Origin of the sequence: Bradyrhizobium sp. B025 (assembly GCF_042257955.1) — a bacterium.
Taxonomy (GTDB): Bacteria; Pseudomonadota; Alphaproteobacteria; order Rhizobiales; family Xanthobacteraceae; genus Bradyrhizobium; species Bradyrhizobium diazoefficiens.
Window position 1 is genome coordinate 3,145,390 of record NZ_CP170150.1, and the last position, 230,686, is coordinate 3,376,075.

Annotated in this window: 172 protein-coding genes and 2 pseudogenes (2 of these 174 running past the window's edge); 126 read left to right on the forward strand and 48 right to left on the reverse strand. The window is 62.5% G+C overall.

Translation table 11 applies throughout. From position 1 onward, the window contains the following. From soxX to ACE10W_RS14500, 13 genes are all read left to right on the forward strand, one after another. Nucleotides 1-290: the 3' portion of a sulfur oxidation c-type cytochrome SoxX gene (gene soxX, locus ACE10W_RS14440; RefSeq protein ID WP_202633030.1), read on the forward strand. It extends 154 nt beyond the left edge of the window; the window shows 290 of its 444 coding nt (coding positions 155-444); its start codon lies off the left edge, out of view; it ends in the stop codon at nt 288-290. An 18-nt stretch (nt 291-308) separates the two neighbouring features. Next, complete coding sequence (gene soxY, locus ACE10W_RS14445; RefSeq protein WP_011086296.1) at nt 309-761, forward strand: thiosulfate oxidation carrier protein SoxY; 453 nt, start codon at nt 309-311, stop codon at nt 759-761. A 17-nt stretch (nt 762-778) separates the two neighbouring features. Continuing rightward, nucleotides 779-1,105, forward strand: coding sequence for a thiosulfate oxidation carrier complex protein SoxZ (soxZ, locus tag ACE10W_RS14450; protein WP_011086297.1), 327 nt, complete (start codon nt 779-781; stop codon nt 1,103-1,105). Nucleotides 1,106-1,133: 28 nt separating this feature from the next. Continuing rightward, entirely contained in the window at nt 1,134-1,955 is an 822-nt protein-coding gene (soxA, locus tag ACE10W_RS14455) for a sulfur oxidation c-type cytochrome SoxA (protein WP_011086298.1), read from the forward strand. A 27-nt stretch (nt 1,956-1,982) separates the two neighbouring features. Further along, complete coding sequence (gene soxB / locus ACE10W_RS14460) at nt 1,983-3,674, forward strand: thiosulfohydrolase SoxB (protein ID WP_304552319.1); 1,692 nt, start codon at nt 1,983-1,985, stop codon at nt 3,672-3,674. A 6-nt stretch (nt 3,675-3,680) separates the two neighbouring features. Further along, nucleotides 3,681-4,952 carry a sulfite dehydrogenase gene (gene soxC / locus ACE10W_RS14465; RefSeq protein ID WP_011086300.1) on the forward strand — a complete coding sequence of 424 codons (1,272 nt, stop codon included), beginning with the start codon at nt 3,681-3,683 and terminating at the stop codon, nt 4,950-4,952. Beyond that, complete coding sequence (locus tag ACE10W_RS14470) at nt 4,936-5,628, forward strand: c-type cytochrome (RefSeq protein WP_304552322.1); 693 nt, start codon at nt 4,936-4,938, stop codon at nt 5,626-5,628. Before soxC ends, ACE10W_RS14470 begins: the two co-directional genes overlap by 17 nt. 59 nt (nt 5,629-5,687) lie before the next feature. Further along, the gene (locus tag ACE10W_RS14475) at nt 5,688-6,089 is read left to right on the forward strand and encodes a DsrE family protein (RefSeq protein WP_231166726.1); all 402 of its coding nucleotides are present in this window, start codon (nt 5,688-5,690) and stop codon (nt 6,087-6,089) included. Between the two features lie 14 nt (nt 6,090-6,103). Continuing rightward, the gene (locus tag ACE10W_RS14480; RefSeq protein ID WP_304552324.1) at nt 6,104-7,009 is read left to right on the forward strand and encodes an alpha/beta hydrolase; all 906 of its coding nucleotides are present in this window, start codon (nt 6,104-6,106) and stop codon (nt 7,007-7,009) included. Nucleotides 7,010-7,017: 8 nt separating this feature from the next. Further along, nucleotides 7,018-7,461 carry a DsrE family protein gene (locus ACE10W_RS14485; protein WP_304552326.1) on the forward strand — a complete coding sequence of 148 codons (444 nt, stop codon included), beginning with the start codon at nt 7,018-7,020 and terminating at the stop codon, nt 7,459-7,461. Between the two features lie 101 nt (nt 7,462-7,562). Beyond that, entirely contained in the window at nt 7,563-8,654 is a 1,092-nt protein-coding gene (locus tag ACE10W_RS14490) for a YeeE/YedE family protein (RefSeq protein ID WP_304552329.1), read from the forward strand. A gap of 107 nt (nt 8,655-8,761) precedes the next feature. Further along, a complete protein-coding gene (locus ACE10W_RS14495) occupies nt 8,762-9,313 on the forward strand; it encodes a YeeE/YedE thiosulfate transporter family protein (RefSeq protein ID WP_011086306.1) in 552 nt (183 codons plus the stop codon). A gap of 11 nt (nt 9,314-9,324) precedes the next feature. Next, nucleotides 9,325-9,876 (forward strand): YeeE/YedE thiosulfate transporter family protein, encoded by a 552-nt coding sequence (locus tag ACE10W_RS14500; protein WP_304552331.1) that lies wholly within the window; start codon nt 9,325-9,327, stop codon nt 9,874-9,876. Between the two features lie 11 nt (nt 9,877-9,887). On the opposite strand, the gene ACE10W_RS14505 is transcribed toward ACE10W_RS14500, so the two are convergent. The 3 genes from ACE10W_RS14505 to ACE10W_RS14515 form a co-directional block, all read right to left on the reverse strand. Further along, nucleotides 9,888-10,205: a helix-turn-helix transcriptional regulator gene (locus ACE10W_RS14505; protein ID WP_011086308.1), complete on the reverse strand. Its 318-nt coding sequence runs from the start codon at nt 10,203-10,205 to the stop codon at nt 9,888-9,890. Nucleotides 10,206-10,623: 418 nt separating this feature from the next. Then, nucleotides 10,624-11,664, reverse strand: a complete 1,041-nt coding sequence (locus ACE10W_RS14510; protein WP_375762603.1) for a Bug family tripartite tricarboxylate transporter substrate binding protein — start codon at nt 11,662-11,664, stop codon at nt 10,624-10,626. A gap of 211 nt (nt 11,665-11,875) precedes the next feature. After that, nucleotides 11,876-12,847, reverse strand: a complete 972-nt coding sequence (locus ACE10W_RS14515; RefSeq protein WP_060913030.1) for a LysR family transcriptional regulator — start codon at nt 12,845-12,847, stop codon at nt 11,876-11,878. A gap of 161 nt (nt 12,848-13,008) precedes the next feature. On the opposite strand from ACE10W_RS14515, the gene ACE10W_RS14520 reads away from it, so the two are divergent. The 20 genes from ACE10W_RS14520 to ACE10W_RS14615 all read left to right on the forward strand — a co-directional run bounded on the left by ACE10W_RS14520 (nt 13,009) and on the right by ACE10W_RS14615 (nt 36,066). Beyond that, on the forward strand, nt 13,009-13,629 hold the full coding sequence (locus ACE10W_RS14520) for a UbiX family flavin prenyltransferase (protein ID WP_304552335.1): 621 nt from the start codon (nt 13,009-13,011) through the stop codon (nt 13,627-13,629). Nucleotides 13,630-13,654: 25 nt separating this feature from the next. Next, nucleotides 13,655-15,070, forward strand: coding sequence for a UbiD family decarboxylase (locus tag ACE10W_RS14525; RefSeq protein WP_304552337.1), 1,416 nt, complete (start codon nt 13,655-13,657; stop codon nt 15,068-15,070). Nucleotides 15,071-15,194: 124 nt separating this feature from the next. Further along, entirely contained in the window at nt 15,195-16,034 is an 840-nt protein-coding gene (locus tag ACE10W_RS14530; RefSeq protein ID WP_304552338.1) for an AraC family transcriptional regulator, read from the forward strand. 142 nt (nt 16,035-16,176) lie between these two features. Beyond that, nucleotides 16,177-19,170: a molybdopterin cofactor-binding domain-containing protein gene (locus ACE10W_RS14535; protein ID WP_304552339.1), complete on the forward strand. Its 2,994-nt coding sequence runs from the start codon at nt 16,177-16,179 to the stop codon at nt 19,168-19,170. Then, nucleotides 19,167-19,982, forward strand: coding sequence for a xanthine dehydrogenase family protein subunit M (locus tag ACE10W_RS14540; RefSeq protein WP_011086316.1), 816 nt, complete (start codon nt 19,167-19,169; stop codon nt 19,980-19,982). The genes ACE10W_RS14535 and ACE10W_RS14540 overlap by 4 nt, the downstream gene beginning before the upstream one ends. Then, nucleotides 19,979-20,497 (forward strand): (2Fe-2S)-binding protein, encoded by a 519-nt coding sequence (locus tag ACE10W_RS14545; protein WP_011086317.1) that lies wholly within the window; start codon nt 19,979-19,981, stop codon nt 20,495-20,497. The genes ACE10W_RS14540 and ACE10W_RS14545 overlap by 4 nt, the downstream gene beginning before the upstream one ends. Then, nucleotides 20,490-22,034, forward strand: coding sequence for an AMP-binding protein (locus tag ACE10W_RS14550; protein WP_038965939.1), 1,545 nt, complete (start codon nt 20,490-20,492; stop codon nt 22,032-22,034). Before ACE10W_RS14545 ends, ACE10W_RS14550 begins: the two co-directional genes overlap by 8 nt. Before the next feature lie 29 nt (nt 22,035-22,063). Continuing rightward, a complete protein-coding gene (locus ACE10W_RS14555; RefSeq protein WP_011086319.1) occupies nt 22,064-22,870 on the forward strand; it encodes an enoyl-CoA hydratase/isomerase family protein in 807 nt (268 codons plus the stop codon). A 77-nt stretch (nt 22,871-22,947) separates the two neighbouring features. Further along, nucleotides 22,948-24,279 (forward strand): MFS transporter, encoded by a 1,332-nt coding sequence (locus ACE10W_RS14560; RefSeq protein ID WP_304552345.1) that lies wholly within the window; start codon nt 22,948-22,950, stop codon nt 24,277-24,279. A 231-nt stretch (nt 24,280-24,510) separates the two neighbouring features. Further along, the gene (locus tag ACE10W_RS14565; protein WP_028171913.1) at nt 24,511-24,795 is read left to right on the forward strand and encodes a GMC family oxidoreductase N-terminal domain-containing protein; all 285 of its coding nucleotides are present in this window, start codon (nt 24,511-24,513) and stop codon (nt 24,793-24,795) included. A 152-nt stretch (nt 24,796-24,947) separates the two neighbouring features. Next, the gene (gene otnK / locus ACE10W_RS14570) at nt 24,948-26,231 is read left to right on the forward strand and encodes a 3-oxo-tetronate kinase (protein ID WP_304552347.1); all 1,284 of its coding nucleotides are present in this window, start codon (nt 24,948-24,950) and stop codon (nt 26,229-26,231) included. After that, nucleotides 26,228-26,875 carry a class II aldolase/adducin family protein gene (locus ACE10W_RS14575; protein ID WP_011086324.1) on the forward strand — a complete coding sequence of 216 codons (648 nt, stop codon included), beginning with the start codon at nt 26,228-26,230 and terminating at the stop codon, nt 26,873-26,875. Before otnK ends, ACE10W_RS14575 begins: the two co-directional genes overlap by 4 nt. 14 nt (nt 26,876-26,889) lie before the next feature. After that, nucleotides 26,890-27,678, forward strand: a complete 789-nt coding sequence (locus ACE10W_RS14580) for a shikimate dehydrogenase (protein WP_011086325.1) — start codon at nt 26,890-26,892, stop codon at nt 27,676-27,678. Between the two features lie 101 nt (nt 27,679-27,779). Next, nucleotides 27,780-28,910 carry an ABC transporter ATP-binding protein gene (locus ACE10W_RS14585; protein WP_011086326.1) on the forward strand — a complete coding sequence of 377 codons (1,131 nt, stop codon included), beginning with the start codon at nt 27,780-27,782 and terminating at the stop codon, nt 28,908-28,910. Beyond that, a complete protein-coding gene (locus tag ACE10W_RS14590; RefSeq protein WP_038965937.1) occupies nt 28,910-29,788 on the forward strand; it encodes an ABC transporter permease in 879 nt (292 codons plus the stop codon). The genes ACE10W_RS14585 and ACE10W_RS14590 overlap by 1 nt, the downstream gene beginning before the upstream one ends. Further along, nucleotides 29,785-30,591, forward strand: a complete 807-nt coding sequence (locus ACE10W_RS14595) for an ABC transporter permease (RefSeq protein ID WP_011086328.1) — start codon at nt 29,785-29,787, stop codon at nt 30,589-30,591. Before ACE10W_RS14590 ends, ACE10W_RS14595 begins: the two co-directional genes overlap by 4 nt. Nucleotides 30,592-30,613: 22 nt before the next feature. Beyond that, the gene (locus ACE10W_RS14600) at nt 30,614-31,681 is read left to right on the forward strand and encodes an extracellular solute-binding protein (protein ID WP_028171909.1); all 1,068 of its coding nucleotides are present in this window, start codon (nt 30,614-30,616) and stop codon (nt 31,679-31,681) included. Between the two features lie 77 nt (nt 31,682-31,758). Further along, nucleotides 31,759-32,082, forward strand: a complete 324-nt coding sequence (locus ACE10W_RS14605; RefSeq protein WP_236842222.1) for a hypothetical protein — start codon at nt 31,759-31,761, stop codon at nt 32,080-32,082. Then, nucleotides 32,072-34,333: a N,N-dimethylformamidase beta subunit family domain-containing protein gene (locus ACE10W_RS14610; protein ID WP_011086331.1), complete on the forward strand. Its 2,262-nt coding sequence runs from the start codon at nt 32,072-32,074 to the stop codon at nt 34,331-34,333. Before ACE10W_RS14605 ends, ACE10W_RS14610 begins: the two co-directional genes overlap by 11 nt. Before the next feature lie 35 nt (nt 34,334-34,368). Further along, entirely contained in the window at nt 34,369-36,066 is a 1,698-nt protein-coding gene (locus tag ACE10W_RS14615; protein WP_011086332.1) for a N,N-dimethylformamidase beta subunit family domain-containing protein, read from the forward strand. A gap of 117 nt (nt 36,067-36,183) precedes the next feature. On the opposite strand, the gene ACE10W_RS14620 is transcribed toward ACE10W_RS14615, so the two are convergent. Then, on the reverse strand, nt 36,184-36,906 hold the full coding sequence (locus tag ACE10W_RS14620) for a GntR family transcriptional regulator (RefSeq protein WP_028171905.1): 723 nt from the start codon (nt 36,904-36,906) through the stop codon (nt 36,184-36,186). A 234-nt stretch (nt 36,907-37,140) separates the two neighbouring features. Between ACE10W_RS14620 and ACE10W_RS14625 the strand changes: the two genes are divergently transcribed. The 3 genes from ACE10W_RS14625 (at nt 37,141) to ACE10W_RS14635 (ending at nt 42,150) form a co-directional block, all read left to right on the forward strand. Continuing rightward, on the forward strand, nt 37,141-38,367 hold the full coding sequence (locus tag ACE10W_RS14625; protein ID WP_304552351.1) for an aminotransferase class III-fold pyridoxal phosphate-dependent enzyme: 1,227 nt from the start codon (nt 37,141-37,143) through the stop codon (nt 38,365-38,367). Between the two features lie 334 nt (nt 38,368-38,701). Beyond that, nucleotides 38,702-39,070 carry a hypothetical protein gene (locus tag ACE10W_RS14630; RefSeq protein WP_011086335.1) on the forward strand — a complete coding sequence of 123 codons (369 nt, stop codon included), beginning with the start codon at nt 38,702-38,704 and terminating at the stop codon, nt 39,068-39,070. 719 nt (nt 39,071-39,789) lie between these two features. Continuing rightward, entirely contained in the window at nt 39,790-42,150 is a 2,361-nt protein-coding gene (locus ACE10W_RS14635) for a TonB-dependent siderophore receptor (protein ID WP_304552352.1), read from the forward strand. Between the two features lie 421 nt (nt 42,151-42,571). Here the strand turns inward: ACE10W_RS14635 and ACE10W_RS14640 are convergent, their stop codons facing one another. Beyond that, a complete protein-coding gene (locus ACE10W_RS14640; RefSeq protein ID WP_304552353.1) occupies nt 42,572-43,129 on the reverse strand; it encodes a cytochrome b in 558 nt (185 codons plus the stop codon). A 136-nt stretch (nt 43,130-43,265) separates the two neighbouring features. After that, the gene (locus tag ACE10W_RS14645; protein ID WP_304552354.1) at nt 43,266-44,330 is read right to left on the reverse strand and encodes an ATP-binding protein; all 1,065 of its coding nucleotides are present in this window, start codon (nt 44,328-44,330) and stop codon (nt 43,266-43,268) included. Between the two features lie 110 nt (nt 44,331-44,440). Between ACE10W_RS14645 and ACE10W_RS14650 the strand changes: the two genes are divergently transcribed. Then, on the forward strand, nt 44,441-44,938 hold the full coding sequence (locus tag ACE10W_RS14650) for a GNAT family N-acetyltransferase (protein WP_038965933.1): 498 nt from the start codon (nt 44,441-44,443) through the stop codon (nt 44,936-44,938). 354 nt (nt 44,939-45,292) lie between these two features. Here the strand turns inward: ACE10W_RS14650 and ACE10W_RS14655 are convergent, their stop codons facing one another. Together ACE10W_RS14655 and ACE10W_RS14660 are read right to left on the reverse strand one after the other, a co-directional pair. Next, a complete protein-coding gene (locus ACE10W_RS14655) occupies nt 45,293-55,525 on the reverse strand; it encodes a VCBS domain-containing protein (protein WP_304552355.1) in 10,233 nt (3,410 codons plus the stop codon). A 1,047-nt stretch (nt 55,526-56,572) separates the two neighbouring features. Further along, nucleotides 56,573-56,752: a hypothetical protein gene (locus tag ACE10W_RS14660; protein WP_375762789.1), complete on the reverse strand. Its 180-nt coding sequence runs from the start codon at nt 56,750-56,752 to the stop codon at nt 56,573-56,575. Nucleotides 56,753-57,731: 979 nt separating this feature from the next. Here ACE10W_RS14660 and ACE10W_RS14665 point away from each other — a divergent pair. The 12 genes from ACE10W_RS14665 (at nt 57,732) to dhaK (ending at nt 67,850) form a co-directional block, all read left to right on the forward strand. Next, the gene (locus tag ACE10W_RS14665; RefSeq protein ID WP_375762604.1) at nt 57,732-59,090 is read left to right on the forward strand and encodes an ABC transporter substrate-binding protein; all 1,359 of its coding nucleotides are present in this window, start codon (nt 57,732-57,734) and stop codon (nt 59,088-59,090) included. Between the two features lie 70 nt (nt 59,091-59,160). Further along, nucleotides 59,161-60,135 carry a carbohydrate ABC transporter permease gene (locus tag ACE10W_RS14670; protein ID WP_011086349.1) on the forward strand — a complete coding sequence of 325 codons (975 nt, stop codon included), beginning with the start codon at nt 59,161-59,163 and terminating at the stop codon, nt 60,133-60,135. Further along, the gene (locus ACE10W_RS14675) at nt 60,132-61,109 is read left to right on the forward strand and encodes a carbohydrate ABC transporter permease (protein WP_051000396.1); all 978 of its coding nucleotides are present in this window, start codon (nt 60,132-60,134) and stop codon (nt 61,107-61,109) included. The genes ACE10W_RS14670 and ACE10W_RS14675 overlap by 4 nt, the downstream gene beginning before the upstream one ends. Continuing rightward, nucleotides 61,106-61,306, forward strand: coding sequence for a hypothetical protein (locus tag ACE10W_RS14680; RefSeq protein WP_011086351.1), 201 nt, complete (start codon nt 61,106-61,108; stop codon nt 61,304-61,306). Before ACE10W_RS14675 ends, ACE10W_RS14680 begins: the two co-directional genes overlap by 4 nt. A 10-nt stretch (nt 61,307-61,316) precedes the next feature. Then, entirely contained in the window at nt 61,317-62,414 is a 1,098-nt protein-coding gene (locus ACE10W_RS14685; protein ID WP_011086352.1) for an ABC transporter ATP-binding protein, read from the forward strand. Beyond that, nucleotides 62,407-63,435 (forward strand): ABC transporter ATP-binding protein, encoded by a 1,029-nt coding sequence (locus tag ACE10W_RS14690; RefSeq protein WP_011086353.1) that lies wholly within the window; start codon nt 62,407-62,409, stop codon nt 63,433-63,435. The genes ACE10W_RS14685 and ACE10W_RS14690 overlap by 8 nt, the downstream gene beginning before the upstream one ends. 12 nt (nt 63,436-63,447) lie before the next feature. After that, nucleotides 63,448-64,071: a dihydroxyacetone kinase subunit DhaL gene (gene dhaL / locus ACE10W_RS14695; protein ID WP_051000397.1), complete on the forward strand. Its 624-nt coding sequence runs from the start codon at nt 63,448-63,450 to the stop codon at nt 64,069-64,071. Next, nucleotides 64,068-64,460, forward strand: a complete 393-nt coding sequence (gene dhaM, locus ACE10W_RS14700) for a dihydroxyacetone kinase phosphoryl donor subunit DhaM (protein WP_011086355.1) — start codon at nt 64,068-64,070, stop codon at nt 64,458-64,460. Before dhaL ends, dhaM begins: the two co-directional genes overlap by 4 nt. A gap of 25 nt (nt 64,461-64,485) precedes the next feature. Continuing rightward, nucleotides 64,486-64,791 (forward strand): HPr family phosphocarrier protein, encoded by a 306-nt coding sequence (locus ACE10W_RS14705; protein WP_011086356.1) that lies wholly within the window; start codon nt 64,486-64,488, stop codon nt 64,789-64,791. Nucleotides 64,792-64,795: 4 nt separating this feature from the next. Further along, on the forward strand, nt 64,796-66,415 hold the full coding sequence (gene ptsP / locus ACE10W_RS14710; RefSeq protein WP_011086357.1) for a phosphoenolpyruvate--protein phosphotransferase: 1,620 nt from the start codon (nt 64,796-64,798) through the stop codon (nt 66,413-66,415). A gap of 88 nt (nt 66,416-66,503) precedes the next feature. After that, nucleotides 66,504-66,830 carry a hypothetical protein gene (locus ACE10W_RS14715; protein ID WP_370163087.1) on the forward strand — a complete coding sequence of 109 codons (327 nt, stop codon included), beginning with the start codon at nt 66,504-66,506 and terminating at the stop codon, nt 66,828-66,830. A gap of 36 nt (nt 66,831-66,866) precedes the next feature. Next, nucleotides 66,867-67,850 (forward strand): dihydroxyacetone kinase subunit DhaK, encoded by a 984-nt coding sequence (gene dhaK, locus ACE10W_RS14720; RefSeq protein ID WP_028170688.1) that lies wholly within the window; start codon nt 66,867-66,869, stop codon nt 67,848-67,850. A gap of 170 nt (nt 67,851-68,020) precedes the next feature. Here dhaK and ACE10W_RS14725 read toward each other — a convergent pair whose 3' ends face one another. After that, complete coding sequence (locus ACE10W_RS14725) at nt 68,021-68,344, reverse strand: response regulator transcription factor (protein ID WP_011086360.1); 324 nt, start codon at nt 68,342-68,344, stop codon at nt 68,021-68,023. Nucleotides 68,345-68,480: 136 nt separating this feature from the next. Next, a complete protein-coding gene (locus ACE10W_RS14730) occupies nt 68,481-69,416 on the reverse strand; it encodes a hypothetical protein (RefSeq protein WP_161535486.1) in 936 nt (311 codons plus the stop codon). 622 nt (nt 69,417-70,038) lie between these two features. Here ACE10W_RS14730 and ACE10W_RS14735 point away from each other — a divergent pair. Further along, nucleotides 70,039-70,941: a hypothetical protein gene (locus tag ACE10W_RS14735; RefSeq protein WP_304552358.1), complete on the forward strand. Its 903-nt coding sequence runs from the start codon at nt 70,039-70,041 to the stop codon at nt 70,939-70,941. A 124-nt stretch (nt 70,942-71,065) separates the two neighbouring features. Here the strand turns inward: ACE10W_RS14735 and ACE10W_RS14740 are convergent, their stop codons facing one another. Together ACE10W_RS14740 and ACE10W_RS14745 are read right to left on the reverse strand one after the other, a co-directional pair. Then, nucleotides 71,066-72,064, reverse strand: a complete 999-nt coding sequence (locus ACE10W_RS14740) for a hypothetical protein (RefSeq protein WP_161535485.1) — start codon at nt 72,062-72,064, stop codon at nt 71,066-71,068. Nucleotides 72,065-72,276: 212 nt separating this feature from the next. Next, a complete protein-coding gene (locus ACE10W_RS14745) occupies nt 72,277-73,155 on the reverse strand; it encodes a hypothetical protein (RefSeq protein ID WP_028170692.1) in 879 nt (292 codons plus the stop codon). 260 nt (nt 73,156-73,415) lie between these two features. Between ACE10W_RS14745 and ACE10W_RS14750 the strand changes: the two genes are divergently transcribed. Further along, entirely contained in the window at nt 73,416-73,991 is a 576-nt protein-coding gene (locus tag ACE10W_RS14750) for a hypothetical protein (RefSeq protein ID WP_304552359.1), read from the forward strand. Between the two features lie 89 nt (nt 73,992-74,080). Here the strand turns inward: ACE10W_RS14750 and ACE10W_RS14755 are convergent, their stop codons facing one another. The 9 genes from ACE10W_RS14755 to ACE10W_RS14795 form a co-directional block, all read right to left on the reverse strand. Then, nucleotides 74,081-75,667 carry a methyltransferase regulatory domain-containing protein gene (locus ACE10W_RS14755; RefSeq protein WP_304552360.1) on the reverse strand — a complete coding sequence of 529 codons (1,587 nt, stop codon included), beginning with the start codon at nt 75,665-75,667 and terminating at the stop codon, nt 74,081-74,083. Nucleotides 75,668-75,672: 5 nt separating this feature from the next. Continuing rightward, complete coding sequence (gene tssH, locus ACE10W_RS14760; RefSeq protein WP_011086368.1) at nt 75,673-78,312, reverse strand: type VI secretion system ATPase TssH; 2,640 nt, start codon at nt 78,310-78,312, stop codon at nt 75,673-75,675. A 97-nt stretch (nt 78,313-78,409) separates the two neighbouring features. After that, nucleotides 78,410-79,474: a type VI secretion system baseplate subunit TssG gene (gene tssG, locus ACE10W_RS14765; RefSeq protein WP_011086369.1), complete on the reverse strand. Its 1,065-nt coding sequence runs from the start codon at nt 79,472-79,474 to the stop codon at nt 78,410-78,412. Continuing rightward, entirely contained in the window at nt 79,438-81,405 is a 1,968-nt protein-coding gene (gene tssF, locus ACE10W_RS14770) for a type VI secretion system baseplate subunit TssF (RefSeq protein ID WP_028170696.1), read from the reverse strand. Before tssF ends, tssG begins: the two co-directional genes overlap by 37 nt. A gap of 1 nt (nt 81,406) precedes the next feature. Then, on the reverse strand, nt 81,407-81,955 hold the full coding sequence (tssE, locus tag ACE10W_RS14775) for a type VI secretion system baseplate subunit TssE (protein ID WP_011086372.1): 549 nt from the start codon (nt 81,953-81,955) through the stop codon (nt 81,407-81,409). A gap of 182 nt (nt 81,956-82,137) precedes the next feature. After that, a complete protein-coding gene (locus ACE10W_RS14780) occupies nt 82,138-82,623 on the reverse strand; it encodes a type VI secretion system tube protein Hcp (protein WP_011086373.1) in 486 nt (161 codons plus the stop codon). A gap of 50 nt (nt 82,624-82,673) precedes the next feature. Further along, a complete protein-coding gene (gene tssC / locus ACE10W_RS14785) occupies nt 82,674-84,176 on the reverse strand; it encodes a type VI secretion system contractile sheath large subunit (RefSeq protein ID WP_038967726.1) in 1,503 nt (500 codons plus the stop codon). Between the two features lie 16 nt (nt 84,177-84,192). Continuing rightward, the gene (gene tssB, locus ACE10W_RS14790) at nt 84,193-84,720 is read right to left on the reverse strand and encodes a type VI secretion system contractile sheath small subunit (protein ID WP_304552361.1); all 528 of its coding nucleotides are present in this window, start codon (nt 84,718-84,720) and stop codon (nt 84,193-84,195) included. A 139-nt stretch (nt 84,721-84,859) separates the two neighbouring features. Next, on the reverse strand, nt 84,860-86,173 hold the full coding sequence (locus ACE10W_RS14795) for an ImpA family type VI secretion system protein (RefSeq protein ID WP_304553758.1): 1,314 nt from the start codon (nt 86,171-86,173) through the stop codon (nt 84,860-84,862). A 347-nt stretch (nt 86,174-86,520) separates the two neighbouring features. On the opposite strand from ACE10W_RS14795, the gene ACE10W_RS14800 reads away from it, so the two are divergent. From ACE10W_RS14800 to ACE10W_RS14840, 9 genes are all read left to right on the forward strand, one after another. Next, entirely contained in the window at nt 86,521-88,389 is a 1,869-nt protein-coding gene (locus ACE10W_RS14800; protein WP_304552362.1) for a type VI secretion system Vgr family protein, read from the forward strand. Between the two features lie 5 nt (nt 88,390-88,394). Then, nucleotides 88,395-88,958, forward strand: coding sequence for a DUF6931 family protein (locus ACE10W_RS14805; protein WP_011086378.1), 564 nt, complete (start codon nt 88,395-88,397; stop codon nt 88,956-88,958). A gap of 12 nt (nt 88,959-88,970) precedes the next feature. Then, nucleotides 88,971-90,350, forward strand: coding sequence for a type VI secretion system-associated FHA domain protein TagH (gene tagH / locus ACE10W_RS14810; protein ID WP_304552363.1), 1,380 nt, complete (start codon nt 88,971-88,973; stop codon nt 90,348-90,350). A gap of 48 nt (nt 90,351-90,398) precedes the next feature. Next, entirely contained in the window at nt 90,399-91,736 is a 1,338-nt protein-coding gene (tssK, locus tag ACE10W_RS14815; RefSeq protein ID WP_027548748.1) for a type VI secretion system baseplate subunit TssK, read from the forward strand. A gap of 308 nt (nt 91,737-92,044) precedes the next feature. After that, nucleotides 92,045-93,259, forward strand: a complete 1,215-nt coding sequence (tssL, locus tag ACE10W_RS14820; RefSeq protein WP_304552364.1) for a type VI secretion system protein TssL, long form — start codon at nt 92,045-92,047, stop codon at nt 93,257-93,259. A 43-nt stretch (nt 93,260-93,302) separates the two neighbouring features. Then, nucleotides 93,303-96,839, forward strand: coding sequence for a type VI secretion system membrane subunit TssM (tssM, locus tag ACE10W_RS14825; protein WP_304552365.1), 3,537 nt, complete (start codon nt 93,303-93,305; stop codon nt 96,837-96,839). Next, nucleotides 96,836-97,537, forward strand: a complete 702-nt coding sequence (gene tagF / locus ACE10W_RS14830) for a type VI secretion system-associated protein TagF (protein WP_304552366.1) — start codon at nt 96,836-96,838, stop codon at nt 97,535-97,537. The genes tssM and tagF overlap by 4 nt, the downstream gene beginning before the upstream one ends. 6 nt (nt 97,538-97,543) lie before the next feature. Continuing rightward, entirely contained in the window at nt 97,544-98,320 is a 777-nt protein-coding gene (locus ACE10W_RS14835; protein ID WP_304552367.1) for a PP2C family serine/threonine-protein phosphatase, read from the forward strand. Further along, entirely contained in the window at nt 98,317-100,125 is a 1,809-nt protein-coding gene (locus ACE10W_RS14840; protein WP_011086385.1) for a serine/threonine-protein kinase, read from the forward strand. The genes ACE10W_RS14835 and ACE10W_RS14840 overlap by 4 nt, the downstream gene beginning before the upstream one ends. Before the next feature lie 9 nt (nt 100,126-100,134). On the opposite strand, the gene ACE10W_RS14845 is transcribed toward ACE10W_RS14840, so the two are convergent. Then, complete coding sequence (locus ACE10W_RS14845; protein ID WP_038967721.1) at nt 100,135-101,118, reverse strand: DUF4424 domain-containing protein; 984 nt, start codon at nt 101,116-101,118, stop codon at nt 100,135-100,137. Between the two features lie 94 nt (nt 101,119-101,212). Further along, nucleotides 101,213-101,470, reverse strand: a complete 258-nt coding sequence (locus ACE10W_RS14850) for a hypothetical protein (RefSeq protein ID WP_236842226.1) — start codon at nt 101,468-101,470, stop codon at nt 101,213-101,215. A gap of 183 nt (nt 101,471-101,653) precedes the next feature. Between ACE10W_RS14850 and ACE10W_RS14855 the strand changes: the two genes are divergently transcribed. The 3 genes from ACE10W_RS14855 (at nt 101,654) to ACE10W_RS14865 (ending at nt 105,881) form a co-directional block, all read left to right on the forward strand. Beyond that, nucleotides 101,654-103,375 carry a hypothetical protein gene (locus ACE10W_RS14855; RefSeq protein WP_011086388.1) on the forward strand — a complete coding sequence of 574 codons (1,722 nt, stop codon included), beginning with the start codon at nt 101,654-101,656 and terminating at the stop codon, nt 103,373-103,375. Nucleotides 103,376-103,414: 39 nt separating this feature from the next. Further along, on the forward strand, nt 103,415-105,214 hold the full coding sequence (locus ACE10W_RS14860; RefSeq protein WP_304552368.1) for a caspase family protein: 1,800 nt from the start codon (nt 103,415-103,417) through the stop codon (nt 105,212-105,214). A gap of 109 nt (nt 105,215-105,323) precedes the next feature. After that, nucleotides 105,324-105,881, forward strand: coding sequence for a DUF4384 domain-containing protein (locus ACE10W_RS14865; RefSeq protein ID WP_236842227.1), 558 nt, complete (start codon nt 105,324-105,326; stop codon nt 105,879-105,881). A 27-nt stretch (nt 105,882-105,908) separates the two neighbouring features. Here the strand turns inward: ACE10W_RS14865 and ACE10W_RS14870 are convergent, their stop codons facing one another. Both ACE10W_RS14870 and ACE10W_RS14875 read right to left on the reverse strand, forming a co-directional pair. Further along, entirely contained in the window at nt 105,909-106,901 is a 993-nt protein-coding gene (locus tag ACE10W_RS14870; RefSeq protein WP_028170710.1) for a hypothetical protein, read from the reverse strand. A gap of 140 nt (nt 106,902-107,041) precedes the next feature. After that, entirely contained in the window at nt 107,042-108,904 is a 1,863-nt protein-coding gene (locus ACE10W_RS14875) for a caspase family protein (protein ID WP_236842228.1), read from the reverse strand. Between the two features lie 962 nt (nt 108,905-109,866). On the opposite strand from ACE10W_RS14875, the gene ACE10W_RS14880 reads away from it, so the two are divergent. The 7 genes and pseudogenes from ACE10W_RS14880 to ACE10W_RS14910 all read left to right on the forward strand — a co-directional run bounded on the left by ACE10W_RS14880 (nt 109,867) and on the right by ACE10W_RS14910 (nt 118,507). Then, nucleotides 109,867-110,427, forward strand: coding sequence for a hypothetical protein (locus ACE10W_RS14880; protein ID WP_028170712.1), 561 nt, complete (start codon nt 109,867-109,869; stop codon nt 110,425-110,427). 888 nt (nt 110,428-111,315) lie between these two features. Further along, a complete protein-coding gene (locus tag ACE10W_RS14885) occupies nt 111,316-112,275 on the forward strand; it encodes an OmpA family protein (RefSeq protein WP_011086394.1) in 960 nt (319 codons plus the stop codon). A 599-nt stretch (nt 112,276-112,874) separates the two neighbouring features. Further along, nucleotides 112,875-114,053: pseudogene (locus tag ACE10W_RS14890) on the forward strand (ABC transporter substrate-binding protein); the annotation flags it as partial. 18 nt (nt 114,054-114,071) lie between these two features. Beyond that, nucleotides 114,072-114,944 carry a branched-chain amino acid ABC transporter permease gene (locus tag ACE10W_RS14895; protein WP_011086396.1) on the forward strand — a complete coding sequence of 291 codons (873 nt, stop codon included), beginning with the start codon at nt 114,072-114,074 and terminating at the stop codon, nt 114,942-114,944. 43 nt (nt 114,945-114,987) lie between these two features. After that, the gene (locus ACE10W_RS14900) at nt 114,988-115,974 is read left to right on the forward strand and encodes a branched-chain amino acid ABC transporter permease (RefSeq protein ID WP_038966182.1); all 987 of its coding nucleotides are present in this window, start codon (nt 114,988-114,990) and stop codon (nt 115,972-115,974) included. Continuing rightward, complete coding sequence (locus tag ACE10W_RS14905; protein WP_011086398.1) at nt 115,971-116,741, forward strand: ABC transporter ATP-binding protein; 771 nt, start codon at nt 115,971-115,973, stop codon at nt 116,739-116,741. Before ACE10W_RS14900 ends, ACE10W_RS14905 begins: the two co-directional genes overlap by 4 nt. Nucleotides 116,742-117,202: 461 nt before the next feature. Then, complete coding sequence (locus ACE10W_RS14910; RefSeq protein WP_304552370.1) at nt 117,203-118,507, forward strand: O-antigen ligase; 1,305 nt, start codon at nt 117,203-117,205, stop codon at nt 118,505-118,507. 598 nt (nt 118,508-119,105) lie between these two features. Here ACE10W_RS14910 and ACE10W_RS14915 read toward each other — a convergent pair. From ACE10W_RS14915 to ACE10W_RS14955, 9 genes are all read right to left on the reverse strand, one after another. Then, nucleotides 119,106-119,813: an SDR family NAD(P)-dependent oxidoreductase gene (locus ACE10W_RS14915; RefSeq protein ID WP_304552371.1), complete on the reverse strand. Its 708-nt coding sequence runs from the start codon at nt 119,811-119,813 to the stop codon at nt 119,106-119,108. After that, entirely contained in the window at nt 119,810-120,640 is an 831-nt protein-coding gene (locus ACE10W_RS14920; protein WP_011086437.1) for a sugar phosphate isomerase/epimerase, read from the reverse strand. The genes ACE10W_RS14915 and ACE10W_RS14920 overlap by 4 nt, the downstream gene beginning before the upstream one ends. 10 nt (nt 120,641-120,650) lie before the next feature. After that, on the reverse strand, nt 120,651-121,265 hold the full coding sequence (locus ACE10W_RS14925) for an NIPSNAP family protein (protein WP_011086438.1): 615 nt from the start codon (nt 121,263-121,265) through the stop codon (nt 120,651-120,653). 17 nt (nt 121,266-121,282) lie between these two features. After that, nucleotides 121,283-123,010: an FAD-dependent oxidoreductase gene (locus ACE10W_RS14930; RefSeq protein WP_011086439.1), complete on the reverse strand. Its 1,728-nt coding sequence runs from the start codon at nt 123,008-123,010 to the stop codon at nt 121,283-121,285. 13 nt (nt 123,011-123,023) lie between these two features. Next, nucleotides 123,024-124,748 carry an FAD-dependent oxidoreductase gene (locus ACE10W_RS14935; RefSeq protein WP_038966193.1) on the reverse strand — a complete coding sequence of 575 codons (1,725 nt, stop codon included), beginning with the start codon at nt 124,746-124,748 and terminating at the stop codon, nt 123,024-123,026. A 5-nt stretch (nt 124,749-124,753) separates the two neighbouring features. Then, the gene (locus tag ACE10W_RS14940) at nt 124,754-125,563 is read right to left on the reverse strand and encodes a shikimate dehydrogenase (RefSeq protein ID WP_011086441.1); all 810 of its coding nucleotides are present in this window, start codon (nt 125,561-125,563) and stop codon (nt 124,754-124,756) included. A 17-nt stretch (nt 125,564-125,580) separates the two neighbouring features. Beyond that, nucleotides 125,581-128,112, reverse strand: a complete 2,532-nt coding sequence (locus tag ACE10W_RS14945; RefSeq protein WP_369525322.1) for an ATP-binding cassette domain-containing protein — start codon at nt 128,110-128,112, stop codon at nt 125,581-125,583. Continuing rightward, on the reverse strand, nt 128,109-128,978 hold the full coding sequence (locus ACE10W_RS14950) for a branched-chain amino acid ABC transporter permease (protein WP_304552373.1): 870 nt from the start codon (nt 128,976-128,978) through the stop codon (nt 128,109-128,111). The genes ACE10W_RS14945 and ACE10W_RS14950 overlap by 4 nt, the downstream gene beginning before the upstream one ends. 83 nt (nt 128,979-129,061) lie before the next feature. Further along, nucleotides 129,062-130,324 carry an ABC transporter substrate-binding protein gene (locus ACE10W_RS14955; protein ID WP_011086444.1) on the reverse strand — a complete coding sequence of 421 codons (1,263 nt, stop codon included), beginning with the start codon at nt 130,322-130,324 and terminating at the stop codon, nt 129,062-129,064. Between the two features lie 191 nt (nt 130,325-130,515). On the opposite strand from ACE10W_RS14955, the gene ACE10W_RS14960 reads away from it, so the two are divergent. Genes ACE10W_RS14960 through ACE10W_RS14975 form a run of 4 tightly spaced genes read left to right on the forward strand, consistent with a single transcriptional unit; the run spans nt 130,516 to nt 134,182 of the window. Then, nucleotides 130,516-131,571: a Gfo/Idh/MocA family protein gene (locus tag ACE10W_RS14960; RefSeq protein ID WP_304552374.1), complete on the forward strand. Its 1,056-nt coding sequence runs from the start codon at nt 130,516-130,518 to the stop codon at nt 131,569-131,571. Continuing rightward, nucleotides 131,568-132,440 (forward strand): IclR family transcriptional regulator, encoded by an 873-nt coding sequence (locus ACE10W_RS14965; RefSeq protein WP_161535463.1) that lies wholly within the window; start codon nt 131,568-131,570, stop codon nt 132,438-132,440. The genes ACE10W_RS14960 and ACE10W_RS14965 overlap by 4 nt, the downstream gene beginning before the upstream one ends. A 21-nt stretch (nt 132,441-132,461) precedes the next feature. Next, entirely contained in the window at nt 132,462-133,355 is an 894-nt protein-coding gene (locus ACE10W_RS14970; protein WP_161535462.1) for an NAD(P)-dependent oxidoreductase, read from the forward strand. Then, complete coding sequence (locus ACE10W_RS14975; RefSeq protein ID WP_161535461.1) at nt 133,352-134,182, forward strand: sugar phosphate isomerase/epimerase family protein; 831 nt, start codon at nt 133,352-133,354, stop codon at nt 134,180-134,182. Before ACE10W_RS14970 ends, ACE10W_RS14975 begins: the two co-directional genes overlap by 4 nt. A 16-nt stretch (nt 134,183-134,198) precedes the next feature. On the opposite strand, the gene ACE10W_RS14980 is transcribed toward ACE10W_RS14975, so the two are convergent. Further along, the gene (locus ACE10W_RS14980; RefSeq protein ID WP_161535460.1) at nt 134,199-135,086 is read right to left on the reverse strand and encodes a helix-turn-helix domain-containing protein; all 888 of its coding nucleotides are present in this window, start codon (nt 135,084-135,086) and stop codon (nt 134,199-134,201) included. Nucleotides 135,087-135,268: 182 nt separating this feature from the next. On the opposite strand from ACE10W_RS14980, the gene ACE10W_RS14985 reads away from it, so the two are divergent. The 19 genes from ACE10W_RS14985 (at nt 135,269) to ACE10W_RS15075 (ending at nt 156,636) form a co-directional block, all read left to right on the forward strand. Then, complete coding sequence (locus ACE10W_RS14985; protein ID WP_304552375.1) at nt 135,269-136,972, forward strand: FAD-dependent oxidoreductase; 1,704 nt, start codon at nt 135,269-135,271, stop codon at nt 136,970-136,972. A 68-nt stretch (nt 136,973-137,040) separates the two neighbouring features. Next, on the forward strand, nt 137,041-138,273 hold the full coding sequence (locus ACE10W_RS14990) for an ABC transporter substrate-binding protein (protein WP_161535458.1): 1,233 nt from the start codon (nt 137,041-137,043) through the stop codon (nt 138,271-138,273). A gap of 24 nt (nt 138,274-138,297) precedes the next feature. Then, on the forward strand, nt 138,298-138,636 hold the full coding sequence (locus ACE10W_RS14995) for an NIPSNAP family protein (RefSeq protein ID WP_011086452.1): 339 nt from the start codon (nt 138,298-138,300) through the stop codon (nt 138,634-138,636). A gap of 35 nt (nt 138,637-138,671) precedes the next feature. Then, a complete protein-coding gene (locus ACE10W_RS15000; protein WP_011086453.1) occupies nt 138,672-139,466 on the forward strand; it encodes an SDR family NAD(P)-dependent oxidoreductase in 795 nt (264 codons plus the stop codon). A 32-nt stretch (nt 139,467-139,498) separates the two neighbouring features. Continuing rightward, on the forward strand, nt 139,499-140,242 hold the full coding sequence (locus ACE10W_RS15005; protein ID WP_038966228.1) for an SDR family NAD(P)-dependent oxidoreductase: 744 nt from the start codon (nt 139,499-139,501) through the stop codon (nt 140,240-140,242). 1,165 nt (nt 140,243-141,407) lie between these two features. Continuing rightward, nucleotides 141,408-142,460 (forward strand): NAD(P)-dependent alcohol dehydrogenase, encoded by a 1,053-nt coding sequence (locus ACE10W_RS15010; RefSeq protein WP_369525343.1) that lies wholly within the window; start codon nt 141,408-141,410, stop codon nt 142,458-142,460. 1,147 nt (nt 142,461-143,607) lie between these two features. Beyond that, nucleotides 143,608-145,278 carry an aromatic/alkene/methane monooxygenase hydroxylase/oxygenase subunit alpha gene (locus ACE10W_RS15015; RefSeq protein WP_038966206.1) on the forward strand — a complete coding sequence of 557 codons (1,671 nt, stop codon included), beginning with the start codon at nt 143,608-143,610 and terminating at the stop codon, nt 145,276-145,278. Nucleotides 145,279-145,362: 84 nt separating this feature from the next. Then, nucleotides 145,363-146,403: a 2Fe-2S iron-sulfur cluster-binding protein gene (locus ACE10W_RS15020; RefSeq protein ID WP_011086459.1), complete on the forward strand. Its 1,041-nt coding sequence runs from the start codon at nt 145,363-145,365 to the stop codon at nt 146,401-146,403. Between the two features lie 55 nt (nt 146,404-146,458). Continuing rightward, entirely contained in the window at nt 146,459-147,529 is a 1,071-nt protein-coding gene (locus ACE10W_RS15025; RefSeq protein WP_028170759.1) for an aromatic/alkene monooxygenase hydroxylase subunit beta, read from the forward strand. 6 nt (nt 147,530-147,535) lie between these two features. Further along, a complete protein-coding gene (locus ACE10W_RS15030) occupies nt 147,536-147,907 on the forward strand; it encodes an MmoB/DmpM family protein (RefSeq protein WP_011086461.1) in 372 nt (123 codons plus the stop codon). Between the two features lie 135 nt (nt 147,908-148,042). After that, nucleotides 148,043-149,065 carry an amidohydrolase family protein gene (locus ACE10W_RS15035; RefSeq protein WP_011086462.1) on the forward strand — a complete coding sequence of 341 codons (1,023 nt, stop codon included), beginning with the start codon at nt 148,043-148,045 and terminating at the stop codon, nt 149,063-149,065. Nucleotides 149,066-149,070: 5 nt separating this feature from the next. Next, on the forward strand, nt 149,071-149,904 hold the full coding sequence (locus ACE10W_RS15040; protein WP_304552383.1) for an iron-sulfur cluster assembly protein: 834 nt from the start codon (nt 149,071-149,073) through the stop codon (nt 149,902-149,904). 105 nt (nt 149,905-150,009) lie between these two features. Beyond that, nucleotides 150,010-151,641 carry a molecular chaperone GroEL gene (locus tag ACE10W_RS15045; protein ID WP_011086464.1) on the forward strand — a complete coding sequence of 544 codons (1,632 nt, stop codon included), beginning with the start codon at nt 150,010-150,012 and terminating at the stop codon, nt 151,639-151,641. A gap of 212 nt (nt 151,642-151,853) precedes the next feature. Further along, entirely contained in the window at nt 151,854-152,348 is a 495-nt protein-coding gene (locus tag ACE10W_RS15050) for a hypothetical protein (protein WP_304552385.1), read from the forward strand. A gap of 100 nt (nt 152,349-152,448) precedes the next feature. Then, complete coding sequence (locus ACE10W_RS15055; protein ID WP_011086466.1) at nt 152,449-154,515, forward strand: sigma-54-dependent Fis family transcriptional regulator; 2,067 nt, start codon at nt 152,449-152,451, stop codon at nt 154,513-154,515. Between the two features lie 116 nt (nt 154,516-154,631). Continuing rightward, the gene (locus ACE10W_RS15060) at nt 154,632-154,979 is read left to right on the forward strand and encodes a hypothetical protein (RefSeq protein WP_304552389.1); all 348 of its coding nucleotides are present in this window, start codon (nt 154,632-154,634) and stop codon (nt 154,977-154,979) included. Then, nucleotides 154,976-155,284, forward strand: coding sequence for a hypothetical protein (locus tag ACE10W_RS15065; protein ID WP_304552391.1), 309 nt, complete (start codon nt 154,976-154,978; stop codon nt 155,282-155,284). The genes ACE10W_RS15060 and ACE10W_RS15065 overlap by 4 nt, the downstream gene beginning before the upstream one ends. An 8-nt stretch (nt 155,285-155,292) precedes the next feature. Beyond that, a complete protein-coding gene (locus ACE10W_RS15070) occupies nt 155,293-156,408 on the forward strand; it encodes a WD40 repeat domain-containing protein (protein WP_304552392.1) in 1,116 nt (371 codons plus the stop codon). A 45-nt stretch (nt 156,409-156,453) separates the two neighbouring features. Next, entirely contained in the window at nt 156,454-156,636 is a 183-nt protein-coding gene (locus ACE10W_RS15075) for a hypothetical protein (protein ID WP_028170767.1), read from the forward strand. 9 nt (nt 156,637-156,645) lie between these two features. On the opposite strand, the gene ACE10W_RS15080 is transcribed toward ACE10W_RS15075, so the two are convergent. From ACE10W_RS15080 to ACE10W_RS15095, 4 genes are all read right to left on the reverse strand, one after another. Beyond that, entirely contained in the window at nt 156,646-156,966 is a 321-nt protein-coding gene (locus ACE10W_RS15080) for an exonuclease domain-containing protein (RefSeq protein ID WP_161535451.1), read from the reverse strand. A gap of 724 nt (nt 156,967-157,690) precedes the next feature. After that, the gene (locus ACE10W_RS15085) at nt 157,691-158,218 is read right to left on the reverse strand and encodes a hypothetical protein (protein ID WP_304552396.1); all 528 of its coding nucleotides are present in this window, start codon (nt 158,216-158,218) and stop codon (nt 157,691-157,693) included. Nucleotides 158,219-158,232: 14 nt separating this feature from the next. Further along, nucleotides 158,233-159,561: a hypothetical protein gene (locus ACE10W_RS15090; protein ID WP_304552399.1), complete on the reverse strand. Its 1,329-nt coding sequence runs from the start codon at nt 159,559-159,561 to the stop codon at nt 158,233-158,235. Between the two features lie 66 nt (nt 159,562-159,627). Continuing rightward, on the reverse strand, nt 159,628-162,048 hold the full coding sequence (locus tag ACE10W_RS15095) for a hypothetical protein (protein ID WP_304552400.1): 2,421 nt from the start codon (nt 162,046-162,048) through the stop codon (nt 159,628-159,630). Between the two features lie 509 nt (nt 162,049-162,557). On the opposite strand from ACE10W_RS15095, the gene ACE10W_RS15100 reads away from it, so the two are divergent. The 11 genes from ACE10W_RS15100 to ACE10W_RS15150 all read left to right on the forward strand — a co-directional run bounded on the left by ACE10W_RS15100 (nt 162,558) and on the right by ACE10W_RS15150 (nt 172,482). Continuing rightward, complete coding sequence (locus ACE10W_RS15100) at nt 162,558-163,256, forward strand: RNA polymerase sigma factor (protein ID WP_011086475.1); 699 nt, start codon at nt 162,558-162,560, stop codon at nt 163,254-163,256. 141 nt (nt 163,257-163,397) lie between these two features. After that, nucleotides 163,398-164,222: a flagellin gene (locus ACE10W_RS15105; RefSeq protein WP_011086476.1), complete on the forward strand. Its 825-nt coding sequence runs from the start codon at nt 163,398-163,400 to the stop codon at nt 164,220-164,222. 73 nt (nt 164,223-164,295) lie between these two features. Then, entirely contained in the window at nt 164,296-165,984 is a 1,689-nt protein-coding gene (gene fliD / locus ACE10W_RS15110; RefSeq protein WP_038966212.1) for a flagellar filament capping protein FliD, read from the forward strand. A 21-nt stretch (nt 165,985-166,005) separates the two neighbouring features. Further along, nucleotides 166,006-166,425, forward strand: coding sequence for a flagellar export chaperone FliS (fliS, locus tag ACE10W_RS15115; RefSeq protein WP_038966213.1), 420 nt, complete (start codon nt 166,006-166,008; stop codon nt 166,423-166,425). Between the two features lie 175 nt (nt 166,426-166,600). Next, the gene (locus tag ACE10W_RS15120; RefSeq protein ID WP_028170776.1) at nt 166,601-166,873 is read left to right on the forward strand and encodes a hypothetical protein; all 273 of its coding nucleotides are present in this window, start codon (nt 166,601-166,603) and stop codon (nt 166,871-166,873) included. 214 nt (nt 166,874-167,087) lie between these two features. Next, nucleotides 167,088-167,756, forward strand: coding sequence for a flagellar hook assembly protein FlgD (locus ACE10W_RS15125; RefSeq protein WP_028170777.1), 669 nt, complete (start codon nt 167,088-167,090; stop codon nt 167,754-167,756). Nucleotides 167,757-167,775: 19 nt separating this feature from the next. After that, a complete protein-coding gene (gene flgE / locus ACE10W_RS15130) occupies nt 167,776-169,041 on the forward strand; it encodes a flagellar hook protein FlgE (protein ID WP_011086481.1) in 1,266 nt (421 codons plus the stop codon). Nucleotides 169,042-169,044: 3 nt separating this feature from the next. Beyond that, on the forward strand, nt 169,045-169,305 hold the full coding sequence (locus tag ACE10W_RS15135) for a hypothetical protein (protein ID WP_038966214.1): 261 nt from the start codon (nt 169,045-169,047) through the stop codon (nt 169,303-169,305). A 24-nt stretch (nt 169,306-169,329) separates the two neighbouring features. Continuing rightward, nucleotides 169,330-169,788 (forward strand): hypothetical protein, encoded by a 459-nt coding sequence (locus ACE10W_RS15140; protein WP_038966231.1) that lies wholly within the window; start codon nt 169,330-169,332, stop codon nt 169,786-169,788. Nucleotides 169,789-169,809: 21 nt separating this feature from the next. Beyond that, nucleotides 169,810-171,558, forward strand: coding sequence for a flagellar hook-associated protein FlgK (flgK, locus tag ACE10W_RS15145; protein WP_370204076.1), 1,749 nt, complete (start codon nt 169,810-169,812; stop codon nt 171,556-171,558). Nucleotides 171,559-171,573: 15 nt separating this feature from the next. Further along, on the forward strand, nt 171,574-172,482 hold the full coding sequence (locus tag ACE10W_RS15150) for a flagellin (protein ID WP_011086485.1): 909 nt from the start codon (nt 171,574-171,576) through the stop codon (nt 172,480-172,482). Between the two features lie 253 nt (nt 172,483-172,735). Here the strand turns inward: ACE10W_RS15150 and ACE10W_RS15155 are convergent, their stop codons facing one another. From ACE10W_RS15155 to ACE10W_RS15180, 6 genes are all read right to left on the reverse strand, one after another. Then, the gene (locus ACE10W_RS15155; RefSeq protein WP_011086486.1) at nt 172,736-174,055 is read right to left on the reverse strand and encodes an ATP-binding protein; all 1,320 of its coding nucleotides are present in this window, start codon (nt 174,053-174,055) and stop codon (nt 172,736-172,738) included. Further along, nucleotides 174,052-174,765, reverse strand: a complete 714-nt coding sequence (locus tag ACE10W_RS15160) for a response regulator (RefSeq protein WP_038966216.1) — start codon at nt 174,763-174,765, stop codon at nt 174,052-174,054. The genes ACE10W_RS15155 and ACE10W_RS15160 overlap by 4 nt, the downstream gene beginning before the upstream one ends. Nucleotides 174,766-174,865: 100 nt before the next feature. Further along, a complete protein-coding gene (locus ACE10W_RS15165; protein WP_011086488.1) occupies nt 174,866-176,827 on the reverse strand; it encodes a MacB family efflux pump subunit in 1,962 nt (653 codons plus the stop codon). A gap of 1 nt (nt 176,828) precedes the next feature. Continuing rightward, a complete protein-coding gene (locus ACE10W_RS15170; RefSeq protein ID WP_011086489.1) occupies nt 176,829-178,061 on the reverse strand; it encodes an efflux RND transporter periplasmic adaptor subunit in 1,233 nt (410 codons plus the stop codon). Beyond that, complete coding sequence (locus ACE10W_RS15175; protein WP_338076404.1) at nt 178,058-179,587, reverse strand: efflux transporter outer membrane subunit; 1,530 nt, start codon at nt 179,585-179,587, stop codon at nt 178,058-178,060. The genes ACE10W_RS15170 and ACE10W_RS15175 overlap by 4 nt, the downstream gene beginning before the upstream one ends. A gap of 252 nt (nt 179,588-179,839) precedes the next feature. Further along, nucleotides 179,840-180,205, reverse strand: a complete 366-nt coding sequence (locus ACE10W_RS15180) for a hypothetical protein (protein ID WP_011086492.1) — start codon at nt 180,203-180,205, stop codon at nt 179,840-179,842. 295 nt (nt 180,206-180,500) lie between these two features. Between ACE10W_RS15180 and bamA the strand changes: the two genes are divergently transcribed. Together bamA and ACE10W_RS15190 are read left to right on the forward strand one after the other, a co-directional pair. Then, entirely contained in the window at nt 180,501-183,014 is a 2,514-nt protein-coding gene (gene bamA, locus ACE10W_RS15185) for an outer membrane protein assembly factor BamA (RefSeq protein WP_304552412.1), read from the forward strand. Nucleotides 183,015-183,757: 743 nt separating this feature from the next. Further along, nucleotides 183,758-183,973 carry a hypothetical protein gene (locus tag ACE10W_RS15190; protein ID WP_161535439.1) on the forward strand — a complete coding sequence of 72 codons (216 nt, stop codon included), beginning with the start codon at nt 183,758-183,760 and terminating at the stop codon, nt 183,971-183,973. A gap of 561 nt (nt 183,974-184,534) precedes the next feature. Here ACE10W_RS15190 and ACE10W_RS15195 read toward each other — a convergent pair. Further along, nucleotides 184,535-196,921, reverse strand: coding sequence for a VCBS domain-containing protein (locus ACE10W_RS15195; RefSeq protein ID WP_304552414.1), 12,387 nt, complete (start codon nt 196,919-196,921; stop codon nt 184,535-184,537). Between the two features lie 1,106 nt (nt 196,922-198,027). Then, on the reverse strand, nt 198,028-198,996 hold the full coding sequence (gene lipA, locus ACE10W_RS15200) for a lipoyl synthase (RefSeq protein ID WP_304552416.1): 969 nt from the start codon (nt 198,994-198,996) through the stop codon (nt 198,028-198,030). 624 nt (nt 198,997-199,620) lie between these two features. On the opposite strand from lipA, the gene aceE reads away from it, so the two are divergent. The 14 genes and pseudogenes from aceE to ACE10W_RS15270 all read left to right on the forward strand — a co-directional run bounded on the left by aceE (nt 199,621) and on the right by ACE10W_RS15270 (nt 220,436). Further along, nucleotides 199,621-202,308, forward strand: a complete 2,688-nt coding sequence (aceE, locus tag ACE10W_RS15205) for a pyruvate dehydrogenase (acetyl-transferring), homodimeric type (protein ID WP_304552418.1) — start codon at nt 199,621-199,623, stop codon at nt 202,306-202,308. A 23-nt stretch (nt 202,309-202,331) separates the two neighbouring features. Then, nucleotides 202,332-203,900, forward strand: coding sequence for a dihydrolipoyllysine-residue acetyltransferase (locus tag ACE10W_RS15210; RefSeq protein ID WP_304552420.1), 1,569 nt, complete (start codon nt 202,332-202,334; stop codon nt 203,898-203,900). A gap of 17 nt (nt 203,901-203,917) precedes the next feature. After that, entirely contained in the window at nt 203,918-205,663 is a 1,746-nt protein-coding gene (gene lpdA / locus ACE10W_RS15215) for a dihydrolipoyl dehydrogenase (protein WP_304552422.1), read from the forward strand. A 45-nt stretch (nt 205,664-205,708) separates the two neighbouring features. After that, entirely contained in the window at nt 205,709-207,043 is a 1,335-nt protein-coding gene (locus ACE10W_RS15220) for a dicarboxylate/amino acid:cation symporter (protein WP_304552424.1), read from the forward strand. A 60-nt stretch (nt 207,044-207,103) separates the two neighbouring features. Continuing rightward, complete coding sequence (locus ACE10W_RS15225) at nt 207,104-208,276, forward strand: acetyl-CoA C-acetyltransferase (RefSeq protein WP_370204077.1); 1,173 nt, start codon at nt 207,104-207,106, stop codon at nt 208,274-208,276. Between the two features lie 123 nt (nt 208,277-208,399). Further along, on the forward strand, nt 208,400-209,125 hold the full coding sequence (gene phbB, locus ACE10W_RS15230; protein ID WP_011086506.1) for an acetoacetyl-CoA reductase: 726 nt from the start codon (nt 208,400-208,402) through the stop codon (nt 209,123-209,125). 68 nt (nt 209,126-209,193) lie between these two features. Next, entirely contained in the window at nt 209,194-211,470 is a 2,277-nt protein-coding gene (locus ACE10W_RS15235; protein WP_161535365.1) for an NADP-dependent malic enzyme, read from the forward strand. Nucleotides 211,471-211,518: 48 nt separating this feature from the next. After that, nucleotides 211,519-212,841 carry an NAD(P)/FAD-dependent oxidoreductase gene (locus ACE10W_RS15240; protein WP_375762605.1) on the forward strand — a complete coding sequence of 441 codons (1,323 nt, stop codon included), beginning with the start codon at nt 211,519-211,521 and terminating at the stop codon, nt 212,839-212,841. Between the two features lie 76 nt (nt 212,842-212,917). After that, a complete protein-coding gene (locus ACE10W_RS15245; protein ID WP_304552433.1) occupies nt 212,918-214,309 on the forward strand; it encodes a cytochrome ubiquinol oxidase subunit I in 1,392 nt (463 codons plus the stop codon). A 5-nt stretch (nt 214,310-214,314) separates the two neighbouring features. Then, complete coding sequence (locus ACE10W_RS15250) at nt 214,315-215,310, forward strand: cytochrome d ubiquinol oxidase subunit II (protein ID WP_304553763.1); 996 nt, start codon at nt 214,315-214,317, stop codon at nt 215,308-215,310. Then, the gene (locus tag ACE10W_RS15255) at nt 215,303-217,198 is read left to right on the forward strand and encodes an ATP-binding protein (protein WP_028170820.1); all 1,896 of its coding nucleotides are present in this window, start codon (nt 215,303-215,305) and stop codon (nt 217,196-217,198) included. The genes ACE10W_RS15250 and ACE10W_RS15255 overlap by 8 nt, the downstream gene beginning before the upstream one ends. Continuing rightward, nucleotides 217,191-218,567 (forward strand): sigma-54 dependent transcriptional regulator, encoded by a 1,377-nt coding sequence (locus ACE10W_RS15260; RefSeq protein WP_011086512.1) that lies wholly within the window; start codon nt 217,191-217,193, stop codon nt 218,565-218,567. The genes ACE10W_RS15255 and ACE10W_RS15260 overlap by 8 nt, the downstream gene beginning before the upstream one ends. Nucleotides 218,568-218,884: 317 nt before the next feature. Further along, nucleotides 218,885-219,688: pseudogene (locus tag ACE10W_RS15265) on the forward strand (PHA/PHB synthase family protein); the annotation flags it as partial. 193 nt (nt 219,689-219,881) lie between these two features. Further along, nucleotides 219,882-220,436 carry an alpha/beta fold hydrolase gene (locus ACE10W_RS15270; RefSeq protein ID WP_369525344.1) on the forward strand — a complete coding sequence of 185 codons (555 nt, stop codon included), beginning with the start codon at nt 219,882-219,884 and terminating at the stop codon, nt 220,434-220,436. Between the two features lie 1,307 nt (nt 220,437-221,743). On the opposite strand, the gene ACE10W_RS15275 is transcribed toward ACE10W_RS15270, so the two are convergent. After that, nucleotides 221,744-222,574, reverse strand: a complete 831-nt coding sequence (locus ACE10W_RS15275; RefSeq protein ID WP_304552443.1) for an alpha/beta fold hydrolase — start codon at nt 222,572-222,574, stop codon at nt 221,744-221,746. 445 nt (nt 222,575-223,019) lie between these two features. Between ACE10W_RS15275 and ACE10W_RS15280 the strand changes: the two genes are divergently transcribed. The 6 genes from ACE10W_RS15280 to ACE10W_RS15305 all read left to right on the forward strand — a co-directional run. Continuing rightward, complete coding sequence (locus ACE10W_RS15280) at nt 223,020-224,288, forward strand: ABC transporter substrate-binding protein (protein ID WP_304552446.1); 1,269 nt, start codon at nt 223,020-223,022, stop codon at nt 224,286-224,288. A gap of 65 nt (nt 224,289-224,353) precedes the next feature. After that, nucleotides 224,354-225,223, forward strand: a complete 870-nt coding sequence (locus tag ACE10W_RS15285) for a branched-chain amino acid ABC transporter permease (protein WP_035680415.1) — start codon at nt 224,354-224,356, stop codon at nt 225,221-225,223. After that, complete coding sequence (locus ACE10W_RS15290) at nt 225,220-227,760, forward strand: ATP-binding cassette domain-containing protein (protein WP_370204078.1); 2,541 nt, start codon at nt 225,220-225,222, stop codon at nt 227,758-227,760. Before ACE10W_RS15285 ends, ACE10W_RS15290 begins: the two co-directional genes overlap by 4 nt. Before the next feature lie 19 nt (nt 227,761-227,779). Next, on the forward strand, nt 227,780-228,847 hold the full coding sequence (locus ACE10W_RS15295; RefSeq protein WP_304552453.1) for a Gfo/Idh/MocA family protein: 1,068 nt from the start codon (nt 227,780-227,782) through the stop codon (nt 228,845-228,847). 42 nt (nt 228,848-228,889) lie between these two features. Further along, nucleotides 228,890-229,699 (forward strand): sugar phosphate isomerase/epimerase, encoded by an 810-nt coding sequence (locus tag ACE10W_RS15300; RefSeq protein WP_304552455.1) that lies wholly within the window; start codon nt 228,890-228,892, stop codon nt 229,697-229,699. Further along, nucleotides 229,696-230,686, forward strand: the 5' portion of a protein-coding gene (locus ACE10W_RS15305; RefSeq protein WP_304552456.1) for an epoxide hydrolase family protein. The gene runs 149 nt beyond the window's last position; the window shows 991 of its 1,140 coding nt (coding positions 1-991); it begins with the start codon at nt 229,696-229,698; the stop codon falls past the right edge of the window. Before ACE10W_RS15300 ends, ACE10W_RS15305 begins: the two co-directional genes overlap by 4 nt.

Genomic DNA, 230,686 nt, shown 5'->3' on the forward strand with positions numbered 1-230,686 from the left:
TGACGCGCACGCTGGGCAATTGCCTCGCCTGCCACCAGGTCACCAGCCTGAAGTCCGAGGAATTCCACGGCGAGTTCGGCCCGTCGCTCGACGGCGTCGCCGGCCGCTACAGCGAGGCGCAGTTGCGCCTCATCGTCGCCGATCCCAAGCGCATCTTCACCGACACGGTCATGCCGGCGTTCTTCAAAAGCGACGGCTTGAGCCGTGTGCGCCCGGAGTTCGTCGGCAAGTCGATTCTGTCGGCCGCGCAGGTCGAGGACGTGGTCGCTTATCTCAAGACGCTCAACTGACGGCGAGGAGGATCTGGAATGAAAGCCATCAATCGACGGCAGGCATTCGCGCTCGGGGGTGGCTTCGTCATGCTGACCCTGATGCCGATGGCGGCCGATGCCGAAGTGAGCAATGACGCCGCGAAGTGGATCGAGAAGTTCACCGGCGGCAAGCAGCCGGTCAAGGGCAAGATCGCGCTCGACCTGCCGGAGATCGCGGAGAATGGCAATACCGTGCCGCTGTCGCTCACGGTCGAGAGCCCGATGACCACGGAATCCTACGTCAAGGAAGTCATGATTCTCGCCGACGGCAATCCGAACGCCGGCGTCGCGACGCTGATGTTCACACCGGTCTCGGGCAAGGCGGAGGCCTCGATCCGGATCCGGCTCGCGGCCACGCAGAACGTGGTTGCGATCGCGAAGATGAGCGACGGCGCGCTGTTCACGGAGCAGAAGACCGTGAAGGTAACGATCGGCGGCTGCGGCGGCTAGGGCGCAAGGAGAGAACAATGGCAGACAAACCACGCATCAAGCTTCCCAAGGAGGCGGCCAAGGGCGAGGTCATCCAGATCAAGACCTTGGTCTCGCACGTCATGGAATCGGGCCAGCGCAAGGACGCGCAAGGCAAGCCCATCCCGCGCAGGATCATCAACAGGTTTGCCTGCGAATTCAACGGCAAGCCGGTCTTCGCCTGCGCGCTCGAGCCAGCGATCTCGGCCAACCCCTACATCCAGTTCGATGCGAAGGTGGAGGAAGCCGGGACCTTCAAGTTCTCCTGGACCGATGACGACGGCTCGGTGATCACGGCCGAAGAGAAGATCGCGCTCAAGGCGTAATGCCGGAGAGCTTCGAGGGAGACAGCGGATGCTTTCGCGATACGTTGGACTCGCCGTTGCGATCGTCGCGGTCGCATCGCTTGCGACGCGTGCTTTCGCGCAGGAGACCGAACGCAAAGGCATCTCCGCGCCGCCTGGACACGTCTTCAAGACGATTGTCTCCGGCTACCAGTTCCGCAGCAAGGAAACGCGGGCGCTGCAGGACGACGACCTGGAGAACCCCGGCTTTCTGGCGGTGGAGCGTGCCGCCGACGTCTGGAAGAGGGCGGAGGGCAGCGAAGGGAAGTCATGCATGAGCTGTCACGGCGAGGCCGAAACGAGCATGAAGGGCGTCGGAGCCGCCATACCGAAATGGGACGACAAGCGGAAGAGGCCGGTCAATCTCGAGCAGCGCATCAACATCTGCCGCACCGAGCACATGAAGGCGGAGCCCTGGAAATTCAAGTCCCAGGAACTGACCGACATGACCACCTTCGTGCGATACCAATCGCACGGTATGCCGGTGGCGGTGAAGACCGACGGTCCGATGTCGCCCTGGTTCGAGCGCGGCAAGCAGATCTATTACACGCGCTACGGCCAGCTCGATTTGGCCTGCGAGTCGTGCCACGAGCGCAACAACGGAAAATTCATGCGCGCCGATTTTCTCAGCCAGGGCCAGACCAACGGCTTTCCGACCTATCGGTTGCGCGACCAGCGCCTGGTGCCGCTGCATGAGCGCTTCGAAGGCTGCATGTTCGATGTACGCGCCGAGCCGTTCAAGCCGCTCTCCGACGAGTTTCTCGCGCTTGAGCTCTATGTCGCCTGGCGCGGCATCGGGCTGCCGGTCGAGACGCCCTCGGTGCGCAATTGAAACGATGAGCCTGCAGGAGCATTGCGCATGATCTCTCGTCGCGAGTTCATCCAGGTTGCTGCAGCAACGGCGACACTGGCGACCAGTACCGGTTCGAGCCTGACCCGGGCGTTCGCCCAGCAGCGCCTGACCCAGAAGGAATTGCTGGCCTTCGAGCCGCTCGGTAACGTCACGCTGGTGCATGTGACCGACATTCACGGCCAGCTCATGCCGCTTTACTTCCGCGAGCCTTCGACCAATCTCGGCGTCGGCGAGGCGAAGGGGCTGCCGCCGCACGTGACGGCCAAGGAGTTTCTCGCCCGCTTCGGCATCGCACCCGGTTCTTCGGCCGCGTACGCACTGACGTCGGAGGATTTCGAGGCGCTGGCCAAGACCTACGGCAAGATCGGCGGGCTCGATCGGGCCGCCACCGTGATCAAGGCGATCCGCGCCGAGCGCGGCGACAAGGTCGCGCTGCTCGACGGCGGCGATACCTGGCAGGGCTCGTGGTCTTCGCTGAAGACGCGGGGCCAGGACATGATCGACTGCATGGCCCTGCTCAAGCCCGACGCCATGACCGGACATTGGGAATTCACCTACGGCACCGAGCGGGTCAAGCAGGCGATCGAGGGACTCGGCTTCCCCTTCCTCGGCCTCAACATCCGCGATACCGAGTGGAACGAGGCGGCGTTCGAGCCTTCGACTATGATCGAGCGCGGTGGCGTCAAGATCGCGGTGCTGGGCCAGGCGTTCCCTTACACCCCGGTCGCCAATCCGCGCTGGATGATCCCGAACTGGTCGTTCGGAGTCCGCGAGGAGGACGTGCAGGCCCAGGTCGACAAAGCGCGCAAGGACGGGGCGCAGCTCGTCGTGCTGCTCTCGCACAACGGCTTCGACGTCGACCGCAAGCTGGCCTCCCGCGTCAAGGGCATCGACGTCATCCTGACCGGCCACACCCATGACGCGCTGCCCGAAGCGGTCAAGGTCGGCAAGACCCTGCTGATCGCGTCGGGCTCGTCCGGCAAGTTCGTGTCGCGGCTCGACCTCGACGTCCGCGACGGCGAGGTCAAGGCCTACAGCTTCAAGCTCATTCCGCTGTTCTCCGATGTGATCGCGGCGGATGCCGAGATGGCCGCGAAGATCGCCGAGGTACGAAAGCTCTTCGCGCCCGAGCTATCGAAGGTGCTCGGCAAGACGGATTCGCTGCTTTACAGGCGAGGCAATTTCAACGGCACCTTCGACGACCTGATCTGCCAGGCCCTGTTGCAGGAGCGCGACGCCGAGATCGCGCTCTCGCCGGGCTTCCGCTGGGGCACAAGCGTGCTGCCGGGACAGGACATCACCTTCGAGGACGTCACCAACGCGACCGCGATCACCTATCCGGCGGTCTATCGCATGGGCACGACGGGTTCGCGGTTGAAGGAGATCATCGAGGACGTCGCGGACAATCTCTTCAACGTCGATCCCTACTATCAGCAGGGTGGCGACATGGTGCGCATCGGCGGTCTGTCCTATGCGATCGATATCGCGAAGCCGCAAGGCAGCCGCATCTCCGATATGCAGCTGCTCAAGACCGGTGCGCCGATCGATCCCGCGAGGGAATATCAGGTCGCAGGTTGGGCCAGCGTCAACGAAGGGACCGAAGGGCCGCCGATCTGGGAGGTCGTGGCCAATTATCTGACCCGACAGAAGACGGTTCGCCTCGAACCCAACAGAGCTGTCAAAGTGACGGGAGCGTGAGAAGCGATGTCGAAGATGGACAGTCCCCAGCAATCCCGACGCAGTTTCCTGGCCGCTGGCGCCGGCGTTGCGGCGTCGGTGCTCGCGAAGCCCGCCTTGGCCGGCGGCGGCAATCCGGCGAACCAGCCTCCCAACGTCCCGGAATGGACCAAGTCGCTCGGCGAGGGCGTCGCCGTGCGCCCCTACGGCAAGCCTTCGAAGTTCGAGAAGGATGTCGTCCGGCGCGACGTCGAATGGCTGACCGCCTCGCGCGAGTCCTCGGTGAGCTTCACCCCGCTGCACGAGCTCGAAGGCATCATCACGCCGAACGGCCTCTGCTTCGAGCGGCATCATGGCGGCATCGCCGAGGTTGATCCGGCCGATCATCGCCTGATGATCCATGGGCTCGTCGAGCGTCCGCTGATCCTCACGCTGGAGGAGTTGAAGCGCTATCCGCGCGTCAACCGCATTCACTTCATGGAATGCGCAGCAAATTCCGGCATGGAGTGGCGCGGCGCGCAGCTCAATGGCTGTCAGTTCACCCACGGCATGATCCATTGCGTGCAGTACACCGGCGTGTCGCTGCGTACGCTGCTCGAAGAAGCAGGGGTCAAGACCAACGGTAAGTGGCTGCTGGTCGAGGGCGCCGATGCGGCCGCGATGGATCGCAGCTTGCCGATCGAGAAGGCGCTCGACGACTGCATCATCGCCTACAAGATGAACGGCGAGGCGCTCTATCCCGAACAGGGCTATCCGATGCGGCTCGTGGTGCCGGGTTGGCAGGGCAATCTCTGGGTCAAGTGGCTGCGCCGCATCAAGGTCGGCGATCAGCCCTGGCACACCCGCGAGGAGACGTCGAAATATACCGACTTGATGCCCAACGGAAAGGCACGTCGGTTCACCTGGTCGATGGACGCCAAGTCGGTGATCACGAGCCCTAGTCCGCAGGCGCCGATCAGGCACGGCAAGGGCTTCACCATCGTCTCCGGGCTGGCCTGGAGCGGAAACGGCAAGGTCAGGCGCGTCGACGTGTCGCTCGATGGCGGCCGCAACTGGTGGCCGGCACGGCTCGACGGCCCCGTGCTCGACAAGGCACTGACGCGCTTCTACTACGAGTTCGACTGGAACGGCGAGCCGCTGCTGCTGCAATCGCGCGTGCAGGACGAGACCGGCTACGTGCAACCGAGCAAGGCCGAGTTGCGCAAGATCCGTGGCGTCAACTCCATCTATCACAACAATGGCATCCAGACCTGGCATGTGCAGGCCAATGGTGAGGTCGAGAATGTCGAAGTCGCTTAAGTTTGCTGCCGCGGCACTGCTCATTTGCGCAATGTGCGCGCCCGCGCTCGCGCAGCAGAAGACCGATGCCAAAGCCGGTCCGCGCTATCACATCGGCCGCGCGCCGACCGCGGCGGAAATCCGCGGCTGGGATATCGACGTGCGGCCCGATGGTCAGGGCCTGCCGGAGGGCAAGGGCACGGTCGCCCAGGGCGAGAAGCTCTTCATGGACAACTGCTCGACCTGCCACGGCGAGTTCGGCGAGGGTAACGGCCGCTGGCCAGTGCTGGCGGGCGGCAAGGGTTCGCTGACATCAGACAATCCGGTCAAGACGGTGGGCTCGTACTGGCCCTACGCTTCGACCGTGTTCGACTACGTCCGTCACGCCATGCCTTACGGCAATGCGGAGTCGCTCTCGGTCAACGAGTATTATGCGCTGGTCGCCTACGTCCTGTACCTGAACGACGTTGTCACCGACCAGAATTTCGAGCTGACCAACAAGAACCTTGCCACGATCAAGATGCCGAACGAGCAGGGCTTTGTGATGGACGATCGGGCGACGAGCGAGAAATCGTTCTGGCAGAAGGACCCCTGCATGAGGGATTGCATCGAGCCGGTGAAGATCACCGCGCGCGCTGCCGTCATCGACGTGACCCCAGAGGATACCAAGGACGGAAAGTCGCGGCGCGTGGAATGATCCGCGGCCGGGCGAGCCGCCGTGGGTTGCTTCGCAGTTTGTTCGCTGCCGCCTTCATCATGACAAGTCCGGCCGCTCCGTCCCGGGCGACCGAACCGCACCGGCTCGCGCTGCAGATCAGCGACGACGACCCGGCCAAGATGCGCGCCGTCCTCGATGTTGCGGCGAACGTCTCGCGGCATTATTCCGGGCAGGGCGACGACGTCGAGATCGTGGTGGTTGCCTTCAATGGCGGCCTCGACATGCTGCTCGACGACCGCTCGCCGGTGAAGGAGCGCCTGTTGAATTTCCTGAAATCGATGCCCAATGTGAGCTTCATCGCCTGCGGCAATACCCTGGAGACGCTTGCGGTGAAGGAAGGCAGGCGACCGCCGCTGATCGAGGGCATCAGCGTCACCCGGGTTGGTGTTGCCGCACTGATGGATCTTGCGGAAAAGAACTGGACGATTGTCCGACCGTAAGGAGAGAGCCGCCGATGCGATGGTTGATGGGATTGGCTGTCTTGCTCCTTCTCGCGCCGCCCGCCGGCGCGGCCGTGCAGGAGCTCGAACTGTCGGCCGGCGGCCGCACGACCCTCGCGACACTGCGCACACCTGCCTCGATGGGACCGGATACGCCGCTGGTCGTGATGACCCACGGCACGCTCGCCCACAAGGACATGGAAGTCATTCAGGGCGTCGCGAAGGCGCTTGAGCAGCGCGGCATCGCTTCGCTCGCCCATACCCTGTCGCTGGGGCTCGACCGCCGCAAGGGCATGTATGACTGCGCGGCGCGGCACGACTATGTCGTTGACGATGCGGTTGCTGAGATCGGTGCCTGGGTGACCAAGGCGAGGGGCATGTCGCGGTTCGTCTTCACCCTCGGTCACTCGCGCGGCGGCAACCAGGTCGCGCGCCATCTGGCGGCGGGCGAACCCCCGCCGGTCGCGGGTGCCGTGCTGCTGGCGCCGGTGACGGCGAAAGCCGAGGCCGACTTGCGCGCCTCCTATGCCCAGACCTACGGCAAGCCGCTCGAACCGTTCCTGAAGCAGGCGACGAGGACCGTCGCGGCGGGCCGCGGTGGCGAGTGGATGGACGTGCCGGGCTTCATCTATTGCCGCAACGCGGTGGTGACGGCGCGCGCCTTTGCCTCCTTCTATGCCGCCGACACCGGCCAGGACGCCGCGGCGCTCGTGGCGCGGCTCAAGCTCCCTGTGCTGGTGCTCGCCGCGACCAAGGATACGGTCGTGCCCGACGTGGTAGCGTCCTTTGCACCGCTTGCCGATTCGAGCGGCGGCAGAGTGCAGCTCGATAGAATCGAGGACGCCGATCACTTCTTCCGCGACCTGTTCGCGGAAGATGCTGCCGATCGTATCGCCGAATTCATCAAGCAGACACGTTAGGAGGGACCATGCAGCGTCGATCCATGCTTGGCGCGAGCCTTGCCGGACTATTTGGTGCTCTTGCCGTGCGCGAAGCGGCAGCGGCGACGGAAACACCGGTGCGACAGCGCATCGTCTATCACCTCGCCGATGCCGACCGCGTCGTCTTCGTTCTGGGCAACCTCCAGAACCATGTCGATGGCGTTGGTGGCCCCGGCAAGGCCGATATCAGGCTGGTCGTGCATGGGCCGGCGCTTCGCGCCTTCCACGCCCTCGCCGCCGAAGATCACACCGTTGCGATGATGAAGAAGCTCGCCGACGCTGGCGTCGGATTTGATGCCTGCGCCAACACCATGAAGGCGCAGGGGGTCAAGCTCGACGACCTCACGCCCGGCTTCGTGGTCGCCGAGAAGGGCGGCGTGGTGCGGCTCGCCGAGCTGCAACAGCAGGGATATGCCTATCTGCGGCCCTGAGCAGGCGTGGCGCCGATGCGGCCGGGCCTTGATTTGGCTCATACGGCGCGACCGCAGCGAGCGATAGACTTGGCAGACCTCAAAGGAACACTGAGGCGGCCGTGCTGACGAGACTCATCGATCTCCTGGGGGAAGACCGCCTGTCATGGCTCGGCGGCCTTCTGGTCGGCGGCGTCTTTGGATTCTTCGCCCAGCGCAGCCGCTTCTGCCTGCGCGCCGCCGCCGTCGAGTTCTCCCGCGGCGAGGGCGGCCCGCGCCTTGCGGTCTGGCTCCTGACCTTTGCCGCGGCGCTGGTGGGCACGCAGGCCTTTGTCGCGCTCGGTCTGCTCGACGTCTCCGAGGCGCGCCAGCTCGCGCAGCAGGGCAGCATCTCCGGTGCGCTCGTGGGCGGCATGATGTTCGGCTGCGGCATGATTCTGGCCCGCGGCTGTGCCAGCCGGCTGCTCGTGCTCTCGGCAAATGGCAATCTCAGGGCGCTGCTGTCGGGCCTGGTGTTTGCGGTGACGGCGCAGGCTTCTTATCGCGGCCTGCTGTCGCCTGCGCGCGAGTGGGTGACCAATCTGTGGCTTGTCGACGGCGGGCCGTCGCGCGACATCATGGCGGCGTTCGGCGGCGGTACGCCCGAGAAGCTCGCTTTCGGTGGACTATGGCTGATCGCGGGGCTCACCTTCGCCTTTCGCAGCCACTTGCCGCGCCGGCTGATCTTCGCCGCGCTGGCGACGGGCGTAGCCGTCGTCGCCGGCTGGCTCTTCACCTACCAGCTGTCGCAGGCCTCCTTCGCACCGGTGACGCTGAAAAGCCTCACCTTCAGCGGACCGTCGGCCGAATTGCTGATGCTGGTCTTGAACAGCTCGCAGATCCGGCTCGGCTTCGACCTCGGCATCATTCCCGGCGTGTTTCTCGGCTCGTTCGTCGCTGCGGCAAGCGCGCATGAGCTGAAGCTCGAGGGGTTTTTCGACGGGCTCGGCATGCGGCGCTATCTGCTCGGCGCGGTGCTGATGGGTTTCGGCGCGATGCTCGCCGGCGGCTGCGCGGTCGGCGCGGGCGTGACCGGCGCCTCGATATTCGCGCTCACCGCCTGGCTCGTGCTCGGCGGCATGTGGCTCGGGGCTGGGCTCACCGACCTCTTCGTCGACCGTGCCGGTACGCCACAACCGCAGCAGGCCGCTGGCTCGCCCGCAGCGGGCGCGTGATCAGATATTTTATGGTTTGCTAAATTACATTTTTTGAATATGATTTTCGCAAATGCGGGCCGATTGCGCCGCAACAATGCGGGCGCGCCGCCCTCGGGGAAACGCACATGACCACCATCACGGAAAGCTACGTTCGCGAAGCGCCGCGCACTGCGCGCATCGACTGGTCGCCCTATCTCGTCGGCGCCGGGATCGGGCTGTTGAGCTGGATCGCCTTCGCAGTGTTCGGCGATCCGCTCGGCGTCACCACCGCCTATTCGCGCGTCGCCTCGCTGTTCGCCGTCCCGGTGATCGGGCCGGAGGCTGTGGCGCAGAATTCCTACTGGAAGAGCATGCCGCTGAAGTGGGACTACGGCGTCTGGTTCCTCGTCGGCATCCCGCTCGGCGCATTCCTCTCCGCAGTGATGTCGGGCACGTGGCGGCTCGAGCTCGTGCCGGAAGTCTGGAAGGAGCGGTTCGGACCATCGATCGCAAAGCGCTTTGTCGGCGCGTTCCTCGGCGGCATCGTGATCATGTACGGCGCACGGCTTGCCGGCGGCTGTACCAGCGGACACGGCATTTCCGGCGGTTTGCAGCTCGCGGTGTCGAGCTGGCTATTCCTGGCGGTGATGTTCGCCACAGGACTCGGTATCTCCGCGCTCATGTTCCGCAAACGGTGAAGGGAATCAAGATGACCGCGATGATGACAATCCTTGGCCCCGTGCTAATGGGCGCTGCCTTCGGCTTCCTGCTGCAGCGTGGCAAGGTGACGAACTGTAATGTGATCGAGAACCAGTTTCGCCTGCGCGATTTTACTGTGCTGAAGGTGATGGGCACGGCGATCGTCGTCGGCGGCATCGGCGTGCTGCTGCTCGTCGATACCGGCAACACGAAGTACTACGTGAAGGATGCCAACATGCTGGCGATCGCGCTCGGCGCCGCTTTGTTCGGTATCGGCATGGTGGTCTATGGCTATTGCCCGGGAACGGCGCTCGGCGCCATCGCCACCGGCAGCATCCATGCCTTGGTCGGCGCGCTCGGCATGGTTGCCGGTGCTATCCTTTACGCGCTGAGTTCCGATTGGCTGAAAGCGCACGTGCTCAACGTCTGGGCGCTCGGCAAAGTCCGCCTTCCGGACGTGACGAACATCCCGGACATCATTTGGTTCGCCGCTCTTGCAGTCGGCGCCGGACTGTTCTTCTGGTGGATCGAATCTGTGGAAGCTGAGCAGAAGCGGATGTAGCAGATCACAGGTCACCGTTTTGGTGTCTTGCAGAAGAGCCTGTGCAGCGTTGAAAACAGCTCTTCGATCCTCCGGTCTGCGACACGGTACCACATCGTCTGACCATCGCGCCGACAGGCGACGATGCGCTGTGTCTTCAGCTTTGCAAGGTGCTGCGATAGGGCCGAAGCGGAAAGGCCGACATCCTCGGCAAGCGCGCTCGCGCTGATTTCGCCATATTCGACGAGCTTGCAGACGATGAGCAGACGATGCTCATTGGCAAGCATGCGCATCAGGGCGGCCACCCCCTTTGCCTGCCTTTCGAGTTCGTTCGTATTCATTCGGCGCATGACGGTGTTTCGTTAGCACTTGCGTGCCAGCCGTTAAATATGAGAGCGAAATCCGGGTTTGGCCGGTTAATGAATGGCCCGCGATTGAATCGGCGCAGCATAAGCATGCGAATTATACTCACATCGCTGAATGAGTATAACCGAAGCCCATCGTTCTCAAGGATCTCCGACATACGCCATACGAGTGACGTGTGCACTCCCGCTCCCGGTCCAATCACATGAAGGACTGATCTGAGTTAAAATACCTCAATAAAATGAATACGTTAGACCGAAAATTTGCCGCAGCGCGCATGATGGACTGGAGCGATGGTGTTTTTCAACTGGTTAGAGGGCGGCATGTGCACGACGTGTGCACCTGGAGATCAAGAAAAACCTGACGACAGCCAATGCGGGCAGGTCTTCTACACAAGAGCTTGGCTCACATCGGCTCGATGCCGATCTTCTTGATGACCCCGATCCATTTCGTCGTTTCCGAGGTCATGAAATTCTTCAGGCCCTGGGGATCCATCACCAGCGGCTCGGCGCCCTGTTCGACGAAGAGAGCGCGCACCTTCGGATCGTTTACGGCTTCGACCATCGCTTTGTAGAGCTTGTCGACGACGGCCCTATCGGTGTTCGCCGGCGCAAGAAGCGCAAGCCAGGCGGCGCTCTCGTAATTCTTCAGGCCGGCTTCGGCCGCAGTCGGGACATCAGGCACCGCCGTCATGCGCTTGTCACTGGCCACCGCGAGCGGGCGCGCATCGCCGCTTTTGATCAGGCCGAGGACGTTCGGCAGGAGCTGGAATCCGAGCGGGACCTGCCCTGCGATGAAGTCCGGCGTGTAAGCTGCGATGTTGCGGTAGGGAACGTGCGTGAGCTCGGTGCCTGTGAGCTGCTCGAAATAGGCGGCCGCCAGATGCTGCGAGGAGCCGACCCCGACCGTCCCGTAGTTCAGCTCGCGAGGATGTCCTTTCGCGTAGTCGATCAGCTCGCGCAGCGATTTCGGCGGCAGCTTCGAATTGATCACGATGACATTCGGCAGCGTCGCGAACAGGCCGATCGGGGCGAGGTCCTTCAGCGGATCGTAGGGGAGGTCCTTGTAGAGCGCCTTGTTCGCAGCCAGCGGGCCGGAGGTGCTCATCAGCAAGGTGTAGCCATCAGGTGCGGCATGCGCCGCGGCAGCGGTGCCGATATTTCCGCCAGCGCCGGGACGATTGTCGACCGCGAAGGCCTGTCCAAGTGACGTGGACATGCGGTTGAGCAGGATACGGGTGATCACGTCGCTGGCGCTGCCGCCGGCGAAGGGCACGAGCACCTGGATCGGTCGGGCGGGATAGTCTTGGGCGTTCGCAGCCTGCATCCCCGCGGCTGCGAGCAGGGCACCACCGCCGAGTGCGAGCAGCGACCTCCGGTGAGGATGAAATCCCTCGCTCTGCCGCTGAGAAATGTCCGTGATCTTGCTGCGACCGAACTTTGTCATCTCGGACTGAATCTCCCGACTGTGTCTTGTTCTGCGAGGCCAGGGAGCGTCCGTGACAAGAGCCGTCGGGGATAAGCGCCAGGTCGCGATTATTGCGCCTGGACCGTAGTTAGCGGCTTGATGCGACTGCCATGCCGGCTGGTCTCAAAACTTACCAACCCGTCTCATTTTGCGGCGGGCGCGACATCTTGTCCGAGCCGAAATCCTGCATCTAAGAGATCGTTTTCCGCCGCGGCTTTCTGCGCCTTTTTCGGGAGGACGAGCTTGTGCCACCGGAGGTAGGCTCCACGAACTCCTTTGCCACGGCGGCGGCCTGCGCGAGGTCGCGGCTGATGACGTCGAGCACGGCCTTCGCCGCGACCGACACCGTTCGCCGCGGGTGATGCACCCAGGCAATCGAGCGCACGATCCGTTGCTCGTTGAAGCGATGCGCCCGGATGGCTCCGCTCGCGAGCGATTGCCGGAGTGCGATGGTCGGCAGCACGGTTGCGAAATCCGTGGTGGCGATCACATCGCAGAGCGCAGGCAGGGTGTCGAGTTCGAGACGCGGCCTCAGGTCGATGCCGACGGCGGCGGCGTGCTCGTCCAGGATTAACCGCAGGCCGTGCCGTTTCGAGGGCAGCACGAGGTCGACATTGGCGATGTGGTCGAAACGCAGTTTTGCCGGCGGCTTGATCGGGCCGTCCTTGCGGCAGGCGAACACCATCTCCTCGTCCATGACGTGATGCGCGGCCAGCGGAGTCCTGCGGCGCGGCACGTTGATCAACGCGAAATCGAGCTGGCCGGTGTTGACCCAGTCGACCAGCGTCTCGGTGTAGCCCTCGCAGACCGACAGCGTGATCTCGGGATAGCGGCTGGCGACGGTCGCCGACGACCTCGCCATCGTGCTTTGCGCCACCGACGTGATGAGGCCGACCGAGACGCGGCCCGAGATGCGCCCGCCGAGCTGTGCCATCTCCTGCCGGGCATATTCGGCATCGCGCACGATCGGCGCCGTCAGCCGCACCAGCGCTTCGCCGGCGCTGGTCAGCGTCATGCCCTGGACGCTGCGGTCGAACAGTTTTTGCCCGAGCTCGGCCTCGAGCTTGGCGATCTGCATGCTCAGCGCCGGCTGCACGATATTGAGCTGGCGCGCGGCCCGGGTGACGTTCTTTTCCTCGGCCAGGCACAGGAAATATTGCATCTGCCTGAGTTCCACGGGGCTATCCTTCGGTCGCTGATCCTGCTCGCGAGCCATCATCTCAGATGATCGAATATATAATCAATCATTATTTGTGATGATGGTTGTGATTGCCTAGTCTTGCTGATCGAGGGGCGCGTGCCCCAGGGAGCGAGACCAAAGATATGCAGGACGTCAGCCCCAAGCGGATGATCATCGGCATTTCCGGCGCTTCGGGCGTCACCTATGGTGTGCGCCTGCTCCAGCTCCTGCGCAATGCCGGCGTCGAGACGCATCTGGTGATGTCGAAGACCGCCGAGCAGACGTTTGCCTATGAGACCGACCTGAAGATCGCGGAGGTGAGGGCGCTCGCCAATATCAACCATGCGATCGACGACATGGCCTCCGCCATCTCCAGCGGCTCGTTCCGCACCGCGGGCATGATCGTGGCGCCGTGCTCGATGCGCTCGATGTCCGAGATCGCGTCGGGTGTGACCACGACACTGCTGACACGGGCTGCCGACGTCGTGCTCAAGGAGCGCCGGCGCCTGGTGCTGATGGTGCGCGAGACGCCGCTGCACACCGGGCATCTCCGGACGATGACGGCACTCTCGGAGATGGGCGCGATCATCGCGCCGCCCGTGCCGGCCTTCTACGCCAAGCCCGAAAGCCTCGACGACATGGTCGAGCACACGGTCGGCCGCGTGCTCGACCTCTACGACATCGATATTGGCGTCGTGCGCCGCTGGGGCGAGGACGAGGCGCTCAAGCGCCGCTCGCCGTCGCTGCGCAAGATCGCGCCCTGACCTGAGACCTTAAGGAAAGACCCGTATGCGAATGGAAGATGTTGCGAGGAAGGGTTCGCCCGCCGATCTGCGCGCCTGGCTCGCTTATCTCGCCGAGCGCGGCAAGCTCGCGATCGCGCACGAGGGCGTTGCGCTAGCGGACGAGCTCGCCGCCATCGCCAAGCGGCTGGAGCGCGACAGCGCCGTGCTGTTTCCGCGCCCCGACGGGCACGCGATCCCGGTCGTCGCCAACCTCTTTGCCGGCCGCGACTGGGTCGCAGAGTCCATCGGCGTCACCGAGGACCAGCTGCTGCCGCGGTTCCTCGCTGCCGCGAGCCATCCGCTGCCGACACATGAAGTGGCGAGCGGGCCCGTGCAGGAGGTCGTGCATGAGGATATCGATCTGCTGCGCCAGCTTCCGGTCCCCAAGCACAATGAGCGCGACAGCGGCCCCTACATCACCGCGGGCCTCTTGATCGCCCGCAATCCCAAGACCGGCGTGCAGAACGTCTCGATCCACCGCTGCCAGATATCTGGCAAGAACCGCATCGGCGTGCTGCTGCTGCCGCGGCATACATTCTCCTATTACCGCCTCGCGGAAGAGTTGGGCCAGGCGCTGGAGATCGCGATCGTCATCGGCGCGCATCCAGCCTTGCTGCTTGCATCCCAAGCCATCGCTGCGCTCGACGAGGACGAAATGGCGATTGCCGGTGCTCTGCTGGGCGAGCCGGTGGACGTCGTCAAATGCCGCACCAATTCGGTCCGCGTGCCCGCGCATGCGGAGATCGTGATCGAGGGACGGATCTTGCAGGGCGTGCGCGAGCCGGAAGGCCCGTTCGGCGAATTCCCCCAATATTACGGTCCGCGCGCCAATCGCGAGGTGATCGAGGTCGATGCGATCACACATCGCAAGGCGCCGATCTTCCACACCATCGTCGGCGGCGGTTTCGAGCATCTCATCCTTGGCGGCGTGCCGCGTGAAGCGACGCTGCTGCAGCATCTGCGCCGCAGCTTTCCTGGCGTGATCGACGTCCGCCTGACTCGCGGCGGCACCTGCCGCTATCATCTCGCGATCAAGATCGACAAGGCCAATGACGGCGAGCCCAAGAACGTCATGATGTGTGCCTTCGGCGCGCATTACGACATCAAGCAGGTCATCGTGGTGGACAAGGACGTCGACATCTCCTCGTCCGAGGAGATCGAATGGGCGGTGGCGACGCGCTTCCAGGCCGATCGCGATCTCATGGTCGTTTCGGGCGTGCTCGGCTCGAAGCTCGATCCGACCACCGACAATGGCATCAGCGCGAAGATGGGCCTGGACGCGACCGCGCCGGTCAGCGCCCCCGAGCTCGCCTTCAAGCGCATTCGCGTCAAGGGCGAGGAGGAGGTTGATCTCGCCACGGCCTTGCAGGCCGATCCCAGCGCCGCGGTCGCGCGGTTGCTTGCGGGGGCGCGCGCATGAGCCGATTACCGCGAGAAGGCAACTTGCGTCCGTTTGCGCGGTTGGAATATGTAGCTGACGCCGCTTATAGTGCCGCGCCAGCTAGCCAATCGTTTTGCAGCGCAACGCTGGGAGGAAGGAACTGATGTCGACGGCCCTGCGCATCGCTCACGGCGCTTTCGGCAGGGTCGCTCTGCTCGACATGGATCGTTCGCTGGTCCGTCACGCCCATCATCATTGCCACGTCCTGCTCAAGGTCGAGGGCGCCGACACCCAATTTCTGGTTGGCGATCAGGTCACGCCGCTCACGGACATGGCCGCCGTGCTGGTCGACGGCTGGAAGCCGCACGCCTATGTGCACGACGCCAGCCGTCCGCGCACGCTCATCATGGCGCTCTATATCGAGCCCGAATGGCTGAAGGAGTTCCGATCCGGATGGGCCGCGAGCGGCGCGCCGGGCTTTTTCGAACGCCCCTCGGGCGAGGTGTCGCCGCGCATCCGCCAGCTCACGCTGCATCTCGCAGCCGAAATGATGGCGAATCCGGACGCGGTGCGGACCCACGAGCAGACGCTGTCGGATCTCATGATCGCGGTGATCGAACGCTTCACGCCCTGGCGCAGCTTCCCGACCTCGATCCGCGGCATGAGGGCGGTGAGCTGCGACTGGCGCATCCGCCGCGCGATGGACGCGATGCGTGTGCAGGATTCCTATGGCAGCGTCGATCAGTTCGTAAAGGGCGCAGGGCTCTCGCGCGCGCAGTTCTTCCGCCTGTTCGAGACCTCGCTCGGCGTCTCGCCAAAAATCTATCTCAACGTCGTCCGCATGGAGCGCGCGCTCGATGCCGTTATGCGCGAGGACTCGCCGCTCGGCGAGCTCAGCGAGCGCTTCGGCTTTCCGGAGCCGGCGCATTTCACGCGCTTCTTCCGCGACCATGCCGGCGTCAGCCCGCGCGAGTTTCGCAACGTCTCGCGTCTTGCGGGCTGAGTCTAGCGGCTGATATTGCGCTGCACGCGCTCGAATGAGACGATTTGGTAAGTCGTGAGAGCGGGCGGTATGGCCCGCGCAGCCCCTGTCCTGACAAGTGTCACCGTCGCGTCAGAGAACGCGTCGGGAGGTATGCCGGGACATGTTGCAGGCGGTCAAATCCGCAAATCCGGGAAGTAGCGATGAGCCGTGGGTCGGGCGCTCGATCGAGCGCGTCGAGGACGCCGCGCTGCTCTCTGGCCGCGGTCGCTTCATCGACGATCTCGGTGTCCAGCCCGGCACGCTGCACGCGACCATCCTGCGCTCGCCGCACGCACATGCCGACATTCTCTCCATCGATGCTGAAGCTGCAAAACGCATGCCGGGCGTTGCCGCGGTTCTGACCGGCAGCGACGTCAAGGCCGTCACGACAAGCCTGGTCGTCGGCGTGAAGGCGCCGGTCGAATGCTGGCCGATCGCGACGGACCGTGTGCGCTATGTCGGAGAGCCGGTCGCTGTGGTCGTGGCCACCGACCGCGCCCGAGCCGAGGATGCGGCCGAGCTGATCAACGTCGAATATCGCCCGCGCGGCGCCGTCGTCGATCCGCTTGGTGCAATCGCACCGGGGGCGCCGGTGCTGCATGACGGCTTTCCCGGCAATCTCGCCAGCGACCGCTCATTTCGCTACGGCGATCCTGAAGAAGCCTTCGCGGATGCGCCGCATCGCTTCTCCATCGACATCCGATATCCCCGCAACTCCTGCACGCCGATCGAGACCTATGGCGTCGTCGCCTCGCACGATGCGGGCGAGGACGCGTTCGAGGTGCTCGCCAATTTCCAGGGCCCGTTCAGCATCCACACGGTGATCGCGCGTGCGCTGAAAGTGCCGGGCAATCGCTTACGGCTGCGCACGCCGCCGGATTCCGGTGGCAGTTTTGGCGTCAAGCAGGGCGTGTTTCCCTATATCGTGCTGATCGCCGCGGCGGCGCGCGTCACGGGGCGGCCGGTCAAATGGATCGAGGACCGGCTCGAGCATCTTACCGCTTCGGTGTCGGCGACCAATCGCGCGACGACGCTGTCGGCGGCGGTTGGCGTCGATGGAAAGATCCTCGCGCTCGACTGGGACCAGGTCGAGGATTGCGGCGCTCATCTGCGCGCGCCCGAGCCGGCGACGCTTTATCGCATGCACGGCAATCTGACCGGCGCCTACGACATAAGCCACGTCAAGGTCCGCAACCGCGTCGTCGTCACCAACAAGACGCCGACCGGCCTCAACCGCGGTTTTGGTGGTCCGCAGGTCTATTTCGCGCTCGAACGGCTGGTGCAGCGCATCGCGATTGGCCTCGGGCTCGATCCGCTCGACGTCATCAAGCGCAATCTGATCGAGGCGAACGCGTTTCCCTATCGAACAGCGATGGGCGCGCTCCTGGATTCCGGCAACTACCACGAAGCGATCGCGCGCGCGGTCGAGCAGGGCCGGCTTGCCGAACTGAAAGCACGGCGCGACGAGGCGCGGGCAGAGGGGCGTCTCTACGGCATCGGCTTCACCGCGGTAGTCGAGCCCAGCGTTTCCAACATGGGCTACATCACCACCGTGCTGACGGCGGCCGAGCGCCGCAAGGCCGGACCGAAGAACGGCGCGCAGGCGACCGCGACCGTCGGGCTCGATCCGGTCGGCAGCGTCACGGTGCATGTGGCGTCCGTGCCGCAGGGGCAAGGCCATCGTACTGTGGTGTCGCAGGTCGTTGCCGATGTGTTTGGCCTCCAGCCCAGGGATATCCGCGTCAACACCGAGATCGACACCGCCAAGGATGCCTGGTCGATCGCATCGGGCAACTATGCGAGCCGCTTCGCGGCGGCGGTGGCCGGCACCGCGAAGATCGCGGCCGAGCGCGTCGCCGGCAAGCTCGCGCGCATCGCCGCCAGCCAGTTGAACGTCGAGGCGCCGGACATCGTGTTCGCGCGGGGATTCGTCGCATCAAAACACAATCCCGAGAACCGGATCGCGTTCTCGCGCGTCGCCGCGCTCAGCCACTGGTCGCCGGGTTCGCTACGCGACGACGCAGGCCAGACCATCCGCGAGACTGTGTTCTGGACGCCGCCGGAGCTGACGCCGCCGGACGATGAGGACCGCATCAATTCCTCGCTTTGCCACGGTTTCATCTTCGACTTCTGCGGCGTCGAGATCGACCGCACGACGCTGGAGACGCGCATCGACCGCTACGTCACCATGCACGATTGCGGCACCATTTTGCATCCTGGCATGGTCAACGGCCAGATCCGCGGCGGCTTCACTCAGGCGCTCGGCGCCGCACTCTTTGAGGAATATGCCTACACCGAGGACGGCAGCTTCCTGACGGGAACGCTCGCCGACTATCTGCTGCCGACCACGACCGAGGTGCCGGAGCCCGAAATCATCCACATGGAGACGCCGTCGCCGTTCACCCCGCTCGGCGCCAAGGGCGTCGGCGAAGGCAATTGCATGTCGACGCCGGTGTGCCTTGCCAATGCGGTCGCGGATGCGCTGGGCGTTGCCGACATCACCTTGCCGCTGGTGCCGGCGCGCCTTGCGGAGATGGTGCGCGGTGCCGAGCCGCCGCCGCCAGCAGGCGGTGCGACCGCAGCGCCCGTGCGCGAAGGCGACCGGCGGCTGCGCGGCGAGGGGCAGGCCTCGGTCAAGAGCGCGCCGGAGCAGGTCTGGGCCATGCTGCTCGATCCCGCGACGCTGCAATCGGTCATTCCCGGTTGCCAGAGCGTCGACAAGGTCACCGAGACGCATTTTCGCGCCGACGTGACGCTCGGCATCGGCCCCGTCACCGGCCGCTATCGTGCCGATGTGGAATTGTTCGATCTCGATCCGCCGCATGCAGTGACCTTGCGCGGCGGTGCCAGCGGCGCGCTGGGTTTTGGCAGCGCCGATGGACGCATCACGCTCGCGCCCGACGGCAACGGCGGAACGAAGCTCACCTACAGCTATGACGCTGCCATCGGCGGCAAGGTCGCCAGCATCGGCGGGCGGCTGCTCGATGGCGCGACGCGCGTCATCATCGGCCAGTTCTTCACCGCGCTGGCCCGCAAGGCCGGCGGTGGTGGCGCGGAGGGCGGAGGTTTCTCGCTGTTCGCGTTGCTGGCCGGCCTGTTCGGGGGGCGCCGATGAAGCCGCCCGCATTCGACTATCTCCGCGCCGAGAGCATCAGTGATGTCCTTGATGGACTGGCACAGCAGGGCGGCGATGCCCGCGTGCTCGCGGGCGGGCAGTCACTGATGGCGATGCTCAACATGCGCCTTGCCAAGCCAAAACTGTTGATCGACATCATGCGTCTCAGGGAGCTGCGCCAGATCGAGCGGAAGGGCGACGCCGTCGTCATCGGCGCCGGTGTACGCCAGGCCGATCTCCTGGCCTGGCCAGATCTTGCCGAGACCCTGCCGCTGGTGGCGCTGGCGCTGCCCTGGGTCGGGCACATGCAGACCCGCAGCCGTGGCACCATCTGCGGTTCGCTCGCGCATGCCGATCCCAGCGCCGAGATTCCGCTGACGCTGGTCGCGCTTGGCGGTGAGGTGTTCTTGCGCAACGCTAAACGACGCCGCCGCGTGGCGGCAAAGGACTTCTTCTCCGGCATGATGCTGACCGCGCGCGCTGATGATGAGCTGATCGAAAGCATATCGCTGCCTGTCATCAAGGGATCGCGCGTCGCTTTCCGCGAGGTCGCGCGCCGGCACGGTGATTTCGCGATCGTCGCCTGCGCAGCCATGAAGACGCCAACGGGTGTGCGCCTCGCTGTCGGGGGCGTCGCGGATGTGCCGACCGCGCGCGATTGGCCGCGGCTCGATGGGACCGCGCTCGACGACGCCCTCAACGCCTTCGCTTACGAGCTTGGCGCCCACGACGACGTCCACGCGACCGCGCGCTACCGCCGCGACCTCGTGCGCATGATAGGCCGCGACCTGATCGGCGAGGTGCTGCAATGACCCGTCTCAAGGCGGACCGCCGCCATGCCGTCCGTTTCGCGCTCAACGGCAATCCCGTCGAGGGCGAGGCCGAGCCGCGGATGCTGCTCTCGGATTTTCTGCGTCACCAGCTGGGGGCGACCGGCACCCATGTCGGCTGCGAGCACGGTGTCTGCGGCGCCTGCACAATCGTCGTCGACGGCATGCTGACGCGGTCGTGCCTGACGCTCGCGGCGCAAGTCGATGGCTGCGAACTGAAGACGGTCGAAGGGCTCGCGCCGTCGGCCGATCGGCTTGGCGTGCTGCAGCAGGCCTTCCGCCGCAACCACGCGCTCCAGTGCGGCTTCTGCACCGCCGGCATCTTGATGTCGCTGGACCATTATCTCGCGAATAACCCGGCGCCGACCGAGGCGGAGATCCGGGATCTTCTCAGCGGGCATATCTGCCGCTGCACCGGCTACACCCCAATCATCCAGGCGGCGCTCGAAGCCGCCGCCGAACTCGCTTCATCCAAAAATGAGACGTCCGATGCTTGATCTCGCCAGCAGCTTCATGGCCAGCGCCGCGCGCGATCCCAATGCGATTGCCTTGGTCGACGGCGACCTTCGTCTGACCTATCGGCAATGGTACGACAAGATTTCCGCGCTGGTGGCGTCGTTCGACCGCCTCGGCCTCAAGCCCGGCGATCACGTCGTCACGCTGCTGCAGAACCGCTGGGAGGCGGCGACGCTGCACTGGGCCTGCCAGATCGCGGGCCTCGTGATCACGCCGATCAACTGGCGCGCCAAGGCCGACGAGCTCGATTATTGCATCGAGAACGCCGAGGCCTGCGCGGTCTTCCATCAGGACATCTCTGCCGAGCCCGTGCAGGGTTCGGCGCTGGCAGGCAGGCTGCTGCGCGTGTCCGTCGATCCCGGGACCGGTGAGGCCACCAGCTTTTCTGACCTGATCAAGGACCGCGCGCCCGACGCGGAGCCGCGTGTCGGTGCCGATGCCTGGTCGATCATGCTCTACACCTCGGGCACGACGTCTCGGCCAAAGGGCGTGCCGCGCCGGCACCGCGCCGAGCGAGCCGCAGCGATCGCCCATGTCGCGCAGAATCTCTACGGCCGCGGGGAGCGCACGCTCGGCGTCATGCCGCTCTACCACACCATGGGCGTCCGCTCGCTGCTGGCGATGTCGCTGATCGGCGGCACGTTCATCTGCCTGCCGCGCTATGACAGCCGCCAGGCGCTGGCGCTGATCGAGAAGGAGGAGATCACCAACCTCTATCTGGTGCCGACGCTCTATCACGACCTCGTCCATCACGAGACGTTTGCCGGGACCAACGTCTCCAGCGTGCGCAAGCTCGGTTTCGCCGGCGCCTCGATGACCGATGGCCTGCTGAAGAAGCTGAACGAGGCGTTCAAGCCAAACCTGTTCGTCAATCATTACGGCAGCTCGGAGATCTACACCTTTACCATCGATCAGAACGCCGCGGCAAAGCCGGGCTCGGCCGGCAAGGCGGGGCTGAACCAGCACGTCAAGGTTGTTCGCATCGGCGCGCGGTCGGTCGCCGAGCTTGCTGCGGTTGGCGAGGAGGGCGAGATCATAGCGACGCTCGCCGGTGACGAGGCTTTCGAAGGTTACTGGCGGCGTCCCGAAGCCGACGCCAAGTCGCTGCGCGAGGGCTGGTACTTTACCGGCGACACCGGCTACGTCGATCCCGACGGCGACCTGTTCGTCACCGGCCGCGTCGACGACATGATCATCACCGGCGGCGAGAACGTCTCGCCGGTCGAGATCGAGAGCTGCCTGTCGCTGCATCCTGATGTCGATGAGGTCGCCGTGGTCGGTGTCGCCGACGAAAAATGGGGCAAAATCGTCGCCGCCTTCGTCAAGCGCAATCGCAACGTTTCCGAGAGCGAGCTGGAGCAGTTCTGCCGCACCTCGGGGCTCGCCAACTTCAAGCGGCCGCGCCGCTACGTCTTCGTCGACGCGATCCCGAAGTCGCCGGTCGGCAAGCTGCTGCGGCGCCTGCTCGTCGCCGGAGAATACGAGACCGAGCGCCGCCCGCCATCGGACGCCGCTTGATCATCACGCATCAACAGAAGGAAGCGAAGATGCCGTCATCCTATACTTTTGCCGATCCCCGGCTTGCCAAGCTCGACGGGTTCAAGGTCGAGATCGACGAAGCGCACGAGCGCGCGGACATCATCCTGGGACGTCCGCCCTACAACGTCGTGGCGATGCCGCAGCGCGACCAGCTTCGGCTGACCTTCGAGACTCTGGACGAGGATCCGCGCGTGCGCATCATCGTGCTGCGCGGAGAGGGCGAGCATTTCTCAAGCGGCGGCAATATCGGAGGCTTCATGGAAGCGAGCCCCGAGCACGTCTCCAAGCTCGCCTGGAACATCGCCGCGCCGGCGCGTTGCGCCAAGCCTGTTATCGTCGCCAATCGCGGCTACTGCTTCGGCGTAGGCTTCGAGTTGTCGCTGGCCTGCGACTTCCGCATCGCATCCGAGACCACGCAATATGCGCTCCCGGAGCAGAAGCTCGGCCAGATCCCGGGCTCGGGCGGCTCGGCCCGCCTGCAGAAGATGGTCGGCATCACCCGCACCAAGGACATCGTGATGCGCTCCAAACGCATCTCGGCCAAGCAGGCCTATGAATGGGGCATCGCCACCGAATGCGTGCCGGATGCCGAGCTGGAGAAGGCGACCGACACGCTCGTCGACGAGCTTCGTACCTTCTCGCCGCTGGCGCAGCGCACCGCCAAGAAGCTCCTCAACGACACCGAGGACTCGACGCTCGCCATCGCCATCGAGCTCGAAGGCCATTGCTACAGCCGCCTGCGCCAGTCGGAAGACTTCAAGGAGGGCGTCGAGGCCTTCAACGCCAAGCGCCCGCCGAGATTCGTCGGCCGCTGAGACGCGACGCAAGCGCAATGCCGCGGTTCGCAATGGCGCGGACCGCGGCGCCGTTCAAACGGGGGAGGTAAAACAACATGGCTGAGATGGATATGCCGGTCGCCGGTGCACAGGCATCGGCTGACAACAAGCAGATGGTCAATGCGATCATCGCATCGGTGCTCGGATGGGCGCTCGATCTGTTCGATTTGTTCATTCTGCTCTACGTGGCGCCGGTCGTCGGCGCGCTGTTCTTTCCGTCGAGCAATGCCGCGCTCTCGCTGGCCGCGGTCTATGGCTCGTTCGCGGTCACGCTTTTGATGCGGCCGCTCGGCTCGGCGGTGTTCGGCCATTATGCCGACGTGCACGGCCGCAAGCAGGCGATGCTGATCGCCATTGTGGGCGTCGGCCTCAGCACGGCGGCGTTCGGCCTGCTGCCGACCATCGCGCAGGTCGGCGTGATCGCGCCGATCATGTTCCTGATCCTGAGGCTGGTCCAGGGCATCTTCGTCGGCGGCGTCGTGGCGTCCACCCATACCATCGGCACCGAGTCCGTGCCGCCGCAATGGCGCGGCGCGATGTCGGGCCTGGTCGGCGGCGGCGGCGCGGGCATCGGTGCGCTGCTCGCATCCTTCATCTTCCTGATCACGTCCTCGGTCTTCCCCGGCGATGCCTTCGCGGTCTGGGGCTGGCGTTTCATGTTCTTCTCGGGCCTGCTGAGCTCGCTGCTGGGCTGGTTCATCTTCCGGAACCTCGAGGAATCCCCGTACTTCAAGGAGCTGAAGCGCCAGCAGGGCAACAAGCAGGCGAAGGTCTCGAAGGCGCCGGTGAAGGACGTGTTCTCCGGCCAGTATCGCGGCGTGCTGCTGGTCAATTTGCTCATCACCTTCGGCGGTGGAGCCGGCTATTACCTGACCTCGGGCTACCTGCCGAGCTTCCTGAAGGTCATCAACGCGGTCCCGAACCAGACTTCGTCGCTGATCCTGATGGGCGCGAGCGTGTCGGCGTTCTTCTCTGCGGTGCTGGTCGGCGCGCTGAGCGACCGCATCGGCCGCAAGAAGACGTTCCTTCTGATCGGCGCACTGGCGGCAGTGCTGCTGCCACTGTGCTATCTCAATCTCGCTGCGACAAAGGACACGACGCAGATCACGGTCTACGCGCTGGCAATCGCCTTCATCGGCAATGCCGGCTATGCGCCGGTGCTGATCTTCCTGAACGAGCGCTTTCCGACTGCGCTGCGCGCGAGCGGCACGGGCTTGTCCTGGAACATTGGCTTTGCGCTGGGCGGCATGATGCCGACCTTCGTCTCGCTGGTGAGCGGCAGCCCCGCAGAGATTCCGATCTCGTTGGCCTATTTCGCGGTCGGCGTGTTCGTGATTTATCTGATCGGCGCGATCGTGATCCCGGAGACCAAGGGCAATTTCCGCTAGGCCAAATCGGCGCGGCTGCACCCGCGGCCGCGCCGATCCATCGAATTGCGCAACGAGACGGGTATGGATGGACTGCATCAGACGACCTGATCGTCGGCGGCGGGGCGGCGGGCCGCGTGCTCGCTAACCGGCTTTCCGCCGATGGGCACCGCCGCGTTCTCCTGATCGAAGCCGGAATGGACATGCCGCCGGGAGCAAGCCGGTCGCCCGTGTCTATGAGCAGGGCCGGTGATGGGCGGCGGCTCCAGTATCAATGCGCAGTCGGCCAATCGTGGCTTGCCGCGCGACTATGACGAATGGCGCGATCTCGGAGCGCGAGGCTGGGGCTGGGCGGACGTGCTGCCGTACTTTCTCAAGCTCGAGACCGATCTGGATTTCGACGGCCCGTTGCACGGCCGAAGCGGCCCGATCCCGGTCCGCCGCATCGCGCACGAGGCGATGCCGCCGTTTGGCCGCGCCGTCGGCGAGGCGTTGTCGGCGACGGGCCTGCCGTTCCGAGAGGACCAGAACGGCTAATTCGAAGACGGTATCTTCCCGCCGGTCGAATGCCGGACGAAGGAACGCCGAGCGTCCGCTCGGACCAATATCGCGGCGCCAAGCTCTATTGTAATATTTGATATATCATGTATCAACGCTGAGGCGGTGGCGTGAAATCGTGTAAGGGCATCATGAAACCAGTTTTTGGGGTGGTGGCGGACGATCTAACCGGCGGTATGGAGACCGCCGCCATGCTCATCGCTGCCGGTATCGACTGCGCGTTTGTCACCGACCCCGAACTTGTTGCGACGATCGGCGACATCCCCGCCATCGTGGTTGCGCAAAAAACGCGCGTCATCCCGGCTGACGAAGCTGTTGCCAGGAGCGGGAAGGCGGCGCGGGCTTTGCTCGCGCGTGGCGCGCGTCAGATCTTCTTCAAGTATTGTGCGACATTCGATTCCACCGACCGCGGCAATATCGGTCCCGTGGCGGACATGCTGATGCAGCTCACGGGCGCGGACCACACTGCGTTTTGCCCCGCCTCTCCCTCGCTTCGTCGCACCGTCTACAACGGCCATCTCTTTCTCGGGACCGAGCTGATCTCGGACTCGCCGAAGCGCAACGATCCGCTGACGCCGATGACGGATCCCGATCTCGTTCGCGTGTTGCAGAGGCAGACGCCAACCAGGGTCGGCCTTCTTGCCCATCCTTCGGTCAGTGCCGGCCCTGCACATTTGGAGCAGGCTATCGCGTCCGCGACCGGGCAGGGTGTTCGCTACTTCATTACGGATGCGATCTATGATCGCGATCTCGATGTGCTCGCCGAGCTGACTTCCGACTGGAAGTTGATGACGGGCAACGCAACTATCGTTCAGCACTACCCTGCGATCTGGAAGGCGCAGGGGCTCGTCGCCCCAACGAGCAACCGGGCGCGCTTGCCCGCAGTGGATGGCAGCGGGGTGGTTCTTGCCGGCAGTTGCGCGGAACGCACGCTCGAGCAACTCGCCGAATTCGAACGACACCGCCCAGTGCTTCGGATGAATCTCCTGGCGGCCGACGATGTCGGGTCAGCAGTCGGGGTGGCGCTCGACTGGGCGCGACCGCGGCTGAAGGACGGGCCTATCGCCATCTCAACCTCGGAGTCTCCCGAAGTCGTCAAAATGGTCCAGGAGCGATATGGGCGCGAAGGTGCTGCGCAACTTGCCGAGACCATCCTCGGCCGTCTCGCTGTTTCTCTTCGTGGTGCCGGAGTCCGCCGCTTCGTCGTCGCCGGCGGCGAGACCTCGGGTTCGATCGTTGATCACCTTGGCATTCGAAGCCTGCGGGTTGGCCCCTATGGCGGCCCGGGCATCGGCACGGCCACGACCGACGACGCGGATCCGATCGCCCTTTGCCTCAAGTCCGGCAAGCTCGGGCCGGTCGACCTGTTCATGACGACGCTGAAATCGATGCTGAATCCGGAGGATGCCAATTGAACGAGCTCGAAACCAGGCAATCGCTGCTAAACATCGTCGAGACGCTTGAAAAGAAGGGGTTCAATCACGGCAGCAGCGGCAATGTAAGCTGCCGCCTCGGGGAGGACATTCTCATCACGCCGAGTGGTGGCAACAGCGGCAACACGACGCCCGATCGCCTGGTGCGGCTGAAGCACGACGGAACCGTGCTCGGCGGCGGCCTGCCGTCCAGCGAATGGCATATGCACCTCGCCATCCTCAAGGCCTATCCGCACGTGAATGCGGTCGTACATACACATGCCGACTGCTGTGTCGCGCTGGCATGTCTTGCGAAGCCAATTCCGGCGTTCCACTACATGGTCGCCGGTTTTGGCGGGAACGACGTGCCGTGCGTTCCCTACGCGACATTTGGAACACGAGCGCTCGCCGAAGGCGCGGTCGCCGCGCTTCGGAAGCGCAAGGCCTGCCTGCTGGCCAACCACGGGATGATCGCCGCGGGCGCAAGCCTGCAGGCGGCTTTCGATCTCACCGTAAAGCTTGAGACTCTTGCCAGGCAGTATCTGCTCGCCTGTCAGGCCGGCGCGCCGACGATCCTTCCCGATGATGAAATGGCGCGGGTGCTCGAACGCTATGCGAGCTACGGCCGAGTTGCTTTACCAGCCTGATCGAAGGAGGGCCCATGGAGATCACCGGCAAGACCAAGATCATGTTCGTGCTGGCGCACCCGGTCGACCATGTTCGCGCAAGCGCTGTCTTGAACACCTATTTTCAGTCCATCGACGACGACGTGGCGGTATCGCCGCTTCATGTGCTGCCGGCCGATCTGGGGGCAGTTCTCGCGAGCGTCAGGCTGATGCGCAATGTCGTCGGCTTTGGTGTCACGATCCCGCACAAGACAGGCGTGATCGAACATCTGGATGAGACGACGCCGACGGCGGCGCTCATCGGCGCCGTCAATTTCGTCAAGCGAACGGCTGACGGACGCCTCATCGGCGACAATCTGGACGCGCGGGGTTTTGTCGCCAGCCTTGCGCAGCATCAGATTGCGGTTCGTGGCCGGAAAGTGCTCCAGGTCGGAGCAGGCGGTGCGGGGCGCGCAACCGCATTCGGCCTGGCCGAGGCCGGCGCACGCGAGCTGACCATCATGAATCGGGATGGAGCGAAGGCGCATGCGCTCGCCGAGGCGGTGTCACGGCGCTATCCGGAGACGAAGGTCAATGCCGGGCGCGCTGAGGCACGCGCGTTCGACCTCATCGTCAATACGACGTCGCTCGGCATGAAGACGGATGACCCTCTGCCGCTCGATATCGAGGGAGTGGGTCCCGCGACCGCCGTCAGCGACATCATCGTCACCCCCGAGGTGACCCGGCTTCTGGAACAGGCCGCAGCTCAGGGCGCGAGAACCATCGGCGGCAAGCCGATGCTCGACGCGCAAATGGCCCTTGTCGCGCGCTTTATTGCGCGATAGCCTGATATATCAAATATTATATCGAGAGCGGCCGCCGTGGATCGAGGTCCCCGGCATCAGTGTAAGGGGCATTTGCCTCCCGCGTCGTACCAGGCGGTCAGATGGGAAACGAGATCTTCGTGAAGGCTGCATCGACCACACCGGCAACAGCGGGCGCATCCATCCGCATCAGCCGTCTGGAAAAACGCTTCGGCCCGGTTTTTGCCGTCGACGGCGTGGATCTCGATATTGCCGCCGGCGAATTCATCGCTTTGCTTGGACCTTCCGGCTCCGGCAAGACCACCATCCTGATGAGCGTTGCGGGGTTCGAGTTTCCGACAAGCGGCACCATCCAGGTGGATTCCGAAGACCTCACCTATGTGCCCTCGAACAGGCGCAACCTGGGAATGGTATTTCAGAACTACACGCTGTTCCCGCACATGACGATCTTGGACAACGTCGCCTTTCCTCTGAAGATGCGTGGACTGCCGAAGGCCGAGCGTCATGCGCGCGCCGAAGCTGCGCTCGAAACGGTGCGTCTGGGCGGTTACGGCAACCGTCGTCCCAACGAGCTCTCCGGCGGCCAGCAGCAACGCGTGGCGCTCGCGCGAGCCGTCGTCTATCAGCCGCGCGTCCTGTTGATGGACGAGCCACTCAGCGCACTCGACAAGAATCTGCGTGAGGACATGCAGCTCGAGATCAAGCGCCTGCATGCCGAGCTCGGCATTACCGTCATCTTCGTCACTCACGATCAGAGTGAGGCCCTGACCATGGCCGACCGGATCGCCGTCCTGAAGGATGGTAAGATCAAGCAGATCGGGCCGGCACGCGAACTCTACGAGAGGCCCGCAAATCTCTTCACCGCCGGCTTCATCGGCGAGATGAATTTCGTTGACGTCACGGTCGAAAGCGTCGGCGACGTTGTCTCGGTGGGGCTGCCATGGGGTGAGACGTGGCAACTGCCGGCGACCGCAGCGGTCGATGCAGTGAAGGCCGGCGAAGCCGCGGTGATGGCCGTGAGGCCCGAGCGGCTACGGCTCGGCGCGAGTGCGGCAGGGCAAATCGTCAACGTCACGCTGAGCGACATCGTCTATGCGGGGTCAGCCATGCTCCTGATCGGCCGCCTGCCGGATGGTACCGAGATGCGTGCGCGCATTCCGGGCGAATCGCAGCTCAGCTCCCTGGCTCCCGGAGACGTTGCGTCCTTCACCGTGCCTGCGGCGGCGATCCTGCTCTACCGAGGGAAGCGGTGATGACGAAGGAGGTGCGATCGCAGTTCTGGTACTCCGATGGCCGCAGGCTGAGCGGCCTGTCGACGCTGCTGCTGCTGCTACCGTTCTTCGCCGTCATCGCCTTCGTCTTCATTTATCCGATTGCGCAGCTCCTCCTGATCAGCTTCTTGGAGCCGCATCCGACCTTGGACAACTACGCCCGCGTCGTCGACAACCCGGTTCACGCGCGCGTCCTGATGCGCACGCTCTGGACTGCTGCGCTCGTGACAGCCCTGTCCGCGGTTCTCGGCTTCCCGGTGGCCTACTATATGAGCCGGACGAAGGGGGCGCCCGCCGCCCTTGTCGCGGTCTGCGTGATCCTGCCGCTCTGGTCGAGCGTACTGGTGCGCACCGCCGCCTGGTCTTTCCTGTTCCAGCGCAATGGGCTGATCAACTCGGCGTTGATGGCCCTCGGCCTGACCTCGCAGCCGTTCAAGCTGCTCTACACCCAGAGCGCGGTGGTCATCGCCATGACTCACGTGTTGCTGCCGTTCATGATCCTACCGATCTACGGCGCCTTGCGCAGCATTCCGAACGACTATACGCGGGCGGCCGCCGTGCTTGGCGCGACGCGCCTGCGGACCTTTCTCGAAGTCATTCTTCCATTGAGCCTGCCGGGCGTCGTTTCCGGATCGCTGCTGGTGTTTCTCACGGCGCTTGGTTTCTTCATCACGCCAGCGCTTCTCGGCTCACCGCAGGAGATGATGATCTCGACCCTCGTGTCAAAGCAGATCCGCGAGGTCCTTGACTGGCCCTTCGCCGCCGCATTGGTGGGGGTGCTGACGTTCTTCGTGACCTTGCTCGCGATCGTGTTCAGCAAGACGTTGCGTTTCGACCGGCTGATGGGGAGCGCCTCGTGAAACCGCCGACCGACCGAGGTTCCCTCGTGCTGGGCGCCTATGTTTATGCTGTGCTGGCATTCATCATTGTGCCGCTCGTCATCGTCATTCCAATGTCGTTCAGCCAGAACGACTACCTGGCATTCCCGCCGACCGGTTTCACCTTGAAATGGTACGCCGAGTATTTCGACAGCAGGCAGTGGCGTGCGGCCACCTGGCTCAGCGTGCAAGTGGCGCTTCTGACGGCAGCCTGTGCTTCGCTGATCGGAACCGCAGCCACCTATGCCATGGTCCGTGGTCGCAGCCGGCTCGTGACCCTGTTCCAGATCCTCCTGATAGGGCCGATCATCGTGCCGCATATCGCGCTCGCCGTCGGTCTCTACCTGTTTTTCCAGACGATCGGTCTCTCGGGAACCGTTCCCGGCTTTGTGCTTGCACATACGGTTCTGACCCTGCCGTTCGTCGTGTTCACGATGGCGGCGGCCCTGGGCAGCGTCGACGCCAATCTCGAAGCGGCGGCGATGAGCTGCGGTGCGACGCGCTTTCAGGCCTTTCGCTTCGTGACGCTGCCGCTGGTCCTGCCGAGTCTTGCGAGCGGCGCGCTGTTTGCCTTCATCATCTCCTTCGACGAACCCGTCGTGTCGTTCTTCCTGTCCGGCATACGCCAGAAGACGCTGCCGCGTCGTATGTTCGAGGACATCGAGCAGAATCTGACACCCATAATTCCTGCGATCGCGACGCTGCTGATCGTCCTGTCCATCGCGATCTTGCTGGGAGGCCATGCACTCCGGTCCCGCAGCAAGACTCAGTCAAGCGCCGGATGAGAGCTCAAAGAGGAGAACGTCGATGTCGAAGAAGACCTGGAAGCGGACCTCAGCACTGCTTGCGCTGGCTTCCGCTCTTTCTGTAACGTTGCCGGCTGCCGCTCAGAAGCTCGAAGATCAGCTGGTGATTGCCACGACCGGTGGTCTGATGGGCAACACGCTGGCGAAATACTTCTACGAGCCCTTCAACAAGGCCAGGAATGTCGAGGTCGTCCCGGTCGCGGTCGAAGTTCCCGACCAGTGGGCGCGCGCCAAGGCAATGCAACGAACCGGCAAGATGGAGTTCGACATCGTCACGGCAACCGGTCCAGATCTGGTCGGGCGCACCGACATGCTCGAGAAGATCGACTGCGCCAAGCTGCCGAGCGTCCAGAAGTTCGGCGTCTCCGATGCCTGCCAGCCCTACGGTGTCGCTCGCACGACCGGAGGCATGCTGATCACCTACAATACCGAGGCGTTCAAGGAGAAGGCACCGAAGACCTGGGCCGATTTCTGGGACGTGAAGCAATTCCCCGGACCTCGTGGCCTGCCTGATACCGGCGACAGCGACTGGTGGGTGCCCGTGGCCGCGCTCCTCGCCGACGGCGTCAAGGCGGACCAGCTCTTTCCGCTCGATCTCAATCGCGCCTACAAGAAGCTTGACGAGATTCGTCCCAATGTCTCCGTCTGGTGGAAAACAGGCGATCAGGTGCAGCAGATCATGCGCAGCCGCGAGGTGGTCTTGGCCATGAGCTATTCGGGACGCGCGCTCGCCGTCGTGAAAGAGGGCGCTCCGGTCGCCATGTCCTGGGATCAGGCCATTCGCGACACCGGCTATATGGCTGTTCTCAAGGGCGCGCCGGACCTCAACGCGGCCATGGCCTATCTCGACTTCTTCTATGCGAGCCCCGACGCCCACGTACCGTTCATGCGGGCCGTCAACTATGCAACTGCCAGCAAGTCGGCCATCGAGTTGCTGAAGCCGGAAGAGCGCAATCTCTATGCGACCTCGCCGGAAAACTACGAAAAGCTGGTCAAACCCGATTTCGCCTGGATCGGCGAGCACCGCAACGAATTGCGCGAGCGGTGGATGGCCTGGCTGACGCGCTGAGCCGCGACAGCGTCTCCCGCGGCTTCGCGTTCGCAAGATGAGGACGGACCATGGATCACACCAGTGACCCCAGTGCGATGCGCTACGTCATCGATCCGAGCAGGCTCGATCTCGTAGAGGAATTCCGCGCGAGCCCGCTCGGTGTGCACAGTCCGGAGCTCCGCAAGCTGCTGGCGCGGATGCGATGGGGCAGGCCGGAAGGGCGACTTGTCCTGATCGTGCTCGAGCCGGGCAGGGCCTGGCGGCTGTCGTGTATCCCCAAGCGGCGGGGCGATCCCATGCCTTTCGTCGATGATCGCGTCTTCACCTCTCTCGCTGAAGCGGAGTGGCATGTTTTCAAGCTGCGTTGGCAGGAAACGACTGGCGCGACGCTGCCTGCGGAGGTTTCGGGTGATTTATAGGACGAACGAGTATCTCGGCTATCCGGACCGCATCAGCGTTCCAGCAGGCGAGACGGTCCGCTTCCAGTTGAGCAGCAAGCGGCCGAACGTGAAGGTCGAGGTGCTGCGGTTGCGCTGCGGCGATGTCGATGTCAACGGTCCGGGCTTCAAATACGAGGTGATGACGAGCAACGTCGACGGCGAGCACGCCTGTCTCGATCAGCCAATCCGGCCGGGATCCAACGCGATCGTCGAGCACGATGGCGCTCTCGCTCCGACCGGGGGACACTGGTGCTTCGGCGCCTACGTCTGTCCGACGCGCATCGCCGACAATGCCAAGGCCGTGATGGGCAATTGGTGCGAGGCCTCGGGGCGCGGCTACGCTCTCGAGCTTGATGAGGAAGGATGCCCGGTTCTGGTCCTCGGCCAGTCAACCGGAGCGTCGGCCCGTTTTACCCTCGACGTGAAACTGCGACAGCGCGTCTGGGCGTTCGTATCGGTCGCGATCGATCTCGTACGGCGATCGGCAACGCTGTCGTTGATCGTTCCGGCGAATGGCGTTCAGCCGACGGTCGCCCACGCGAAATCATTCGCTCTGCCGCTGGCGCTTGCGCTCGACTCGGGATTGCCGTTCCTGATTGCGGCCCATCATCTGAACGGGGAGCAGCAATACGCGTCTCATTTCGACGGCAAGATCGAGGCGCCGCGGATCTTCTCGCGTCCGCTGGAGGCGGAGGCGCTGCGCGTGTTCGATTGCCAGCCGCGGACAGGTGCGACCGAGGCCGGCCTTGTCGCTTTCTGGGATTTTGCGGACGGGATCTCGACGCTGTCTGTCAAGGACCTGTCGCCCAACGGTCTGCACGGCAGCCTGCGCCAGCTGCCCCGCAGGGGCGTCACCGGCTTTCATTGGTCGGGGAGCGTCCATGACTGGCGGCTCTCGCCGCGCGAATATGCGGCGATCCATTTCCACAGCGATGACATCTACGATTGCGGGTGGCAGACCACGTGCGCGCTCGATGTGCCGGCCGATTGGCGATCGGGCGTCTATGCGCTGCGGTTGACGCCTGGCGGGAATGACCCTGAGGCGAACTGCGAAAGCTATGTCACTTTCTTCGTGACCCCCGGCAGGAAGTCCAGGCGAGCCGATTTCGTCATCGTCGCTTCGGTGGCGACTTATCTGGCTTATGCCAACAGTGCATTGCGGCTCTATCAGGTTCACTTCGAGACTCTGATGGAGCACGTCCTGTGGCTGCCGCAGGACGACGTCTTTATGCAGGAGAACCCGGAGATCGGGCAATCGACCTATGATTGCCATGTCGACGGATCGGGGCGCGCCTACAGCTCCTGGCTGCGGCCCATCCTCAACATGCGCCCGCGGGGCTACTGGTTCAATCTGATCAACGACACCCACATCCTCGATTGGCTCGAGGAGAAAGGGATTTCCTACGATCTGATCACGGATGTCGAGCTCGATCGCGAAGGGGCACGGGCGCTCGCGCCTTATCGGGTCGTGATGACGCCGACCCATCCCGAATACTACAGTTTCAGCATGATGAACGCGATCATGGCGCACCAAAACGCCGGGGGGCGGCACATCTCGATGGGAGGCAATGCGTTCTACTGGCGCTGCGGCTTTCATCCGGCCGCGCCCGCGGCGCTGGAGGTCCGCCGCGGCATGGCCGGAACGCGGACCTGGGAGTCGGAGCCGGGCGAGGTTCATCTTGCCGGCACCGGCGAGCCGGGCTCGTTGTGGCGGCACTCCGGCTTTGCACCGCAGAAGCTCGTGGGCGTCGGCTTTTCGGCGATGATCAACGACACTTGCGGCTACTATTTGCGCACGGCCGAGAGCGAGGACGCGCGCGCCGCCTTCATCTTCGAGGGCGTGGACCGCGACGAGAAGCTCGGTGACTTCGGCTTTCGCTACAATGGTGCGGTCGGTAGCGAGATCGACCGCTACGATCTCGATCTGGGAACGCCGCGGCACGCGTTACGGATTGCGACCTCCGAAGGTCTGGGGGCAGGCGCGCTCCCGACGCCGGAAGAGTTTCGTACCGTGGTTGACGGGCTTGACGGCACCCAGAACGCCTTGGTCCGCGCCGACATGGTGTTCTTCGAAACCGCCAATGGCGGTGCGGTATTTGCCACTGGCTCGATCACCTATGGCGTGTCGCTGGGCCACAACAACTACGACAACAACATCAGCGCTATCACCCTGAATGTCGTGACACGGTTCCTTGATCCGGCGCCGTTCGTCATCCCCGCCCAGGCTTAGGGCACGGACACGGCTTCGATCAGAAGAGATCTCCCATGACTGACAAGCGCCATTTCCAATCTCCGGAATTGGGAGCCATCAACGTCGCGCCGCGAAAGGTGCGCCCGATGCATGCGGACGAGCATTGGGGTAGCCAGCCCTGGTACGAAGCGCCGCGCGAAGACCCCGAAGTGCCGGAGGTGTACACCTATACCGACGCGATGTCTTACGATCCGGGAGGGGAGGTTGCCTTCCATTCCAGCGCGACGGCGAAAACCTGGCGGTTGCAGGTCTATCGCGATGGCCTTGAGCCGGAAATGGTGCATGAGGTCGATGCACTGGACGGTGTGTTCGCGCCCACGCCACCTGACGCCTACCGCAATGGATGTAACTGGCCGGTCACGCACCGGTGGAGATTGCCGTCCGATCTGCGCTCCGGGTTCTATCGCGTGATCTCGTCCTGCGAGCGGGCGAATGGCGGCCGATTCGTCCAGCATCACTTTTTCGTCGTGCGCCCATTGGAAAGGACACGGCGTGCGAAGATCCTGATGATCCTGCCGACGGGTACCTGGACTGCCTACAACGATTTCGGTGGTGCCAATCACTACTTCGGCGTCGAAGGTCCGGGCCGGGACGAGCCGTCGCCGGTGTTGTCGCTCGAGCGACCATGGACCCGCGGCATGGTCTGGCTCCCCGCAGGTGCGCCCCGCATCTGCGCCGATCCTGCGCCCGAGATGGGCGATGCCCCGCGCTATCCGATGAAGGAGTGGGCCTTTGCCAATGGCTTTGGCCAGTATTACGCGGCGGCTGGCTGGGCCCAGTACGATCGTCATTTCGTGTTGTGGGCGGAGAAGGAAGGCTATGCCCTCGACATGATCACCCAGACCGATCTCCACTACCTGCCTGAATTGCTCGACGGCTATCCTTGCGTGACGATCATCGGCCATGACGAGTACTGGACATGGGAGATGCGTGAGGCGATCGAGCGCTATGTGGAAAGCGGCGGACGGCTCGCGCGTTTCGGTGCCAACTTCCTGTGGCAGATACGACTTGAAGAGGATGGCAAGCGGCAGGTCTGCCACAAGTTCAAGGCGATCCACAAGGATCCCATCGCCGGCACGGGCAGGACGCATCTCATGACGTCGGCCTGGGAAGACCGTAACGTGCGTTGGCCCGGCGCCTCGACAGTGGGTGTGAACGGCGCACACGGCCTCTATGCGTCCTGGGGAGGTTTTGCACCGAACGGCCAAAAGGGCTTTACGGTCTATCGCCCCGAACATTGGGCCTTCGCCGGCACCGGGCTGCACTATGCCGACATCTTCGGCGACAAGCAGCACATCTTTGCCTACGAGGTCGACGGACTCGACTACACTTTCCGCAACGGCCTTCCGTTTCCCGTTCCCGCCGACGGGCAGCCCGAAACCATCGAGATATTGGCCATGGCACCTGCCGTCCTCGCCGAGGACGAGCCGCAAGGCGAGGGCTTTCGCTACTACGTGCGCAGCAGCGATCACGAGGGCCTGGTGGAATGTCTTACCGGCGAAATCACGCCGGAGGGACTTGCCCGCTACAAATACGGATCTGGCATGATGGTGCACATGACCCGTGGCAAGGGCGAGGTTCTGACCGCCGCGACCTGCGAATGGGTGATGGGGCTAAAGCGCGGCGACCCGTTCACGCAGCGGATCACCCGAAACATTCTCGACCGGTTCACGTCGTCGACGCCTGCTGTGCCGCGAGAGAAGAGGGCGTGATCGGGCAAGCCACGCGTGAACGACAGCCCGCGCCATGCACAACGGACATCGCGGAGTTTGAACCCATCGCGCGATCATCGACGCTGTGACGGAGGCGCGAAAGATGCGCCGCTGAGGTCAATCCTCCCCAGGCGTCATGTTGCGGGTGCCGCCATGCTTTTCCAGGAGCCGCACGAGGTTTTGGCCGCCCTCCATCATGTCGGCCTGGATCGCTTCCCGCACCTTATCGGGACGGCGTTGTCGCAAATAGTTGAGCACGGACAAGTGCTGATGCTCGTTCGGATAAATTGGTGGCGCGTGCGGATAGTGAAAATTCAGCAAGGGACCGTTGCGCATCCAGATATCGTCGAGAATGGCAAGCACCTCGGGAAGTCCAGATCCATCGTACAGGCCGCGATGGAATTGCCAGTTGGCGCGAACCGCGTCCGACCACCGACGCTCTTTTTCGGCGCTGATCAACTCGTGATGGATTGCTTCCATCTTGTCGATGCCTGCTTCGGAAATGCGCGTCGTGGCGTGCTCCGCGGCGAGACCTTCGAGAAACAGCCTCACGGTCCTGAGCTCGATATACTGCTTGGCTGTCATGTGAGCGACCATGATCGAACGGCCAGCCTGCATCTCGAGGGCGCGCCCGCGCACGAGTTGCATCAATGCCTCGCGAATGGGTGTCTCCGACACGTTCATCGTCGCAGCGAGCTCGCGGATCTTGAAGCGGTGGCCCGGCCAGAACCGGCCCTCCATCAGCGCCTGTCGCAGGTTGTTGTAGACAAGGCTTGTCAGGCTATCGCGGGCGACGGGACCAACTCCGCTCTCGCCAGGCTTCTGTTCCACGTCGTTCATTTCGGTCCCTCGCAAGGGTTTGGCCGTTTGTGCCAACCCCACCACCTGCTCGAATCCACTTTATATATAATATAGGCAGGCAGATTTGCCGAAATCATTAGCCGCTGGCGCCGATTCTGCCGAAAGGAGGTCACTCTTTGTGGTCGGGTTGCTGCACATCGGCATAGGGAGACAGCCACTTGCAATTCACCTGATAATATATGATATATCATCTTGGAGTTGGAGAGGGCCGTCATGCCGGGATTGAACCGAACAAGGGACACCACGCTGCGCGCACGCGCGGAGAAGGTCGTGCCGGGCGGGATGTGGGGGCACCTCCACGCGGCCAAGCTGCCGGACGGCTATCCGCAATTCTTCCGGCGCGGCGAGGGCGGGGTGCTCTGGGATGTGGATGGTAACCGGTACGTGGATTTCATGTGCAGTTGGGGACCCAATCTGCTCGGCCACCATCATCCCGAAGTGGAGGAGGCTGCCGAGCGTCAGCGCCGTGAGGGGGATTGTCTGAACGGCCCGGCGGAAGTCATGGTCGAGCTGGCCGAGCTCGTCGTGGATATGGTGGGTCACGCCGACTGGACGCAATTCCAGAAGAACGGCACCGACGCGACTACGACCTGCGTCACCATCGCGAGGGCAGCAACGGGTCGGCGAAAGATTTTGGTCGCCAAGGGCGCCTATCATGGTGCTGTGCCGTGGTGCTCCCCGTCGTTGCTCGGTGTGACTGCAGAGGATCGCGCCCATCTCGCATATTTCACTTTCAATGATGTCGAGAGTCTCGAGGTGGCGGCAAAGGCGGCCGGCGACGATCTCGCCGGCATCCTGATCTCGGCATACCGCCACGATCTCGGGCTCGACCAGGAACTTCCCACCGTGGAGTTCGCGCATGCGGCACGCCGCATCTGCGACGACAGAGGGGCTGCGCTGATCATTGATGAAGTCCGCGCAGGCTTGCGCCTGAACGCTGCCGGGAGCTGGGAAGGGCTTGGTGTCCGCCCCGACCTGTCCGCCTGGAGCAAGGCGATCGCCAACGGCTATGCCCTGGCGGCTGTCACCGGAGCCAATTGGCTCCGCGGTGCCGCGTCCCAGGTCTTTGTCACCGGGTCATTCTGGGCCGGCGCTGTCGCGATGGCTGCCGCCGTGGCGACGTTGAAGATCGTGCGCAGGGACAATGTGCCGAGCCGTCTTGCACAGCTCGGGCAAATGCTGCGTGAGGGCCTTGAGACACGTTCGCGCCAGTTCGGCGTGTCAATTCGCCAATCGGGGCCTGCGCAGATGCCGACTCTCCTGTTCGACCAGGATCCGGCTTACCGGAAGGGTTCGGCCTTCTGCAGCGCGATGTTGGCGCGAGGCGTTTACTTCCATCCCAAGCACAACATGTTCCTCTGCGCCGCGCACACCGAGGCGGACATCGCCGAGGCGCTCCAAGCCGCCGAACATGGCTTTGCTGTGGTAGCAGGGCTGTGATTCCTTGCTCTGCTTGCCGTTTCCAGGTTTAGTCAGCCGTGCCGATGCGGGCCTTTAAGGCCATCCTCGCCTATTCGGATCGGGTGTTCGATCAGCTCCCGTTGGCTCCGGAATCAATCTGCTTCAAGCCAGATTGGTCGGTGCAGAATCATCGGACCTGCGCCCAAATGGCGTCAGGGCCAGACTTGGAAGCTTATTGACGGCACCGTTAATGCTGATCCGGCTTCTGTAGCTTCTCGTCCCGCACGGATGTGTTCATTGGCGAGCTCGATACCGGATACCTCGGTAGCTCCGCGCGGCTGGCAGTCATCAAGCGAGCGCCGCTACTGCTTTCGTGTGGGTTCTGGCCGGTATTTCCCTAGTCGACGAAGCGCTTGCGGCGGCGTTGCTGACCGCGGCGGCCGACGAGCGACGCGAAAAATCTGCACTCCAGGAGGCGATCCGGTTACTGCTCGGTGAGCGCGATATCTTCGGCGCCTACGACAAGGAGACTCTGGAGGACGCCTCTGACCGATCACTTCGGCAGAGTGCTCACGACGTGACCCAGACATTGTCGACCTCAAAGCTGATCGACATTGGTGTCCTCAGGGCAGATGCCATTCGTACGGAGACAGTAGGCAACCTGGCGGACATAAGAACTCCATACTCTCCGATTCTATCAACTCTCTATGCAACCGAAAAATTCATAGGATGGAACGTCTAGCGTGTCACCCTTTGCCGTACTCATCGCCGGCTGGTTCGGCGTCGCGCCTGACGCCGTCCGGATGATCACGGACGGCGTCAACAAAACTCTTCGCGTCGTGAGCGATCATGATGACGTATTCGCACGCTTCTCGCCTACCTCCTTGCACAGTCGTGAAGCCCTTGAAAGCGCAACGCTCCGACACACATTGGTCTTATAGAGGTCATTGCTCAAATGCCTTCTTCGATTTTGCGCCATCGCGCCCCAATCGTGATCCGATAGCAGCAACGGTTGTTTCTTTCCTTGATCTATTGGAGTCGAATCCAGCATCGATCACATTCCTCGTTTCCGAGGCAAGTGCCGAGGTGGCAGGCTTTTCGGTCGCGCGAATAACAGTCCGTCGGGTCAGGGAGATCCAGATCGGTGCGCATGCTGCGCAAAGAAATCGTGGGATCGGAGGCGCATTAATGAGCTGGGGATCGTCAAAGCGCCTTTGGAAGTTTTCCAAACGCAGGCCAACTGGCTCGAGTCGTCAATGATCGAGGCATTCTAAGTCGCACCGCACGCATTTGCGTTGCGGTGACGATAGCGTCTCACTAGAGAAGCGATGCAGATAGTGAGCAATCGGACGTTGCCGATATAAACGCAGGCAACTGATCTGAATACGAGTCTGCGGAGGAGCTGAATCACAAGCGATAAGCGTCGGCCGCGCGCGGACGCGGCGAGCCGATCTTGGATCCATGATCGTTGCAGGTCGAGCGTGGAGCCAGTTCACGTTGGGCGACGTGTTGCTGTTGAGGGACTTTCTGGAAATGCGACGTGCAGTTGAGGTTGGGACGGCAGCTCGCTTTGGTGCGACACTGCTAGGTGGAGTGATGTTGCTGGCGTGGTTCGAATCGCCCGCTCAATCCCAAACCTCGCAAGGCGCCAACTCGCTTCCACCCGTTACTGTCGATGCTCCAACGCAACAGACGATCCATCGCACGCCGAGCAAACGAGATGCGTCTCGGGTTCGATCAACTTCACGGCGCGTCACGGCGCCTGGTGCCCTGCAAGCCGAAGCTGTCGCTGCGCAGTCGCAGCCGTCGCGGTCGGGTGTCGTGCCCGCCTTCGCAGGCGGCCAGGTCGCTCAAGGCGCGCGACTAGGACTGCTCGGAAACACCGGCACGATGAAGTCACCGTTCAACGTGACGAGTTACACGGACAAATTCATTCGCGATCAGCAGGCAGCGACGGGGGCGGACGCCTTGATCCTCGATCCTTCCGTACGAAGTTCCCATCCAACGGGCGGTGTGCTCGATTCGTTTTACATCCGTGGCTTCCCGGTCAACGAAGGCAATAACGGTGAATTTGCCTTCGAGGGCCTGTACGGGATCGCGCCGACATACCGCATCTTTACGGATTACGTCGAGCGCATCGAAGTGCTCAAGGGTCCCTCAGCCGCGCTCTCGGGCATCGCGCCCAATGGCGGCGTCGGCGGCGTTATCAATGTCGTGCCTAAACGCGCGGGAGAGGATTTGACGCGCTTCACCGTGGATTACGGCTCGGCTGCACGGTTTGGCGGTCACTGGGATGTTGCGAGGCGTTACGGCGACAGCAAGGAATGGGGCGTACGCGCCAGCGGTAGCCTGCGCGACGGCGACACGCCCATCGATCGCCAGTCCGAAACGACCGGGGTCGGGTCGCTGGCCCTCGACTATCAGGGCGAACGGTACAGGTCCTGGCTCTACCTCATCGCCCAGACCGATCGGTTCGATGCTCCGTCACGTCCGTTCCTTATGGCTGCCGGCGTGCCGGTGCCAAAGGCGCCGGACGGCCGGCTGAACGTGACGCAGCCCTGGGAATGGTCGCGCATCAACGACCAATCGGTCTTGTGGCGCAACGAATACGATGTAACCGATCAGGTTACGCTGTTCGCCGACGTGGGCGGCTCGCGGACCAATGTCGAGCGATTCTTCGGTCTTCCGACGATCACCAACACCAGGGGCGACACGACCTCGACGCCCCAATTCTTCGGGCTCAGCATCGATCGACATACATATGATGGCGGCGTCCGGGCCCGCTTCGATACCGGGTTCGTTCGTCATGCCGTCACCTTCCAGGCCTCGGTCTATCACGACGAACTGTACCGGCGGCTTACCAATGGCACGCTGGTTACGTCGAACATCTATAGTCCGACAGTCGCGCCAACTCAGTTCGCAAACGAGATCGCAGGACGCCCTCGGCTTTCGGACAGTCAGCTCACAGGGCTATCGATTGCCGACACCTTGTCCGTTCTCGACGAGCGCGTCCTGTTGACGTTGGGTGTCCGGCGCCAGAGCGTCGAGGCGAACAACTATGTTTCCAATGTCGGAACGCTGGCGAACTCCTACGACAAGAGCGCGACCACTCCCGTGGTCGGCCTCGTCGTCCGGCCCCGAGACAACGTCTCCCTGTATGCAAACTACATCGAAGGTCTAAGCAAGGGCGATATAGCGCCGCAGCAGACGGGTGTTTCCAATGGCGGCGAGATACTCCCGCCCTACATCGCCAAACAGTACGAGGCCGGCGTCAAGGTGGATTTCGGGCGGGTCGCAACCACCTTCAGCGCCTTCGAAATATCGAAGGCGAGCGGCGAAACGTTGGCCGGGCGCTTCGGGGCGACTGCCGAAACGCAGGTGCGCGGGCTCGAATTCAACGTCTTCGGCGAGCTCAGGCCCGATGTTCGCGTCCTCGGGGGCGTTTCGCTGCTGGATGGTACCCTGACGAAGTCCGCCATCACGTCACGTGTGGGCAATACGCCGATCGGCGTTCCGAACGTGCAGGCCAATGTCGGAGCCGAGTGGGATCTCCCGTGGGCGAGAGGGCTCACCTTGAATGGCGCCGTCATCTATACAGGCCGGCAGTTCGTCGATGCGGACAACAAGCAGCCGATCCCGGATTGGACGCGGCTCGATCTCGGCGCCCGCTACACGACGGCGATCAACGGCAGGAATGCGGTGTTCCGCGCGAACATCCAGAACGTGACCGGTACGACTTATTGGTCCAGCGTGGCCTCATTCGGAACGTTCTTCCTGGGAGCACCGCGCACGTATCTGCTGTCGATGACCGTCGACATGTAATCGCTGCTCTCACAGAGCGGTGAGACGCTTCGGATCCTGCTGACAAAAAGCAGGCTGGTCGATGTGCAAGTGTGCCTTCTTCCGCCAACGTGCTCTGTCCCGACCGAAGAGGTAGATCCCGACAGGGTAGCGGAGCTCCACGCGCAAATTCGAAGGACGCCCTGTGCGTGATGGACAGTCTTCACCGGCTAACAGTCGCGCACCGTCTGCGACTGCCGCTGGTGCCAGTGGTTCTCTTGGACCTACCAGTCGGGCACGGGAACGCCTGCGGGCGATGAGGTCGGCGATCCGGGCGGCGGACCAAGATCACCGTCCGGTCACTGGTCCGCGGAGCGTTGCCGACATCCGCGATGAACTTCCGACTGTGAAGGACCGAAAGCGGGTTTGAAGATGTAATTTCGGCGCAGTGTCGGCAACCGGATTAGATGATGCGTGGGAGAACGTCGGTGCGCCGGTCCTTGTCGAAATAGCGGTGCTTCAACGCACCGGCGACGTGCAATATGACCAGAGCCAGCAGGCTGTAGGCGAGGGTCTTGTGCAAAAACTGGAACAGTCTGAATCGATCATCATCCTTCGGCAGAAGTTCAGGAAGGTGGATGCCGAAGAAGAACACCCCGTCGCTGTCGGTGAAAGAGCTGGACATCGCATAGCCCATTAGCGGGACAAGCAGCAGCAGCGCGTACATCGCGACGTGCACGGCCTGCGACAGGAGTCTCTCCTGGGCGGGGAGCGGCGCCGGTCCGGGCAGGCGTGACATCGCGCGGATCGCAAGCTGCGCAAGAACGATCAGGAACACCAGCACGCCGAAGGATTTGTGCCAGGGATAAAGCAGGGTGAATTTCTCCGTGACGGTATCAGCCAGCACGGTCATCATCCAGCCGGCCGCGATGAGGCCCAAGGTCAGCAGGGCGCGCACCCAGTTCAGGATCCGCAGTGCCGCCGGATACTTATCGTTCGTTGGGTCAACGTCGTGAATCATGCTTTAGACTCCTTGCCGGGAACGGTCTAGAATGCACATCGGGCAACGGGCATCCACGAAGGTGCGGTTCAGGTAATGTCGGTAGGGGGGTGAACATCCGTGAAGTCGGTTCTTCCCGCTTGGTGCGCGAGACATGTTAGGTTTGAATCGACGCGTCGGGTGCAACATTGGATTCATGGTCCTCAAGCGGAAGTGTGATCTCAAAAATGGCGCCTCCGCGTGAGGATGTCCGATACGCGACACGTCCGCCATGTGCCTCGGCGATGGCGCGAACGATGGATAGGCCCAGCCCAGATCCGCCATAACGTGGCGAGCGCGATAGGGCGCCACGTGCGAACGGATCGAATGCCCGCTTGGCAAACTCCGGCGGCATTCCGGGACCGTCATCCTCGACGCGAATGATGGCGGAGTTGCCAGACTTCAGAGTCGAGAGTTCGATACGGCCGGGCTTCGCGTAGCGTTGAACATTATCGAGAAGGGCGAGCAACGCCTGGCGAATGCGAATCCCGTCGCCGAGAGCGACCAAATCTGCCAGCGTGAGTTCGAGCGAGAATCCGGCGTTTGCGAGCACGGGCTCCAGCAGGTCGGCGACGTTTTGAATTTCCGCGGCGAGCGCGACCGGCCCTCTCCCAAGATCCAGGCGCCCGCTATCGGCCAGCGTGACTGTACGCAAATCGTCGACGAGCCGCGAGAGCCCGTCGATCTGCAGCAGCAGATTTCCGATTGACGCTTCATCGGGCGTGAAAACGCCGTCGGCGATGCCCTGTAGCCGGCCCTTCAGGATCGTGAGGGGCGTTCTGAGCTCGTGTGCGATCGCGGCATTCCAAGCGATCATGTCGTCTGCGTTATCTTGCAGCCTCTGTGCCATCGCGTTGAAATCGGCTACCAGATGAGCCGTCTCGCCGAGCGACCGATCGCCGGGGGACGCGCGCGCTGACAGGTCTCCTGCAGCTATTTTGCGCGCGGTTTCCGCCAAGGAGTTCAGCGGAGCCAGGATTCGTTTCGTCAGCCGGAGCGCGACAACGATCGCAAGGGCCAGTCCGACAAGAAGGAAGACTGCGATCATCACCAAGTCCGGCGCTTCTGGCAAAAGGGGAGGCGGCCCGGGTGGTGGCGGAAAATAGCTTAGATAAATTCCATAGAAGACGAATGAACCGACCCGGACAACCACTAGGCGGCTCGATACGCCCATCATCGTCATCTGGAGCGCGTACTCATGAATCGGACCGGAAGGTATGTCCGTAACTGATCGATCTCCTGGGTCTCATCGGCGTGCAACCACCCGTCATTCATTCAATGAAAGGCCCATCCATGAGTGACCTCCTCGTCCGCCTCTACGATCTTCCCGACGTTCGGACCGAGGAGAAGATCGCTTCCCACGGGATCACGGTTCGTCGCGCGATGGCTGCGGAGGCGCATATCGTGCTTCCCTGGATTGAGAGGCATTTCTACAATCCCTGGGTGAGCGAAGCGACACGCGCCTTCACGCGCTCCCCGGTCATGGTCTGGATCGCTGTGCGGCATAACGAGTTGCTGGGCTTCGCCTGCGCCGACTGCTCCATGCGCGGCTTCTTTGGTCCGACGGGAGTAGCGAAGGCTGCTCGTGGGCAGGGCATTGGCGAGGCGCTCCTCTTCACCACCCTGCGCGGCATGCGTGAGGCGGAATATGCCTATGCGGTCATCGGTGGCGTTGGGCCCTTGGCATTTTACCGAAAGCACCTCGACGCGATCGATATCCCGGGCTCCGAAGAAAGCATCTACGGTCCGATGCTGCACGACGACAAAGGGCGAGATTTCGACGACTTTTAGAGCGGCCAGCGCCGCACCGGAAGGAAGAAAGACGTTGCCTTCGTGAAGCGCGCCCGTGCGAACGTTCCGGACCACGCGTGGCTTGGACGCTCCGTTGCGATCGATATTGCGCTCCATTTCGAGCGGCCATTCTTCTCCGTCCTAGCTACAAACTTGATCCAAAACGAGGCCGCCGCACCGTGCCGCAGGAAATTGCCGACGACCTCGCCAAGCACGGCATTGTCTTGGACGTGGACACCGTGCGGAACTGGTTGAAGTAAGCAGCGGACTTACTGCCGGGGCGAATAGTTGGCATTACGCTCCGAATATACGCGATGAGGATGCGCTCCATCGAAGATCGCGATTAACCCGCCTTTAGGCCAGATGGAAATCGTGGTAGCTGACCAACGTTCCGGTCGTCTTGTCCGCCTCGATCTGGAAGCCGGTGGGATCAAACGTACCCAACAAAGCGATGTTGGCGGTATGGGCTCCGTCGGTGATGCTCAGAGTCCCGCCGCTGCTGTCCGCGTTGGGGGTGTAGTTCAGCGTCGGCGCGCTAGCGAAGTTGAAGTCGAGAAGATCAATATGATCGTCTGCGGTCATCCCGGACACGGTCCCTGAGAAGTTGAAGGAATCGCCAAGGATGAGGGTTCCGGTTGCGCCTGCAGCAAACGTGGTATTTTCCGCCGAAGCATGTGCAAACGCCAACGTCGCGGTCCCACTGATCAGCGCTGAACCGTTGCCGCTGACGTTGCCGTCGATCGTGACGTCGCCGTCGTTGGCCCACAACACGCCCGTATTGATGACATCGCTGTGGATGACAAGCCCGCCGGCGCCGGTTGCCTCGAAGGTTCCGGAGTTGGTGATGGCGTTGGTCCCGGTATCAATGTCGAGAGAATTGGTGCCGGTAGCGATAATGGTACCCTCATTGACGAGGGTCATCACTCCATCCCCAAGGTGTCCCGCGCCGGCGATGGTGTTGTCGACGTTCGTGAGCGTGACGTCCGCGACCGTTCCGGTGATCACGTTCTCGCTGCTGTCGGTAAGTTCAACATGGCCGCCGCCCTGCAGGGTGATGCCAAGCTCGATCAACTGCAGATCGGCCTCGTTTCCGGTTGAGTTCAACTCAATGGTGCCGGTGTTGTCGATGATGCCGGATAGCGGCAGGATCGCCCCGTCGCTGATCACCATGTGGCCTGGATTCTCGGTGACCGGCGTGTGATCGAAGACGAAGTCATCAGCAGTGAGCGAAGACGCATCGACCCCGTTCAGTGTGATCGACTGGCCATCGGCGAGCGTGATCACTGCATCCCCGGCAGCATCGTTGGCCATGTGCGCCTGGATGTCGCCAAAACCGGTGAAGTTGGCGTAGCCGATCAGATCGATCTGATCCGAGGCAGCGTCGAAGCTGTAGATCACGTCATGCCCGATCGGCTGGGAGAACACGAACAAGTCGTCGCCGGTGGAGCCGGTCAGGTTGTCGTCGCCTGAGAGCGCGAAGATTGGGGAGCCTTGTCCATAGGCTTCGACGTTGTCGGCGATCATGGCCAACCCGGTGCCGCCCGTAGAATCCGTCCAAGTTTGCGATATATGCAGCGACACCGCGCCCGCGTAATCATCAAGCGTGGTGATAGTGAGTGCGGTGACATCGTTTGTCTGCACCGACCAGGTCCCATCGCCGTTGTCGGTGCCCTCGCTCAGCGTCCAACCCGCCGGAATGCCACTGACGCTGACGCTGACCGTGCCAACGTGATCCACCGGGTTTGTCAGTCCAAGGTTGATGGCTTCGCCGGCAATGCCTGCGGGAGCGAGATGTGCCTGACTGATGTTGGTCAGGGTGACCCCTACGAGATCGACCAGGATGTCGTTAGCGGCGTTCGGAGTTGTGCCGACCTGCTCAAAGACATAGCTATGGGCAGTTCCGGCGATGTTCGCGACAAAAGCAACCGCTGCGCCGGTGCCGGTGGCTATATCGTTGTTGTGAAGGTACTGCACGACGGCTGCGACGTTAGCGGTGGACGTCAGGGTTAGTGCTGACGCAAAGGCATTGGCATCATCGAATGTGATGACGCCGTTCGTGATGGCATGCGATTTCACCGTCTGACCGGAAATGGTCAACGTGGAGTCAGTACCGTTAGTGCCGGCAGTATTGGCCGTCACGTTGGTGACCGGCAGATCAAGGATGTCGTTGGTGCCGGTCGTGGCGAAGTCGTTGATCGCGTCATAGCCGGAAATCGTGCCGGCATCCCCGGAGCCCCCAACGGTGCCGAGAGATTGTCCGCTGTTAATGACAAACGTGTCGCTACCGGCTCCGCCGGTCATTGTATCAGCGCCGCTGCCTCCAGTAATGCTGTCGGCGCCGGAGCCGCCGGCAAGCGTGTCATTTCCGGAGCCGCCGATCAGCGTGTCATTCTGTGCTGAACCGGTGATGGCCGCCGCTGCGCCGGTGTTGGTGACTGTAAAGCCGTTGGCGCCGGTCGCCGCGCTCAAGTCAACGGCAAAGCCGTTGCTGCTCAGGTTTGCCGTACCAGCGTTGCTGGTCGATGACGTGGCCGTAAAGGCTGCAGTGACGGTAGCGTTGGCCGTGGCCCCTGCGCTTATGACAAGGACATCATTCCCTGAAAGATCGGTGACGCTGTCAGTGCCAGAATTGACGTTGAACGTGTCGTTGCCAGCACCACCGGTAAGGGTGTCGTTACCCAAGCCGCCGGTGAGGGTGTCGTCGCCGGAACCAGTCTTGAGAGTGTCGTCACTGTCTCCGCCGATAACAATGAAAGCTCCGGACGTGACTGCGCTTGCATCCAAATTGAGCTTTCCATTGCCACCGATACCAGTCGCGTCGACGGTCAGTGCCCCATTATTTTGGAAAGTCGAAAGGAACGTTACGTTGTCGGTATGATTTCCGCTGTTGGTGTCGACCAGTTTGAAAACTTCAAAATTTGTGAGAAAGAGGTTTCCCACGCCATTCCCAAATGTGAATGGTCCAGGGGAGCCGCCGGTGACGATGAGCGTGTCCGTGCCGGTTCCGCCGGTGATGCTATCTGTACCGTTCAAGGTCAGATTGGTTGCATTTACCGTGTTCGTGCCGCTGGCGTAGAAGATGACGTCGGTCGAACTCGTCGTCAGCGTACCCGGGTTAGGGCTGTCCTGATTGATGGTAACGGTGTCGCTATCGCTCAATCCACCCTGATCCGTCGTCGTGATCGTCAAAGTATCGGCGCCGACGAAAGTGTCGGTTGGATTGTAGAGAAGACCATTCAAGGCGTTGTTGATGTTCGCCGCCGTGCCGGAGAAGGTCATGGTCGCGTCGGTCGTACCGTCGCCGGTGGTGAACGAGAGGCCGGTGGTGCCCGATAGCGTCAGCGTGCCGTGCGCGACCGACAGCGTCACTGTCTCGGTCCCAGCGCCTACGTCAACGTCCGAGATTGAGATGAGTTTGGCGCCATTGAATGTCACGTTGGTATTTTGTACCACCTCCTGCGTACCGGGCACCGTATTCACCGGCGCATCGTTGGCGCCGTTGATGGTGACCGTGAGCACCGCGGTGTCGGTGAGATTGCCCGGGTCCTTTACGGCATAATTGAAGCTGTCGGTAATGGTCTGGCCGCTGTTGAGCGCCTGCACCGCCGAGTCGCTGTCATTCACAACATAGGTGTAGGAGCCGTTGGCGTTGAGCGTCAGCGTGCCGTGTGCACCCACTAGGCTGGAGCCTAGCGTGCCGGCCGTGCCGGAGCCTTCGACCGCCCCAGTGCGGATCGCCGATACCACCAGAGATGCGTTGGTGTTGTCGACGTCTGTATCGTTGGTCAGCACGTTGCCGGTCGCGTTCGAGCCCGCGGTGCCATTGCCGGTGCCGCCCGCGTCGGTGGCCGAGCCGGTGTCGTTGACGCCCACCGGCGCATCGTTGACCGGCGTCACATTGATCGTGTCGGTCACGGCCACGCTGTTGGCGGTCCCGTCATTGGTGATGATGGTGACAGTGCGGGCCAGGCCCGACGGGTTATCGCTGGTGTTGAGGTAGGTCACCGAGTCCAGCGCGGTCTGGTAGTTCGCGACGCTGGATGAACCGGTCAAGGTGAGCGTCCCGGTCGCCGCGTTGAACGATCCGGTGATGCCGTTCTGGTTGGTGAAGCCCAGCACGTCCTGGCCGGTGACGTAGTCGCCGGTGATCTGCACCGTCGCCGAGGCCAGATTGGCACTGTCGATGTCGGACACCGTCAGCGCAGGGTCGATCGCGGTGGCGGCCTGGTTTTCCGTGTAGCTCAGCGTATGACCAGCGACGACCACCGGCGCATCGTTGACCGGCGTCACGTTGATCGTGTCGGTCACGGCGACGCTGTTGGCAGTCCCGTCATTGGTGATGATGGTGACCGTGCGGGCCACGCCCGACGGGTTGTCACTGGTGTTGAGGTAGGTCACCGAGTCCAGCGCGGTCTGGTAGTTCGCGACGCTGGATGAACCGGTCAAGGTGAGCGTCCCAGTCGCCGCGTTGAACGATCCGGTGATGCCGTTCTGGTTGGTAAAGCCCAGCACATCCTGGCCGTTGACGTAGTTGCCGGTGATCTGCACCGTCGCCGAGGCCAGATTGGCATTGTCGACGTCGGACAGCGTCAGCGCCGGGTCGATCGCGGTGGCGGCCTGGTTTTCCGTGTAGTTCAGCGTATGACCAGCGACGCCCACCGGCGCATCATTGACCGGCGTCACCGCCACTGTCGAAGTCACAATGTTGCTGGCGTGGTTTGCCGTCTGGCCGTCATCAACCTGATAGCTGATGGTGCGGGTCGTACCCGACGGGTTGTCGCTCGAATTGAAGTATGTCACCGACTCCAGCGCCGCCTGGTACTGGGCGACAGTCGCAGAACCGGTCAGCGTCAGCACGCCGGTCGATGCGTTGTAGCTGCCTGTGATGCCGTTCTGATTGCTGAAGCCGAGCACATCCTGGCCGGACGTGAAGTTGGCCGTGATCGACACCGTCGCCCCGGTCAGATTCGCACTATCGACATCCGACGCCGTCAGTACGGTGTCGATCGCCGTCGCCGCCTGGTTCTCGGTGTAAGGCAGCGATCCACCATTGGCGTTCAGCACCGGGGCGTCGTTGGTGCCGGTCAGCGTGATGGTCAGCGTCGAGCTCGAGGTCGCGCCGTGCTCGTCGGTGACGGTGTAGTTCGCCACCACGTCGGTGGTGGCGCCCTGCGCCAGGTGCTGGTAGGCGGCATTGGCCGCGTCAAGGCTGTAGCTGCCGTCCGGGTTCAGCGTCAGGCCAGCCACCGCCGCATCGAGGCTGTAGCTCAGAGTGGCGCCATCATCGACGTCGCTGTCGTTGCTCGCGACCGTGCCGGTGATGGTGCTGTCTTCCAGGCCGCTGTTGGTATCCGCCACCGCAACCGGGGCGTCGTTGGTGCCGGTCAGCGTGATGGTCAGCGTCGAGCTCGAGGTCGCGCCGTGCTCGTCGGTGACGGTGTAGTTCGCCACCACGTCGGTGGTGGCGCCCTGCGCCAGATGCTGGTAGGCCGCATTGGCGGCATCGAAGCTGTAGCTGCCGTCCGCGTTGATCGTCAGGCCGGCGACCGCGCTGGTCTGCGCGTAGGTCAGGATCGCGCCGTCATCGACGTCGCTGTCATTGCTCGCGACCGTGCCGGTGATGGTGCTGTCTTCCAGGCCGCTGTCGGTGTCCGCCACCGCGACCGGGGCGTCGTTGGTGCCGCTCAGCGTGATGGTCAGCGACGAGTTCGAGGTCGCGCCGTGCTCGTCGGTGACCGTGTAGTTCGCCACCACGTCGGTGGTGGCGCCCTGCGCCAGATGCTGGTAGGCCGCGTTGCCGGCATCGAGGCTGTAGCTGCCGTCCGCGTTGATCGTCAGGCCGGCGACCGCGCTGGTCTGCGCGTAGGTCAGGACCGCGCCGTCATCGATGTCGCTGTCATTGCTCGCGACGGTGCCGGTGATGGTGCTGTCCTCACTGCCGCTGTTGGTATCGGCTACCGCGACCGGCGCATCGTTGGTGCCGGTCAGCGTGATGGTCAGCGTCGAGCTCGAGGTCGCGCCGTGCTCGTCGGTGACGGTGTAGTTCGCTACCACGTCGGTGGTGGCGCCCTGCGCCAGGTGCTGGTAGGCGGCATTGTCGGCATCGAAGCTGTAGCTGCCGTCCGGGTTCAGCGTCAGGCCGGCGACTGCCGCATCGAGGCTGTAGCTCAGAGTGGCGCCGTCATCGACGTCGCTGTCATTGCTCGCGACGGTGCCGGTGATGGTGCTGTCTTCCAGGCCGCTGTTGGTATCCGCCACCGCGACCGGGCCGTCGTTGGTGCCGGTCAGCGTGATGGTCAGCGTCGAGCTCGAGGTCGCGCCGTGCTCGTCGGTGACGGTGTAGTTCGCCACCACGTCGGTGGTGGCGCCCTGCGCCAGGTGCTGGTAGGCGGCATTGCCGGCATCGAGGCTGTAGCTGCCGTCCGAGTTCAGCGTCAGCCCGGTCACCGCCGCATCGAGGCTGTAGCTCAGAATGGCGCCGTCATCGACGTCGCTGTCATTGCTCGCGACGGTGCCGGTGATGGTGCTGTCTTCCAGGCCGCTGTCGGTGTCCGCCACCGCGACCGGGGCGTCGTTGGTGCCGCTCAGCGTGATCGTCAGCGTCGAGTTCGAGGTCGCGCCGTGCTCGTCGGTGACGGTGTAGTTCGCCACCACGTCGGTGGTGGCGCCCTGCGCCAGATGCTGGTAGGCCGCATTGTCGGCATCGAGGCTGTAGCTGCCGTCCGGGTTGAGCGTCAGACCGCCCACCGCGCTGGTCTGCGCGTAGGTCAGGCCCGCGCCGTCATCGACGTCGCTGTCGTTGCTCGCGACCGTGCCGGTGATGGTGCTGTCTTCCAGACCGCTGTTGGTATCCGCCACCGCGACCGGGGCGTCGTTGGTGCCGGTCAGCGTGATGGTCAGCGTCGAGTTCGAGGTCGCGCCGTGCTCGTCGGTGACGGTGTAGTTCGCCACCACGTCGGTGGTGGCGCCCTGCGCCAGATGCTGGTAGGCCGCGTTGCCGGCATCGAGGCTGTAGCTGCCGTCCGGGTTCAGTGCCAGGCCGGCGACCGCGCTGGTCTGCGCGTAGGTCAGGACCGCGCCGTCATCGATGTCGCTGTCGTTGCTCGCGACCGTGCCGGTGATGGTGCTGTCTTCCAGACCGCTGTTGGTATCCGCCACCGCGACCGGAGCATCGTTGGTGCCGGTCAGCGTGATGGTCAGCGTCGAGCTCGAGGTCGCGCCGTGCTCGTCGGTGACGGTGTAGTTTGCCACCACGTCGGTGGTGGCGCCCTGCGCCAGGTGCTGGTAGGCGGCATTGTCGGCATCGAAGCTGTAGCTGCCGTCCGGGTTCAGCGTCAGGCCGGCGACTGCCGCATCGAGGCTGTAGCTCAGAGTGGCGCCGTCATCGACGTCGCTGTCGTTGCTCGCGACCGTGCCGGTGATGGTGCTGTCTTCCAGACCGCTGTTGGTATCCGCCACCGCGACCGGGGCGTCGTTGGTGCCGGTCAGCGTGATCGTCAGCGTCGAGCTCGAGGTCGCGCCGTGCTCGTCGGTGACGGTGTAGTTCGCCACCACGTCGGTGGTGGCGCCCTGCGCCAGGTGCTGGTAGGCGGCATTGCCGGCATCAAGGCTGTAGCTGCCGTTCGGGTTCAGCGTCAGCCCGGCCACCGCCGCATCGAGGCTGTAGCTCAGAGTGGCGCCGTCATCGACGTCGCTGTCGTTGCTCGCGACGGTGCCGGTGATGGTGCTGTCTTCCAGGCCGCTGTTGGTATCCGCCACCGCAACCGGGGCGTCGTTGGTGCCGGTCAGCGTGATGGTTAGCGTCGAGGGGGCGCTGGCGCCGTGCTCGTCGGTGACGGTGTAGTTCGCCACCACGTCGGTGGCGGCGCCCTGCGCCAGGTGCTGGTAGGCGGCATTGGCCGCGTCAAGGCTGTAGCTGCCATCCGGGTTCAGCGTCAGCCCGGCCACCGCCGCATCGAGGCTGTAGCTCAGAGTGGCGCCGTCATCGACGTCGCTGTCGTTGCTTGCGACGGTGCCGGTGATGGTGCTGTCCTCACTGCCGCTGTTGGTATCGGCCACCGCCACCGGGGCGTCGTTGGTGCCGGCCAGCGTGATGGTCAGCGACGAGTTCGAGGTGGCGCCGTGCTCGTCGGTGACGGTGTAGTTCGCCACCACGTCGGTCGTGGCGCCCTGCGCCAGATGCTGGTAGGCGGCATTGGCGGCATCGAGGCTGTAGCTGCCGTCCGCGTTGATCGTCAGGCCGGCGACTGCCGCATCGAGGCTGTAGCTCAGAGTGGCGCCGTCATCGACGTCGCTGTCGTTGCTCGCGACGGTGCCGGTGATGGTGCTGTCTTCCAGACCGCTGTTGGTGTCGGCCACCGCGACCGGGCCGTCGTTGGTGCCGGTCAGCGTGATGGTCAGCGACGAGTTCGAGGTGGCGCCGTGCTCGTCGGTGACGGTGTAGTTTGCCACCACGTCGGTGGTGGCGCCCTGCGCCAGGTGCTGGTAGGCGGCATTGGTGGCATCGAGGCTGTAGCTGCCATCCGGGTTCAGCGTCAGGCCGGCGACCGCGCTGGTTTGCGCATAGGTCAGGACCGCGCCGTCATCGACGTCGCCGTCATTGCTCGCGACCGTACCGGTGATGGTGCTGTCTTCCAGGCCGCTGTTGGTGTCGGCCACCGCGACCGGCGCATCGTTGGTGCCGGTGATGTCGATCGTGACCTGCTGGGTGGCGAGGCCGCCATGGTGGTCGTCGACCTCGACCGTAAAGCTGTCGGCGAGATGCTCGCCGACGGCGAGCGCATCGACCGCGCCGCTGTCGAGCACAGTGTAATGCCAGGTGCCGTCGGGATCGACGGTGGCGGTGCCGTGGGCGGCGGCGACGCTGACCGACAGCGTGTGGGTGTCGATGGCATCGACGTCGGAGAAGCTGACCTGGCCGGTGGCGGTCTGCGCCGCGGCCGGGAGGTCGTCGCCTTCCGACACGGTGCCGGACTGCGTGGCGCTGGTGATCACCGGGGCGTCATTGGTGCCGACAATCGTCACTGTCACGGTCTGCACCGCGGTGCCACCGTGGCCGTCCGAGATCGTCACGTCGTACTTCTGAGTCAGCGTTTGGCCAGCCTGCAGATAATCGACGGCGCCGTCGGCGACCGAGAAGCTCCAGCCGATCGCGCCGCCATTGCCGGTGTCGTGGTTGGTGGTATCGAGCGTGAAACTGCCGAGGTAGCCGCCGCCCTGCGGCGCGAAGCTCGCGGTATGGCTGTCGAGCGTGTCGACGTCGGTGAAGGCCACGGCTCCGGAGGCGGTATGCGGTGTGTTGGCCGCCTCGGCCGCCGACATATCCGCCCACTCCGTCGCCAGGCCGCTCTGCGCCGACGAGATGATCACCGGCGCATCGTTGGTGCCGACAATCGTCACTGTCACGGTCTGCACCGCGGTGCCACCGTGGCCATCCGAGATCGTCACGTCGTATTTCTGGGTCAGGGTTTGGCCGGCCTGCAGATAATCGATGGCGCCGTCGGCAACCGAGAAGCTCCAGCCGATCGAGCCGCCATTGCCGGTATCGTGGTTGGTGGTATTGAGCGTGAAGCTGCCGAGATAGCCGCCGCCCTGGGGAGCGAAGCTCGCAGTGTGGCTGTCGAGCGTGTCGACGTCGGTGAAGGTCACCGCGCCGGAGGCGGTATGCGGCGTGTTGGACCCTTCGGCCGCCGACAGATCCGCCCACTCCGCCGCCAGGCCGCTCTGCGCCGACGAGGTGATCACCGGCGCATCATTGGTGCCGGTAACCGTGATGGTCAGGTTGGCAGTGCACGAGCCGCCATGATTGTCGGAATTGGTGTAGCTGAAAGTGTCGTAAACCAGCTGGTCTGCCGCTAACGCCTGCACATTGGCCTGGGCATTGTTGAGCGTATAGGTGTACGTGCCATCGGAGTTGAGGTGCAGCGTGCCGTAGGTGCCGACCACATCAGCACCGACCTTGGTGGCAGAGCCGTTGATGGCCGTGACGCTATGACTGTCGTGCGTATCGGCGTCGGTATCGTTGATGAGTACGTTGCCGCTGACTGAATTCGGCGCGGTGTCTTCCTTCACCGCACTTGTGTCGGCCGCTGCAACGGGGCCATCGTTGACCCCGGCAATTCTCACTGTGGCGGTCGCCCAGCTCAGCGTCCCATTGCCAAGCCGGATAGCGTAAATGAATGAATCTGTGAAAAAATCCCCTGCTGACAGGGCAGCGACTTGAGCGCTTAATGCTGACGCGTCATACCCGACTTTACCATCCGCCGTGATCCAGATTTTTGCGCCATTCAAGCTTGTATCGCTGCTGGTGGCTTCGACGCGCGCGGTATCCTGAGTCAGCAAATCAGCCGCACTATAGCCGCTCATGGCGCCGCTGTTATTAATGCCGTTGTCGATGGAAAAGAGGGTCTTGGCATTGCCCCCAAGGTCATTTCCCATGACATCGAAAAAGACAGGCTGAAGGTTATCCTCCGTCAGCGAAATGGATACACCGGCGGCGGTCAGGCCACTCGTAAAAATATCGTTCGTCGCTTGCGGTGTGTTGGAGAATGAAGTGGTGCTGCCGCCGCCGGTTGCCTGAGTAGCCATGTCTTCGACCTCAAGACGCGTAGAATATGAAAGTCATTTGGGAGCAACCCGAACACGGGTGAGCAACGTGACGGATTCGGGCGACCTTGAAGCGGCCCAGAACTCTGCAGTCGTGTCCTGACGAGGAGATAGCGAAGGTGCGCCGTCGCTCGACGAGGTCTGCAGATCGGCTGAATCGATCACCGGAGCCGCCGTCACCCGGGAGGCAATCGCAACTGCCATAGACAGCTCGACCGAAAGATCCGATGGTCGAGATGAACTCGAATTGTCCTTGAGGTGAGAATTAGTTTCAGACCAGCCGGCGGCTCGTAAAGACGTCGAGGTGAATAAGGCGCTGCTCACAACACACTCCACTCTGCCGATGCAGAGCAGGTGCAATCGCATTCGAAGAGCAACTCACAGGAGAGCGCCGGCAATGAGCGCCCGTTCAGCGCCTACGCGCCGCCGCCAGAAGAAACTCTGGCCTGTTGTGAAAAGATCCCGACGCCATTAACTCCTGCCCCGTTCGTGCTCGGCCTCCTGACGACCGCGCACGGCTTATGATTTTCCAATAACGTTTCTTGCTTTAGTAAGGTCCCTTCAGAGATCGAACCCGACAGTCGCCCGCGGCACAGGGGCGTTCGCACGTATGGATCAGCGTAAGAATCCCAATCCGGGCTGGAAAACGCTGTGCGCATCCCCGCGTCGGCGATTCGTTTGAAATGTGAGACGAGCAATCGCGCAGCCCCTGCTTCTCGTACATCGCGATGCTCGCTAGGAATCTCGGTCGGGGCAACGGCCCAAGAGGGGTACTCCGTCGGGACCACGTAAGACTACGGTTGCGCATGCTGATCGACCGCACCTGCGGCACATTATCGACGAATTCGCAGATAGCTAATTGGCGCTTCTTTGCCGCCCGGGGTCAGCAAGACTAAGTGCCGGCTTCTTAGTCTGGCTCAGTCTAAGCATGGCATCCGGCCCCAAGGCTTTCGCCTCCCGGTCAACGAGGAGCTGGCCGCGGAGTTCGGCGTGTCACGCGTCACGATCCGGCAGGCCGTCGAGTTGCTTTCAGCCGACGGCGTCATCGAGGCGCGGCAGGCCCGCAGCAGGCGCGGTGCGGAAGGACCGCTGGCTCAAGGTCGAAACTACACTGTCGGTTCTCGCCGATATGTACCGCGACACTTCGCTGGAGATCGTCAACATCTCGGCGAGGCACAGCGACACGCCGGCGTCTCCCGAGGACGGCAACGGCCGACTTCATGCGCCGGCTTCATTCGCCACTCGGTCCGTCGCACCGCGGCCGAAACAGGCCGTCATGCGATCAGTTGCCTAACTTGGCACAAATCGAGCCAAGCCTGACAAGTTGCTAGTGTGTTGCTGTACCTAGCTCAAATCGGCCCATGATGGATTGGAGCGAGAGTTCAAGTTCTTCAATTGCTTGGAAGGCGGCGTATGCACCGGGAGATCAAGAAAAATCTCGACACAGCCAATGTGAGCAGACCTCGTGAGATGAGATTGGGCTGCCTCGGGTCGGCGGAAGAGCATGCCCATTGTTTCCGAGGGCAGGGGAGATAGGTGAGTGCTGACGATCAGCACCAGTTGCTGGAAACATGAGGCGCCACCCTCTCATCTCGCTCCGTGCAGCCCCGCTGGTCGAACTTGCTGCACCCATGCCTGAGTTCGATCGCGTTAGCTGCGCTTTGGCGAGGTCGTTTCTGGGGCGAAACAGGTGTGGTCCGCGGCGATGGCAGACTTCGGCCGATGAGGAGACTGCTCACGCTCTTAATCGCTTTGTTGAACGTTCAGTAAAGCCATTTGCTAAACATGCTTGGCGATGGCCAACTTCTGGCTCGCCGGTTATCCAGGCGGGCTGGATTGCTCCGCGGCGCCAGATCGGCAATCGAAGCGTTCGACAAAATCCAGGCATTTTGCTGCGCTGCGAACATCCCGCTTGCGCGCGCGAACGTCGCGAATCTTTTCGCCAGGCTAGCGACAAACCGGCTTGACGGCTTCCAAAATTTAGTAATACGTTTAGTCTTATAAAAAAACTAAACATCACGCATCGAGCCGATGTGTGGGAGGAGCCCAAGCCCTTCCGGACCCGTTTCCGGAAATGGTCCGTCTCGTTCTCCACTCATCGCTCCTCAAACTCGGTTTCAGGATCTTGGCGTCGTTCCGGCAGGGAGCGCCGAGCGGGTTGGATGCTTCAACGAGAGAGGAAACGGATATGCGGACATTCAATTGGCTAAGAGGCTCGGCGGCAACCACGGTCCTCGGGACGGCGCTGCTGGGGATATTTGGCGGAGGCGAAGCCGCAGCTCAGGGCAAGCAGCTTACGCTGTGCTGGGCGGCATGGGATCCGGCCAATGCGCTGGTCGAGCTCGGCAAGGACTTTACCAAGCAATCCGGCATTGAGATGAAATACGAGTTCGTCCCGTGGACGAGCTATGCCGATCGCTTCCTCAACGAGCTCAACTCCCACGGCAAGCTCTGCGACCTGATCATCGGCGATAGCCAGTGGATCGGCGGCGCCGCCGAGAACAAGTGGTACGTCAAGCTCAACGATTTCTTCGACAAGGAGAAGATATCGATGGACGACTTCGTCCCGGCGACGGTCGTCGGCTACTCGCAGTGGCCGAAGAACTCGCCGAACTATTGGGCGCTGCCGGCTATGGCCGATGCGGTAGGCTGGACCTACCGCAAGGATTGGTTCTCGCGGCCCGAGATTCAGTCCGCCTTCAAGGCAAAGTACGGCCGCGACCTGGCGCCGCCGAAAACCTATGACGAGTTGAAGCAGATTGCGGAGTTCTTCCAGGGCCGCGAGATCGACGGCAAGAAGGTCTATGGCGCCTATATCTTCACCGAGCGCGGCTCGGAAGGCATAACCATGGGCGTGACCAACGTGCTCTACAATTACGGCTTCAGCTACGACAATCCAAAGAAGCCGTATCAGATGCAGGGCGTCGTCAATTCACCCGAGGCGGCCAAGGGGCTCGAGTTCTACAAGGAACTTTACAAGTGCTGCACCGCGCCGGGCATGACCAACGCCTACATGCAGGAGGGGCTCGATGCCTTCAAGTCCGGCCAGGTGGCGATGCAGATGAACTGGTTCGCCTTCTTCCCCGGCCTCTACAAGGATCCGAATGTCGGCGGCGACAAGATCGGATTCTTCGTCAATCCGGCCGGCCCGAATGGACACTTCACGCAGCTTGGTGGACAGGGCATCTCCGTGGTGGCGACCTCCGACCGCAAGGACGACGCGCTCGCCTATATCAAATGGTTCGCGCAGCCCGCTGTGCAGCAGAAATGGTGGCAGCTCGGCGGCTACTCGGCCCTGAAAGCGGTGGTCGATGCGCCCGACTTCCCGAAGAGCGCGGCGTTCGCGCCGCAATTCTTGGAGTCGATGGGAATCGTGAAGGACTTCTGGGCCGAGCCGTCCTACGCGCAACTGCTACTCGACATGCAGAAGCGGGTGCACGATTACGTCGTCGCCGACAAGGGTACCGCGCAGCAGGCGCTCGATCTCCTGGTCAAGGATTGGACCAAGGTCTTCAAGGAGCAGGGCAAGCAGGTCGCGTCGCAATAGGCGCGGCGCTCGCATCAACTGAACCGGTTTCCCCGGGGGTGTCCCCCGGGGAAACCGAACCAGCCAGCCGATGGACCAGATGACGACGATCCTTCAACCTGATGATGCTACGATTGCCGGCATGAGCGAGCCCGCCAAATCTCGCGACGCACGGCGCGTGCGCGGCCTTTCCGACCGCACCATTGCGTGGCTGTTCGTTGCGCCGACGATCGCGCTGTTGCTGGCGATCAACATCTTTCCGCTGGTGTGGATGATCCGGCTGTCCTTCACCAGCCTCAACCTCAGCATGTCCTATCTGCCGCTGCGGTTCGTCGGGCTCGACAATTTCACCGACATCCTCACCGACGAGGACGTCTGGTTCCGGCTCCAGACCACGGCGCAATTCGTGATTTGGTCTGTGGCACTACAGGTGGTCATCGGCTATGGCCTGGCGCTGTTGATCAACCGCCAGTTTCGCGGTCACAGCTTCTGGACCACGATCATCCTGCTGCCGATGATGTTGTCGCCGGCGGTGGTCGGCAACTTCTGGACGCTGCTGCTGCAGCCGCAGATCGGGCCCTTCAACTACGTGATCAGCCTGTTCACGGGGGTGCCGCCGAGCTCGTTCAGCATGACCGGACAGGTCTCGCTCGCGTCCTGGACCATCGTACTGGTCGACACCTGGATGTGGGCGCCTTACGTCATGCTGATCTGCCTCGCCGGGCTTCGCTCCATTCCCCACTACATCTATGAGGCGGCCGAGGTCGATCGCGCCTCGCCGTGGCGGCAATTCTGGTCGATCACGCTGCCGATGACGGTGCCGTTCCTGATGCTCGCCGTGCTGTTCCGCGCAATCGAGAACTTCAAGATGTTCGACATGGTCAACCTCCTGACGTCGGGAGGCCCGGGATCGACCACGGAGCTCGTGTCGATCACGCTGAAGCGCGCGGCATTCGAGAAATGGCGCACCGGCTATTCCTCTGCGCTCGCCATCATCCTGTTCGTGACCGTGTTCGGTGCCGCCAACATCTACGTCAAAGCGCTCAACAAGGTGAAGCAACGATGACCGCTGCACTCGCCAAGTCAGTCCTGGCCAAGTCCACCGCTCATTCCATCGTCGAAGCCTCGCCGCGTTCGAAGGCCGTGGCAGGTGGCCTCGTCATTCTCTATGCCGTGATCACGATCCTGCCGCTACTCTGGATCGTCGCTACCGCATTCAAGTCGCAGAGCGACGCCATCGCCTATCCGCCCAAGGTGCTCTTCGAGCCGACCCTCGAAGGCTATGTCAACCTTTTCACCGTGCGCACCCGCCAGACGCCGGACTTCATCGCCAAGCTGCCGCCGCCGGAGACGTGGTACGACACGCTCGTGCGCCAGCGGGACATGGTCATTGCCGGGCCATCGAAGGTCGTGCCGCGCTTCGTGAACTCGCTGATCATCGGGTTCGGCTCGACGTTCCTGGCCGTGTTTCTCGGCACGCTCGCGGCCTACGCTTTTTCGCGCTTTCGCATTCCCCTGGCTGACGACCTGCTGTTCTTCATTCTCTCGACGCGAATGATGCCGCCGGTCGCGGTCGCGATCCCGATCTATTTGATGTACCGCCAGCTCAATCTGACCGACACTAGGCTCGGAATGATCCTGCTCTACACCGCCGTGAACGTCTCGCTCGCAGTCTGGCTGCTCAAGGGGTTCATCGACGAGATCCCGCGCGAGTATGAGGAGGCCGCTCTCGTCGACGGCTACACGCGACTCCAGGCCCTGCGCAAGGTGGTATTGCCGCAGGCCGTCACGGGAATTGCGGCAACCGCGATCTTCTGCCTGATCTTCTCGTGGAACGAATACGCCTTCGCGGTTCTCCTGACGAGCGGCGAAGCGCAGACCATGCCGCCATTCATCCCATTCATCATCGGCGAGGGCGGGCAGGATTGGCCGGCGGTGGCTGCCGCGACTACGCTGTTCGTTGTCCCGATCGTCCTGTTCACCGTGTTGTTGCGCAAACACCTGTTGCGCGGCATCACATTCGGAGCTGTGCGCAAATGAGCGGTTCTGCGGTTGCCAAGGGCGGAGTGTCTCGCTGGTTCCGTCGCGGGCCTTGGGAGGCCGGCGCGATGACCCTGATCGGAGGCGGCATCATCATGCTGGTGCAGCCCTGGACGATTGATCTGTACAGCTATTCGTTCGTGACGATCCTCATCGGCACGGTCGGCTACGTGATCGTGAGCCATTTTCCGGAATAGGGCGGTCAACATGGCACAAATTCGCGTCGAAAACCTGCGCAAGTCGTTCGATCAGTTCACGGCCGTGCAAGGCTCGAACTTCACGATCGACGACGGCACCTTTTTCGCGATGCTCGGGCCCTCCGGCTGTGGCAAGACGACCACGCTGCGCATGATTGCGGGCCTCGAGCTGCCGACCGAGGGCAAGGTCCTGCTCGACGGCGAGGACGTGACGTTCCGCCGTGCCGCGGCCCGCGACATCGCCTTCGTCTTCCAGCTTTTCGCGCTCTATCCGCACATGAATGTTGCCGACAATATCGGCTTTCCCCTGAGGTGCCAGGGCATGGGCCGGCGTGCGGTCCGCGAGCGCGTGCAGGAGACGGCGCGGCTCCTGCGGATCGAGCATCTCCTGTCGAGCAAGACGTCAAAGCTGTCGGGTGGCGACCGCCAGCGCGTGGCGCTGGGGCGCGCTATGGTCCGGCGGCCCAAGGCCTTCCTGATGGACGAGCCGCTCGGGGCGCTCGACGCCGAGTTTCGGCATCTGATGTGCGGCGAGCTTCGCGACCTCCATGATCGCATTGGTGCAACTACGGTCTACGTGACACATGACCAGCTCGAGGCGATGTCAATGGCGGACCGGATTGCCGTCATGAACAAGGGGCGCGTCGAACAGATCGGCTCGCCGCAGGAGATCTATGACCGGCCCGCGAGCATGTTCGTGGCCGATTTCATCGGCTCGCCGTCGATGAACTTCTTGCGCTTTGAGGGCGGCCTACGATCCGGAGATCGGGCCATCGCCTTCCATGATGCCAGCATCGCGGTCCCGGAGATCCGCGAGGATCGCGCGAGCGCGCCGCTGGCGCTCGGGATACGCCCGGAGCATATCCGTTTCGCCGATGCAGCACCCGTCCGCGGCGAGGTGTTCGGCGCAGAATATCTCGGCACGACGCAGATCGTCACGGTCGACACGGCGCATGGACGCGTCGCTGCCCGGCTGCCCTCCAGCGCGTCGGTGCGGATCGGCGAGACGGTCGGTCTCGAATTCCATTCCGAGCGACTGGCGTTGTTCGATGTTGGCAGTGGCATGGCGATCCGGACCGCCAATGAGGGGAGCCCCCGCCATGGCTGACGTCATTCTGCGCAACATCAGCAAGCGCTTCGGCACGATAGAGGCGGTGCGCGAGCTCTCGCTGGCGATCAATGACGGGGAATTCCTGGTCCTGCTTGGGCCGAGCGGCGCCGGCAAGACCACGACGCTGCGGCTGATCACCGGGCTCGAGAGCCCCGACACCGGTTCGGTCATGATTGACGGCCATGACGTGACGCATGATCCGCCGGGATCGCGCGATATCGCCTTCGTCTTCCAGCAGTACTCGCTGTATCCGCATCTCACTGTCTATGACAATCTGGCATTCCCGCTACGCTCGCCCGCGCGGCGCGTGCCCGAGCCCATCATCCGCAAGCGTGTCGAACAGACGGCGGAGCTGCTGCATATCGCAAGCAAGCTGAACAACCGTGCAACCCGCCTGTCCGGCGGTGAGATGCAGCGGGTGGCGATCGGCCGCGCATTGGTTCGCGATCCCGCGATCTACCTGATGGACGAGCCGCTCTCGTCGCTGGATGCGAAGCTCCGTTCGGAGCTGCGTCTCGAGCTCAAGCGGATCCAGCTCGAGCTTGGCGCGACTATCCTTTACGTGACCCACGACCAGGTCGAGGCTATGACCATGGCCTCCCGGATCGGCGTGATCAAGGATGGCCAGCTCCTTCAGCTCGGCACGCCGCGGGAGATCTACGAAAGCCCCTCCAGCTCCTATGTCGCCTCGCGTCTCGGTACGCCGCAGATCAATTTCCTTCCGGCACGTCTCTTGTCCGACGTGTCGGTGCCGCCGGAAACGGAGACCGTCGGCATCCGTACCGAGCATCTGAAGGTCGGTGCGCGCAATGGCGGACGGATGGTCGGCCGCGTCCACCGGGTCGAGCACCTCGGCGAACAGAATCACGTTCATCTGGACTATAAGGGCGAAATGCTGGTGACGCTTGCGGATCCGCATCAGCAGCCGCTAAAGGCAGGTCAGGAGGTCGAATTGCACCTGGTACATCCGCTCTGTTTCGATCGCGCGGGGCGACGCATCCCCGCGATGATTCTCTAGAGGATCATGTCGATGTCGCTGCAACCTGGGACGTTCAAGTCGTTGATCAAGGTGGCCGCAGAGCAGGTTATCGCCAGTGCGCCGGAGCTGACGAGCCTGGATCAGGCGATCGGCGATGGTGACCACGGAATCAACATGAAGCGCGGATTCGAAGCGGTTCTGGGCAAGCTCGATGCGATCTCCGCGCAACCGCTCGACGAGGCGCTGAAGATGATCGGCAAGACCCTGGTGATGACGGTCGGCGGCGCGTCCGGGCCGCTTTACGGGAGCTTCTTCCTCGCCGCCGGCGAAGCGCTCTCGCACGACAAACACTTACCGGACGACCTCGCGGACGTTTTCGGCAGTGGCGTGAACGCGGTGAGCGCGCGTGGCCGGTCGCAGGCCGGTGAGAAGACGATGCTCGACGTGCTTGTTCCCGTCCTGGAAACGCTGAGGACTGCGGCCGGCCAGCCGGATCTGATCGCGCGCGTCCGGACCACCGCTGCCGAGGCGGTCGAGCGGACCGCGCCGATGCAGGCCACCAAGGGGCGGGCGTCGTTCCTCGGGCCACGCAGCGTCGGGCACGTCGACCCCGGCGCCCGCTCGAGCTGCGTACTCGTGCAGGCGGTCTGCGCGAGCCTGGAGGGACAGCAATGACCGACACTGTGGGTATCGTGATCGTCTCGCACTCGAAGGACATCGCCAAGGGCACCGCCGACATGGTGCGGCAGATGGTCGGCAGCGAGGTCAAGGTGGCTTTTTGCGGCGGCAATCCCGACGGCGGATTGGGCACCAGCGTCTCCCTGATCATCGACGCCATTAATGATGCCTGGTCTGCCAAGGGCGTCGCAATCCTCGTCGACCTCGGCGGGGCCGAAACCAACAGCGAAATGGCGGTCGAGATGCTGGAGCCTGCGCGGCGCGATCTCGTTGTCGTATGCAACGCGCCGATCGTCGAGGGCGCCGTGATGGCGGCAACCGAGGCCGCAGGCGGCAGCTCACTGGCCCAGGTCAAGGCCGTGGCCGAGGAACTCTCTGCCGACTGAGACGTCGGCGAAGCGATGATGGAAGATGAGCATGCTGGACAAAGCGGACGGAAAGATTTTCACCGGAAATGTGCGGCTGGTGCACGCGGTTGGCATGCACGCGCGCCCCGCGGTCAAGCTGACCAAGCTCGCCAAGAAGTTCCAGGCCCAGATTTCCGTGCGGGTCGCAGGCGCGGCCGAGTGGATCAATGCCAAGAGCGTGGTCAAGATCATGGCGATGCGTGCGGCCCACGGCAGCACGATCGAGATCAGGGCGTCCGGCAGTGATGCGGAAGCCGCCGTTGCGGCGCTGGTCGACCTGATCGCAACCGATTTTCCGGACGGGGCTTAGCAGCATGCAGGGTAGCGCGACAGGACTGGCCTACCGCGGCAGAACCGCCTCGATCGGCTTTGCCCATGGCCCGCTCGTCCGGGTCGGCGCGGACACCAACGGCGAGCGTGTCGCGGGCAACCTGGCTGAAGAGGCGCTTGCGCTTCGTGCTGCGATTGACGCGGCAAGCGGGCAGATCGCGGATCTCGCCGGGATCGCCGGCGGCGAGGCTGCACAGATTCTCGAATTCCAGGTCGCGCTGCTGGAGGATGAGGATTTCATCCAAGCGATCTTCGCATCGATTGGCGATGGCGATCCGGCGGATGTCGCATGGCGTTCGGCGCTCGACGCGCAGATCGCGGACTACAATTCAGCTGCGGACGAATATCTGAAGGCGCGCTCTTCGGACCTTGCGGACCTGCGCGACCGCGTGATCAACATTTTGCGGGGCGATGGGGGCCCGGCGCTGGAGATTCCGAGCGGCGCCGTCGTCTGCGCCGACGATCTGCCGCCCTCGCGATTCCTGGAGATCGACTGGTCCGGCGGCGGCGGTCTGGCGCTCTTGCGTGGCAGTCCCACGAGCCACGTCGCGATGCTGGCGCGCGCGCGGGGCATTCCCATGGTCGTGCAACTCGGCGCCATTCCGGACGTCAGAGCCAACGCGCTGCTCGATGGTGAAGGCGCGACGCTCGAGCTCGATCCCAGCGCGGAGCAGGTTCGCCTGTTCGAGAAGCGGCGCGAAAGCCATCGCAAGAGCAGGGCGTCCGCCCGTGCGATCCTGCGGCGGCCCACCGCATCATGGCGCGGCGAGCGGATCAAGCTGTTTATCAACATCCAGCGCGTCGACGATCTCGAGCATCCCGACGCGCAATATGCCGATGGGATCGGCCTGATGCGCACCGAGTTTCTGCTGACGGAGAGGGGCAGTTTGCCCGATGAGGAGACACAGTTTCAGGCTTACGATGCGGTGCTGCGTTGGGCCGACCAGCGCCCGGTCACCATTCGCACGTTTGACGCGGGCGGCGACAAGCCGGTCGCCGGCTTTACGCTGGACGGCGAAGCCAATCCGTTCCTCGGAGTTCGGGGCTTGCGGCTTTGCCTGGCCCGGCCCGAGATCTTTGCCATTCAGCTCCGCGCGCTGGCACGGGCCGCCGTGCGCGGAAACCTCAAGGTCATGTTTCCGATGGTCACGTCTGCGGCTGAGCTCGAGGCGGGGCGGAAGCTGTTTGCCGATGTCGTGCAGCGCTTGCAGGCGGACGGCATTGCCGCGATGCTTCCCGAGCTGGGAATCATGGTCGAAGTCCCGGCGGCGGCCCTGGCTATTACGAGCTTCAAGACGTCCTTCTTCTCGATCGGCTCGAACGATCTCGCGCAATATGTCCTCGCCTGCGATCGTTCCAATGGAGCGCTTGCCCCCTTGATGGACCCGCTGCATCCGGCGGTGCTCGAATTGATCGCGCGGACCGCCGAGCATGGGCGGCGCGCCGCGATCAGCGTCAGCCTATGCGGCGACATGGCAAGCGATCCGCGCTGCCTTCCCGCATTGCTGAATTGCGGCTTGCGCGAGCTATCTGTGAATGCATCGGCGCTCGCGCAGATCAAGCAGACGATCGACCGGCTGAGCAGCGGAGGGGGCCTTGACTGACACGGCGATCGATGAGCCGGCAGAAGCCGGCGCTGTTGCAGTTTACAAGCGCATCTTCAAGGAAGTGCTGGAGAGCCGCCCCTCGGGCATGCGGCTGCGTCTGGCGCATGCCATTGGGAAGAACCGCAGCTTCGTCAGCCAGATCAGCAATCCCGCCTATCCGGTGCCGATACCCGTGCAACATCTCAATACGATCTTCGATGTCTGCCACTTCCCTCCGCAGGCGAAGACCGCCTTTCTTCGCGCATATGCACGCGCGCATCCGCGCCGGATCGGCCGACTGACCGAAGGATCGCATGAGCGGACCTTGACGCTGCATTTGCCAGATCTCGGCAGTGCGAAGCGGAACGCCGAGCTCGATGCGCTGCTCCAGGAATTCGCGCGGCGCTTGATTGCCATCATGCGGGAAAAATAAGGCGTGAGGCCAAAGGGAAGAAGCGGGGAGGAGACAATGAAGAAGTTCATCAATTCGGTCGACGGCGTGCTTGCGGAGAGCCTCGACGGACTTGCGGCCGCGCATGCCGATCTCGTCGCGCTTGGGCCGGAGCGGAAATTCGTGCGGCGCCGTGAGCTGAACCCGAAGAAGGTCGCACTCGTCTCGGGCGGCGGCAGCGGGCATGAGCCGCTGCATGCGGGCTTCGTCGGCTATGGCATGCTCGACGCCGCCTGCCCGGGACAGGTCTTCACGTCGCCGACGCCGGACCAGATCGTCGAGGCCGCTCAGGCGGTTTCGGGTGAGGCCGGCGTGCTGTTCATCGTGAAGAACTACGCGGGTGACCGCATGAATTTCGAGATGGCGGCCGAGATCGCCGAGGGGCTCACGGCGACCATCGTCACCGACGATGACGTCGCGGTCGAGAACTCGACCCACAGCATCGGGCGTCGCGGCGTGGCTGGCACGCTCATCGTGGAGAAGATCGTCGGCGCGGCGGCCGAGAAGGGCGCCGACCTCAAGGGCTGCGTTGCGCTCGGCGAGCGCGTCAACGTGCGCACGCGTTCGATGGGCGTGGCGCTGACGAGCTGCACGGTCCCGGCTGCGGGCACGCCGACCTTCTCGCTCGGCCAGGACGAGATGGAGATGGGGGTCGGCATTCACGGCGAGCCGGGACGCCGCCGCGTCAAGCTGGAGCGGGCAGACGCGATCGCGGACGAGATGACGACGGCGATCGCGCAGGATCTCGACGCGCGCGACGGGGCCGAGGCCCTCCTGCTCGTCAACGGATTTGGCGGAACGCCAACGATCGAGCTCTATCTGATGTACAACGCGGCCCGCCGGATGCTTGAGAAGCGCGGCTTGCGCATCGCTCGCTCGCTGGTCGGCAGCTTCGTCACCTCGCTGGACATGGCCGGGTGCTCGCTCACCGTCAGCCTGCTCGATGCTGAGACGACCGCGCTCTGGGACCATCCCGTGCGCACGGCGGCATTGAAATGGTAATCGCGGTTGTGAGCGGCAGGTGATCGCTTTCGCGCCGGCGAAGGATCAGCGGCGACGGCCCACTCCCGCTTCGGATTGTGCCAGTCTTCCCTCACTGAAACTTGCCGCGTCTCGCGGACACGGCGTCTCTTTCGCATTGACTGGGAAGCGTCGATGCAAAGTGTGTTGCCTCAAAGAAAACGCAGCGATTTGGAAACGTACCCCTTGACGCCGATGTCGATCGCGGTTGCCACGAATACAGGATCGTCGTTGACGCTAAACATCACGATGCGCGCTTCGGCATCTCTTCCAAAGATCTGTCGAGCGAGCTCCATGCCGGAGACGGATGGCAGGTTGATGTCTATGGCGCAGACCTCAGGAGGTCCGGCAATAAAGGACGCCAATCCACTGGCCGCATCTGCCGCTCCTGTGACGATGAAGCCTGCCTCGTCGGCAAACAAGGCCTGGCAAGCAGCTATGATGATGGGATGATCGTCGACGATCAGTACTCGCATCAGGCTCCGTGCAGCGATATTGGTGGCCTAGACGATGTTGCAGTAACGCGCATCGCAGGCGGACATTACCGACGGATTACGACCGCGAGGCCCGCGCGGCCTCAACGTGCTGAAGGGATGCCGAGAATGATTGTTCTCACCATGCGTTGAAGTTGGTGACGAGTTGCTTATCCAAGGACAAGCTTTCCATGCCACTGGAAAGCAAAATACCGCTTCGGTTATGGTGTCCACTCCCGGGCATGTTTCGTTTGTGGTGCAAGAAGTGCCCGATCTCGTGCGCCATTACACCAATGAACGCTTCGCCAAGATCGAACACGGGCGGATTACCTTGGTCAACAACCACGAATACCTGCTCATCAGGCAGATACTCCCCAGCCGCCTCAGTATCCATTGCAGCATAATCACCGACCAGAAAGCAGGTGAGATCGGCGCCGCGCCTCTTCAATGGTGCGATATCCTTTCGAAAAACATCCCGCGAGATTTTTGGTCCTAAGGCTTTCTGGACCGTAATCCATTTGGCATCGACCAGCGTGAAAAAGATGTTCGTCTGAGCCCCGAAGACCCAGTTCAGCCTGGTGAGGAACCAGGGCACGTCATCCGGCGTCCATTTCGTGGCGTTGATGACTTTGCCTGACTGATCGAGGTGCTTGAGAAATCTGAACGCGATCGTGAAGTCTTTGCGCTGCAGAATGGCGACCTCCAACTTGATGGCCGTGTTGCCGCGCGCGGCTTTGAGTTCCGGAATACCGACACCTTTGGCAACGACCTTGAGGCCGCGCGCACTGCCATCCAGTCGCGCAGTGCGATACAGCGCTGTACGCAGGCGCAGCAATTGATCATCGCGCTCCTGACCTTTTTGCTCTCCATAGCGACTGTTGATGTATTCCCGAGCGACGCGTTCGACTTGCTCGAAACGCACATCCTCAACCTGTAACCGGTCGCGATCATACGATAGGTGAACGTCCTTGCTGTCGCGCAGGCAGACCAAGTTGAAGCCTCCCCGAGGAACGATCATGAAGCTTTGCGCCGCGTACACACCAGAATCCTGCAAGAACTGAGCGAAGCTTGCCATAGCTTTCCCAAACCTTAGATCACGATAGTGTCGCGCTCGGACCACCGCGCCGGGGATAACCATCCGTCACCATTGCTCGCCGGTTGAGCCAGCAACATACTGGAAATTAGCCATGCGGGGCAATGCGCTGGCGTCGATTTTGCGGTCTGGACTTCGTTGGCGGTTGCGAGGGCGAGCGAGTTGTACGTCGAGTGGCTATTCTGACAGCGGATGTCGTTAGCTATTCACGCCTTATGGCGGTGACGGGCGCGGCGCGCTAGCGACGCGGAAAACCGTCTGCCAAGACGTCGTAGACTCAACGATTGCGAGCCACGGCGGGCGCATCATGAAGACTACCGATGACGAGTTGCGGTTCATTAGGTATACTGGCGATGCGTGCCGTCTGCTCTTCGACGGAAAACCATGCCTGGCGTTGGCGACACATGGAAACGCAGCAACACAACTGCCGATTTTCATCGGGGAACATCATATGCTCCCGGCTGGATGCGGGCCGCACGTGAAGGAGAATCCCGGCAAATCTTCCCGACTACACCGGCCGAAGTCCAGTTAGGAGTAACCTGCCGTTTCTTTTGCCGGAGCGTAGCCGGACGACTATTGCTCAACCACGCAAGGAAGGTAGGTCATGCCACTGACCGAAGGCGACGTCCTGGACACACTCAGCGACTCGGTTGCGCTTGGCATCGAGTTTTACGTCGACAAGATCCATATCAAGGGCGAGTACTTAACGACAGTTCGCGATCACATTCGTGCCGGCAATATATTGGTGAAGGGCGGCACTCAGGATCTCGCCTTCTACGATCAGGCCACGGATATTCTCTTGACGCAGAAGAAGTCGCCTCCCGCAAATGATAGCGATCGGGCGCTGCTCCTGCATGAATGCGTCCACGCCATGATCGACGTCTACGATCCTGACGGCGCTGTTACGCGCCACATGGGCGAACTGGCCGCCTACCTCACTCAAACGACATATAGCGTTCGCAGGAATCCGTCGTCTAACCGCAACGGCACCGCCCCCTGGGACAAATTCTGGGGCGACCTCTACGCCACGGTGCGCGCCAACAAGCTCGACACCAGCGCGGGCAACGGCGTCCGGATCCCGTCGGCGACGCTCGAAAATCTGCGCCGGCAACTCGCTGCGCTGCCTTTTGTGAACTATGGAAAGTTCGCTAAAGAGGCGACCGGCGTGTCGGATGGGCTGATCCGCAGGAACTTATTTCTGTCGAGCGATGAACCTGTGTCCATGCGATCATCGAGCGTTTCCCACGAAGCTTATGTTGATCCGAGCGATGACTATTTGATACGCACCTTGATGGATGCCTACGCGAGCACCGATGTTAGAGGTTATGGCAGCCGCCTGCGCCGGCTACGTGGTGATTTTCTCTATTGCTCGCTGTCTCGCGCCCATGAGCTCCAGAAGAGGTTCTCGGTGCGGAAGCGTGGAGACCGGCTCTCCGAACTGTTTCACGATCGCCTGTCGCATGGCGGCCGCGCAATTCTTCTCCGTGTGCTTGCGCTGCGAAGCTGACCAGCACGCTGGACAAGTCGGAAAAGTGCTCTCAAGAGGAAGAATGCGCTACCGCACCGCGTCGAATTCTCGGTGTGTTGGTGCATCATTAAGTAGACTCCCGACCACTCCTTTGCAGCGGAGTCTAGTCCAGGTGCCTTGCGCGCAGATCTTGAAGGTCCTTTTTCAATGCCACCAGATCTAGCCCGCGAGGAAAAGTGAGGCGTCCAGAGCGGATCACGAGCCGGACATAAGGATACCGTTCTTCGGCAAGCATCGGAGAACTAATCTTGTACTTGTGCCAATCTTCGACGATGTGTGCCTGTTGTTCGACGTTGTATGAGTCCCAGCTATCCCCGGGCGTGTAGTCGTAGCCGGCACCGACCGTCTGCGCCCAGAAGGAGCGTGCCATTGTCCAGTTTGAATCGTTGAACGCCTGCCACACGTGGGTCATTTCGTGCACGAAGAGGTCGCAAATGCGACCGAAGTCGTCGCACAAGAGGCCGAAGGTGGGGCTAGGCGATGCCAGGTTACTGAACGCGACATTGCCAAGATTGATGGCATACCGCATGCTCGGCACCATGGGATTGCTTCCTCTAAAGAATGGTCCATCGTTCGTCCACGGTCTTCCGCCTGCTCCCAGGCCATTGGTAATCGCGATTGTCTCCCATGGCGGCAACGTCGGGCCAAAGACGTTGCGCGCGAAATCCCGTTCGCTGACGTCTAGGACGCGCGCGAAGTCGGGTCGGCTTCCTCCACATTCCGGCGGGGTCGGAGCCGCTGGGGTGGGCGCAACCGGTGGAGTGGGCGCAATCGGTGGGGGAGGCGGCGTACCTGGCGGCAGATAGATGAATCCCCCTCGCCATCCACCTTTCCCGCCGGTCGTACCGGATGAAAACGCAAAATTCTGGCGGTCGGGCGACATCGCGCGGCAGCCTACATACTCGGCCAGGTACCAGTTCACCTGCCGTGTGGCTTGTTGGAAATCGCGCTGTTTGACGAGCCTGATGCCTGGAAAATTGAACTCGATGAGGTCCCAAGGGTCGATGCCGATCCGCTTGGCGAGGGATATCCAGGTCTCGCCTGCCGTCACCGCATGCCGGATTCCTGCTGGCGGTACATAGCTTTCGACGATAGGCTTCAAGGGCCTTTCCTGGTTCGGCAATGTGAGATCTCCCCCCTGCTGGTTCCTGCGGAACTACGCGGTCTCGCAACCAATATCGTGGTCGCCGCTACCTCGAGGCGGTTCGATAGTTCCATTCATTCGGGCCACGAACTGGCAGTGGCAAATCGAGGAGCCTCATTCGTAGCTTGGAGGCGTAGACACGGAGCAATGCCGAACGAGCAATGTCCGCTTTAGCGCCTGCCTTTCGACTTCGAACCGAGCAGATCATGCGTTCCGCTGATGCTCACCGTTCCCGAGCACTCGAAACCACCGAAAATTCCGCAGGAGCCGGTGACCGTAACGCGCAAGTCTTTGCGTTGGTACATGTCGACCGAAATGCCCACGCGCGAAAAGTCGTTCGCGCTGTTCGGCAGGATCAGATCGATGTGCTCTGCGGCCCATTGCGGTATATGCTTGTTGCTCTTCCAGAACAGTTCATTGCCGGCGTGATGCACGAAGTTCGGCCCGACCGTAAGCGCACCGTCCACGCCCTCGAACACGAAGCCTGTTTCGTCGATGTGCACGTTCACCCGATCGGGTGCTACGGCGAAATGCAGCGAGGTGATGTCCTGGGGCTGCGGGTCCTTGCCGAATTGCGAGCTGTAGGCGTCGCTCCATTGTCCGCGGTCGCGCCCGAGCCCGAAGCCGTGGCGGCCCGGGAGATCCCGCGTTGAGAGTGGCTTGTCGGACAGTTTGGGGCGCCAGATCTCCCGAAACCCCTTGCCGATCGTTGCCGCCATCGACAGATCGAGGGCCCAATGCGACGCCTTCTCCGGGCTTTGCCCTTCGGCGAATGCGTCGAATCCGTCCGTCGTCTTGGCAATGCGCAGCTTCTTGATCAGCTCTTCCCAGTCCTTGGGCAGGAAGGTGACGCCATCGAGCGTGGTCGTCGCGGCAGCGACACCATACTTCTCGAGTTGGTGTCGGATGTAGGGCTTCTCGTCATAAAGGCGCACATCCGGGTTGGGGCCGGCAAAGTAATTCTTCAAATCGATCTGCGGCCGAAGCATGGTCAGTCGCGCCGCGATCTTCCGGTAAGTGTCGGTCGTCGTCGGATCAGTCGTCGTCATGGAACGCCCTCCGAGCCAATCCTTGCCTCAGATTGGTCTCACCCGAACGGGCTCGGGTTCAATGCCGGCTCGCTCGATCAAGCTGCCGCCCGGCCCAGGTCATTCGAATTCCTGGCGCGCCAGCGCAGTCACTGTTTGAACCTGCCGATCGGAAATGGCGACCACCATCCGTGGGGTAGTGTAGTGTGAACAACGAGGACGATCAAATGTCACTGCGGAGCAGGGTGTTAGACGTACTCAGTGGCCCGGCGGTCGCACGCATGCGGTTCCGGTTTCCGATCCGCGGCAGCCATGTGACGATTGCGCCGCAAACGTTCCATCACGTCGCCCGCGCTATCCGGTTGGGGCAGGTCACCGTCAGACCTCCGACGGATCTCGCGGCAGGCGTTGCTGCACAATACAACGATGTCGCGAGAACCAGGGCGGACGGCACAGCGGTTGCGGCGAACACGCTGGAGGTCGTGTCGGCGACGGGGCGGCTGGACGAGGCCTATATCGTCCACGAAAGCCTGCATGCGGCATATGATCTGTTGCGTACCGGCCTCGATGCCAATGCGGAAGAGGCGTCTGCGTACGTCTGCACGGCGCTCTATTGCCGCATGACAGGCCTGCCACGCCCGCGCTGGGCCAACGGGCCGATCTACGCCAATGCCGCAGAGGTCGCCCGAACGCTGCTGTCCCAGTATCAGAAGGGCGATCCCGGGATTCCCTGGGTCGGCGAGCATGAATGGAAGATGCTGCGTGCAGGTGTTGGCCTCGATCAGGTCTATGCCAGCGGACCCGGCGGTATTCTCACGGGATGGCTCCTCGGCCAACAATATACCCACGACGGCTAGAGTGACGGGGGCCGCATCCGTTTCAGGAAATGGCAGGAGCTTCCAACTCCTGCCGTGCATCGCCAACGGAGCCGACGCACTTGAGCGCGTCATGCGACCAGCAGGCCCAGCTTGCCGACCATCGCAAGCGAGCGTTGAACACTTTCTCGCGTTGACAGCAACAACGGATCGGCAGGCTTCCCGGCACTATCCTTCTGGTCTACCTGGATGGTCGGGCCGAATTTTTCGGTCATTTCGGCCGTGATCTGGTCGATGGTCCGCGCACCGTCGAGCAATTGCAGGAAATCCCTGGTCCGGTCGTCCTCCAACTGTACCGTCTGGTGGAGGAGGTTGGTGACGAGCGGACCTGTTTGCGCTTGTCTTCGTGCGAGCAGGCTCGCCTGCGGATACTCGGTAGCTTCCTTCAACAGAAATGGGCGCGACAGCAGGAAAGAGACCTCGCCGCTGCAAGCCAGGATGAACATTGCCTCCGTCAGCACCTTTTCGGCATCATCCGTGTGCCGGCCGCCCAGCAGCGCGCCGGCGCCATCGAGCAGCTCGCCAAATGATAATGCGCGCGGCCAGGCCCGGCCGAGACATAGATACGCAGCCTTCAAGAGCGGATTGGTTACCGTGACCCTGCTGCCGTCCTGGTTCTCGAATTCCATCGCGGAATCGTCGGTCACGCAGGCGTCGGGGTCAACCGGGTTGGTCGTGCTCAGCAAATGGAACTTGGTGACGAAATCGAGGTCGATCTGGCGGGATAGCGAAATGCTGTCGTGGCAGAGCAATGTGCGCCGAAAGCCGTTGCCGTCGATGAAGTCCTGATATTGATCGCGCGCCATGAACTCGCTCTCCGGGAAGCGCTGCAGCGTCGCGCGAACCTCCTCGGAATAGCCGGCAAGATAGCGTCGTGAGAAATCAGCGTCGCTCAGATATTGCAAGCCGTGGCGGCTTGCGTCTTCGGCAACCTCATGCAGCAGGAAGGCCTCGGCGCCATCATCGAGATCGTCGTGAAATAAGAGCTCGTCGGGGGACTTGAGGACGCGGTTGTACTGGTCGCGCATAACTGCGCCGTGCACCGAGTTGGCCTTCGAGCCGTCGCTCAGGAACTTCAAGATCGCGCGGGCCTGTCCTACCTTCTCCTTCATGTCGGTGAGACGGCGGGTGTGATACCGCATCATGTCGCGGACCAGGTCGCGAAGATGCGAGAACGGGTGCGCGTTGTAGCTGACGTAGCAGACCCCGCGCGGAGCCATGTTCTGCTTGAAGATCATCATCATCTTCTCGCGCACCGCCGGCGGAACCCAGGAATACACGCCGTGCGCTATGATGTAGTCGAATTGCCCGAAGCTTTCGTCGACATTCATGATGTCGCAGTGCAGGAGCTTGATATTGCTGAGGCCCAATGTGGCGATATTTCGCTGGCCGCGCTCGATCGTCACGCCGCTCAGGTCGACACCGACGAATTCGCTGTTTGGATATTGAAAGGCCATCGGCAACAGGTTGCCGCCAACGCCGCAGCCAAGCTCGAGCACCCGGCAACGCTCGACCGGAGCCGCCTGCATGCCGTAGACGGCAGCAATGGTAGCGAGATGGTTCGGATGAGTGAGCCCGTAGACGTGGCCAGGGTAGTAGACCTCGTCGTATGGCGTGGGACCGGTGCTCGGGTGGCGATGCTCGGTTTGAATGTTCATCGTCCTCAATTCCACGAATATGCGAACTTGTCGTTCTCGATCGAGACCCGCGCTTGCTTGACTTCTTCCTTGGCAAGCGACTTGCTGAGGAATTCGCGTGACAGCTCCGGGAGCAGGGTGTTGGTGATGATGTTGTCAATCATTCGCCCGCCAGAGTCCGGGTCGTTGCAACGTGACACAATGTGCTCCACGACCGCGTCATCGTAGCTGAATGCCGCGTTATGGTTGTCACGGAGGCGTCGTCCGATCCGGTCGAGCTGCAACCGAGCGATCCCGGCGAGCATTTCGTCGGATAGCGGGAAGTACGGTATCGAGACGATGCGTCCGAGCAGCGCTGCCGGAAACACCTTCAGCAATTCCGGCCTCAGCATCTTGGCGAGCTCTTCCGGTTCGCTGCGATACTTTGGATCTCGCGAGAGGCCCATGATCAGATCGGTGCCGACGTTGGTGGTCAGGATGATCAACGTGTTCTTGAAGTCGATCCGCCGCCCGTTGCCGTCCTCCATGGTTCCCTTGTCGAACACCTGGAAGAAGATCTCATGGACGTCGGGATGAGCTTTCTCGACCTCGTCGAGCAGGATGACGCTATAGGGCTTGCGCCGGACAGCCTCGGTGAGGCGTCCACCTTCTCCATAGCCGACATAGCCGGGAGGCGCTCCCTTCAAGGTCGAGACGGTGTGCGCTTCCTGGAACTCCGACATGTTGATCGTGATCATGTTCTGCTCGCCGCCGTAGAGGGTCTCGGCAAGCGCCAGGGCGGTTTCGGTCTTGCCCACGCCGGATGGACCAGCCAGCATGAACACGCCGATCGGCTTCGACGGGTTGTCCAGTTTGGCGCGGCTGGTCTCGATTCGCTTGGCGATCATCGTCAGCCCATGAGACTGGCCGACGACGCGGCGGTTGAGGATCTCCGGTAGTTTCAGCACGGTTTCGATCTCGTCGCGCATCATCCGGCCGACCGGGATGCCAGTCCAGTCAGAGACAACGGACGCCACCGACTGCTGGTCCACATAGGCATAGACCATCCGCTTTTCCGGATTGATGCTCTCAAGCGTGTCGAACTTGCCGCGCAGCTCCGCGCGCCTGGCAGCCGGATCGTCGCCTTCCATGGGTTCGGACAGGATCTCCCGAATGCCCCGGATGTCCTTGACGAGCTCCTGCTCTGCGGCCCAATCGGCTTCGAGGTTCGTCAGCTTGTCCTTCAATGCTGCGACGTCGTTGTCGATCGCTACGATGCGCTCGTCGTCCTCAATCCCAAGATCGCTGTCGCTGACGAGTGCTGATCGCTCAGCTTCACGGGCGGCAATCGCAACGCGTGCATCCTCGATCAGGGCCGGAGTCGCGCTCTGGCTGATCGCCACGCGCGCCGAGGCGGTATCAAGCAGGCTGACCGCCTTGTCGGGTAACTGCCGTGAAGGAATGTAGCGGTGGGACAGGTTGACCGCTGCGACGATCGCGGCATCCGAGATGCGAACGCCGTGGTGCTTTTCCATCGGACCGAGGAGTCCGCGCAGCATGATGCAGCAGGTTTCCACATCGGGTTCATCGATCTGGATCGGCTGGAAGCGTCGTGTGAGCGCGGGATCTTTCTCGATATACTGGCGATATTCTGCCCACGTGGTGGCGGCGATCGTGCGCAGCGTGCCACGCGCAAGGGGAGGTTTCAGGAGATTGGCTGCATCACCGGTGCCGGCCGCGCCGCCGGCGCCGATCAGTGTGTGGGCTTCATCGATGAACAGGATGATGGGGGTGGGTGAGCTCTGGACCTCGTCGATCACCGACCGCAAGCGCTGCTCAAACTCGCCCTTCATGGAGGCACCGGCCTGCATCAGGCCGATGTCGAGCGCACAAAGCCTTACACCGCGGAGCGGTGGCGGCACGTCGCCGGCGGCGATACGCTGGGCGAAGCCCTCGACAACTGCGGTCTTGCCGACGCCAGCCTCGCCGGTGAGGATTGGATTGTTCTGCCGCCGACGCATCAACACGTCGATCAGTTGGCGGATTTCTTCGTCCCGACCAAGGATCGGATCCATCTCGCCCGATTTGGCCTTGGCGGTGAGATCCTGGGAGAACCGGTCGAGCGGCGTCGTCCCCTTTGGACCCGCTTGGGCCGCGCCTTCCGTGACGGCGCCGACCAGGCCCGAACCGTCCATCGGTCGCATGGTCTCCTCGTCGGAGCCGGCCCAGACGGCGCGACGCTCCGCGGCCAGTGCGTCGACGTTGACCTTGGAAAATTCCTGCGAGAGGTTGTTCAGCGTGCGACGAATATCGTTCGATTTCAGGCCTGCCACAAGCAGATGACCGGTGCGGATCTGGGTCTCGCCAAAGAAGAGCGTGGCATAATGCCAGCCCCGATCGAGCAGATCGATGACCGAATTGGCGACGCCCGGCATGTCGGTTTCGTTCTTACGAAAGCCATTGATCACGCCGGCAAGGTCCGACAACAAGCGTGCGCGGTCGAGCTTGTAATGATCGACCGAGAGGCTGAGATCGTTGCGTTCCTGCTGCAGGATATGAAACAGCCAGTGCGCAAGCTCGACGTTGCGATTGCCGGCGCTCTTTGCGTGGCGCAGGGCCTGTAAGAAGGCATCATAGCCGGCCCGGTTCAGCTTGCCCGTTACAGCTTCAATGCTGATGTCGGTCACGGCGGCTCCTCCTGCTCAATTCCTCCGCGGATGCGTGCCATCATGCGGAAATTGCCTCAAATTCCATAGCATTAGGCGATCAGCGCGATGGATAGGTTCAAATCGCCGCGGCATTCGCTGTGGCACTCCGGCGGGCTCTCAATCGTTCGCCGAGCTGAAAGCGGGCATCGCGGCGATATTCTTCCGTGGAGGCCCAGTTCGGCGAGACCCAGGTGGTCCATCCAAGTCGCCCACTCTGTCCAAGCCTGACCGGGACGACCTCTCCCGCCGGAATGGCGAGCTCGACCTCCCATTCCAATTCGTCGCCGATATAGAAGAAAACGGCGTCGGCCAGCGGCGCCGACAGGTTGGGTGTTTCGGTCGGCAGGAATTGTTCGTACTGAGCAAAAGTTCTGACAAAGACCCGAACTCTGATCTTGTCCTCGACGCTGAACACACGCGAGCCGAGAAGGGCGTCCTGGCCGAGCCTCGCATGCGTTCCGCCGAGCCGGCTGCAGTGACTTGGGTCGAATGAGAGCCAGGTGCCGACGAATTCGTCGATCTCGACTTTGACGTCGAACAGTCCTTGCAGGAACCGCGTCAATCGTGATGCACACTTCGCCCTGGGCGCGACCAGTCCAGCGAAGCTGAGCTTCGCCATGTCCGGAACCGCATCGCGATCGGCGAAAACATCGGAGCCCAAGCCGGCGAAGGAGCCGACATAGGCAATGAAGCGATCGTCCGCCGGGCGGTCATGCTGCGCGATCGGGCGCGCGTCGGCCCAGGCACGAAAGAAGAGTTGCAGGAAGCGTCCGTTGAGGAGGTCGAGAAAGCGGGGGAAGGCGTCATCCCGCATCAGCCACCAGCTGAGGCTTTCATCGGTGGTGGCAAGGGGCAGGGCGCCCTGCGGGCCCAGGAGGCCGAGAAATTTGACGAGTATCCTCAGCCGGGCACCCTGGTCGTCCACCGCCGCGAGGTTCGAGGCGGGGAACTCCAGATAAGGCACCTGGCCGAGGTCGATATATTCGTCGCGACGCGCGGCACTGTCGCCGATCCGCGGTCGATCCGGGTTGGCGCGCTCGAACTGGCGTAACGTATGGAAGAAATCGAAGCGCCAGGGCTCGGCCTTCATCTGGTCGATCAGCGTCATAGCGGTCTCCGCGTGCCCATGCGCGGTGGCCACCGCATGATCTCGCCGCGCTCCGGCGTCGAGATGACCGTCTGAGTGAAGGTGTTGAAGCCCGAATAGTCGGCGAAGAAGCGCTCCAGTATTGCCCCGAGCAAAAACACGCCGCTGCCCTCAAATGCCTTCTCGTCGAGCGTAACGGTAATCTCCAGGCCCCGTGCTGCGCCGCTACCCGTGCGCTCGCGCACGCGCCGCACGACAGGTCGGCTTTCTATGCTGCGCACGCCGCGGATCTTGCGCTCCGTGGCGTCGTCGAACTGATCGGCGAACAAGGCCAGCATCTCGCGCAGCGCTCCGGCGTTCTTGCCGCCACCGCGTTCGACGAGGCCAAGATAGTTGAGGCTGAGCATGTTGATCAGCCGCCAGCTGACAATCCCACTGTTGGCGATTTCGCTGCGGCTGCGCAGTTGGGCAACCACCGGCTCACGCGGTGGCGTGGGACCAGCGACACACATCAGATCAAGGGAGGTATCGTCCAGCAGCCGAAAGTCGGCGCCGCCCTGGCCGACCGGCAAGTGCTCGGTGAGATGGCGATTGGAGCACAGAGCCCGGACGCTCAGTTCGGCGACGGAGCCTCCGCCACTCAATTCGCCGGGCTCAAGCAGCGACAGGAACATGTCCGTCCCGGTGTAGTCTGAGGAAGTACCGTATGTCTTCTCCTCTACTGTGCGGCGCCGGGGTAAGCGGCGGACGGTGAAATAGAGCCCGTCGACCGATCCGCTGGTCCGGTCGACGGCGGCCGAATAGAGCGGGCGCACGGGCCGTTTATCCTTCTCTGCCGGCAGGTGCGCGTAGACCTCGAGCACCTGGTGCGGTTCGTATTCCAGATAGCGGCTGCGATCTGGCACCACATGGTACTCGTAAGTATTCGACTTGACAGGAATGCGATCGCTCGTTTTCTCGAACAGATTGATCGCCGGTGCAGTATAGAGCCTGAAGGTCTCGGGGCGCACCGAGGCAGCCAGCCGCGAATTGTGTTCATCGAAAGCGAAGACAATATCGATCGATTTGCTGCGCAGTCGCGACATCACGCTGCGTAGTCCCGTCAGGTTTATGCCGAGGAACTTGCGTGGAAACATGAAATATTCTCGCAGCAGCTCCGAACCGCGAAAGATCCGATTGTCGTTAGGGAACAGCGACTCGTTTTCGTCGAAGCCAATTTGCTGCACGCAATCATGGGGCGCACGAGTCACCACCGGATCGCCGAAGTCGTCGAGATGCCGGAAGTAGACTCCTTTGCAATTCGAGATCAATTGCTCGTAGAGCGCGATGGCGTCGGATTCCGCGCCTGAGAGGTAGATCGGAAGTTCGCTCACGCGGCAGCCTGCGAACCAGGTTTCCGGCTTGGCTCGGGCCTCTGCGTCCGGTAGTTCCTCGTCGAGCCGGGCTGCGGTACGATGGGTCAGCGACAGCTTCAGCCCCGCGATGACGTCGCCTCCGACCGGGATCCCGAGCGCCTGCAGAGTGCCCGCTGTGGAGAAATACTCTGCGCTGGTGACGTCGAACGGCCAGAGCACGATGTCGCGGCAAAGTCGAAACCGGCAGGAAAGACTTCGTTCTCTCTCGCGGTAGGTCGCGTCGAAATAGGCGCCGCGTACAATCTTCTTGCCGTCGCGCAGCGCTGGGTCGGCGTAGGGTGGCCGTGCCGCGACGAGCATCGCCGACGGTGTGGGCGCAAGATAGTTCGGTACCAGCTGCTCAAGCAGGTTTGCAGTGAATTCCGGGAATTCGTGCTTGAGCTTGAGCTGAACGCGGGCGGCAAGAAACGCGGCGCCTTCCAATAGTCCCGTGATCATCGGGTCCGAGCGGTCCCGGATGAGGCCGCCGAGGCGCTCTGCGATGCCAGGATATTCTTCGGCGAAATCTCCTGCCTGCTCGTACAGCAATGACAGTTCACGATTGTAGAAATCGAGGAATTCGCGATTCATGCTAAAGTCGATTGATTTGGATGTCGCCGCTGTCGAGGTCGACGTCGGCGACAAATTCCACGGGGACGTTGAGCGGCTCAGCCTTGAGGTCGGCGTGAACGATGAAGCGCAGCTTCAGCTGCTCGGGACCGACCGAGCCGTCGCGACGGACCCGGATCGTCTTGCGATCGAGTCTTGGCTCGTACGTCGTCAGAGTCTCGCGCAGGGCGCCGGTGAGTTCGTCGTCCGTGACCTCGTCGATCGAACGGTGGGCGATATCGGGGAAGCCGTAGTTCAGGATCGAGGTTCGAACGCTATCCCGCCCGCTCAGATCCAAGGTCGATTCCAGAGCAATGGTATTGAGGAGCGTTTCAAGGTCATGGGAGACCTCCCGCCGCAACAACGTTTCCGAGATCGGAAAGCGGCCTGCGCTGCGCCGCCCGGCAATGATCCGCTCACCGAACTCATCGCGCAGATTGAGCTTCTTGCGCGCATCGCGTGCTTCATGAGCGGAGCGAAAGGCCAGCATTAATGGGGGAGAGAGCCGATCCCTCTTTGGAGCAATGGTCATTGACTGTCCCCAAGATGTCCGGCTCGCTATGCTGTTTCGCGGAGCAATAGCTGGTCTCCGGGATGATGTCGCCTCAGCAGGCGGTCGGGCCCGCAACCGGTCAAGTCGAGACTTGCGACCGCAATCGCATCGCCTGGCGCCGGTTCGCGCTTATCGCAACCGGCGCCAGGTAGGGCCGACAATCAGGCCCATTCCTTGTTGGCGGGAACGTCCCAGCCAAACACCGGCGCAGCTCCAGCGCCGCCTTTTTCTGTCTGGGTCTTGTAGGTCATCTTGACCTTCGCGAAGTTCAGACTCACGTTTTCGGTGAGGCGATCTTCACCGTGCGATCCGCCCGTCGATACGCTGGTGACTAGGATGTGCTTCATCTCGATCTTGAGATACTCCAGCGGATTTTCGCCCGCCTTGCGGACCGTGAGGATCGCCGTATCAATGTGCTTGCCGTTCGCGCAGACCTTGAAAAGCTCCGGCGTGGCCTTGTCGACGAAGTGCGTAAAGTGGAGATCCTGGACGCTGACCTTGCCGGCGCCGCCGCCCGAACCGCTGTGGAAAGTGCCTGACTGGCTTTCGCCGAAAGACCAGCTCAAAATATCGATTTCGTCCTTGTGCTTGTCGTCCAGCGACTCGCCCTTGATCGGATCGAGTTTCAAGAAGATGTCGACAGCCATAGCGTAGTCCTCTCAAATTTCTGCGTGGTTACGGTTGCGATGTTGCGGCATCAGGAAGCGGGGCCGGGTAGGCGTGAAACCAGGCTGAGGCCGACGTCCATCGCCTCCAACTGAAAGTGTGGACGAAGAAAGAAGCGCGCGTTGTAATATCCCGGATTCTCCTCGTTTGCGATGACTTCAACCTTCGCAGCGGCCAGTGGCTTGCGCGCTTTCTGAGCTTCTGACGAGAGGGCTGGGTTGGCATCAACGTATTCGTTGATCCAGGTTTGCAGCCAGATCGTCAGCTCATCCTTCTCCTTCATGGATCCGATCTTGTCGCGAACCATGCACTTCAGATAGTGGGCAAAGCGGGACACTGCGAACATGTAAGGTAGTCGTGACGACAAGTTGTCGGACGCGGTGGCATCCACGCCCTTTTCGCCGAAGTACTTCTTCGGCTTGTAGAGTGACTGGGCGCCGATGAAGGCGGCCTTGTCGGTGTTCTTGCGATGGATCAGCGGGATGAGGCCCGCCTTTGCAAGTTCGTGCTCGCGGCGATCACTGATGGCGATCTCGGTCGGGCATTTCAGGTCGACGCCGCCGTCATCGGTCGGGAATGTGTGCGTCGGCAGGTTGATGACTTCGCCACCGGACTGCACGCCGCGGATCCGCGTGCACCAGCCAAATTCCTTGAAGGCGCGGTTGATGTTGACCGCCATTGCGTAGGCGGCGTTGATCCAGCCGTATTTATCGCCGGTGTGTCCGTCCGTCTCCTCTTCGAAGGCGAACTCTTCCACGGGCTCCGATTTCGCGCCGTAGGGGAGGCGGCCGAGCGCGCGGGGCATGCACAGGCCGAGATAGCGCGAGTCGTCCTGATCGCGTAGCCCCTTCCATGCGGCATACTCCGGCGTGTCGAACACCTTACCGATGTCGCGAGGGTTGGACAGCTCGGTCCAAGAGTCCATTCCCATCAGCGTCGGCTCGGCGCCGCTGAAGAAGGGAGCGTGCGCGGCGCCGGCAATCTTGCTGAGATCGCGGAGCAACTGTACGTCGGTTGGGAGGTGACTGAAATAGTAGTCGCCGATCAGGCAGCCAAACGGCTCGCCGCCCAGCTGGCCGAATTCATACTCGTAGATCTGCTTGAACAGGGGACTCTGGTCCCAGCGGGCATCGGGGTAAAGCCGCAGATTCCGATACAACTCGTTCTTGGAGACGTTCATCACCCGGATCTTGAGGTTGGCGTCGGTCTCGGAATTGAAGACGAGGTAGTGGAGGCCGCGCCAAGCACTTTCGATTGACTGGAACTCAGGTGTGTGAAGAATTTCGTTCATTTGCGCGGTCAGCTTCTGGTCGATCCGCGCGATCATCTCCTCGATGGTGTCGAGGACGTCCGACTTGATGACGCTCGTGTCCTTCAACGCCTCTTGAACGAGCGTGGATACCGCGTTTTCGACTTCGGTCGCTGCGCGTTCAGTGCGCGGTTTGAAGCTTTGCTTCAGCAGAGTGGCAAACTCGTCAGCTTCGACGGTCTTGACCTGGGTGGTGCTCTCTTTGTGAACAGCTTCTTTTGCCATGGTCCCCATTCCTTCCTTAGCTCTCGGTGCCAGGTTCGGTCGACTGGCCTGTCGCGCGTTCCCGAAGCGCCGCCATCAGTTGAGGATCGGCGAGAAGTTTTTTGAGCTGGTCCTCGGCGGCCACCTTGCCATCCATGTAGCGCAGCAGGTTGGCGAGTTGTTCGCGCGCCTCGAGCAGCTTGGCAGTAGCCGGCACCTGGCGGGCGACGGCCACCGGCGTGAAGTCTGCCATCTTGTTGAAGCGCAGGTTGACCGAGATCTTTTCGTCGGATCCATCGCTGAGGCGATTGGCGACACGCGCCGTCACGCCGGGCTGGATTGCCGCCATGCGGTTGTCGAAATTGTCCATGTCGAACTCGAGGAACTTGCGCTCCTCGACCTTCGTCTTCTCGACGCCAGGGTTATTGCCGGAGAGGTCGGAGAGGACGCCCATGACGAACGGCAGTTCGATCAGCCGCTCGGCGTCGTAAGGATCTTCGTATGTGATGTGCACGCGTGGTGCGCGGTTTCGCCGGATGAATTTTTGACCGCTGTCTGTAGCCATGGTTCCCTCACTACGAAATCGCATTAGACATCGAAAAAGACATCGAATTTGCGCGACGCAGATTGGCTAGGGCGCTTCAAGTTGCTGCGGTCGGCAAACATCCTTGTGTCCAATTAGTGCCCACGAGCGAAAGCTGGGTTCAATGCGATCTGTCGATTGTTTTAAGGGCTCCCTCAGGAAGAACATCATTCAAAAGGCTGAGAAAATCTCGTTGCGCGAGGTCGCGCGCGCGATCGACCAAAAAGGGGATGGGGCTGGACGGCTCCGCGGTTCGGAAAAACGACGCCACCTTCGCCAGCAGGCCTAAGGCCTGCGCCCTGTTTTCTATTGAAAATACAATATCTTGAGCGCTGCTCTCTGCCGTCGATGAGAGCGAGGTAGCGAGTTCCGCCATCCGTTCGATCGGCAGGTCGAAGACCTTGTCGCGCCCGATGTTGATCGCAGCGCTCTCCACGTGCGCAGGCACCAGCATCCGCATAACTTCAATGAATGACTTGCCCACCATCTCCTGCGCTTGACGCACCAGCAACAGTGCCGGGTTGGATGGTTCCATTCGGGCAAAATAGTCGGCTGCCGCTGCAAGCGCTGCAGATGCCTGTGCGGATGAAGTCACCACCCCGCTCGTGTCTGACGGCGCCTGTGTATCGACAGGACCGATATCTTCCGCGGTTGCAGCGATCGCGGCCGGATCGCGCAACGCGACAAGACCCGCAAGCCAGGCAGCCATGCCGTTAACCAGGCCGGAGAGCCTGTCGAGGCTGATCGGTTGCCCCGCGTTCAACTTCTCGTGCCAGGTTTGTTTGATACCCGCGATTTCAGCCGCGACCGCGGAGCACCGCGCGCTGGTTGCCTTGAGAGTGTCGAGATCCGTCTCGCTGACGATGCGCTCGATGGCCGCCAGATCAGGTCCGTCGGCGTCGGCGTCGCCGGCGGGAATTTCGCCCATGGCGACCTGATAAGCACGGTAGTTGAGGTTGCCGTGTCTGCGGTTTTCGATCAGGGGAAGGAACTGGAGCGGGTTGATCACGGTCGGGAACACGTCGATTGCCTCGACCGTGACGGCGCGAAGTGCGTAGTCGCCGTCCTCGCCCTTCGGATGCACCGCTTCCCACTGCTCGCGCAGCAGCAAGTTGGTCGCCTTCAGGCAGCAGAGAAAGCCGTCGAGATCGCGGTTGAGGATTGAAAACTTGGCCAGCAGCAGGTTTAGGCGCAGATCGCGGGTACGCTCCAGGAGGGGCTGCGCGGCGGCGAATTGGCCGGCAAAATCGACTGCCTTTGGATCGAAGCGTCCACGCTCTCCGTTGGCATTGACGACCTCGAAGAACGACATCGGCAGCAGCGATTCCGCACCTGCGAAGAAGTTCAGATACTGGACGTCTCCGATGGCGTCGAGATCCGGCCCGCAGGGATCGTCAGCGGCAACGGGGTGCGTCAGGGAGGCGACATCAAGCATACGACGATCGTCCATCTGCTCGGTCACGGCCCCGCTGCCGAGCCCGTGGCGACTGCCGGATCGCGGGGGGATCCATGATCCGAGTCTATATCCATGGGTCAGATGCCTGCTGGTGTTGGTTCATTCCCGAAGATCATGCCATTTTCGCGTGAACCGGCAAGCTCTTGGAGCCGACTACTTGATGACCGGGGCGGTTCCTTGGACCGCTGTTGTGGAACGTCCGGACCAGCCTTGGGGCGGACCTGCCGGCACTGCCGGGGGCGGGCAGGATTTCCGTGGTTCTTGCATAGCGTCTGATCAGCTCTTCGCAGCGGGTCATTCGATCGAAGGAGGGAGTTTAAGCCCACATGGGCCAGCTTACTCAGGATACCCGCCTCTGCGAACTCAAGACGCCTCTTGGCAAGGACGTTCTGGTTTTTGCCGGGTTCGAAGGCTCGGAAGGTCTCAGCGAACTGTTCGAGTATCGCATCGAGTGTCTCAGTGAGGATGCCGACCTCGACTTCGATCGTGCCATCGGTCAGCAGTGTACGCTGACCATAAAGCTGCATGAAAAGGAGCGCGAGTTCAGTGGCATTCTGACGGAGGCCCAATGGCTCGGGGTGAAGAACGACTATTTCAGCTACCGGATCGTTCTGAGGCCCTGGCTATGGCTGTTGTCGCGGACAACTGATTGCCGGATCTTTCAGGACAAGAAGGCGCCCGACATCATCAAGGAGGTATTCAACGAACGTGGCTTCACCGACTATGAATCCAATCTGACCGAAGAGGGTTCCTGTCCGAAGCTCGAATATTGCGTTCAGTACCGCGAGACCGACATGAATTTCGTGTGCCGGCTGATGGAGCAGCACGGCATCTCCTACTTCTTCAAGCATGAGGGCGGCAAACACACGCTGGTGTTGGCGGACTCCAAATCGTCGCACAGCCCGATCAAAGGTCTTGCTACGATTCCCTACATCCCGCTGACGGGTGCCGATCGTCGAGGCGAGCAACACATCTATGAATGGGTGTCGGAGCGCCGGTTTCGCACCGGCAAGATCGAACTCAACGACTACAACTACCAGAAGCCAAACGCTCAGTTGATCAGCGATGCCAAGGGCTCCGAGCATTACACTCGGTCGGAGATGGAGTATTACGACTATCCCGGGAAGTTCAAGGAAAAGTCCGACGGCGAGCGCTACGCGAAGATCCAGCTCCAGGCGGAGCAGGCGATGGACCGGCGGCGTCGCGGCAATGGTGACGCGGTCAACCTGTTCCCCGGTGGGCTGACGAAGCTCGAAAAGCACTCCAAGGACTCGCAGAACGTGGAATATCTCGTGGTGCGAGCCACGCACTCGTTCTCGCTCGAATCTTACCGCACTGGCGGTCCCGGCGACGCCGGGCAACATGTCTATTTCGGTAGCTATGAGTTTCTGCCAAGTGATCGGCCGTTTCGAGCGCTGATGATGACGCCGAAGCCAAGGATTAACGGCATCCAAACGGCCAAGGTGGTGACCAAAGACGATAATTCGAACGAGGAAATCGACGTTGAATCGCTGGGCGAAATCTATGTCCGCTTTTTCTGGGATCGGAAGAAGAAGCGGTCGTGCCGGTTGCGCGTGGCTCAGGTTTGGTCTGGCAAGCGCTGGGGCGGCCAGATCATCCCGCGCGTCGGACAGGAAGTGGTTGTCGAATTCCTGGAGGGGGATCCGGACCGGCCCCTGGTGATCGGCACCGTGTACAACGACGAATACAAGCTGCCCTATGATTTGCCGTCGAAGAAGACGGTTGCGGGATTGAAGTCCGACTCCACCAAAGGTGGTGGCGGCTTCAACGAGTGGAACTTCGAGGACAAGAAGGGATCCGAGAAGATCACGGTGCATGCTGAGAAGGACCACGACGTGACGGTCCGCGACACCGAGACACGGACCATCGGCGAAGCTGCATTCGGCGGCGACACCCGCAAAACCACGCTCAAGAAAGGCAATGATAAGCTCGATATCGAATTGGGCGGTCAGCACATCACGCTGGCCATGGACCAGTCTGTCAAAGCGGGCATCAGCATTACGCTCACGGCCAATGCCAATATCACCCTACAGGTTGGTCCCAGCCAGATTATCCTGAGCCCGGCGGGCATCGTCATCAACGCGCCGACGATCGCCATGACAGCGCAGGCCGGCATGGCGCTTGCCGCCGGCGGTCCGCTGGTCGCGCACGGCACTCCAACTCTTGTCGGCTGACGGTCATGGGGCAGGTTCGGTTCGGCACGGTACGGGATCTGTTTCAAGCCTATCCCTTGGCGCGTTATGATGTCGGCAAAGCCGATGCCGACAAGCCTTCGCTGGATTTCCTTCAGGAGGCCGCCGATGCCCGCAACTGGTACCAGGCCGTATCTTACTGCGCCTATCTGCTTCCCAGGCGCGTGGCGATCGCCTGGGGATGCCGCTCTCTGCGACGGATGTTCGACCATTTCGACGCCTACGACAGCAGGTCGCTGAATGTTGTGGAGACCTGGGTCCGGCAACCGGATGAGCAGTCCCGGAACAAGGCGCTGGCCGTCGGCAATGCCAACGATCCTGAGCAGCCAGCGACATGGCTGGCGCTGGCGGCCGGCTGGTCCGGCGGAAGCGTGGTTCCCCCGGAATTTGCGCCCGTGGAAGCCAAGCCAGATCAGGCCGCACGGGCGGTGCGTGCAGCGCTGCTGATTGGCCTCTGCCGGCTCCCCCGTGACTCCCGGGACCAGATAATGACGTCATGCCTGGAGGATGGTATTCAATTGGCACGCGGCGAACCGCGCCCTCCGCGCTAACGAGACGATGTGATGGTGCTTCGCTTTAATATCGAGAACGAACCGAACCTTCCGGACGGCGGACCTGTGTCGTTTACGGTCACCGGCAGGCGCTCGGTCGATATTGGCCGGGATCGTCACCTCGACTGGACGCTGCCGGATCCGGCGCGGACGATTTCCGGAAAGCACTGCGAAGTGCACTTTCGCGACGGCGGCTATTGGCTGCACGACGTCTCGACCAACGGCACCTTTCTCAATGGTGCCGACCAGCGCATGCGGGGGCCCCACCGCTTGCGCGACGGCGACCGACTGACGATCGGTCACTACATCATCGGAGTTTCGCTGGAGGATGAGGCTGGCGGGCGCAGCCCAAACCATGAGGCGCAACTGCACGAACCCTCGGTCCAGCAGCATGCCGATTACGGAGAGCTTTGGACGGCCGATCGTGACGTTCCGCCGCCGATCGATCCGCACCTGTTGAAGAAGCCACGCGAGGCTGCGCGGCCCGTTAATCCGGGGTTCCTGGATTGGGCGGCGAGCGTCCCGGCGCCGGGTGTAGACCCATTTCGACCGTCATCGCCGACGTCTCCGTACCAACCGTCCGTGCAGGACGACGACATGAACTGGGCAGCGGGTCCGGTCACCGCGCCGAAACCGCAAGTCGAGCGCCCCCCCGTCAAGCCGACCCCACGCCGGTCTTCGGTGTGGATCGATGATGAACCAGCCGGTGCACAGCCGCCGGCATCGCTATCACACCAAGAGGTTGCGACGCCGCGCCAAACGCAAGCAGCAGGCGAGGGGCCTGTCACGGCCAAGCCAGTCGGCGGTACCGAGTTCGCGCGACTGGTGGCGCGCGCTGCAGGATTGCCGGACAATTTCTTTGCCAACAAGTCCGACGCCGAACTCGCCGAACAGCTTGGCATCATCTTGCGTATGACCGTGGATAATCTCATGGCGCTGCTGCAAGCGCGAACCCAAGCCAAACAGCTGACCCGCAGCACCAGCCAGACCACCGTCCAAGCCCTCGAAAATAATCCGCTGAAATTCTCGCCGACCGCGGAAGAGGCGATGCGCATTCTCTTTGGGCCGCCGACGCGTAGCTACCTCGACGCACAGCGCGCCTTTGCACAGGGCTTCAGTGATCTCAAATCACATCAGTTGAAGACCTATATGGCGATGCAGCACGCTGTCCATGAGCTGATTGCGGACATAGATCCGACGCTGATGGCGCGCGAGCTCGAGCTTCAGCGTGGCGCAAGCTCCTGGCTCGGCACGAACAAGGGCAAACTCTGGGACGAGTTCTTGACGCGCTGGAAGGCGCATCTTGGCCGCGATAACAGCGCGCCGATCGAAATCTTTATGTTGCACTTCTCGGACTATTACGACCGCGGCGACAAGCCCGGTTCAAAGTAAGCTGTCGGCGACCATGCGGTCGCCGACATTTTCTAAGTGGATGTAGGAATGTCTTGGTACAGCAAGGTTTTCTGGTCGGAAGGTCTGTTTCTGCGGCCGCATCATCTGCAGCAGAACGACCGCTACATCGAACACTTGCTGGAAAAGCGCGTTCGCTACACGACACCATACCCCTGGGGCTTTGCCCAGCTGGAGATCGATAAGGATCTTACCGAACAAAGCAAGTTCGCGGTGCGCAATGCGTCCGGCGTTATGCCGGACGGTACGCCGTTCGATATCCCTGCGGACAGCCCAATTCCCGAAGCGATCGATGTGCCGGAGACGGCCGCAGGTCAGATCGTCTGGCTGATGATGCCTGTCGCGGCACCAAACACCCGCGAGGTCGACGAGGACCGCACCGACAGCGCCAGTCGTTATGTTCGTACTTCGGAAACCTTCATTGACTCGACCTCGGCGCTACGCATCGAGGAAGAGATCGACATCGCTTATCCGCGCTTGTCGTTCGAACTGCGCAAGACCAGCAAGCCCGGATACATGGGCCTCGGCATCGCGCGCATTCTGGAAGTGCGCGACAAGAACATCCTGTTCGACGACAAGTTCGTGCCGCCGATGCTGGTCTGCGCCGCGCATCCGATCATCGATGGTTGGCTCAACCGCATCATCGGCTGGGTTGAGACCAAACTCGACGAGCTGGCGCGTTACGCGGTCGATCCGTCATCCGGCGGTGGGTTGCAGAGCGTCGACTATCTGGTCCTGCAAGTGCTGAACCGTACCATTCCCGTGCTGACTCATTTCCAACGCTCCGGCAGCGTGCACCCCGAGCGCCTGTACGAGGAATTGCTGAGGTTCGCGGGTGAGCTTGCGACTTTTTCCACGGCGGAACGGCGGGCGCGCAACTATCCGGCGTACGATCATGACGATCTCGAGAACGTCTTCACACCATTGGTGAGTGACATCCAGGACTTCTTGAGCGCGCGGCTGGGCCGGCGGGCGATCCGTCTGGAGATCATCGAGCGCGCGCAGAATGCGTTCGTATCGCCGATCCGCGATCGAGCGCTATTCCGAAATGCGACCCTGGTGCTGGAGGTTGCCGCACGGCGGCCACTCGTGGAGATCCAGAACGATTTCCCGCACCTGTTCAAGGTCGGGCCGAACACCAAGATGAACGAGATCGTGCACGCAAACTTGCCGGGCCTGACCTTGGTGCATTTGCCGACGCCACCGCCGCATATCCGGGCCATCACGGATCACGTCTATTTCTATCTCGACCGCAAGTCGCCGCTGTGGCCCGAGTTCAGCACGGCGGCCTCTATCGGAATGCACTTCTCCGGCGACTGGCCGGAGCTTGAGCTGTACCTTTGGGCTATCCTGGAAGACAGGCCATGAGCGACAGGGACAAGCCGGTCAATCCTTTCGGTCGGGGCGAACGGACGATCATCCGTCCCAACCCCGGCGGGAAGTTGCCGCCGGCGCCGACCTCTCAGCCTCCGCCGGGCGAGGGGCCTGCAGCACGTCCGGCCTATTCGCCGTCACCCGTACCTTCTCCCGGCGCGCCAACGCCACCATCATCCTTTTCGCCCGTTCCACAGGGCTCGAACTACGCCTCCGCGCCGGCCAGCCATCCAACCGAGGAATGGATCTCGACACCCGCGCAAGGCCAGGTGCCGCAACCCATGCTGCCGGCAGGGCCGCCGTTGCGCGTCGACGATCTCGTCGCGCCAAATGCCAATCCAGTGATGCGCGCTGCGGGCCCATTGCTGCAACTGCTCGGTCGGTTGCGGGTGGCGCTCATGCGCGCGTCATTCGCGAGCCTGATGGAGCAGGTCGCAGACGCTATCAAATTCTTTGAGAAGGACATCCGTTCAGCGGGCATTTCCGAGCACCAGGCCAACACAGCGAAATATATCCTGTGTGCCACTGCCGACGATATCGTGCAGCACATCCCGACCGAGGAGCGTCACGTCTGGACGCAATACTCGATGCTGAGCCGCTTCTTCGGCGAGCGTGTCGGCGGCGTCCGTTTCTTTGAGATCCTCGACCATTTGAAGATTGATCCACTGGTCAATTATCCGGTCCTCGAACTTCAGCACGCCTGCTTGGCGCTTGGTTTTCAGGGCATTCACCGGACGTCAGGGGGCGGACTTGCGAACCTGCAGCTGATCCAGCGTAACCTCTATGAATTGCTGCGCCGGGTCCGGCCGAAGACGATGACCGACCTGTCGCCCAACTGGCGCGGGCAGGCGCTGGCGGGGCGCCGGCAGCGTTTGCGTGTTCCGGTCTGGCTCGTGGCGGCCGTCGTCGCCGCGCTGCTGACCGGGTCCTATTTCGTCCTGCGGACGCTCCTCGCTGGCCGGGCAGAGAATGCTGCCGAGGTGGCGCTCGCGCTCCATCCGGCCGGCCCGATCGAGCTCAAGCGCCAGGTCGTTGCACCACCGCCGCCACCTCCGCCTCCGCCGCCACCGGATCGCATCACCCAGTTGCAACGCATCCGCAACGCGCTCGCGAAGGAGAACACAGCCTGTGCCATGACCGCGGACCAGACCCCCAGTTTCATCGTGATCAGGGTCTGCGATCTGGCCTTGTTTGCATCGGGCCAGGCGACCATCCTCGACGGTTTCAAGCCGATCGCACTCCGCGTCGCAGCAACCCTCGACAAGGAGCCGGGACGGATCCGGGTCGTCGGCCATACCGACAGTTCGCCGATCCGCACAGTCCGCTTCCCGACAAATTTCGAGTTGTCGGTCGAGCGCGCCAAGGCGGTTGCCGCGGCACTGAAGCCTGGCTTGACCGATGGTTCGCGCGTCGACGTCGAGGGCAAAGGAGCAGATGCGCCAATCGCCAGCAACACGACACCCGAGGGACGCGCCAAGAACCGGCGCGTCGAGATCTTTATCGAACGCAGCGAATAGGCAGATTCCACCGGGTCAGGTGGTTTGCGACAGGTACGGTTAGATGCTTGCCAAGGACATTCTTCGCATCGTTCTCTACGGGGTCGGGCTCAGCTCGCTCGGAGCGGTGATCTATTTCGCCGGTCCCTTCATTGCGTTCGGCGATTGGCGGCCGCTGGAGAACCATATCGTCCGGCAGATCGCTATTCTGCTGCTCACCACGATCGTCGCAGGCATCGTTGGCCTCAATCTGTTCAAGCGGCGCAAGGGTGCCAAGGAGATTGCCGATGGCATCGCTGGTGCGGACCAGCCCGTCAGCGATGAACCGGTGCTCAAGGAGCGCATGAAGGATGCGCTCGCGACGCTGAAGACCGCCAGCGGCAACAAATCGGGCTTTCTCTACGATCTGCCGTGGTACGTCATCATCGGTCCGCCCGGCGCCGGCAAGACCACGGCGCTGGTCAATTCCGGGCTCAAATTTCCGCTCGCGCGCGGGGCGACGCCCGCGGCGATCGCGGGGGTCGGCGGTACCCGCTACTGCGATTGGTGGTTTACCGAGGAGGCGGTGCTGATCGATACCGCCGGCCGCTACACCACCCAGGACTCCAATAGCAAGGCCGACAAGGACAGCTGGCTGGCGTTCCTGGACATCCTGAAGAAAAGTCGATCACGCCAGCCGATCAACGGCGTCCTTGTCGCCATCAGTATCGAAGACATTCTAACGCTGCCGAAGCAGGAGCTCGCACTTCACGCCGATGCCATCAGGATGCGCCTGCTCGAGCTGCATCAGAGGCTCAAGGTCAGCTTCCCGGTCTACGCGCTATTTACCAAAGCCGATCTCGTTGCCGGCTTCACCGAGTATTTCGCCTATCTCGGGGATGCCGGCCGCCGCCAGGTCTGGGGGGCCACGTTCCAGACCGCCGACAAGACCCAGAATCTGGTGGGGCAGATCCCGGTCGAGTTCGACCGTCTGCTGGAGCGCCTGAGCGAGGAGACGCTCGACCGTCTGCAGGACGAGCCGACGCCCCAGCACCGCGTGCAATTGTTCGGCTTTCCGGCACAGATGGCGCGGCTCAAGCCGCAGATCCACGATTTCCTCAACCTGATCTTCGAGCCGACGCGCTATCACGTGAACGCGAACTTGCGCGGTTTCTACTTTACCTCGGGTACGCAGCAGGGCACGCCGATCGACCAATTGATCGGGTCGCTGGCACGTACGTTCGGCGCTGAGGAGGTCGGTTCCGGATCCTATTCGGGCACGGGCAAGAGCTTTTTCCTCGCCGATCTGATTTCCAAAGTCATCATCGGCGAAGCCGACTGGGTCTCGACCGACCGTGCCGCGGTGCGCCGCGCGCTAATCCTGAAAACCGCGGCCCTGTCATTGATCGGCCTGGTCTCGCTCGGACTGATCGCAGCCTGGCTGACGAGCTACAAGCGGAACTCCGATTTGATTGAGCAAAGCCTGCAGGCCGATAGCGAGTATGCAGCCGCCGGCGCACCAATTATCAAACAGACGCTGATTGCTGATCATGATCTAGACAAGGTGCTGCCGCTACTCTACCGGCTGCGAAACGCCCCGGCAGGCTACGGATCGCGCGGCGAGTCGGTGCCTCTGTCGGCTCGCTACGGGCTCAGTCAGCACGCCCGGCTGCTGTCGCCCTCGAAGGCGGCCTATCATACGGCGCTTGAGCGCATGTTCCGGCCGCGGCTGCTGTATCGCCTGGAGGAGCAGCTCAATGCGCGCATAAACGAGCCTGCCTTCGTCTACGAGGCGCTCAAGGTCTATCTGATGGTCGGCGGCCTGCAGTCGCCGGACCGCGAGTTGATCCGCTCCTGGATGCAACGTGACTGGGCGGACAACCTCTATCCTGGCGCCACCAACGCGGAAGGGCGGCGTCTGCTCGACGAGAACCTCGTGGCAATGTTCGACCTCGAGACCGAACAGCAGCCGCTGGTCGAACTCGACGGCCGGTTGATCAAGCAGGCCCAGAGCTCCTTGGCGCGCCTGAGCGTGTCGCAACGTGCCTACGAGTTTCTGAAATCGGAGGCTCGCGCATCGACCGCTGGCGACTGGATCGCCAGCCGCCATGGCGGACCCGACATGGGTGTCGTGTTCGAAACCACGACGGGGCAGCCTTTGGACGCCGTGCGGGTACCCGAGTTCTTCACGTATAATGGCTTCCATCAGAAGTTCGTTGCCCGGCTGTCCGGATTGTCTGAGCGGATGAAGCGGGAGCGATGGGTTCTAGGGGACGCCGGCCAGCAGTCGGCCATCGACCAGCAGTACGACAATCTGGCCGGCGATCTGCTCAGCATCTATTCCAACGATTTCGTGACGACCTGGCGAACGGCGCTCGGGAGCCTGCGCCTGAAGAAGCTGCTCGCCGACAAGCCGAAATATGAGGTGCTGCGGGCGCTTTCGGCGCCGACCTCGCCGATGCGGCAAATTCTGGAATCGGTGCGCGACGAGACGGTGCTGACCAAGGAACGGGCGAAGCCGGCGAGCGCTTCGGCAGCCGCCGCCGCACCGGCGCCAGCACTCTTCACGAATGCCCAGGATGGACCGCCTGGCGCGATGATCGAGGCGCAGTTCAAACCTTACCACGCGGCGCTCGAAGGCGAGAGCACCCGCCGGCCGATCGACTCGACCGTCGCGAACCTGAACGACATCGCGCAGAACCTGACGCTGATCATCGAGAATCCCCAACTGACCGCACAGGCCACAGCTGCGCTTCAGACCCAGGTCGCAGCGCTCCGCAACAATGCCTCGCGCATGCCGCCGCCTTTCTCCGACATGCTGCGAGCAGCAGCCGCGGAGTTCGAAGGCAGCATTGCGGCTTCAACCGCCGGGCAAATCCTTCAGACGTTGCGCGATCAGGTCACGCCGGTCTGCCAACAGACCGTGACCAACCGCTACCCGTTTATCCGCAGCAGCAGCCAGGAAGTCCCGCTGGCGGATTTTGCCAAATTGTTCAGTCCGAACGGCGTTATGGACAAGTTCTTCACCCAGTATCTGGCACCTTATGCCGACACGTCGCGATCGGACTGGGTTTGGCGAAAGGAGAGCCCCGTTGGTCGGTCGTTCTCGCCGGATACGCTCAAGCAATTCCAAAATGCGGCCTATATCCGCGACGCCTTCTTCCAGACCGGCGGCGGTTTGCCGGCGGTATCGTTCGCGATCCGGCCGCCTGGGGCAGCCGGGCCAGGCGTGACCGTCAAGACCGAGATCGGCGGCACCACAATTACAAGCCCAACCACACCTGGTCCAGCGACCTCATCCTTGTTCGGCGGTCCGCAACCTACGCCACCGCCACCGCCACAGAGCAACTCGCCAACGACCGTCCTATGGCCGGGCCCCGCGCCGCGAACTGCAATTTCAGTCAGCAACGACACCGGCCCGCCATCCGTGCTTGAGCGCATTGGTCCCTGGTCGTTGTTTCGGATGCTGGAGGCGGGCTCGTTAGTGGTGAAAGCGGAAACGGCCAGCGCGACTTTCATCGTCGCCGGGCGCGAGCTCAGCTATCAAATTTCGACTGGATCGATGCGCAACCCGCTGAATCTGTCAGTGCTGCGTGAGTTTCGTTGCCCGACCGGGATATGACCATGCGTTGCGGGTTATTCGGCAAGATCGGCGCGAAGCGTGACTTCATCGCGATCGCAACTCCGCGCAGCTTCCTGGAAGCCTGGGAGCCGTGGGTACAGGCTGCGCTGTCAGCAAGTCGCCACCAGCTTGGCCCAAGATGGCAGCAGGCCTTTCTGACCGCGCCGGTCTGGCGGTTTTGGCTCGGTGCCGCAATCTGCGGAACGACGGTGGCGGGGGCGATTATGCCCTCGCTCGACGGGGTGGGGCGATACTATCCCTTGACCCTGCATGCGGTGACCGGCGAGGCCGTCTCGCTGCCGCCGCCGAGCATTGATCCGCAGGACGAATGGTTCGGGCAAGTGGAGGCGTTCCTGCTTTCGACCCTGGATCGGGCCGCGACCTTCGAGCAGATCTCCGATGGACTGGACCGGCTTGCGGTGCCACGACTGCAGGAGACCATCGCCAGCGGTCCGCCGATCACGTCGCTTGGTACTGCGGCAATGGGGAGGGCTTCGGCGGTCGACGCCTTCGCGGGAGCGTTTGCAGCACTTTGCGCCGCCAACCCACAGGTTTACGCCGCGGCTAGCTTCTGGTGGACCGCCGGAGGGGAAGGCTTTCCGCCAATGGCGCTGAGTTGCCGCGGATTACCAGATCCGTTTCACTACATTACGCTGCTGACCGGTGATCCCGGCCTCGCGGCATCCGGGAATGGATGACGTACGATGGTGCATACCCCATCCTTGTTCGATGTTGGTAGCGTTACCCATGCCGGAAGGGTGCGGGAGCGGAACGAGGATTCATGTTTGGTACGAACCGACGTTGGCCTGTGGGCCGTCGCCGACGGTATGGGTGGTCACGAGGCCGGCGATCTCGCCAGTCGCATTGTAGTGCAGTCGCTTGACGCGATCGGCACGCCAGAATCAGCCGCAGACCTGCTGGCGGAATGCGAGGAGCGGCTATTCAGCGCAAACCGGCAGATACTGGCGCTTAGTCATGAACGACGGGGTGCCACCGTCGGGACTACAGCGGCGGTTCTGCTCGTTCGCGATAGCTACTATGCCTGCATATGGGCGGGTGATAGCCGGGTTTACTTGATCAGTCGCGGCGCAATTAGCCAAGTGTCGCATGATCACAGCGAACTGGAGGAACTGATCGCCGAAGGTGCGCTGTCGCGCGAAGACGTGAATGATTGGCTGAGCAATGCCATTACTCGCGCCGTCGGTGTCGCCGATGATCCGGAATTTGAGGTGGTAACAGGCCCGGCCGAGCCGGAGGATGTCTTCGTGATCTGCAGCGATGGCCTGACCAGACACGTGCGGGACGACGAGATCCTGCAGCACGCGGCTACGCGACGCGCCCAGGCAGCTTGCGATGACATGCTCGCGCTGGCTCTTGATCGTGGCGGGCTTGACAACGTAACGATTGTGATCGTGCGACTGCTGACGCCACGATCTCAGGAGGCGACAAGATCTCCGCTTGATCGCGAGCCGCAACCATGACCCCGAACGATCCGTTCCGACCGTCCTATCAGGGCGTGCCCCCCGGCACCCGTCTCAACGGTATCTACGAAATCGAAGCGGTGATCGGCGCGGGCGGCATGGGTGAGGTCTACAAATGCCGAGAGATCCAGACTGGATCGCCTGTTGCCGTGAAAATGCTATTGCCCGACATGGTCGATAACGAGGCGGCGCTCGCGCTGTTCCGTCGAGAGGCCGCTGCACTCCACAATCTTCCGCATGACGCGATCGTTCGCTACTTCCTGTTTACGGTGGAGCCGGTGCTGCAGCGACCGTATCTCGCGATGGAGTTCGTGAATGGCCGCTCGCTCTCGAACATGCTCGACGATGGACCGTTGACTTTCGAGGCGCTGATCAAGCTGATGCTGCGCGTCGCATCTGGACTGGAGGCTGCCCATGAGCACGGCATCATCCATCGCGACGTTTCTCCGGACAACATCATTGTTCCGCTCGACGACGTCAGGCGGGCTAAGATCATCGACTTCGGCATAGCCCGGTCGACCCAGATGGGTGACAAGACCATCATTGGCTCGGGCTTCGCTGGCAAGGACAACTACGCATCGCCGGAACAGGTAGGGTTGTACGGCAATGACGTGACCGCGAAATCCGATGTCTACAGCCTCGGTCTTGTGCTGTTTCACGCGCTGACCGGACAGAAGCTCGACATGGGTGGCAGCCAGTTTCAACTGGTGGAGAAGCGCCGGCGTGTTCCCGATCTCGGTGCGGTGGATATGCGCATCCGGCCTTTGCTGGAGCGGATGCTGCAGCCTGATCCGGCATTGCGCCCGACCATGGGAGAGGTTGCCAGCTGGAAGCCGACCGGTTTGGTGCAGACGCCGGCCGCGCCGTTATATGGTTTCGATCCGCTGCGGCGGCCGGAAGGCGCGGCGCCGGTGCCGCAGGACAGGATGCCATCGACCGCGCGGAGTCCGCGCGGCCGTTGGCTGGGGGCGGGCGTGGCGGCTCTGTTACTGCTGGTCGGCGGTGGTGGATATGCCTTCTACAAGCTGGTCTGGTCAGCGCCCGGCACCGCGGTCTTGCCGCCACCTCCAAAACTCGCCGGAACAATGGCGCCGCCGAAGGTCGAGCCCGCTGGACCACAGCCCGGGCGCCAAGAGCCGGAGAAGTTGTCTGCGCAGCCGACGGCGACGCCGTCTCCGGCACTCGATGGGGCGGGGCGAGCTGAGCGCATCCGCAAATACGTGGCCCAATATTCTGGCGGTGACTGCTTCTTTGTCTTGCCGATTGCCGTGAGCCCAAATGCCGCTGTCATCGAAGGGTTCGGTGCCTCGACCGCCCCATTCGACACCTTCGACAAAGCGTTTCGGCGTGAGCAGGGTTTCGAGGCTTCGATCGGCGTCAGGCAAGTGACCCAGGCGCAATGCCCAGCCGTCAAGTTCTTGAGTCAGGTCGGGAGCGATCAGGCGCGAATCCCACGCATCACCCTGTCAGCGACAGAGCTGAAGGGTGGTGAAGCCCTCAATGGGACCATTGAGAACTTTGCCAACCGCGTGGTCGAGCTGCTCATGGTGTCGGATCGCGGCGAAGTCCAGAGCCTGTCTTATCTTCTGAAGCCGGGCATCGACTCGCTTTCGTTTACGCTCCCGACAACGCGCGCGAGCGGTCCGCAATTGCTGTTGGTCGTGGCGGTTCCGCAGGTTCTGGACTCATTGCGCCAGCCGCGACCGATAGCTGCCGATACGTTCTTCCTCCAGGCGCTGAGCGAGGCTCAGCGCAACAAGGTGACCATCATCGCGGCCGCGCGCTACGTGCTGCTCACCAATTGACCGGCACGCTCAGAATGTTCCGATCACCAGGATTTTCAGGTCGGCATCCGGCTTGAAGTCGTTTGCCGTATATTCAAGCGTATTTCCGGTAGCAGACGATGCCTTGAGCCGCCCAGGACAGAAGCTCACCAAGCGGTCGTTGCCGCCTGGGTCGATAGTCAGCTTGAACGACCGGATCGGCCCGGCCCAATTCGCGCCGGTCTTGAGCACGTATGATATGCGCCTCTCCTGCAGGTTCGCGCTGTTGATCTGGTTACTGCCCGCGCGCTTGTCGAGCTCGGCGAGGAACGTATCCTGGACGCAGTATTCTTTCCGGTAACGGGCGACTTGCTGACCCAGTGCGCTGCTGCGGCGTAGGCTCGGGCGCAGGATGGTGTCAGGACTGGAGCCGACGCTCGGCCGGTACTGGTGTTCGACCGTGACGGTGCGCATGGGCGGAAACACCTGCTGGCGCACAGCCGAGGTCTTGATAACCCAGCCTGGCGCATACTGCTGGCGACCGTTGTCGCTCATTCCGGCAGGCATCATAAGTCCGTCGTCCACGAGCCGGGTCCGAGTCGCCGCGGGCAGGTCGCTCAGCCGGATCTCGCGGCCACCAATCGGCAGCAGCGGTAGCTTGAGTTCGCGGAGCAGGGCACTGACATCCCTGTTGCCAACCATGGCGCGCTGATCGACGGTCAGCGGCGCCGGGCTGCCGTCGACCCTGGTCTCGAAGTCGACGAAGTTGATCGGATCATTTGAAGGTAGTGCAATGTTCTCAGCCTCCGACAGGTCGATGTCGGGCAGCGGAAAGGCAACAGTAAGCGTGACCGGCTTGGCAGTGACGTTGGCGAATTGGTAGCGAACACTGATTCTGTCGAGCCCGATACTAAGGTTCTCGCTCTCCATGGCCACGTCATTGGTGCGTACGAACTGGAGCCCGCCGATCGACAATTCCGCAGCCGAGTCGTTGGCGCGTGCCGGCCAGCCCGTCGCAACCAGCAGCGCGACCATCAAGGCCCGTATCCGGAACGACGGTCGGATGCAGGCTCCGTTCGGCAAGCTAGTCTCCATGCGGCGTCGCAACATATGCTGGTTCCGATGCGGGTCAATCGATCGGCTGATAAAGATCGCCCCACTCGGACTTCCAGACCCCGTCTGGATCGCACACCACCAGCGCCAGCTTTACGTCGTTTGCCAGCCGGATCGCGCCGCGAAAAGCATCCTGCGCCGGCAATTGCGCGCTGATCTGGTCGGTGGTCAGCCGTCCCCGGCTCGCGGCGGCCGGCAGCACGATTGATCCGGAGGCGCCGTCATTGTCGCGTTTCAGGAGCAGCGTGATCGCGTCGGGCTGAACTTCGCTCACCTTCTCAAATCTATTCCGGGCCATGTTTTGCACCGCAAGCTGAAGAGAATTCGGACTATCACCGTCAAGTGATAGAATTGAACGTGATTGAGATTGCGCACCACTAATTGACGCGCAGCATTAACGGCATCTCGGATTAGTCGATCCGACGCGGCGATCGGTTCGGGGTACATTGAGGCGAACATGCTTCGTCCAAATCGTTGGATCTGGGTCTTCATCGTTGGCGCTGGCATTTTCGGAACCAATGCGCATGCCGACGATACTGTCGTCCGCAGCTTTGCCAGCGGTTTGGCTGCTTCCATGGTCGGCATCGTTCCGGCCAGCGAGGACGTGGAACTCGCGGGACCACAAGCACTCAGCGCCGACGGGCAGGGCAACCTGTTTGTGCTCGATCAGGTCAACGGTCGCATCCTGCAGTTTGACCCGAAACAGCCGAACTCAGATCCTGACGTCCTCAAGATGCCGAAAGACGTCCAGCCGACCGATCTCGTGGTCCACAACGACGACATCATGGTTTGGGACGGCGGCGTACGGACGCTGAAGGCGGCGCCAGGGCAGTCCACGCGCGGAATCGGTGGTGACGTGATCCAGCTTGAGGAGGTCTCGAGCCGTAGCGCGGACGATCAGGTCGCCGTCTCCGCTTTCGCCCAGATGGGATCGCAGGCGCCCGGCAGCGCGGCCGACTTGCTCAACCAGAATACCCGCGCGGCCATCGTCAAGACGACGCGGCAGCCCGACCGGCAATATGTGGCTTCTCGAAGTAAGGGCTCGGTGATCGCCGATATCGTTCCGGACAAGGGCAATGCCAGCGTAAGGGTCGAGATCCAGACCATGGTCACCAACGAGACGATCGGACAGCTAAGCCTGCGGGTGCGCAACCAGCTCGGAACGGTGGAGTTTCTTGAGATCGACAACGGCGACCGCTTCTATGTGCTTGCCGAGGACGTTCCGCCATCGGGAAAGAACGCCTCCACGTTCGTCGCACGCTATGCTGCGAACGGCCGTCTCGAGGGAATCTATGAGCTTCCTTTGGAAAATACGCCGCTGACCCGGCGGTTCGTCACGGTTTCGGGCGATGGCGATGTCTATTTCCTCCGGACCAAGCCGGACGGAATTGAAGTGGTTGGCGTCGGCTTCCGGCCGCTGACCAACGCTTCCATTATCGACGTGCGGCCGTCGCGAACGGCAGCCGCGCCAGCACCGCAATCGGGCGTCAAATTCGACGCGTCGGCCGCTGTGAGACCTTCCAATCGCCAGCAGGCTATCGAGACCGCGTTTGCATTCGAGGGCATCCAGTGGAAGCTGACGCAGTCGAACTACGGCAGCGATCCCGACAGCCAATGCAGCGGCTTCAGTCGTATTCGGCGGCCGTGGTATCTGCAGGGCAAAGTGAACCAGGAGGTGCGCGGTGTGCCCTATTGCTGGGGCTGCCACGGTTCGCTCGCGAACTTCCGGCAGCGGATCGACAGCGGAGCGCTGGCTGGCAATGTGTGCACTCGCAACGCGCCAAGGCCGGATGTGGCTGGCGTCGACTGTTCGGCATTCGTCAGCGCCGCGTGGGGACTTTCTGTCCACTACACGACTGCCGCTATTCCTGCGATCGCAGCCTCCGTGGCAAATCCCTGGGACCTGAGGCCCGGCGATGCGCTGAACAAGCCGGGCTCGCACGTGATGTTGTTCCTGCGGTTCACGCCCGATCGCAAGGCCGAGGTGATGGAATCCTCGACCGGTGGCTGCAACGGTCGCGTCTGCCGCAACGTCTACCCGTTGGCGAGCCTGCTTTCGCGTGGCTACGTTCCGGTCCGCTTTCGGGCGTTCGCGGATGACCAGGCGACAGTCTCAGCGAGCGCCTATCAAGAGGCCGAACCGCAGCCGGGCCGCAAGACGGCGAGCAAAAGGCGCTGAACCCGGTGTGTCGCTGGCGCTACAGAATGGATAGGAAGGATGTCGAGGTGGATCACGATGCGGATGCCCAGGGAACTTGATTGCGGGATCAAGCGGCTATGCGCCACCATCGGGCTCGCTGCGTTGATCGGGCTGATATCCCCGCACGCGCATGCGACAGGGGGATTGTCGATCAGCAATCCGGACGGGGCGGCGGTGCGCGCGCTCGTGATCGGGATCGATGACTATCAGCACGTGCGGAAATTGAAGGGCGCGGTCGCCGACGCCACTGACATCGTGACCAGCTTGAAGAGCATGGGGGTTGGCGACGTCGTCGTACTGACTAACGCACAGGCCGACAGGGCAAGCATCTTGCGCGAGATCAGTTCACTGGTGGAGCGGACCAAGAACAACGACCTCATCTTTCTGTCGATCGCAGGTCATGGAACCCAGGAGCCGGAGCGCGTCAAGGGCTCGGAGCCGGACGGGATGGAAAACGTGTTCCTGCTGCCAGGCTTTGAAACCACGCCAACCGGGTCCATTGAACGTGTTCTGGGCAGTGAGTTCAACCATTTCATCCGGCAGTTCGAGCTTCGCGGAGCGAAGGTGATCTTCGTGGCTGATACCTGCCACGGCGGCGGTATGGTGCGCGATATCGATCCGCGTGCCGCTGAGATGAGCTTCCGGCAGGTGCAGCGTTACACATTGCTGGTTGACGAACTGAAGCCGGTGTCGGACAGCAACGATCCGAAGTCAGAACTCGATCTTGACCACACGGCGTTCCTGGCTGCGGTGGACCGCTACACCAAGGCGCCGGAAGTCCGCATCCCTGGCATCGATGGCTTGCGCGGGGCTCTCAGCTATGCGGTCGCACGGGCGGTGGAGGGTAGCGCGGACATCAATCACGATGGGAAGGTGACGCTCAAGGAGCTCTTCAGCAATGTTCGACAGGTGGTCTATCAGCTCTCGGACCAGCGCCAGAACATCGTGACCATATCATCGCCGCCTCAGACGCCGGATACCGACATCGCCTTCGAATTGACGCGCGGTGTCGTGCTGATTCAGGGGCCGGCCGCGAGAGCGGCCTCCGGCCCGGCCGGATCCGGGGCGCCCGTCGAGGGACAAGCGCCCGCGCCGCCGGCTGTCACGGCCAAGGCACCAAACATTCCCACCCTTGCCGCGGCGGCGACCAAGGAACTTCCGACCGGCGACGCGCCGGCCCCCCTCCGTCTCGCTGCGCCAATCCGGCTGGCGGCGCTCGACGGCAAGACGAACTATTTTGCGAGCGTGGTGCCAAAGGATGTTCCCGTGCAGGCTGTTCAACCGACGGACAATCCCGACCTGATCTGGGATCCCGTGTCGCACGACGTGATCGCGTGGGGCGACGTAGTCGCCTACGGGATCGACGTTGCCAGCCTGCCGACGGTCGTTGACCGGACAGCGGCAATTCGTGAACTGAAGCGCATTGCGACCCGGTCGCCGCAGATCATGCGCATCTGGCCGGACGATCGCCAACAGCGTGCTGGCCAGACTGTCGAAGTTGATCTGTCTGATGTGGGGTCAAGAGCGGTGTTGCTGTTCAATGTGTCTGGCGATGGCACCATCCAATTGTTGTATCCGGTGGGTTCCGATGCGGCACTGGCCCGATCGGCGAGTTTGCGCCTACCGCTCAGGGTCGGCGAGCCGTTCGGCGCGGAACAGATCGTTGCAGTGACCTCGCAGCAACGCATGGTCGATCTTGAGACAGTCCTGATGCAGCTCAACCGGCGCCGCGCTTCGGGGCAGGTGATCAAGAGCCTCGAGCGGTACTTGCCTGCGGACGCGCGGATCGCCTCGGTCGGCTTCTTCAGTGCTCCCTGACTTTTAGGGAGAGCAGGCCATGCCGTCATCGCAGCCGATCCGCCGGGAGCGACCATGGCTCGCATTCCTGCTGCTGCTGGCGGGTAGCGGAGCTTCGTCCGCAGCACCGTTGCCGTCGGCATCGCTGAATGTCGGCACGACGTATGCACCCTGGCTTTGGCCCGTACAAGCGGCGCGCAGGCAGGCCAATACCGCGAGTGTGTCCCTTCAGATCCTGCCGGGTCAGACCGTCAACCTCGGCGGCAAGGTCACGTTCGGCGTCACCGCGAGGAAGCCGGGATATCTCATTCTCGTCGACGTCGACGCGGAAGGGCGAATGTCCCAGATCTTTCCGACTCCCGAGCTATTGGCGCAGTCGGACGGACGCGACATCAATCTCGTCAAGCCCGGCGTCGAATTTGTCGTTCCAACCCCGGCGGCTCGGCAGCGTGGTTTTGAATATGTCGTCTCACCGCCGACTGGGTCAGCAGTGATGATCGCCATCCTGAGCGAGCGGCGGGTGCAGTTGCTCGATTTGCCGGACTTGCCGCGCAAGCTACAAGATCAGGCCGAGGCGTTGAGCTATCTAACGGCCTGGACCAGTGAGCTGCGCGTGCCGGACAACGGCAGCGGAAAGCTGGTGACGAATAATTGGTCGTTCGACGTCAAATCCTATTCCATCAAGTGAGCCCGGCAAGGCCAAGGCCTGTGAAGGCTAAAGCTTGCTCAGCCGACTGAAGAAGCCACCCCGGGCGATCATGTAATGAATGTCCTTTGGAAAGGGAAAAGCGCTGCGAACGTTGGAAATCGCGCCCTGAAGGAATTCCCCGTGCTGTGGCGCCGGCTTGTGGTGCAGACGCGGCTGGTCAGCGACTTGCGGTATCATGAAGCGATCCACGTAAGCCGGGTCCAGGTCGTTGACCCTGACCATCTGGCCAAATGCCGGGAACAGGTCGTAATGACCGACCCTTACGCTAAGGTTCTTGAGAGCAGGGCGTTGTGGCTGCGCTTGATTGCCATCGGCCGTCGCCAGCCCGCGCCCGATCAGGTCCAGCTTCACCGATTGCGGGAGAGTTGATGGACCATACACGATCTCGAGCGCGCGGCCGCTCTGTCCAGACAACCACTGATACCAGAAGGTCGCATCGTCGGGCCGCGCATTGGCGCCGTAGAGGCAGTCAAATCCCCAACAGGCCGTCAGCTTGCCCTGATACTTTCCAAGGTTCCCGACGAGATTGCGCATGCCGTTACCGCCGCCGGAGTGGCATGCGATGATGAGCTTGCCGATCTGGAGCTGAGGAATGGACGTCGAGGAGAGACCCAGGAACCTGGCAAGAGCTCCAAGGACCTCCTCGAGATAGCGTTCGCCCCAGCTCGCGGTTGCCAGGTCAGACACGTTGTAGTTTCCGGCAAAGGTGTCGCCAACGGCATATTCGTAGCCCAGGAACGGCGCGATAAGCACCACGTCCTTGCCGGAATCCCGGACCTGTTCGCGCAGCCGCGCTGGATCGTTGTGGAATAGGAATTCATGGTTTTTGACATAGAAGCCGTGAAGCCAGATCACGACATCGAACTTGGTGGCAGCTGTTGGGTGCTTTGGCGGAAGATAAACCGCCGTCGGCTTCATGCCGGGTGCCTGCCGCTTCGTGAAGAGCGTCACCCCCGGAAAGGCGTTGGCGTCCTTTTGCTCAAGCTCACACGCAACCACACAGGTCGCTCCGCTTCGGCCAATCCAGGCAAGGACCTGGCTGACCTGGTGTTAAGCTCTGCTGCCCGTCACACATTCTCGACACCAAAATCCGCGCGGCCTCCTGGCCTTCCATGACGCCGTGGCAGCCTTGCGCGTTGCTAGCGGCAGGACTCGACATTACCTACGTTGCCCCCGGGGCCGCCCCCGCCGCGGTATTCGAGGTGGCAGCCGCGACTGACCTGACGGCACAGAGATTGATCACAAACGATCTGACCACTGCCGCCGCCGCTGTTCTTCACAGTTGCTTGCCGCCGCGGAACGTCGGCTGTTGGCTCCGGTCTCTCGCGGGCCGGACGATCCGCACGTGACGGACGCTCGTCCGTGTTGCGCTTCGCAACCGGTTTCTTCCCGCGTCGCTTCTCGCATTCATTGTCGTCGTTGAGGAACGAACCCTCGGCACAGGTGATCCTACTGCACTGGTCGCCGTCGGGCCTGTAGCCGCGATCGCAGATCAGCGGGCAGACCCGCGATGGCCTAAGCTTGATCGCGTCAAGAGCATCCAGACTTGCAAGCTTGACGTCCAGTTTGGTGCCTGCGTGCCGGTTGAAGAGAGCCAACGAGCGCTGCGAGGCCGCATTCCATTGGCCATCGACGGGGCCGGCGAAGCAGCCGACGCGGCTCAATTCGCCTTGTACGGACTTGGCGATATCGGCTCTTGCGATATCGGTCTGGCGCGGCTCGTCACTCAGTGCCGCAAGCTTGGGCGTCTTGCTGTACTCACCGGGCGCAGCGGCCGTAGGGTTATCCGCGACGGTACTCTCAACGGCCGGCTTATTCCCGGAGAGTGCAGCGACGATTGTAGATTCGGATGCAGTCCGTTTCCGTTCCGCCTCGGTGGCCTGCTCCTGCGCCGCTTGCTTCGTCCTCTCGGCGGCAATCCGGGCCTCTTCCGCAGCCTTCAGATCCGCGGCCGCCTTCTCCTGTTCGGCACGCTGGGCGCCCTGGGACATCAGGCGAGCTTGTTGCTGCTCGGCCTGCTGCGCTTTCGCCGTCGCCGCGACGCGTGCGTCCTCGGCCTCGAGCTGATTAAGCTGCAGCTTGGCCAGATTTGAGTAGTATCCGTCTGGATGCTGGGTCAGGAACGCGTTCAGAGCGGGCTTGTTGCGGAGCTGCAAGGCCAATTCGTAATCGCGACGAATTTCCGACTGGGGGTTGGCTGCTTGTATCGGCTCCTCGGCCTTGGCAGCCGGAACCAGTGCAACGTCTTCGCCGCCCAGCGAGCCGTAGACATAGGGCTCCTGTCGGTTGCCCGTGGCTTGCAAGACATCGTCGCGGACGAAGCCGAAAGCCCTGCGCAAGTCGAGCCCCGGCTTTGCAATATACTTCACGAGAGCCGTCGCGTACGGACTATTCTTGCTGTTGCCATCGAGTGCGGTTAGTCCGGCTTTCGCCGCAAACGCGATCAGTGTGTTGGAGACGGCGGGTTCGACCCTGGCCAGCCCGCGGCTGATTGATCGCGAGGCAACTGTACGCTTCATTGAGTCGGCAAACGGATTGTTGCGGCACGCGTCGACGATCACAACGCGCAGCTGCCTCGCAGGCTCGATCGCCAGCAGGACACGGTCGAGCGAGAATGCTTCGTCATAGATATCCGTGTCACGCTCGAGTCTGGCGTCTGTCGGGATCAGATAGTTCGTCCCGTCGATCTCGATACCGTGGCCAGCATAGTACACCAAGGCAATGTCGGCATTGCGGGCCTGATCGGCGAATTCTCTCAGGGCCCGCCGCATGTCGGTCGCGGCGAGGTTGAGCCTTGAGTCAACCACATCGAAACCTGCGCCCTTCAAGGTCGCGGCGATGGCCGCAGCGTCATTGGCCGGGTTTGGAAGCAGTGGGGCGTTTTGATAGCTGGAATTGCCGACCACCAAAGCCACGCGCTTTGTCGCCCAGGCTGGCTGAGAGGCCAGGAACAGCGAAGCGGCGAGAAGAAGACAAACCCTGAGGTGCCTGTACAATCTCATGGCGAACACCCAACCTATGCCCGTAGAATGGTGACGTCGCGAGGACGGCCGCGTAAGAAATAATTCCTGAATTCGTACGCTACTGGCGGCTGCCTGTCTGCATACAGTACCGATCTCGAGCCCGATCCATTCCTATGTGTTGTTTTGAAATGCGGAGGCGTTCAAAAGGTGCGGAGGATTATTGCGGCCGGGCGTTGTGCGCCGATTCATGTGGATGATGGGCGCCCGCCAATGTTGTGCTGTCGTGCGACCTCGGTATAAGATGTTGATGTAAAACAGTTATTACATTCTTGCTGGCCTGCACGCGGCAGCGCACCAGAAGGCTCTGACGTGGTTCAAACGAAAGTTCCGCTGACGGCGATCGAGCGGACGTGAAGTCCAAGGACGGGCTCGCGGATCGACCGTCTCGGTCGCAGCTTGCAATCAGGTCAACAGCGCGGAGCAAGGCCGTCAGTTCGGCTTCGGGCAGTGATGGACTTTGCGAAGAATTCGACTCGTCCATCGAGCTATGGCTTGGCGACCACGAAGCCGTAGAAGTTCTCCAGGAGCTGATCCTCCGTGAGAGAGGACGTTCTTGTGGCCTTTGTACTCTTCATCTCCCCAAATGAAGACCGTCATTTTCAAGTTCCCGAGCGCAGCACGATCCAATGACGAGCTTGAGCCACATCGAGCCCGACGTCGCCTGATCCGACGCGTCGAGCAGACTGGGCGTCGATAAGCAAACAGACGCGGTAGCCCGCGGCAAATAGCCGGCTCGCCCTATCTATACTGCCGGTGCCCGACGGTGAAACACGAGATCGGCGTCTTCTTGGATGTCGGTGTAACCGGTGCGGTGAATCTCCATCGGGGTCATGTCCCCCGGACATTGTTCCTTCGGTAGAGTCGAAATGAAATCAGTCCTCCGAATTGCGGAGGACAGCACGCGGAGATACAATCGCAAATTCCGAACTTCGGAGAAGCTAATGCCTATTCCCTTGAGGATTTACATCACGCCATTTGCCGAGAGAGGGGTCGTTGAGCCCAGGCAATGGAGCAGCGACACGGCCAAGAAGGCGCTCGACGTGGTCAATACGATCTGGTCAAAGGCCAAGATCGCGTTCGTGATCAGCGATTGCTTGATGGAGAAGCCGCTCGACATGGCAAAGAGCGCACGCAGCAATGATCAGCGATTGCTGGGTGTTCTTACCTCTCGGCACGATCCGGACAATGCCATCCACATCTACCTCGTCAATTCGATCGAAAATCTGTCCGCTGGCGGAGGCTCATACCCCAATAGCGAACCCGAGCCGGCAAGCTTCGTCCAGTGGTATGGCAATGACCACGCCAATGGACGCGCCTGGGCTCACGAGCTTGGTCATCTGATGAGCCTTGATCACGTCGAGATCGATTATTCCAATGAGAAGCAGGCGGCGCAGCGCGTCAAGAACCTCATGACGATAGGATTGAGCGCCGGCTCCGACTTGACTGGCCAGCAGATCGATGCAGCCAAGGGCTCAAAGCTGGTCAAGCGATTTGGTGGATAAGTCGTTGGCCGACCGCAGAAGTCGTCGCCTCCGTCGTCCTGCAGGTCGCGCGTCCGCGCGAAACGGTCCGAACGTCCTCTGCGCGAGGCGGTCTCCACTGAATTCAGCCAAACGATCACATTGTGGCAATCGACGCAGTCGTGTGCTCCCGGCCCGACGTCGAGGCGGCAAGTTCCATCGCGCCGGGCCTCGTAGGCGGAGCCCTTGGCGAGCCCCTTGTCGGAAATCGAAAAGCAACTGAATGACTGCGTTTCGCGCATGGCAGCGACAGCCTTAGTGAGAGTAGATCGAGCAGACGACGCCAGGTTCCTGTTCGCGAGAACCTCGTCGCTCCAGCCCAGACGTTTAGCGCGAGAGTCCATGATTGCGATCACAGAACCGGTGACCACTTCGCCTGCTTTGCGCAAAGCCATCCGCAATTGACACGCAATGCCAAATCACCAACGAGCACACCAAGTGCTTCCGCGATATTGCGCTGCGGCTGCTGGGCGACGCCTACCGTTTCGCTTTGTTTTTGATGGGGATCAGGCAGACGCAGAGCAAGCCGGCAAAAGTACTATCTAGATGCGCTGTCGCTTTGACAGCGGTCGGGTAGGGGCTTCGAGGTCTAGGGAAATTCCGCGAAGTCGTCGTGCTGTACGAGTTCCACGGCCTGTCCTACCGCGACCCCTCCTAGGTCGTCACTGCTCCGATCGCGACAATGATGTCGCGTTGCACAGCGCACACTGCTTCGGCGCCAGATCGAAATGGGAAGAAGATCACAACCTTCGTTGTAGCTACCGATTTCATGAACTTCTCTTCTCTTGCCCGCACTAAAAACAAGGCGGTCCTGCGCCGTCCGGCCGATCGCCGACGAGTTGCTATCTGTTCACTGCAGGTCGAAGAGACATGTTTCACAAAACTGGTCCGGGCAGGGTTGACGTCGATCTGGATTTTTCAGGAGTGGGGGTTCTGCACGCGCGGCTCTGGAATTTCGATTTCGATGACTTTGCCGGCTACCAGTTTCGGGGCTTGAAGAAAGAGCATTCCGAATTTCTGAAGAACAAAGTGGTACCCCTACTCGAGGATGACGCCGGTCAGATCTGGATGACGGGCTCCGCGAGCCGGATCGGTGCGGCCGATTGGAATATGACGACGTCGGCCAACCGCGTGATTACAGTCGCGCGGTCTCTGTCCGAGATGGGCATCCACCCGGAGCAAATGCAGACGCACGCCATCGGCAATACGCAGACGGCAAATCACAGGCTGGACGAAGACAGCGATAGATCAGTGGTCCTTTGGGTGCTCCCGAAGGTCTATTTCGAACCGATCATAAAGCCAGACTTGCCGCGACCCGTTCCGCCGAAGCCAAAAGTCAGTCGAAATTTCAAGATAGCCATGCTGCTTGAGGTCGACGGTTCGATCTCGTTCGCCGCGAGAGCGGCCATCAAGCGCATCGTGAAGGGCAGGGCTGGAGCCGGGATTGCGTTTGCCAGCGCCTTGTTCTCCATATGGGACACGGAAAACAATTTGAAGTGCACCTACGTCTATGCGGCGGTCGGCCTGGGCTTTGGCTTAAGCCTTCCGAAAACTGGCGGTAGATCGGGTACCCTGCATGGCCCGTGGAATTCGTTTACGACTGAAAAGCCAATCTCCTGTTCGCAGTTCGGCAAGTCGATGCGCTTTACGACAATCGGCATAGGCGATGTGAGCAAGAACTGGATCCTGCTGGAAACGCCCAAGGGGGTGAAGGACGTCTACTTGAGCATCAGCACCGGCACGACCATAGGCGGCGGCGCGTCGACATACCCAGCCCATCTGAGCGCTTTCATCCCGCTGGAGAGACCAAAGCCGTTTGGCGGGCCGTGAGCATGCCGAGGCCGACAAAGCCCGCATACAGTGGTTCATGTCCCGAGCTAGCTTTTGTTGGCTGGACCTAGTTCAAACTTCCCCATGATGGATTGGAGCGAGAGTTCAGATCTTTCAGATAGTTAGAGGGCGGCATGTGCACTACGTGTGCACCGGGAGATCAAGAAAAATCTCCTCACAGCTAACGTGATCGGGCCTTCCGATGTAGATGGCGCCGCCTCGGTGCGATCGACTGGTCGTCCGCCTGCACTTTTCGACAGTTTCGGTCGAGGCGCGGGGTAGCAGATGCGGCGTCCGCGCCGGTCTGCGCGGGCCCGCAAGAGGCCGTTTGGAACTGAGCGCAGGGCGAACGCGATTCAAGCGGGGATTTGTTGGCAGCCGCTCTCGCGCGCGCAGCGCTAGCTGCATCGAGCGACAAATCGAAAGCGCAGGGGCGCCATAAGAATTCGCTATGGCGGCAGACCGCAGTCATGCTTCCCCTGTCATCGAACGTAAATCTATTTTTTACCGTCGGCCGCAGAAGAAAATTCCAAGAGCAAGACCACGGAAGTGGCGGAGATCGCGGGCGCATCATTTTGTAGCGGCAACGGAGCGGGCACATGACAATCGAATTGAGCCGACGCGGATTTTGCATGGGAACCGCACTGATCGGCCTTCAGGCCGTCTCCTCCAGTGCCTTCGCCCGAACCGAGGACGGCACCGTCAAGCTCGGCCTCGTCGCGCCGATGAGCGGGCCGAATGCCCGCTATGGCGCGTTCTCGCGGCGTGGCGCCCAGATGGCGGCCAAGGAGATCAACGGCGCCGGCGGCATCGGCGGGCGCAAGATCAACGTCCTGGCCGGTGACAGCCAGGGCACGCCGGTCGAGGGTGTCTCCGCAACCCGCCGTCTCATCGACCAGGACCAGGTTGATTTCATCATCGGCGACGTATCGAGCTCGGTGACGCTCGCGATGCAGCCGGTCGTGGAGGATGCCGGTGTGCTTCTCCTCAATGCCGCGTCGTCGAATCCGAAGATCACCTACAAGGCGGGCGTCGGCGGCTTCAAATGGACCTACCGTAACTATCCGACCGACGAAAACCGTGCCCTGATCGTGCTGCAATACGCCGCCGAGAAGAAGGGCTTTACCAAATACGCCGTGCTCTCGGTCGACAGCGATTATGGGCGCGCGGCCATCGAGTTCACCAAGAAGTACCTTCCTCGTTTCAAAAGCCAGATCCTGACGGAAGACTATTACAAGGAGGGCGAGGTGGATTTCCGCAGCGTGCTGTCCAAGATCCGCGATTCCGGCGCCCAGGCCATCATCATGTACGGCAACGCCGATTCCACGCCCATCGTCGGGCGTCAGATGATGGAGGTCGGGATCGCAGGGAAGATTCCGCTGATCGGCAATGCCGAGTTCAATACCGAGAAGACCATCAAGGCGGCGCCGAAGGCGCTCGAAGGTGCGATCGAGGCGGCGGCCTGGCTTCCCGCCTACGAGTCGGAGAAAAGCAAGGCGTTCGTCGACAAGTTCACTGCCGAGTTCCGTGAAGCCCCCAACAACCACGCCTATGTGCACTGGGAGACGACGCATCTTCTGGCCAAGGCGATCGAGCAGGCCCAGAGCATCGACCGCGAGAAGGTCCGCACCGCGCTGTCCAAGATCCATTATGCGAGCGCGGTCGGCGAGGTGACCTTCGACGATCACAATCAGGCGCGCCTGCCGATGATCCTGCTCGAGATCGAGAACGGCAAGCCGGCCATCAAGGGAGCCTATTCGGCCGAGATCGATTATCCCAAACAGGGCGCCACGCACATGTTCTACACGATCATAGAGCAGGTCGTTAACGGCATCGTATCAGGATCGGTCTATGCGATCGTTGCGGTCGGCATGACGATGATTTTTGGCGTGCTGCGCGCCATCAACTTCGCGCATGGCGAATACTATATGCTCGGCACCTTCGGGGCCTGGTTCGCCATCGAATATTTCGACCTGCCTTATCCGGTAGCAGTCGTGATCGGTGTGGTTGCCACCGCCGTCATCGCCGTCGTGGTCGGCAATTTCGTGATGCAGCGGATCGTCGGAGCGCCGGCCGAGGCCGGCGTGCTCGCGACCCTCGGCGTCGCGCTGATCCTGCAGAACACCGTCATCCTGGTGTTCGGTGGCAGCTACAAGTTCTTCTCCGGCGGCTATATCGAGCCGGTGACGCTGTTCGGTTTCACACTGGCCGAGCAGCGCATCCTGATCATCATCGTCAGCCTCATCGTGTTCGTCGGCCTCGAGCTGATGGTCACCTACAGCCGGATGGGCAAGGCGATGCGCGCGGTGTCGCAGAACATCGAGTGCTGCGCTGTGGTCGGTATCGACGTCCGTCACATCGCGCTCTGGACCTTCATCCTCGGGGCTGGGTTGGCGGCGCTCTCGGGCGTGTTGACTGCGCCCGTGAACGTCAGCGTCTACGGCGGCATGGGCGAGCTCATCACCTTCAAGACGCTGCCCATCATCATCATGGGCGGACTCGGCAACGTCCGGGGCACGTTCGTCGCGGCGATGATCCTCGGTATCGCGGAGAGCCTGGTTGCCACCTATGTCGGGCTGCAGTTCCGCGACACCGTGGGATTTGCGACCCTCATGCTGGTGCTGATGTGGCGTCCGCACGGGCTCTTCTCCGCGCAGGCCCGCTTCTGACTACCATGGATGTGACATGACTGAGATCGTCCGAGACCAGACCATGGCACCAGCCGAACTCCCTGTTGCGGCGACGGGACGGGATTTTCGCGTTCCGTTTGGCCTCGCGCTCGGCGCGCTGGCATGCGTCGCACCGCTATTCCTCGGCAATTACCCGCTGCACGCGATTATCATCGCGCTGATCTTCCTGCTGCCGGCCCATGGTCTCAACCTGCTGCAGGGATACACCGGGTTGCTGTCGCTGGCGCAGGCAGCGTTCTTCGGCATTGGGGCCTATACGTCGGCGCTGCTGGCAGTCCATTTCGGCACGCCGTTCTATCTGAATTTCCTCGCCGCCGGCCTTGTGACGGGCGCAATTGCGGCGCCGCTCGGAATTCCCGCTCTGAGGCTGCGTACGACGTCGTTCGTGATGTGCACGCTTGGCTTCGTCATCATCGGTCAAGCCATCGCTAAGAACTGGATCAGCCTGACGCGCGGCGACATGGGGTTGGCGGGGATCCCAAAACCCTATTTCGCGCTGGGGCCCGCCTCGTTCACGGTCTCCGGAACCGTCGCCTTCTACTATTTGACGCTCGTCATCGCTGCGCTGGCAACGCTGGCCGTCTACCTGATCGTTCGGTCGCCGGCGGGCCGCAACATGATCGCCATTCGCGAGAACGAGACGCTTGCCGAATCCGTTGGCATTCCGACCTGGCACTACAAGCTCGTCGTCTTCATGATCAGCGCTGCCTTTGCGGGGCTCGGCGGCAGTCTCTATGCGCATTATCTGACCGTGGTCAGCCCGCTGACCTTCCAGATGTACTATTCGACGACGATGCTGATCATCGTGCTCGGCGGCGGGGCGGGGACCATCTCGGGCGTCATCTTCGGCAGCCTGCTGTTCGTCGGGCTCACCGAAGCGCTGCGCGTCGCCCCGGAGCTGCGCATGATCGCCTATGGCTTCTTCCTGCTCGGCCTGGTGTTCTGGTTCCCCAGCGGATTCGCGCCGCTGATCGGCCGCTTCTGGTCATTCCTGGAGAAGCGCAAATGAACGGGCTGCCGATCCTCGATATCTCCGGCCTCTGCAAGTCCTACGGCGCCGTGCGCGCCGTGGACTGGGTGGATCTGCATGTCGACCGCGGCGAGATCTGCGGCTTGATCGGCCCCAACGGCTCCGGAAAGTCCACCTTCTTCGATTGCGTGACCGGGCTCGCAAGACCGAGCGCGGGAGCTGTGAAGCTCGACGGTCAGGACATCACGGGCTGGTCGCTCAACGATATCGCCCGTGAAGGCCGCATGCTGCGCTCGTTCCAGAAGACCGTGGTTTTCTCCGCGCTGGACATCGAGGAAAACCTCGTGATCGCCGGCCAGATGTTCACCTTTCCCGGCATCTGGTCGACGTTCGGGATCGGCGCCGCCGCGCGCAATCGCGTCGCGGCGCTCAGGGAACGGGCACGCGAGCTGATCAGGATCGCCGGTCTCTGGGATGTGCGTTTCCAGCCGGCCGGCAAGCTCTCGGGCGGCCAGCAGAAGCTGATCCAGTTCGCCTCGATGCTGATGCCAGAGCCGAAGCTCATTCTGCTCGACGAGCCCATGGCCGGCATCAATCCCAAGCTGATCGAGCGTGTGGTCGAGAGCATCCGCCTCGCCAACACCTCGTTCGGCGTCAGCTTCCTCATCATCGAGCACAACATCGACGTCGTCACGAGCCTGTGCAAGCGCGTGGTCGTGCTCGACCAGGGCCGCAAGCTCGCGGAAGGAACGCCCGACGAGATCGTCCGGAACCAGGCGGTGCGGGAGGCCTATCTCGGTGGTTGAACCCTCTCTCTCGAGCACCCGATGTTTCTAAAGTCGAGGCCCGACGGTATCGGCCGCACTCAGCGCGGCACAAGGCACCGGGCGGAGCGGTCTGATTATCGTGATCTGACTGTCTGGCCTCATCGGGAAACAGTGCGCCTTGGTAACCAAGCTAGTGAGAGGGCACGTCCTGTTCCTGGCAAATAAACGATCCTCAATGGTCGGCAGTGAACGTTGGTGCATGGCCGGTGGCAGCCTTGGCATACGCTGGCCAGCTGCAGACTTGCGCTCGCCCCCTGTTGGCGATGGCTATGACCTTTCGATCAGATCGCGCGAGCGCTCCATCGTTGCCAGCAGCCCGACCCGCGTCGTATATGCCCATAAACCGATACAGTACATGCGAGATGGCGCGCGCTAGATCCTGAAGACAAATGGTGACTTCTGCGGCAAAGCACCTGAATACGCTCGACCCTGTGGGCCCAATGGATACACTTGAAACAACGTCGACAAACTCGCAGTCGAGCTGGTGGTCATATCCAGTCCGCACGCAATTTACCAATGATCTCCTCGGAACGGCAACTTTTACGATGCTGCCTTGGTCGACCACAGGCTTCCAGATCATCTTGCTCATCTGGCTGACCGGGATCTTGGGGGTCTCATTGCGAGAGGATGGCGTTGCGATCCTGCTGCACTTGCGTCGCCCTCACTGCATGTTTCCACTGCTGATATTCGTGCTTGCCCTCGCCGGCACCGCTTGGAGCGAAGCACCCTGGCTGACGGCGCTCTACACCATCAAATCGACCGCCAAGTTTATCGCCGTGCCTTTGATCGCCTACCATTTCGAGCGATCGCAACGGGCGACTTGGGCACTTGCTGCTTTCTTCATCTCCTGTTCTCTGTTGATGGCGCTTTCGTGGATGTCGTATGTCGAGCCGTCGATCAGACTTGAGGCGTCAAAGAATGCCGGCGTACCAGTCAAGAACTACATCGACCAAAGTCAGGAATTTGCGCTTTGCATGATCGCAGCGGCGCCGCTCGCGATGGAGTTATTCAAACAAGGGCGGATCGCCATATTCGGCGGGCTTGTGACCTTGATAGCCGCCTTCTTCACCAATATGATTTTTGTCGTCTCGGCTCGCACAGCGCTAATCTATATCCCTGCTATGTTGGGCGTTCTCGCACTTAAATTTCTAACCCGCCGACAATCGATGACGCTGCTGCTTGCCGCCCTTACGGCCGCCGCGGCCTTATGGACAACCCCATCGTTCTTGCGAACAAGAATCGCGGATGTTTCGCGTGAATATCAGCTTTATCTTGAGAATGTCCCGCGCTCGACAGGGCAGCGCCTCTACTACTGGCAGGAATCACTGACGTTCTTTGCGGCAGCGCCGATCATTGGGCACGGTACCGGATCCACGGAGATTTTGTTTAGCCAGAAGGCACAGGGAAAAATGGGCCTGGAGGCCGAAGTGACGCGCAATCCTCACAATCAAACGCTGAACATGGCGGTTCAGTGGGGCGTGCTGGGCATTGCCGTGCTATATGCAACCTGGATTTGTCACCTGCTCCTCTTTCGTGGGAGGGGCTTTGCAAGCTGGCTCGGGTTTCTTGTTGTTACACAGAATATCTTCAGCTCACTGCTCAATTCCCACTTGTTCGACTTTCAAGAGGGATGGATGTACGTCCTAGGCGTGGGCTTGGGTGCTGGCGTCCTCGCCAAAGAGGGTCGGGATGGCGAGGTACACGTGATTGCCACGCACCCACGAACAGTAGCAGACGGCAGATGATGAGATCTCGCCTCGGATCGCGACTTTTCGCTCGATATCAAGTCACGTGCGCCGATGGGGCCCTCGGCATGCGAGATCTGCAGCTGCCGCGAAATGGCAGCGGGCGACGTATGCGGCCCTTCCTCGGACGGCGTCACGCGATTGTCAATGAGCGAAGCGACAGAGAATCAAGTCAATGTTCAAGTCTTTCAGTCGGTTAGAAGGCGGCGTGTGCACGACGTGTGCACCGGGAGATCAAGAAAAATCTAGTGATAGCGAGTTTGAGCAGTCGAGCTTCGACGCAAGCCAGCAGTGCAGGTGGCTTCGACCGAGAAGCGGATCTTGTTCGCCGGCATGGTGAGCAGGCCAGTGTTGGGTCGCTGGGTGGGGCAGGGGCTGCTGGTCAGGGCGTAATAATGAAAAATGCTGATGTCGGGGGGCGAGTCGCTCCCCGACTACCAGGGGCCACGATTTTGTGCACCAATCTATGATTTTACACGATTTCACACGTCGACAGACGCGGTTTGCCGCGCGTAATTATTTCACCGGCTTGCCAAGCTGTGACAGCTTGCCCCTCATCAAATGGCGATGAGTTCGAGAGGGAACTTCGGCAGGTGGCTCAGTACGTCGCTCGCCCACCAGACAGGTCGAAAACCGCGCCAGTCGAAAATGAGCATTCGTCGGAGGCGAGCCAGGTGACCAGCGCCGCTACCTCGTCCGGTCGTCCCGCACGTCCGAGCGGTATCTTTGCCAGCACGTTTCGATAGGCTTCGTCCGACATCTGCTTGACGAGATCGGTGGCGATCACGGCGGGTGCGATGGCGTTGACCCGGATATCGGTGCCGGCCAGCTCCTTGCCGAGAGATTTCGTCAGCGCGATCACGCCCGCCTTGGCAGCGGAATAGCCGGTCATGCCGGCATTGCCTTCCTTGCCGGCGATCGAGGCCAGGTTGACGATGCGTCCGGCGTTCTTCCGTAGCATCGGTGCGACGGCCGCCTTGCAGCAGAGGAACGTGCTGGTGAGGTTCACATCGAGCACGCGCCGCCATTCAGCAAGGCTGTACTGCTCGATGTTGACCGTAGGGCCCGTGATTCCCGCGGCATTGACGAGGATGTCGATGCGGCCGAAGCGCGCGAGGTGGCCCGTCATCACGTCATTGACGGCGGCCTCGTCGGTGAGATCGATCCGCTGGTCGGCGCCATCTGCGACGTCCCAGACGACGACTTTCGCGCCCGAGGCGGCAAGCCGCTCGCGAACGGCCTGGCCGATGCCGCCGCAGCCGCCGGAAATGACGGCGATGCGCCCGGAGAGATCGAGGCCGCTCATGTCGTCGCTCGTCTATCTGCGGCGCGCGCGACGATGCTGCGTGCCGCCGCCAGCGCGCGTCGTCCCCATTCCTCGGCGCCGAGCTTGGGCAGCCACTCATCGTTCGGAATCTCGAGGCTCAGCGGAAGGTCGTCCGGCAAGGCGCGGACGACCCCGGCGAGATCGATGCCGCCGTCGCCCGGGAGAAGCCGGGCGCACCGTGCCGTGTGGATCAGTTCGTCGTTGCTGGCGGGGATCCCTGCGGGCGCGTCACAGAGCTGGGCGTAGCTCAGCAATTCCCGCGGCAGGCCTACGATATCGTCAAGGGTGGTAGCCGAGCGCGCGGCATGCAGCGCGTCGACCAGCACGCGGCCGTTCGGCTCGCCGGCGTTGGTCACGATACGAAGGGCGGCCCTGGCGTTCTTCACCGCGGTCCACGGCATGAATTCGATATCCGCGGTGAGGTCGTAGGGTGCCGCGGCGCGACAGAATGCGGCGAATGACTCCGTCAGTCGGGCTTCGTCCGGATCGTCACCGGCGACGAGGATCGCGCGCGCCTTCAGCCTGCCCGCGGTTTCGAGGAAGGCTGCGAAGTGGTCCGCTTTGAAATCCGCGCCAAGCCGTGCGATTTCGACGTCGAACACCGGCACGCCGGTGTCCTCGATGCACCGGATGGTTTCGCGCAACAGGGCGGGATCCGTGGCGAGCGGCGAGAAGTCGCCGCCGGGGGCGGCGGGCGCGATGCGGACCCCTATCGCCTGGTAGCCGAGCTTTTCGGCCAGGACCAGCGCGTCCGGAGGCGCCATCGGCGCCGAGGTGAGATAGGCGAGCGAATAGATGTGCGTCATGGCGATCGCCTCACGCCAGCGGAGAGATGGCGGTCGGCAGCGCGATGATCGAGCGCATCTCGCCGGTCAGCCAATCCGGCCCGCCCTTCGGCGGCCACACGCCCCTGGCGACGGATTCCGCGCGCACAGCGGCGCGGGCATCGAGGCTCGCGAAGGGCCAGATATGGGTGAAGCGCGGCGGCCCGTCCAGCGCATACATCGCAATCGAGAGCGGCGACAGCTTGCCGCGCTCGGGCATCGCGGCTTCCCACGCGGCGATCGTGGGAGGAACGCCGCCATGCTTGAGGCGATAGGTGCGGATCTCGTAGACGCTTCCGTACTTGCCCGGCACGACCGGCGGCAGGAATGGAAACGGCACATAGGTGTCGAAGCTCATCTGCGCGATGGCCTCGCCGGCATTGAAGGGATTGGCGGTGCGGAGCGCGCGCTCGCGCTCGCCGCGGTATGCCTCGTGATCGCCAAACGAGCGCAGCACCAGGAGCTGGTTGAGCTCGCCGATCTCGTTTGCCCAGCAGCCGAGCAGCGTGCCCTTGGCCTCCGGCGCCCCGACATAATCGCCGATCCCGGCCACGGCCTTGGCGGCGGTACCGAGCTTCACCGTCAGCGTTGCGATCTCATAGAGCATATTTCTTCTCCTTGCGGTCAGGCGGCGGCCGACCGGTTGTTCTTGAGCGGAATTCCGCCAGCGTGGTGCGCGGCGATGTAGCCGAAGGTCATGGCTGGACCGAGCGTGATGCCGCCGGACGGATAGCGGCCGGCCATGATGCTCGACATGTCGTTTCCGACGGCGTAGAGGCCGTCGATGGGCCGCTCCTGCGCATCAAGCACGCGGGCATGTTCGTCGGTGTTGAGACCTGCGAAGGTGCCGAGGCTGCCGGCGACGATCTTCACCGCATAGAACGGGCCGGCATCGACCGGCGCGACGCAGGGGTTCGGCAGATGAGCCGTATCCCCCTGCACGCGATTATAGGGCGTGTCACCGCGTCCGAAGGCGGGATCCTCGCCGTGCGCGGCAAATCGGTTGTAGTGCCCGATCGTCGCCTTGAGCCCTTCGGCGGAGATGTCGCAGGCGCGCGCCAGCGCCTCGATGCTCGCGCCTCGTTTCAGGTAGCCGTTGCGAATCCATGGCGTGATTGGGAAGGGCGGCGGGCGGACGCGGCCAAGGCCGTAGCGCTTGAGGAATTTTGCGTCGCAGATCGCCCAGGCCTCGGCGGGCGCGCTCGCGGGCGTGGCGGCGAACAGCGCCTTCATCACGTCGTGATAGGAATTGGCCTCGTTGGCAAAGCGCGTGCCGTCGCTGCGCACCATGATCAGCCCCGGCTTGGCGCGCTCGATCAGATGCGGAAAGTGGCCAACCGAGCCGTCGCGATGCGGGACCAGTGAGACCGGCGCCCAGGCTCCCGGGTCGGAGAGATCCGTCCGCAGCTCTCCGCCGACACTCTCTCCGAGGCGGATGCCGTCGCCGGTGTTGCCGGCCGGCGCCGCCGACCAATGCTCGTGGCCGCTTGGAGCGTGGGCAAAGAGCGCTGCCTTCCGCGCCGTATCGTGCGGGAAGCCGCCGCAGGCGAGCACGACACCGCGGCGGGCGCGAATCTCAAGCGTCGCGCCGTCATGAACGACGCGCGCGCCCGTGATGCGGGCTCCTTCGCTCAGGAGCGATCGGGCCGGCGCCGCCGGCATGATGCGAACGCCAAGCGCGTCGGCGGATTTCAACAGCCGGGCCACAAGCGCGTTGCCGTTGACGAGATGCATGCCGCGGCCGAAGCGCAGCATGTCGACCAGATGCCGCGCGAGCCGGCGCGCGACATGCCGGAAGGAGGCCAGCGAGGAACGGGCGTTGAGAAAGTACCGGAGATCCGCGCCCGACGCGATGGCCATCCCGAACGGGGCGACTTCATCCAGCGGCGGCTTGAGATCGCGGAGGCGTGGACCGAGCTCACGGCCATCGATCGCCGCCGCGCAGAGCGAGCGGCCGCCCGTGACCGCGCCCGGGCTCTTGCCGTGAAAATCCGGGATCTGGTTGCCGTCGATGAAAGCAAGATGGGTCTCGCGCTGGAAGAACTCGACCATGCGCGGGCCTTGCTCGAGGAACATGTCGATGCGGGCTGCGTCGTAACCATCGGCGAGCTCATGCCGCAGATAGAGCCTGGGCTGCTCGGGGGCCTCGACGATGCCGGCCGCTTTCGCCAGCGGATTGCGCGGGATCCACATCCAGCCGCCGGACCACGCTGTGGTGCCGCCAAGTTGAGCCTCCTTCTCGACCACGATGACGTCGAGACCGAGCGAGGCGCCCGTAACCGCAGCAGCCAAGCCGCCTGCGCCCGAGCCGATCACGAGCAGATCGCAATCGAGATGTTCGTCGCTTCTCACGTCAGCCTCCGGTTCACGCGGCGCGACGCGCCTGGGTCACCCCAAGCGCATGTCGCGCCGCGCGATAGGCAAACGTGATGGCCGGACCGATGGTGATGCCCGGGCCCGGATAGGTGCCGCCCATGATCGAATTCGCCTCGTTGCCGCAGGCATAGAGTCCCGCGATCGCGCTGCCATCGGCGCGCATGACCTGTGCCCATTCGTTGACGACGAGACCGGTGGCCGCGCCGATGTCGCCGGGATAGAGACGCACGGCATAATAGGGCGCGGTCGAAATCGGACCGAGCGTCGGGTTGGGTTCGATCGACGCATCGCCGTTGACGCGGTGATAGGGCGTGGTGCCGCGCCCGAAGTCCGGATCGATGCCATCAGCGGCATAGCGGTTCATCGCCGCGATCGTGCCTTCGAGGTTGGTCGCGGGCACGCCGATCTTGCCGGCGAGTTCACTGATGGTCGCGCCCTCGGTCAGATAGCTGTCGGCGAGGTAGGGAGCGAGGTTGCGCGTGCCCATCCGTACCATGCCGAGGCCGTATTTCTTGAGGCCTGTGGCGTCGGTGATGATGAAGCAGGGAATGCAGGGCACCTGCTTGTCGTGCTCGAACATCGCGCGACCGAACAGGTGATAGGAGACGGATTCGTTGACGAAACGACGGCCGGTCTGATCAACGCAAACCGTGCCCGGCTTGCTGCGGTCCATGACGAAATGGGGGAAGCTCGCGGTGCTGCCGTCGGCGCGCCGTCGGATCGAGACCGGCGCCCAGAACGCATTGTCGAGATTGCCTTCGCCGAGGCGCGCGCCGAGCCGCAAGGCGATGTCCTGCATGGTGCCGGTGTGCCCGGGAGCGGAAGGGCTGTATGTCTCGCCCTTGGGCAGCAGCTCGCCGCGGCGTTGCGGATGCCGATTGAAGCCGCCGGCGGCGAGCACGACGCCGTGCGTGGCCGCTACGCGGCGGCTCGTTGTGCCGGACTTGAGCACCGCACCGGTCACAGTGCCGTTCTCGGTGACGAGATCCTGCACCTCGGTGCGGATCAGGATATCGACGCCGCGCGCATTGAGCGAGGCCAGGAAGCGGCCGATCAGCGCATTGCCCATCACCAGGCGGGACCCGCGTCGGCCCTTAAGCCGATCGCCGGCGTAATGAGCGAGGATCTTGATGGCATGGGCAAACGAGCGCGCGGACTTCTTGAGGGCGAGCAGGTGGCCGATATCGGTGCGGTCGACCATCATGCCGCCAAAAATCGTGAACTCCGGGATCGGCGGACGGATATTGCCGAGATCGGCGCCAAGGTCGCGGCCGTCGAACGGCACAGGTTCGAGAGCGCGGCCGCGCATCGTAGCGCCCTCGAACTGCTGTTCGTAATCTGGATGGGTCGCATAGGGGCGGAACTTGACGATGCTGTTGGCTTCGAGCGTTGCGACCGCGTCCGGCGCGCTGTCGAGAAAGGCCTCGCGCATCGACGGGGCAGAATGATTGCCGACCACGCCGTCGAGGAACGTGCGGACCTTCTCCCGGCTGTCATCGGGATTGACGCTCTTCGAATGGTGCGAGTTGGGGATCCAGGTGGTCGCCGCCGAAAGCGCGCTGGTGCCTCCGACATATTCGGTGCGCTCGACCAGCAGGACCTTGCGGCCCTCGATCGCTGCGAACAGCGCAGCCGCCATGCCGGCCGCACCCGAGCCGATCGCGATAAGATCGTAGCGGGCATCGTCGGAAATCGCTTCGATGTTCTTGAACATGGCCGTCACCTCGATCCGTCGTGCGCGAGCAGGAAGTCGACCATCGAGCTCTGCAGTGCGTTGTACATTTCAGTGCCCGTCGACGTCTTGCAGCCGAGGCGCCGCGCCGCCTCGACGAGCGGCGAGACCGCCGGGCTGGTGATGACGCAGCCGACGAACGTGCTGGCTTTGAGCTTCGATGCGTCGAGCGGAAGCGGGTCTCCGGCCTTCATGCCGAGCGGCGTTGCGTTGGCGACGAGTTCGAAGCCGGACGGATCGGCCGAGCCTGGCCCGATCCCAGCCTTGCCGAGTGTGGCCAGCTTCGCGATCAGCTGGTCCCGGCGGGCAGCTTCATTGTCGTGAATGGCCAGCGAGCGAACGCCGGCTTCGACCAGCGCCATGGCGATCGCCGATCCGGCGCCACCCGCGCCGACCAGCAGCGCGCACTTACCGGTCGGGTCGTAGCCGTTGGCGCGTACAGCTCCGACAAAGCCGAGCCCGTCGACGTGGTCGCCATGCCAGCCGCCTTCGCGGCGTCGGCGCATGATATTGACCGAGCCGAGTAGACGGGCGCGGTCGGTCGAGGTTGCGCAGAATTCGTAGCAGGCAAATTTGTGCGGGACCGTGACGATGATGCCGTCGAGATTGCGGACATCGGTCGCGGCCGCCAGGAACGTCTTGAGACGGGCGCCGTTGATCTGCACCGGCACCAGGATGCCGTCATAGCCGCGGTCGATGAAGGCCTGCGTGACGCCGGCCGGCGATTTCACCTGGGCGATGGGGTCGCCGACGATGATGTTGAGGCGCGTGGCGCCGGTCAGGTTGAGGTTGATCATTCTTCTTCTCTTCTTGGCTAGGCCGCCCCGCGGGCCTGCGCCGCTTCGGCCTGGACCACGCCGAGCAGGCGGGCCTGCAGGTCATGGTCGCGTTCGAGGATCGCTGCATCGCCGGCAAAGGCAATTTGGCCGTTCACCAGCACATAGGCGCGGTCGACGATCGGCAGCACGGTCTCGGCGTGATGCTCGACGATCACCATGGCGACCTTGCCGCGCAGCTTGACGAGGGCGTCCATGACTTCCTTGACGACGGCCGGCGCGAGGCCCTCGAACGGCTCGTCGAGCAGGATCAGCTTGCTCGGCACCACGAGGGCGCGCGCGATCGCGACCATCTGCCGCTCGCCGCCGGACAGACTCTCGGCCTTGGCGGCACGACGCTCGCGCAGGCGCGGGAACAGTTCGAACACCTCGTCCAGGGCGATACCGCCGGGACGCGTGGCGAGCTGCAGGTTCTCGACGACGGTGAGGTTGGGGAAGAGCCGGCGTCCTTCGGGAACGAGCGAGATGCCGAGGCGGTTGATTTCGTAGGGCTTGAGGCGCGCGAGTGGCTTGTCCTCGAACGCGATGCTGCCGTTACTTATGGCAAGCGTGCCGCTGAGACCGCGCAGCAACGTCGTCTTGCCGACGCCGTTGCGGCCGAGCAGGGCGACGGCTTCGCCGGCGTGAACCGCAAGATCAACCGCTTCAAGGACCGTGCTGCCGCCGTAGCCTGCCGACACGGCGTTGGCCGCAAGCAATACCGGCGCTTTCGCATGGGCCATCCGCTCGACCGACGGCGGCGGCGACTGCGTGCCGTCCTTGGCGGCCCCGAGATAGGCCGCGACCACGTCGGGATTGGCGGCTATGTCGGCCGGCTTGCCGTCGGCGATTATCCGGCCCTGGTGCAGGACCGAGATGCGGTCGGAGATCGCAAGGACGCGATCGATGTCGTGCTCGATCAGGAGGACGCCGTGGGTCTGCGCGAGCTTCCCGATGAGATCGGCCACGACGACGCGGTCGGCCTCGGCGAGCCCGGCCAGCGGCTCGTCGAGCAGCAGCAGCTTGGAATCGATCGCGAGCGTAATGCCGATCTCGAGGAGACGCTTGGCGCCGTGGGGTAGATTGATGCATGGTTCGGCCGCGACGTCGGCAAGGCCGACGGCATCGAGGATCGACCAGGTCTTGGCGTTGACCTCCTCCATCGCATAGGCATCGGCGAGCATCTTGGCCGATCCCGTGCGCTGAGCCTGCACGGCCACGCGGACATTCTCAAACACGGTCAGGTTCTGGAATATCGACAGGATCTGGAACGAGCGCCCGATGCCGAGCCGGGCCCGAACATGCATCGGCGTCCGGGTGACGTCGCTGCCGTCGAACAGAATGCGCCCGCCGCTAGGCTTCAGTGCGCCGGACAGCATGTTGAAGAACGTGGTCTTGCCGGCGCCGTTCGGCCCGATGATGCTGTGAAGCACGCCGCTGTGGATCTCGATGTCGATGCTTTTCGCCGTCACCAGGCTGCCAAAGTTCTTGCTCAAGCCGATAGTCTGCAGCAGCGGCTTGCCGCGGTCGACCTTGGCGGCGCTGCTTGCGAATGGAACGATGGCGGCAGGTCGGGGCGGGATGTCGAGACGCACGAGCGTCCAGCGCTGCCGGCCGAAGAGCCGCTGCCACAGGCCCTGCATTCCTTCCGGAGAGGTCAGCGCGAACAGCATCAGGATGGGTGCGAAAACCAGCCACCAGTTCTCCGTGATGGCTGACAGGCGGTCTTCCAGCAGAATGAAGGCGATGGCGCCCCATAGCGGCCCGAGCACGTGATGCACGCCGCCGAGCACGGTCATCAGCAGGGAGTCGCCGGCGTGCTGCCAGCTCAGATTGTTGGCATAGACGCCCTCGAGCATAAGGGTGAGCAGGCCGCCGCCGAAACCGACGAAGGTGCCGGTAAGGATCAGCGCGCCATGCCGGAAACGATGGACGTTGTAGCCGAGGCTGCTCGCCCGCTGCTCGTTGTCGCGCACCGCCTGGAGAACGCGGCCGAACGGGGAGTGGGCGATCCGCCACATCAGCCAGATGCAGATCACGGTGACAGCGACCACGAAGACGTGGAACGACCACGGTCCGGCAAAGCTCGTGCGATAGACGCCCTGCAGCCCGTTCTCGCCGCCGGTGACGCCGGTCCATTTGAAGGCGATCTCGAAGGCAATCTGCGAGAACGCGAGCGTCAACAGCGAGAAGTACAGTCCCCTGCGGCGCAGGATGATGGCGCCGACCACGAGCGCCAGCAGCGCGGAGAACACCGTCGCCAGCAGCAGCGAGACGAGATCGTTGCCGTAGCGGCCGAGGATGAAGAAGGCGGCCGCATAGCTCGCGCAGCCGAAGAACACCGAGGCGCCGAAGGGGACGAGCCCGGTGTAGCCGACGAGAAGATTCACGCCGGCGCCATAGAGCGTGTAGATCGCGATCTGCGTGATCAGCGAGATGGGCGCGCCGAGCAGCGCCCAGGCTGCGGTGAGCGCGGTGAGAACGAGCGCGGCGACAAACGCCGGATGGCGCAACAGAGCGAGACTTTTCACTCGAATCTCTCCCAGCGTTCGCCGAACAGTCCGCGCGGGCGGACGAGGAGAATGGCGGCCATCAGGATGTACATGGCTGCGCCCGACCATTCCGGCTGGAACTGGATGGTCATCGCCGTGGTGATGCCGACCAGGAGGCCGGCCACGACGGCACCCAGGAAGGAGCCGAGGCCGCCGATGGTGACGATCACGAAAGCCGGCATGATGGCGCCCGCCGCCATCGACGGCGTGATGGTCCAGAGCGGTGCCGCCAAGAGCCCGCCGAGGCCGGCGAGCAGGCAACCCATGCCGAACACGCCGCTAAAGACGATCGGCAGGTTGATGCCGAGTAGGCCGACCATCTCCGGATCACGCGACCCGGCGCGGATGATCCGGCCGTAAGGCGTGTAGGCGAGAAAGGCCCAGAACGCGACCAGCGTCAGCGCGGTCGTGAGCAGCACGAACATCCTGTATTTGGTGATCAGGATCGGGCCGTATTCGACGAAGCCGGCCAGGAATTTCGGCGCAGCGAAGGGCACGGGCGCGCCGCCGAAGATCAGCCGCAACACCGCCTCCGCCAGCAGTGCGAGCGCGAAGGTCAGGATCAGCCCGAGCAGCGGTTCCTTGCCATAGAGGTGCCGGATCAGGACCATCTCGACGACGCCGCCGATCGCGCCGGTCAACAGCGGCGCGGCAAGCGCCCCCCACCAGCCGAACTCCTTGGCCAGGGCATAAGCGAGATAGGCGCCGACGGCGAAGAAGGCGCCATGCGCGAAATTGACGATGCCGAGCATGCCGAAGATGATCGACAGGCCGATCGCGATCAGAACGTAGAGAAAGCCGAGCACAAGGCCATTGACGGCCTGCGACAGGATCATGTCGAGCATGGCGTCATCCGTTTTCGGATTTGGGCCGCGCGATGGCGCAAGCGGATTTGCCCGCGTCATCGCGTTTCACCCGGGGTCAAACCTCAGAGCGTGTCCATCTTGCAGGCGCTGTCGCCCGCCGAACCGAAGGCCTTGGCGATGTCGTCCGGCGTCTTCGGCAATTCGGCCTTGACGTCGAAATAGTCCCACTTGTCTGATATCTTGGGCTGAATGCCGGCAACCAGGAGGCGGCTCGTCATCTGGTGATCGAAGTCGCGATAGCCGATATCCAGGTTGCCGCGGCGATACTTCCAGTTCTCCAGCGCCCGCACGATCGCGCCGGGCTCGGTCGACTTCGCCATCTCGATTGAATCGAGCAGGCTCTTCATGCCCAGCCAGCCCATCCAGGCCTTGTCCGCCGCTGGCCTGTGGTATTTCTTCTCATAGGCCGCGGCCATCGCCTGTTCTTCAGGCGAGTTGTTCGGATTCTTGTACCACCAGGTGATGGTGTAGAGCCCATCGGCGGCTTCGGGGCCGACGCCCCACAGGTCGGTGTTGCCGACAGAGATCTCGGCGAATGGAATCTTGCCCTTCATGCCGAGCTCGTTCCACTGCTTCAGGAAAGTGGTGAGGTCGCTGGCAGCAATGCCGCCGATCACGACGTCGGGCTTGGCGGCGCGAATCTTCAGGATGAAAGACGAATAGTCCGGTGTGCCGACCGGCACCTCGTCGGCGCCGACCACGGTGCCGCCATTGGCCGTGATGTAGTCGGTGAAGGCGCGCTTGATGTCTTGACCGAAAGCGTAGGACGCGGTCAGGAGGTACCACTTCTTGCCGATCGCAGCGCAGTAGGGGGCGAGAACGCGGGCATGAACATCGACCGGCGGCTGCAGGCGGAAGGTGTACTTGTTGCAGGACTTGCCAGTGAGGTCGCCGGTGGCGGCATTGGCCGCGACGTAAGGGATCTTGGCCTTCTTGGCGACCGATGAGATCGCGAGCGCGAAGGAGGAGAGCGCACCGCCGACCATGCCGACGACCTTCTGCTCGCCGACGAGGCGCTCCGCGCTCTGCTGAGCACCCTGCGGATTGGGCTCGTCGAGCCAGACGATCTCCGCGGGCCGCCCCAGGAGCGTGTTGTTGCGCTGTTCCAGTGCGAGCATGCCGCCCTGGGCGAGATATTCCGCCTGATCGACGATCGAGCCCGTCTTGGCCCAGATCATTCCGATCTTGATCGGCTCGGCGGCTGCCGCGTTGCCGATATACGGCATACCGAGGCGCGATGCCGCGAGCGACGTTGCGCCCAAGAGCAGGCCGCGCCGGCCGATGCGCAGGCCGGTTGCCGCTCGTGTCTTCTTCAGGTCCGTCATTGTCTCACCTCCCCTTCTGACATTGCGCCGGTCATTGCCGGCGGGCCGTGCATGCGGCTCTTGGGGCTTGCCCTACCATGACTGGAATTGGATTCCAATATCAAAAATCGAAAAATGGAATCCAATTCCAATTCTGATCAGCTAGTGCTAGAAGCCTCGCCGGGCGCAACGCAAATCAAAGAGGATGCGGAATGAGCAGGGTCGCCGTGGCGGTGATTGGGGCCGGCGCAATCGGACGGGCCCATTGCGAGACGATCCGCCGATCGGAGAGCTGCAGGCTCGCGGCGATCGCCGAACCTGCCGCAGCGGGAAAGACTTACGCGGAGAGCCTCGGCGTGCCCTGGTATGCGGATGCGCGCGATCTGCTGGGTGCAATGAAGCCGGATGCGGCGATCATCGCCACGCCGAATGCGACCCATCGCGAGTTCGCGATCGCCTGCATCGAGCGCGGCATTGTGGCACTGGTCGAAAAGCCGATCGCGAGCACGCTCGCTGATGCGGCGGCGATCGCGGCTGCCTCGGAGCGCGCGGGCGTGGCCGTTCTGGTCGGGCACCATCGGCGGCACAATCCGATCACGCGGCGAGCCCGTTCCATGATCGCCGAAGGCGCGCTCGGCCGCCTGACCAGCGCGACCGTGCTTGCGACCTTCTATAAGCCCGCCGATTATTTCGAGGTGGCATGGCGACGAGAGCCCGGCGGCGGGCCGGTGCTGATCAACCTCATTCACGAGATCGATCTGGTGCGCCACCTCTGCGGCGAGATCGCCTCCGTGCAGGCTGTCGTCTCCAACGCGGTGCGAGGCTTCGACGTCGAGGACAGTGCGGCGATCCTGCTCCGGCTCGCTGGTGGTGCGCTGGTGACGCTGAGCCTCAGCGACACCGCGGCAAGCCCCTGGAGCTGGGATCTCGCCAGCGGCGAGAGCCTGAACTATCCGCCGCAGCCGGCCGCGGTGCAGACGCATTTCCTCAGCGGCACCGAAGGCGCGCTGGCGCTGCCGACGCTCGACTATTGGCACTATTCGTCGGCGAAGAGCTGGTTTGCCTCGATCTCGCGCGACTCGGTTGGCGTCGAACGCGGCGATCCCTACCTTGCGCAGATCGATCATCTGGCGCGGGTGGTCCGTGGCAGCGAGGCGCCACTGATTACCGCCCGCGACGGCATGCTGACCCTGCGAGCCACGATGGCAGTTCACAAAGCGGCCAAAACCGGTCAGATAGTGCGGCCTGATCAGGAGATGGAATTGTGAATCAGGATGCTGCCTTGATGCTGAAGAACCCGGATCCCGTCGATGCGCCCAGCGGCCTTTTGGAGCGCACGCTCGGCGTGCTCGAGCTGCTCGCGACGAATGCCCGTGGCATGCAGTTATTCGAGATCGCCGACTCGCTGCACATTCCGCGCAGTGCCACGCACCGCGTGCTGACGAGCCTGATCGAGCATGGCTATGTCAAGCAGGAACGCGAGCAGGGCGCCTACCAGCTCACCGCCAAGATCGCCTCGCTTGCCTTCACCTTCCTCGCCGGCAGCGGCATCACCGATTTCGCCCAGCCGCTGCTGGATCACCTGGCGCGCGAGAGCGGCGAGCTGGTACGTCTCGCCATGATCGATGGTCGCGAGCTCGTATGGGTGGCTAAGGCGCAGGGCTCGCCCGCCGGCCTGCGCTACGATCCGGACATGGGCCAAGTGGGACGGCTGTCCTGCTCGGCGAGCGGTCACGCCTGGCTGTCGTGCCTGTCGGACGAGGACGCGCGCGCGCTGGTCGAGAAGCAGGGCTATGGGCTGCGCAAGGATTATGGCCCGCGCGCGCCCGAGAGTTGGCCGGCGCTGCTGAAATATCTGCGCCAGTCCCGCAAGCGCGGCGTCAGCATCTGCGTGCAGACCTATACGCCCTGGATGAGCGCGTCCGCGGCCCCCATCCGTCATCCCAAGTCCAAGGAGGTGACCGGGGCCGTGGTAATCGCCGGTCCCCATATCCGGCTGACCGAGGAGCGCATGCTCGAGTTGGCGCCGGCGCTGCTGCAGACGGCGCAGGAGCTGTCGATGGCGACGCTCGCCTCGCCCGGTCTCTACGGCCGTGCCGCGCGGCCGGGCGAAAGCTTCTTCGGCTCTGGCAGCTGATCGGCGCGGAGACCTGACATTATGCAGATTCTGATCACAGGCGGCGGCGGTTTCATCGGAGCGTGGCTGGCGCGACGGCTCGCGGGCGATGGTCATCGGCTGCGCGTGTTCGAGTCGGTCGAGCGCTCGGCGCAGTTCAACGGGATTGTCGGAGCTGCCGCCGCGTCCGTGGAGTGGCGCATCGGCGATATCGCGGATGGGCAGGCGGTGCGTGCTGCAGCCGAAGGCTGCGACGGAACTGTCCATCTCGCCGGCGTGCTGACGCCGGCCTGCAAGGCCGATCCCGTGCGCGGCGCGATGATCAACCTCGTCGGCACGTTGAACGTCTTCAACGCCGCGCAAGCGCTCGGTATCCGCCGCATCGTCTATACGAGCAGCGCCGGCGTCTACGGCCCTGACGACGAGACGACGCCGCGGCCCATTACCCATTACGGGGCATTCAAGCTCGCCTGCGAAGGCAGCGCGCGGGCCTATTGGGAGGACCATGGCATCGCCAGCATCGGCTTCCGGCCCTATATCGTCTATGGCTATGGCCGCGAAACCGGGTTGACTGCGGGCCCATCGCTGGCCTGCCGCGCGGCCGCGCGTGGCGAGACCTATATCATTCCCTATATCGGCACGGCCGGCCTCGTGTTCGTCGACGATGTCGTCGCGGCCTATTACGCCGCGCTTCGCCGCGAGCCTCATGGCGCGCACGTCTTCAACTTGCCGGGCGAGGTGGTTTCGAACGACGACGTCGTCGCGGCCGTGCGTGACGTCGTCCCCGGTGCGAAGATTGGGATCGATGGTCCCGTGCTTCCATTCGCGGAGGACATCGGCGAGGGCGACTTGCGGCGCGCGCTTCCCGGCCTGCCCTTGACCTCGTTGCGCGACGGCATTCGTCGCACCATCGAGCTTTACCGGGCGGCCCCATGACGCTTCCGGTGCTCGGCGCCCACACTTTCGGCTTCGCGTGGGACTGCGTCGCGGAGGACGCCATCGAGCGGCTCGCCGCTGCGGGCTATCGCACCATCCAGTTGATGGCGACGCCGCCGCACTTCGATCCCTGGGTACAGGACGCCGCGCGCACGCGGCGAATTCGCGCGCTGATCGAGCGGCATTGCCTGTCGCTCCTGGCGCTCGACCTCGCCAGCAGCGACATCAATCTCGCAAGCCCGTCGCAACACGTGGTCGATTTTGCGGTTTCGTCTTATGTGGCCACGATCGACCGCGCCGCCGAGCTCGGCGCGCGCTGGATCTGCGTCGGCTCCGGCCGCCGGCACGCGCTGCTTGCCAAGGCCAACGACCGATTGATGGTGAGTTTTCGCGACGCCTTCGCCCGCATTTACGACAAGGCGGAGCGCGCCGGCGTGCCGGTCATCCTCGAAAACCATCCGCAGGGGCTGCTCGCCAGCGCCGCGGACATCACTCGCTTTCTCGATGCCGAAGGCTATGCCGGGATGCCGGTGATCTACGATGTCGCCAATGCCGTTGCGATTGGCGAGGATCCGGTCGAGGGTCTTAGGGCGCTGTGGCCCCGTCTCGGCATCGTTCATCTATCGGACAGTCCGAAGGGGCAGTGGCGACACGATCCGATCGGCTCGGGCGAGATCGATTTTGCGGCCATCGCTGCGCTGCTGAGGCAGCGAGCCTATGAGGGCAGGGTCGTGCTCGAGATCCTGTCGGACCAGCCGCTCAAGGACATCGACGAAGGCGCCGCGATACTCAAGCGGCAGGGCCTGGCCTTTTCTCTCGCCGGCTGATCGCGCAATGCCAGCTTCAGCTGGCAGCCGCGCGGGTCTCGTCGGAGAACAGCCGCTCGCGGAAGCGGCCCGGCGACAGGCCGACATTGCGGGAGAAGAAGCGGTTGAAATAGGCCGGATCGGCGTAGCCGAGTGCTGCGCCGATCTCGTTCACGGTCATGTCGGAGTAGAGCAGGTTGCGCTTGGCCTCCGTGAGCAGCCGATCATTGATCAGCGCCAGCGAGGACTTGCCTGTCGTCATCCGGCAGCAGGCGTTGAGGCGCGCGGCCGTGACGCCGAGCTTGCGCGCGTAGACATCGAGCGAGGGGTGATCGCGATAGTGCTTCTCGACCAGCTCGCGAAAGTGCATCACGGTCTCCGCCTCCCGTGCGCTGGAGATCGGACGAACACGCTCCTGCTCGAGCAGCCGGCGAACCGTTACTGCGAGCAGTTGCAGATAGGCCTTGATGGCGGTGCGGCGGCTAGGTGCCGACCAGACGAATTCGTGCTCGAGCGAGGCGAACAGGCCGACGAGGTCGATGTCGCGGCCGATCTGTTGCGACAGGAAGCGGACCGGTACGCGAAAGCCGTCGATGAGGTCGGCATCGTCATCGAGCGCGGATTGCAGGAAGGGCAGCGCCACGGTGATGACATAGCCGTCGGTGCCGGGTCTGAAGCGGATGGCATGGATCGTCAGCGCCGGGATGATGACCAGCGCCGGCGGCGAGACCTCCCAGCTCACGCCCTCGACCTCGATGGCGCCGCCGCCCTTGCTGATCACCAGGACCTGGTGATGGTCGGGATGCGTGTGCGTCCGGATTGTCCAATTGTGCCTGCCGCTGCGCACCGGGATCGGCTCGATATGGAGGAACGACGGTTCGACCTTCGAAGCCGCTTCCTCGTACAAAAAATAGTGCGGAATCATGCTTGCGGTTCCCTCCGCGGCAGTGGCGGTTAGTTCCGGTCGCTGCACTGCACTTATGAAAAGTACAATACAAAAAGAGTTTCGTCCATTGGCGGCGCCCGCGGTCGCGCCTATCGAGAATACGAGCCGTCGTCAGACCCAAACAAAGCAACGGCGCGGCGAGACCACGGGAGGAAACGGCAATGTCAGGACAAGCGCGTGATTTGTCGTGCGACGTGCTGGTCGTGGGCTCGGGCGCCGGCGGATTGTCCGCCGCGATCACGGCCCGGAAGTGCGGGCTCGACGTGATCATCGTCGAGAAGGACGAGTACTTCGGCGGCACCACGGCTTTTTCCGGCGGCGTGCTGTGGATTCCCGGAAATCGCCATGCGCGCGATGCGGGCGTCACGGACAGCCGCGACGCGGCGCGCACCTATCTCAAGCACGAGACCGGCCATCATTTCGACGATGCGGCGATCGATGCCTTTCTCGATGTCGGCCCGCGCATGCTCGATTTCTTCGAGAAGGAGACCGAAGCGAAATTCGTGCTGTCGGCCTATCCCGACTATCATCCGGACGTCGAGGGCGGCACCAAGCTCGGCCGCTCGGTGACCGCGGCGCCCTACGACGCCCGCGGGCTCGGCACGGAGATCCGCCGGCTGCGGCCGCCGCTCGAGACCATCACCTTCATCGGCATGATGTTCAACTCGTCCAATGACGAGCTGAAGCATTTCTTCCGCGTCACGAGTTCGCTCGCTTCGGCAATCTACGTGGCCCGGCGGCTTGCCAGCCACCTCTGGGATCTCGCCCGCTATCGCCGCGGGGTCAAGATCACCAGCGGCAATGCGCTGGCGGCGCGGCTTGCGAGGACCGTCTTCGATCTTGGGATTCCGCTGCTCACGGCAACGCCCGCGCAACGGCTGATCAGCCGGAACGGCGCCATCGCGGGCGCGATCGTCGGCGATACGCAGGGCGAGTACGCGATCACGGCGCGCCGCGCAGTGGTGCTGGCGAGCGGCGGTTTTCCGCACGATCAGGCGCGCATTGCGCGCGCCTATCCGCATCTTGCCCGAGGTGGCGAACATTTGTCGCCGACACCTGCGGCCAACACCGGCGACGGCATCCGCATGGCAGAGGTGGCCGGCGGCAGCTGCGACATCCGCTTTCCGAGTGCGGCGGCGTGGATGCCGGTGTCGCGCGTGCCGCTCGGCAATCGCACCGGCGTGTTTCCGCATCTCGTGGACCGCTACAAGCCCGGTGTGATCGCGGTGAACAGGCAAGGGCGGCGCTTCACCAACGAGTCCGAGTCCTACCACGACGTCGGCGCCGCGATGATCGCCGATGGCGCCGGCGGTAGGGAGACCGCGGCCTGGCTGATCTGCGATCACGCCACGATCCGCAAGTACGGCCTCGGCTATGCCAAGCCTGCACCAGTGCCGCTCGGACCCTTCGTGCGCAACGGCTATCTGAGCCGCGGCGCGACGCTGCGCGAGCTGGCCGCTGCGACGGGCATCGAGGCCGACGGTCTGGAAGCAACGGTGCGCGAGTACAATGAAGGCGCGGTCCATGGCATTGACCGCGCGTTCAAGCGCGGCTCGACGGCCTTCAACCGCTATCTCGGCGACGCCGAGCACAAGCCAAACCCGAACGTGGCCCCGATCGGCACCGGGCCGTACTACGCGCTGAAGCTCATCATGGGCGATCTCGGCACATTCGACGGTCTGACTACCGACCTGGTCGGTCGCGTGGTGCGCCACGACGGTACGGCGATCGCCGGACTCTATGCCGTCGGCAATGATCGTGCCTCGATCATGGGCGGCAACTATCCTGGTGCCGGCATCACGCTCGGGCCGATCATGACCTTCGGTTACATCACCGGCCGTCATCTGGCTGGCCAGCAAGCCTGATCGACACCATCCAAACGGGATCAACAACGGTCTATGCCGGAAGGCAGGACAGGTGAGGAAGAAACGACATGACCATGACACGCCGCAGTTTCGTCGGTGCCGGCCTCGCCACGGCGTTGGCGCCGCGCCTCGCCCGGGCGCAGTCCGACAACACGATCCGCATCGGCGTGATCACCGACATGTCCGGCATCTATCGCGACGTGTCGGGGCCCACGACAGTCGCCTGCGCACAGCAGGCGGCTGCCGAATTCATGGCGGCCAACCCTTCCGTCAAGGTCGAGATCCTGGTCGCCGACCATCAGAACAAGGCCGACGTCGGCCTTGCGATCATCCGCAAATGGTTCGATCAGGATGGCGTCGACGTGATCGAGAATGTCGGCAACTCCTCGATCGCGCTCGGCGCCAAATACTTGATCGAGGACAAGAACAAGGTTGCCTTGATCACCACCGCCGGATCGTCGGACCTGACCGGCAAGAGCTGCAGCGCCAACCTCGTGCACTGGTCCTGGGATTCCTGGTGCCTCGCCCATTCGACGGCGACCTCGCTCGTGCGCACCGGCGGCTCGAAATGGTTTTTCCTCACCGCCGACTATGCGTTCGGCCATGCGGCCGAGGCGGACGCGGCGAAATTCGTTAAGGCGGCCGGCGGCACCGTGCTCGGCTCGGTCCGCTATCCCTTCGGGTCGACCTCGGACTTCTCGTCCTTCCTGCTGCAGGCTCAGTCGAGCGGCGCGAATGTGATCGCCTTTGCCAATTCCGGCAATGAGCTGATCAACTGTCTGAAGCAGGCCCAGGAGTTCGGTCTGGACCAGGGCGGCGCGCGCATGGCGGCGCTGGTCGGCTATGTTACCGACGTCATCGGCATGGGCCTGTCGACGGCCAAGGGCCTGTCGCTCACCGAGACCTTCTACTGGGATCTCAACGAGCGAACGCGCGCCTTCATGAACCGGGTGAAGCCGCGCCTGGCAGCAAACGTCTATCCCAACATGAGCCAGGCCGGCGACTACGCTTGCGTGCTGCACTACCTCAAGGCGGTGAAGGAGCTCGGCGCCGAGCAGGCCAAGCGCAACGGGCGCGAGGTCGTCGAGCTGATGAAGAAGATGCCGACCGACGACGACTGCTTCGGTCAGGGCATGATCCGCGCCGACGGGCGCAAGATCCATCCGGCCTATCTCTTCGAGGTGAAGAAGCCCGCGGAGAGCACGTCGACCGGCGACGTCTACAAGCTGGTCTCGACGCTGAGCGCAACCGAAGCGTTCCGGCCCCTCGACGAGGGTAGCTGCGCGCTCGTGCGCAGCTGAGAGAGCCAACCGGGAGATCCTCCGATGACCGAGCAAGCCATTGTCGACCTGCGTGTCTACACCATCCGCCTGCGGAAGATGGCGGAGTTCATCGAGGTGTTCGACCGGCTCGCGATACCGGTCCAGCTCAAATATCTGGGGCGTCCGCTTGGCATGTTCACGAGCGCGGTCGGGCCGCTCAACCAGATCGTTCATCTCTGGGGTTTCCCCGACATGGGAGAGTTCGAGCGCCGGCACGCCGAGCGCGACAAGGATCCCGACTGGCCGGCTTACTTGCAAGCCTCAGAGCATCTCATCGTCGCGCAGGAGAACCGGCTGATCCGCAGGATCGAGCTGCTGTCCTTGTCCGGCCTCGCCACCTGAGGCGCCAATCGCCTTTCCAACCTTGGAAGCCCCGCATGGCATGGATCAATCTTTCCGCGAAAGTTGCCGTCGTCACGGGCGGTGGTGCGGGCATCGGGCGCGGCATTGCGCTCGGCCTTTCGGCGGTTGGCGCGACCGTCGTCGTGCTCGACCGCGACGAGGCCGGCGCGGCTGTCGCGGCGGAGATTAGCGCAAGCGGTGGCCGCGCGGAGTTCCTAGCCTGCGATGTCACCCGCGATGACAGCGTCGCGCGCGCCGCCGGCGAGGTGGCGGCGAAAGTCGGCGAAGCCACAATCCTCGTCAACAATGCTGGCACGATGTTGCCGGGCGGGCTCGACACCACGAGCATGGCGGATTGGGACCGCATTCTGTCATTGAACCTGACCGGTTACCTGCGCTGCGCGCGGGCCTTCGGAGAGCCGATGCTGGCGCGCGGCGCAGGCGCCATCGTCCATGTCGCATCGATCTCGGCCTCATTTCCGCAGAGCTACAGCGGCGCCTACAGCGTGAGCAAGGCCGGCGTGGCCGTGCTGTCCCGCCAGCTCGCGGTCGAATGGGGACCGCGCGGCGTACGCAGCAACGTCGTCAGCCCGGGCATGATCCGCACGCCGATGACCGAGGCCATCTATCAGACCCAGGGCGTGTACGAGGCGCGGCGGGCGTTGGTGCCGGCACGGCGCATCGGCCGCCCCGAGGACATCGCCGATGCGGTAGTCTTCCTCGCGAGCGAGCGCGCGAGCTACATCACCGGTGAGGAGATCGTCGTGGACGGTGGCTTCACCCGGACGCTGATGGGCACGATTCCGCGCCCGGGCTTCGAGAAGAGCTGAGCTCGGCAAATCGGGTCGAACGGGAGGGTGTGGTGCTGCTCGAGGGAAAGGTTGCCGTCATCACCGGCGCCGGCTCCGGGATTGGAGCGGCGATTGCGCGACTGTTTGCCGTCGAGGGGGCGAAAGTCTTGCTCGGTGATCTCGCCGAAGGCGGAGCCGCGCTTGCGGCCGGGCTTGCCGCCGATGGTCACGCGGCGGGCTTCCAGCATGTCGACGTCACCGATGAGGCCTCAGTCGCCGAGCTGATGCAGGCAGCCGTCACGCTGTTCGGCCGGCTCGACATCCTCGTCGCCAATGCCGGCATTCCCGAGCGCAAGTCGCCGATCCACGAGCTCGATCTCGTCGACTGGCGCCGCGTGATCGACGTCGATCTCACCGGGGTGGCGATCTGCAACAAGTTCGCCGCAGGCATCATGCGTGCGACCGGTGGTGGCGCGATCGTCAACATGGCGTCGATCCTTGCTCACGTCGGTCAGGAAAACAGCAACGCCTATTCGGCCGCGAAAGCCGCGGTGGTCAATCTCACGCGCTCAGTTGCGTTGACCTATGCGCTCCAGGGTATTCGCGCGAACTGCGTTTCTCCGGGCTATGTCGATACGCCGTTGCTGGCCAAGTTGCCGGAGGCGACCCGCCAGGCGATGCTGGTGCGGCAGCCGATCGGGCGCTTGGCGCGGCCTGGGGAGATTGCTGAGGTTGTGGCCTTTCTTGCGAGCGACAAGGCCTCGATCATCACGGGCGCGTGTGTCAATGCCGACGGCGGCTACACGGCAATCTAATTGATCGCGTCGCGCCGGCGTGGCTATGGCGCAGAGCTGACGATTTTGGATCAGCTTGGATTTGGCTAGCCTGAGTTAGCTCAACTTGGCCCATGATGGATTGGACCGAGAGTTCAAGTTCTTCAATAAGTTAGAGGGCGGCGTGTGCACGATGTGTGCACGGAGAGATCAACAAAAATCTACCGACACCCAATTTGGGGAGCCAACAGCGCTCCAATTTCTGGGCTGGTGACGACTGGTTTGTCTGCGGCAGTCCCGCAGACTGTCGCGTTCAAGACGTCTGGGTAGGTTCAAATCCTGTCCCGGCAACCAACGATCGATACTAAGTCGCCAAGAAGCCCGGCCTCCGGAAGGAGGTCGGGCTTCGTTTTGCCCGCAGCAAAGCTCAAGATCGCGGCCAGATCGCCATTGAGCACGATTCCTAGCTCGTTCCCGTCGGGCAGAAGCGTCACCCGCTCAACCAAGGAAGCCCATACGCCAGATACGAATAAGCAATAATGCCGGCTTGCTGCGAATTGTAGATCTGCGCGCGAGAATACTAGGACTCAGTTCTGACCTTGCGTGAGATGGACAAAGCTGAAGTCAAGATTTGCCCCGTCTTTGGCATGCTGCCGCTCTGCTTTGGTCAGGTTCACGACATCTCCTTTCGAGAACAGATCCAGTAAGAAGATCGGGACGTCGAGCGCATACGGCTCCTTGCGATGACCGTCAGCTCCAGCTCGAAAGGTGAGGACGGAGACGCAAATAGATCAGGGCGAAATTGGCACACTCAGATGGTTGGGGATCTCGAGATCGAAGGCGCGCCGGTGGAAGTCGCCTCGTGGGCCACGCGGATCATCGAGTGGACCGGTTTGGCCATCCAGTTAACCTCCTTGCGCGGCAAGCAATGCGCAGCAAAGTCCAGCTGCTCTCCTTTTTATCGTGCTTAGCTTGACCATCGATCCTCCCAATGGTGGAGGACTTTAGATAACGCTGATCCGTGCCTGGTAGTATCGGGCTGTTTCAGCACGGTGATCTATCATCTTCGCGCTGCGCCGCAGCAGGACTGTTGGCGCGTATCCAACAGTGGCTGTTGGCGCCGCGACACAAATCCGCTGGCACAAAAAATGCTGAGGCTGAAATCGCCGATGGCGCACCGAAGTTCGCCGGGGAGACGGAGGAAATGATGAGAGCCCAAGTATTGAGAGCCTACGACGAGAAACTTTCGAACGACCTTTGGGTCGGGGAAGAGAAGGTGCCTGATCCGAAGTTGACGAAATCAACCGACGTCATTGTCCGCATAGGTGGTGCGGGCGTATGCCGAACCGACCTTCACATCGTCGAAGGCGTGTGGAAGCCGCACATGGATCCGAGCGGTGACAAGCTGCTTCCCCTCATTATGGGGCACGAAAATGCAGGCTGGATCGAAGAAGTTGGCAAGGAAGTCGAGGGACTAAAGAAGGGCGATCCTGTCATCGTCCATCCGAAGATCAGCGGCGGGACGTGTCTCGCCTGTCGCCGAGGATTCGACATGCACGGTCCTGGAACGTTCCCAGGCCTCGATTGCAACGGCGGCTATGCAGAGTTCCTTTGCACCTCAGAACGCAACATCGTCCCGCTGCCACGGACTTTGGCGCCAAAGGATGTCGCGCCATACGCCGATGCAGGCCTCACCGCCTATCGCGCTGTCAAGAAGGCCACGCGTCACCTTTTGCCAGGCGAATCTTGCGTTGTTATCGGTGCGGGAGGATTGGGCCACATCGGAATCCAGTGCCTCAAAGCGATGTGTGCGGCCGACATTATTGTCGTCGACAAGTCCGAAGCATCGCTGAAACTAGCCGAAAAATCGGGCGCCGATCATCTCATGAAAGCTGACGGCAACGAAGTGGAAGCCGTTCTGGGTCTGACCGGCGGAAACGGTGCGGAAGCGGTGATCGATTTCGTCGGCGAGAAGGGCACGACGTCGAAGGGCCTGGCGATGACTCGTCCGATGGGCAGCTACTACGTCGTCGGTTACGGCGAAGACATTCGGGTGCCGACAGTCGACATGGTGATAACCGAGAAAAACATTATCGGCAATCTGGTCGGCACGTGGGCCGAACTAACCGAGTTGATGGCCCTTGCGGACCGAGATCTGGTTGAACTTGCCACGACCGAGTATCGCCTTGCGGACGCCAACAAGGCCTTGCACGATCTCAATGCAGGCGAAATTCATGGGCGGGCCGTGTTAATCCCTTGAAGGATAGCTGCATCATCCATCGCGAGCATGCATTTCCTCGCGATGGATCGAGCGAGCGGCCGTCGTCATGCCCGTGTGGTGTCGTCTGACGCCGTCACCGGAGCCCAGCTGCGTGAGATCATATGCTGGTCACGCGCTGCAACAGTTCAATCAGATCGGTTTCACACAAGCTCATATCGCAGTGCAAACACCGCAAGGGTGGAGGAGTGGTCTGATCTCCGGAGTCTCATTGTACGCCATCGTCTCAATTTGCATCGTTGTCAATCTCATATCGACAAGACCGCTTAGGAACGCTGCATGAGGTTCGTCCTCGTCAATGGCAGAACACCGTGGCTGAAGACGTTCTGCATGTCTTGCTGCGAGCCCATTCACGCTCACTATCTGAGAGAATTCAGTACCGGTCTCCCTTTCTGCGATCACGATTGCTACGCCCAGTACACCGAGCGCTGGATCGAGAAGGTTCGGCAATCAAAACGGTCGGCCGGTTTCGAGGACTATCGCTAGTCCGAATGGACCGGGCAACGAACCAGTCTCGTATGCGCGGCCTTCAACGTGAAAGACGCCTGTCGCATCGAGCGGACCGCGTTCGATTCCGAAAGCGCTCGACGTATTGCCCGGGGCAATTTCTGGCACTGTTGCAGCGCAAACATTGCGCCGCGAAGTAGCGGTCTCCGCGTTGCGCCGATTCTCATTTTGCAACTCTTGTCGCAGTTTGCATTTCCGCAGGTCGCTAACTGGGAGCCGCGAAGTCTCCGTCAGCGCCGATCCTCACCTCCGGCAATCAGAAATCAATTTGGTGGGGCAAGAGAGCGCTGGCACGCCCATTGCAAAGCTGTTTGGCACAACAACGCTGACTGCTCCGTCCGGGGCGAGCCGCGAAAAGAACGAGGGAAGGGGATGTCAAGCTGAGGGCGAACCTTGCGCGGGGTCACTCAATTGCGATCGGAGGACGGCTGGGTCCGAAGATCGCTGATCATCCCTGAGGCGTTCCACAGTCATCCTGAGACCCTTGCCGATATCAAACGTCCGGCCGCGCAAACGGTCGCGAGGTGGCCCGTAACGCACGGGTAAGCACTGCTCGGTCCGCGAAGGTCCAGGCAGGCGGAATATCGATGTGGTTTCTGACCCGATCAGGAGGAAAGACGAGATGTCTGGAACGCTAACACTCAACAAGATCACCGCCCAGCGCGGCATTTCCGTCGGTGAGGCTGCAAAGAAGATTGCAGATCTCGGATGGAATCCGTCCTACGTCCAGGAAGCGATGACCTTCCCCACCGACTACAAGATCACGAAGGCGCCCAAGGATCCGATGAAGCAGGTCCTTCGCTCCTATTTCCCGATGCAGGAGGAAAAGGACAACCGCGTCTACGGCGCCCTCGATGCCGCGCTTCGCGGCGACATGTTCCGCAACGTCGAGCCACGTTGGGTCGAGTGGATGAAGCTGTTCCTGGCGATCATCCCGTTCCCGGAAATCTCGGCGGCACGTTCCATGGCGATGGTCGGGCGCCTCGCACCCGGCGAAGATCTCCGTACTGGCTTCACCATGCAGATGGTCGACGAATTCCGTCACTCGACCATCCAGATGAACCTGAAGAAATGGTACATGGAGAACTACATCGACCCGGCCGGCTTCGACATCACGGAGGAGGCGTTCGGCAAGTGCTACGCCACCACGATCGGTCGCCAGTTCGGTGAAGGATTCATCACCGGTGACGCCATCACGTCGGCGAACGTCTACCTGACCGTCGTCGCCGAGACGGCGTTCACCAACACGCTGTTCGTCGCCATGCCGTCGGAGGCGGCGCGCAACGGCGACTATGCGCTGCCAACCGTGTTCCTCTCGGTTCAGTCGGACGAGAGCCGCCACATCGGCAACGGCCACTCGATGCTGATGTCGATGCTGAAGGAGCCGGAGAATCACCTGCTGCTCGAGCGCGACATGCGCTATGCCTTCTGGCAGAACCATGCCATCGTCGACGCGGCGATCGGGACGTTCATCGAATACGGCACCACGAACCGCGACAAGAACAAGGAGTCCTACGCGGAGATGTGGCACCGCTGGATCTTCGAGGACTATTACCGGACCTATATGCTGCCGCTCGAGAAGTACGGCATCAAGATCCATCATGACGACGTGCAGGCCGCCTGGAAGCGGCTGACCGAGAAGCACTACGTCCACAAGGTCGCCCAGTTCTTTGCCGTCGGCTGGTCGGCGAACTTCTGGCGTATCGAGGCGCAGACTGAAAAGGACTTCGAGTGGTTCGAGCACAAGTATCCGGGCTGGTATGCGCAGTTCGGCGAGTTCTGGAAATGGTACGAGAAGCTGTCGCATCGGGGTCAAACCAACATCCTGTTCAACAGCGACGTCGGCTACGTCTATCCGCATCGTTGCTGGTCGTGCCTCGTTCCGTGCCTCATCCGTGAGGACATCGTCACCGACGAGATCGACGGCAAGCTGCACACCTTCGCCCATGAGCTCGATCGGTGGACGGCCGTCGAAGCGTTCGCCGGCGAGTACCAGGGTCGTCCGACCCCGGCGATGGGGCGGTTCAGCGGCCGTCGCGAGTGGGAAAGCGTCTACCACAATGTGGACATTGCCGACGCCATCAAGGATCTCGGCTTCGTGCGCACGGACGGCAAGACCTTGGTCGCGCAGCCGCATTTGCGCTTCGACCAGAAGGAAATGTGGACGCTCGACGATGTCCGCGGCCACATCCTCAAGAGCCCGCTACAGACGCTGCGGGAGATGAGCCCGGCCGACCGCGAGAAGCATCTCGCCGAGTATCGCAAGGGATTCACTATCAATCCCTGCAACTAAGTGAGACGGAAGGGGCCGGCTGCGGCCGGCTCCTTCCCGATCGCTCCCCGGAAGATATGAAAGCGTTCGTTTGAGGAGGCCCCTATGGGCGCGCCCGCTAATGTCGTTCGCCTGCAACCGGTAGGCATAGAGTTCGAGGTCGAGGAGAACGAAACTGTTCTCGACGCTGCGTTTCGCCAAGGGATCGCGCTGCCGCATGGCTGCAAGGAGGGGCAGTGCTCGGCGTGCAAATGCGTCCTTACCGGAGGCGATGTCGAGTTGAAGAAATACTCGACGTTTGCCCTGAACGAGATGGAGCGAGGCCAGGATTACATCCTGCTCTGTCGGACCTTGGCATACTCGGATCTGGAGGTGGAGCTCCTCAACTATGACGAGGAAGTGCTGTCGAAATCGATTCCCGTCAAGGATTTCACGGGCACCGTTACGAGCGTCTCTGCGCTGACCCATGACATCCGCCGCCTCGAAATCACACTGGAGCAACCTCTGAAGTTCTGGGCGGGTCAATATGTCGACATCACGCTCCCGGGACCAGAGACGATTACGCGCTCGTTTTCCATGGCAAATTCGCCGGGCGAAAGCCAAAATCTCGCGTTCATCATCAAGAAGTACCCCAATGGGCGCTTCTCCTCACGACTCGACGGAGATCTCGCCGTCGGAACCGAAGTCGGAATCAAAGGACCCTACGGGACCTGCTTCCGACGAGAAAACAAAACGGGAGCCATGATCCTGGTCGGTGGCGGATCCGGAATGTCGCCGCTGTGGTCTATCCTGCATGATCACATCAGCTCCGGGGAAGTTCGTCCGGTGCGCTTCTTCTACGGAGCCAGGACGCAGAACGATCTCTTCTATCTCGACCATTTCGCGGAGCTCGCCGCCAAGCATCCGGAGTTCACCTTCGTCCCGGTTCTCTCCCATGCGGCCGACGACACGGCCTGGGGCGGAGCAAAGGGCTTCGTGCATGAGGCAGTCGGAGAGCACCTTCGCGGTGCGGACTATGGTGAAGACGTCGACGTCTATGCCTGCGGACCATCGCCAATGATCGAGGCGCTGACGCCAGTGTTGCAGATGAGCGATGTCGAGTCGGACCGCATCTTCTTCGACAAGTTCACGCCGGCGAACAACTAAGACGCCTCGACCGCCCAACGAGCTAGAGCCCAACAACAGGAGGAGGAAGACGACCATGACTGCCGTTCAAACCGTATCAGCCAAATCCGGTGCAGCAGGTTCTGCGGTGTTTCCGGATTCGGATAGCCGCAGATACCGCTATTTCGAGCCCCGCAGCAAGCGAGCCACGCACTACGAAGACGTGACGGTCGACGTGCAGCCGGATCCGGAACGATACCTGTTGCAGGACTGGATCATCTCTTTCCCCAACGGCAAGGGTGCATACACCAAGGACAACACGGGGGCCCTCAGCTCGAATTGGCATGCGTTCCGTGCTCCCGACCAGGAATGGGAGCGCACTCACTACCAGCGCCAGTCCAAGATCGAAGCCATGGTCCAGGCCGTGATCGCCAACGGTCGCAAGTCCGGGGCACCGAAGAGCTTCGACAAGGCCTGGATCAAGATCTTGCAGAACCATCTCGGTGCGTGGAAGCACGCCGAGTTCGGTCTCGGCACGTCGCTGATGCAGGCTCAGCGTTACGGCTACACCCAGATGATCAACAATGCGACGCTGACGAACTCGTCCTACAAGCTTCGCCTTTCACAGGATATTACGCTGTATCTCGCCGAGATCGGAATGGACATTCCGGGCTTCGACGACACGGCCGGCAAGCGCGTCTGGTTGGAAGACAAGGGCTGGCAGGGAACGCGGGAAGCGATCGAGTCGATCATGGGCTCGGCCGACTATCTCGAGCAGTATTTCGCCACCAACATCGTGTTCGAGCCGCTGGTCGGTGAACTGTTTCGCAGCGGCTTCCTGATGCAGGTAGCCTCGTCTAACGGCGACTTCATCACGCCGCCGGTGATTTCGTCCGCGGAAGCGGACTATGAGCGCAATCTCGCGAACACGATCGACCTGATGCACCTTCTGGTGACCGACAATCAGCATGGCGCCCACAACAAGAAGCTGTTCCAGGGGTGGGTGAACAAGCATGTTGCGCTCGCCAACAAGGCGGCCGCCGGCCTGCAGCCGATCTGGTCGCAGCCGCATTCGAAGCCGGTGCAGTACGCCGATGCGCGTGCGCAGTCGGTCGAACGCATCAAGAAGATTCTCGGCGAGCTCGGCCTCACCCTTCCCAAGGAGTAAATTGCAATGTCCGTCGTTTCCAGATCTGCGACCAACCAGAATATCTTCCAGAAGATGGGGGACCTTCGTTTCGAGCAAACGATTTCGCATCAGTGCGGCGTCACCATGAATGACAGCGTCGAGGCGCGCGCCATCGCCGAGTTCATGGCGAAGAAGCCGAACGTGACAGTGACCTATCAGCCGGCCCTGATCCGCATCGACGGCGAGGGAAAGCTGACTTTCAAGATGGATGAAATCAGCGAAATTCTCGGGAAGGAAATGACGGCCGAGATCTTCGAAGTTAACACCTCGACCCACTACGGACGGATGGTGCGTATCGACGACAACACGGTGACGCTGTTCGGAAACATGGACGAGGTCTTCGAATACATCGAGTGAGTCTCCATCGCCTCCCTGACTGGGCGGGGCCGCATCCCCAGCGGCTATGGCCCCGCCGCTTCTCGAAGTGGTCTCGCCCGACCACCGCGCTTCGTTTGATCGACTAGAGCCAACCAGGAATTTCCGGAGAGCAACATGTTCATAACTCCCAGCGGCGAGGAAGTGTTCGTTATCGACGGCCATACCCATTTTTGGGACGGAAGTCCGGCGAATCAGCTCAACGTCCACGGCAAGCAGTTCATCGACTGCTTCTACGCCTACCACACCTCGCTCAGCCCGAAGGACAAGCTCTGGCCGAAGGAGCAGTTCGAGAAATACAGCGCCGACCAGATGTACCACGATCTGTTCGTCGACGGTCCTGACGACATGGCCGTCGTTCAGTCGACCTACCTCACAGAGTTCTACAAGAACGGGTTCAACACTATCGATCGCAACGCCGAGATGGCGAAGAAGTACAAGGACCGCTTCATCGTCAACGGCGCCTTCGATCCACGGGATGGCGAGAGGGCGCTCGAGTACATCCACTACATGAAGGAGACGTTCGGCATCAAGGGTGTCAAGCTCTATACCGCCGAGTGGAAGGGTGACTCGCGTGGGTGGAAGCTCACGGATCCCAACGCCTATCGCTGCCTCGAGCTCTGCCAGAAGCTCGGCATCACCAACATCCATGTCCATAAGGGGCCGACGATCATTCCGTTGGACAAGGATGCGTTCGATGTTCACGACGTCGACCATGCCGCGACGGACTTCCAGGGCTTGAATTTCATCATTGAGCATTGCGGTCTGCCGCGCCTCGATGATTTTTGCTGGATCGCGGTGCAGGAGACGAACGTCTACGGCGGCCTCGCGGTGGCGTTGCCGTTCATCCATGGACGGCCGCGCTATTTTGCCGAAGTGATCAGCGAACTGCTGTTCTGGGTCGGCGAGGACAAGCTGCTTTTCGGGAGCGACTACGCGATCTGGACGCCGCGCTGGCTGGTCGAGAAGTTCTGGAATTTCGAGCTGCCGGAAGATTTGAAGCAGGAGCACGGCGTCGACCTCACCCCGCAGGCAAAGAGGAAGATTCTGGGCCTCAACGCCGCACGTCTCTATGGAGTCGACGTCGAGGCGCAGAAGGCGAAGCTCGGGCAGAAAATCCACGCGACGGCAGCGGAGTAGAGCCGATGAACGCGCTCCATCAGCATGATTGCAAGACCAATGAGGTGTGGGAGCGCCTCGCGCTGGTCACGGATCCCGAGCTGGACGAACCGGTCACCGAGCTTGGATTCGTCGAGCGGGTCACGGTCGATCATGTTGATGGAGTCGACATCGTCTTTCGCCTGCCGACCTACTGGTGTTCGGCGAACTTCGCGTTCCTTATGGCCGACGATATGCGTCGGGCGGTGTCCTCGCTGCCTTGGGTTCGCGAAGCCCGCCCGCAGCTTCGGGACCATATGGTCGCCGAGGAGATCAACCGGGGCGTCCGCGAGGGTAGGTCGTTTGGCGAGGCGCTCAAGGATTTCGCAAGCGGCGGTTCACTTGACGATCTGCGGGAGAAATTCCGCCGCAAGGCGTTCGAGCGGCGCCAGGAGGTCATGATCCTGGCATTGCGCGGGCTGGGTTATGAGGATCCCGCGATTTGCCGCATGAGTCTGAGCGCGTTTGACGCGATCAACTTCGACTCGGAAGAAGTTGCGCGCCAGAAGCCGCGCTATCGCGAGCTTCTGGTTGAGCGGCGCCTCGCCGATCTCCCGGCCGATCCGGCCTTTGTTACCTACGATGGGGCCCCCATCAAGCGCCACGAAATGGCGTCGTATTTGCAGCGCTTGCGAGGCGTACGCATCAACATGGAGTTCAACAGCTCGTTATGCCGGGGCCTTCTTGCGGTGCGCTATCTCGAGCTGGACGCGGATCGCGCGGAGCAGACGCCAGCTCCGTGCGGAGGTTGCGGCAGTGGCTGCGCCGTGCGGTCTTCCGGATCGCCTGCAATGAACAAGCATTCCGCGGCGCTTGCGTGAGGTCGCGCTGATACGCGTGCGACCTGTGGGTGCCGACAAATCGGAGCGGACATCAAGTTCGCCCGGCTTGACGACCGAGAAACGATCACGTGGGAGTGAAACGCAATGCCAAAAGTCTTGCTGCATGACATAGAAGCTCGCCGCGCTCTTGCGCGTGGAGTCCAGAAGCTGGCCGCCGCGATCGAATCGACGCTCGGTCCCAAGGGCATGAACGCGATGGTCGACAGGCCGATCGGCACGCCCATCGTGTCGCGCGATGGCGTTACCATCGCCTCCGAGATCGAATTGCCGGATCGCTTCGAGAACATGGGCGCCCAGGTGGTACGCGAAGTCTCGATGCAGACCAACGAAGTCGCTGGCGACGGTACGACGACGGCGATGGTACTCGCGAACGGTCTCATTCAAGGCGGCGTCGCGGCCCTCGAGCGCGGCGCCAAGGCGGTCGATCTCTGCAAGGGGATCGACCGCGCCGTCGAAGTCGTCGTCGAGAGCCTGAAGAGTGCGGCAATTCCGGTCTCGGACCGCAGGACGCTACAGGCGGTGGCAACGATTGCGTCGACCGACTCTCATCTGGGCGATCTAATCGCCGAGGCGGTCGAGCGCGTCGGCAAGGATGGTATCATCAGTTCCGACTACGGGTTGACCACGAGTACGACGCTCGAGGTGGTCGAGGGCATGTCGTTCGACCGTGGCTACATTTCGCATCACATGGTAACGGACGTGGAGAAGATGGAGGTGGTGCTGGAACAGCCCTACATTCTCCTGACGGACCTGAAAATCAAGGCGCCGGGCGAGTTGGCGGCGGTGCGCGCGAGGGTCGCGGAGACCGGGAAGCCGCTTGTCATTGTCGCCGAAGAGATCGCCCCGGAAGTGGTTGTCACGCTGCTCGGCGAAGGCAACCGCGGCAAGGTTCTGGTGGTCAATCCGCCCGACTACGGCCACTGGCGCAAGGCCATGATGGATGACCTCGCCATCATCACCGGGGGGCGGGTCATCGCCCGCGAACTCGGGGGCATGCTGGAAGAGGCGAGCCTTGCCGACCTCGGCACTGCGCGGCAGGTTCGGGCCAGTGCGCGCGAAACGGTGATCATCCGGGGCGGCGGGGACGATGCGGCGATCGCCGCGCGCCGACAGCAGGTGGCCAAGCAGCACGATCTGGCGCCGCCGAACATCGAGCAGGACAAGCTCAAGGAACGCCTGGCTAAGCTCTCGGGTGGGACCGCCGTGATCTTTGCGGGCGGCGTCACGCCGGTCGAGCAGAAGCGTACGATCCAGTTGATCGACGATGCGCTCAGCGCGGCGCGTGCTGCGGCCGAGGAGGGCATCGTGCCGGGGGGCGGGACGGCATTGGCGCAGTGCGCGCCGGTGGTGGTGCGCGCCCTCGGCAACATCAACGGAGACCTGGGTGAAGGCATCAAGCTGGTGCGCGAGACCCTGTCGCGTCCTGCCGCTTTCATCGCCCGAAATGCCGGCCATGATGCGGCGAAGGTTGTGGCCGAGCTGCAAAGTTCGCGGGCCGGGGTCGGGTTCGACGCTGCAAACGGCGTGTTCATCGACATGGTATCTGCCGGCATCGTCGACCCGGTCAGGGTGACGTATACCGCGCTTCGAAATGCCGCTTCCGTGGCCACGCTGGTGCTGACGACCAACACGCTGGTTGCCGATGTGCCGGAGTATGTCGATCCGACGCAGGGTCCTGCGTTGGGCGGCGGGGCAGAAAAGCTTGGGCGGGCCTGAAGCAGATGAACGCGGTTCGCGTTCCGCCAGGGCGTCAATGGCCGACGTGGCGCGCCAAATACGGCGATGGCTTGACCGTCACGATCGAATGAATGGACGGTGACAACGATCTGGAAACAGCTACAATCTTGCGAGCTTCGGCATGAGCCCGAAGGAGGCAAATCATAAGCCTCCACGGTCATCCGACCAGCCGGGGCAGGAGGAACCGGGACATGGCCTACATCATCTCCAAGCGCGACGGTCCGCACCGCGAAGAGCTCAAGGCGAAGGACTTCCTTCAGAAGAACCGCACGAAGATCAATTCGCTCGCCAATCATCTGACGCTCGGGCGCTGGCAGGAGTTGCGCAATCCGACGCCTCCCTCTGAGCCTCAGCCGTCGGGCAAGCTTTGGTCCACGCCTCGGGCTCGCCCGAGGGAGATCGAGCCCTATGTTCGGATCAGCTATAACGGCCGCGTCGTGATTGCCGATCTCGCGTCAGGGCGGCAACTCCATTTTGTCGGTGAATTGCGCGGCGGCGGGCAATCGCGACACTTCGCTCTGGCGACGCGAGAGAATGGGATCTTCGAGCCGCTCGATGTCGAATTGCACAGGGTCCTGATAGACCTTGAGGGAGTGAGCGTACCCGATGAGGCGTCGGAAGCGCGCCTGGAGCAGATCATCTCAGGTCGTCTCGGTTTGGATGCGATCTCCAGAACGGTCGAATGATCTGCGTAAGCCGAGCCGGTGAGAGCACGATCTCATTGGCCCGGCTCATGTCGTTTCTGCTGATCAAGCTGCTGTTTGCCAATATAGGTTTGGTGCTCCAATGCTGACGGAAACCTTCATGGCTAAGCCGCCGTTTTCCCTGGAAGGCTACAAAATCCCGGAGGCCGCGGATGCGGAGCAGGGACGGCCGTACGATGAACGGGAGACCAACAAGGCGTGGGAAAACTTCCTGACATTCGGAGATGCAAAGCGCGAGAGCGCTCTGGTGCGAGGCATCATCGAAGAATCATGGCAGCGCAGCATCAAGTCGGGGGTCAACGCCCATTGCAGGGGCAGCAGCTTCGTGACTTCGCCGGACGATCTCTATGAGCTGCGTCTGAAGAACGATGATCTGCTAGGCTCCAGCGCCCAGACTTTCCGCCGCGTTGCGGAAGTACTTGGCGATGCGGCCACAATGCTGGTCATCACCGACAGGAATGGTGTCGTGCTTGATGTCGGGGGCGATCAGAGGACGATCGATGCCGGGCACGATATTCGCCTCGAAGTCGGCGCCGCCTGGGGAGAGACGGTGACCGGCACCAACGGCATTGGCACGGCGCTCGTCACAGGAAAGCCGGTTCATGTCCACGCCGCGGAGCATTTTTCCGAGGGCATCAAGGCCTGGACCTGCGTCGGTAGTCCCATTCGTAGCCCGATCGACGGCAGCATCATAGGCATCATCGATTTTTCCGGCCCCCAGGCGATCTTTCATCGTCACAATGTCGCGCTGGCGGTGATCGCGGCCAATCATATTGAGCTTGCGCTCTCGGAGAAGATCCGGCTCGAAAGAATACGCCTGCTCGAGGCAAGCATTTGTCGGATGCCAGGGATGGGCAGTGCCGACGGCGTGGTGATCCTGGATCGGTTTGGTCGGGTCGTCCATCACAACGATATGGCGTCGGCTCGCTGGCGGCGGATCACGCAGTCTCGTGAGTTGAGCATTGGGTCACAGATCCTTCCAAGTCGCGAAGGCCTGTTGGGCGAAGACTTGGCCGAGGGGTTGCCCGAGGAGCTGCGCGAGCAGCGGATCGAGCCACTGATCGTTGACGGGGTCGTGAAGGGCGCAATGCTCGTGCTTGCTTCGAAGCCGCGAACCCATCCTGCTGCATCCGAGATGTCGCCGACAGCCCGCACTGCCCTGATGTCGGCAAAGGAAGCGATCGTCGGATGCAGCGAGGCACTGCTGGACGTGGTGCAGAAAGTTGAGCGGGCGGCCCTCGGCCGGACCGCGATCCTGCTCGAGGGCGAGACGGGCGTCGGCAAGGAACTGTTCGCCCGCCTGGTTCATGCCGCCAGTCTGAAGACGGGCAAGGAGCCGTTCGTTGCCTTCAATTGCGGTGCGGTGTCGAAAGAGTTGCTCGGCGGCGAATTGTTCGGGCATGCGCCGGGCGCTTATACCGGCGCTACGCGCGAGGGAAGGCCCGGGCGGTTCGAATTTGCCAATGGCGGCGTGCTCAGCTTAGACGAGATCGGCGAGATGCCGATGGACCTGCAACCCTACCTGCTCCGTGTGCTGGAAGAGCGCGCGGTGTACAGACTGGGTGACAGCAAGGCGCGCCCGGTGGACGTTCGGCTGGTGGCGTCGACCAATCGGAATTTGAAGCAGGAAGTGGCCGAGGGACGTTTCCGCAAGGATCTGTACTTCCGGATCGGCGTCGTCAAGTTCACCATCCCGCCGCTCCGCGATCGGCTGGGCGATGTCGAGATCCTGATCGATCACTTCAACAGGCAATTCGCCACGATCTACAGCACCCAGCCGCTGCGGTTCGAGGCGGCCACTATGGAGTTGCTGCGCCGCTATTCCTGGCCGGGAAACGTTCGCGAGCTGCGTAATCTGATTGAGAACCTCGTGCTGATGACGATCACCGGCATCGTCACTCCCAGGGACCTGCCAGAGGATTTCGTGGAGGTGGCGCCGGCTCAACCTCCCTCAATCTCCGTGCAGTCGGAGAATAGCGCGACGGGATCGGAGAGTGACGAGATCGCGCGCTTTGACGAGATGGAACGTCGTGCCATCGAGAGAGCCGTCGCAAACGCCGGCGGCAATATTGCCGCTGCCGCGGAAAAGCTGGGGCTTTCGCGCGCTACGCTGTACCGCAAGTTGCACCAATACCGTTCCCGGACCTAGCGATCGGGGGCTGGCATGGCGGCTGTCTGGGATGAAAAAAAGGGCGGGAAGGTCCGGCCCCCGCGGCGACGCTGGCCTCGCAGATCCTTGCGCGCGCCGACCGCGACGTCACTTTCGTGATGCGCCTGGTTGGCGAAAGCCAAAGCTTGCTGGTGCGACATTTCATCATGTTCATCGAGACCGAGCTCGCAAAGCGCGGCATGAGCTACAGCGTACATCCGCTACTGCGCCCTTTCGTCGAAACGCATGCACGCGAGCTGTCGGATTTCGTATTGCAGGGTATCGGCTTGCGGCATCAGTTCGGCCTCCAGACCATCGAGACGATGGCGGGCGATCCTGCGCGGTTGCTGAGGGTCGATTTGTGGGACTCGCTGCAATCTCACGTTAATGACGCGCAGCAACACTTCGTATCCGATGCCCGGGGCCTCCAGCGGATCCTGGATCAAATCGAATCGAGCGCATGAGTGTCGATCCGGAAGTCCTTGTCGAAATGCTGAAGGAGCGGTTGTTCGTCGTTCAGCAGATATCGGCCGCTCAATCGTGGAACCTTCTGAACCGTCAGCTTGCTGGTGGAGCAGAATTCGAGATTCAGAGGATTGAGCAGGAGATTGCGGCGACAGGCGGTTCGCATGCGTTCGCCTACGCTATCGAGGAAGCGCACGAGCGCTTGAAAGAAGCAAAGGCCGGAATGGCAACATGCGACGCCCAATGCGCCGTGCTGGAACGACGCCTTGAAGAACTCGACAGGTGTATTGCGACCGGCAGGTGAGACGACCGATGGACACGATGGAAGCTGAGACCGCTACGCTCTATGAACTGCTTGGTCGGCATTGGACCATGGGGGCGCTCGTTACGAACGCGACGTTCGACGCTGCGGGACAGGCAGTGGCGTTCGCGCTTGCAGACGGCTCTCTAGCCATCGCTCCGCTGGCCGATAGCGATCCGCCGAAAGATCGCTATCGTATGGCCTTGGACGGCGGCCGGTCGACGATCTCCCCGCGGCGGAATCCGGTCCCGCCGTTGACGAAAGTCGTCATCAGTGATGCTTCGCTTCATCTCGCCTCGATCGAGCCTTCGGGCTTCATCGCAAGCGATGGCAGCCAGTTATTGCATGTGTCGGCATCCGGTGTCACCCGACAAGCCGCGAAGCTCGGGGCACCGATTGATCTCGTCGCCCCGGTGCATGCCGGCGGCATTCTGGCTGCTTCCGGCGAGTCGGTCATATACTGCGATTCCAACGGCGAGGTCGGATGGCTTCAGAAGCGTGCGGGAGGCCGTTCATCCGCGATGGCCGTCTCGCCAGACGGTCGGAGCTTCGCGATAGGAGCTGACGGTTGCCTGCTCGTGCGTGCCTTCGGACCGCGGCCTGAGCCCACCGTCTCAATGGCCTTGGGCTCAATCTCGAGCTTGTCGTGGAGTCCCGACGGAAGCTGGTTGGCGATGTCCGTCGCAGAAGTTGGCATCGTGCTGTTGCGCCTTGCCGATGCGCGGACCGTCCGGATGTCCGGCTATCCTGCGGGCGTTACGTCTCTTTCGTGGAGTGCAGACTCGCGCGTTCTTGTTACGAGCGGGGCCTACCGCTTGATCGCATGGGACGTTTCCAGCCTCGACGACGGAAGCGAGCAGCCGACGAGCCTCAGCACCGGTCGTGGCGGATTCATCCTCGTCAAGGCGGTAGATATCCACCCCGGGCGTCCCCTGGTCGCGGCAGGCTACAGCGACGGCAGGGTCGTCGTCGCGAGGATCGGACATCCCGACGAATTGGTTGTCAAACCGCCCGGTGGGGGCGCCGTCCAAGCCCTTCGATGGTCCGCCGATGGCCAGCATCTTGCAGTCGGAACGTGCGGCGGAGAAGCGGCGATCGTGACGTTTCCGCCGCAAATCTTCAAGTAACAGCGAACCGGGGCGGAGAGCCTTGCGAGCACCAGGAGGAAATCCATGACAGTAGCACGATTGCTAAATGAAGCCGAAAGTAAGGATCAGTTCTTCAAAGAGCTGGCGGAACTATCGGAGCGCATGATCGCCGCGCACGGAAAAGAGTTCTCGATGGGCGCCTTGGTGCTGGCGGCGAGGTTCATCGTCGAAAATAGGGCGTTCGAGCGAAGCGCAGCAACACAGTGACGTGTCGTCTTACTGCATACGATCGCGGCAGCGGCGGGTGCGGTAGGCCATGGCGGAGCTATTTTCGTCAAACACGCCGAGCGGACGTGCCCCTCTAGTGCCCCTGCTTTTCCGGGGCACGTAGTCGAACTTGACCATTCCCAGCTCGATGACTTCGTCTTCATGTTGATCTAGGCCAGTCGTCTCGACATCAATCAGGATGCCAGTTTTGGTCACTTGCTCGTCGGATGGCGTGAAAGCTTCCCGACGCACCAAGCGCCGAAGCACACGATGGTCGGAGGATTTGGCCAATGCCTCGGCCATGGCGGCCAGGGGCAGGTCCTCTAGCATTGGGGGTTTCGATCCTCGGGCTACAGCTGCCCTGCATCGCGGCTGGATCTATCACGGAGGCTCAGTTGGCGCTTACCCGGAGTTATTCTTAGAAAGCGTTCTATTACGTAAATAGCTGATTTTACCGGCGCGCCGGACACGAGTCGAACGTGTGACCTTTGCCTTCGGAGGCAATTGTCACTCTTCGCGGCCAGCGTTGGAATGGCGCGTTCAAGCAAGCACAAGAGCCGGGTGTCGCGTGCTCTCACAACCACCGATTCCCGGGCGGCGCAGTTTGCAGCCGAAGGTGCGGAGGTACGATTGTCGATATGGCGGGCTCGGGCCTTATTTGCTGGAGCTAGCTCAAACTTGCCCATGATGGATCGGAGCGAGAGTTCAATATTTTCAGTTGGTTAGAGGGCGGCATGTGCACGATGTGTGCACCGGGAGATCAAGAAAAATCTCTTCACAGCTAACGTGATCAGGCCTAGGGCACCTTCAAGAAGACTCTCGCTATATTGGCGACGACTTCCAGTAGTTGCTCGACAACCCCGTGACCGACCGGGCGACAATCCCGAACTCGACACAATAGGCGCGGATCAAGCTGATGACGGCAGTCTGCTGGCGGATGAAGAGACGGTGTGCGCCCCAGTTATAGGCGTGCCGCGAGTTGCGTAGATCTTTCCGTCATCACATCCACGATCAAGGCTTCTCCGATCAATCGGTTCAGCTCTTGGATCCCTACTTAGTTCATCTGTGCAAACGTAGGCTTGCTCTCTGTGCTGTCGATGATACCGCGAAGTTCTGCGTCCGTCGCGATCAGGCTCGACATCCGCCAGAACAGATGCGCGAGCCGGGTGAAGATCAACCGCTCGCGCTCCGCGGGCGTGGCGTCGTCAGGGACGGTCACGGTCTCGAGCCCGACCACGTGGCGGCAGTCCGGCCAGATCGCGATCGATTGCGCGATCGCCGAAAAGCAGCGCGGGTCCTCGCTGTCGTCGTGCGACGCCGGAAGACCGGGATACTGCACCGGCGCGACATGGAATTTGTAGGCGCCGTGGCCGAGCCGAAGCAGGAATTTCTGGGACACGGGAATGTCATTGGCAAAGGAGACCAGGCGGGCGTCACGCAGGATGTCGGGTGCGATGGCGGCAAGATCCTGGGCGGAGAGCGCGGAGCAGAAGGCGAGATCCGGATTAAACTCGCGCAGCAGATTTGCGAGCGGGCGCTGCTGCTGGACGGTCTGGGTAAGCAGGATGATGGTCTTGAGCATGGCGCTGATGTCCGTCAGGGAAAGGGATGGCGGGCGGTCATGACCGCGTGATCGGCGGGGTGATGTGCATGCGCGGCGAAGAAATCGCGCGGGATCGACTGGCCCGGCGCAATCTCAAGGATGCGATAGCGCGCCTGCTGTGCCACCGCCCGGGCCGCACCGAGATCGTCCTTCAGGGCGCACAACGATAGCTCGAAGCGCTTGTATCCGCCGCAATCGGTTGCAAAGGCGCCGGTTACGGCCTCCACCATGGCGGCCACGGCGCGGGCGTCATTGGCCTCGATGTCGCGCAGGATCACGGCGACGCCGTTCTCGTTGGCGGCTTCCGACGTCATGACCATGAAGGCGTCGCGCGCGCCGGTTCGGCCCGCACGGCGCGCTGCGCGGGCGAGGCCGGCGAAGCCCGGATCGGGGCCGAGGCTGGTCGTCGTGGTCTGCTCGCTGTGCAGGATGGTGGCGCGTGCGGCGGCGAGGTCGCCTTTCATGGCGTGGTAGGAGCGCGGCAGCCACACCGCGTCGAGCGGCCCTTCCGAGGAAGTGAGGCTCCAGGCTTGGTCGAGCAGATAGCCGTCCCAGATTGACGGATATGACGCCGCGAGATGGTGCCAGTTCCGCAGCAACTGCCCGGCGCGCGCGGTGCGGCCGAGATAAAGCGTGCGCGCCGACATTTCCCAGCGGTTCCATTTGTGGAGCGCGACGTCGCAGCCGAGCGCCGACGGCAGCAAGGGCGCCTCGCACAGGGTTGCGCCGGCTTCGACGAACAGCAGCGGCTCGCTGTAGCGTTGCCACATTCGGGCCAGGAACTCGGCCTTCTCGAAACAGAGCACCTGTTCGCCGAGCTCGGCCGCGATCGGCTCGATATGCGAATCGAGCTCCAGCTCGTCGAGCGATCGGCGCAGGCTGCGAATGTCGTCGGGATCGCTGCCGAATGGATAATAGGAGACGATGCGCGGCCGGATCGTGGCGCCATCGGCGCTCGCTGACAGCTTTGACCAGCCGATGCCGCCCCACCACAATTCGTGCGGGCTCTCGGCGCTCGGGCTGACCGTGCCAAACTCGGTGAGTTTCGACTTGAGGAAGTCGAAGCCGGGATTTTCGCCGAAGGGAATGACGACGGCGCAGCCGGAATGCAGCGAGCGATAGAACAGCTCGGCCGCGGCACCGCTCGGCGGCTCCGTCAGGACGATGACCCCGCCGTGACGCAGCCCCTCATAGTGGCTGCCGAGCGTCGGAACGCCGTAGCGGTCCACCAGCCAGGCGAGGCGGTTCCGCTGGATCCGGCCGAGCCGGATGCTCGCCAACCGCAGGAGGTTGTCGAGCTTTGCGTGCGTGTCGTCGGTCAATTCCCGTGCCCCTTGCGTCATGCCGGCCCGTACACTCCAACGGCCGAGGGGGTGAATCCGGGCGCACTAATCGCGATGGTCTGCGTGACCGAGTGGGGTGATGGCCACCGAATAGATCGCGATCTCGCGTGCCAGCGGGCCGACCGGGATCAGCAGGCAACCTTCGTCGTCCGTAGCGTGATAGGAGGCGCCGGTCAGCGTCAGCCCCGCATAGGTCAACCGTTCCGCCGGGACGCCCGCCACGTCCTGGCTCTCGGCGGCGTCGCGAACGCTGTCGCCGAGCTGCATGGTCACACCGTGAAGCTGACCGTCGCGCGCGGCCTTTGCCAGCGGCAGCGCGATCATGGCGATGGCCATGGCGCGCGATACCGGGATGCGCAGGCGCAGTTCGCCAAGTCCGGTGCGGAACATGGTGACGGTTTCGACCGCGGCGTCACCATTCGCCTGGAACAGTCCCACCTGCAACGCGCCGCAAGGTGTCTCCTCGAAGACATCGGCGGGCAAGCGGTTCGCTCCGAACAAGGCGTAGAGATAGGCGTGCGACGGGGACAAGCCAGCAAAGCTGCCCGCAAGCCACATCGGCGGCGCGGCCGAGGTGCACGCGGCGGTTAGGCCTCGCGCGGTGAGTTGATCGCGGATGAAGCCCATGTCGAGCATCGGCGCCAGCGCGTGCGTCCCGAGGTTGATGTCGTGCTTGAGCTCGCCGAGCAACGCCAGTTCGTCGTCGTCCGGGAGCAGCAGGAGCCGCGCCAACGTCGCCGCGCTCCAGCGCGCTGCGATATCGGGCGCCGCATGGGGCTCGAGCCCGATGGCGGCAGCAATTTTGCCAGCGTTTGCCGCATAGGCGAGCGCGCCCGCCTGGATCTCCGAGGCCAGAGCAATCTGGACTCCCGGTCGCGGATTGATCTCGCGCAGCACCTGCGCGCCGTCGTAATCGCGCACCGAGCCGTCGGCAGAGCAGCAGATCTGCTCGAGTAGGGCCACGTTGCGGATCAGCATGCGCTTGACGTGCGGGGTGACCACGAGATCGGAGATGAAGCCTTTAGCGGTATCGCAGTCGGCAAGATCGTCAAGAGTGTCGTCAAGCGAGATCAAATAGGCGCCGTGCAGGCGGATCGCGATGCCCTCCTGGTCGAAGATGCGGCGCAGCGCCTTCTGGACGCTGCCGGAATAGCCGAGATCGGCCAGCACGAGATCGGTGCAGCGATCGAAATCCGGGATGACATGCCGGAGATAAGCAAGCAGCCGGGCGCGCTGGCCTGCGGCAAGCTTGGTGATCTCCCGCGCGTCCATCAGCTCGGGCAGGGCATCCGCCAGCGCAGCGCCGGTCGCGATCCCGTTGGGACATTGTGCGAAGAAGTCCGCGACTGCTGATGGCAGCACTTTCAGCATGTCGCGAAAGGTCGGCGCGTCGATCTTCAAGACTTTTCCGAGCAGGTCGAGCAGCGGCTGCATGGTGTCAGCCGAGGCGATCAGGCTGACGCGGCGGTTGATTTCGACATAGGCGGATGCGGCGTCACGACCGCTGTGCCAAATCCGGTGCGACAGAAAGCCGTCGCGCCCGAGGAAGCCGACGGCGACCCGCCGGCCGGGCTCCTCGAGCTCCGCGCAGCGATCAGCAACGAAGACGTCGAACGCCGTCATGATCGGGCCGAGGACCGTCAACCCCAAGTGATAGGCCGGCGGCCTCTCCGCGCTGCGCGCCGCCACCATGCGCCGCAGCGTACGCGCGCCATGGTCAAGCCGCGCAGGCTGCCCCGGGCACAGCAGCTCGAATATCGCGGTCTCGCGCTGGAATCTTGACGCGAGTTGCTGACCGGCCTGCGGATAATAGCGCGGGCGGATGCCGTGGCGCTTCGCGCCCTTGATGTCGGCGCGGTCATTGTCGCCGATATGAAAGGATGCTGCCGGATCAACGTTCTGCTCAGTGAGGTATGTTGCGAACAACGTTTCGCTCTTGCTGCTGCCGTGGTCGCAGGACGCATAGAGGAAGTCCCAGGACAATCCCGGACGGCAGGCGCGCAACAGGCGCGCGAGCTGGTCCGAGTTCCAATAGGTGTCGGAGATGAACCCGACCCGATGGCCCAAATGCTTCATGTCCAGATATTGCCGGAGCATGTCCGGGTTGACGCGGCAGAGCTCGAGCTCGGCCTCGAACTCGGCGTCGACGAGATCGCGCAGATGTGCGCGCTTCAGGCCGAACAGCCTGAACGGAAAGAAGGAATAGATGTCGTCGATGTGCACTTCGCTGGTCCCCCGCGTCTCCTTCGCGGTCCGGCGTGCACGTGATTCGGCCTGCATGCGATGCTGAACGAAACTGGCGGAAACATTCGGACAAGTTCTTGAAATGCCCGATAGCTCGTAAGTCCTTTCAAACACACCATCCGGCGTCGTGCAGGCGCGCATCAGAAACGTATCGAAAACATCGAACGACCAAGCAGAAACAATTTGCGCGCGACGCTGTGCGTCGACCGTTGCGACGTTCATCCCGAAATTCTCCGCCAATCGAAGCGATCAACGTGCGTGCGGACGAATTCAGGCGTGCGATGGCGAAAATAATCGATGTGCGATTCGAAATCGCGCATCTCGCGCCTGACAGAATAGAAAAATCCGCTAGGTTCGAATTGTGATTCGGCAAAAACTGCCGAGTGAAAAAGTTGTCTCGCGTTCGTTTCCACTCGGAAACAATCGATCATTCGCACGCGTGTCGCGTGATGGGTGCGATCAGTTCAGTGCCGCGTAATCACAGCGTTTTTGTGCAGCTCTGTTCGAGATGAATGATCCGCGATGATGCGAGACGATGTCGATGATTGCAGAACGAGTGCGCGCTTCGCCGCACGCCGTCGGCAATCTTTGCCGGCCGGCCGGCAAAAGCTTCCAACTAACATCTTGAAAAATAACAAAAATTATGCGCCTGGATTGTTTTCGCCTCGCGTTCAACGCCTGGAAGCCGTGTGGAAGATGCGCCGCCGGCATTGCGGGTTGGAGATTGCGGGATGAGTTTTGCGGTGGACGTTTTTGCTCGCGCCGAAGCCGAGATCGCGACGACGATCACGAGCGAAGCGAACGCACCGGTGATCGCGTCGGCTTCGATCGCGCCTGACGGCGAGCCGGTCGCGGCCGATGTCGTGTTCGACGAGGACAGCGAGCTTCTCGATCGGCTTGCCGCTGACGATGAGACCGCCTTCCGGATGCTTGTCGAGCGGCACATCGATCGTGCCTATGCGATCGCGCTGCGCATCGTCGGCAACGCGGCGGACGCCGAGGACGTGGTGCAGGACAGCATGCTGAAGATCTGGAGTCATCGCGGCCGCTGGCAGCATGGCCGCGCAAAGTTCTCGACCTGGCTCTATCGCGTCATCTCCAACCGCTGCATCGACCTCCGCCGCAAGCCGCGCACCGAGAATGTCGATACCGTGCCCGAGGTCGCCGACGGACGGCCGGATGCATCGCGCGTGATCGAGCGCAACGAGCTGAACGGCATGCTGGAAGAGGCGATGCAGCGGCTGCCGGAGCAGCAGCGGATCGCGGTGATCCTGTCGTATCATGAGGACATGAGCAACGGCGAGATCGCAGAGGTCATGGACTCTACCGTGGCCGCGGTGGAATCGCTCCTCAAGCGCGGACGTCAGCAACTGCGCCAGCTCCTGCGGCGGCACGAACGCGACATCCGCACCGCGTTTACCGACTGCTAACCATAAAATCCGGCTCTCGAAAGATTTCCCGCCTGATCGTTCGGCGCTCCTTCGTTTGAGCGGGTGGACGGGGCTGCGCCCGCGTCGTCGTAAGTCTTTCCACGATGCGGCACGTCATGCCCATCAGCACAGGAGCTTCCAATGCCCGCAATCAACACCAATACCGCCGCCAATGCCGCGGTCCGCTATCTCAACGTCAATTCCGCGCAGGAAACCAGCTCGCTCTCAAAACTGTCGAGCGGCTCGCGCATCACATCCGCCTCCGACGACGCCGCCGGTCTGGCGATCTCCACGCGCATCTCGTCCGACGTCACCACGCTGCAGCAGGCGGCAACCAACGCCTCGCAGGCGACGGCGATCCTGCAGACCGCGGACGGCGGCGCCTCCAACATCTCCGACATTCTCGCGCGCATGAAGTCGCTGGCCTCCGAATCCGCCTCGGGCACCACGACTGATTCCAGCCGCGCCTACATCAACTCGGAATTCTCGCAGCTCACCAGCGAAATCGATTCGATCGCCAGCGGCACCCGCTATTCCAGCCAGAGCCTGCTCGACGGCTCCAGCGTGTTTGCTTCCGGCGTCTCTGTCCTGGTCGGTTCGTCCGGCTCCGATACCATCACCATCACGCTGTCGAGCCTGACGGCTTCCTCGCTCAGCGTCACCTCGCTCGACGTCAGCACCCAGTCGGGCGCGACCTCGGCGCTGACCACGCTGGACACCGCCATCGACACCGTCTCGGCCGCGCGCGCCAGCATCGGCGCCCAGGAGTCGCGCTTCAATTTCAGCGCCGACTCGATCTCGACGCAGACCCAGAACCTGCAGAACGCCAACTCCGCGATCAAGGACGTCGACATCGCGGCCGAGCAGTCGAAGCTGTCGTCGGCCGAGGTAAAGACCCAGGCTGCTGTGTCGGCGCTGGCGGCCGCGAACCAGATGCCGCAGTACCTGCTCAAGCTGCTCGGCTAAGCGTTCGCGTTGATCATGATCTGACCGGGCCGGCAAGAGGCCGGCCCGGCACCTTCCAGGGATCGCCAGGCACGTGACCAGCGTCAGTTCGAGCACCAGCAGCACCAGCACGACCAGCTCGGGGGTCTCGATCACCACGAGCGGCACGACCAATTCGAGCAGCGTCGACTGGTCGGCGCTGATCCAGTCCGCCGTTGACGCCAAGACGGCGCAGGCGACGACGATCTCGACGTCGATCACCAGCAACCAAGCCAAGATCTCGGCCTATCAGACGCTGCAGAGCGACCTGAAGACGCTGTATTCCGGGCTGGCATCGCTCGCGACGTCGGTGGTCAATTCACTCGCCACCAACGCTTTCTCGACCCGTTCCGCAAGCATCAGCTCAACCGGCGACGCCAGCGCATCGTCGACGCTGTCCATGAGCATCAAGAGCGGGGCCGCCACTGGCGACCATACGCTGACCATCAGCCAGCTCGCGGTCGCGCACAAGGTGGTGGGCACCTCGCAGTCGAGCCAGACCGCCGAGCTCGGCTATTCCGGCACCTTCTCGCTCGGCCTCGCGGGCGGTTCGACATCCGATATCACGGTGACCAGCACGATGTCGCTGCAGGACGTCGTCGATGCCGTCAATGCCCAGACCTCGACGACCAATGTGCAGGCCTCGATCGTCCAGGTGTCGAGCGGCTCCTATGAGATGGTGCTGACGGGCACGGCGGACGCCGCCGACATCACCTATTCCAGCACGTCAGGCGACGATATCCTCAGCAAGCTGGGCGTAACCGACAGCTCAGGGGCCTTCACCGACGTGCTCCAGGCGGCGCAGTCGGCCGAATTCACCCTCGACGGCATCGCGATGACCCGCGACACCAACGACATTTCCGACGTGCTGACCGGGGTCACCTTCAACCTGCTCCAGGCCACGCCGGACGGGACGTCGCTGAACGTCAGCATCGAGACCGACACCAGCCAGATCCAGTCGGCGCTCGAGACCTTCGTCACCAACTACAATGCGTTTCGTGACGAGGTCATCGCCCAGCAGGCGACGGGCACTGACGGCACGGCATCCTCGAGTGCAGTGCTGTTCGGCGACGGCACCATGCGCAACATCATGGACGCGCTTCAGAACAGCCTGAACAGCACCGTCCGCGGACTGACGATGGCCGATCTCGGCCTGTCGTTCAACGAGAACAACGAGCTCGAGCTCGACACCTCGACACTGTCGGATGTCCTGAGCACCAATCTGAGCGGCGTGACAAAGCTGCTGTCGGCGCAGACCACGACGTCGTCTAGCCAGCTCAGCGTCGTCAACACCGGGACGTCGCCGCAATCCTTCACCCTGGATCTGACGGTGGATTCCGACGGCAATCTCACCTCGGCCTCGGTCGGCGGCGATTCCTCGCTATTCACGGTCAGCGGCACCTCGATCATCGGCGCGTCCGGATCGATCTATGCTGGCATGGCCTTCACCTATAGCGGCTCGACCTCGCAGTCGATCACGGTGACGTCGACGTCAGGTCTCGCCACGCAGCTCTATCAGCTCGCGAAGAACTATTCCTCGTCGAGCGGTGCGTTGCAAACCCTGATCACCAATCTGACGACACGCGACGACGATCTGCAGCAGAAGGTCGACGACATCAACAGCGCGGCGTCGACGCTGCAGTCCCAGCTCCAGACCCAATATGCGAAGTATCAGGCGGCGATCGAGAGCTCCAACAGCACGCTGACCTATCTGAAGGCGCTGCTGAACTCGTCGAGCAATTGATAGCGTGGAACCGAGTGAGTGATGATGCATAACCAGATGGCGTACTTGGCCAACCAGGCCTATCGGGGAGCGGCGACCACGGTGCCGCCGCTGAAGGCGGTGTCGATGCTGCTCGGCGGGGCCGCCACCTTCCTGCAGAAGGCACTCGTGGCCCAGGAGTCGCGGCGCTTCGAGGAAGGACATGAGCACCTGATGAAGGCGACCGCCATCCTGCGCGGGCTCAGCCACAATCTCGATTTCACCAATGGCCGGGACGTCGCCGAGCGGCTCTACCAGACCTACAACGCGCTCATCCTGGCGAGCCTGAGGGCCTATGGTCGGCCGGACGCCCGCGAGAGCTTTCGGCGGATCATCGCCGGCCTGGCCGAGATGCGCGAGGCGTGGGAATTCGTCGATGCGGCGAGCCGGGGCGGCAAGGCCGATTCGGCTCCGTCACGGTAGCGGCCGGGCGGTTTCATAGATCCCGTGAATAACCGGGGGCGAGGGGGTCCGGGCGGCTGTTTTCGCGGCCGTTCCGGCCGTGCTGGCGCGGCTTGGCGCGGATCACAGCGCGAATTCGGTTTCCGGCGCGCAAGCAATGCTTTATGACGGGCTTGGCGAGGCGGATATCCGGACGATGGACGTCACCGAGTTTGAGGATCTGATCGATCGGCTGGGCGAGGACGTCTCGCGCTGGCCCGACGATCGCCGCCTGTCCGCCGAACAGTTGCTGTCCCGGTCCGCTGAAGCGCAGGCCCTGCTCGCGCAGGCGCAGGCACTCCGCGCGGCGCTGGCCGCGCCGCCGGTGCGCGCGCCGGCGGGGCTCGCCGACCGCATCGTTGCCGCGGCGACCAAGCGCGGCACGGATGCCACCGAGGCGCTTACCGAGGGCGAGACGGCGAGGGGCTGATCGCTCGCGTCGTCGCATCGGCATCGAGATCGTCCCACAGTTCTTCATCTCTGCCTGACGTCTTCACACGGCAGATTTTGCCGAGTCGAACAGTGATCGCGCGTGTGCAAATCCGCGCCTGAATTCCCGTCCGGTCCCGTTTCATCTGCACAGAGATCAGCGCGCAACTGCTCCGTAATGCGAGCGCGCCGGTCGCCTAGAACCGGGGTGTGCGATGACCGTTTCCGCGACGAGTTCCGTCTCAACTGCAACGACGACGACATCATCGTCGTCGAGCTCGTCTTCCGCGTCGTCGTTGACGTCGAGCGACTTCCTGAGCCTGCTCGTCAGCGAGCTGCAAAACCAGGATCCGCTGAACGCGACTTCGACGACCGACTTCATCAATCAGCTCACCTCCTACGCGAATTTCACGTCGCAGCAGTCGATCAACAGCAATCTGACGTCGCTGGCGAGCTCATTCTCCAGCCTCGTGACGCTGAATTCGGTCAACTACATCGGCCACACCGTCGAGGCCAAGACCGATACGGCGTCGCTGAGCAATGGCTCCGCGACGTTCGGTTACTCGCTGTCCTCTGCAGCCTCGAACGTCTCGATCAGCGTCAAGGATTCCTCGGGCAACACGGTGTGGACCGGCACCGGCACCGGCAACTCCGGATCCAACAGCTTCACCTGGGACGGCAAGGACTCCAGCGGCAACCAGCTCTCGGACGGCGGCCAGTACACGATCTCGGTCAACGCGACCGATAGCGCCGGCAACTCCGTCCTCAACTACACGACCGTCACCGGCACGGTGACCGGCATCGACACCTCGACCTCGACGCCGTCGCTCACGGTCGGCGGCGTCTCCGTCAGCGCCGCCAACATCATCGGCGTCACGTCCTGATCTCATCCGGAGTTTTATCATGAGTCTCACCGGCGCACTTTCCTCGGCGATCTCGGCGCTCAGCGCGCAGAGCCAGTCGCTGTCGATGATCTCGGACAACATCGCCAACTCCGACACCACCGGTTACAAGACGACGTCGGCGATGTTCGACGCGCTCGTCACCGCGTCGAGCAACGCGACCTCCTACGCCTCGGGCGGCGTCACCGTCTCCGGCCGCGCCAACATCACCCAGCAGGGTCTGCTTGCAGCGACCTCGAACGCCACCGACGTCGCGATCCAGGGCAGCGGATTCTTCGCGGTGTCGAATTCCACGTCCGGCGGCACGATCTCCTATACCCGCAACGGTGCGTTCACCATCAACAATGCGGGCTATCTGGAGAACAACGGCAACTATCTCGAAGGCTGGCGCACGGACGCCGACGGCAACGTCGTCGGCAATGAATCGGCGAGCAACCTCACGGCCATCAACACGCAGGTCGCGTCCACCAGCGGCAGCGCCACCACCAAGACGACGGTCGCGGCCAATTTGCCGTCGGACGCCGCGACCGGGGACACCTACACCAGCTCGATGACGGTCTACGATTCGCTGGGGGCGGCGAACTCGATGCAGGTCACCTGGACGAAGACCGGCACCAACACCTGGAGCGCGAGCTTTGCCAATCCGACCTCCACGTCGGACACGACGACGGCGACGGGGACGGCCTCGGGCACGATCGCCATCACCTTCAACAGCGACGGCTCGCTCGCCAGCACCAGTCCGAGCCCGGCGACCGTCGTGGTGACCGGCTGGACCGATGGGGCCGCCGACAGCTCGATCACGCTCAATCTCGGCACCGTCGGCAAGACCGATGGATTGACGCAATACGCCTCGGGCGAAACCACGCCCTCCGTCAACGTCACCAGCATCGATTCCGACGGGCTGTCTTACGGCAAGCTCTCCAGTGTCTCGATCGGCAAGGACGGCGTGGTCGATGCCACCTACTCGAACGGCCAGACGATTGCGATCTACAAGATCGCGGTGGCGACCTTCGCCGATCCCAACGGTCTGTCGGCAAGGAGCGACGGCATCTATTCGGCAACCGTGACGTCGGGCAACGCCGCTCTCCAGGCCTCGGGCGAGAACGGCGCGGGCACGATCTACGGCAGCGAGCTGGAATCCTCGACCACAGACACCAGCAGCCAGTTCTCCAGCATGATCTCGGCGCAGCAGGCCTATTCCGCGGCCTCGCAGGTCATCTCGACCGTCAACAAGATGTACGACACGCTGATCTCGGCGATGAGGTAGGTGATGGGCAATGTCAGGGATCATGCCGTTGGTGAGCGGTTACTGCTGCGCCTCAAGCGACTGGTGACGCGCGCCGATGCCGCAGACCGCGCGAAGCCTGGCGGGCTGCTCGCGCTGGTCGACGATATCGAGAGCACGCGCCGCGCTCTGCTGCGCCAATGCGCGGATATCGAGGACGAGATGCGGCGCGCGGCAGCGCGAACCACGGCGATCGGTGCCTATCTCCGCGGCTCCCAGGCGGGCCGCGGCCGGCCGCAGAATTAGAAGAACGATGTGAAGGCAACGAACATGAAACAGGCAGAGCCTACCAGGACCAGTGCCGCCGGCGGCGATATCAGGATCAAGTCGCTGATTGCGCTGATCGACGTCCTGACCACCCTGGTTGCCGAGGAGAATGCGGAGCTCGCCAAGGGCTTGCCCGCCTCGCGCCTGAGGCAGGTGGACGAGAAGAACCGGCTGGCCGAGTTGTTCGAGCGGACGGTCGCCGAATGTGCCGGGGGCAGCACCAGCCTGCACGTTAGGGATATGATCCTGCGCGAGCAATTGATGGAGCGGATCCTGAAGCTGCGTGCCGCGATGGACGAGAACCTGGTGCGGTTGCGCGCGGCGATCGAGGCCAGCAACCGCCGGATCGAGGCGGTGATGCAGGCGATCCGCGAGCAGATTGCGGCGGTGTCGCCCTATGGCGCCTCGGGCCGCGTCGCCGCCGCGCGGACCGTCTCCAGCGGCACCAGCCGGCGCGCCTGACGCAACAAGGAGGCCGCCGCCGTGTCGCTCGATATCACACGACTGATCGCCTTCAGCGGGCTCTCGGCCACGCAGGTCCAGATCAGCGTGACGTCGTCGAACATCTCGAACGCCGACACGACCGGTTACACGACCAAGACCGCGAACCAGACGAGCAGCGTCACCAACGGCGTCGGCACCGGCGTCACGGTGACCGGCATCACCTCGACGGTGGACAAGCTGCTTCTGAAGTCGCTGATCGGCGCAACCTCTGAACTCGGCGCGGCCGACACCAGCAACACCTATCTGACCTCGCTGCAAAAACTCTACGGCTCGACCAGCACCTCGGACAGCTCGTCGACCGGTACATCACTTGCCAATACGCTGGCCGATCTGGAATCGGCGCTGTCGTCGCTCGCGAGCACGCCGAGCAGTGCGTCGCTGCAATCCAACGCGATGAGTGCGCTCAACGATGTGGTGAGCCAGCTCCGGGAGACCTCCAGCGGCATCCAGAAACTCCGCTCCAATGCCGACAAGGACATCGCATCCTCGGTCGACGACGTGAATAAGGATCTGCAGCAGATCGCCAACGTCAACGCCGAGATCAAGCAAGTTGCAGCGTCCGGCCAGTCGACCGCGGATCTCGAAGACCAGCGCAATACCGCGCTGCAGGACGTCGCATCGAAGATGAACGTCAGCTACTTCACGGCGTCGAACGGCGATCTACAGGTTTACACCACCTCCGGCCAGGCGCTGGTCGACAGCAGCGCGCATACGATCAGCTACACGACGGCCGCCAACGTCTCGTCGTCGACGAGTTTCGGCGCGATCTCGGTCAACGGAGTCGACATCACCTCGCAGATTACGAGCGGCGACATCGGCGCGCTCGTCACCTTGCGCGACAAGACCTTGCCGGCCGCGCAATCCCAGCTTGACCAGCTGGCCCAGCAGTTCACTTCCGCGCTGAACAGCGTGTCCAACAGCGCTTCGTCGGTGCCACCGCCAACCAGCCTGACTGGGACCACGGCGGTTGCGAGCACGGACGCGCTCTCGGCGACCGGCACGGTCCACATCGCCGCCACCGACCAGAGCGGCAATCTCGTGTCCTATGCCGATCTCGACCTGTCGTCCTACGCAACGGTTGGCGATCTCGTGACCGCGATCAACGGTATTTCCGGCCTGTCGGCATCGGTCGATTCCAACGGTCATCTGACGATCTCAGCCACCGGTTCCGGCAACGGCGTCGCGATCAACGAGATGACGAGCTTCGTGGGCAGTTCGGGCGAGGGATTGTCTGATTATTTCGGCCTGAACGACATCGTCACAGGAACCAGCGCTGCCGACATTGCGGTCAAGAGCAGCTTTCTCTCAGGCAGCTCCGAGCTGCCGCTCGCCACGCTGGATTCGTCATCGACGTTGACGGTCGGCAGCCGGGTGCTGTCGTCGGGCTCGGCCACCGTGGTCAACAATCTCTACGACACCCTGACGGGCTCGCGGAGCTTTGCATCCGCGGGCGGCCTCGCCGAATCCACCGGCTCCTTCGCCGACTACGCCGCCACGATCGTCTCGGATGTCGCAAGCAAGGCGTCGCAGGCCTCCTCTGCCTATACGGCGAAGGAGACCGCGCAATCGACCTATGCGGATTCGCTTTCCTCGCAGTCGGGCGTGAACCTGGACGAGGAATCGGCGCGGCTGAGCACGCTGCAGAACAAATATTCCGCGGCCTCGGCGCTGATCCAGGCCATCAACACGATGTACTCGGCGCTGCTCAACGCCGTGCAGTCGGGCTGAGGCGGGAGGGTACCGATGGCAATGCGGGTGGCGACCTTCGCGCAGACCAACACCATGATCTCGGATGCGCTGCGCATTCAGTCGGTGATGGCCAACGAGCAGATCCAGGAATCGTCGGGCCAGATCTCGAGCGACTTCGGCGGCTACGGCTCGACTGCTCAGCACGTGGTCAATCTGCAGGTTTCGGTGACGCGGGCGCAATCCTATGTCGACGCCGCGACGCTCGCCGACAGCCGGGTGCAGGTGATGTATTCGGCGGTGGGATCGATGACCGACATGGTCACGCAGTTGCGCTCGCAGCTCAGCGCCGCCTCGACCGGCAGCTCGACCGAGGCGAATTCGGCGATCGCCACCGCGCAGCAATATCTGGAGCAGATGGGGTCGCTGCTGAACACGCAGTATGACGGCCAGTACGTCTTTGCCGGCGGCAAGACCGAGACGGCGCCGGTGGATATCACGAGTTTTGCCACCGGCACGGGCTCCGCCGCCACCGCGGACACCTCCTATTACTCCGGCGACGGCGAAATCGCGTCGGTCCGCGTCTCGGCCGACCAGGCCGTGTCCTATGGCGTCACCGCCGACAATTCGGCGTTCGAGGAGGTGATGCGTGTCCTGAAGTTCGTGGCCAACAGCACCTCGCTGTCGTCCTCCGACATCACCCAGGCGCTCGACCTCGCGAGCACGGCGCTGGACGACACGGTGGCGGTGCAGGCCAGACTCTCCGGTGCGGCCTCGCAGATCGAAACGGCGAGCACGCGGCAGAGCGACTACAAGAGCTTTGCCGAGACGCTGTCGAGCGACCTGACCGGCGTCGACGTTGCCGCGATCACCGCGCAGCTTTCGACCTATCAGTCCCAGCTCACCGCCTCCTATTCCGCGCTCGGAAAGATCCTGAGCATGAATCTCGCGAGCTATCTGAAATAGATGCGTCGCCGTGTGCCCGGTCCAGCGAGCGGGAGCGTGCCCGGCGGCTATTGGTCCCAAGCTAGCGACCAGCGATTCAAGATCATTCAGTAGTTGAAGAGGCGAACGATTTGGCGCCGGGGATAAAACTGTGCTGCTGTGGAGCGAAAAGTTGAACGTAACGAATTGCACATAATTAAAGAAAGCCGAAATCAGCCTCCTGCGCCAACTGAGTGAGCTGAGATCGCGAAAGTGGCGGCAGTATGACAGCTTGTTACTCGTCCGCAGACGCTTGGCATCGGCGTTCAGACAGCACAATAACCACCTTGAGGCCGTGAGGCTGGTTGTCCTGAAGCGACAGGGATCCGCCGTGTGCCTCGACGATACTGCTGGCAATCGACAGTCCGAGCCCGAAGCCGCTGGTCTCGTTCATCGTGCGGGCGTCGTCACCCCGTACGAACGGCTCGAGCATCGCGGCCTTCTTGTCGTCCGGGATTCCAGGACCATCGTCCGAGATCTCGATGGTCGTGACCGCGTTTGCGACGGACAGGGCGACGTTCACTTCGCTGCCAAAGCGAACGGCGTTTCCAATCAGATTGGCGAGCGCCCGCCTGATCTCATCCGGCTTGACCGTGAGCGTGAGCCGCGAGGGGCCGTGGTAATGGACCGCGTGACCGCAGTCCGCAAATTCCTCGCATACCATCTGAACGAGTGCCGCGATGTCCACCAGCGTGGGCCTGGCGCCGCTGCCGCCACGCAGCAGGATGAGAACGGATTCGAGCATCGCCTGCATCTGGTCGAGGTCGCGCAGCGTCTGTGTGCGCTGGGTGTCGTCCTCGATATATTCGGAGCGCAGCCGTAGCCGCGTGATGGGTGTGCGCAGATCGTGGCTGATCGCGGCGAGCATCCGGGTCCGGTCGTTCATTAGCGACGTGATCCGGTTCCGCATCAGGTTCAGTGCCTTCGCCGCCGACCTGATCTCCTCGGGCCCGCTCTCGGGGAGCGGTGCCGAGGACCGGCTCAGGCTGAAGCTCTCGGCTGCCCTGGCAAAGGCCGATAGGGGCGCGCTGAGCGCCCGGCCGGCCCATACCCCGAGCAGCGTAATGCTGATGACCAGGAACAACAGCGTGCTTGCCCAAAGGCCGGTGATAAATCCGGGAATGCTCGGCGTCCTCACTGTCGCATCGAGGACTTCGCCGTCCCCGAGATCGAAGAGGACGCTGTCCTGTTCGGGCGGACGTCGCTGAACGATCTGGACGCGGCCATCGAACGGTGAGGGGATGGCCGTCGTCGGAGTTGCGGACGCGCGAGGCCCGCCCTCCGTCAGTCGAAGTTGCAGGTCAGGAAGGCCGCGACCGATATTCTCAACGAGAACGCGACGTTCGTTTCGCGGCGTCTTGTCGAGAATTCGCACAATCAGCTCGAATTGCTGCAGTGGCTCGTCGGTCAGCAGGCTGGGCTTGGGCCGGCTCACCAGGACATAGCCGGCGATCAGCGCGTGAATCAGCACGAGCGTTGACAGGATCAGCGCGGCGATCTGGCCGCTGATTCGTCGCAGGGTAAAGAGCCTTACGAGCTTGCGGAGCCGGCTCACGCTTCGTCCACCCGCGGCGTGAAAATATAGCCGCCCGTTCTGACGGTCTTGATCATCGAGGTTCCTTCGGTCCTGTCGAGCTTGCCGCGCAATCGGCTCACGAGCACGTCGATGCTGCGCCCGAAGGCGCCGCCCGGCCGCCCGCGCGTCATGTTCAGGAGCGTGTCCCGGCTCAGGATGCGGCCGTGGCGCTCGCAGAAGGATTGCAGCAGGTCGAATTCGGCGCTCGTCAGCGGCACCTGCGCGCCCTCCGGGTCACGCAACTCCCGCATTCGGGAATCGATGATCCAGCCCTCGAATCTCAGGCGGGCCGAGGTCTTTGCCGCGGGCCCCGCCGATCCGCCCAATTGCCGCCGGAGCACGGCGTTGATCCGCGCCAGAAGTTCGCGCGGATTGAACGGCTTTGGCAAATAGTCGTCGGCTCCCATTTCGAGACCGAGGATCCGATCGACGTCGTCGCCCTTGGCGGTCAGAATGATGATGGGCGTCGTGGTATCGACGCGCAGGCGTCGACACAGGCTCAGGCCGTCCTCGCCCGGCAGCATGAGGTCGAGCACGATCAGGTCGACGCGGTTCTGGCTGATGTAGCGGTCCATCTCACGCCCGTTCGCGGCCATGCCGACGTTGAACGAGTTCTCACGCAGATAGCGTGCGACCAGATTTCGTGTCTCTTGGTCGTCTTCGACTATGAGGATGCTCTGGGTGCTCATGGCATGAATGGCGATGTTGCTTGGCGTCGATGCGGGCGGCCGGTCGGTGCCGGAAGACCGCGTTCGAGCCAAACTACCACACGCGGCGAGGGTTTTAAGGTCATTCACGGCTGAGGGCTACCACCGGATCGAAGGATGCGGCGCGCCGCGCCGGGAAATAGCCGAAGAAGATCCCGATCGCCGTCGACGTCAAGAAGGCGGCGCCAATGGAGAAGGTCGAATAGGAGACCTGGAACCCCGGCAGGAGAAGGTTGAGGAGCGCGCCCAGCGCGACTGCGATCAGGATCCCTGCGATCCCGCCGAGCGACGAGATCAGAGTCGCCTCAACGAGGAACTGCTGGAGGATGTCTTCCCGTCTTGCGCCGACGGCCATGCGCACGCCGATCTCGCCGATCCGTTCGGATACGGACACCAGCATGATGTTCATTACACCGATACCCCCGACGACGAGCGAGATGACGGCGATCGCCGCCACGAGGAAGGCGAGGGTCTGCGTCGTGCTGGTGATCGTGCGGCGGATGTCGTCGGTATTGAGGATCACAAAATCCTTGGTGCTGTGGCGCCGCGTGAGCAGCGTGGTGACCGCCTCCTGCGCAAGGTCGGTCGAGACCTCGTCGCTGACGCGCAGCAGGACGCTGCGAAGGGAGCGATCGCCGGTGAACTGGGCCTGCACGGTCGTGTAAGGAAGATAGACGGAGAGGTTCTGGTTGGAGCCAAAACCGCCCTGCTGCTGGGCGATCACGCCGACGACGCGGCATGGCACCTTGCCGACCCAGATCACGCGGCCGATGCCGGCGTTCTGATCGTCGGAGAAGAATGTCCTTCTTGTGTTGTCGTCGATGACGGCCTGACGCTCGATGTTGCGGACGGCGACAGCGTCGAACAGCGCACCCGCCGCGATCTTGGTGCCCTTGACCTGGAAGTAGCTGCGGTCGACGCCGTTCACCAGCACGTTGGATTCGCGGTCGCGGTAGCGCACCGTCGTGCTGGTCGAGACGGTCGGCGTGACGCCGGCGATGAAGGTCTGGCGGTCCAGCGCACGGGCGTCGTCGAGGACCAGCGTCTTGATCTTGCCGGCTCGGGCGTCGCCAAAGTCCTTGCCGGGAAACACCTCGATCGTGTTGGTCCCGAGGTTCGAGATGTCGGACAGCACCTTGTTCTGCGAGGCGTTGCCGAGCGCGACGACGGAGGACACGGCCGCGATGCCGATGATGATGCCGAGCATGGTCAGGAACGAGCGCAGCCGGTGCGCCGCCATCGAGAGTAGGGCCATCCGCAGCGTCTCCCGGAAGCGGAAGGCGAGGCCGGACCAACGGCTGGACCTTGTGTCAGGCTTGTCAGCGGGGAGGGAGGCAGCCGCCGTCGCCACGGCGGCGTCGGTGCGCTTGTCCGAAACAACAAGACCGTCGCGCAACTCGATGACGCGGTTGGCACGCTTGGCGACCTCGGGATCGTGCGTGACGATGATGATCGTCTTTCCCTCGCGATGCAACTCCACCAGGATTTTCAGGACCTCTTCGCCGCTGCGGCGATCGAGTGCACCGGTTGGTTCGTCCGCGAGTACGACCTCGGCCCCGTTCATCAGGGCGCGCGCGATCGAGACCCGCTGCTGCTGGCCGCCGGAGAGCTGGTTGGGCCGATGACCGCGCCGCTCGGCCATGCCGAGCCGGGCCAGCAGGCGTTCGGCCCGCGCCTGCCGTTCGCTCGCGGTATCGCCGGCATAGACCGCGGGGATCTCGACATTTTCGAGCGCCGGCAGTTCGGAGAGCAAATGGTAGCGCTGGAAGATGAAGCCAAAGTGCTCGCGGCGCAGCGCGGCCAAGGCGTCGGCGTCGAGCGCCGCGACGTCCTCGCCGGCGACGCGATAACTGCCGGAGGTCGCGTGATCCAGGCAGCCCAGGATATTCAAGAGTGTCGACTTGCCCGATCCGGAGGAGCCGATGATGGCGACGAGTTCGCCGCGATCGATGTCCAGCGTCACGTCCGCGAGCGCGGCGACCTTGGTGTCGCCGGTCATGAACTCGCGGCAAATGTGGCTGAGCGCCAGAATCGGTTCGGTCATGTCACGATCCCGCTGGCGGGCCACCTTGCGGGAAGCCGCGGGAGGTCGGCCCACTGTTCGACGATTCTCCGGTGATGACGTGCTCGCCCTCGCTGAGGCCGGACTTGACTTCCACGGTGGTGCGATCGTTGAGCCCGATCTTCACATCGCGCTGGCGGACCTCGCCGGATGTGTCCAGCACGCGAACGGTGTTACGGCCGTCAGGCTGCCGCGTCAGCGCCAGCGCGGGGATCGTCTTGGTGCGCTTGGACTCGCCGATGACGATATGGACCTCCGCGGTCATATAGGTGCGCAGCCGCAATTCGCGGTTCGGCACCTTGAACACGCCGATATAGTAGATGGCGGTGCTGGTGGAACTCGACGACGACGAGCTCGACGTCGAACTCGTCGAGCTGGAGGAGAAGCTCGAATCGCTCTTGATCGATTCCGGCGCCGGCTCGATCTGCTCCAGTGTGGCCTCGTAGCGGTGGTCCTGGTCGCCGAGGATGGTGAAATACACCGCCTGTCCCGGCTGCACCTTGACGATGTCGGCCTCCGAGATCTCCGTGCGCACGGTCATGGTCTCGAGCTGGCCGAGCACGACGATGGTCGGTGCCGACTGCACCGCGTTGACGGTCTGTCCTTCCTGAGCCACGGCGGCAAGAACCGTTCCGTTGATCGGGGCGGTGATACGGGTGTAGTCGAGATTGACCCTGGCGGTCTCGACCGCCGCCTGGGCGCCCGCGATCAGCGCCTCCAGCGCCGCGATCTGCGCGCGGGTCTGCTTCGCGGTGGCGTCGGCGTTGTCGTAATCGCTGCGGGAGGTCGCGCGCTGCGCAAGGGTGGCCTGCTGGCGCGCCAGATTGGCCTCGGCCAGGACCAGCGTCGCTTCCTTCTCGACCTTCTGGGCGCGATAATTGTTCAGCGAGGCCTCCGAATTGCGAAGGTCGTTCTGCTTGGTGACGGGGTCGATCTGGGCGATGACGTCGCCCGCCTTCACGGTATCGCCGACGCGCACGTTCAGGGACGTGATGCGACCGGACACCTGGGCGCCGACCGCCGTGAGCCGCAGAGGTTTCAGCGTTCCGCTGCCGAGCACTTCCTCCCGCAGGTCGCTGACCGTCACCGGTGCGGTGATATACGCCGTCGTCTTCGCCGATCCGCTGCGGAAATGCACGGCGGCGGCGACGCCGATCGCGGTGAGGAGGCACGCCAGCACGAGCCATGTTCGCGATCCCCTGGCAAGGATGTTCATCGCAGGGCCTCCCGGGCGTGCGGCCCCGTATTGGCGTCGACGATCAGCGGCGTCGCGGCATCGACCGGATCGACCCACCCGCCGCCGAGCGCCTTGGCCAGCGTGACATAGTACTTGGCGATGGCGACCTGGCTTTGGATCAGCGAGTCTTCGGCCGAATAGAGCGAGCGTTCGGCGTCAAGCACATCCAAAAAGTTCGACGATCCGGTCTCGAATAGCGAGCGCGAGAGCCGTGCGGCCTCACGATAGTTTTTCGCCGCTTCCGCTAGCTTGCCGGCGCGTGCCTTCTCGCGCGAGAGCGCCACCAGCGCATTCTCGACGTCTTCGAGCGCGGACAGCAGGGTCGAATGGAAGGTGGCAAAGGCCTGGTCCCGCTGCGCCTCGGCGATCCTGACGGTCGCGTAGCGCTTACCGGCGTCGAACACCGGCACGGTGATGGAGGGGCCGACCGACCAGCTCACGCTGGAATATTTGGCGAGGTCGCCGGCGCGAATCGCCGATGTCCCCACCGATCCCGTCAGCGAGATGCTGGGATAGCGGTCGGCTTCGGCGGCGCCGATTTTTGCGGTGGCCTGCGCAAGCTTGCGTTCGGCGCTCGCGACGTCCGACCGGTTGGTCAGGAGATCAGCGGGAACTCCCGTCGGTAGCGGCATGCGCGGCGCGGGGACCGGCGCCGATTTTGCGAAGAGGCCCGATACTGCAGTCGGAGCGCGGCCGAGCAGGATGCCGAGGCGATGCGTATCGGCGGCGAGGGCCGCCTCGTAGGTCGGAATGTTGGCTTCCGTGCTGGCCGCCTGGGCCGAGGCTTTGGCGAGATCGACGGCGGTGGCGCTGCCGGCCTCGTATTTCGTGCGCGTTAAACGCTCGGTGTCGCGCTGCGAAGCGGCCGTTCGCCTCGCGAGCGCGATGCGCGCCTGATAGCCGCGTGCATCGACATAGTAGGCGGCGACGTCGCCGAGCAGGGTGACGAGGCTATATCTCAGCTCGTCTTCGGCCGACTGTTCGGAGCGAATCGCGGCCTCGATGTTGCGCTGTGTGCCGCCGAACAAATCGAGCTCCCAGCTCGCGTCGAAGCCGGCCTGGTACAGGGTGTAGGGGGAGGTTCCGATGTCGACGCCGGTCGAGCCGGCGCTGCTGCTCTTGTTGTCAGTCATCGAACCCGACCCGGTGACCGACGGAAACAGGCCCGCTGCTGCCTGCGCAACGGTGGCGCGCGCCTCGCGCACCGTAGCCTTTGCTTTCGCGACGCTCGGATTTGCCTCCACGGCTTCGTCGATGAGCCGGGTTAGCAGCGAATCGCGCAAACGCAGCCACCACCGTCCGAGGTCGCCCGTCGTCTTGGTACGCGGAGGCGCGTTGGTCCATTGGGTCGGCAATGTCAGGTGAGGCGGCCCCATATAGTCCGGCCCGACAGCGCAGCCGGCGAGCAGGCTCGAGGCGATCAGGGCGACGCATAGGCGGTTCGTCGACGAGAAGGTGCGCTCGGGGCACGCGCCCTGTTGATGCCGCTCCTTCTTCGAGGGCAAGTCTGCTGCGGTCGGCTGAAATGGCATCGAAACGGTTGGAGTCCATGTCGTTTGTATGCGGACAGAAATCGAACCGCATCTCGGCCCTCGAAGAGCGAGCCCGGCCTGTCGCCGAGCCGGAATAGGGGCCAGTAGCATGGGCACTATGGCGTTTCAGCAGACGGAATGTTGCTGAATGTAAACAGCGGTTGCAGTTTGTACGGACCGAAGTGAAGCGCACTTTGGCGTCGCCGGCTCCTGCTGAATCGCCGTCTAGAACGGAAATCCCGACGAGAGACCGCCCATGTCGGAAGCAGGGTAGAGCGGCTGCCGATCGAGGGGACGGTTGTTGTTCTGTCGGGCAAACGAAGTGCCGGGAGGAAAGGCGTAGTCGGTGAACTTGCGCTCGCCGGGAAGCACCTCGGTCCCGCCATCCAGCCAGGATCTCTTGGTGACATAGATGCGCGTGTGCGGGCTGGCCTGGTACGAACGGTTGGGCCCGCGAGGACCATAGGCGTAGACATCGGCATTCTCCCGCTGCTTTCGCCCGGCCGCCGCCGCGCCATCGATTGCGATGAGCGATGCGATCAGTGCAGCGAATAGGACCGAAACTGTTCTTGGGCGCGCGATCGAGATCACGTCTGTCTCTCCGGAATTGACGAAGCCTTCGCGGCCTCTCGCACCGGCCAGAGGCCAAGTAAATCGCTCACTTGTTGCGGGACGTTGCCCGTTCGAGCCGATGGGCAAAGCGCGAAGGCGCGCTTCGCAGAGGTTGCTGCCGCAGAAGTTCGATTGAGTGCTGTCTTGCGGGCTGTTCGGGCGGGTCTATGCCGGCGATGAATTCAAATCGTCAGCAACGATCGAGCAACTTTCGAGCCACACCACCGCCACAGCGGTTTCGTCTCAGGGCGATGAGTTGCTTGTGAGGTGTGGAATGAAGGTTTGGCAGAACGGGGTGATTGCAGTAGTGATCTGCGGGATCACGGTTGCGGCCTCCATTGTCGTGGTGGGGTCGCCGACAGACGCGGTCGCTCAGGTGTCGCAGGGCATCGTCGTCGAAGGTAACCGCCGCGTGGAAGCGGAGACCGTTCGTTCCTATTTCAGGAGCGGTCCGGACGGGCGGCTCGACCAGGCGGCCATCGACGACGGCCTGAAGGCGCTGATCGGCACGCGGCTGTTCCAGGACGTCAAGATCAGGCGCGCCGGCGCGCAGGTCGTGGTCTCGGTGGTGGAGAACGCGGTCATCGGCCGCGTCGCTTTCGAAGGCAACAGGAAGATCAAGGACGAGCAGTTATCCGCGGAGGTGCAATCCAAGCCGCGCGGCGCCTTCTCGCGTGCGATCGTGCAGTCGGACACGCTGCGCATCGCCGAGATCTATCGACGCTCCGGCCGTTACGACGTGCACGTGACGCCCGAAATCGTCGAGCAGCCGAACAACCGCGTCGATCTCGTTTTTACGATCGCGGAGGGCGCCAAGACCGGCGTCAAGTCGATCGATTTCATCGGCAATGTCGGCTATTCGGCGGCACGGCTGCGCGACGTCATCAAGACGCATGAGGGCAATCTGCTGAGCTTCTTGGGCAACAACGACGTCTACGATCCGGACCGGATTGAGGCCGACCGCGATCTGATCCGTCGCTTCTATTTGAAGAACGGCTTCGCCGATGCGCAGGTCGTTGCCGCGCTTACCGAGTATGATCCCGGGCGCAAGGGTTTTCTCGTGACCTTCAAGATCGAGGAAGGCCAGCAATATCGCGTCGGATCCGTCGATTTTCGCTCGACCGTGCCGGGTTTCGATCCGGCCGCGTTGCGCAGCTATTCGCGGGTCAATGCGGGTTCACTCTACAATGTCGAACTGGTCGAGAAGTCGGTCGAGGATATGCAGATCGAGGCGTCGCGCAGAGGCTTTGCCTTTGCCGTCGTGCGTCCGACCGGCGACCGCAACTTCGAGGCCCAAACAGTGTCCGTTGTCTTCTCCATCGACGAAGGGCCGCGCACCTACATCGAGCGGATCAACGTTCGCGGCAACACCCGCACGCGCGACTATGTCATCCGCCGCGAATTCGACCTCTCCGAGGGCGATGCCTACAACCGCGCGCTGGTCGACCGTGCTGAACGGCGGCTGAAAAACCTCGACTTCTTCAAGTCGGTCAAGATCACCACGGAGCCGGGCTCTTCCAGCGACCGCGTGATCCTGATCGTCGATCTCGAGGAGAAGTCAACCGGCGATTTCTCGATCTCGGGCGGTTACTCGACCTCCGACGGCGCGCTGGCGGAGGTCAGCATCTCCGAACGTAACCTTTTCGGGCGCGGGCTCTACGGAAAGGCGTCGGTGACCTACGGCCAATATTCCCGGGGCGTGACGCTCTCCTTCGTCGAGCCCTATTTGCTCGAGCAAAGGATCGCGCTTGGGCTCGACTTGTCCTATCGCCAGCAAAAGGCGAACAGCTACACCAGTTACGGCGTGACCACGCTGGGGCTCTCGCCGCGCGTTGGCCTCGCCTTGCGCGAGGATACGTCGCTGCAGTTGCGCTACTCGCTCTACCAGCAGCGCATCGAGCTTTCGAGCGCCTACAACAACTGCAACAACAATGCGTCGAATGCCTCGCTGGCCTACAATCCGACGCCCGCCTACATCAAGAACGTGCTTGGCGGCGTTGATCCCGTCTATTCCAGCGACTCCTCGTATTACGGCTACGGCTGCTATGGCGACGGCGAGTCGTCGTTGCCCGTGCGCAAGGAGTTGTCGGACGGCGCGTCCTCGACATCGGCCGTCGGCTACACGCTGACTTACAATACGCTCGACAACAACAAGAACCCGACGGACGGACTGCTGATCGACTGGCGGCAGGATTTTGCTGGAGTCGGCGGCAATGTCAGCTACCTCAAGACCGCCGTTGACGGAAAATACTACGCGCCGCTGGTGGCTGAGATCGTCGGGCTCCTGCATCTGCAGGGCGGGGTGCTCAACAAAGTCGGCGACAAGGATCTCCGCATGCTGGATCACTTCCAGATGGGTCCGAACCTCGTCCGCGGCTTCGCGTCCAATGGCATCGGCCCGCGCGACATCTCCTACGCCAGTTTCGGTGCGACCGGCGATGCGCTCGGCGGAACGAAATACTGGGGTGCATCGGCCGAACTGCAAATGCCGTTCTGGTTCCTGCCGAAGGAGGTGGGGCTGAAGGGCGCGGTCTATGCCGATGCGGGCTCGCTTTGGGATTATCAGGGGCCGACGTCCTGGAGCGCCACGGGCGAGGTCAATTCGGCGGCGTGTCCCACCTGCGGGCTGCAATACGACGACAGCAAGGTCATCAGAAGCTCCGTCGGCGTCGGGTTGATCTGGCAATCGCCCTTCGGTCCGCTGCGCTTCGACTACGCCATCCCGCTGACCAAGGGAAAATACGACACCGTCCAGCAGTTCAGATTCGGGGGAGGGACGTCGTTCTAAGCTGCAACATCGTCGCGTTCGGCCGGGCTTCGGCTGGGCAAATGTTTCTGTACTTGCGAAAGCATTGCGCGATGTTTCCCGAGAGGTGTGGACGCTTGAGAGCACGAAGGCTTGTGGCAATCTGCGGCGGAAGTCGCGAGGAGTGACGACATGCGTAGACTGACCTTGGCATTGATGATCGCGTTCTGCGCGGCGAGCGGCGTTTCGGCCCAACCGTTCCCGCCGCCGCCTCCGCCGCCTGGCCCGCCCGGCTTCGGATCGCCGCCGCCTCCACCGCCGCCAAGGCCCATGCGCCTGCGTTGCGTGGCATTTCCTCCCGGTCCTCCGGGACCACCTCCGATCGTTTGCCGCGCTCCTCCGGCGCCTCCCGGTGCGCCGTGCGCATGCCGCGGCCCGCTCGGCCCGATACCGGGCGTGGTCAGGTAGACTTGCTGCTGCGCCGTCTCTCCCTGCTTGGCCAAAGATTGCCGGTGGCCGGGGAGACAGGTACCGTATGCGCAAACGATGCCGGCCTCTCTGACGGTGTGCAGCTTGCCATCCTCAAAGCGCTGCTCCGAGGTCGTAGCACTCGAACGCGAAGCGCACGCCGTGCTCCTGGCCCAGCCGCTTCATGATGGTCTCGATGTTGACGAAGGAGTTCTCGAAATAGGAATTCTTGCCGCCGTCGAGGAACGGCCTCTCCCAGTTGAACTTGTAGCGCTGATTTCGCCATATTCGACGAGCTTGCAGACGATGAGCAGACGATGCTCATTGGCAAGCATGCGCATCAGGGCGGCCACCCCCTTTGCCTGCCTTTCGAGTTCGTTCGTATTCATTCGGCGCATAACGGTGTTTCATTAGCATTAGCGTGCCAGCGGTCAAATATCGGGGCGAAAATCCGGGTTTGGCCGGTCAATGAATGGCCCGCGATTGAATGGGCGCAGCATATGCATGCGATTTATACTCACATCGCTGAATGAGTATAACCGAAGCCATCGCTCTCCAGGATCTCTGACATACGCCATTCGGGTGACGTGTGCACTCCCGCTCCCGCGCACGCGACGTGTGCACTGATAATCCGAAGAGGCGATTTCCGCTTCCAATTCATGCAGATATCGTCCTAGAAGAGCCAATCTACGGAAGCCTCGTCAAACGAGAATTCTCAGTCGGTCCAATCACATAAAGGGCTGATCGGAGTTAAAATACCTCAATAAGATGAATAGCTTGGACCGCAAATTTGCCACCGCGCCGATGATGGATTGGAACGAGAGTTCAAGTTTTACAATTGGTTAGACGCCGGCGTGTGCACGACGTGCACCGGGAGATCTAGAAAAATCTTACGACAGCATATGAGCGCAGACGTCTTAAGGCGCTGGAAACCGCTGCGCAATGGGTGGGCGCAGGGAGGCAGTTTATCAATGAAGCGCGGAGTTCGTTGACCCTCCCGCGCAACCGCAGGACGGATCATCGTCGATCTCTACGCGGCCCGCATTTCGGCGAGGCACATCAGGTGTGGGCAGGGTGCGGAAGTTCGGCGTCCCCTAGGCCAGGATGAAGTTCGAATCGTGCAGCGTTCCGACGTAGTTGGTCAGGTGGATCTCGACATCGTTTGCATCCAACACGCCGTCGCCATTGACGTCGATCTGAAGGGTTGCATTCCCGCTTGCATTGTCGACGCGCGCCTCGGATTGCGGAGCTTGCGCCGTTCCGTCGAACGTCCCGGTGCCGACGAAGTGAACCGCTCCGGTGAATCCATTCGGCCCGGTCATGTTCTTGAACGTGAACGTGTCGCTGGTTGCATCGAAATTGACGATGGTATCGCCATTGCCGGTCTGCGAGTCGCCGACGGCGTTGAAGTTGAAGTTCACGGCCGAGGACCCGACGGTGATCATGTCGGCGCCGGCCCCGCCGGTTATCGTCGTGGCGGTCGCGCCGGTGCTGATGGTGATGAAGTCGTTGCCGGCGCTGCCGTTGACGGTCTCGGTATTGACGACCGTGACGCCGCCAGCGGTCGATTGGAAGTTGATGGTGTCGTTGCCGGCGCCCATGTCGAACACCGTTCCGAACGACTGTTGCGTCACGGTCAGCGTGTCGTCGGAAGCGCTTCCGTTCAGCTGCGCCATATTGAACAAGCTGTCGAGCGAGTTGACGCCGGCGGCGAGGTTCAGCGTGTTGTTGCCCTGTGCGAGGTTAACCGAGACGCCGGTGACGTCGTTCAGCAATGTCAGTGTGTCGTCGGACGGCGCGCCCGAGAAGTCGTTGCTGCTGATGGATTCGACGTTGCTGACCGCAACGGAGTTGGTGCCGCTGGCCAGTATGAGCGTGTCGTTACCGCCGCCGAGATCGATGGCGATGCCCGACACATCGTTGTTGAGCTGCACGAAGTCGTCCAGCGCGTTGCCGTTGATGTGCTGGATGTTCAACACGGTCAGCGATAGGCCGCCAGAGCTGAAGTTCAGAGTATTGTCACCCGCACCGAGATCGATGATCGAATTGTTGTTCGGCCCGAAGACGCCGTCAGTCACCGTCAGCACGTCATCGGATGACGTTCCGTTGATGTGCTGGACATTGAAGATGTCGACCAGCGAGTTGGCGCCTGCGGCGAGATTCAGCGTGTTGTTGCCGTTGCCCAGGTTAACCGAAACGCCGGTGACGTCGTTCAGCAGCGTCAGCGTATCGTCCGAGCTACCGGAGAAATCGCTGCCGTTCACGTTTTCTACGTTGTGGACGGTGAGTGAGTTGAGGCCGTTGGCGAGACTGACAAAGTCGTTGCCCGCGCCGCCATCGATCGACAATCCGTTGGCGTTGTTGGTCAGGCTGATGAAGTCGTCGCCGCTGCTGCCGAGGACGTTTTCGACGTTGGTCAAGGTGAGTGAGGCGCCACCGGTCGCCAGGATCACGGTGTCGTTGCCAGCGCCGAGATCGATCGGATGCCCGAAGCTGCTGCCTCCAACCATAAGGTAGTCGTCGCCTGCCGTTCCGTGGAGGGCGTTGCCGTTGGCTCCGAGGCCCATGCTCGAGATGTCGATCGGGTTGGCTGCTGTCCCCGAGGCGAGCAGGGTGGTGACGTCGCTAAACTGGAGAACCTCGACATTGGTGAGAACGTCGGTGCCGTCCCGGGCGGAATTGGAATCCGCGACCTGGATCTGGCCGCCTGCGAGGGTCGTGATGGTGTAGGCCGAGGAGGGACCGGTATAGATGGCCATGTCGGTTCCGGCACCACCATCGATCGTGTCGGCGCCGGCCTGGCCGGTGATCTGGTCGTTGCCGCCGCCGGCATTGATCGTGTCGCTACCGCCGCCGCCGAAGAACAACTCATTGCCGCCGCCGCCGATCAGGGTGTCGTTGAAGTTCGATCCCTGGACGGAATTGACGCCGCCGGTGATGGTGTCGGTACCGACATTGGCGAGATCGCCGCCGGCCGTGCCATGTGCGGTCCCGAGCGACAGGTCGACCGTCACGGCGGCCGCCGCCTGCGCATAGGCGATGCGTGTGTTACCGTTGCCGGTGATGGTGTCGTTACCGCCGAGGCCCTCGAACAGGTTGAAGGTGCCGCTATTGAAGGTGCCACTATCGGTGAATCCGGTCGCGTCGTAGGTGTCGGCCAATTGGCTTCCGGTCGCGCTGTTGACGCCGGAGAAGGTATCGGTTCCGACGGAGGCATCTCCCGTCGCAGTGCCGGCGGCGAGGTGGATCGTCACCCCGGCAGCAGCGCTGCTGTAGATCACCCGGGTGTTGCCGTTACCCACGATGGTGTCGTTACCGCCGAGACCTTCGAACTGGTTGAACGTGCCGTTGTTGCCGATATTGAGGGCTCCGGCGGTGCCGAATGTGCTGGCGTCGTATGAATCGTTGAAATTGGTGCCCTGGATCGCTTCGATCGAACGCAGCGTGTCGTTACCGATGGACGCATCGCCCGTGGCTGTTCCCGCGCCCATATTGACGGTCACCGGACCAGTCGAGAAGTAGATGTTGTTGTAGCTCGCGAGGTCGAAGCCGCCGCGGCCATCGATGTAGTCGTTGCCGGCGAGACCGGTGAAGGTTTCGGTACCGGTGGCGTTGTTGCTGCCGAGCAGGGTGTCGTCGAACATCGAAGCCTGGATGGCGTTGACGCCGGAGAAGGTGTCGCTGCCGGTCGAGGCGTCACCCGAGTCGGTTCCGGCCGCGATGTCGACCGTCACTCCGCCGGTGGCGTTGACGAAGGCAAGGCGCGTGTTGCCGTTGCCCGTGATGCTGTCGTTGCCGCCCATGCCGTTGAATTCGTTGAAAGTACCGTTGGAGCCGGGATTGACACCGGATCCCGAGAAGCCGACGGCATTGTACGTGTCGACGAAATTGGTGCCGCGGATGGATTCGATGGAAACGAGCGTATCTGTCCCGATCGTGGAGTCTCCGGTCACGGTTCCGGCTGCCATGTTGGCCGTGATACCGGACGCCGTTGCCGGGTCGAGCGCATAGTCGGCGCGGTCGAAACCACCGCGCCCATTGAGCGTGTCGTTGCCGCCGCGGCCGTCGAATATCTCGACCGTGCCGCTGGCGTTGTTGCTGCCGAGGAGGGTGTCGGCGAAGGCGGAGCCGATCACGGCAGCAAAGCCCGATCCGACGAGGGTATCGGTGCCGACATTCGCCGTATCGCCTGCGGCGGTGCCGTGGGCGGTTCCGGCCGCGAGGTCGACCGTCACGGCTGCGGCTGCGCTGACATAGGAGAGGCGCGTCATCGGCGCCCCCTGGCTGTTGGCATCGCTGATAATGGTGTCGTTGCCGCCGCGGCCTTCGATCTCGTTGAGGCCGAGCGGATTTCCCGCAATACCGCTGTCGCCGAGGAACCCGGACGTATTGATCGTGTCAGCGAAGTCGCTGCCGACGATGGCCTCGATGTTGACGAGCGTGTCCGAGCCTGATCCGCCGGTCACCGTACCCGCGGCAAGGTTGACGGTGATGGCGCTGGTGGCGTCGGTATAGATCGCGCGATCGAAGCCCTGGCCGCCGTCCAGCGTATCGTTGCCGCCGAGCCCCTGTAGCTTGTCGTTGCCGCCAAGGCCCTGGATGGTGTCGTCGCCGGCCGTGCCAACCAGATTATTGTTGCTGGCATCTCCGACGACGAGTGCGCCCGTCGTGACGCTGATCGTGATGGTTTTGTCGAAGGTGAGCCCTCCGGAATCGGTGTCGCGCACGACCACCTGCTGTGGGCCAGCGGACAGTGCGCCCGCAACCACCAGACTGTTGCCGCTGACCGCAAACTGGCCCCCGGCATTGTCGAGCAGCGAGAACGTTGCACTATCGCCCACATCCGGGTCGACCGCCGAGAGTGTGCCGACAACCGTGCCGTTGGCCGTTCCCTGCGGCACGGTGGCGTTGGACAGTGAAATGGCGGTCGGCGCCTCGTTGACGTTGGTCGTCGCGATGGTGAACGTCGTGTCGTGGGACAATCCGCCGGAATCGGTGGCACGGATCGTGACCTGGTGGGAGGCCGCCTGCTCGAAGTCGAGCACGGCGGTGGTGACCAGATTGCCGTTCGAGATCGCGAACAGGCCGCCGGCATTGTCCGTGAGCGTGAAGGTGGCGCTGTCGCCCGCATCCGGATCGATCGCCGACAGGGCGCCGACGACGGCGCCGGCCGCGCTGTTCTCCGCAACCGAGGCGTTGGACAGCAGCACGGCGGTCGGCGCCTCGTTGACGTTGCCAGTGGCGATGGTGAAGGTCTTGTCGAAGGACAGCCCACCGGCATCGGTGGCGCGGACGGTGACCAGGTGCGAGGCTGCCTGTTCGTAGTCGAGCGGGGCAGTGGTGACGATATTGCCGTTGGCGATGGCGAACAGGCCGCCGGCATCATTCGGCAGGGTGAAGGTGGCAGAATCGTTCGCATCCGGATCGATTGCCGCGAGGCTACCGACGATGGTGCCGGCGGGCGAATTCTCCAGAACGGACGCGTTCGTCAGGGTGACGTCGGTCGGAGCCTCGTTCACATTGGTGACGCCGATCTGAAGCGTCTTGCTGAAGGTGGCACCCGCGGTATCGGCGACCTGCACGACGACCTGATAGGAGGCCGCCTGCTCGAAGTCGAGCGGTGCCGTGGTCACGAGGTTGCCGTTCGAGATCGCGAACAGGCCGCCCGCGCTGTTCGTCAGCGTGAAGGCGGCGCCGTCGCCGGCGTCCGGGTCGGTGTCCGACAGCGTGCCGACGACGGTGCCGGCGGGGCTGTTCTCCGCAACGGTCGCGTTGGAAATCGCGATGTCGGTCGGTGCGTGGTTCGGCGCGATCACCGCGAAGTTGGCATCGCTTAGCGAGCCGGTGAGGCCGTTCATGACGACCACGATGTCGCTGCCGTCGATCGTGCCGTTGCCGTCGACGTCGATCTGGAGCTGGGTCTGGCCGCCGACATTGGCGAGGATCGCCTCGGTATGCGGTGTCGCGGGCGAGCCGTCGAGCACGCCCGATGCCATGAAGTGCACCGAGCCTGCGAGACCTGCGACGCCGTCCAGCAGGAACTGGTCGTGCGCGGCATCGAAATTGTTGATCGTGTCCTCGCCGGTCATCGTGGAGGAATCGGATGCATCGGTGTAGCGGATAATGTCGGTCGCGGCGCTCGCCGTGATGACGTCGCTGCCAACGCCGCCGGTCACGGTCGTGGTGCCTGACGCGTTGGCGATGGTGATGAAGTCGGTCTGGCTGCTGCCGTTGACGTGTTCGACATTGGCGACGGTGACACCACCGGTGAAGCCGGTCAGATTCAGCGTGTCGTTGCCGGAACCGAGGTCGATGGTGTCGCCGCCGGCGTCGTTCAGCATGGTCAGGACGTCGTCCGACGCCGTGCCGTAGATGTGCTGGACGTTGAAGGCGGTGATCGAATTGGTCCCGGCCGCAAGGTTCAGGGTGTTGTTGCCCTCTTGCAGATTGACGGTCAGGTTGCTGACATCATTCAGCAGCGTCAGCGTGTCGTCGGACGCGGCGGAGCCTGTGCCGCCGATATAGTCGCCGGTGCCAACGTTCTGGAGTCCGGTCAGCGCGAGGCTGTTGCTTCCAGCCGCGATTTGCAGGCCCGAATTGCCGCCGCCGAAGTCGATGGCGAGGCCGCTCTGGTCGTTGGTCAGGGTGTAGAAGGCATTGGCCGACGTGACGACCATATGCTCGACATTGTGGAGCGCGAAGCCTCCAAATTGCGAGCTGACCGTCAGCGTGTCGTTGCCGGCGCCGAGATCGATCGATACATCGTTGTTCGGCGAGTATAGGCCATTGGCGATCGACAAGGAATCGTCGGAAGCCGTACCGTTGATGGTATCGACGCTGAAGATGTTGACGAAGGCGTTGGCGCCGGCGGCGAGGTTCAGCGTGTTGATGCCGTTGGCGAGGTTGACCGACAGTCCAGTTACATTGTTGAGCAGGCTCAGCGTGTCGTTGGAGACGCTGCCGGTCGCGAAGTCGCTCCCGTTCAGGTTCTCGATATTGCTCGCGCTGACGGAGTTCGAGCCGTTGGCCAGATTGACGGTGTCGTTGCCGCCACCCATGTCGATGGTCAGGCCGTTGACGTTGGAGGCGAAGCCGACGAAATCGTCGCCGGCGGTACCGACGAGATACTCGACATTGGCGAGGTTGAGGTTGTAGCCGCCGGTGACGCCGAGGATCACGGTGTCGTTCGCGCCGGCGCCGAGGTCGATGAGGTGGCCCGACAGGCCCTGGTTGATCTTGACGTAATCGTCGGCCGATCCGGTCGCCGACGTGAACGGATTGGTGGCCGCGTTGAAGTACAGCCTGGTGTCGGAGAGGTCGACGGGGTTCGCGGCGCTGCCCGACGTGATCAGGACGGTGCCGTTGGTGAATTGCAACGCTTCGACGTTGGTCAGCGTATCCGTGCCGTCGCGTCCGGCGACGTTGTCGGTCACCGTGGCGTGGCCGGCGCCGTCGGTCGAAATCGAATACTGAGTCTTGGTTCCGGAATAGATGGCGATGTCGCCGCCGGCACCGCCGTTGATCTGGTCGTTGCCGCCGTTGCCGACGAACATGTCGCTGCCGGCGCTGCCGATCAGGGTGTCGGCGAAGGCCGAGCCGGTTACGCTGAAGACGCCGGTGAAGCTGTCAGTCCCGATCGCCGCCAGATCGCCCGCCGCGGTCCCGTGAGCCGTGCCGAGCGACAGGTCCACCGTGACCGCCGCCGTGGCATTGGCGTAGATCACGCGGGTATTGCCGTTGCCGGTGATGATGTCGTTGCCGCCCAGGCCCTCGAACTGGTTGAATGTGCCGTTGTTGCCGACGTTGAACGCGCCGGCCGCTCCGTACCCGGTCGCGTTGTAGGTGTCGGCGTTCACCGTGCCCTGGATGCCCTCGATCGAGCGCAGCGTATCGGTGCCGATCGAGGAATCGCCGACGACGATGCCGGCCGCCATGTTGACGGCGATGCTGCCGGTCGACAGGTAGATGTTGTTGTAGCTGGCGATGTCGAAGCCGCCGCGGCCGTCGATATAGTCGTTACCGGCATTGCCGGTGAAGGTCTCGGTCACGGCCGTGTTGTTGCTGCCGTAGATCGTGTCGTCGAACATCGATCCCTGCACAGCGTTCACGCCGCTGAAGGTGTCGGTGCCGACCGAGGCGTCTCCGGTGGCGGTGCCCGTGCCCGGCGTCGCGCCGGTTTGCAGGTCCACGCTCACGCCGGCGGTCGCATTGTTGAAGCTGATGCGGGTGTTGCCGTTGCCGATGATGGTGTCGTTGCCGCCACCACCGGTGAATTCGTTGAACGTCCCGTTCGATCCGGCATTGATGCTGGTCCCGGAGAACCCGGTAGCGTCATAGGTGTCGGCGAAATTGGTACCCCGGACCGCTTCGATCGAGATCAGGGTGTCGGTCCCGACGGAGGCGTCGCCCGTGACGGTGCCGGCGGCCAGGTGGACCGTGATGCCCGATGTCGTGGTCGGATCCTGGTTGTAGTCGGCGCGGTCGAAGCCGCCGCGGCCGTCGAACGTGTCGTTACCGGCGAAGCCCGAGAACACTTCGACGGTGCCGAAGCCGTTATTGCTGCCGCGCAAGATGTCGTCGTGGCTCGAGCCCCAGACCGACTGGATGCCTCCGTGGAACGTGTCGTGCCCGACGGACGCGTCGCCGTCGGCGGTGCCGGCGGCGAGGTCGACGGTCACGCCGGCGGTGGCGCTCACATAGGAGACCCGCGTCAGGAAGGCGCCCTCGGCGTTGACGGTGCCGGTGATGCTATCGTCGCCGCCGCCGCCCTCGAATTCGTTGTAGCCGATCGGGGAGCCCGGGATGCCGGAGACCCCGGTGAATCCGGTCGCATCATAGGTGTCGGCGAAGGCACTGCCGACGATGCCTTCGATGTTGACGAGCGTGTCGCTGTCGACGCCCGCGCCCGACGCGGTGCCGGCGGCCATGTTGATGGTGACGCCGCCGGTCGCATCGGTGTAGAGCGCGCGATCGAAACCAGCGCCGCCATCGATATGATCGTTACCGGCATTGCCGGCGATCCGGTCGTTGCCGGCTCCGCCGAACAGCAGATCGGTGCCGTCGCCGCCCGAGATCTGGTCGTTGCCTTCGCGTCCGTCGATGGTGTCGATGGCTGCCGTTCCGGTCAGGACGTCATTGCCCGACGTGCCGAGGACGGGGCCGGCTGGACTGGCGACCACCGCCTGGCTCACCTGGGTCGACAGATTGTCGACATAGGTCTGGGTCACCGCGGAGGTTTGGTTGGGGTCGGCGAAGTTGGTGATGGCCGCGAGCGAGGCTGTTGCGTCGCCCTGGGCGACCTGGGCCGCCTGGGCGATGGTGGTGACGTCGTGGGCGCCCTGGATGCTGGCGTTGGCGGCCTGGACTACGCTGGTCACGGTCGTCAGGGCGTCGGAGCTGACGCCCGCGCTGGTCGCGATCGACTGGACCGATGCGCTCGAGGTCAGGATGGTTTCGCCGGGATTGAGCGTTACGCTGCCGGGGTTGGCGATGGCGTCCGCGATCGCAGCGACCACATCCGTCGACGAAACGCCGACGGCGGACATCTGCGCAATCGTGCTCTGCACCTGGACGCCGGCCGACAGCACGGCGGTCGCTGCCGTGTCGCCGGAGACGGCGGCGGGGACCGGATCGAAGGTCGTGATGTCGATATGGGTCGGGTCGATCCCGAAGGCGGTTGCGACCTGGTTGGTCGCATCGGCCGTCGAGACTCCGGTCGCGGCGATGGTCGTGATCAGGGTGGTCAGCGGCGTGACGACCGTAGATCCCTCCGGCGCCTTGAGCGTGCCCGAGAAGGCGAGCCCGGTGGAAATGTCGGTCCCGCCGGACATGATGAGGGTGCCGTGGGGGTTGTGCAGGGTGAAGCTGCCATCGGCATTGGTGACGGCCGAAGCCTCACCCGTGTCGTAGGTGCCGTTGCCATTGGCGTCTGCGAACACGAACGCGCCGGCGACGTAGCCGTCGACCGCGCGGGCGCTGGAGTCGCTCTGACTTGCCGAGACGTTGACCGTCATCAGGCCCGAGGCGAAGGCCTGTTGGCCGTTTTCGATCGATGCGACCGAGACGTTGAGCACCAACGTGTCCTGGTGCGCGTCGGCTCCGGGGATCAGTGCAAGCGTCGCCAGCGTGGCGGCGTCGGAGGGCACCTCCCAGTGGCCGTCGCCGTCGAAGAAGGTGCCGTGGTTGAGCGTATAGCCGGACGGAATGCCGGTGATGACGATCGGCGCCAGCGTGCCGCTATCGTCGACCAGATGGGCCGCAATGGAGAGCGAAATCGGGGCGTCGTCGGCGCCCGAGGCGGTTGCGATTTGCAGGGCAGGGGCGTCCTGGGTGCCGTGGATCGTGAACGCAACAGGCTTTTGCGTGCCGTCGACGGAGGAGACGGTGAAGGTCTCGATCCGGACCTCGTCCGCCGCGAGGCCCTGCACCGCAGCGTTATTGACGCTGTAGGTGTAATGGCCGTCGGCGGTGATGGTGAGCTGGCCGAGATTGCCCGCAGCCGATACCACATTGGTGGCGAAGGCGGACTGATCGTGATCCGCATCGCTCACCGTCAACTGGCCCGACACCGACAGGGTCGGCGTCGTTGCGTCTTCGGTGACGTCGTGCGCCTGCGGATCGCCGATGGTGGCCGCATCGTTCGTGCCGTGAACGCTGAACGAAATCACCTTGGCGGTGCCGTCAGACGAATGAACGGTGAAATTGTCGATATGGGTATCGCCAGCCGCGAGCGACTGGGTCGCGGAATTCGCAACCGCGTAGGTGTAGGTGCCGTCGGCCGCCAGCGTCAGGGTGCCGAGATTACCGGCGCCCGTGATGGTGCCGGGCTGGAACCAGGACTGGTTCTGGTCCGGATCGACCACCGTCAACTGGCCTGACGCGACGAGGTTGCCGAAGGGCTGAACGCCGCTGTCTTCCGTGACGTCGTGGGTTTGCGGATCGCCGATGGCGGCGGCGTCGTTGGCGCCATGGATCGTGAAGGAGACGACCTTTGACGTGCCGTCGACCGATTTGACGGTGAAGGTGTCGACCTTGCTGTCAGCGGCGCCGAGATATTGCACGGCGCTGTCGGCAACCGCGTAGGTGTAGGTGCCGTCGGCCGCCAGCGTCAGGGTGCCGAGATTACCGGCGCCCGTGATGGTGCCGGGCTGGAACCAGGACTGGTTCTGGTCCGGATCGACCACCGTCAACTGGCCTGACGCGACGAGGTTGCCGAAGGGCTGAACGCCGCTGTCTTCCGTGACGTCGTGGGTTTGCGGATCGCCGATGGCGGCGGCGTCGTTGGCACCATGGATCGTGAAGGAGACGACCTTCGACGTGCCGTCGACCGATTTGACGGTGAAGGTGTCGACCTTGCTGTCAGCGGCGCCGAGATATTGCACGGCGCTGTCGAGGACCGAGTAGGTGTAGCTGCCGTTGCTCTGTAGCGACAGCGTGCCGATATTGCCGGCTCCCGGGGCAACGGTGGTCTGGAACGCGGCCTGGCCGGCGTCGGGATCGCTGATCGAAATGGTGCCGGATGCCGTCAGCGTGCTGCCGCCGACGTCCTCGGTCACGCTGGCGTTGGTGGGATCGCCGATCGTTGCCGGCGTGTTCGCCGGGGTCCCGCCGTGAATGGTGAACGAGACCTGCTTGGTGGTGCCGTCGAGCGAGGTGACCGTGAAGACATCGACCTTCGAAGCGCCGGTGCCGAGCTGGGCCGCCACGCTTTCCGCAACGGAATAGGTGTAGCTGCCGTCGGCCGCGAGCGTCAGATGCCCGGAATTTCCCGCCGCCGAAACCACCGTGGTTTTGAACGCTCCTTCGCCTTGATCGGCGTCCGAGATCGAGATCGAGCCGGTCGCGGTCAAGCTGGACTTGGTCGGATCGGAATAGACATCGTGCACGCTGGGAGTGCCAATGACTGCGGCATCGTTGATGCCGTGGATGGTGAAGGACACCTGCTTCTGGGTGCCGTCGTAAGCGGTCACCGTGAAGGTCTCGGTCTTGGTCTGCCCGGCGCCGAGATACTGCACCTTGGAATCGTCAACCGAATAGGTGTAGGCGCCGTTGGTCGCGATCGAGAGTGCGCCAAGCGTGCCCGCCGCGGCCGTCACGGTGGTCTTGAAGGTGGACTGGTTCTGGTCGGCGTCGGAGATCGAAATGGTGCCGGAGGCGGTCAGCGTGGTGGGATTGGCATCTTCGGTCACGTCATGCACGGTCGGCGTGCCGATGATGGCGGCGTCGTTGGCCCCGTGGATAGTGAACGACACCTGCTTGGTGGTGCCGTCGAGTGCCGTCAGGGTAAAGGTATCGACCTTGGTATCGCCGGCGCCGAGATACTGCACCGCGCTGTCGAGCACGGCGTAGATGTAGGCGCCGTCGCTGCCGATGATCAGCACGCCGAGATTGCCGCTACCGGCCAGCAGCGCCGGCTGGAATGCGGCCTCGCCCTGGTCGGCGTCGGTGATCGAGACGGTGCCGACCGCGTAGAGGATCGGGTTGGTGGCGTCCTCGGTCACATCGTGCACGGTCGGCGTGCCGATGATCGCGGCGTCGTTGACGCCATGGATGGTGAAGGACACCTGTTTGGTGGTGCCGTCGAGCGAGGTGACCGTGAAGGTATCGACCTTGGTCTGTCCCGCGCCGAGATATTGCACGGCGCTGTCGGCGATGGAGTAAGTATAGGTGCCATTGGCTGCAAGGACGAAGTTGCCGAGCGTACCAGCGGCCGACGTCACCGTCGTCTTGAAGGCGGCCTGACCTTGGTCGGCATCCGAGATCGAGATCGACCCTGAAACCGACAGGGTAGGCTGGCTGGCATCCTCGACCACGTCGTGCTGGGTCGGCGTTCCGATCACGGCTGCGTCGTTGGTGCCGTGGATGTTGAAGGTGATCTGCTTGGTGGTGCCGTCGAGCGCGGTGACCGTGAAGACATCGGTCTTGACCTGGCCGGCTCCGAGATATTGCACGGCGCTGTCGGCGACCGAATAGCTGTAGCTGCCGTTGCTCTGCAGGACCAGATTGCCGAGGTTGCCTGACGCCGAGATTACGGCGGTCTTGAACGCGGCCTCGCCCTGATCGGCATCCGAAATCGAGAGCGTGCCGGTCGCCTTGAGGGTGGGGCTGGTGGCATCTTCCACCACGTCGACGACGGTCGGCGTGCCGATGATGGCGGTGTCATTGACGCCGTAGATGGTGAAGGCCACCTGCTTCTGGGTGCCGTCGAGCGAGGTGACCGTGAAGCTATCGACCTTGGTGTCGCCGGCGCCGAGATACTGCACCTTGCTGTCTGCTACCGAGTAGACGTAGGAGCCGTTGGCAGCGATGGTGAGGGTGCCGAGATCGCCCGAAGCGGCGATGACCGTCGTCTTGAAAGCCGCCTGCCCGGCATTGGCATCCGAAATCGAAATCGATCCCGCCGCAACCAGCGTCTGCAGATTGGTGTCTTCGGTGACGGTCGAATTTGTCGGCGTACCGATGATCGCGGCTGAATTTGACATGGCTGTGCCCCTCCCCAAAATTTATTGGTTAGCTGTCCAAACCCGGTTGGCTTTGTCAGTGTCGGCGCTCAAATGTTGCGTCGGTTGGATGGAAGTAAAAGCGTTTGGCGATCTGCAAAATTTTGGAGAATGTTTCTGAGAATGCGAAGTGCGTCAAGCTGGAAACAGAAAATAGGGAAAACTACGTACTGAAACTTAACAGGAGCGCACTGCACCATCGAACAAACAGCCCTCGGTTGCATCACGCGAGCATGGCGTACGCCCTTGTATGACCGCAGAAACTTCGATGCGGACGTATGTCATATCAACTCAAAAGAGAATTCGCATCGCGAAACATCCTCAGTTGGCGCCTGTTCTACGACGTCCCCGATTGCACACAAAGGAAATTTCAATGCGAAGACGGATCGCCAGTTGGCTGCTCAGATGCGATTGACACTTCGCAAATGTTGCTGACCGTCCGGCGATGAAATCAAAGAAATGGAGGCTCTTATGGTCACCGCACAAGCCATCCACATAGCACCGGCCATTTCCGACATGACCCAAACGGGGCAATCTTAGCCCACTGCTCTTGCTCGCAGTGGCTGCGATGCTGCGCCTCGCTCTTCCTCAGCTGTGCCTTGCTGAGACCACCCTTGGTCTTCGCCGGCGGGCTCTTCGAATTTGCCGCGCAATGTCATGTGGCATCGGGCGTTGCTGACGTCGATGAATGCGCAGCCGGATGTTTTCGGCGCTCCTGGACATTTCACGGTGGGCTCATGGGGCAAGGGTGAAAGACGGTCTTTTGCATTGTCTTTGGCAGGACGAACCTTGCTATGATTGGCCCCAATAGGTCATAGATTGCTGGAGTTAGCTCAAACTCGCCCATGATGGATTGGAGCGAGAGTTTAGGGTTTTCAAACACTTAGAAGCCTGCGTGTGCACAACGTGTGCACGGGAAGATCAAGAAGAATCTCAGGAGGTGCAACAAAATCCATTCGTTTGTGAGCAAGACGAGCATATTGCCCTGCCAATTTGTTCAGCCTGAGCTACGGCTAAGCCGTGGACCTGGGTGACGGTTGTGCAGGGTGTCCCGTTTGTGGAGTAGCGCGATCCAGTCGCAGAGGTAGCTACGCGCGTCGGCGCTCGCGCAGCTTGCGGAAGTCGTCACCGGCGTGGTGTGAGGATCGCGTCAGTGGCGTGGCCGAGACCATGAGAAATCCCTTGGCATAGGCGGTCTTCTCATAGGCCTCGAATTCATCAGGGGGCACGAAGCGCATCACGGCATGGTGCTTGCGCGTCGGCTGGAGATACTGGCCGATGGTCAGGAAGTCGACGTCGGCGGAACGCAGATCGTCCATCAACTGCAGCACCTCGCTACGATCCTCGCCGAGGCCGACCATGATTCCCGATTTGGTGAAGATGCGCGGGTCGAGCTCCTTCGCGCGTTGCAGAAGTCGCACCGAATGGAAATAGCGGGCACCTGGGCGTACCGCGAGATATTTTGACGGCACCGTTTCCAGATTGTGATTGAGCACGTCTGGCCTTGCCGCAACGACCGTTTCGAGCGCGCCGTGCTTGCGCAGGAAATCAGGCGTGAGGATTTCGATTGACGTTGCCGGGCTCATTGCGCGGATCGCCGCAATTGTGGCTGCGAAATGGGCGGCGCCGCCGTCGGCGAGGTCGTCGCGATCGACCGATGTCACGACCACGTGCTCGAGCCCGAGCTTGGCCACGGCGTCGGCGACCTTGCCGGGCTCGTCGGCATCGAGCGGGCCGGGCAGGCCGGTGCGCACGTTGCAGAACGCGCAGGCGCGCGTGCAGGTGTCACCCATGATCATGAAGGTCGCGTGCTTCTTCGCCCAGCACTCGCCGATGTTGGGGCAGCTGGCTTCCTCGCAGACGGTCACGAGCTTGTTTTCGCGCACGATACGTTGCGTCTCAGTCCATTGGGCGGAGCCGGGGGCTTTCACGCGGATCCATGCGGGCCTGCTTTCCAGCGGTGTGTCCGGGCGGTTGGCCTTTTCGGGATGGCGCGGCCTTTCGGTCCGCTGCGTCGTGCGCGGATCGTTGTTGAGGAGATCAAGTATCACTTTCATGCACCCATCCCTGTGATGTGCCAGAGCCAAACATGCCGGCGGCTTAGCTCAAACTGCATGATACGTCTCGACTTGCGCAAGCAATCGCGTGCCAACAATGGAGTCTCGCGCGCTTGGTCGCTGACATTCAGTTATCGCGATGACACGCGTCAACCTGATTTGTAATCGCGTTGTTCTCACTTGGGTGACTGGGCACACCCTTACGCGGAGCTCCAGTCCCGGCGGGCCGGGTGACGGCATCGCCTGGCATTCGGAACCTTCCGTCAGGTCGGTCCGATATTTCGGGCGGTCGCTCCGGCCGGTTTTCCGGAGCTTCAGACGGATCTGGCCTGAACGCCGTCGCGGGAGCAATCAGCAATCCGGTAAAACCAAGCAAATTGAGCGACATCGCTGGGAATACCGTACTTTCCGTGGGCTGGCATGAATGCTGCTTAATGATCTGTCAAAAGAAGCGACAGCTCTAAAATATACCGTGCGAGGGGACGTTCAGATGCCAGCCAACATTCAACTCACGACCTAAAGCGACCGGGATATCGACCGTTCGGCATTGCGCGCGTCCGCATGAACGCGGGCCGCAATGAACCTTGGCGCTCGACTTCGGCTTGGCATGCAATGGAGAAAGTAATGACGCTCGCGGACGCTCACGATCAGGACCCGCAGGAAACCCGGGAATGGCTTGATGCCCTGTCGGCGGTCCGCGGGCACCGCGGCAATGAACGCGCCGAGTTCGTCGTCAATGCGATGCTCGATGCGGCGCGACGCAGCGGCCTTCAGATCGAGCAGTCGCTGACGACGCCTTATTGCAATACAATCCAGCCGGATCAGCAACCTGCGCTGCCGGGCGACCGCGCGATCGAGCACAAGCTTCGCTCCATCATCCGCTGGAATGCGCTGGCGATTATTCTGCGCGCCAACAAGGAAAGTTCGGAGCTCGGCGGCCACATCGCGAGCTTCCAGTCCGCTGCGACGCTCTACGACATCGGCTTCGGCCATTTCTGGCACGCGCCGACCGATGCCCATGGCGGCGATCTGATTTTCGTTCAGGGACATTGTTCGCCCGGCATTTACGCGCGTGCCTTTCTCGAGGGGCGGTTGAGCGAGGAGCAGCTTCTCAGCTTCCGGCAGGAGACGAGCGGCAAGGGGTTGTCGAGTTATCCCCATCCGTGGCTGATGCCGGATTTCTGGCAGTTCCCGACGGTGTCGATGGGCCTGGGGCCGCTGATGGCGATCTATCAGGCGCGGTTCCTGAAATATCTCGAGAACCGCAAGCTGGCCGAGACGTCCAACCGGAAGGTCTGGGCGTTCATGGGCGACGGCGAAACCGACGAGCCGGAATCGCTCGGCGCCATCTCGCTCGCCGGCCGCGAGAACCTCGACAATCTGATCTTCGTCATCAACTGCAACCTGCAGCGGCTCGATGGACCCGTTCGGGGCAACGGCAAGATCGTTCAGGAGCTCGAAAGCGTATTCCGCGGTGCGGGCTGGAACGTCATCAAGGTGCTATGGGGCTCGGGGTGGGACCGCCTGCTGGAAAAGGACAAGAGCGGGCTGCTGCTCAGGCTCATGGAAGAATGCGTCGACGGCGAATACCAGGACTTCAAGAGCAAGAGCGGCGCCTACATTCGCGAACACTTCTTCGGCAAGTACGAGGAAACGAAGCAGCTCGTATCCGATATGAGCGACGACGAGATCTGGCAGCTCGCGCGCGGCGGCCATGATCCCGAGAAGGTCTTCGCCGCCTACACCGCGGCCGTGAACCACAAGGGCCAGCCAACGGTCATTCTGCCGAAAACCGTCAAGGGGTACGGCATGGGCGAATCCGGCGAAGGCCAGATGATCGCCCATCAGGCGAAGAAGATGACGCAGGACGCGCTGCGCGGCTTTCGTGATCGCTTCCAGGTGCCGGTCGCCGACGCGGACCTGGCCAAGGTGCCTTTCCTCCGGCTGCCGGAAGATAGCCCGGAAATGAAGTATTTCCGGGCACAGCGCGAAAAGCTCGGCGGCTACCTGCCGCAACGCCGGCGGAAATCCGCGTCCTTGCAAATTCCACCACTCTCGACGTTCCAGCGCTTGCTCGAAAACACCGGCGACCGCGAGATCTCGACGACGATGGCCTTCGTGCAGTTGCTCGGCACCCTTGTGCGCGACAAGGTGATCGGCAGGCACATCGTGCCGATCGTGCCGGACGAATCCCGCACCTTTGGCATGGAGGGCATGTTCCGGCAACTCGGCATCTATTCGTCGGTCGGCCAGCTTTACAGGCCGCAGGATGCCGACCAGCTGATGTACTACCGCGAAGACAAGAGCGGGCAGGTATTCCAGGAAGGCATCAACGAAGGCGGTGCGATGTCGAGTTGGATCGTCGCGGCGACGTCCTACTCGACGAACAACGTGCCGATGATCCCGTTCTACATCTACTACTCGATGTTTGGCCTGCAGCGTGTCGGCGATCTCGCCTGGCTCGCAGGCGACATGCGGGCACGCGGCTTCTTGCTCGGCGGCACGGCCGGCCGAACTACGCTAAACGGCGAAGGCTTGCAGCACGAGGATGGCCACAGCCACGTGCTCGCGGCCACGATCCCGAACTGCATCTCCTACGATCCGACCTTCGCCTATGAAGTCGTGACCATCGTGCGCGAAGGCATGCGCCGCATGTATGAGGCGCAGGAGGACGTCTACTACTACCTCACTCTGATGAACGAGAACTATCCGCATCCAGCGCTGGCCGATGCAGGCGAAAGGGCGGAGGAGGGGATTCTCAAGGGGCTCTATCTCCTGAAAAACGGAGGCGAGACCGCGAAGAAGGGCCTCCGCGTCCAGCTAGTCGGGTCGGGCACGATCCTGCGCGAGGTGATCGCGGCCGCCCATCTGCTCAAGGCAGACTTCGGCGTGGCCGCGGACGTCTGGAGCGCAACCAGCTTCAACGAGCTGCGCCGCGATGGCATGGCGGCGGAGCGCTGGAACCTGCTGCATCCGACCGAGCCACGTCGCGAGAGCTGGGTTGAATCGCAGCTCAAGGGATATCCGGGGCCGGTCGTGGCGTCCACCGACTATATGCGCAACTACCCCGACCAGATCCGGGAATATGTACAGGCGGCGGGGCGCCGCTACGTCGTGCTCGGCACCGACGGGTTCGGCCGTAGCGACTATCGCGTGAAGCTGCGCAAATTCTTCGAGGTCGACCGGCACTACGTCGCGGTCGCCGCCCTCAAGGCGCTCGCCGATGAGGGAGCGATCAAGCCCGCGGTCGTGGCCGAGGCCATCGCCAAATATCAAATCGATGCCGGGCGCGCTGCGCCGTGGACCGTGTGAGGCTGGGAGCCGAGGGCAGAGCAATGAGTGGGCTGATCGACATCAAGGTTCCCGATATCGGCGACTTCAAGGACGTCCCGGTGATCGAGGTCTTCGTCAAGCCGGGCGACAAGGTAAAGGCCGAGGACCCGCTGGTCGCGCTCGAGTCCGACAAGGCGACCATGGAAGTGCCGTCACCGCGCGATGGCATGGTGAAGTCCGTGGTCGTCAAGGTTGGCGACAAGGTAAGCGAAGGTGCGGTGATCGTGCAATTCGAGGGCGCGGGCGCCGAGCAGGCCGAAACGCGCCCGGTCGTCAGTGCGCCGCCGTCGCCGGTCAGCGCGCCGGCCGGTGTGGCCGAGGTACGCGTCCCCGACATTGGTGACTTCAAGGACGTGCCGGTCATCGAAATCTTCGTGAAGCCCGGCGATAGCGTCAAGGCGGAGGATCCGCTGATTGCGCTCGAATCGGACAAGGCAACGATGGAAGTGCCGGCTCCGCTCTCGGGTACGGTGCGCGAGATCAAGGTGAAGACGGGTGACAAGGTCAGCGAGGGCGCGATTATCCTCGTGCTCGCGACCGGTGACGCATCCGCTGCGGCGAACGCTGCCGCGCCCGCACTGGCACCCGCATCACAGGCGACAGCCGCGGCATTGGCGGTGCAAGCCGCCGGGGTCGACGAACAAGCCTTCGCGCTGGCCTATGCCGGTCCGGCGGTGCGCAAGTTGGCGCGCGAGATGGGCGTCGATCTCGGCAAGATCAAGGGCTCGGGCAATCACGGCCGGATTGTGCGTGAGGACGTCGAGGCCTCTGCCAAGGGTGGTGCGCCCGCCGCCAAGCCGCAGGCTGCGGCGGCGAGCGGAGGCGGTGTCGGCAGCATCGATCTTCTGCCCTGGCCCAAGATCGATTTCGCGAAGTTCGGGCCGGTCGAGCGCAAGGAGCTCGGCCGCATCAAGAAGATCTCGGCAGCCAATCTGCATCGCAACTGGGTCGTCATTCCGCACGTCACAACTCATGACGAGGCCGACATCACCGAACTCGAGCAGTTCCGGGTCAAGATGAACAAGGAGCTGGAGAAGAGCGGCGTCAAGCTCTCGCTGCTGCCGTTCATGGTGAAAGCGGCCGTTGCGGCGTTGAAAAAGTTTCCGGAGTTCAACGCCAGCCTCGACGGCGACACCCTGGTCTACAAGAATTACTGGCATATCGGCTTTGCAGCGGACACGCCGAACGGACTGATGGTGCCTGTCATCCGCGATGCCGACAAGAAGTCGTTGCCGGAGATCGCCAACGAGATGAACGCGCTCGCCAAGCTTGCGCGCGAGGGCAAGATCAAGCCGGACCAGATGCAAGGGGGCACTTTCTCGATCTCGTCGCTCGGCGGCATCGGCGGCATCTACTTCACGCCGATCATCAACGCGCCGGAAGTCGCGATCATGGGCGTATGCAAGGGATACTGGAAGCAGCATTCGCCTGACGGCAAGACTTGGGCCTCGCGCCTTACCTTGCCGTTGTCGCTGTCCTGGGATCACCGGGTCATCGACGGCGCGGCCGCCGCCCGCTTCAACGTCTACTTCGCCAGCGTGCTCGCCGATTTGCGGCGGATGCTGTTCTGAGTTCGGGGGAGAGCAGCATGGCTCAGCAGATCGAAGTGAAGGTTCCTGACATCGGCGACTTCAAGGACGTCGCGGTGATCGAGGTCATGGTGAAGCCCGGCGAGACCGTGGCGGTCGACACCAGCCTCATCATGGTCGAGTCCGACAAGGCGTCGATGGAGATCCCGTCCTCGCATGCCGGAATCGTCAAGGAGGTCAAAGTCAGGGTTGGCGACAAGGTCAGTGAAGGCTCGATCATCCTCGTGCTGGAGACTGCCGGGGCCGCGGCCGCTCCGCCGCCTGCGCCGGCGTCAAAGCCTGCCGCTACGTCGTCCGCAGTTGCGCCTGTCCCGGCATCTCATTCCGGCAAGGCGGATATCGACTGCGAGATGCTGGTGCTCGGCGCCGGGCCCGGCGGCTATTCGGCCGCTTTCCGCGCCGCCGATCTCGGCATGAAGACCGTGCTGGTTGAGCGTTACGACACGCTCGGCGGCGTCTGTCTCAATGTCGGCTGCATTCCAAGCAAGGCGTTGCTGCATACGGCGTCCGTCGTCGATGAGGTCAAGCATCTCCCGGACCACGGAATCTCGTTCGGTGCGCCGCAGATCGACCTCGACAAGCTGCGCGGGTTCAAGGACGGCGTGATCAAGAAGCTGACCGGTGGTCTCGCCGGGATGGCCAAGGCCCGCAAGGTCGAGGTGGTGACCGGCGTCGGTGCCTTCCTCGATCCGCATCATCTTGAAGTGGTCACTGCGGGCGGCAAGAAGACGATCAAGTTCGCCAAGGCGATCATCGCTGCTGGCAGCCAGGCGGTGAAGCTGCCGTTCCTGCCCGAGGATCCGCGCATCGTCGACTCGACGGGCGCATTGCTGCTGAAGTCGATCCCGAAGCGCATGCTGGTGATCGGCGGCGGCATCATCGGGCTCGAGATGGCGACGGTCTATTCGGCGCTTGGCGCGCGCATCGACGTGGTCGAAATGCTCGACGGCCTGATGCAGGGCGCCGACCGTGACCTGGTCAAGGTCTGGGAGAAGATGAACGCGAAGCGTTTCGACAAGGCGATGCTGAAGACCAAAACCGTCGGCGCGAAGGCGACCGAGGCCGGAATCGAGGTCAGCTTCGAGGGCGAGCAGGCGCCGTCCGGGCCGCAGGTCTATGACCTCGTTCTGGTAGCCGTCGGCCGAAGCCCGAACGGCAAGAAGATCGGCGCCGAGAAGGCTGGTGTCGCGGTGACCGATCGCGGCTTCATCGACGTCGACAAGCAAATGCGCACCAACGTGGCGCACATCTTTGCGATAGGCGACATCGTGGGCCAGCCGATGCTGGCGCACAAGGCCGTGCATGAAGGCCATGTGGCTGCCGAAGTCGCCCATGGCGAAAAATCCTATTTCGACGCGCGACAGATCCCGTCGGTCGCCTATACCGATCCCGAAGTCGCCTGGGCCGGCAAGACCGAGGACGAGTGCAAGGCCGAGGGCATTAAGTTTGGCAAATCGGTCTTCCCCTGGGCGGCGTCCGGCCGCGCCATCGCCAATGGCCGCGACGAGGGTTTCACAAAGCTGTTGTTCGACACGGCGACGCATCGCGTCATCGGCGGCGGGATCGTCGGCACGCATGCGGGCGATCTGATCAGCGAGGTCTGCCTTGCGATCGAAATGGGGTGTGAGCCGGCCGATATCGGCAAGACCATTCATCCGCATCCGACGCTCGGCGAGTCCATCGGAATGGCAGCGGAGGTCTTTGAGGGCCACTGCACCGATCTGCCGCCGCAGAAGAAGAAATAGCGCGGGCTGCCAACGCAGGACACAGCGAGATCACGGAGGAGACACATGTCTGTAGCGACCACCGCGGCGTCCGGAGCGATAGCTGCGACGCATAAGAAGCCGTTCTACCGAGTTCTCTATGTTCAGGTTCTCGCGGCGATCGTGCTCGGCGTCATCGTCGGCTGGCTTTGGCCGGATATCGGCAAGAACGACTGGATCAAGGCGATGGGCGACGGGTTCGTCAAGCTCATCAAGATGGCCATTGCGCCGATCATCTTCTGTACGGTCGTCTCCGGCATTGCGCACATTTCCGAAGTGAAAAAGGTCGGCCGCGTCGCGGTCAAGGCGCTCGTCTACTTCGAGGTCGTTTCGACCTTTGCCCTGGCGTTGGGCTTGGTCGTCGCCAACGTGCTGCGTCCGGGAGCGGGTTTCCAGGGGCAGTCGAATGCTGCGGCCGTCGCCGGTTATGCGAAACAGGCGAGCGAGATGAAGTCGGTGGACTTCGTCCTCCACATCATCCCGGACACGGTGGTCGGGGCCTTCGCGCAAGGTGAGATCCTGCAGGTCCTGCTGTTCGCCATCCTGTTCGGCTTTGCGCTGATGGGGCTCGGCGAGCGGGCTCATACCGTCCGCTCGTTCGTGGACGATGTCGCCCACGCGATGTTCGGCGTCATCTCGATCGTGGTCAAGGTCGCGCCCATCGGTGCCTTTGGTGCGATGGCCTATACGATCGGTCGCTATGGCCCCCAGGCGCTCGGCAATCTCGCCGGCCTGATCGCGACTTTCTATCTCACTGCGTTTCTGTTCGTGGTCGTTGGTCTCGGGATCATCGCCCGTATCGCCGGCTTCTCGATCTTCAAGTTCCTTAAATACATCAAGGATGAGCTGCTGATCGTGCTCGGCACGTCGTCCTCGGAGAGCGCTCTTCCGCAGATGATGGAGAAGCTGGAGATTCTCGGTTGTTCGAAGTCCGTCGTCGGACTGGTCGTGCCGACCGGCTACTCGTTCAATCTTGACGGAACCAACATCTACATGACGCTGGCGACGCTTTTCATCGCCCAAGCGATGAACGTCGATCTCTCGTTCGGTGAGCAGATGACGATCCTCGTCGTTGCGATGCTGACGTCGAAGGGCGCTTCCGGCATCACGGGCGCGGGCTTCATCACGCTTGCCGGTACGCTCGCCGCGGTCAGGCCCGAGTTGCTTCCCGGCATGGCGATCGTGCTCGGCATCGACAAGTTCATGAGCGAGTGCCGGGCCCTGACGAACCTGTGCGGCAATGGCGTTGCCTGCGTCGTCGTCGCCTGGTGGGAGGGTGAGCTCGACCGCGAGAAGCTGCGCGTCGCACTCGATCGCAACGTCGATCCGACCGACCTCGAGGTCGCCGTAACGACGGGCTAAGGGCACGATGGTGCCAACCGATCACCGCCCGGACATCACGGGCTATCAAGGGAGTTGGTCATGACGGATGTGGTAATTGTCTCCGCGGCGCGGACGCCAGTCGGTTCCTTCAACGGGGCGTTCGGCGCGCTGCCCGCACACGAGCTCGGAGCTGTCGCAATCAAAGGCGCCCTGGATCGCGCGAAGGTCTCGCCCGAGGATGTCGACGAAGTCATCCTGGGGCAGGTGCTATCCGGTGGTGAGGGGCAGAACCCCGCGCGGCAGGCCGCGATGGCGGCCGGCATTCCGCAGGAGAAAACGGCATGGGGCATGAACCAGCTCTGCGGCTCGGGCCTGCGGTCGGTCGCGCTTGGGCTGCAGCAGATCGTCAATGGTGATGCCAGGATCATCGTCGCCGGCGGCATGGAGTCCATGTCGATGGCGCCGCATCTGTCGCATCTGCGGAACGGCACCAAGATGGGCGACGTCAAGTTCGTCGACTCCATGCTGAAGGACGGCCTTATGGACGCCTTCCACGGCTATCACATGGGCGTCACGGCAGAGAACATCGCGGCCAGATGGCAGATCACCCGCGAGGAGCAGGATGCGTTCGCGACCAGCTCGCAGAACAAGGCCGAGGATGCGCAGAAGGGCGGCCGGTTCAAGGATGAGATCGTTCCGGTCACCGTCAAGACCAGGAAGGGCGACGTCGTCGTCGACCAGGATGAATATATCCGCCCCGGCACGACGCAGGAGTCGCTGGCCAAGCTGAAGCCCGCTTTCAACAAGGAAGGTTCGGTGACGGCGGGCAACGCTTCGGGCCTCAACGACGGCGCGGCCGCTCTGGTGTTGATGAGCGCGGACGAAGCCAGCAAGCGCGGCCTGGCGCCTCTTGCCAGGATCGTCTCGTGGGCCACGGCCGGCGTCGATCCGGCGGTGATGGGTTCGGGGCCGATTCCGGCCTCGCGCAAGGCGCTGGAAAAGGCTGGCTGGAGGGTCAAAGATCTCGACCTCGTCGAGGCCAACGAAGCCTTTGCGGCCCAGGCCATCGCCGTCAACAAGGACATGGGCTGGGATCCGTCGATCGTGAACGTGAACGGCGGCGCCATCGCCATCGGCCATCCGATCGGTGCATCCGGCGCCCGCGTGCTGACGACGCTGCTGTTCGAGATGCAGAAGCGGGGTGCGAAGAAGGGGCTTGCCACGTTGTGCATCGGCGGCGGCATGGGTGTCGCCCTAACGGTCGAACGCTAGAAGAGCAAAGCCGGTTTTTAGAACCGGAGAGAATCGCGGACGGCACCACGCCGTCCGCGAACGACAACGGCTGGCCGAGCGCCGGCAAATAGAGATTGAACCGACCAGGATCAGGAGGAGATCATGTCCAGAGTTGCGGTGGTGACCGGCGGAACGCGCGGTATCGGCGAGGCGATTTCGATCGCGCTCAAGGCGGCCGGCTACAAGGTAGCGGCGAGCTATGCCGGTAACGACGAGGCGGCTGCGAAGTTCAAGAGCCAGACCGGCATCAACGTCTACAAATGGGACGTCTCGAACTACGACGCCTGTGCCGCGGGTCTCAAACAGGTCGAGGCTGACCTTGGTCCGGTGGACGTGCTGGTCAACAATGCCGGCATCACCAAGGACGGCATGTTCCATAAGATGACGCCGGAGCAATGGTACGCGGTCATCAACACCAATTTGAACTCGCTGTTCAATATGACGCGGCCAGTGTGGGAAGGCATGCGCGAGCGCAAGTTCGGCCGGGTGATTTGCATCTCCTCGATCAATGGTCAGAAGGGCCAGATGGGCCAGGTCAATTATTCCGCCGCCAAGGCAGGTGATATCGGCTTCGTGAAGGCGCTGGCTCAGGAAGGGGCTCGCGCCGGCATCACCGTCAACACGATCTGCCCCGGCTATATCGCGACCGAGATGGTCAAGGCGATCAATCCGGAGATCGTAGCCAAGAACATCCTGCCCCAGATTCCGGTCGGTCGCCTCGGCGAACCACACGAGATCGCGCGCACGGTCGTGTTCCTCGCCTCCGACGATGCCGGCTTCATCACGGGATCGACGATCTCGGCGAATGGCGGCCAGCACATGATCTGAGGCCGCTTGAGAGCAGAGGGAGGCCGCGTATCGGCCTCCCGAACGAGGGAATCAAGTCGAGGGATACGATGGACCAGGATCTGAAGGAAGCCGCACTCGAATATCATCGCCTGCCGACGCCCGGAAAGATCTCGGTGGTGCCGACCAAGGCGATGGCCACCCAGCGCGATCTGGCGCTGGCCTACTCGCCCGGCGTGGCGGAGCCCTGCCTGGTCATTGCGGAGGATCCGTTGCAAGCAGATGTGCTGACGGCGCGCAGTAACCTCGTCGCCGTCGTCACCAATGGAACCGCCGTGCTCGGCCTTGGCAATATCGGCGCATTGGCTGGCAAGCCGGTCATGGAAGGCAAGGCGTGTCTGTTCAAGAAATTCGCGGGGATCGATGTCTTCGACATCGAACTCGCCGAGGAGAATCCTGATGCGCTGGTCGAGACGATCGCCAGGATGGAGCCGACCTTTGGCGGTATCAACCTGGAGGACATCAAGGCGCCGGAATGCTTCTACATCGAGAAGAAGCTCCGCGAGCGGATGAAGATCCCGGTCTTTCACGACGACCAGCACGGCACTGCGATCATCGCCGCGGCGGCGATCCTCAATGGACTGAAGCTGGTCAAGAAGGACATCGCCGACGTCAAGCTGGTGTGCTCCGGCGCGGGCGCTGCGGCGCTAGCCTGCCTCGATCTGATCGTGAGCCTTGGACTGCGCCGCGAGCGGATCATCGTGACCGATGCCAAGGGCGTCGTGTATGCCGGCCGCGCCGAAAGCATGGACGATAACAAGGCGCGCTATGCTGTGAAGACGGAGGCGCGCAAGTTAGATGACATCATTCAGGATGCGGACATCTTCCTCGGCCTGTCGGCCGGCAAGGTGCTGACCCCTGAGATGGTCAAGAAGATGACGCGCGATCCCCTGATCTTCGCGATGGCCAATCCGATTCCGGAGATCATGCCGGAGGACGCGCTGGCGGTCCGCCCCGATGCGATCATCGGCACGGGACGTTCGGACTACCCTAACCAGATCAACAATGTGCTGTGCTTCCCGTTCATCTTCCGCGGCGCGCTCGATTGTGGCGCGACGACCATCAATGAGGAGATGAAGCTTGCGACGGTGCGCGCGCTGGCGGACCTGGCCATGGCTGAGGTGCCAGAGGTGGTCGCCACAGCCTACAAGGGCGAGGACCTTCGCTTCGGCCGCAACTATCTCATTCCAAAGCCGTTCGATCCACGTCTCATCGAGATGATTGCGCCGGCGGTGGCTAAGGCGGCTGCCGATACGGGTGTTGCCAGGCGTCCGATCGTCGATATGGACGCTTATCGACAGAAGCTGAGCCGCTTCGTCTATCAGTCCGGAAATGCGATGCAGCCGGTCTTTTCGGTGGCGAAGGGGAGCGGAAAATCCCTTGTTCTGGCGGAGGGCGAGGATGAGCGCGTGCTGCGGGCCGCACAGGTCATCGCCGACGAGCGGATCGCAAAGCCGCTGCTGCTTGGCCGGCCGGCGACGATCGAACAGCACATCAAGGCCTTCGGTCTCCGGCTCAGACCCGGACAGGACTGCGAGATCATCGATCCGCACGATGCGCAGGTCTATTCCAAATGCGCCGATGTTTATCATGCGCGCAGGAAGCGCGACGGCGTGTCGGCGGCCCTTGCGCTGTCGGAGACAAGGAGCAACGCGACCGTGCTCGCCTCGATCCTGCTCGAGCGGGGGATCGGCGATGCGATGCTTTGCGGGGTGATCGGGCGAACCGCCGATCACCTGGCCGCGATCAAGAACGTGATCGGGACGAGGGACGATGTGCGGACCCTCGCCGTGATGCAGATGCTCATTCTCCCGCAGCATCAGCTGTTCATCTGCGACACGCACTGCAATCTCAATCCGACTGCCGAGCAGGTTGCTGACATCGCGTTGCTGGCGGCCGCCGAAGTTAAGCGGTTCGGCATCACGCCGCGCGTGGCGCTGCTTTCGCATTCGAGCTTCGGAAGCTCCGCGGTCCCGGAAGCGCACAAGATGCGGGAAGCGCGCACGATCATTCGCGAGCGCTCGCCCGACCTCGCGGTGGAAGGCGAGATGCGTGGAGATGCCGCGCTTTCGCAGTCGGTGCGTGACCACGAGTTTCCGGAGTCCGGCTTCGCAGGGCCTGCGAACGTATTGGTGATGCCCAATCTCGACGCCGCCAATATCTCCTACAATCTGCTGCGGATGGCTGCGGGGCAGGGGCTGACGGTCGGCGGCATTCTGCTTGGCGCGGCAAAGCCGGCGCACATTCTCACGCCGTCCTCCACCGTCCGCCGCATCGTGAACATGGCCGCTGTCGCAGCCGCGGATGCGGTGTCGGAGAGAGACTGATTGGAGATCCGGCTGGGCGGACTGTGAACACGATCGATCGAGGCCAACATGAGTGAGGCGCAATCGGGAAAACCCCGGGTCGTGATCGTCGGCGGCGGGGCGGGCGGTCTGGAACTCGCAACCCGCCTCGGCGACAAATACGGCCGCAAGGGCAAGCTCGAGGTCACGCTGATCGAGCGCAACCGCACCCATGTGTGGAAGCCGAAGCTGCACGAGATCGCCGCCGGAAGCATGGATATCGCGGCCCACGAGGTCGACTATCTCGCGCAGTCCTATTGGCACGGCTTTCGCTACCGGATCGGGGAGATGATTGGAATCGACCGGGAGCGCCGTCAGGTGCTGGTGGCGCCCTATCTCGATGCCGAAGGCCGTGAGGTGACGCCGAAGCGGAGCTTTGACTATGACGTCCTCGTCATCGCTGTCGGCAGCCAGAACAACGATTTTGGCACGCCGGGCGTCGCGGAGCACGCGATCAAGCTGGAATCGCAGGCAGATGCGAAGCGCTTTCACGAGCGAATGGTCAATGCGTGTATCCGCGCCCATGCCCAATCCTCGCCACTTGGGGAACACCAGTTGAAGGTCGCGATCATCGGCGCCGGCGCGACCGGTGTCGAGCTTGCGGCGGAGCTGCACCGGACGACGCGAGAAGTCGTGGCCTACGGGCTAGATCAGGTCGATCCGCAGAAGGACATCAGAATCACGCTGATCGAAGCCGCGGACCGGGTACTTCCCGCGCTGCCCGAACGGGTTTCAAAAGAGACGGAAAAGTTGCTCGTCAGGTTGGGCGTCAATGTGCTCGTGGGTGCCAAGGTCTCCGTAGTCGACTCCGACCATGTGAGCCTGACAGACGGGCGAACGATTCCCGCCGAACTGATCGTCTGGGCTGCTGGCGTGAAGGCGCCCGATTCCCTGAAGGAGATCGCAGGCCTCGAAACCAACCGCATTAATCAGCTTGTCGTACGGCCGACGTTGCAGGCCACGCGCGACGATAACATCTTTGCGATCGGCGACTGCTCGGCCTGCTCATGGGGCGACCGGGGCAACGTGCCGCCGCGTGCGCAGGCGGCGCATCAGCAGGCGTCCCACCTTTATTCGCAGATCCCGCGGCATCTGCGGGGCGAGGCAATCAAGGACTATCGCTACCGTGACTTCGGATCCCTGGTCTCGCTCGGCAAGTTCAGCACGGTCGGCTCGATGATGGGGGCGCTGGTGGGCGGCAGCCTGGTCTTCGAGGGGCTGTTCGCGCGGATGATGTACCTGTCGCTGTACAAGATGCACGAGCACGCCCTGCATGGTTCGGTGAAGGTAGCGCTCGACACGTTGGCCCGCCTGATCACGCGGCGGACCGAACCGCATGTGAAGCTCCACTGATTGCGGTCGCGGAGAGAATGGATGTCGTGTCGGCCGTTATGCACATGGCGCGGTGCCTGACCTGGAGAGGATGCTGATGGACGCCGTGTTCCTCGCGCGTATCCAGTTCGCCGCGAACATCACGTTTCATATCCTGTTTCCGTCGATCTCGATCGCACTGAGCTGGGTGCTGCTGTTCTTCCGCCTGAAGCATCTGCGCGCAACCGACCCGCAGCAGAAGGTGGACTGGCTTCGCGCCTATCGTCTGTGGACCAAAGTATTCGCCCTGACATTTGCGCTCGGGGTGGTCAGCGGCGTCACCATGAGCTTCCAGTTCGGCACCAACTGGCCGGGCTACATGGAGCGGGTCGGCAATATTGCAGGCCCGCTGCTGGGCTATGAGGTGTTGACCGCGTTCTTCCTGGAAGCGGGCTTTCTCGGTGTGATGCTGTTCGGCCACCGCCGCGTCGGCGAGATGATTCATCTGGGGGCGACCCTTCTGGTCGCGCTCGGCACGTTGATGAGCGCGTTCTGGATCCTCGCCCTCAATTCATGGATGCAGACGCCGGCCGGATACGAGATCGTCGACGGCCAATTCCATGCGAAGAATTGGCTGGAGATCGTCTTCAATCCATCCTTTCCTTATCGCTTCGTCCATATGGTATTTGCATCGTCGCTGACTTGCGCGTTCCTTTTGATCGGGATCAGTGCTTGGCAGCTTCTGAAGGGCGCTGCGACAACGAGCGTGTCGCGTGTGCTGCGAACGGGGCTTGTGTTCGCAGCGCTGGCGGCACCCGCACAGATCGTGGCCGGCGATTTTCACGGGCTCAACACGCTCGAGCATCAGCCGCAGAAGATCGCGGCCGTTGAAGGCATCTGGGAAACCACGCGTGGCGCGCCGCTACTGCTGTTTGCGATTCCCGACGATGCGACCCGGTCAAACCGTTTCGAACTGCGGGTGCCGAAGCTCGCGAGCCTGATCCTCCGCCACGACCCTGAAGGAGAGCTGAAGGGGCTGAACGAGTTTCCATCGGCCCATCCGCCGGTGCTGCCGCTGTTCTGGTCGTTCCGTATCATGGTGGGGACGGGCATCCTGATGCTGCTGGTCAGTTGGGTCGGCCTCTGGCGGCATTGGCGCGATGGTTGGGATTTTTCCCTTATGCCGCGACCACTGCTCAAACTGTTCGCGGGGATGACCTTCGCCGGGTGGGTCGCAACCATCGCAGGCTGGTACGTGACGGAAATCGGGCGCCAGCCCTTTATCGTATCAGGCCTGATTCGAACCAGCGAGGTCGTCTCGCGTGTTCCATCAGCTAGTATCGCGCTGACCCTGGCCATCTACGTGACGCTCTATGTCGGCCTGCTGGCGGCCTATGTCGGCGTGCTGAAATACATGGCGGAGAAGCCGGAAAAGGGCGCGGAGGCCATCATGTCGGAGGATTTTGCAGAGGATCCGCATCGCTATCGCAGCCGCGGAGAGTTCGCATGACGTTGATGTCCTTCGACGAGATGCTTCCACTGATCTTCATCGGGTTGATGGGCGTGTCGCTGCTCGTCTACGTCGTGAGCGACGGCTACGATCTTGGGGTCGGCATGCTCATGCACCGCGCGACGCCCGAGGAGCGCGATACCATGGTCGCGTCGATCGGCCCGTTCTGGGACGCCAACGAAACCTGGCTCGTGCTTGGCGTCGGTCTGCTGCTGGTCGCGTTCCCGAAAGCGCATGGGCTGGTGCTGTCGGAATTGTATCTTCCGACCGCGCTGATGCTGGTCGGCCTGGTCCTCCGCGGCGCAGCGTTTGATTTCCGGGTCAAGGCAAAGACCGGCCGGAAGGCAATGTGGGATCGCATGTTCATCGCCGGGTCGATGCTTGCGTCGGTATGCCAGGGCTGGATGCTCGGTCGCTACATCAGCGGCTTTGGCGACGGCTGGAACTATCCGATCTTTGCCGGCGCAATCGCCGCTGCGCTGCCGATGGCCTATGCGCTGCTGGGCGCGACATGGCTCGTGATGAAGACGCAGGGTGAACTGCAGGAGAAGGCGATCGAGTGGAGCAAGATCGCTTGGGCACCCATGGTCCTGGGCCTGATCCTGATCTCGATGGCAACGCCATGGATCAGCGAGACCGTCCGCGTCAGGTGGTTCACGCTGCCGGCGATCATCGCGGTGGCGGCGATCCCGATCACGTCCGGCGTTGCGCTGCTGGCAGTTCGCCTTCTGCTGGGGACGCCAGCCGTGCGCGGGGCACTGTGCTGGCTGCCCTTCGCGCTGCTGGTCCTGGTCTTCTTCCTGAGCTTCCTCGGGCTCAGCTACAGCATCTATCCGTTTGTCGTGATCGACCGGCTCACGGTCTGGCAGGCCGCCAGCAGCCCGGAGTCGCTGAAGGTGATCCTGATCGGGGTCTGCGTGACACTGCCGGTCATCATCGCCTACACCGGATTTTCCTATCGCGTATTCCGAGGCAAGGCCATAGAGTTGGACTATGCGTGAGCCGTCGTCCGCAGTGGCCGGTGCTCCACAGTTTGTGCTGGTTCAGGAGATGACGGAGCTTCTATCCCTGGTGAGCGTCAAGGGACCTGCCAAAGTCAGTTCGGTGGTGCCGGTTTCCACGCGTTGGCTCGTTCGTGGCGCATTTGCCCTCGCGCTGGTCGCCGCGGCGGCGTGGCTGGGATACATGGTCACGTTCCGCCGGGGACTGGACCATCTGCACGCCGCGGCCCAGCAGCGGCTGACCGTCGAGGCCGCGAGGCTCGACGGCTACCTGTCGAGATTTGAATATCTTCCGTCTCTCCTGGAGACATCGCCCAGCGTGTTCCGGCTGCTCGAGGCGCCCAGCGATCCTGCACTGCAGCAAAACGTCAGCTTGTATCTGAAGTCGATCAACCTGCTTGCGGGAGCCGACAATCTCTATGTCCTTGGCGTCACCGGCGCGACATTGGCCGCGGCTGATTTCGACCAGCCCGGCACGCCCTTCGGCGAAAACCTGTCGTATCGCCCCTATGTGAGCGAAGCGCTCTCGAATGGCCGCGGCGCCTTCTTTGGTGTCGGTATCACGACCGCGCGCGCCGGCTACTATCTGTCCTATGCGCTGAAGGACGGCGGAACGACAAAGGGGATCGCGACCGTCAAGGTCAATCTGGATTCGTTCGAGCGGGCGTGGCGCAGCACCGACAACGACATTCTTCTGGTCGACGAGCGCAAGGTGACGATCCTTGCCGCCCGCGACGAGTGGCGCTATCGCCCCATGGCGCCGCTTTCGGTTCCAACACGTGATGACATTGCGCGATTCAAACCCTACGGAAACCACGATCTTGTGCCACTTGGATGGACGCTCGTCGATCAATCTGAGAACGGCACGGCACGGATCATAGCGGAGAACGGTACCGCCTATACGGTCAGCGAGGTCCCAATCAACCGCGGTCTGTGGAAGCTCGTGCTTCTCGACGACGAGGCGCCCACGCGGCAGACCGCGCTCATCATCGGGATCATATCGGGTCTCGCCGCCCTCGTCGCGCTGCTGGCGCTTGGTCTTGTCGAGCAACGCCGCCGGGAGATCAAGCAACGCTTGGCGAGCCAAGCCGCGTTGCAGGCGGCCAACGACATGCTCGAGACCAGGGTGCAGGAGCGCACCGCCGAATTGCGGGCTGCGCAGGATGAACTCGTTCATGCCGGCAAGCTGGCAGCCCTCGGCCAGATGTCGGCCGGCATCGTGCACGAGTTGAACCAGCCGCTGGCGGCCCTGCAAACTGCCGCCGACAATGCGGTCCTGCTCGTTGATCGCGGATCGATTGGCGATGCTCGCGGAAATCTCACCCGAATTGGCGAATTGGTGCGGAGGCTCGGCCGCTTGACCAGCCAGCTCCGCGTGTTCGCGTACAAGTCGAGCAGCCCGCTTGGCGCGGTGTCCGTCGAGCATGCAGTGGCTGAATCGCTCAAGATATTGGCCGGGCGTGTCAAGGAGGGCGGTGTTGCCGTGGCGACAGAGATCGACGCTAAGCTCTTCGTCATTGCCGATCAGACACGGCTGGAGCAGCTGCTGTGCAACATCGTGGCCAATGCGCTGGATGCCGTGGAAGGTGTCGAGCGGAAGTCGATCCTGATCCGGGCGGGCAGGGAAGAGGCGCAGACCGTCCGCTGCCGCATCGTGATCAGCAACAGCGGGCCGACGATCGCCTCCGACGTCCTGCAGCGCATGTTCGAGCCGTTCGTGACGACCAAGCCCGCGGGAAAGGGGCTCGGCCTTGGCCTGATGCTTTCTAATCACATTGCACGCTCGTTCGGCGGCGAACTGCATGCGCGAAACCTGACGCCTGATGGTGCCGAATTCGTCGTGACCCTTCCATTGGCAGAGATAGCAGAGGCGGCCTCGCATGGGTGATGACCAATCGATCGGCGTGATCTATGTCGAGGACGACGACGACGTCCGGATCGGCGGCGTCCAGGCGCTCGAGCTCGCAGGATTTTCCGTTTCCGGATTTGCCTCGGTTGAGAGCGCCAGCGGCTCCGTTCGGGCAGATATGCCTTTTGTCGTGGTCTGCGATGTGCGCCTGCGCGGGCGTAGCGGTCTCGACTGGCTGTCCGATCTGCGCCGACTGGACCAGGATCTGCCTGTGATCCTGATCACGGGTCATGGCGATATTTCGATGGCCGTGCAGGCAATGCGGACCGGCGCTTATGATTTCATCGAGAAGCCCTGCTCCTCGGAGCAGTTGATCTCAGTGGTGCGCCGGGCGGCGGAGAAGCGGCGGCTGACGCTCGAGGTGCGATCGTTGCGGTCCGCCTTGGCGGACCGCAACGGAATCGAGGCGAGCTTGCTCGGCCGATCACCGCAGATCCAGGAGGTGCGCCGGCTCGTCTCCACCTTGGCGGCGACCAATGTCGACGTCACGATCTATGGTGAGACCGGAACCGGCAAGGACGTCGTCGCGCGCTGCCTGCACAATCACAGCGGCCGCCGCGGCGGCAATTATGTCGCGGTGAATTGCGGCGGTCTGCCGGAATCGCTGGTCGAGAGCGAGCTGTTCGGCCACGAGGTGGGCGCGTTCACCGGCGCCACCCGTCAGCGGATAGGAAAGATCGAATACGCCAGTGGCGGAACGCTGTTCCTCGACGAGATCGAGAGCATGCCGCTGAGCGTCCAGGTTAAATTGCTGAGATCGCTCCAGGATCGCTCGATCGAGCGCGTCGGCACCAACAAGGCGATCGCGGTGGATTGCCGTGTCGTGGCTGCGAGCAAGGTGAATTTGCTCGAGCTGAGCGAAAAGCGTCTGTTTCGTGCCGATCTGTACTATCGCCTCGGCGTCGCTTTCATCGAGCTCCCGCCGTTGCGCGAACGGCGGGAGGATATCCCGCTGCTGTTCGAGCACTTCACCCTGGATGCGGCGAGGCGGTTCGAGCGTGACGCCCCGATTCTGGACGAACAGACCATGTCTCACCTGCTGGCCTATTCGTGGCCGGGCAACGTACGCGAGCTTCGCAACGTCGCCGACCGTTTCGTGCTCGGTGTCCTCGACAGCAAGGCGGTCAATAAATCCGGTTTCGGTACGTCGGATGTGTCATTGCCGCGGCAACTCGAGAACATCGAGCGATCGATCATCGAGGACGCGCTCCGGCGCAAGCAGGGCGACGTCCAGGCAACGGCCGCGCTTCTCAGCATTCCGAAGCAGACGCTGTACGACAAGATCAAACGGCTCTCCGTGAATGTCGATGGCATCAGGGAGGGTGCGGCCGTCCGCTCCGGGTCCTGAGATCGCGGCGGACCGTGGGACGAACCGACCGGCCCGCCCATGCGGGCCCAGATAGCTAGCACGCTCTCGGTGCAGCCGAGGGCAAAGGGCGCCGGCAGAAGCCGCCCGTTATCGGAAGGCAACGAACCAATCAGATCTTGAGGAACGCCATGAATCGGCCATTCAACGTGCCTGATGAATTTGTCGAGGGCTTGTTGAAGGCGGGGGAAAGTCTGTGGCGATCGCTTGGGTGGGCACCGAACAGCGATCGCGACGGGGCGAACCTCGGCTCAGCCCTGAATTTATCGGGGCGTCTCGCCGAATTGCAGGCCGAGCACATGAAGCGGCTATACCAGCTCACCGAGCACGTCATCAAATCGGCCGCCGGCGTGCAAGGCGAAGGAGGCATTGAGCCTGCACGCGGCGATCGCCGGTTCAACGCCACGGAATGGCGGGACGATGCGGCCTATAGTCTGTTGAAGCAATGCTATTTGCTGAACTCGCGCTACTGCGTCGACTTCGTCGAGGCGCTCGATCTCGACGAGAAGGAAAAGCATCGACTGCGCTTCTTCACGCGCCAGCTCATCGAGGCGATGAGCCCGACCAATTTCCTGGCCACCAATCCGGATGTCATCAAGCTCGCGACGGACAGCGAAGGTCAAAGCCTCAAGGCGGGCCTGGAGAACCTGATGAGCGATCTGGGCAGGGGTAGCCTGACGATCACGGATGAGGAGGCTTTCGAGGTCGGAAAGGATGTCGCCGCATCCAGGGGCGCGGTTGTGTTCGAAAACGAGCTGTTTCAGCTCATTCAATACGCGCCTGCGACGGAGCAGGTGGCCGCCCGGCCTCTGCTGATCGTGCCGCCCTGCATCAACAAGTTCTACATTCTCGACCTCCAGCCGGCCAATTCGTTCGTTCGATTCGCGGTCGAGAACGGCTTCACGGTCTTCGTGGTTTCATGGCGCAACCCGGATGCCTCCTGTGGCCACATTCGATGGGACGACTACGTTGAGGATGGCGCCATACGCGCCATCGACATCGCCCGATCGATTTCGGGTGTAGACAAGATCAACGTCCTGGGTTGGTGTGTCGGCGGAACGATCTTGTCATCCGCACTCGCCATTCTGCGAACGCGCGGCGATGAATCGGTTGCCAGTGTGACGTTGCTGACGACCATGCTCGACTTCCGAGAACCGGGCGATCTTGGCGTATTCGTGGACGAGGAAGGGGTGCGGCAGCGCGAGCAGACGATCGGGAGGGAAGGCATCTACCGCGGCGCCGAGCTCGGCTTCGTCTTTCAAGACGCTGCGGTCGAAGGAGCTGATCTGGCCGAACGTGATCAACAACTATCTGAAGGGAAAGTCGCCGGAGCGTTTCGATCTGCTGTTCTGGAACGCGGATGTCACCAACCTTCCCGGACCGATGTATTGCTTCTACATCAGGAACATGTACCTGGAGAACAATCTTCGGGAGCCGAACCGGTTGACAATGTGCGGCACTCCTGTCGATCTGGCCCGGGTCGATCTGCCTGCTTACGTGCTGGCGACCGCCGAAGATCATATCGTGCCGTGGCGATCGGCCTATCGCACCACCGGCCTGTTCAGTGGCAACACCCGCTTTGTGCTCGGCGCCAGTGGGCACATTGCCGGCGTGATCAATCCCGCCTCCAAGAACAAGCGAAGCTATTGGCTGTCGGACCAGCGATGCGACGATCCCGCCGCGTGGCTTGCGAGCGCCGACGAAAGGCCGGGCAGTTGGTGGAACGATTGGATCGCGTGGCTCAAGCCGTGGGCTGAAGACCGGGTGCCCGCCCGGACGCAACTCGGCAGCAACCTCTATCCGCCGGGGGAAGCGGCACCGGGCCGATATGTGAAAGCGAAGGCGAACTGACATCGTTGAACGGTCATGGAACGATTGGAAGGTAGCGGGAGCGTTAGCCGTTCAAAGCGGTCGCTGAGCGAGGCGATCTCATCATCAGAAATGACTATGGGTTGCTCTTTGTACCGTTTGACGATTTCGATAGGTTACTAAAAGCTGCCACAGAAAAGTCCGAGCGGAGCGGAAGCAGATCTCGAACATTGTGGCGGGCGCGCAGGGATTCTTCTCTGCGCGAGCTGGGCTGCGAAGGTCTCGATTGAAGAGGGAAATTCGTGAGCAGAAATTATACTCACACCGCGAAGTGAGTATGACTCAGGCAGCTACAACCTCGATGTCCAAAGAAGCTTTGCCTGCACATGCACGCCTTGACCTCCGCCTGACGTGTGCACTGAGAATCCGAAGAAGCGATTTCCGCTTCCAATTCATGCAAATATCGTCCTAGAAGAGCCAAGCTACGGAAGCCCTCGTCAAACGAGAATTCTCAGTCGGTCTAATCACATAAAGGACTGATCGGAGTTGAAATACCTCAATAAGATTAACAGCTTAGGGCGCAAATTTGCCGTGGCCCCCATGATGGATTGGAACGAGAGCTCAAGTTTTTCAGATGGTTAGAAGGCTGCGTGTGCACGACGTGTGCACCGGAAGATCAAGAAAAATCTCACCACAGCCAACGTGCGCAGGCTTATGGCGCAAGAGTAGGAACAGCATTTTCGAGGATAGGAGGCCGGCGTGCGCAAATCGGACATCTCTGCGATCGGAGTGGTTGCCATTTCGATGCGTGCCGGCAGAACTCAAACCCGTGATGGTGGCGTCCAGGCCACGCCACCAAACATCGAGCGCCAGCTGCATCGTCAACGGCGTGAAACGCATCAACCGCACCGTCTACGAGGTAATGAGTAGACTGCATGGGCGCGATTGAGTGGGAGTAGCGCGGCCGGCCGGAATCGCGCAGTCCAGCGTAGTTTTGGGAAGCATGCTCGGTTAGTCTCGCCAATAGTCCGAACGAAGAGGGGTGCTTGGGATATATCCCAAGGACCCAGAAATCCATTGCGTCTTCACTTTGGCGTATCGCAGCGCGCTCGATCGTACAGAAAGTACTCTAGGCAAAGGGGACGCACGAACTGTTGGCGACACCAGGTGTCCTTGGAAAATCTGCTCTTCAGGAAGGTTCGCACAAAAAAAGCGGTCGGCTATAAAGCCGACCAGTTTGGAGGGTCCAGTGCAGGCAGCTCCCCGGGAGCAAGCTTGGCATTGCCTGGCAGCTCTAAAATGTGTGCGAGTACCTGTTTAATCTGCCTCTTCCGTCGGTACGGGCGCCCTTACGTTGGCTTCACAAGTTCGCGGGCGAGTTCGACCGGCATGTCCACCATGACGTCGTGTCCACAAGGCATTTTGGTAACACGCCAGCCCGGCAACCCGGCCACCTTCGCTGCGTAATAGCGGAACGGGCTTGGATCCCAACCCTCGGCCAAAATGAAGACACGCTCCTTTATGGTGGAGCCGGCTCCGGTTAGCAGCACTGGCATTTCAAAGGTCGCCAGTGCCTGAGGCACGCACCGCCGATCAACCCACGCGCGTTTCTGCTCGATGACCTTGAAACCTTCGGCCGGAGCAGGTGCCATCAGACCGCTGTTGTTCTTGATGGCACTTCCCCGAAATCCCTCAATGAAGGCCTTGAAGTTCTCGCGTGATAAAGCAACTTCGAGGCACTTATTCAGTGACTGCTCATGCTCGGGAATGAAGGCGTCCAGGTACACCAGTGTCCGGATTCGCGAAGCCATCCGGTCGGCGACCGCCGTTATCACCATCCCTCCATAAGAGTGGCCACAAAGGATCACGTCGGAGAGTTCCTCCGCCTCGATGACCCCACAGACATCACGAATGTGGGTCTCGAGCGTGACGTCCTGACCGTTGAGGTGCGCGCGTTCTCCCAAGCCCGTGAGGGTAGGGGTAAATACCGTGTGTCCCATGGAGCGAAGTTCACTGGCAACGTCACGATAACACCAGCCCCCGTGCCACGCTCCGTGCACGAGTACAAAGGTAAGCGGCGATCTGGTCTCCGCGCTCTTCGCGCTGTTTGAGCTCGTGAGCAGGGAGCCAGTGACAACGGCTCCAGCTACAGCGTTGCCGATCAACTGTCTACGATTCATGCGCGTTCACCTTCTGACTGAATGAAGTTCTCATAAGAGAACTAGTTCTTATACATGGACGAGGTCTGCCGCAATCTCAATTGCTTGCACACGTCGACGCTTTTGAAAACAGATTTGCCTGGATCGCAGCTTGAGCGTGCTTCTTCTCTCGGCAGCAAACAGGCGAGGTCAATCGTCCGCCGCCGCAGGAAAACAGCGATGAATTGCAGTGCAGCGCACTAGCGCCTCTTGGGGGGCTTATCCGCGAGCAAGCTGCGCCCATGCTTTACAAACATATAGACCAATTGGTCGTGAAATGCAATGTTTGTCGCGTCGGCAGTTCGTGCCACGTTGACTTCTTGCCTAGTTGTGCATATAGCAGAACACGTTCATATACAGGTACAACTAGCGCGGCCGTCCAAGAGCTCCAGAGAGCCGTAAGCGGAAACCAGTGAGGGAGGTAGTTATGTCGTCCAATTCGTTGCGCCATTTGACCAGGATTAATCGCCGAACCTTGATTGGAGGTGCGGGCGGCTTCGCGCTGGCTCACGCTGCGGCTTCGAAGCTTGGGATGCCCTACATTGGGAGTGCCGCCGCTGCGGATCCGATCAGGATTGGAATGATCTACGCCAAGACCGGAGCCGTGGCAGATCAGGCCGAATACATGGCGCAAGGTAGCTTGTTGGCTCTTGAGACCCGCAACAACACCCTTTTGGGTCGTCAGGCGGAGGTCATTTGGCTCGATGAGCCGACGTCACAAGCGGCGCAGCAAAATGCCGAGCGCCTGGTCGGCGAACATAACGTAGTTGGCATTGTTGGCGGCTCCTTAAGTTCGAGCGCGCTCGCAATATCCGCGGTCGCTAAAAAGGCGAAGATCCCGTTCGTCGCCGCCAACGCGGGGGCGATCGATCTAACCGGGCGGCTTTGCAACAGATACACTTTCCGCCTGCAGCCCCCGGCAGACGTTCATACCCGCGTTCTCGCGCCATATTGTGCGGGGCTTGGCAAGAAGTGGTATCTCCTGACTGCAGCTTTTGCTTTCGGGCAAGACATCAAGCGTTCTTTCACCGAATTCAGCGCGGCTAATGGAATCACGCTTGTGGGCGCCGATGAGGTCCCGGTCAACACAGCTGACTACAGCTCCTTTATCCTCAAGATCCGTGCCGCCAAGCCCGACGTCGTTGTGGGAGGGGTGCCGGGCAACGATATTTCCACGTTCCTGAAGCAGTGGAACGAGCTGGGCATGAAGGGCAAGATTCCGTTTGCGGAAATTGCTGTCGGCGCCACGGATCTCTGGGGCGTGGGTCCAGAAGCTGCGGACGGTCTGTTCACGATCAACTGGTACCACAAGAACCCCAAGAATCCGCCCGAAGAGCAAGCGATGGCGGCAACATATGAGCAAAAATACAAGCGTCCCGCAGCCGACAAGACCTGGATGGGATGGATGGCAATGAACGCATTGCTCGATTCGGTCGAGACTGCGAAAGCCACCGAGCCCGGAGCAATTGTGAACGCGCTCGAAAAGTGGGGCGTCCAGCGCGGCGGCGTAAAGGCGGGTTACCGCGCATTTGATCATCAGATGGTCAATCGTCTGCTCGTCGTCGGCATCAAACCCAAAATCACTGACAAATGGGACTACTTCGACATTCTCGCCGAGACGCCTTCGAATGACGCTGAGATCGAGAAGGTCTTCGGCGCGCAGGCCGAAAGCGCGTGCAAGATGGACGCGCTCTAGGTCTCGGGTGAGGGGGCGCCGCAGTTCCAGCTGGAAAGATGCGGCTCCTTCAATAGGAGCACTCAATGTTTGACTTGATCTTGTCTCAGGCCGTGAACGGTCTGGTTCTGGGATTTCTCTACGTTCTAATCGCCGTAGGACTCTCAGTCATTTTTGGAATGCTCGGCATCGTGAACTTTGCGCACGGCGCCTTCTTTGCCATCGGTGCATATCTTGCGTTGATGTTGAACCGGGATTTCGGATGGGGAGCGGCGTTGCTGGCGCCGTTGCTTACCGGTCTTATCGGCATGCTCGTCGAATTCGTGCTGATACGACGGCTCTACGGAAAGGAGCCGCTACTCGGTCTGATTCTTACGTTTGCGCTGGCCTTGTTTTTCGAAGCGATCCTTCGCCTGGTGTTCGGCGCCGCTCCTCTGCCTTTCAATCCGCCCAGATTCCTTGCCGGTTTCGTGGAATATGGTCCGGTGTTGATCACCAAATACCGTCTCGTCGTCCTGGCGGTGACGGTCTTCGCGCTCGTCGCGTTCTGGAGTTTTCTTGAATACACACCGTTCGGGCGGATTATTCGGGCTGGTTCGCGCGATGCGGAGATGGTTGGACTTCTCGGAATCAATCTTCCGATCGTCCTGAGCAGCGTTTTTGGCATCGGCTGCCTCCTTGCCGGTCTCGCGGGCATGCTTTCCGGTCCGCTGTGGACCGTCAATCCGTCGATGGCCGCGGGCGCGATCATGCCTGCCTTCGTCATAGTCACTATCGGCGGTCTGGGTTCGTATGCCGGAGCGATCATTGCCGGCGTCCTTGTCGGCGTAGTGACTGCGATGACCATTCAGTTTTATCCCGATTGGTCCAGTGCAGCGATGTACGTCCTGATGGCAGTCATCTTGCTGGTTCGTCCGCGCGGCCTCTTCGGCGAAAAGTGGGAAAGGTTCGAATGAAAGTCCGCACGCTCTTGCGAGATCCCGTTGTGTGGGTCGCCGTCGTTCTCAGTGCGTTGACCGGCCTGTGGCTCGGGCTCGGTGCGCCAGTTTCTCTCGTCACACAAATTGCGATATATGCGCTCTATGGAACTGGAGTAAATCTGCTGGTCGGTTATACGGGCCTTGTTCCGTTCGGCGCGTCCGTCTTCTTCGGTGGTGCCAGCTACGCGGCAGCGTTTCTTCTTCTCTCCGGGGGGGGTAACGAATTTGCCGCGCTGGCGTTGTCAATCCTGTTCTCGATCCTGCTCGGGCTGGCTATCGGTGCGATCATCTTGCGTCGCAAGGGGCTGTATTTTTCGTTGCTGACCCTGGCTTTCTCGCAGATCGCATTCGAAATCGCGTTTAAATGGACCTCGGTAACCGGCGGTGAGAATGGCATTCAGGGCATCCCGCGCGCCAATTTTGCCAAGGATACCTCGTTCCATGTCTTTGTGGTTGTGACCGTGGTTGTCGCCATGTGGCTCATATGGCGACTGGCGCACGCACCATTTGGACGCGTACTTCAGGCCGTGCGAGACAACGAGCAGCGTGCGAGCAGTCTGGGCTATAACGTCTACCTTGTCCGTCTCGGCTCCTTCACGCTCATGGCCGCGGTCGTCGGCTACGCTGGTGCTCTTCTGACCGTTATGCTCCAAGGTGTCTATGCTGACAATCTGAGTTGGCAGCATGCGGGTGACAGCTTGCTGATGACGGTCCTCGGCGGCGTACATCATTTTCTCGGCCCGCTCTGGGGCGCAATCGCCTTTATCATTTTGGAGAACAGGCTGTCGGCGCTTACCGAGAACTGGTGGCTGATGTTTGCGCCAGTGCTGATCCTGTTCGCGTTGCTATCGCCCGAAGGCATCCACGGTTTGGCGCAACGGATGACGCGTCGCCAGCGTTGGACACTCACGGACAACGCAATTCCGCCCAGACCTCACGCAATTGAACCCTACGAAAGCGCGGCGTTGGCAATCGACGCGACTAGGCCGCTCCTCGAAACGCGGAAGCTCTCGAAGAATTTCGGTAGCCTCGTTACCGCCAGGGAGATCGATCTCCAGATTCGACCCTTTGTGCTTCACAGCATTATCGGCCCAAACGGAGCTGGAAAGACGACCCTTTACAACATGCTCACAGGGGTGTTGCCGGTAAGTGGCGGCCAGATATTGTTCGAGGACAGGGATATCACGAACCTGCCGATCCACGCCCGCGCGCGTCTCGGAATCAGTCGTTCGTTCCAGATTCTATCAATCTTCCCGAACCTGAGTGTCTTTGAGAACGTGCGAGTAGCCGTGCAGGCTCAGCGTCACGGCCTGGGTGGATTGTTCTTCGACGCTCACGGTATCACGGCTCTGAACGACAGAACGTGGTCCATTCTTGATGCCGTGGGTTTGGTCGAGCGGGCGGCGGATCTGGGAGCGGAACTCCCCCACGGAGCGAAGCGGCTGCTTGAGATTGCCGTGACCCTCGCAATCGACTCGAAGCTGCTCTTGCTTGACGAGCCGCTTGCTGGTTTGGCGGAAGCCGATCGGGTCGTTGTGGCCGACTTGATCAAGAAGCTCTCGGAAAAGCACGCGGTGCTGCTCATCGAACATGACATCGACAGAGTGTTGGCCATCTCGGACCGTATCTCGGTTCTGCATCAGGGACGCATTATCGCGGATGGTAAGCCGGCAGACGTGGCCAAGAATCCGGAAGTGGTCGCAGCCTATCTGGGCGCCAGCAGGGGAAGCGAGGCGCAAGCGCGACCAACGGTCGAGCGGCTTGCCTGCGTCCCGGAGTCCAGGCTGCTGGATGCCCAGGGCGTTGCTGCGGGTTATTCCGGGAGCACGGTCCTCTCCGGGGTGAACCTTGCGATTCATGAAGGTGAAGCGGTCGCGCTTCTCGGCCGCAACGGTGTCGGCAAGACGACCTTGCTCCGAGCGCTCACGGGTAGCTTACCGTCGAGCGCGGGTACGGTCACGTTCAACGGCGCGACACTCAACGGACTGAAGCCGTATCAAATCAACAGGCTTGGTATTTCGCTTGTTCCGGAAGGGCGCCGTCTGTTTCCGAACCTGACTGTTTTGGAGAATCTTCAACTCGCGATGCGGCCGGGTGGCATCGGTATCGCGGAGGTGTTCGAGCTATTTCCGCGCCTTCGGACCCGTCAAAAGGCGAGGGCGGAGAACCTGTCCGGAGGTGAACGCCAGATGGTGGCCATTGCCCGTGCGCTCGTTGTTCCCAGCAAGCTGATCTTGCTCGACGAGCCGTTCGAGGGCCTCGCGCCGGCCGTCGTGAGTGAAGTGATGGAGGCGCTCGTCAAACTGCGCGGGAAGATTGCGATGATCGTGGTTGAGCATCATGCGGAGACCGTACTCACCATCGTCGACAGGGCGTACGTGCTCGTCAATGGCGCTGTCGCGTTCGAAGGAGCGGCCCGGACATTGGCGGAAGACCATGCACTTCAAGCGAGGCTGCTCGGTGTCGTCCAGGATGACGCGTCGGCTGCTGTCGCCAGGCAAGCAATCGCGTAATCAAGTAAGGAGAGGTTAAATGGCTTCAGAGCGTATCGGCATCGTCGGCCTGGGCACGATCGGAAAGGCACATTGGAAGGTAATCCGGGAGTCATCGGAGACGACACTGGTTGCCATTTCTGACCCGACGCCCTCAGCCCTAGAGTTCGCTCGTGCCGAAGCCGTGCCTGCATATGCGGATTACCGCGACATGCTGGAGAAGGAGAAGCTGGACGGCGTGGTTGTGGCCGTGCCGAACGCGCAGCATGTGCCGGTCTCGCTTGCCTGTATCGAGCGAGGCATTCCAGTTTTGGTCGAGAAGCCCGTGGCCGACGAAGTCGAGGCCGCTCGCGAAATGTGCAGGGCCGCAGAAGCGCGGAACGTGCCAGTTCTGGTCGGCCACCATCGCCGTCACAGTACCGCCGTGCAGCGGGTGCGTCAGGCCATTCGTGATGGTCTCATTGGGCGACCAGTCACGGCGACGGTCATGTACAATCAACTGAAGACGGCGAGCTATTTTGATCTTGATTGGCGGCGGCAGGCCGGTGGCGGACCCATCCTGATCAACCTCATTCACGAGATTGACCTGATCCGCTTCATATTTGGTGAGATCCGCTCGCTTCAGGCCCTGAGTTCGAATGCGGTGCGCGGGTTCCCCGTTGAGGACACTGCCGCGGTGCTCTTGCAGTTCCACAGCGGCGCCATAGCAACGATCAGCATTTCAGATACCGCCGTTACCCCGTTCTCGTGGGATCTGGCCTCGGGCGAATTCGATCTGATGCTAGGAACTTCGGACCGGATGAAGCGGCAGAAGGTCAGTTCGCATGTATTTGCCGGGACGGAAGGCTCCGTGACGCTTCCGACGCTCCAGTACTACAATTATCACGGCGCGGTCGAGCCCGGCTGGCGGAGCGATCTCAATGCAGAGACGCTGATGGCTGAAAGCGGTGACACTTATGTCCGCCAGATCGAACATTTCGCCCGAGTGATACGCCGCGAGGAAGCTCCGCTTGTGTCGGGTCTCGATGGGGTCCGTACGCTCCAGGCGACGCTGGCCGTGAAGGACGCGGCAGCGTCAGGCCGGACGATTGTTCTGAGCGAACAGTGAGCGAAGCCGTACCTGGTCGGCTCCCATCCTCAAGGATCAAGTATGCCACTTCTTTCTCTAGCTCACTTCACGGTCATTGACGCTGACCCTATCACGCTGATCGAGGCCGCGCAGATCGGGGGGTATGACGCGGTCGGGCTACGCATCGTGGCGCCGTTCCCGACCGATCATATCGTCCCGGTCATCGGCGATCCCGACATGATGCGACGCATCAAAAGCCGGCTCGCGGACACGGGTCTCAGGATATTCGATGTGGAGGCGATCTGGCTTTCGGCTGAAAGCGATGTCACCGCGCTGGAGCCCGCTCTCGATGTCGCAGTCGAACTGAACGCCAGGTACGTCGTTGTGGCGGGGCGCGATCCTGATCGCGGTCGTCTTGCGGATAACCTTTCCCGGTTGTGCGCAGCGGCCAACATCAGGGGAATACGGGTAATGTTGGAATTCCTCCCGTACTCTGAAATTCGCTCGCTGGCGGAAGCAATAGCATTGCTGAAAGACGTCGGGCCCGCAAATGCCGGAGTGTTAGTGGATGCCTTGCATCTGAGCCGTTCGGGCGGCAGCCCAGCGGATCTGGCGCAATATGATCAGGCGCTGTTCTCGTACATGCATCTGTGCGATGCGCCAGCCGTCCCTCCGGCGCCTGAAGAAGTGCGTTCCGAGGCCCGGGGAGGGCGGCTTTATCCGGGCGAAGGCGGCCTTTGGCTCGCTGATTTTATAAGAGCCTTCCCCCCGGACACACCGATCGCCATCGAGGCGCCTAACGAGCAGCGGAGTGGTTTGGCGCCGGCGGCACGTGCAAGCCTGGCAATGTCAAGGACAAGGCGGTTACTGGAAGAGGCGGGGTTCAAATGACCGCCATCGTCACCCCATCGCTCGTCGGGAAAATCACCGATCTGCGTGCTCGGCTTCTTGCTACACGCTGGCCGTCCTATGATTCTGGTGACGATCGGTCGCTCGGCTTGAGCTCAGATGATGCCGGGCGCCTGGTCCGATATTGGGCCAATGATTTCGACTTCGCCGCCTGGCGGCAGCGCATCGACGCGTTGCCTCATGAGTTCCTCACCATAGAGGATGTGAGCGTCCATCTTGTCCATGTTCGAAGTCCGCATCCCCACGCAGTGCCCGTCATCATAACCCACGGCTGGCCCAGTACCTTCTTGGAGATCGTCCCGTTAATTGAGCGCCTGACCCAACCAGAGCGGTTTGGAGGGCGAGCCGAAGATGCCTGCCATCTGGTTATCCCCTCGCTGCCTGGGTTCGGCTTCTCGTCCCCAACCAGTGTTCTTGGCGGATATACCGGCGCCGCGATTGCCGACCTGTGGGCGCGTGTGATGACCTCGCTTGGGTATGAGCGGTTCTTCGCCAGTGGTGGCGATGTCGGGGCGCGGGTGACGTCCTGGCTGGGCGTGCGGCATGCGCAACGCGTGCTGGCTATTCATGTCAGTTCGAACGCGCTCCGGGTGGCGCTGCCGGGCGAAGCCGCCGCGACGCCGGACGAACAGGCGTACCTCGACGCACGCAACCAATGGGCCGCCATGGAAGGCGGCTACATGCATGTTCAGCAAACCAAACCGCTCAGTCTTGCCTATGGCCTGAGCGATTCCCCCGCAGGGCTCATCGCATGGTTGGGTGAGAAATGGTCTTCCTGGAGCGATAAACTGAATCTCGCGAGCCCTGAAGTCATGGACGTCATCCTCGGCCATGCCACGCTCTACTGGATCACCAATACGATCGCCACATCGTTCCTGCCATATTTTGTCTACGACTGGCCGCCCGGCGCAAGGGTAGAAGGGCCTCAGGTCAAGGTGCCTGTTGGCTTCTACCTCTCGGCCGCGGAGA

Coding starts and splice junctions, on each gene's coding strand:
- soxY (WP_011086296.1), top strand. CDS start 309: ATGAAAGCCATCAATCGACGGCAGGCATTCGCGCTCGGGGGTGGCTTC.
- soxZ (WP_011086297.1), top strand. CDS start 779: ATGGCAGACAAACCACGCATCAAGCTTCCCAAGGAGGCGGCCAAGGGC.
- soxA (WP_011086298.1), top strand. CDS start 1,134: ATGCTTTCGCGATACGTTGGACTCGCCGTTGCGATCGTCGCGGTCGCA.
- soxB (WP_304552319.1), top strand. CDS start 1,983: ATGATCTCTCGTCGCGAGTTCATCCAGGTTGCTGCAGCAACGGCGACA.
- soxC (WP_011086300.1), top strand. CDS start 3,681: ATGTCGAAGATGGACAGTCCCCAGCAATCCCGACGCAGTTTCCTGGCC.
- ACE10W_RS14470 (WP_304552322.1), top strand. CDS start 4,936: ATGTCGAAGTCGCTTAAGTTTGCTGCCGCGGCACTGCTCATTTGCGCA.
- ACE10W_RS14475 (WP_231166726.1), top strand. CDS start 5,688: ATGACAAGTCCGGCCGCTCCGTCCCGGGCGACCGAACCGCACCGGCTC.
- ACE10W_RS14480 (WP_304552324.1), top strand. CDS start 6,104: ATGCGATGGTTGATGGGATTGGCTGTCTTGCTCCTTCTCGCGCCGCCC.
- ACE10W_RS14485 (WP_304552326.1), top strand. CDS start 7,018: ATGCAGCGTCGATCCATGCTTGGCGCGAGCCTTGCCGGACTATTTGGT.
- ACE10W_RS14495 (WP_011086306.1), top strand. CDS start 8,762: ATGACCACCATCACGGAAAGCTACGTTCGCGAAGCGCCGCGCACTGCG.
- ACE10W_RS14500 (WP_304552331.1), top strand. CDS start 9,325: ATGACCGCGATGATGACAATCCTTGGCCCCGTGCTAATGGGCGCTGCC.
- ACE10W_RS14505 (WP_011086308.1), bottom strand. CDS start 10,205: ATGCGCCGAATGAATACGAACGAACTCGAAAGGCAGGCAAAGGGGGTG.
- ACE10W_RS14510 (WP_375762603.1), bottom strand. CDS start 11,664: ATGACAAAGTTCGGTCGCAGCAAGATCACGGACATTTCTCAGCGGCAG.
- ACE10W_RS14515 (WP_060913030.1), bottom strand. CDS start 12,847: ATGCAATATTTCCTGTGCCTGGCCGAGGAAAAGAACGTCACCCGGGCC.
- ACE10W_RS14520 (WP_304552335.1), top strand. CDS start 13,009: ATGCAGGACGTCAGCCCCAAGCGGATGATCATCGGCATTTCCGGCGCT.
- ACE10W_RS14525 (WP_304552337.1), top strand. CDS start 13,655: ATGCGAATGGAAGATGTTGCGAGGAAGGGTTCGCCCGCCGATCTGCGC.
- ACE10W_RS14530 (WP_304552338.1), top strand. CDS start 15,195: ATGTCGACGGCCCTGCGCATCGCTCACGGCGCTTTCGGCAGGGTCGCT.
- ACE10W_RS14535 (WP_304552339.1), top strand. CDS start 16,177: ATGTTGCAGGCGGTCAAATCCGCAAATCCGGGAAGTAGCGATGAGCCG.
- ACE10W_RS14540 (WP_011086316.1), top strand. CDS start 19,167: ATGAAGCCGCCCGCATTCGACTATCTCCGCGCCGAGAGCATCAGTGAT.
- ACE10W_RS14545 (WP_011086317.1), top strand. CDS start 19,979: ATGACCCGTCTCAAGGCGGACCGCCGCCATGCCGTCCGTTTCGCGCTC.
- ACE10W_RS14550 (WP_038965939.1), top strand. CDS start 20,490: ATGCTTGATCTCGCCAGCAGCTTCATGGCCAGCGCCGCGCGCGATCCC.
- ACE10W_RS14555 (WP_011086319.1), top strand. CDS start 22,064: ATGCCGTCATCCTATACTTTTGCCGATCCCCGGCTTGCCAAGCTCGAC.
- ACE10W_RS14560 (WP_304552345.1), top strand. CDS start 22,948: ATGGCTGAGATGGATATGCCGGTCGCCGGTGCACAGGCATCGGCTGAC.
- ACE10W_RS14565 (WP_028171913.1), top strand. CDS start 24,511: ATGGGCGGCGGCTCCAGTATCAATGCGCAGTCGGCCAATCGTGGCTTG.
- otnK (WP_304552347.1), top strand. CDS start 24,948: ATGAAACCAGTTTTTGGGGTGGTGGCGGACGATCTAACCGGCGGTATG.
- ACE10W_RS14580 (WP_011086325.1), top strand. CDS start 26,890: ATGGAGATCACCGGCAAGACCAAGATCATGTTCGTGCTGGCGCACCCG.
- ACE10W_RS14585 (WP_011086326.1), top strand. CDS start 27,780: ATGGGAAACGAGATCTTCGTGAAGGCTGCATCGACCACACCGGCAACA.
- ACE10W_RS14590 (WP_038965937.1), top strand. CDS start 28,910: ATGACGAAGGAGGTGCGATCGCAGTTCTGGTACTCCGATGGCCGCAGG.
- ACE10W_RS14600 (WP_028171909.1), top strand. CDS start 30,614: ATGTCGAAGAAGACCTGGAAGCGGACCTCAGCACTGCTTGCGCTGGCT.
- ACE10W_RS14605 (WP_236842222.1), top strand. CDS start 31,759: ATGCGCTACGTCATCGATCCGAGCAGGCTCGATCTCGTAGAGGAATTC.
- ACE10W_RS14615 (WP_011086332.1), top strand. CDS start 34,369: ATGACTGACAAGCGCCATTTCCAATCTCCGGAATTGGGAGCCATCAAC.
- ACE10W_RS14620 (WP_028171905.1), bottom strand. CDS start 36,906: ATGAACGACGTGGAACAGAAGCCTGGCGAGAGCGGAGTTGGTCCCGTC.
- ACE10W_RS14625 (WP_304552351.1), top strand. CDS start 37,141: ATGCCGGGATTGAACCGAACAAGGGACACCACGCTGCGCGCACGCGCG.
- ACE10W_RS14635 (WP_304552352.1), top strand. CDS start 39,790: ATGATCGTTGCAGGTCGAGCGTGGAGCCAGTTCACGTTGGGCGACGTG.
- ACE10W_RS14640 (WP_304552353.1), bottom strand. CDS start 43,129: ATGATTCACGACGTTGACCCAACGAACGATAAGTATCCGGCGGCACTG.
- ACE10W_RS14645 (WP_304552354.1), bottom strand. CDS start 44,330: ATGACGATGATGGGCGTATCGAGCCGCCTAGTGGTTGTCCGGGTCGGT.
- ACE10W_RS14650 (WP_038965933.1), top strand. CDS start 44,441: ATGAGTGACCTCCTCGTCCGCCTCTACGATCTTCCCGACGTTCGGACC.
- ACE10W_RS14655 (WP_304552355.1), bottom strand. CDS start 55,525: ATGGCTACTCAGGCAACCGGCGGCGGCAGCACCACTTCATTCTCCAAC.
- ACE10W_RS14665 (WP_375762604.1), top strand. CDS start 57,732: ATGCGGACATTCAATTGGCTAAGAGGCTCGGCGGCAACCACGGTCCTC.
- ACE10W_RS14670 (WP_011086349.1), top strand. CDS start 59,161: ATGGACCAGATGACGACGATCCTTCAACCTGATGATGCTACGATTGCC.
- ACE10W_RS14675 (WP_051000396.1), top strand. CDS start 60,132: ATGACCGCTGCACTCGCCAAGTCAGTCCTGGCCAAGTCCACCGCTCAT.
- ACE10W_RS14680 (WP_011086351.1), top strand. CDS start 61,106: ATGAGCGGTTCTGCGGTTGCCAAGGGCGGAGTGTCTCGCTGGTTCCGT.
- ACE10W_RS14685 (WP_011086352.1), top strand. CDS start 61,317: ATGGCACAAATTCGCGTCGAAAACCTGCGCAAGTCGTTCGATCAGTTC.
- ACE10W_RS14690 (WP_011086353.1), top strand. CDS start 62,407: ATGGCTGACGTCATTCTGCGCAACATCAGCAAGCGCTTCGGCACGATA.
- dhaL (WP_051000397.1), top strand. CDS start 63,448: ATGTCGCTGCAACCTGGGACGTTCAAGTCGTTGATCAAGGTGGCCGCA.
- dhaM (WP_011086355.1), top strand. CDS start 64,068: ATGACCGACACTGTGGGTATCGTGATCGTCTCGCACTCGAAGGACATC.
- ACE10W_RS14705 (WP_011086356.1), top strand. CDS start 64,486: ATGAGCATGCTGGACAAAGCGGACGGAAAGATTTTCACCGGAAATGTG.
- ptsP (WP_011086357.1), top strand. CDS start 64,796: ATGCAGGGTAGCGCGACAGGACTGGCCTACCGCGGCAGAACCGCCTCG.
- ACE10W_RS14715 (WP_370163087.1), top strand. CDS start 66,504: ATGCGGCTGCGTCTGGCGCATGCCATTGGGAAGAACCGCAGCTTCGTC.
- dhaK (WP_028170688.1), top strand. CDS start 66,867: ATGAAGAAGTTCATCAATTCGGTCGACGGCGTGCTTGCGGAGAGCCTC.
- ACE10W_RS14725 (WP_011086360.1), bottom strand. CDS start 68,344: ATGCGAGTACTGATCGTCGACGATCATCCCATCATCATAGCTGCTTGC.
- ACE10W_RS14730 (WP_161535486.1), bottom strand. CDS start 69,416: ATGGCAAGCTTCGCTCAGTTCTTGCAGGATTCTGGTGTGTACGCGGCG.
- ACE10W_RS14735 (WP_304552358.1), top strand. CDS start 70,039: ATGCCACTGACCGAAGGCGACGTCCTGGACACACTCAGCGACTCGGTT.
- ACE10W_RS14745 (WP_028170692.1), bottom strand. CDS start 73,155: ATGACGACGACTGATCCGACGACGACCGACACTTACCGGAAGATCGCG.
- ACE10W_RS14750 (WP_304552359.1), top strand. CDS start 73,416: ATGCGGTTCCGGTTTCCGATCCGCGGCAGCCATGTGACGATTGCGCCG.
- ACE10W_RS14755 (WP_304552360.1), bottom strand. CDS start 75,667: ATGAACATTCAAACCGAGCATCGCCACCCGAGCACCGGTCCCACGCCA.
- tssF (WP_028170696.1), bottom strand. CDS start 81,405: ATGAATCGCGAATTCCTCGATTTCTACAATCGTGAACTGTCATTGCTG.
- tssE (WP_011086372.1), bottom strand. CDS start 81,955: ATGACCATTGCTCCAAAGAGGGATCGGCTCTCTCCCCCATTAATGCTG.
- ACE10W_RS14780 (WP_011086373.1), bottom strand. CDS start 82,623: ATGGCTGTCGACATCTTCTTGAAACTCGATCCGATCAAGGGCGAGTCG.
- tssC (WP_038967726.1), bottom strand. CDS start 84,176: ATGGCAAAAGAAGCTGTTCACAAAGAGAGCACCACCCAGGTCAAGACC.
- tssB (WP_304552361.1), bottom strand. CDS start 84,720: ATGGCTACAGACAGCGGTCAAAAATTCATCCGGCGAAACCGCGCACCA.
- ACE10W_RS14795 (WP_304553758.1), bottom strand. CDS start 86,173: ATGCTTGATGTCGCCTCCCTGACGCACCCCGTTGCCGCTGACGATCCC.
- ACE10W_RS14800 (WP_304552362.1), top strand. CDS start 86,521: ATGGGCCAGCTTACTCAGGATACCCGCCTCTGCGAACTCAAGACGCCT.
- ACE10W_RS14805 (WP_011086378.1), top strand. CDS start 88,395: ATGGGGCAGGTTCGGTTCGGCACGGTACGGGATCTGTTTCAAGCCTAT.
- tagH (WP_304552363.1), top strand. CDS start 88,971: ATGGTGCTTCGCTTTAATATCGAGAACGAACCGAACCTTCCGGACGGC.
- tssK (WP_027548748.1), top strand. CDS start 90,399: ATGTCTTGGTACAGCAAGGTTTTCTGGTCGGAAGGTCTGTTTCTGCGG.
- tssM (WP_304552365.1), top strand. CDS start 93,303: ATGCTTGCCAAGGACATTCTTCGCATCGTTCTCTACGGGGTCGGGCTC.
- tagF (WP_304552366.1), top strand. CDS start 96,836: ATGACCATGCGTTGCGGGTTATTCGGCAAGATCGGCGCGAAGCGTGAC.
- ACE10W_RS14835 (WP_304552367.1), top strand. CDS start 97,544: ATGGTGCATACCCCATCCTTGTTCGATGTTGGTAGCGTTACCCATGCC.
- ACE10W_RS14840 (WP_011086385.1), top strand. CDS start 98,317: ATGACCCCGAACGATCCGTTCCGACCGTCCTATCAGGGCGTGCCCCCC.
- ACE10W_RS14845 (WP_038967721.1), bottom strand. CDS start 101,118: ATGGTCGCGCTGCTGGTTGCGACGGGCTGGCCGGCACGCGCCAACGAC.
- ACE10W_RS14855 (WP_011086388.1), top strand. CDS start 101,654: ATGCTTCGTCCAAATCGTTGGATCTGGGTCTTCATCGTTGGCGCTGGC.
- ACE10W_RS14860 (WP_304552368.1), top strand. CDS start 103,415: ATGTCGAGGTGGATCACGATGCGGATGCCCAGGGAACTTGATTGCGGG.
- ACE10W_RS14875 (WP_236842228.1), bottom strand. CDS start 108,904: ATGAGATTGTACAGGCACCTCAGGGTTTGTCTTCTTCTCGCCGCTTCG.
- ACE10W_RS14880 (WP_028170712.1), top strand. CDS start 109,867: ATGCCTATTCCCTTGAGGATTTACATCACGCCATTTGCCGAGAGAGGG.
- ACE10W_RS14885 (WP_011086394.1), top strand. CDS start 111,316: ATGTTTCACAAAACTGGTCCGGGCAGGGTTGACGTCGATCTGGATTTT.
- ACE10W_RS14895 (WP_011086396.1), top strand. CDS start 114,072: ATGTTCTACACGATCATAGAGCAGGTCGTTAACGGCATCGTATCAGGA.
- ACE10W_RS14900 (WP_038966182.1), top strand. CDS start 114,988: ATGGCACCAGCCGAACTCCCTGTTGCGGCGACGGGACGGGATTTTCGC.
- ACE10W_RS14905 (WP_011086398.1), top strand. CDS start 115,971: ATGAACGGGCTGCCGATCCTCGATATCTCCGGCCTCTGCAAGTCCTAC.
- ACE10W_RS14910 (WP_304552370.1), top strand. CDS start 117,203: ATGGATACACTTGAAACAACGTCGACAAACTCGCAGTCGAGCTGGTGG.
- ACE10W_RS14915 (WP_304552371.1), bottom strand. CDS start 119,813: ATGAGCGGCCTCGATCTCTCCGGGCGCATCGCCGTCATTTCCGGCGGC.
- ACE10W_RS14920 (WP_011086437.1), bottom strand. CDS start 120,640: ATGACGCACATCTATTCGCTCGCCTATCTCACCTCGGCGCCGATGGCG.
- ACE10W_RS14925 (WP_011086438.1), bottom strand. CDS start 121,265: ATGCTCTATGAGATCGCAACGCTGACGGTGAAGCTCGGTACCGCCGCC.
- ACE10W_RS14935 (WP_038966193.1), bottom strand. CDS start 124,748: ATGTTCAAGAACATCGAAGCGATTTCCGACGATGCCCGCTACGATCTT.
- ACE10W_RS14940 (WP_011086441.1), bottom strand. CDS start 125,563: ATGATCAACCTCAACCTGACCGGCGCCACGCGCCTCAACATCATCGTC.
- ACE10W_RS14950 (WP_304552373.1), bottom strand. CDS start 128,978: ATGCTCGACATGATCCTGTCGCAGGCCGTCAATGGCCTTGTGCTCGGC.
- ACE10W_RS14955 (WP_011086444.1), bottom strand. CDS start 130,324: ATGACGGACCTGAAGAAGACACGAGCGGCAACCGGCCTGCGCATCGGC.
- ACE10W_RS14960 (WP_304552374.1), top strand. CDS start 130,516: ATGAGCAGGGTCGCCGTGGCGGTGATTGGGGCCGGCGCAATCGGACGG.
- ACE10W_RS14970 (WP_161535462.1), top strand. CDS start 132,462: ATGCAGATTCTGATCACAGGCGGCGGCGGTTTCATCGGAGCGTGGCTG.
- ACE10W_RS14975 (WP_161535461.1), top strand. CDS start 133,352: ATGACGCTTCCGGTGCTCGGCGCCCACACTTTCGGCTTCGCGTGGGAC.
- ACE10W_RS14980 (WP_161535460.1), bottom strand. CDS start 135,086: ATGATTCCGCACTATTTTTTGTACGAGGAAGCGGCTTCGAAGGTCGAA.
- ACE10W_RS14985 (WP_304552375.1), top strand. CDS start 135,269: ATGTCAGGACAAGCGCGTGATTTGTCGTGCGACGTGCTGGTCGTGGGC.
- ACE10W_RS14990 (WP_161535458.1), top strand. CDS start 137,041: ATGACCATGACACGCCGCAGTTTCGTCGGTGCCGGCCTCGCCACGGCG.
- ACE10W_RS14995 (WP_011086452.1), top strand. CDS start 138,298: ATGACCGAGCAAGCCATTGTCGACCTGCGTGTCTACACCATCCGCCTG.
- ACE10W_RS15000 (WP_011086453.1), top strand. CDS start 138,672: ATGGCATGGATCAATCTTTCCGCGAAAGTTGCCGTCGTCACGGGCGGT.
- ACE10W_RS15010 (WP_369525343.1), top strand. CDS start 141,408: ATGAGAGCCCAAGTATTGAGAGCCTACGACGAGAAACTTTCGAACGAC.
- ACE10W_RS15015 (WP_038966206.1), top strand. CDS start 143,608: ATGTCTGGAACGCTAACACTCAACAAGATCACCGCCCAGCGCGGCATT.
- ACE10W_RS15020 (WP_011086459.1), top strand. CDS start 145,363: ATGGGCGCGCCCGCTAATGTCGTTCGCCTGCAACCGGTAGGCATAGAG.
- ACE10W_RS15025 (WP_028170759.1), top strand. CDS start 146,459: ATGACTGCCGTTCAAACCGTATCAGCCAAATCCGGTGCAGCAGGTTCT.
- ACE10W_RS15030 (WP_011086461.1), top strand. CDS start 147,536: ATGTCCGTCGTTTCCAGATCTGCGACCAACCAGAATATCTTCCAGAAG.
- ACE10W_RS15035 (WP_011086462.1), top strand. CDS start 148,043: ATGTTCATAACTCCCAGCGGCGAGGAAGTGTTCGTTATCGACGGCCAT.
- ACE10W_RS15040 (WP_304552383.1), top strand. CDS start 149,071: ATGAACGCGCTCCATCAGCATGATTGCAAGACCAATGAGGTGTGGGAG.
- ACE10W_RS15045 (WP_011086464.1), top strand. CDS start 150,010: ATGCCAAAAGTCTTGCTGCATGACATAGAAGCTCGCCGCGCTCTTGCG.
- ACE10W_RS15050 (WP_304552385.1), top strand. CDS start 151,854: ATGGCCTACATCATCTCCAAGCGCGACGGTCCGCACCGCGAAGAGCTC.
- ACE10W_RS15055 (WP_011086466.1), top strand. CDS start 152,449: ATGCTGACGGAAACCTTCATGGCTAAGCCGCCGTTTTCCCTGGAAGGC.
- ACE10W_RS15065 (WP_304552391.1), top strand. CDS start 154,976: ATGAGTGTCGATCCGGAAGTCCTTGTCGAAATGCTGAAGGAGCGGTTG.
- ACE10W_RS15070 (WP_304552392.1), top strand. CDS start 155,293: ATGGACACGATGGAAGCTGAGACCGCTACGCTCTATGAACTGCTTGGT.
- ACE10W_RS15075 (WP_028170767.1), top strand. CDS start 156,454: ATGACAGTAGCACGATTGCTAAATGAAGCCGAAAGTAAGGATCAGTTC.
- ACE10W_RS15080 (WP_161535451.1), bottom strand. CDS start 156,966: ATGCTAGAGGACCTGCCCCTGGCCGCCATGGCCGAGGCATTGGCCAAA.
- ACE10W_RS15085 (WP_304552396.1), bottom strand. CDS start 158,218: ATGCTCAAGACCATCATCCTGCTTACCCAGACCGTCCAGCAGCAGCGC.
- ACE10W_RS15095 (WP_304552400.1), bottom strand. CDS start 162,048: ATGAACGTCGCAACGGTCGACGCACAGCGTCGCGCGCAAATTGTTTCT.
- ACE10W_RS15100 (WP_011086475.1), top strand. CDS start 162,558: ATGAGTTTTGCGGTGGACGTTTTTGCTCGCGCCGAAGCCGAGATCGCG.
- ACE10W_RS15105 (WP_011086476.1), top strand. CDS start 163,398: ATGCCCGCAATCAACACCAATACCGCCGCCAATGCCGCGGTCCGCTAT.
- fliS (WP_038966213.1), top strand. CDS start 166,006: ATGATGCATAACCAGATGGCGTACTTGGCCAACCAGGCCTATCGGGGA.
- ACE10W_RS15120 (WP_028170776.1), top strand. CDS start 166,601: ATGGACGTCACCGAGTTTGAGGATCTGATCGATCGGCTGGGCGAGGAC.
- ACE10W_RS15125 (WP_028170777.1), top strand. CDS start 167,088: ATGACCGTTTCCGCGACGAGTTCCGTCTCAACTGCAACGACGACGACA.
- flgE (WP_011086481.1), top strand. CDS start 167,776: ATGAGTCTCACCGGCGCACTTTCCTCGGCGATCTCGGCGCTCAGCGCG.
- ACE10W_RS15135 (WP_038966214.1), top strand. CDS start 169,045: ATGGGCAATGTCAGGGATCATGCCGTTGGTGAGCGGTTACTGCTGCGC.
- ACE10W_RS15140 (WP_038966231.1), top strand. CDS start 169,330: ATGAAACAGGCAGAGCCTACCAGGACCAGTGCCGCCGGCGGCGATATC.
- ACE10W_RS15150 (WP_011086485.1), top strand. CDS start 171,574: ATGGCAATGCGGGTGGCGACCTTCGCGCAGACCAACACCATGATCTCG.
- ACE10W_RS15160 (WP_038966216.1), bottom strand. CDS start 174,765: ATGAGCACCCAGAGCATCCTCATAGTCGAAGACGACCAAGAGACACGA.
- ACE10W_RS15165 (WP_011086488.1), bottom strand. CDS start 176,827: ATGACCGAACCGATTCTGGCGCTCAGCCACATTTGCCGCGAGTTCATG.
- ACE10W_RS15170 (WP_011086489.1), bottom strand. CDS start 178,061: ATGAACATCCTTGCCAGGGGATCGCGAACATGGCTCGTGCTGGCGTGC.
- bamA (WP_304552412.1), top strand. CDS start 180,501: ATGAAGGTTTGGCAGAACGGGGTGATTGCAGTAGTGATCTGCGGGATC.
- ACE10W_RS15190 (WP_161535439.1), top strand. CDS start 183,758: ATGCTCATTGGCAAGCATGCGCATCAGGGCGGCCACCCCCTTTGCCTG.
- ACE10W_RS15195 (WP_304552414.1), bottom strand. CDS start 196,921: ATGTCAAATTCAGCCGCGATCATCGGTACGCCGACAAATTCGACCGTC.
- lipA (WP_304552416.1), bottom strand. CDS start 198,996: ATGAAAGTGATACTTGATCTCCTCAACAACGATCCGCGCACGACGCAG.
- aceE (WP_304552418.1), top strand. CDS start 199,621: ATGACGCTCGCGGACGCTCACGATCAGGACCCGCAGGAAACCCGGGAA.
- ACE10W_RS15210 (WP_304552420.1), top strand. CDS start 202,332: ATGAGTGGGCTGATCGACATCAAGGTTCCCGATATCGGCGACTTCAAG.
- lpdA (WP_304552422.1), top strand. CDS start 203,918: ATGGCTCAGCAGATCGAAGTGAAGGTTCCTGACATCGGCGACTTCAAG.
- ACE10W_RS15220 (WP_304552424.1), top strand. CDS start 205,709: ATGTCTGTAGCGACCACCGCGGCGTCCGGAGCGATAGCTGCGACGCAT.
- ACE10W_RS15225 (WP_370204077.1), top strand. CDS start 207,104: ATGACGGATGTGGTAATTGTCTCCGCGGCGCGGACGCCAGTCGGTTCC.
- phbB (WP_011086506.1), top strand. CDS start 208,400: ATGTCCAGAGTTGCGGTGGTGACCGGCGGAACGCGCGGTATCGGCGAG.
- ACE10W_RS15235 (WP_161535365.1), top strand. CDS start 209,194: ATGGACCAGGATCTGAAGGAAGCCGCACTCGAATATCATCGCCTGCCG.
- ACE10W_RS15240 (WP_375762605.1), top strand. CDS start 211,519: ATGAGTGAGGCGCAATCGGGAAAACCCCGGGTCGTGATCGTCGGCGGC.
- ACE10W_RS15245 (WP_304552433.1), top strand. CDS start 212,918: ATGGACGCCGTGTTCCTCGCGCGTATCCAGTTCGCCGCGAACATCACG.
- ACE10W_RS15250 (WP_304553763.1), top strand. CDS start 214,315: ATGTCCTTCGACGAGATGCTTCCACTGATCTTCATCGGGTTGATGGGC.
- ACE10W_RS15255 (WP_028170820.1), top strand. CDS start 215,303: ATGCGTGAGCCGTCGTCCGCAGTGGCCGGTGCTCCACAGTTTGTGCTG.
- ACE10W_RS15260 (WP_011086512.1), top strand. CDS start 217,191: ATGGGTGATGACCAATCGATCGGCGTGATCTATGTCGAGGACGACGAC.
- ACE10W_RS15275 (WP_304552443.1), bottom strand. CDS start 222,574: ATGAATCGTAGACAGTTGATCGGCAACGCTGTAGCTGGAGCCGTTGTC.
- ACE10W_RS15280 (WP_304552446.1), top strand. CDS start 223,020: ATGTCGTCCAATTCGTTGCGCCATTTGACCAGGATTAATCGCCGAACC.
- ACE10W_RS15285 (WP_035680415.1), top strand. CDS start 224,354: ATGTTTGACTTGATCTTGTCTCAGGCCGTGAACGGTCTGGTTCTGGGA.
- ACE10W_RS15290 (WP_370204078.1), top strand. CDS start 225,220: ATGAAAGTCCGCACGCTCTTGCGAGATCCCGTTGTGTGGGTCGCCGTC.
- ACE10W_RS15295 (WP_304552453.1), top strand. CDS start 227,780: ATGGCTTCAGAGCGTATCGGCATCGTCGGCCTGGGCACGATCGGAAAG.
- ACE10W_RS15300 (WP_304552455.1), top strand. CDS start 228,890: ATGCCACTTCTTTCTCTAGCTCACTTCACGGTCATTGACGCTGACCCT.